Below are 162,392 nucleotides of genomic sequence, written 5' to 3' on the forward strand. Positions count from 1 at the left end.
TTGGACGACTGTCTCGGTCATCTCCCGCTGTTGCACCGGGTGTTGAGCGTCACGGCCGAGTTGAGCGTGAGCTTCGTGAAGCCGGTGCCGGTGGAACGGCCGTTGGAGGTCCGGGCCTGGGTCGAGCGGCGGGAGGGCCGGCGCTGGTACATCGCCGGCGAGATGGTCCTGCTGCCGACGCGTGCCGTGCTGGCCCGGGTCTCCGGGATCTGGGTGACCCGGGACCAGGGCCACTTCGCGCGGCACGAGGCGTGGCTGGCCGCCCAGAAGGCCGAAGGCGACGTCAAGGGCGGGGAGCAGGTCGAGGGCGGGGAGCAGGTCGAGGGCGCGGGTCAGGTAGAAGGCGCGGGTCAGTAGGACCGCAGCCCCATGCTCCGGGCGATCCCGTTGCGCTGGATCTGGCTGGTTCCGCCGGAGATCGTGGCCACGATGGACTCCCGGTAGCGGAAGCTCATCACGCTCTCGGTCGAGAAACCGTGCCCGGCACACACCTGCATCCCGAGCCGGGCGGCGGCCACGTACGTCTCCGACCCCTTGAGCTTGGCCATCGAGCCCTCCCGGGTGCACGGCTTGCCCTGGGCGAGCAGCCAGGCGGCGCGGTACGCGAGCAGCCGGGCGGAGTCGATCTCGGTCTGCAGGTCGGCCATGGCGTGGGCGAGGGCCTGGAAGTTCCCGATCGGACGGCCGAAGGCGTGCCGGGTGCGGGAGTACTCCAGCATCTCGTCCAACGTGGCCTGAGCGGCGCCCAGATAACCGCCGGTGATGATCACCTTCTCCAGTTCGATGTTGGAGAGCATGACCTTCCAGCCTTCGTCGCGGGGGCCGACGAGGTTCTCCTTCGGGACCAGGGCGTCGTTGAAGAAGACCTCGTTGGTGCCGAGGATGTGCCGGGCCAGCGTCGGCGTCCGGCGCACCTCGACGCCGTCCGTCGCGGGGTCGACGAGCAGCAGGCTGATGCCACCGTGCTTGGGCTCGCGGGGACCGGTCCGCACATAGGTTGCGATGGTGGTGTCGGGCAGGCCGCCGCCGGTGCACCACGCCTTCTGGCCGCGGACGAGGAACTGGTCGCCGTGGTCCTCGGCGGTGGTGCGGAGGGCGGCGGCGTCGGACCCGCTGTCCGGCTCGCTGAGGCCGACGGCGAGGCGGTGCCGTCCCGTCATCACCTGCTCACGGATGAAGTCGCGCTGCGCCTCGCTGCCCCACCGGAACACGGTGATCCCCGGGATGAGCACGCCGATGTAGCACATGGCGACGTCGAAGCTGGCCCGCCCCAACTCCTCGGCGATCAGGACGAGTTCGAGCGGGCCGCCGCCGTCGCCGCCCTCCTCCTCGCTGAACGGGAGGGAGAACCACCCCAGATCGGCCATACCGCGGAACAACTCGGGCGGCACGACGCCTTCCTCGTCCCACTGCTTGGCCTTCTCGGCCGGGCACACGTCGGCGACGAACTGCCGTGCCGTCGCGCGCAACAGGTCCTGCTCGTCGGTCAGCCCGAAGTCCACGGCCACTCCTCGACAGCACTAGGCTATTCATCTAGCTAATTATTCTATGTTAGCGGATAGGGTGGCCCGGCCGGAATACAGCTCCCACCGCCGACATCTCGACAGCGTTGACATGATCCATGCCCCCGAACCCGGCGGATCGCCTGTCCGGGCACCTTCAGTCCCGACGCCCTCGCCGCCTACGCACACGAGTACACCGGCCGGGAGCGGCTACGTGGCGGCTTCGAGCACTACCGCACTCTGCTGGAGGACCGACGCAAAAACCGCGCGCTGCTCGCCGAGAAGAAGCCGAGAAGAAGCTGCCCATGCCCGCCCTGGCCATCGGCACAGCCCATTCCGGCACCTCGACCGCCCGGGCCCTGGCCTCGCACGCCGACAATGCGCGGGGCACGGTCGCCCCTACCGGGCATTTCGTCGCCGCAGAGGATCCAGGCAGGTTCGCCGAGGTCACCGACGGGTTCCTCGCCTGAACATCCGCCGGACGGGCTCTGCGCATCGGAGCAGATCGGCGTCCCCATCGGCGCCGCCCTGCCCCGGATTCATGCGGCGGTCCGGCGGCCCTCGCGGTCGGCCCGGGCTGCGGTGATCAGACCGTCGAGCGAGTCGCGGGTGTGCAGCAACTCCGTGATGTGGGTGGAGAGTCGGTCGCGCTCGGTGGCCATGCGTTCCAGCGCGGCGTCGGAGTTCTCGTCGCTGGGCGAGTCGCGGCACGGCATCAGTTCGAGGATGGTGCGGCTGGACAGCCCTGCCACGTAAAGGCGTTGGATGAAGTCGACCCGCCCGATGTCGTCGTGGGTGAAGTGCCGCTGCCCGCCGGCGCTGCGGGTGCTGACGAGCAGTCCCTGCTCCTCGTAGTAGCGCAACGAACGGACACTCACTCCACTCCGCGCCGCGAGTTCACCGATCCGCATCTCACTCTCCCGATGGTGACGTGGGCCCAGGACTTGCATCTCACATTGATGTCAGGTTTTAGCGTACCGGGAGGGCCCGCTCTTCCCGGGCCCTCCCTACATACGGAGGAGTTCCGGCATGACCACGCTGTTCGACCGCCACCGCCTCGGCGCCCTGGAGCTGCCAACCGGGTCGTGATGGCCCCGATGACCCGGGTCCGGGCCGCTCCCGGGGGCCTGGCCACCTCGTCCATGGCGGCCTACTACGCCCAGCGGGCCAGTGCCGGGATGATCGTCACCGAGGGGGTGCAGCCCAGCCTGGTCCGGCAGTCCAACCCGGGCACGCCGGGCCTGTACACCGGCGAACAGGTGGCGTCCTGGCGACCCGTCACCGACGCCGTGCACGCCAACGGCGGGCGCGTCTTCGCCCAGATCATGCACGGCGGCCGGGTCTCCCACCCCGACACCACGGGCCTGCGGCCGGTCGGACCGTCGGCCGTCGCCGCCGTGGGCGACGTGTTCACCCCGACCGGACTGCGACCCGCACCGACACCTCGCGCCCTGGCCCTCTCCGAGGTGCCCGAGCAGGCCCGCTCGTACGCCGAAGCCGCCCGGCGCGCCGTCGACGCCGGCTTCGACGGCGTCGAACTGCACGGCGCGAACGGCTACTTGATCTCGCAGTTCCTGTCGTCCAACGCCAACCTGCGCACCGACGACTACGGCGGCCCGATCGCCCACCGCATCCGCTTCGCCGTCGAGGCGGTCGCCGCCACCGTGGACGCCGTGGGCTCGGCCCGCACCGCGATCAGGCTCTCCCCCGGCGGCACCTTCTGGGGCGTGGAGGAGACGGAGGTCCCGCAGCTGTACGCGGCCCTCCTCACCGAACTCGCCCACTTCGACCTCGCCTACGTGCACCTGGAGGCGACCGCCGAGGAGGAGGTGCTGCTCGGGCTGCGCCGCGCCTGGCCCGGGCAGCCTGGTCGTGAACCCGGCCGTCCCGATGGGCCCCAAGCAGACCGACCGGGCCGCCGCCGACCACTGGCTCGGCCTGGGCGCGGACCTGATCAGCTTCGGCCGTGCCTTCCTCGCCAACCCCGACCTGGTCGAACGGCTCCGCACCGGCCTGCCGCTCGCGCCCGCCGACCCGGCCACGTACTACCAGGGCGGCGACGCCGGCTATCTCACCTACCCCGCCTACCAGTACGCCGCCTGATGGACACGAAGGACGAGGAAGATCCATGAACGCGCTGAACAAGTCCCAGGACAACGCCCGGACTTCGGTCATCATCGCCGGCCGGGTCTTCGTTCCCTCCGAGGACGTCGAGTCGTTCGTCGCCGAGGCACGGGCGACGTCGTACCCGCTCGCCGCGGCGAACCCGGGGAACGTGCTGATGTCGTTCTGCGTGGAGGACGCGGCGACCGGAGCCGTCACGGTGCTCGAACAATGGGCCTCCCAGGAGGCCCTCGACCGGCATGTGGCCACACCGGAGATCACCGCGCTCCTCACCAAGTGGGGCCCACGCATACGCAATGAGGTGCGCAGGTTCGCCGCCGACGAGAATGACCCCTCGGCCTGAGCCGAGAACCGGAGCGGACGTGGGACGGGCGGCCGCCGTCCGCTCCACGACCTGGGTCTCAAAGCCGGGGCGCGGCGGAGACTTACGCGGCCGGCGTCCGCCTGCCTTGTCCGCGACCCCGACATCCAGCAGCGCCCCGTCCGCCGAGCCCAGGAAGTCGAATTCTCCCGGAGCCGCCAGGCTTCCGGATCTCCGGCGCGCATCCGGCCACGCAGGGAAAGTTCCACAACCAGCCCTGTCCGCACGGCACTTGCCGCCTCTCTGGCGGCGATCACATCACGAGCCAGCCACCTGCTCCCCGCAGTCGCTTCCACCGCAGGCCCTGTGCCGCTCAAGACGCTGACCTACACCCCCTCCAGATCGCGGAGAAAAGGCTCACCAAGGAGGCCGACCCTCATGGCATGACCGGCGAAACCGACCAGGAATCCCGGGAGTTGAGTACGGCGGTCGTGCACCCGGCGAGCTCCTTGTACCCCTGCGACACAGCCGTCGCCTGCTCCACGGGCACCCGGCCGCCGATCTCCTCGGCCAGAGCGATGATCTTCTCCGGGCCCAACTCGCGGTTGGCCAGCACCAGTTGATTCAGGGGTTCGCGGCGCAGGTGCTCGTACTGTCCCAGGGCCCGTACCGGATCGTCGTGCCGGGAGAGCGACCAGGCCAGGACACGCGCGTCGACGATCGACTGGGAGCCGCCGTTCATGCCCATGGGGTACATGGGGTGGGCGGCGTCGCCGACCAGTGTCACCCGGCCGAAGCTCCAGCGTGGCAGCGGGTCCCGGTCCACCATCGGGTACTCGTAGATGCCGGTGGAGCCGCGGATCAGTTCGGGCAGGTCGATCCAGGGCAGGTCCCAACCGGAGAGCTCGGCCAGCGCCTCCTCCGTCGGGATCGGGCGGTGGGAGCGGTCGAGTTTCTCGTCGGGCTCCGGGCGGCGGATCTCCAGCACCCAGTTCATCAGCGTGGGTCCGCCCTCGACCGCCGGGTCGGCGACAGGGTAGGCGACGAACTTGTCCCCGGGTCGACCGCCGGCCACCACGATCGCCCGTCCGCCGAGGATGTGCGGGTACCGGCTCATGCCCCGCCACATCTGAACGCCGTTCCCGCGCGGGGACCCTTCACCGGGGTGGAGTTGGGCCCGCAGCCGGGAGTCGATGCCGTCGGCGCCGACGAGGACATCGGCCTCGATCACGACGGGCTCGCCGGTGTGCCGGTCCGCGAAGTGCGCTGCGACGCCTGGCACTTGGTGTTGGAACGACTCTTGGTGCCGGGACGGCTCCTGGTACGCGAAGCGTTCGAAGGCCATGCCGGTGCGGGCCGCGTCGGGCCCGATCCGGGTGCGGACGGCGTCCAGCAACAGCATCTGCAACTCGCCCCGGTGGACGGAGTATTGGGGCCACCGGTAGCCGGCCGCCAGGCCGAGCGGCTCCTCCCAGATCGGGCGTCCTTGACGGTCGCAGTAGACCAGTCGTTCCGGCGGCAGCGCGATGGCGTCCAGGGCGTCCCCGAGGCCGAGTTCGGTGAGTTCGCGTGCGGCGTGGGGAAGCAGGTTGATGCCGACGCCGACCGCGTGCAGCTCGCGGGCGGACTCGCAGACGAGCGGGGTCATTCCCGCGGCGTGCAGGCTCAGAGCGGTGACGAGTCCGGCGACCCCGCCGCCCACCACGACGATCTTCACGTGTTCTCCCTTGTGTTCAGGGTCCGACGGCTGCGTTCAGGGTCCGACAGCCGCACCAACTCGGCCTGCCCGGTTGGCTGTTGAGCTGGTGCGACAAGAACGACTCCCCGCCGCGGATACCGACGCAGCTTATCCGGAGGAGTCATCTCCAGGTAAGATGATGTTGTTGCGCGGCGGCTCGATCCCGCTCGGAGCAGCACCGCCCATTGCGGATCAGACGCCAGAAAAGGAAACCCCGATGCCTCACGGAAACAGCCAGGACCACTTACCGGAGCGTGCCGACGAGACCGTCACCGAACCCGTCACCGAGGCCCAACTCGTCCAGGTGGCACGGGAGATGGCGCCGCTCGTCTCGGCCCACGTCGAACAGACCGAGCAGCAGCGGTCGTTGGCCGAGCCGAGCGTGAAGGCCCTGCGTGACGCGGGGCTGTTCACCTTGGGTACACCGCGCCGCTACGGCGGCCATGGCGCCGGTGTGCGCACGGCCGTGGACGTGTGTGCCGAGCTGGCGGCGGGGTGCGCGTCGAGTTCATGGCTCGTCGGCATCGCCTACGGGGCCGCGCTGTTCGCCTCTCAACTGCCCGACGCGGTGCGCACCTTGGTCTGGGAGTCGGATCCCGACGCCCTGCTCTGCGGAGCCGCCAATCCTTCCGGTTCGGTGACGGCGGTACCCGGCGGTCTCGAACTCGACGGGCGGTGGCCGTGGATATCCGGCATCGACCACGCGGCCTGGGTGCTGCTGGGCATCGTCCGCGAGGACCGCGGCCGGCCGGAACGCGGGCTGGCCCTGGTCCCCGCGTCCGAGCTGACCGTGGCCGACACCTGGCACATGGCCGGCATGCGCGGCACCGGCAGCCGAACGGCGGTGGCGCATCAACTCTTCGTCCCCGACGAGCGGTTCGTGTCGTTCGCCGAGATCGCCGACGGCATCGGCATCCAGCGGCATCCCGGCGAGGCCCGGGTCGTCTTCCCGCTGTCCATCAATCTGCCGCTGGTCGGGACGGGCGTAGGCATCGCGCGCGGCGCCCTCGAATTGGTCGTCCGGGACCTCGCGGGCGGAAAGCGGTCCGTCTCGCCATTGCACTCCCACACGGCGGAGGCGGCTCCTCACCAGCTGAACGTCGCCCAGGCAGCCACCCTGATCGACACGGCCAGACTCCACGTACGGCGCGCGGCCGACGAGATCGACGAGGCCGCATGCCAGGGACGGCGCCCCGACCTGGAGACCCGGGCACGGCTGCGGATGGACGGCAGCCACGCGATGCGCTGCGCCCGCGAGGCGGTCAGCCTCCTGCTCGACACGGCCGGCGCGAGCAGCTTCTCCGACACCTCACCGCTGCAACGCGCCTGGCGCGACATCGGCACGGCCTCCCGCCACGCCGCCCTGAGCGTCGAGACCAGCCGGGAGCTCTACGGCCGTGTCCTGCTCGGCCGGCCGCTCCCCCACACCGACGTCGTCTGACCCCTGTACCGACATACCGATATACCGGCATGCCCACGTACCGATATGCCGACGTCGTCCGATCCCGGCAGCGAACACGAAGGAGACCCGAACCGGTGGGTGCACCCGAACCGTCAACAGGCCCGATCCGACCGGCAGCGGACCGCAAGGTCGCGCTTGTCACCGGCGCCGCCCGTGGCATCGGTGCCGCCATCGCCGCCGAACTCCACCGACGCGGCCTGCGCGTGGCACTGCTGGACCAGGACGACACCGGAGCCCGCACCCTGGCCAAATCCCTTGATCCTGAAGGGGATTCGAGCATGGCGGTGCACGCCGATGTCAGCGACCCCGAGCAATCCCAGCTCGCGGTGCGCGCGGTGGCCTCGGCATGGAGCAGCCCCGATGTACTGGTCAACAACGCGGCGCGGACGGCGCCCGGTTCGGTGTGGGACGTCGAACTGGACGAGTGGGACGCGCTCATGGCCACCAACCTGCGCAGCGTCCTCGTCCTCACCCGCCTCTGCGCACCGGCGATGCGTGAGCGCGGCTGGGGCCGAGTCATCAACCTCGCGTCGCTGGCGGGGCAGCAGGGCGGACTGGTCGCCGGTCCGCACTACGCGGCGGCGAAAGCGGGGGTGCTGGTGCTGACCAAGGTCTTCGCCCAGGAACTCGCTCCCCACGGCGTCACCGTCAACGCCGTCGCTCCCGCGGCCGTGGAGACGCCCGTGATGGACGATCTTCCCGCCGAGGCGTTGAAGCGTGCGGCCGAGCGGATTCCCGTGGGGCGGTTCGGGCGGCCGGAGGAAGTGGCCGCACTCGTGGGGCATCTGGCGGGGGAAGACACTGGGTACATCACGGGCGCCACGCTCGACGTCAACGGCGGATTGTTCATGCGATGACGGCGCCGGGGCCGACGTAGAGTTCCGAGGTCGGAAGGGAGACGCGCATGAACGGGGACGGCGCTTCGCTGTCGGATCCGGCCGGGACGATCGTCGGGCGTGATCACGACCTCGGGCTGGTCCGGGGGTTCGTCGACGAGGCCCTGGTTTCCGGCGGGGCGCTGCTGTTGTCCGGGGACGCCGGTGTCGGCAAGACGGTGTTGCTGGACGCCGCCGCCGGACAGGCGCACGGCGCGGATGCACGGGTCGTGCGTGCCGCCGGGGTGGAGTTCGAGAGCGAGATCAGTTTCGCCGGTCTCCACCAGGTCCTTCAGCCGCTGCTGGCCGGACTCGACCGCCTGGCCGACCCGTACCGCGTCGCCCTGAGCGTCGCGCTGGGCCTGGACCAGGGCGCGCCTTCCGATCAACTGCTGGTGTCGAACGCGGCGTTGACCCTCCTCGTCCGGGCCGCCGAGGAGCGCCCGTTGCTGGTGATCGTCGACGACCTCCCGTGGCTGGACCGGGCCAGCGCCGTGGTCCTGGGTTTCGTCGCCCGCCGCCTCGCGGGCAGCCGGGTCGGCTTCCTCGGCGCCTACCGCTCGGGCGAAGGCAGCTTCTTCGAACGCGGCGGCGTGCCCCATCACGACGTACAGCCGCTCGATACGACGGCTGCGACGGCGTTGATCGAGGCGCGTTCCCCGTCACTGGCGCCGCGTGTGCGGGAGCGGCTGCTGGCGGAGGCTCAGGGCAATCCCCTCGCGCTGCTGGAACTCCCCGTCGCGCTCAGCGGCCCCCAGCGCTCCGGCACCGCGGTTCCCGAACTGCTGCCGCTGAGCCGCCGCCTCCAGGCCGTGTTCGCGTCCCGCGTCGAGACACTGCCCGCCGCGACCCGGCTGCTCCTCCTGTACGCGGTTCTGGACGGCACCGGTGATCTGCGTGTCCTCGCGTCGACCGGCATGGAAGACCTCGCGCACGCGGAACAGGCGGGGCTCGTGTACGTGGACGCGGCCACCGGACGACTGGCGTTCCGCCATCCCCTCACGCGCTCCGCCGTGGTGGAACTCTCCACCAGCGAGCAGCGTCGCGAGGTGCATCGCGCCCTGGCGGAGTACTGGTCCGACCGGCCCGAGCGGCGCGCCTGGCACCTCGCGCATGCCACGGTCGAGCCCAGCGAGGACGTCGCGAGTCTGTTGGAGGAAGTGGCGCGCGACAACGTGCGGCGGGGTGACGCGGGTGGTGCCATCGCCGCGCTGCTGCGCGCCGCCGAGTTGAGCCCGCGCGGCTACGAACGCAGTCGCCGGATCGCCGAAGCGGCTTATCTCGGCGCGGACTTGACCGGCGATCTGCGCGATGTGCCCCGGCTGCTGGAAGAGGCCCGGCTGGCCGACGGCGGACGAGCGGGGCCGTTGGTCGCCGCGGTCGCCGCCGCGCACCACATCCTCCTCAGCGGCGAGGGCGACCTGGACACCGCCCACCGGCTGCTGGTCGGCGCGATCGACATGCAGCACCAGCCGTACGACGCCACCGATCCCACCATGATCGACGCGCTGTACACCCTCGCCTGGCTGTGCCAGAGCAGTCAGCGCCCGGACTTTTGGAAGCCGCTGCACCGGGCGCTCGACCTGCTGAAACCGGAGGTCCCGGGCCAACTCGCCCTGACCCTCAGCACGATGGCCGACCCGGCGCGCACGGCACCGCCCGCGCTCGGCAGGCTCGACGAGGCCATCGCCTCCCTCGACCAGGAGGCCGACCCGGTCCGGATCATCCGGCTCGCCATGACCTCCCTCTACGTGGACCGGTTGCCGGCGTGCAGGACGGCGTTGCGGCGCGCGCTGCGCGACGGGCGTGACAACAGGTCGCTCACCGTGGAGATCCAGGGGCTGGTGTACCTGGGCCGGGACCATTTCGCGGCCGGTGAGTGGGACGAGTTGGAGGCGCAGGCCGCGCAGGGACGAGATCTGGGCGAGGCCAACAGCTACCAGCTGCTGTCGACGGAGTTCCTGTACCAGCGGGCGCTGGTGGCCGCAGCCCGGGGCGACGAGGCCGCCACCCGAACCCTCACGGACGAGATGACCCTGTGGGCGACACCGCGCGGTGTGGGTTCCTATCTGTCGTGCGCCTCGCATGCGCGGGCACTCGCCGCGCTCGGCCAGGGCAGGTTCGAGGACGCGTACCGCCACGCGTGCGCCATCAGCCGCGCGGGGGAACTCGCCTCGCACGTCCCGCCGGCCCTGTTCGTCGTCATGGATCTCGTCGAGGCCGCCGTCAGAACGGGCCGCACCTCCGAGGCAACGGCCCACGCGGAGGCGGCACTTGAGGCCGGCATCGCCGCGATCTCGCCCAGGCTGGCCCTGCTGGTGAAGGCGTCGGCGGCGATCGCGGCCGTGGGCCAGGAAGCGCTCGGCCTGTTCGAGGAGGCGCTCGCCGTACCCGGCACCGAGCGCTGGCCCTTCGAGTTGGCGCGAGTACGGCTCGCCTACGGCGAGCGCCTCCGCCGGGTGAAGTCCACGACGGAGGCGCGCACCCAACTCGCCGACGCCGTCGAGACGTTCGAGCGGCTCGGCGCCCGCCCCTGGACGGCCAGGGCGGGCAACGAACTGCGGGCGACCGGCCTGTCCCTGGGAACCGCCGGGGTCACCGGCCCGGCGTCACTCACACCCCAGCAACGGGAGATCGCCCTCCTCGCGGCGGCCGGTCTCACCAACAAGCAGATCGCCGAGCGCCTGTTCCTGTCGCCCCGCACCGTCGCGGCCCATCTGCGCCAGCTCTTCCCGAAGTTGGGCGTGGCGTCCCGGGCCGCGTTGCGCGACGCGCTGGCGGACCTGCCTCCCGCCTAGAACGGCATCGGCGTTCAGAAGATGCCCTGCCCCGGTACCAGGATCCCCTTGGGGTCGTACGTCTTCTTGGCTGCGGCGAACCGCTTCCAGACCGGCCCGAAGTGCCGCTTCCAGTCGGCGTGTTGGAAGGGGATCGAGCCCACCGGGTACTGCGTGCCGCCGACCGCCTCGACGGCCTCGTACGCGGACCGGTTGGCGCTCAGCAGTCGCTGTACGGTCGCGGTGTCCTCGGGCGGCGCGGCGCGCAGGACCGCGAACAGGTAGGGAATCGGGTCGTCGGGCATGCCCAGCAGCGGGGTGCGGAGGTGCTCGCGCAGCAGCGGGTACAGGAGGACGACGCCGGGTCCGAGGTCGGCCGGGGTGAGTGCGTCCAGCAGGGTGCCGGCCACGGCGGCGGTGCTGCGGCCCGGGATGACCACGTTGAGCCACGGGTGGGCGTAGGCCCACAGGCCCGCTTCCTTCAGCGCGGCGACGGAGGCGGCGAGCCGGTCGAGGAAGTCGTAGTAGCCGAGGTCGGTGATCTGGGCGCCGGACGCGACATACCGCAGACCTCGCAGGAGGACGGCGTCGTCGGGGGTGTCCCCCACCGGCGGCCCGTAGGCGACGGCCTCGATGGCGAACTGGTTGAAGGCCCCGGCCGTGTCCGGGCTCACCTGACCCTCAAGGTAGGCGAACCGCCCCTCGGTGGCGAGGAGTTGCTGGTCGTCGAGGAAGGTCTGGAGGTCGTCGTACGGCAGAAGGTAGTGCCGTACGGTCTCCGGGGCCGGGACCAGGCGCAGGGTGGCGCCGACGATCACCGCGCACTGGCCGAGACCGGCGAGCACGGCGTGGAAGAGGTCGGGGTTGCGGGTCGGGGAGCAGCGGAGCAACTCCCCTGCTCCGGTGACGACTTCGAGTTCGAGGACGTTGTCGACCTGCGCGCCCCGCTGGTGGCTCTGGCCGCCCAGGCCGCCGACGGAGAGGGTGCCGCCGACGGAGAGTTCGAGGTAGTCGGTGAAGACGGGCGGGGTGAGACCGTGGGCGATGGCCGCCTTGGCGACGTCGCTCCACTTGGCGCCCGCGCCGACCGTGACGCGTGAACTCCCCGTCCGTACAGGGCCGATGGAGGCGAGCGGCTCGGTCTCGATGATCAGCCCGCCCTCGACCTGCGCCTGTCCGTTCGTCCCGTGGCCCTGTCCGCGCGGGGCCACCTTGAGTCCGTGCAGATCGCAGAACCGCACCATCGCGACGACGTCCCGCACGGAGCCGGGCCGCAGCACCGCGGCCGGACGCCGGTGCACGATGTGCCCGAAGTCATCGGCGTCGGCGCCGAGCGAGGCGTCGTCCGTGAGGAGCGTCCCGTCCAGATGGGGGAGGCCGGTGAGCGGCCGGCCGGTGTCAGTCACCGCCCAGCCGCGCGTGAAGGGATCGAAGCCGATCACCACGGCTGAGCCTGCGACCAGGCCGCGCAGAGCGGTACGTCGAGACGGAGTGCGGGGCATGTGGTCCTCCTGAGACCGTCCGGCTGAAACGATCAACGACGGCTCAGTCTAGGCACTTTGGGGTGCGCGACAGGGTTCCGTCGCGGCGAGTTCCCCGACCGGTTCGGCACGTGTCGCGGCGACCCGACCTTGCTAGTCGTCGCCCTGGCTGCTGGAGTTCCGGCCCCCACTCCCCTTCCTGTCGGCGCTGCGCACGAGATCGCTCGCGGTGAGCGTCACGGTCGCCACGACACGGGCCCAGCGGGGGCCGCCTCGCTCGGCCCAGAACACACAGGCGCACCCGCCGATGACGAGTACCAGGACACCGAGCAGCACTGCGACGATCATGTTTCCCACCCGTGGTTCGTACGGTCCGGTGACACGTACGTTCCTGGTGATCATCTCAAGGCCGGACGCGTCGGTCCAGGTCAATCCTCCCGCAGCCAGGCCCGCGTGCCGAACGAGGCGCAGGCCCGCGAAGCCACCAGAGCTGCTCCGCTCAACGCCTCGACAAAGCCCTTCGACGTCAACTGCCCTTCGCTCAGCGCAAGTTGATGGGCGAGGGCTCCGTGCAGAACATCGCCCGCGCCCACCGTGTCCACCACCTTCACCGACGGCACGTCGACCGCGCCTTCACCGCCCGGACCTGCCCACACGATGGGGCCCGCTCCCCCGCTCACCGCCGACCAGGCAACCCCGTACTCCCGCAGGAAGCGCAGTGTGTCCGCCGGTGTGCTCGTTCCGGGCGGGTGGAAGTCGGCGGAGCAGACGGCCACGTCGATCAACGGCAGCAGGTCCTGCGTGCCGGACTTCCAACTGCCGCCGTCCAAAAGGGTCTTACGGCCGAGCGCACGCGCGGAGCGGGCCGCGGCGACGGCCAGTTCCATGTGGTGGCCGTCGAACTCCACGACGTCACAGGCGGCCACCAGCGCGTCGAGGTCGTCGGGCGGGGCGAGCCGGTGGGCCGTCGCGTTGGTCGAGGCGACGGCCCGTTCTCCGGTGGACGCGGTCACCAGGACGGAGGAGACGGCGGGCGGTTGCGCCGAGTCGGCGGCCAGGTCGGAGACTGTCACGCCCAACGCGTTCAGGTCGGCCGCCACCCCAACTCCCAAGGCGTGGGCGCCAATTGCCGTCAGGAGTGTGGCCGCGCCGCCCAGGTGACTGAAGGCGATGGCCGCGTTCGCCGCCGGGCCGCCCGCGGCGACCACCTGGTCCTGGGCCGTGAGTTTCTCGTTCGCGCCCGGCGCGTGGTCCACGAGCTGGATGACGTCCAGGGTGCACAGACCGACGAACAGTCCTGTGGGGCGTCCTTTCTCCACCGACAGCCTCCTCGCGCCATTTACTAACAATTGGTTGAGCAGTTCAGGCTGCTAAATCTACTGTTAGTAACCATGAAGGTGAACAGCGCGAACGACACCGCTCGACTCGCGTCCGAACTGCGACTCGCGGTGGGCCGGGTGACCCGGCGCCTGCGCCAGGCGCACGCCGTGGGGGACGTGTCACTTTCCGGAGTCTCGGTCCTGGCCCGGCTCGCCCGCGACGGTTCCGAGTCGCCGACGTCCCTGGCGGAGGCGGAGCGGGTACGCCCGCAGGCCATGGCGAGCACGCTCGCGGTGCTCGAACAGCGCGGGCTGGTCCGCCGTAGCCCCGATGCGGCGGACGGGCGGCGGAGCATCGTCGCGATCACGGACGAGGGGCACGCCATGCTGGCCGAGCGGCGGTCCGAGTCGGTCCACCGGCTGGCGGGCGTCCTCGACGAGTTCACCGCCAAGGAGCGCGCGACCCTCGCGTCCGCGCTCCCCCTCCTCGACCGACTGGCGGAGCGACTGTGACCGAGCGTGCGCACATACCCGGCGACGGACATCGGTCCTCGCTGCTGAGCACCGTGCGCTCGGGACGTCGTAAGGACACTCCCCCGGGGCCGAACTACAAGTGGGTCGCACTGTCGAACACCACGCTCGGCGTGCTCATCGCCACGATGGACGCCTCGATCGTGATCATCTCGCTGCCCGCGATCTTCCGCGGCATCGGGCTCGATCCGCTGGCGCCGGGCAACATCGGCTATCTGCTCTGGATGATCCTGGGCTATCTGCTGGTCTCGGCGGTGCTGGTCGTCGTGCTCGGGCGGCTCGGTGACATGTTCGGCCGGGTGAAGATCTACAACATCGGCTTCCTGATCTTCGCGTGCGCGTCCGTCGCACTGTCCCTGGACCCGTTCCGCGCGGGAGCGGGGGCGATGTGGCTGATCCTGTGGCGCGTCGTGCAGGCCTTCGGCGGTTCCATGCTCACCGCCAACTCGGCCGCGATCCTCACCGACGCCTTCCCCGCCCGACAGCGCGGAATGGCGCTCGGCATCAACCAGATCACCGCGCTGGCCGGCCAGTTCCTCGGCCTGCTCGCCGGTGGTCTGCTGGCCGTCGTCGACTGGCGCGCGGTGTTCTGGGTGAGCGTGCCGATCAGCATCACCGGCACGATCTGGTCGTACCTGAGCCTGCGCGAGACCTCGGCGGGCCGCCCCGGCCGCATCGACTGGCTGGGCAACCTCACCTTCGCGGCGGGCGCGGGCATCCTCCTCGCGGGCATCACCTACGGCATCCAGCCCTACGGCGGCAGCGCCACCGGCTGGGGGAACCCGTGGGTGCTGAGTGGTCTGATCGGCGGCGGCGTCCTGCTGCTGGTCTTCTGCTACATCGAGACGCACATCGCCGAACCGATGTTCAACCTGGCCCTGTTCAAGGTGCGCGCCTTCGCCGCGGGCAACCTGGCCGCGCTGCTGACCGCGATCGCGCGGGGCGGGCTCCAGTTCATGCTGATCATCTGGCTGCAGGGCATCTGGCTGCCGTTGCACGGCTACGACTACGAGGACACCCCGCTGTGGGCGGGCATCTTCATGCTGCCGCTCACCGTGGGCTTCCTCGTCGCCGGGCCCGTGTCCGGATATCTGTCGGACCGGTTCGGCGCCCGGATGTTCTCGACGGTCGGGCTGATCGTCGTGGCGCTCTCGTTCCTCGGTCTGCTGGCGCTGCCCATCGACTTCGACTACGGCATGTTCGCGGCGCTGCTGCTCCTGAACGGTCTGGGCCAGGGCATGTTCTCCGCGCCGAACACGTCGTCCATCATGGGGAGCGTGCCGAGCGAGTACCGGGGTGTCGCCTCGGGCATGCGGTCCACCTTCCAGAATTCCGGAACCGCCCTGTCCATCGGCGTGTTCTTCTCCCTGATGGTGTCCGGGCTCGCGACCTCGCTGCCCGCGACGCTGAGCAAGGGGCTCCAGGCTCACGGCGTCCCGACCGGCGCCGCCGAGCAGGCGGCTTCGCTGCCGCCGGTGAGCACGCTGTTCGCCACGTTCCTCGGCAACAACCCCATCCAGCACCTGCTCTCGTCCAACGGAACCCTCGCCCACGTCACCGCCGCCCAGCGCGCCGTCCTGACCGGGCACACCTTCTTCCCCCGGTTGGTTTCGGGCCCGTTCCACCACGGTCTGACCATCGTCTTCAGCGTCGCCGCGGGCATGGCCCTGGTCTCCGCGGTCGCCTCGGCCCTGCGCGGCGGCCACAAGCCCGACCCGGACCCCGCACCGTCACCGGCCGATCTGCCACCCGCGCCAGCGGAGACGCCCGAGACTTCGCAGGCGGGGCCCAACGGGGTGTCGTAAGGCCTGAGTTGGGGTCACTCATCAGCTAGTCGGCGTGGTCAGAGGATCAGATGGGCCGCGCAGGACCGTGGGCGTCGGATGCCGGAGGGGTGCAGCGGTCGCGCGCCGGGCGGCGGCTCACCGAGCGGGCCACGCCCGTGACTCCACGTGATGTGGATTGACAGGGGCTCGTTGTCGATTCGACAGTGGCGGGCGTGACGTCCACTCCGGTCCGGCCCGACGGGCATCCGCTGCGCGTGCTGTGCGAATCCCTGCTGGCGCGGCTCGACGATCTCAGCGACGTCGTCACCGACGACATCCGGCGCGAGCTCCCCTCGTACGCGGCGCTGCCGCTGGCCGAGCAGCGCACGACCGTGCACAACCGGCTGCGCGCCCTGCTGCGGGGGCTCGCCCTCGGTGTGGAACCGACGGCCGGGCAGCTGCTGGAGTTCCAGGCCGAGTCACGCAGGAGGGCGTACTACGGTCTGCCCGTCCAAGACGCGCTCGCGACCTTTCACATCGGCGCCCGTCGGCTGTGGGACGAGCTGCAGGCGTCGGCGCGCGGTACGGCGGCCGAGGGCGCCGAGGTCGAACTGGTCGCGCCCATGTGGCTGTGGGTGCAGGCGGCGAGCGGCGTCGTCGCGGACGCCTTCGCGGACGAGGCGGGGTCACGGTACGGCCGTGAGGCTGGTCTGCGGCAGCGCTTCCTCGAACTGCTCAGCACCGGCGGGGCACCGCGCGAGCACACCGCCGAGATCGCCCGTGAGCTGGGCTTCGACCCGGACGGCGACTTCCGCGCCCTGTGCACACCTGCCGCCCCATGGGCCGCGCAAGGACACCTCAGTCTGCTGCAACGCTCCGCACGGCAGCTCGCCGGCACGGTCTCCTGCGGCCTGAGCGGGCAGCTGATGATCGCCGTCACCCAGCGGACCGACCCGGCCGAGCTGGCCACCCGTGTGATCAGCCTGAGCGGCGACGACGTGCGCGTGGGCGTCGGTCTCGACCGGTCCGGGCTCGCGGGCGCGGAGATGAGCATCGCCGACGCGGAGCGCGCCCTCGCCGTGGCCCGACTCGGCGGTCGGGCAACGTCGTTCGAGGATGTGTGGCTCCGGGCGAGTCTCATCGACAGCCGGGAGCGGCTGCAGCCCCTGTTCGCCGAGGTCCGCCAAGTCACCGGCGAGCAGCCCCTGTTGGCGGAGACGGTGATCGCCTTCGCGGACTCCGGGTCGTCGCTGGCCCACACCGCCACCGTCCTCGGGATCCATCCCAACACGGTGGCCTACCGGCTCGGCCAGTGGCACAAGCTCACCGGCGCCGATCCGCGCACCTTCGCCGGGCTGCTCCGCTCGGTCGTCGGCATCACGGGCTGACAGCACGGCGACTGTGGAATCCACAAAAATCCGCCCACTGACTCCATGATCATGCCGAAGACCGCCCATCGGCCGCTTCCTACACTCCGTTACTGCTGATGGAAGAAATCCCGGCAATGAACGGACCAGGAATGGCTGAGAAGGACCCGAGTTCCTACGTGATGGGAAATACCTCCGGGGAAGCGGACAGGCTCGGCATACAGGCTTCGCTGTACGACCGGCACACCGAATATCTACTGAGGACGGCGGGTCTGCGGGAGGGAATGCGCGTTCTCGACATCGGCTGCGGCACGGGCGAGGTGTCGCTCGCCGCAGCGCGTGTGGTCGGCCCGAGTGGCCGGGTTCTCGGTGTGGACATGGACCCGGGGGTTCTGGAGCGTGCGCGGGAGAACGCGGCCGCGTTGTCGTTCGGGAATGTCACCTTCGAACAGGGGACGCTCCCCGATCTCGACATTTCGGAGCCTTTTGACGCCCTTGTAGGACGACTGATCCTTATTCACCTCGACGATCCGGTGGCGACGGTGAAGGGGCTGACCCGCTTTGTTCGTACCGGTGGCGTGGTCACATTCCAGGACTTCAATATTTCGAGGACTCGCGCGGTACCCCACGTTCCCCTGGTGACGGAGTCCGTGGGGTGGATCAGCGCGGCACTCCGGGAAGGCCGCCGCGACCCGGACATGGGCGAACGACTGGCCGAAGTGCTGCGGCACTCGGGACTCTCCGATCCGAGCGTGGCGGTCGCCGTGCCCACGGGCGGCCCCGACTCGGCGGCGGTGACCCTCATCGCCGAGTCGGCACGCAGCCTCCTGCCGGTGATGGAGCGCGGCGGGATCGCCACGGCCGAGGAGGTCGACATCGACACCCTGCGCACTCGTATGGCGCGCGCGTGCACGGAGGTCGAGGCGACGGTGTACGTCCCGGAACTCGTGGCCGCGTGGGCAGAGGTCCAATAGGGCCTGCCTGTAAGCCGGTTCGGCATCTGTGGGTCCATGGATCCGTGGCCCTCAGGCGCCGGGCGGCCCCCGGTACGAGACCCGGACGGCCGCCGTGCGCCCGGGCGATGCCGGAGTCAGGTCACCAGGAGGTGCGGCTCTGCGTCGGCTGGGCCGACTGGGCCGACTGGGCCGACTGGGCCGGCTCCTTCGGTGGGAACACGGAGTCGCCGCCGAAGAGCGGGGCGGGCGTGAGCTGCGAGGTCTGGGCCTCGTTCTCGTTCTCGCCGAGCATCATGTCGGGGTCGAACATGACGATCACGGCGGCGACCAGGAGGACGAGCAGCGGGCCGGCGAGCATGACGAGGAGGAACGCGACCAGGTCGGCCGAGGACTGCGAGGACCCGGCGACATTCGTGAGGTGGACGGAGACCGCGGCCATGCCGGTGTAGTGCATACCGGTCACGGCCACGCCCATCACCAGGCTCGCGCCGAGGCTCGCCCACAGCGCGTGGATGGAGACCGCCGCCCACAGTGCCGCGGTGGCGGCGGCGACGGCGATCACGATGGAGAGCGCCACGGTCAGGGGGTCGTAGTGGAGGGTGCCGTTCGTGTGGATGGCGGCCATTCCGAGGTAGTGCATGGCCGCCACGCCGAGCCCGGTGACCGCGCCCGCCACACCCAGGTTCAGCGGGGATCCGCCGCGGTAGCCGACGAGGAACACTCCTACGGCGACCACCGCGATCGCCACGAGGAGGCTCAGGATCGTCTTCGTGGCGTCGTAGTTGACCAGCGCGCCCTCGACGCTGAAGCCGATCATCGCGATGAAGTGCATGGTCCATATGCCGCAGCCGATCGAGACGGCGCCCAGCGCCAGCCAGCGGGCTCTGTGCTGCGGGCGGCGCAACGAACGGGTCGTGCAGCGCAGCCCGAGGGCCGCTCCCAGACAGGCCATCAGATAGGCGGCGATCGGGGTCACCGCGCCGTAGTAGAAGTCGGAGACGGTGGCGGCGGTGGCTGTGACGGTCATCGAGGGTTCCCTTCACGTACGTGACGGCAGGCGGCACCGCAGTCGCGGTGGGCCGGCACGGTGACGTGGCGCACGCTCCCGTCCGGCGGGCCGCGGACGATCGCGGGCCGTGCCGGGCGCGGGCAGGTGTTCGGGCCTCCGGTCGGGAGGAGTACGGGGACACAGGGTGCGCTACGGCAGGGGCGCGCGCGGATCGACCACTCCCGCCCCTGCCGCACGTTCGTACCGGCTCGGCCGGGCGGCTGACCTGCACGAGCGCGCGGACATCCTGCTGTTGAGCCGCAGGACACGGGGAACCGAGCGGTCGAGATCTGGCCACCTGGCCGAGTTGTGCATGATTCAATCACAGAGTGCACACATTTCCTGCACAAAGCGGATGGGTGTTAGCCGAATCGATACTTCGCCACCACTGCCCACAAAGCTCACCACTGCGGGGAGTTGGGCCACCGAGCGTTCTCAGACGCCGACGCGGTGATGGGCCGCCCACGCGGCCGGTGCGTCGGCGTAGTGGACGCGGACGTGAGGTGGATCGCCTCGTCCGCGAGGTCGCGGGGCGTGTATGCCGTCTCGCAGAGCCGGCCCCAGCCACCGCGGCGCGCGGCGATCTCGGCGCACGTCAGGACCAGGTCCGGCAGCAGGAAACGGCTGATGCCGGGGTCGTCCTGGTCGGCCGCCGCGCAGGCCTCGCGGCGGGCAGTTGCGGCAGTCCCGGTCGGCGTACGTCGGCGTGCACGACGGCCGCCACCGTACGGTCCGGTGTCGCCGTCGCTGCGTGCAACGGCGGCCGGCACAGCGCCTGGGTCGGTACCCACCAGATGCGGGTGGCCGCCGCGAGCGCCTCGACCGGGGCGGCGGGGCGCGACCACGCGGCCTGCGGAAGCCGCACCTCTGAGAGGGCCTGGAGCAACTGGCGGGCCCGCGCCAGCAATACGGCATCCAGGTTCGTTCCGGGTGAATCCGCCCTAGACTGCATGGGCTCAACTGGAGCGAGAACGCCGGGAGTGGCGACGCGAGGCGGGGGTGTACCGGCACGTGACCGAACGAGAGGTGACGGAGCGGGAGTTCGCGGAGCAGGAGGTCGCGGTCCATGTCTTCGTCCCGCTGGACGGAGCCCACGCCGAGGAGGGGATGACATCCGTCCGGGCGATGTGGGGGCGCTTTCGTGAACTGCAGCACGCCGAACGGGAGTTGTACCCCTCGCTGCCCGTGGGGATGCCGGACGCCCTGCCCGACCCGGCCGAGGACGGCTCGGTCGTGGTGGCGGGCGTGCAGTCCGCCGACCGGCTCGACCAGGCAATCCTGCGACGGCACCGGGAGATCCTCAATCTGTCGGTCCTGCTCGGCGCCGGTCCCGGCCGGGAGTGGTCCGGGTTGCGCGAGCGGCTGGCGGAGATCACCGGCCCGCTCGGGGCGTGTCATCTCGGCGCGGTGACACTGGAGTTGGGCAAGGCACCGGCGGACACGCCGGGTGACGTGGACGTTCTGGAACCGGAGCGGGGCGACGAGGCGGACCAGCGGCGGCTGGTGCGGCTGCTCGGCCGGACGGGCGCGGACGGGCAGTTGGGGGCGTGGGCGTGGTCCGACAACGGCCACCCCGGGATGCCGCACTTCGTCCGGTATCTGATGCACATGACGGCGATCCGCCACCAGCACAGGACCTACCGCTGGCTGGCGGAGGCCAGGGCCGCCGGGACGACGGGACCGCTGGCCCGGATGCGGACGCCCGGCGGGCTCATGGACCAGGAGCTGCCCTCGACGGCCGAAGTCCACTACATCCGAGACTCGGTGGACGGCGTCTGGCGGAACGCCCAGCAGGCGTTGGGGACTTCGGGTCTCGACGCGGGGCGCGTGGCGGCGGACGACCGGCGGTTCGCCTCGTCGTTCCTCTGGTGGCTGAACGACATCCTGGCCCAGCTGAAGCGGCTCGGGATCGGCGATCCGCTGCCGGCCCCGCGGCGGGAGCCGGGCCGACCGGTGCGCGTGCTGGTCGTCGCCGACGAGTGGTTCCCGGCGCGGGGCGGACTGAGCACGTTCAACAGCAAGTTGTGCGTCGCCCTCGCCCGGCAGGAGGCGGACGTACGCGTGATGGTCGAGACCGCGACCCCGGACGAGCGCGCGGACGCGGCACAGTACGGGGTGCGGCTGATCGACGTCGCCCAGCCGGGGCTCAGCACGGACGCGGCGCTGTCGGTGCCCCCGGTCTTCACCGACGGGTTCGTGCCCGACCTCGTCATCGGGCACGGCCGGGTCACGGGACCGCCCGCCAAGGCGCTGGTCGAGCGGTACTTCAAGAACGCCAAGAGGCTGCACTTCCTGCACGTCGAACCCGACCAGGCCGAGGCCCACAAGCCGCACGCCGAGGGGGACTTGGCGGCCCGCGCGGAGAGCCGCACGGATCTGGAACTCGGGCTCTGCCGGGGTGCTCTGCACCCGATGCCGGTCGGCCTCCGGCTGGAGCGTGCCCTGCGGCCCCATCTGCGGACGCCCGAGTACCAGGACCTGGCCACCCCGGTCCGCATCGACCCGGGCTTCGACGGCGGGACACCGGTAACTCCCCCTCACCTGGAGGAGATTCCGCAGATCCTGCTGCTGGGCCGACTCGCGGACGCCGATCTGAAGGGGCTCGACATCGCCGCGCGGGCCCTGGGCAGAGCGAGTTCGCGGGCGGAGGGGCCGGGTTCGTGGCATCTGTTCGTGCGGGGCGTACCCGACGACGAGTCCGCTGAGTTGGCGGTCCAGGTGGAGAAATGGCTCGCCAACTCCGCCGTGGACGTCATTCCGCGCCGTTACTCCGCCGATCCCCGGCGCATCAGGAACGATCTCGCGCGGGCCAGTCTGGTCCTGATGCCCTCCCGCGCGGAGGCGTTCGGCCTCGCGGGTGCGGAGGCGATCGCCTGCGGGGTGCCAGTGCTGGTCAGCGGCCGCAGTGGGCTGGGCATGCTGCTGCGCGCCCAGGGGTCGCCCGTGGCGGCGCGGGCCGTGGTGGACGTGGAGGCGACCCGGGGCGGCCGCAAGGCCGACATCGAGACCTGGGCGCAGGCCATTTACTCCGTCGTGCGCAATCCGCAGGCCGCGTTCCGCGACGCCGAGGAACTCCGCAAGGAGATGGCGGCCCGTTACACCTGGGCGGCGGCCGCCGCCACGGTCCTCGACTGCGTGCGCCCCGACGCACCCGCCTGACGCGCGACCGGCCCTCCACGTCTCCCCTGTGTACGTGGAGGGCCGGGGTCGGATGCGGCGCGGTGGTTCAGTGGGTCTGCACGGCTGTCGTCCTCCTGCGGCCGGCCGAGGCCCCTATCCCCTCGGCGTGGAATCCGCAGGCAAACACGCGGATCCGTCCGGCCGTCCGGGGTCCTGGAACACACTGGAAACGTCTGGAGCCGCGCGGTGCGGATCCGTGAACGCCCCAGCGGAGGAACGGTGGTGAACGACATCCCCCGGCCGCCCGGCCGGAAACCCGGCGAGAACGCCGACGCACTGGCGCAGCGTCTGGCGGTCGAGCTGACCCGGGCCGTCGTCCGGGCGGAGAAGGCCCTCGGCGGAACGCTGGACCGCCGTGAACTCGCCCGCCGCCTCAGCGTCTCCCCCAGCAGCCTGTACGCGTATCTCAACGGCACCACCCTGCCCGCCACCGGAGTCTTCGACGCACTGCTGGCCGCACTGGGCGTCGTCGGACCCGAGGCCGGCCGGCTCGCCACCCTGCGGGACGAGGTCGACGCCGCCCGGCGACTGCGCCCCACCGCCGCCCGCCGGTCCTCCGGCACGCTCGCCGTTCCCCGCCAACTCCCCCTCAGCCACCCGGTGTTCGTGGCCCGGGACGCCGAGCTCGGCCGACTCGACGCCGTACGGAACCCGTCCGGAGGCCGCGCCGGGGTCGCCGTGGTCGAGGGCACCGCGGGCGTGGGCAAGACCGCGCTCGCCCTGCACTGGGCGCACCGGACGCAGGGTCACTTCCCGGACGGCCAGCTGTACGTGAATCTGCGGGGCTTCGGCGACGAGGCGGTCATGGATCCCGGCGAGGCCCTGCACGGCTTCCTCCAGGCGCTCGGCGTGACCCCCGGGGCCGTACCGACCGACACCGCCGTGGCCTCCGGGCTGCTGCGCACGCTGCTGGTCGGCCGCCGGGTGCTGCTGGTCCTGGACAACGCCCGCTCCACCGACCAGGTACGGCCGCTGCTGCCCACGGACGCCGGTTCCGTGGCCGTCGTCACCAGCCGCAACCGGCTCGACGGTCTGGTCATCCGCGAGGGCGCCCTGCGCATCGCCCTCGACGTGCTGCCCCGCTACGCCGCCCGCACCCTGCTGGAACGGCAGATGGGCGCCGAGCGGCTCGCCCTGGAGCCGCGCGAGACCGACGAACTGGTCGATCTGTGCGCCCGGTTGCCGCTCGCGCTGAGTGTCGCCGCCGCCCGCACGGCCGCCGCCCCGGCCGGTTCCATCGGTGCCCTGGTCCGCGAACTGCGGCGCGCCCGGGCGCCGTTGGACCTGTTCGGGGTGCAGGACGCGGATGTCGATCTGCGGTCCGTGTTCCACGGTTCGTACACGCTGCTCCCGGCGCCGGCCGCCCGGCTCTTCCGGCTCCTCGGCTGCCACCCCGGACCCGAGATCGACGCCACGGCCTGCGCGGGCCTCATCGGCGACACGGAACCGCCCCTCGCGCTTCTCGACACCCTCACCGCGGCCCACCTCGTCCGCCAGCACACCCCCGGCCGCTACACCCTGCACGACCTGCTGCGGCTGTACGCCGTGGAACTCCTCGACGGCGGTTCACCGCAAGAGCGTCGGGACGGCACCGAACGGCTGCTGCGGCACTACCTGGACACCGCGCGCCTGGCCGACCACCACCTCGAACCCTGGCGTCCGACATCGGACGGAGCACCGACGCTCACCGGCGCGCAGCCACCGATCACCGACCACGGGGCGGCGACCGACTGGTTCGAGTCGGAACTGTCCTCGCTGCAGGCCCTCATCGCCCAGGCCGCCGCCACCCCGGGCCTGGAGCCGTACGCCTGGCGGCTGGCCGACGCCTGCGCCCTCCATCTGCGCCGCTCCGGCCGCCGTACGCAACGGGCCGCCGTGCACGCGCTGGCCCGCGACGCGGCGAGCCGGGCCGGGGACCGCGCCGCCCACGCCACCGCCACCCGCCGGCTCGCCGACGCCCTCTCCCGCCTGGGCCGCCCCAAGGACGCGCTGGACCTGCTGTACGAGACCCTGCGCGCCTGCCGTTCCCTGGGCGACGCGGAGGGCGTACGCGAGGTGCGGCTCTCGCTGGTCCGGGTGTACGCCTCCTGCGGCGACCCCCGCAGGGCGATGCCCCACGCCCGGCTCGCCCTCGCGATGGCGGAGCGCACCGGGGACCCCGTCGCCCGCGCCGACGGCCTCACCTCCGTGGCCCAGCAGTGGGAACGCCTCGGCGAACACACCGTCGCGCTCGACCACGCGCGCCGCGCCCTCGATCTGTACGTCCAACTCGGCCATCTCGACGGACAGGCGGGCATCCTCATCGGCATGGGCCGCGCCGAACAGGGGCTCGGCAGGCCAGCCGCCGCGATCGGCCACTACGAGGTCTCCCTGGACCTCGACCGGGCCCTGGGCGACCGTTTCCGCGAGGCCCACGCGCTGGAGCACCTCGGGGACGCCCACGCGGCACTCGGCCGGGGCGAGGACGCGCGCGCCCTGTGGGAGGAGTCCCTCGCGCTCTTCGAGGATCTGCACCACCCCGACGCCGAACCGGTCCGCGCCAAACTCCGCACAGCGCAGGACTATCCTCCGGTGCCCGCCTCCAGCCAGCTCAGCCCGTAGCCGTAACCCACCTTCATCGCCCCGAACTCGACGTCCACACGCGCCTGTTCGTCGGGGCGCAGCGTCGGTGTGCCCGGGTTCTGCTGGTAGATCACGGCGGTGGGCACGCCGGCCAGTCGCCACACCGTGCGCGGCGGCCGTGCAGGGTCGAAGCAGACCCGCAGCCGGAAGTGCTCACTGCGGGTCAGTGGCACATGGACGAAGTGCGGTGCCATCGGCTGGTCCGGCGGGATGCGCAGCCGCAGTTCGTACACGTGCCGGGTCCCGGCCTTGAGCGGTGCGGGGAGCACCAGGAACCGTTCGAAGTAGCTCTCGTACTGGGGTCCGCCGTCCTCCAGGCGTCCGCCCTGCACGACGGACATCTCCAGTTCGTGCCCGGGCGTCGTGTCGCCGGCGCGCCGGGGCACGCTGACGCCGACCGGTATCCGGGTCAGGCCGTCGCAGGTCGCGACCACGATCCGGCGCTCCAGCGCCTCCGGGGTCGGGGTGTCCAGCCTGAGCAGGGTCGACACGGACTCGGTGTACCAGCCGTGCGGCTCGGCGCGCACGCAGTCCGGTGGGCAGCGCTCGGCGTGCGCACCGGGCGCGCGGTCCGACGGGCGGTCCCAGGGCGGCGGGACGACTCCGTCCGGACCGTCCGGGGAGTCGGGGTCCTGGGCGCGGCGCACCTGCGCCCAGTACTCGCCCCAGCGCCGCACATCACCGCCGCAGGCGCCGACGATCGCCAGGGTGACCGGACGGCTGGGATGGCTCTCGCCCCGCATGGCGTCGCTGACGGTCGTCCTGCCGTAGCCGGTGCGGCGGGCCAGTTGGTCCAGGGTGAGTCCGGCCGATCCGCGCAGGTCCCGCAGCCAGTACGCGAAGAGCCGGGCCGGTGATCCGTCCAGGACGATCTCCTTCTGCGGACGCCCCATCTGCGCAACCCCCTTGCCACGCCACGACGTTGCCGCCGGTGTCTCGCGGCCGAGTGTCGCACAGCGCCGAACGCGTCGTCCCGGACTTGTGGGCCCGTCCGTCGGCCGTCCGGGTTTTCCGGAGATCGTCCGGTTCGCCGGAGAACTGTTGAGTGCGAACTCCCGCGCTTGTTACACAGGTTCCGCCCGGCTCCGGTGCGTCCGCATCGGCCGGTTCCGGCTCTTGTCCAGGAGAGGACCATGGCTCTGTTCCCCAGGACACCCCGCGCCACCCGGCTGCCCGGCGACGTGGTGTCGCGCATGGAGCGGTTCGGCCGCTTCGAGTTCGACCCCGTCGGCACCGACATCGACGCCTCGGACGTATGGGGCGAACTCCAGGCGCCCTACCTGCCGTTCGCGCAGTCCGACCCGCAGGGCTTCGCCCGCGCGCTGGCCGACGCCGTCCTGCCGGCCGGCGGCTTCGCGCTGTTCGGCGCCGCGCGCACGGTGTGGAACCTGGTCGGCTCCGACTTCACCAGCCCGGCCTACGACACCGTACGGATGGCGGCGTTGGAGTTCTTCCGGGAGAACGGGGTGCCGAGCAACCGGCTGTCCGCCGCCGACTGGCGGTTCTGGCAGGAGAACCGCTCCGAGCCCTGGCTCGTGGGCCGGCCCCGGCCGACACCCGAGGAGGCCCGCATCCCCCCGCTCGTGCCGGGGGAACTGCGCCAGCTCGCCCGGATCACCGAGGCCCCGGACTCCAACATCGTCTACGTCACCGCCGCGCGCGAGGGCCGGTTCGTGACCGTCGTGGACGCGCCGACCAGCGACACCGACCCCACCCGGGCGCGCTTCGAGTCGGCGTCGGCGGACACCCTGCACGACCTCTACACGCACATCGGCGAGGTGTTCCAGACACCGGTGCACTGGGTCGCCGACGAACTGCGGCCGTTCATCCCGCTGCCCCCGTCCCGGCTCTGAGCCGACCGACCCCCGAGGAGAGAACCACATGGCCAAGACACCGGTGGAGATAACGACCCGGCTGTCGATGGCGGAGGCGTCCGACGTCTTCCGGCACGCGATGCGGGTGAGCTGGTGGAGCGAGCACATCACCGGCGCCGGCACCACCTTCGAGGAGCCCAGGGGCTCGGTCTTCGACACCCTGGCCACGGACCGGCCCGACTTCACGGTGATGGCGCTGCTCGGCGGCCGGGGAGCGGAGATCCAGAAGTCCGCGGTGCACCTGTACATGTGGGACCGGGGCGCGCACCGCGAGATCGTGCTGGGCGTCGGCCGCAACCTCGGCGCCCTCGGCATCAAGGCTAACCGGAAGATTCGCCGGTTCGTCGACACGCTGACGGAACTCGATCCGTCCATGAAGTACACGGGGATCTGAGCGGCCGCACCGAGCGGCCCCGGGTTCCCAGGGTCCGACGAGCACCCGGCGCAGGGGACCGGGTGCTCGTCGCCGTGAACGCCCCTGTCCCGTACGGGTGTTCAGCCGACGGCCGCGAACGCCTCGGCGGACACGTCCCGTTCGAGCACGGACCGGTGGAAGGAGTAGACGCCGATGTCGGAGACCTTCACCAGCAGGCAGTACCGGTCGACCGACGCCACCGACCGCACCACCTGCGCGTACTCCCGCCGCAGGAAATGGACGGCCGCCTGGTTCGCCACCGAGCTCTGCCCGCACACCAGCACCACCGGGCGGCTCGACTCGGGCGGCGTGAACTTGGCGACCACCGCGTACTCCTGGTGCCCGCGGTCGAAGTAGTAGCGCTCCCCGCCGACCGCGATCGCCACCGAGTCGTGGCGGTCGCTGTACGGAGTGATCGTCACCCCGGGCAGATGGGCCGTCAGATGCCCGCCGGTGCGCGGATTGGACCCGCCGATCGGCCCGCCGACGCAGAACTCGGTACGGTCGCCGTTCGTACCGCGCAGATCGCCGGACTCCACACCCACCCGGCAGCCCAACTCGCTGAGCAGCACGGTCAGTTCGACGACCGCCCGCAGATCCCGCTGCTGGGTCGTGCCGGGCTGTCCGTGCTTGGTGCCGACGACGATCACACAGTGCTCGCCCGGCCGGGTGCCGAAGAAGGCGGCCCTGCGGTACTGCGCCCGCCTCCGCCGTCCCCGCTCCCACAGTGTGCCGAGGCCGAGACCGACGAGGCTGGTCAGCAGCCCGATCGCGACATTGGCGAGTACCGACAGCATCGGCCGGCCGTCAGGTCCGCCGGCCGGACGCGGAGCCCGGTCCGCCGGGCGGGGAGTCCACGTCGAGCGCGTGCACGAGGGCGACGACCTGCTCCACCTTGTCCGGGGGCAGCGGCACCCGCTTGTCGTCGTCCGGCGGTGTCTCGTCCCCGGGGCCCTGGATCCGGGTGACCCTGTGGCCCGACCACTCGTCGAGCTCGCCGGTCAGCGCGTTGACCCTGGCCGTCTCTCCCTTGGCGACAGCCTCCGCCAGCTCGTCCAGCAGCTCGGCGACCTCCGCCCACCTCTCGGGCGGAAGTTGCCACTCCGTCAGCATCAGTTCCAGCGCCAGCCGCGCCGCGTCGGCCGTCCTCCGGTCGATCACCGCCGCCCCCTCCGATGTGCTCACGCCTGTTCCTTTCCCTTGTTCGTCGTCACTGGTCAACGCCCGGTGTGGACATACGGCGCCCATACGCGCGGCGAGCCGGGATGCCGTTCCCGCAGGCTCCGTACGATGCCGTGCACGACCCGCGCGGTGTGGGTGACGTCGAGACCGTCGCCGTAGGTCCGCAGGTCGCGGTACAGGCGGTCCGTGAGCCGTACCGACACGAGGTCGGTGGCCTCCCACAGGGCGCCGACCACCTGCGGGTACCCGGCCGTCTGGAACGCGGACGTCAGGTGCACGGCCTCGTCGGGGAGGCGGTCGGTGCGGGTGGTGTGGCAGGCCAGCAGTACGGCGAGCTGGGCGTGCGGCAGATGTCCGCGGGCCACGTCCCGCACCGTGAGCTGTCCGTCGGCCAGTTCCAGCAGGCTCTTGGACGGGTCCTCGGCGACGCTGAGGCCGTGGCACGCGAAGTGCACCGTGGCCGCCGAGGACAGCTCGGTGAGCACCCGTGCGACCGTCGCGTCGGCGCCCTGCACGATCCGCAGTCCGACCAGGGTCTGGGCGATCGCCTGCACCTCCGCCACGGAGGCGCCGCCCCTGCCGTCGGCGCCGGTGGGCTGCCGTACCGCCAGGAAGGGGCCCCGGCCCCCGCGCGTCACCGGAGCCTGCCGGGCGTGCCGCAGCGCCCTGATGCTCGGTGTGTACGAGGAGGCGGCGCGGTCCAACACCGAGCGCCCGGCGCCGAGTTCGGCCGCCCGGTGGTGACCGGCCGCGTGCAGCGGCAGATGGGCCAGCGGTCCGGACGCCGACCACCACAGCCTGGGTACGGCGCCGTGCGGGGCGCCCTCGGGGATCGGCCGGGTGAGGCCGGCCGCGTCCAGCACGGGTTCGGCGATGCTGTCCCAGAGCCATTCGAGGGTGTCGAACACGGTCTCGGCGGCTTCCTTGCGCTGGGTGCGCGTCGCGCCGACGCCGACGGAGACCGCCGCGAGGAACTGCCGGGCGGTGTGGGCGAGGCGCCCCTCGGTGACGTCGAGGGGGACCAGCTCGATGCCCTTGGTGGTGACGACGAGGGCGTCGGAGCGCAGCCGGTCGATGTTGATGAGGACGATCGGCCCCTCCTGTGCCTCGCGCTGCATCCGCTCGGCGCTCGGCGGCAGCAGGAAGTCCTCGAACCCGTCGAGCCCCCGGATCCGGGTCAGCAGCCACTGCCACTGCTCGGCCACCGCGTGCTGTTCGCGGATCCGCCCGGCGTCACCGGAGGCCTCCGCCGCGCTCCCTCCCTCCGTCTCCCGCAGTCGGCGGGCGAGGGCGGTGAACTCGCGGGCCACCCGGGGATGGGCCGCGGCGAGGTCGGCGTCGTCGCTGCGGGCCTGGAGGTCCTGGCCCATCAGCACCGCCCGTCCCTGTTCCAGCAGCGCCGCCGCCTGTTCGGTGCGGCCGGCGGCGAGTGCCACCGCGCACGCGGTGCGGGCCAGGCTCGTCCCGGCGAGCCGGTCCGGGAGCTCGGCGTCGCGGTCGGCACCGCCCGGGCCCTGATAGCGGCGGCCGAGCAGCGCGGCGCGCAGGACGGCCTGGCGGTCGTCGCGGGACAGGGCCTGGGACACCACCATCGGCAGAGCTTCCAGCGCGGCCTCGGCTGCGTCCGTCGCCCGGGCCCAGTTACGGCTGTTCACCGCCGCCCCGAGCGCGGTCCGCGCGTTCTCGAAGCGGGCCCGGGGCGGCAGCGCCCCTTCGGTGGCCGGGTCCCAGGAGCTGGGCTCGGGATCGCCGTAGCGGTACCCGGTGACGTCGTCGAAGGCGGTGCGGACCAGTTCGGTGACGGTGGCCAGGGCCGGGCGGAGCTGCTGGGTCAGGGCGGCCAGTTCGGGTGAGTACTCGGGGCGGCCCGGGAGTTCTTCGAGGGCCCGCGCGGCCAGTTCGACGAGGCGTACCGCTTCCTGGGCGCCGGCCACGTCCCGGCGCATCCAGGAGACGCCGGACAGCGCGTCGGCGTAGAGGATGGCGCAGCCGAGCCAGGTCACCGACATCTCGGGCAGCCGGGCGACCGCCCAGCCCAGCGCTTCGGTCGCGCGGGCGACGGTCGCCTCGTCCTGGCAGACCATGCCGTAGGCGTGCCGGTGCATCTCCACCGAGGACAGCAGCTCGATGTACCGCGGACTCGTCGGCGACAGCTTGGCCAGCTGCTCGTCGCCGCACCGGACCACCCGCTCCAGGTCCTCGTGGCGCTCGCTGAAGGTGAACTGGGCGGCCAGGAACTGGACGAGGGTGGAGGCGTAGAAGCCCCGCCGCCCGTCGGGCAGCCGGCCTTCCAGTACGGTCGTCAACTGGTCGACGGCCAGGGCCAGTCGGCGCGGATCGCTGACACCGGTGCCCAGCAGGGCGGCCCGCACGGCCGCGACGTCCGGGGGCAGCCCGTCGAGGTCCGTCTCGGCGGCCGGTTCCGCGGGCCCGGCGTCGGCGGGCGGCCCGGGGGGCCAGACGAGGTCGGTGGCGCGCGGGCGACCGGGTCCGGTGTCCGCCGAGGCAGGCCGGGGGCCGCCGGTGAACTGCGCGAAGTCCGCCGGGCCCGGACCGGGCGAGCGCACTCCGGGACGGCCCGGCGGGGCGGACATCCGCATGGGCGGCAGCTGCACCCCGGTCAGCAGCCGGCCCAGCATCGGGCCCATGAACTTGAGCAGTTGGGCGCCGTTGACCGGCAGCCACTTGAGCATCTTCCCCAACTCGGCGCACGCGGTGCGCTTGTCGGCGATGTGCGGCAGCAGCGGGTGGTCCGGTGGCAGGTCCCGCTGGAGCGCGGCCCAGAGTTCGTCGGCGCGCCGGAGGTCGTCGGGCGACTTGGTGAGGAAGGCCCGCGCGCTCAGCAACGCCGGCATGTTCCCCGCGTAGATCCCGTTGTCGTCGGGCGGCCCGGAGGCCCGGAACGCCTCCAGCTGGGCGATGGCCTCGTCGATCACCTCTTCCTCGGGGTGGAACGGCACGGACATGCTGAGGGCGAGGGAGAGCATGAGATGGGCCGAGGCGGCCTCGGCGTCGACGGAGGCGGTGCCGTGGCGCCGGGCGTGTTCGACGGCTCGCAGCGCCGACCGGCCGGCGCGCAGCGCCACTTCGACGGGCCGGGTGTCGCTCGGCTTGTCGCGGAGCCGTGACAGGGACGCGTGGACGAGGGTGGCGCTGACGAGGCCGGCCTCCAGATGGTCGACGGTGATGCCGTCGGACGCTGCCTCGGCCCACCGTACGGCGTCCTTCAGGGCCGCCGTGTCGCCGGACTCGAGGCGGAAGAACGCGGACTGCGCGAGCCGGGCCAGCAGACAGGGCCGGACCAGGTCGTCCGCCGGAAGCCCTTCGGCCAGCCGTACGGCGTGCGGTTGCGAGGGCCGGGGCGGCTCGAAGTGGCTGGGCGGGGGCTCCTCCGGGTAGGTGGCCGCGACGGTGACCGGATCGTCCGCGGGCCGCCCCTGGGTCTGGGCGGCGAGATGGTGGTGGACCTCGTTCGACAGCCGGAAGTCCTCGAACCGCTGCGACAGCGTGCGCTCGGCCAGCCACAGGTGCAGCACCCAGCGGGGCCGCCGCGGATCCCGCCGCTCCCCCACGTCGAGCGCGTACTCCAGCACGGCCACCGCGGCCACCGCGCAGTCCCGGCCGCCCTCGACCCAGGAAGCCCGCATGAGCCGGACCGCCGCCGGCAGCCAGCTGTCCGGATCGTCACCGGCGCCGGCCGCATGACGCTCGACGTCCGGTGTCCACCCCGCCCCACAACGCTCCAGCAGACGGTCCACGGCTGTTCGTATCTCTGACACACCGCCAGTCTTCCCGGCCGCGGCCCACTTTGGTCGTCATCCGGAAATCTCCGACAAACGACCCCCGGGTGTGCCCCGGGTCGTTCACGACGACGGGATCAGAGTCGATCGGCGTCGAGGACGGCCCGCGCGATCGCCTCCGGCGCCTCCTGCGGCACGTTGTGCCCGATGCCGTGGAGGGCACGGTGGTCGTACGGCCCGGTGAACTTGGCGCGGTACGCACTCCCGTCGCCCGCCGGAGTGAAGGGGTCCAGCTCGCCGTCGAGGGTGATCGTGGGCACGCCGATGGCCGGGCCCGCGGCGAGTTCGGCCTCGATGCCGTCGTGGCGCGGGTCTTCCGCGAAACTCCGCTCAGTCGGCCCCCACCACCCCGGCGGTCGCCACCCTGCGTCGAGGCCGTGGTCCTCAGGCGCCGACGTACGCCGCCAAGTGCTCCCCCGTGAGCGTCGACCGGGCCTCGACCAGGTCGGCCGGTGTGCCTTCGAAGACGATCTTGCCGCCGTCGTGGCCGGCGCCGGGGCCGAGGTCGATGATCCAGTCGGCGTGGGCCATGACCGCCTGGTGGTGTTCCACGACGATGACCGACTTGCCGGAGTCGACCAACCGGTCGAGCAGGCCGAGGAGTTGCTCGACGTCGGCGAGGTGGAGGCCGGCGGTGGGCTCGTCGAGGACGTAGACGCCGCCCTTCTCGGACATGTGGGTGGCCAGCTTGAGGCGTTGGCGTTCGCCGCCGGAGAGGGTGGTGAGCGGCTGGCCGAGGCTGAGGTAGCCGAGGCCTACGTCGGCGAGCCGGGTCAGGATCCGGTGCGCGGCCGGTGTCGCCGCCTCGCCCGCGCCGAAGAACTCCTCGGCCTCGGTCACCGACATCGCGAGCACCTCGCTGATGTCCCGGCCGCCGAAGTGGTATTCGAGGACGGACGCGTCGAACCGTTTCCCCTCGCAGTCCTCGCAGGTCGTGGCCACCCCGGCCATCATCGCCAGGTCGGTGTAGATGACCCCGGCGCCGTTGCACGTGGGGCACGCACCCTCGGAGTTGGCGCTGAACAGGGCCGGCTTCACGCCGTTGGCCTTGGCGAAGGCCTTGCGGATCGGTTCGAGGAGTCCGGTGTACGTCGCCGGGTTGCTGCGACGCGAGCCGCGGATGGCGCCCTGGTCGACGGAGACCACGTTCTCGCCGGCCGGGATCGACCCGTGCACCAGCGAGCTCTTGCCGGAGCCCGCGACACCGGTGATGACGGCGAGGACGCCGAGCGGGATGTCCACGTCGACATCCTGGAGGTTGTTCGCCGCGGCGCCCCGGATCTCCAGCGTGCCGGTCGGCTTCCGCGTCGACTCCTTGAGCGAGGCCCGGTCGTCGAAGTGCCGGCCGGTGATGGTGCCGCCGGTGCGCAGTCCCTCGACGGTGCCTTCGAAGCAGACGGTGCCGCCCGCCGTACCGGCGCCGGGGCCGAGGTCGACGATGTGGTCGGCGATCGCGATGGTCTCCGGCTTGTGCTCGACGACGAGCACGGTGTTGCCCTTGTCGCGCAGGCGCAGCAGCAGGTCGTTCATGCGCTGGATGTCGTGCGGGTGCAGCCCGATGGTGGGCTCGTCGAAGACGTACGTGACGTCGGTGAGCGAGGAACCGAGGTGGCGGATCATCTTCACGCGCTGCGCCTCACCACCCGACAGCGTGCCGGCCGGACGGTTGAGCGAGAGATAGCCGAGGCCGATCTCGACGAACGAGTCGAGGGCCTGTTGCAGCGCGGCGAGCAGTGGCGCCACCGACGGCTCGTCGAGACCGCGCACCCAATCCGCCAGATCGCTGATCTGCATCGCGCAGGCGTCGGCGATGCTGATGCCCTTGATCTTCGACGACCGGGCGCCCTCGTTGAGCCGGGTGCCGTCGCAGTCGGGGCAGGTGGTGAAGGTGACGGCCCGGTCCACGAACTCGCGGATGTGCGGCTGCATGCCCTCCCGGTCCTTGGCGAGCATCGACTTCTGGATGCGCGGGATCAGACCTTCGTAGGTCATGTTGATGCCCGCGATCTTCATGCGGGTCGGCTCGCGGTGGAGGAAGTCCTGCAGTTCCTTCTTCGTGAACTTCCGGATCGGCTTCTCCGGGTCGAAGAAACCCGACTCGCTGTAGAGCCGCGAGTTCCAGCCGCCGCCCGTGTAGCCGGGCACCGTGATCGCGCCCTCCGCAAGGGACTTGGAGTCGTCGTAGAGCTGGGTGAGGTCGAGGTCGGTGACCGAGCCGCGGCCCTCGCAGCGCGGGCACATACCGCCGGTGATGCTGAAGCTGCGGCGCTCCTTGACCTTCTGTCCGCCGCGTTCCATGGTGACCGCGCCCGCGCCGCTGATCGAGGCGACGTTGAAGGAGAACGCCTTGGGCGAACCGAGGTACGGCTTGCCGAGCCGGCTGAAGAGGATGCGCAGCATGGCGTTGGCGTCGGTGGCGGTGCCGACCGTGGAGCGCGGGTCGGCGCCGAGCCGCTGCTGGTCGACGATGATCGCGGTGGTCAGCCCGTCGAGGACGTCGACCTCGGGCCGGGCGAGGGTCGGCATGAAGCCCTGCACGAAGGCGCTGTACGTCTCGTTGATCAGCCGCTGCGACTCGGCGGCGATCGTGTCGAACACGAGCGAGCTCTTGCCCGAGCCGGAGACACCGGTGAACACCGTCAGCCGGCGCTTCGGGATCTCGATGCTGACGTCCTTGAGATTGTTCTCGCGCGCCCCGTGCACGCGGATCAGGTCGTGGCTGTCGGCAGCGTGCAGCCCGGCCGGCTGCGTATCCGTCCTCGTGGCCTTGCTCATCGTGCCTTCCCTCCGTTGTGCCGGGCCGCCGACAGTCGCTCGGCGGTCGTCGCCCGGCTCGATCTAACCAAGCTTCGAGCGGTACGTCCGCTTCCGGCATCGATGCGCGGTGACGTCCATGGCGGTCACGCTACGGGCGGCGCGCGGACTCGCGCTTCTCGAATCCTGACCGGTCCGGTCGCCTCTCACCGCGCTGTGCACGGTGTACGTGGTGCAGGTGCCGGGCCAGCGCGACGACGGCCAGGCCGGCGACCAGACCCGTCACACCCCGCCAGCCGAACCGGTCGTACGTGCGCACGCCCAGCCAGGAACCCGCGCTGCCGCCGAGGAACGCGCAGGTCATGTACGCGGTGTTGACACGCGCCCGGGCCTCGGGCCGTAGCGCGAAGATGCGGGCCTGGTTGGCGACCTGGCCGGACTGGACGGCCACGTCGAGCAGCAGCATGCCCGCGGCCAGGGCCAGCAGGCCGGTGGTGCCGCCGCCGTAGGCCGGGACGAGCACCGCCGCCGACGCGATCGTGCCGAGCATGGCGAGGAGGCTGACCGTGTCGGGCCCCCTGCGGTCGGCGAGCCGGCCGGCGAGCGGGGTGCTGAACATGCTGGCCGCGCCGACCAGCCCGAGGACGCCCACCGCCTGGGCACCCATGCCGTACGTAGGTCCGGTGACGAGCAGGGTGAGCGTGGTCCAGGCGGCACTGAAGCCGGCGAAGACGGCGGCCTGGTAGAGGCAGGAGCGGCGGAGGTCGGGTTCGGCGCGCAGCAGGCTCAGGGGCGCGGCGATCAGGGACGGGTAACCGAGCCGCGTGGACGGCTCGGTGTCCGGGACGACCCGGGAGAGGATCGCGGCCAGGGCCAGGACGATCACGGCGGCCACGATGTAGGGCGCCCGCCAGCCGAGCCGTTCGCCGAGGGTGCCGCTGAAGGTGCGGGCCAGGAGGATGCCGCCGATCAGCCCGCTGAGGAGGGTGCCGGTGACGGCTCCGCGGCGCTCGGCGGGTACGAGTCCGGCGGCCATCGGGATGATGATCTGCGGCACGACGGTCGTCACGCCGGTGACCGCGCTCGCGACGACGAGCACCGGGAGCGAGGGCGCGGCACTCGCGGCGAGCAGTCCGGCGGCGGTGAGCGTGAGCAGGGTGACGATCAGGGGCCGGTGCGGCAGCCGGTCGCCGAGGGGGACGAGCAGGAAGATGCCGGCCGCGTAACCGAATTGGGCCGCCGTCACGACGAGGGCGGCCGAGCCCGCGGAGACGCCCAGGTCGGCGGCGACGAGCGAACTGATCGACTGCGGGAAGTAGATGGTCGAGACGCCCACACCGCAGGCGAGGGACAGGACGAGGATCACCCAGCGGGGCACGGACACACCTCACGCGAGAACCGGTTTGACTGGTTCGGGCGACGGTAGCAGGCAAGCCCGTCCCGTGGCACCACTTAAACCGGTTCTACGGAGGTAGGGTGAGCCCGTGTCAGCAACTCCCCGCTTCCGCCAGGGCGCCGGGCGCCTGTCCCTGGACTTCATCCGCACCCTGCGCCATCGCGGCACGCCCGACGCGGTGGAGGAACTCCCCGACGCCGAGGCCCTGTTGGCGTGGGTGCGGCAGTGCGGTCCCTGCACCGACGTCACAGGGCGTCCCGATGCCGCGAACGCGCGGGAGTTGCGGGAGGCCGTCCACGCCCTGATCACCGCCGCACGGGCCGGCCGGACGCCCGACGCCCACGCCCGCGACCGGGTCAACTCGGCCGCCACGCACGCCGTTCCCGTACCGCGCCTGGACGCTACCGGCCACCTCGCCCGGCACGCCGAAGCCCCCGTCCGGGCCACCCTCTCCCTCGTCGCCCGCGACGCCCTGGACCTCGTCACCTCGCCGTCGCTCACCCGCCTCCGCAACTGCGCGGGCCCGAACTGCGGCGCCCTGTTCCTGGACACCTCCCGCCCCGGAAACCGCCGTTGGTGCTCCATGGGCACCTGCGGAAACCGCGCCAAGAAGGAGACACTGCGCGGCAGGACGAGCTGAAGAGGAACTCAGCTCGGGCTGTAGAGGAACCGGGGAGAGAAGTTGTTCACCTCCCCGCAACCGCCTTTTGGATCCACATACTTAAAGTGTGGATCCCCACGGCACATCATCACCCGCCCCCACAGACGATCCCCGCGCAGGCGAGCCCCCACTCCCGCAGGCGTCCATCATGCACTCCCGGAACGGATCACGCCGATGCGCCAGCCGCCGCTCCACCCGCACACCTCATGACCCGCCGCGGCGTACGCCGGATCGTGCCGTTGCTCCTGGGCTGGGAGGAACTCCCCAAGTCCGTCTCCGTGCACGGCGCCCCCTACGAGGAACGACTCCGTGAACCCGTCCCCGCCGTGCTCCTGGAGTGCGACGGCGGCTGGCTGCTGCTCGACACCGGCTTCAACACGGCACTGCTCCGCGACCCGGCCCTGCGCCGCCGCTTCTACGGCTCCCCCAACTACCGGCCGATCCTCCCGGGCCCCGGCGAGCCCCTGGAGGAGGCCCTCGACGCGGCCGGCATCCCGATGGACGCGATCCACGCGGTCGCCGTCAGCCATCTGCACGCCGATCACGCGGGCGGGCTCAAGCACTTCGCGGGGCGGGTACCGGTGCACGTACAACGCGAGGAACTCGCCTACGGCCTGTCCGGGCAACCGGAGGTCGAGCGCAACTCGATCTTCCGCGTCGACTTCGACGACCCACGTATCGACTGGCAACAGGCCGACGGGGACGCGGAGTTGGCCCCGGGTGTGACCGCCGTACTGACAGCCGGGCACACCCCCGGGCACCAGAGTTTCGTCGTCGACCTCGCGGACGGCGGCGGCTTCGTGTTCGCCTTCGACGCCGCCGACCTCACCGAGAACATCGAGCACGAGCGCCCGATCGGCGCCTCGATCGGGGTCGATCCGGAGAGCACGGTGGAGCCCATCCGCCGCCTCAAGCGCATCGCCGCCGAGCGCGGTTACGAGCTCATCCCCGGTCATGATCCCGTGGTCTGGCCGGAGTTGACGCGTCGGCTGCGGATGCCCGGCGTCTAGCCATCCGCGAACGGACCGTCCCCTGGGGCCGGTTCACACGCCTTTAACACCCGGGACACGAGAGGGACTCTGTGGCCCGTGAACATGTTTTTGGATCCAATCTCGACACTTTGAGATCCATTATTCGAGGATCGGTGCCCAAGGAGGCCCACATGCCGGACCAGTCAGCTGGATCGTCCTCACCCGGCTCCGCCCCGTCGCCGGTGTCGCGCCGCACCATGCTCCGGGGCGCGGGCCTCCTCGGAGTGGGAGTCGGCTTCGGGCTCCCCGCCCTGCTCACCGCCTGCGGTGCGGCGGCCGACGATGCCAAGGGGAGCGGCAAGGGCGGCACGCTGACCCTGGCCATCGACGCGACCAGCGCGGTCAACGACCCGTCGTTCTACACCTCGTTGGGCGACTGGATGGCCGTCGACTGCATCTGTCGCGGCCTGACCTTCATCTCCTTCGAGACCAACGAGCCCACGCCGGACCTCGCGAAGAGCTGGACGATCTCCGACGACCAGCTCACGTACACGTTCACCCTGCGCGAGGGCATCAAGTTCCACGACGGCACCACGCTCACCTCGGCGGACGTCCTGGCCAGCCTGGGGCGGCAGTTCGACGAGAAGGACAAGACGCTCCCCAAGGGCGCCACCCGCCCGCTCTCCGACCTCGGCGCGAACGTCGCCTCGCTGACCGCCCCGGACGACATGACCGTGAAGATGGTCCTCAAGAAGCCGGACCGCACGACCCTCGGCCAGCTCTCCGACATCGGCGGCCGCATCATCTCGAAGGCCGCGCTGAAGAAGTACGGCGCGGAGATCGGCAAACACCTCGTCGGCACCGGCCCCTTCGCCTTCTCGGCCGCCACCTCCGGGCAGTCGATCACCCTCACGGCCTTCGACGACTTCCGCCTCGGCAGACCGCCGGTCGACCGACTGGTGCTGCGCCAGGTGCAGGACCCGTCGACGATCGTCAGTTCGCTGCTCAGCGGCGACATCTCGGCCACGCAGTTCACCCCGTACTCGGCCGCCGCGCAGCTGCGCAAGGACGACTCGGTGACGGTCTACAAGACGCCGTACAACGCCAACGCGATCCTGATGATCGACGCCCGCCGCGTCCCCGAGCTGAAGGTCCGCCAGGCCATCAACCTCGCCGTCGACCGCAAGGCCATCCTCGACCAGGCCTTCTACGGCGTCGGCGCGCTGCCCGCGGGCTACGCCATCCCGCCCGCGCAGAGCGGCTACGACACCAGCCTCGCCGACCTCAGTACGCAGGACCTCGCCAAGGCGAAGCAGCTCGTCGCCGAGGCGGGCGCGGGCGGCCGGCGCATCCGGCTCATGGCGGCCAGCGACTCCTGGCACCCGAAGGCCGCGCAGATCGTCGCCCAGAACCTGACCGACGTCGGCTTCAAGGTGACCACCGCCTCCGTCGACCCGGCCACCTACTTCACCCGGCTCCTCGACGGCAAGGACGACTACCACGACCTGATGATCTGGGAGCGCAACACCTACGTCCCGGACGCCAACGACATGGTCGGCGCCATGGCCAGCCCCACCGGTCTCTACGGCGCGACGATCACCGGCATGGACACGCTCAAGGACGCGGCCTCGCTCCAGGCGGAGCTGGACACGGCCAAGAACCTCCCCCTCGGTGCGCAGCGCACCGCCGCCTACACGAAGATCCAACGCCGGTGGGCGGAGGACTACATGGTGCTGTCGATGCTGGCCTGCTTCGCGAACCTTGTGGTGAGCGGCTCAAAGGTGAAGCACATGAACACGGCGGCGCTGGCCAACCACCGCTGTTACATGGAGAAAGCCAGTGTCTGACACCACGACCGTTCCACCACCCGTGGCGACCGTGGGGCCCTCCTCGTCCCCGTCCATCGGGCGGATGGTCCTCGCCGTATGGCGTCGCCGCCGGTTGGCTCGGTCCTGGCCGGCCGTGCTGTCGTGGCTCGTCCTGATCGCGCTGGTCCTGGTGGCCGTCGCAGGGCCGCTGTTCGTGCAGGCGGATCCGCTGCGGCAGACGTCGTCGGCGCTGCTGCCCATGGGCTCGTCCGGCCATCTGTTCGGCACGGACGACCTGGGCCGGGACGAGTTCGCCCGACTCGTGCACGGCGCCCGCCCGTTGCTGCTCGTGGCGTTCGCGTCGACCGCGCTCGCGGCGGTCGTCGGCACCGGGATCGGGCTCGTCGCCGGGTACGCGGGCGGTGTCGTGGAGCAGGTCCTGATGCGGATCGTGGACCTCGCGCTCGCGTTCCCGTCCATCCTTCTCGTCATCCTGCTGGTGGCGGCAGCGGGACCGGGCACGGTCAGTCTGGTCTTCGGCATCGGCGTGTCGCTCGCACCCGGTCTGGCCCGACTCGCCCGCGCCCTGACGGCCCGCGAGGCCGCCCGTGACTACGTCGTCGCCTCCAAACTGGGCGGCACCCGCACCCCGCGCATCCTCGCCCGCGAACTCCTCCCGAACATCGCGGGCCCGATGCTCGCGCAGGTCGTCATGACGCTGTCGATCGCGGCAGGTTTCGCCGCCGGTCTCTCCTACCTCGGCCTCGGCATCCAACCCCCGCAGCCCGACTGGGGCTACATGGTCCAGGCGGGCCAGGAGTTCCTGTACACGGCGCCCCGACTGGTCGTCCTGCCCGCGACGTTCACGCTCCTGTTCGTCGTCGCCTGCAACTTCGTCGGCGACGACCTGCGCGACGCCCTCGACGTACGGGGGCCGGCATGACGACCGCCCTGCTCCCACTCCCCCGCCCCAAGTGGGCAGCGGGAACAGCCCTGTTGGTCCTACGACGGCTCGCGGTCATCCCCGTCGTCCTGTTCGCCCTGGCCAGCCTGGTGTTCCTCGCGATGCGCCTGCTGCCCGGCTCACCGGCGACCTCGCTCGCGGCCGGCGGCACCACCCAGTCCGCGGCCGACCTGGCGGCGAACGAGGAACGCGTCAACAAAGCACTCGGCCTCGACCGACCGCTCCTGGCCCAATACGGCAGCTTCCTCAACGACTTGGTGCACCTACGCCTCGGCACCTCGTTCTACGGCTCCAACAGCGTCCTGGGTCTCCTCGGCGACGCCCTCCCCGCCACCATCGAGTTGACGCTCGCGGCGATGACGATCGCGGTGCTGCTCGGTGTCGTCACCGGTGTCATCGCCGCGCTGCGCAAGGGGAGTTGGATCGACAACTCGACCCGGGCCGTGGCCACGGTGAGCTTCTCGCTGCCCTGGTTCGCACTCGGCGTGCTCGGCATCGTCGTGTTCGGCGTGTGGCTGCGCTGGCTCCCGGTCCTCGGCCGACTGCCCAGCTCCCTGGACTACAACCCGACCACCAACTTCGTTCTCCTGGACGCGATTCTGCAGAACCGTCCCGAGCTGGTGTGGCCCTGGATCCAGCATCTGATCCTGCCCGCCGTCACGTTGGCGCTGTCGATGGCCGGGTTCATCACCCGCATCGTGCGCGCCTCCGTGCTGGAGGTCCTCGACGACGACTTCGTGCGCACCGCCCGGATGAAGGGCCTGAGCGAGGGCGTGGTGATCCACCACCACGTGCTCCGCAACTCCTGGCTGCCCATCGTCACCGTCCTCGGGCTCCAATTCGGCTCCCTCCTGGGCGGATCGGTGATCACCGAGACGGTCTTCTCGTACGCCGGTGTCGGCCGCCTGCTCGTGCAGGGCGTCCTGCAACGCGACTACCCCGTCGTGCAGGGCGCCGCCCTCGCCATCGCCCTCCTCTTCACCCTGGTCAACCACGCGGTGGACCTGCTGTACACGGTCCTCGATCCGCGGCTACGGAAAGGATGACCCGCATGGACATCGTGCTGGTCCACGGCGCCGGCGGACGGCCGACGACCTGGTCGGCGGTGCAGCCCCTGCTGGCGGCCCGCGGCCACCGGCTGTTCACCGTCACCAACCCGATGACCTCGCTGGAGGACGATGTCGCCAACACGGCGGCCGTGTTGGAGGAGACGACGGGCCCGGTGCTGCTGGCCGGGCACTCCTACGGCGGCGCGGTCATCAGCAACGTCGGCCGCGATCCGCGGGTCAAGGGCCTTGTCTACATAGCCGCGTTCGGGCCGGACGAGGGCGAGACGGTCAACGAGATCGTCGAGCGGTACGAGGAGGCCGAGATCTCCAAGTACATGCAGCGCGGGCCCAACGGTGAGTGGAAGTCCGAGACCAGCGAGGCGTTCTGGGCCGAGATAGGCCCCGATCTCTCGCCGGAGCAGCGGGCCGTCGTGGAGGCGGAAGGACGCAAGGCGGACAACCTCATCTTCACGCAGCCGACCGGTGTACCGGCCTGGCGCACGCTGCCCAGTTGGTATCTGGTCGCCGACGACGACCGCACGCTCCGCCCGGAGATCCAGAACGACATGTCGGCCCGCATGAAGGCGACTGTCGAGCACGTGCCGGGCAGCCACTACACGACCCTCGTGTGGCCGGAGCGCGTCGCCGACATGATCCACACGGCGGCCGTGGCCGTGGGCGGCGACGCATGACGTCAGCGCCCGTGCTCGAAGTCCGGCATCTGCACGTCCAGTTCGACGTTCCGGGCGGCCGACTGCCCGCCGTCGATGGCGTCGACCTCACCCTCCACCAGGGTGAAGTCCTCGCCCTGGTCGGCGAGTCGGGCTCCGGGAAGTCCGCCCTGTCGATGAGCCTGGTCGGCCTGAACCGGGGTCCGCGCACCCACATCAGCGGAGAGGTGGCCTTCAAAGGGCGCGATCTAGTGGCAGCGTCGGAGCGGGAGTTGCGCGGTGTGCGCGGCAAGGACATCGCGGTCGTCTTCCAGGACGCGTTGGCCGCCCTCAACCCGCTGCACCGCGCGGGCGCCCAGGTCTCGGAGATGATCCGCGCCCACCGATATGTGACACGGGGTCAGGCGCTGGGCCGCGCCGTGGAGTTGCTCGGCGAGGTCGGCATCGCCGGCCCGGACCGCACGGCCCGCGCCTACCCGCACCAACTCTCCGGGGGCATGCGCCAACGCGTGATGATCGCGATGGGCCTGGCCAACGACCCCGCCGTACTGATCGCCGACGAGCCCACCACTGCCCTCGACGTCACGATCCAGGCCCAGGTCCTCGCCGTCCTCAAGCGTGTACAGCGCGACCACGGCACCTCCGTCCTGCTGATCACCCATGACCTGGGCGTCGTGGCCGAGGTCGCCGACCGCGTGGCGGTGATGTACGCGGGCCGGATCGTGGAACAGGGGCTGCGCGAGGAGGTGCTGTTCCACCCCCAACACCCTTACACCATGGGCCTGTTGGGTTCGGTGCCGCCGATCGACGGTCCTGTCGTACGGCGGCTGCCGACCATCGCGGGCAGTCCGTTGACCGGGGTGGACCGGCCGGCCGGGTGCGCGTTCGCTCCTCGGTGTCCGTTCGTCCACGACGCGTGTTCCGAGCGGCCCGTGCTGCGGCAACGGCACGGCGAGGACGGTCACTTGGACGCCTGTGTGCTGCCCTCCCCCGCCCGTGCCACGGCCCGTTCCCAGGGAGGGATCGTATGACCGCCGCGCTCATCCAGGCCCGCGAGTTGCGCGTCGAGTATCCGGGCCGGGCGGGTGGCCGGGTGCGGGCGCTGCGGGATGTCGACCTCGACATCCTTCAGGGCGAGACCCTGGGCCTGGTCGGCGAGTCGGGGTGCGGCAAGTCCACGCTCGGCCGGGCCCTGTTGCGCGTGATCGAACCCGCCTCGGGCCGGATCGAGTTCGACGGCACCGACCTCACCCGGCTGCGCGGCCGCCAACTGCGGCGGACCCGGGCCGAGTTGCAGATGGTGTTCCAGGACCCGTTCGGTTCACTGAACCCGCGCCGCAAGATCGCCGACATCGTCGCCGAGCCCCTGCTGCGGGCACGCGGCGCCACCCGTGCCGAGGCCACGGAGGCAGTGGCCGAGCTGCTCGACCTGGTGGGTCTCGGCGCCGAGGCCGGCGGGCGCAGGCCGCACGAGTTCTCCGGCGGTCAGCGTCAACGCATCGGCATCGCACGGGCGTTGGCGTCATCCCCGCAGTTCGTGGTGGCCGACGAAGCGGTCTCCGCGCTGGACGTGTCGATCCAGGCGCAGGTGCTGAACCTGCTGTCGGACCTGGTCCGCGACCGAGGCCTGACGATGCTCTTCATCTCGCACGACCTGGGCGTTGTACGGCACATCGCGGACCGGATCGCGGTCATGTATCTCGGCCAGATCATCGAAGTCGCCTCCCGGGACGCCTTCTTCGCCGCCCCCGCACACCCGTACAGCCGGGCTCTGCTGTCCTCCGTTCCCGTGCTGCGGCCCGGCGAGATCCGTGAACAGCAGGTGCTGGAGGGCGAGTTGCCCGATCCGGCGAATCCACCTGAGGGCTGTCTGTTCCGCACCCGGTGCCCCATCGCCACGGAACAGTGCCGCACCACGGCCCCCGAGCTGCGCGAGATCGCGCCGGGCCGCAGTGTGCGCTGCCATCTCCCCCTGGTCTCAAGCGAGCAGCACGTCGCGAGTAGCGAGTAAGGACGAACCGCTTTGATCATCGATGCGTACAACACCACTCAGGACGTCCGCGGCCGTTCCGACTACCTCACCGGCGCCCGCAAGGGCCAGGCCCCGCCGCCGTACAAACCCTTCGAGCCGCGCCGCATTCTCGACCGGATGGACGCGGCCGGGGTGGACATGGCGATGGTGTGCTCGCTCGCGCAGCGCATCGAGAACGACTTCATCGCCTCGCTGGTGGCCTCGTACCCGGACCGGTTCTTCGGCTTCGGGCAGGTGATGCCGCAGGCCGACGACGCGCTCGACGAGATCGACCGGATGGCCGACGCGGGTCTGGTGGGCCTGAAGCTGCACCCGAGCCTGCACGGCTACCACGTCGCCGACCACGGTCTCCTCGACCCGGTCTTCGAGGCGTGCGCGCGGCGCGGGCTGCTGGTGCTGATCAACGCACTCGACGACGCGTTCTGCGCACCGCTGGCCATCGAGGAGATCGCCAAGGACCACCCCCAAGTCCCCACGATCATCGCCCACATGGGGGCCGTGTGGAACGTGCCCGAGGCGATCGTCGTCGCCGAACGGCAGCCGCACGTGTACCTGGAGACGTCGGCGACGCTGATGAGCGACGTGAAGCGGGCCTACGCGCGGCTCGGGCCGGAGAAGATCCTGATGGGCAGCGAGTGGCCCGGCTCCGACTTCGACCTGGAGCGCATGAAGATCGCGAAGGCGATCGAGGACGAGAAGGACCGGGCGCTGGTCGAGGGCGGCAACATGGCCCGGCTGCTGGGACTGACGGTATGAGTGCCGTGAACGTGCGGCCCGTGTCCGTACCGTCGTCGATGAGCGAGGACGACGTCGAACTCCTCGCCACGGCACAGCACTTGCTGGCCAAGGTGTGGCAGTCGGGTCGCCACGAGGTCGCGACCGCGCTGCGTACGGCGGACGGGCGGGTGCACACCGGGGTCCATCTGGAGGGTTCCTGTCGGCGCAGTTCGATCTGCGCCGAGGGGGTCGCCATGGGCACCGCACGGGGCGCGCTGCCGGCCGGTGCGGAGCTGAACATCACGTCGGTGGTGTCGGTGCAGATCAAGCCGGCGGGGTGGTTCCGGATCATCGCGCCGTGCGGGGTGTGCCGCGAACTGATCAGCGACTACTGCCCGGACGCCACCGTGTGGGTCACCACGGTCGACGGGGACAAGCCCGTCCCGTTGCGCGCGCTGGACCTGCTGCCCGAGAAGAGCCGACGCCGATGGTGAGCGCCGCGGATCCCGAGAAGGGCCCACGCCGATGACGAACGCCATCGGTCCCGAGGAGAGGAGAGCCATGTCGTCCGTCTTCGTCACCGGTCCGTCCGGACGAACCGTCCCCACCGGGCTCGATGTCCCCGAACTCGCCGCACAGCTGGGCGGTTCCGGATCGCCGGTGCTGTGGGAGGAGTTGACCTGGGCGGAAGCGGGGTCCACGGCCGCGGCCCAGGACGCCGTCATCGTCCCGGTCGGCGCCACCGAGCAGCACGGCCCCCATCTCCCCCTCGCCGTGGACACCCGGATCTGCGAGGCGGTCGCCCTCGGCGTCTCCGCGCTCACCGGCGTGCCCGTCGTGCCGCCCCTGAGTTTCGGGGTGTCGGCGTCCCACGGCGACTTCGCCGGGACGGTGGCCCTGCGGCCGGAGACCATGATCGCCGTGGTCGAGGACGTCATCGACTCGCTCTACGCCTCCGGAGTACGGCAGTTCGTGCTGCTGAACGGGCACATCTGGAACAACGGCGCACTCGACGTGTCGGCCGAGAAACTGAGGGTCCGTCATCGGGACGCTCGCGTGAGGGCGTTGGGGTACGTGACCATGTACCCGGGTCCCGAGGTCGACGGACATGTCACCTACGGCCGGGCGTTGATGCACGCCAACTTCTTCGAGACGTCCGTGATGCTGCACCTCGCGCCGGAGCTGGTCCGGATGGACCGGGCCACCTCCCACGTCGACGTCGACTCGTTCTGGGACTACCGCATGGACCAGGTCAGCGAGACCGGGGTCTGGGGCCGGGACGTGACCGACGCCAACTCCAAGCACGGCGAGGCGGAGTTCGATCGCTGCGTCCTGACCACAGCCCGGGCGGTGTCCACGGCGGTCCGTGAGCCGTGGCCCGACCCCACCCACCGTCCCGGACGCCAGGCGTGAAGGAGAGCAAGGTGGACCCCAGTATCGACATCCCGCATCTGCCGGACTGCGAGCCCATGCTCATCGGCGGCGAGTGGACCACCGGCACCGCGACCGAACGCATCCCGGTGCTCGACCCCGCCACCCGGGAACAGCTCACCACGGTCGCGCAGGCGGGCCCCGCCGAGGTGTCGGCGGCGGTCGAGGCGGCCAACGCCGCGCACCGCGACCGCCGTTGGCGCGGACTGCCGCCCCGGCAACGCCGTGACGTCCTGCTGCGCCTCGCCGACCTGGTGGAGCGCGACGCCGAGCAACTGGCCGTGCTGGACACGCTGGACAACGGCAAGGCCATCGAACGCGCCCGTGGTGATGTTGAGTTGGGGCTCCAGGCCATCCGGCACTTCGCGGGCACCCCGACCCGGCTGGAGGGCACCGTGCACGCGGGCGGCCCCGACCGGCATGTGTACAGCGTCCGCGAACCGGTGGGCGTGGTGGCCGCCGTACTGCCGTGGAACTTCCCCTTCATGATCGCGGCCTGGAAGCTCGCCCCGGCCCTGGCCGCCGGTTGCACGGTCGTGGTGAAGCCGGCCGAGCAGACCCCGCTCACCGCGCTGCGACTGGCCGCGCTGTGTCTGGAAGCGGGCGTGCCCGAAGGCGTGGTCAACGTCCTTACGGGCGACGGCCGTACAGGTGCGGAACTGGTCGCCCACCCCGGCGTCGCCAAGGTGTCCTTCACCGGGTCGACCGAGGTCGGACGGCACATCATGGCCGCGGCGGCACCGTCGTTGAAGCGGCTCACGCTCGAACTCGGCGGCAAGTCCCCCAACATCGTCTTCGCCGACGCCGATCTCGACGCCGCCGTACCGAACGCGGTGCGCGCGGTGTTCGGGCACTCCGGGCAGATGTGCACGGCGGGCAGCAGGCTGCTGGTGGAGCGCGCGATCGTCAAGGAGTTCCTGGACCGGCTGGTGCCGGCGGTGGAGGCGCTGCGGATCGGCCCGGGGTTGTCGGGCGGGATCAACATCGGTCCGCTGGTGTCGCAGGAGCAGTACGACCGCGTCACCGGCTACGTCGAACTCGGGCGCGCCGAGGGCGCCGCGGTGGCCGTGAGCGGTGAGCTCCCGGACGGGCCGGGCTGGTTCGTGCCGCCGACGGTGTTCACGGAGGTCAGCCCCGACATGCGGATCGCCCGGGAGGAGATCTTCGGCCCGGTCGCCACGATCATGCCCTTCGACAGCGAGGAGGAGGCGATCGCGCTGGCCAACGACAGCGAGTACGGCCTCGCCGCCGGCGTCTGGACCGGCAGCCTGGCCCGCGCCCATCGCACCGCCGCCGCGCTGGAGGCCGGGACCGTGTGGGTCAACACGTACAACGAGTTCGACCCCGCCGTGGCCTTCGGCGGGATGAAGCAGTCAGGCCTCGGCAGGGACCTCGGCGACGCCGCCGTCGACGGGTTCACCGAGCTCAAGAGCGTGACGATCGCCCTGTGAGCGCGCCCGTGACGGCCGGAACGGCCGCCTCGCCCCCGAACCCGCCGCCCCCGCGCGTCCTGAACGTCGCGGCCGAACGCGCCCGTACGCCCGGCTCGTTCACCGGCCATCACTTCAACTCGGCCGGTGCGGCGCTGCTCGCCAACGGCACCGTCGAGGCGGTCATCGACCACCTCCGCGCGGAGAGCCTGTCCGGCGGCTACGAGGCCGCGAAACACGCGGCTCCCGCCCTGGAGGCCGTCTACGCGCGTACCGCCGAACTCCTCGGCGCCCGGCTGGAGGAGGTCGCCCTCGTCGAGAGCGCGACCGCCGGCTGGCAGCGGGCCGTCTCGGCGCTTCGACTGCGGCCCGGCGACCGGGTGTTGGCGGCCCGCTCCAGTTACGTGAGCAGCGCGCTGCACCTGCTGTCGGTCGAACGCGACCACGGCGTCCTGGTCGAGCTGCTGCCCAACGGCCCTGACGGAGCGGTGGACTTGGAGGCCCTGGAGGCGGCGTTGCGCGCGGGACCGGCCGCGCTGGTGACGGCCGCGCATGTCCCGACCTCCTCGGGGCTGGTCGAACCCGCCCTCGCGATCGGCGCGTTGGCCGGTGCCCACGGCGTGCCCTACCTGCTGGACGCGACCCAGTCGCTCGGCCAACTGCCGGTGGACATGGGCGCCATCGGCTGCGATCTCCTCATCGGAACCGGCCGCAAGTTCCTGCGCGGCCCACGCGGCACGGGCCTGCTCGCGGTGCGCCGCCCCCTCCTGGACCGGCTCGCCCCCGAGGCGCCCGATGTCCGGGGCGCCCGCTGGACCGCCGAACGCAGCTGGGAACTGGTCCCCGACGCCAAACGCTTCGAACTCTGGGAAGCGGCCCACGCGTTGAGGCTGGGCCTCGGGGCCGCGCTGACCGACCTCGGCACCCTCGGCATCGACACCGTCGCCCAACATCTGGCGGCCCTCGCCACGTCACTGCGGGAACGCCTCGCCGCACTCCCGGGCGTTCACGTCACCGACCCGCCGGCCGCGGGCGGTGCCATCGTCACCTTCGTGGTCGACGGCTTGGACGCCTCCGAAGTACAGCGCCAACTCGCCTATCGCCGGGTCCACTTGATCGCGGTCCCGGCGGGCCACGGCCGCTGGGACATGGATCATCGGGGGCTGACCAAGGTGGTCCGGGCCTCGGTCCACGTCTACAACGACGAGGACGATCTGGACGCGCTGGTGGAGGCGGTGCGGGAGATCGTCTGCCTGCGCGGGCGCGGGACGGCGCCGACCATGGGGCGACGGGACTCGGGCGCGGAGGTCACTGCGCCAGGGACCGATCCCGCAACGCCCGCATCGTCACCCGCAGCCACCGGCCCGATCCCTGCCCTCACCCCGTACGCTCCCCGCCCCAACTCCCGCTGTCACGACGCCATCGTGGTCGGCCTGGGCGTACACGGCAGCGCCGCTCTACATCACCTGGCCGCGCGCGGACTCGACGTCCTCGGGCTCGAACAGTACGGACTGGGCCACGACTTGGGTTCCTCGCACGGGGAGACCCGGATGATCCGCCGCGCCTACCCCCACCCGGACTGGGACGCCCTGGTCGACACCGCCTACCGAGCCTGGTCGGAGCTGGAGGGCACCTCCAAGGCCCAACTGCTCGACATCACCGGCGGGTTGTACGCGGCGCCGGAGGACCGCCCCGACCCGCTCCGCGGCCCCGGTTGCCGCCAGGTCGATGCCGACGAGGCGGCACGGATCTTCCCGGGACTGCGACTGCCCTCCGGCTTCACGGCCGTTCACGATCCGCGCGCCGGCATCATCGACGCGCAGGAGACACTGCGCGCCCAACTGGCCCTGGCCGAACGCTCGGGCGCGCACATCCACGACCACGCCCCCGTCCTCGGCTGGGAACCGGACGGCGACGAGGTCGTGGTCCGCACCGGCAAGACCGTCCTGCGCACCCGCCGCCTGGTGCTGTGCACCGGTCCCTGGACGGCGGCCCAAGTCCCGTCCCTCGCACCGCATCTGACGGTCACTCGCATCGTCAACGCCTACTTCGCCGCCGACCCGACGGGCCCGCTCGGTCCCTCCGGCCTCGGCAGCTTCTCCGTCGATCTGCCGCAGGGTCTCCTGTACGGGTTCCCCGCGACCGACGGACGTGGCGTCAAGGCAGGACTGGACAGCGGTCCCCTCTGGGACCCACAGGCGCCCCGCCCCGAAGCGACCGCCGACGAACTCGCCCTGCTGGCCGAGGCGGTGGCCCAGGTCCTGCCCGGCGTCGGGCCCGTGACCGAGAGCCTGACCTGTCTCTACACGATGACCGCCGACCGGCGTTTCGTCGTCGGCGAAGTGCCGGGCGTACCGCAGGTGTTGGTGGCGTCGGCCTGTTCCGGGCACGGGTTCAAGTTCGGACCGGCGATCGGCGAGGCGCTGGCCGACCTCGTCTGCGGAATCGCCCGCCCGGACCTGGACTTCCTCTCCCCGGCCCGGCTGTTTCCCGGCGGTACCCCGTGAGGGCCCGCCGGTCAGCCGTGGAAGACGGTCTGGGAACGGCGCTCGTACCAGGCCGTCAGATGCTCGCCGGAACTGATGACGTGCTCGCGCATCAACGCGTCGGCTCGGTCGGCGTCGTGCGCGGCCAACGCCTCGATCACCGCCTCGTGCTGACGGATGTTCAGCTGCCGGTGGCGTTCGTCACCGGCGAGGGCGAGCGAGGACACGTTGCGCGGGAAGCTCTCGTTGATCCGGTCGATCATCCGGGTCAGCCAGGGATTGTCGGCGGCTTCGCAAATGACCGTGTGGAAACAGTCGTTGGCGGCGGTCGTCGCGGTGCTCCCACCCGCCGTACTCCCGCCGTCGGCGCTGCCACCCCCTGTCCTCTCACCGGCGGCCCGCACCACCGCCTCGCAGAGCACCGCGTTGTGCTCTCGCAGAGCGGCGAGCCCACGTTCCGTGATCCGGGAAGCGGCGCGCCGGGCCGCCATGCCCTCCAGCTCGGCCCGCACCTCGTAGGCCTGGCGCACCTCCCAGGGCGCGGGCACCCGCACCACCGCACCACGGTTCGGCTGCATCTCGATCAGTCCGCCGTTCTGCAGTTGGCGCAGCGCCTCGCGCACCGGTGTGCGGCTGACGCCGAACTCGGTGGCCAGCGCCGCCTGGCGCAGCGGTTTGCCGATCGCCAGCTCGCCGTTCATGATCCGCGCGCGGATGCGGGCCGCGATGTCGTCGACGAGGGGACTCTCGTCAGTCTGGGGCGTCATCGGAGTCGGTCAAACCCTTCTGGGGAGCGGTCGGGGGGTGCGCGGTGGTGGAGCAGTTTCCCACGCGGCCTAGGGCGTCCACAGCCACACGTTTTTGGATCCACTTCCATGATATCCGCATCCAATAGGAGGGCCGCATGAATCTGGACTTCGCGAAGGCGATCGACGTGTCCGTTCCCATCCATCCCGGCATGCTCCACTGGGGCCGCCGCCCCGAGGTGGAGATCGTCGAGTCCCGCACCGCGGGCGATCCCTCCAACGTGAGCCGCTGGCGCATCGGCGCCCACACCGGCACCCATATCGACGCTCCGGCCCACTTCATCGACGGCGGCAAGACGGTCGACCGACTCGACCTGACCGCCCTCAACGGCACCGCGCGGGTCCTCGACCTCACCCACGTCAAGGAACAGATCACCGCCGCCGACCTCGACGCGGCCGGCCTCGGCACCGAGGAACGCGTACTGCTGCGCACCAGCAACTCCGAGGGCGTCCTGCGCAGCCCGTGGAAGGCCCGCGAGTGGGTCGGACTGGCCCCGGACGGCGCGGAACGCCTCATCGAGGCCGGGGTGCGCACCGCGGGCATCGACTACCTGAGCATCGAGGCCGTCGCCTACACGACCCACTGGGAGACCCACCAACTCCTGTGCGCCGCCGAGGTGTTGATCCTGGAGGTCGTGGACCTGCTCCACACACCCGCCGGGGTCTACGACATGCTCTCCCTCCCCCTGCCCCTCCAGGGCGCCGAAGCCGCCCCCTCCCGCACGGTGTTGCTCCCGAGGGACGCGGCATGACAGCCGCCTCCCCGCTGATCCTGGCCGCACCGCACCCGGCGGCGCTGACGGCGGCCCGGCGCGCGGCCGAGCGAGGCGGCAACGCCGTGGACGCGGCACTCGCGGCCGCCGCCGCCCTCACCGTCGTCTACCCCCACCAGTGCTCCCTGGGCGGCGACTTGATCGCCCTCGTGCACGCCCCCGGCGGCTCGGTGCGCGCGGTGATCTCGGCGGGGGCCGCCGCACAGGCCGTAGACGTGGAGGCACTGCGCGCCGCCGACGAGCGGATGCCCGCGCAGGGGCCGCAGACGGTGACCGTGCCCGGTGTGGTGGCGGGTTGGGCCGCGCTCGCCGAGGCCTACGGCACGCCCGGCGCGCTGGGCGACGCGTTGCGCGATGCCGCCGAGTTGGCGGCGGACGGGGCCACCGTATCGGCGGGTCTGGCGCGTGCCGTACGCGAACGAGCCCCGCAGATCGCCGCGGACCCGGGGCTCAGCGCACTCCTGACCGGTCCCGACGGCGCGCCGCTCGACGAGGGCGACCCGCTCCCCCAGCCCCAACTGGCCGCCGTACTAAGGGCACTCGCCGACGATCCGTCGTCCTTCTACCGGGGCGCGGTCGCCGAGGCACTCGCGGACGGGCTGCGGAGGGTCGGGAGTCCGCTCACCGCGAGCGATCTCGCGGCCCATCAGGCGTCGGACGTCGAGCCGTTGACGCTGGAGGTGGCCGGAACTCGCTGGTGGACCGTGCCGCCGCCGAGCCAGGGGGCGAGTCTGCTGGCCGTGCTGGAGACCGCCGCGTCGGTGGCGAAGCTGTCCGGGCCGGAGCGCACCGGTGCGCTGGCTGCCCGCTGCCAAGACGCCTCGGCAGCACGGGACTTGCTGCTGGGTGACCCGCTCGGTCCCTCGCCCATCGACCTGGACGGACTGCTGCGGCCGGCCGCACTCGCCGGTGCGCGTCCGCCCGAGCCGTCCTTCCGGCCCGCCGGGGACACCGTCGCGATCACCGCCGTTGACGCTTCCGGGCTGGCCGTCTCCCTGATCCAGAGCGTGTACCAGACCTTCGGTTCCGGGATCTGCGAACCGGAGACCGGGATCGTGCTGCACAATCGCGGCTCGGCGTTCAGTCTGCTGCCCGGTCATCCGGCACTCATCGGCCCGGGGCTGCGGCCGCCGCACACCCTGTGCCCGGTGCTCGGCCGGTCCGCCGAATTGCTGCTCGCGGCCGGTTGTCAGGGCGGTCGGGCGCAGCCGCAGATCCTCGCCCAGACCGTGCCCGACCTGATGGATCCGGCCGCCGATCCGGTCGCCGTACTGGACCGGCCGCGGTGGGTGGTCGGCGCCCGCGACATCGGCCACGAGACGCAGACCCTGCTGGCCGAGCCCGGGTCCGTCCCGGCGGGCGCGTTCCCGTCGGTGGTTCCGGTCGTCGTGGCGCCGGGCCGTACCGATCTGGCCGGTCACACCCAGGCCGTACGACTGTCCGCCGGCGGTCGGCTGGACGGCGCCTCCGATCCGCGCGCCGACGGCGGCATCACCTTGGAAGGAAACCCGCAGTGAGCACTCTCGCCCCCGAACCCGTACCGGCCGACGCACCCCATCCGCTGGACCCGCTCACCGTCGCCGAACTGGCCGCTGCCGTAGGGGTGTTGAGGGCCGACACCCGGGTCCCCGACGACGCGCGCTTCTGGGGTGTGGCACTGGACGAGGACCATGCCCGGCGTGCCGCGCCCGGGGACGCGCGGCGGGCCCGCGCGGTCGTGTTCTCCACCTCCACGCGCCACGCCTTCGAGGTCGATCTGGAACTCGGCGACAAGCCGCAGACCACCGCCTGGCGGGAGTTGGACATCCGCAGCCCCGGCTGTTCCTCCGAGGAGGCCCGACAAGCGGCAGCCGCGTGCCGGGCGGACCCGCGTTTCCGGGAGGCGCTGGCACTGCGCGGTATCCACGACGTGTCGCTGGTGATGGTGGACCCGGAGTCGATCGGCGGATTCGAGCCGCCCGAGTACGCGGGGCGGCGGCTGACCTGGGGCAGTGTCTGGCACCGGACCTCCGAGGACGACAACGGTTACGCCCGCCCGGTGCAGGGCGTGGTGCCGATCATCGACATGGAGACCATGGAGATCCTGCACATCGAGGATCACGGGGTGGTGCCGCTGTCGGAGGAGCCGGGCGTGTTCGCGGCCGGGACGGTCGACGAGCGGGCGGGGCTGAAGCCGCTGGAGGTCGTCCAGCCGGAGGGGCCGAGTTTCACCGTCACCGGGCAGCGGATCGACTGGCAGGGCTGGTCCGTCCGGGTCGGCTTCAGTCATCGCGAGGGGTTGGTGCTGCACGACCTCGCGTTCGCCGCGGCCGGGAAGGGTCCGCGTCAGGTGATCCGGCGTGCGGCCGTCAACGAGATGTACGTCCCGTACTTCGACACCGCGTCCACCCAGTACCGCAAGAACTTCTTCGACTGGGGCGAGTACGGCGCGGGCCCGCTCACCAACTCCCTTGCCCTGGGCTGCGATTGCCTCGGTGTCATCCAGTACTTCGACGCGGCGGTGCTCGGCGGCGACGGCGTCCCCCGCCTCATCCCCAACGCGGTCTGCGTGCACGAGGAGGACGACGGCATCCTCTGGAAGCACCACGACGGCCGCACGGGCCGTACGGAGGTGCGCCGTTCGCGCCGGCTGATCATCTCGGCGTTCGCGACGGTCGCCAACTACGACTACGGCTTCTACTGGTCGCTGTACCAGGACGGTTCGGTGATGCTGGAGATCAAGATGACCGGCATCCTCTCCGCCACCGGCGTCGAGGAGGACGAGGCGACGCCGTACGCGCGCCGGGTCGCGCCGAACGTCGCGGTCACCAACCACCAGCACTTCTTCAGCGTCCGCCTCGACATGGCGGTGGACGGCGATCCCAACCGGCTGGTCGAGGTCACCGCCGAGCACGAGCCCGACCCCGTGCTCGATCCGTACGGCAACGCGGCCCGGACCGTGCTGCGTCCGATCCTCAGCGAGTCGGAGGGCGCCCGGCGCACCGACCCGTCCCGCGCGCTGCACTGGCGGGTGGAGAGCACCGAGTCCCGCAACCGGATGGGCGAACCGACCGCGTATCGCGTGCACTTGGAGAACACGGCGGTACTGCCGGTGCGCGAGGACAGCGTGTGTGCGCGCCGAGCGCCTTTCGTGGGGCGGCAGTTGTGGGCGACGGCCTACGACGCGGACCGGCGCTTCGTCGGCGGCGAGTACCCGAACCAGGCCGAGCCCGGCGCGGACGGTGTGCACAAGTGGCAGGAGGAGAACCGGTCGTTGGACGGCACGGACCTCGTGCTGTGGGCCACGGTCGGCTCGCACCACTTCCCGCGCCCCGAGGAGTGGCCGGTGATGCCGGTGGCCAAGGCCCGGCTGCGTCTGGAGCCCGACGGCTTCTTCGACCGCAACCCGGCCCTGGACGTGCCCGCCCCCAACTCCTGCCACACGCCCAGTCCTTCGGCTCCGGACCACTGCTGCGGCTGACCGCGCCTCCCCTCCCCCGAAAGGCGACCCATGCGCGAGGAAGAGAACACACGGCTCACCCGGACCGGACCCGGTACTCCGGCCGGTGAGTGGATGCGCCGCTACTGGCAGCCGATCGCCCTCAGCGAGGAACTCGACGGCGCACGGCCGCTGGTGGCGCCCAAGGTGATGGGCCAGGACCTGGTCCTGTTCCGCGACGAGCACGGCGAACTCGGTCTCGTCGACCGCGGCTGCCCGCACCGCGGTGCCGACCTGGCGCTCGGCCGGCTGGAGGACGGCGGACTGCGCTGCTGCTTCCACGGCTGGCTCTTCGCCCGTGACGGTTCCTGTCTCGACACCCCCGCCGAGCCCGTCGACAGTCCGCTCAAGTCCCGTGTCCGGCTGGGCAGTTACCCGGTCCGCGAGATCAACGGCATCATCTGGGGCTACCTCGGCCCCGGCGAACCGCCCCAACTCCCCGCCCTGGACTGCTTCCAGGCCCCCGCCGACCACGCCTTCGCCTGGAAAGGGCTCCTGGAGTGCAACTGGCTCCAGGCCCTGGAGGTCGGCATCGACCCGGCCCACGCCTCCTACCTCCACCGCTTCTTCCAGGACGAGGACCCGGCCGACAGCTACGGCAAACAGTTCCGCGCCGCCTCCCAGGGCACCGACCTCCCGATGACGAAGATCCTGCGCGAGTACGGCCGCCCCGACATCGACGCCGCCCGCACCCCGTACGGCATCCGCCTCACCGCCCGCCGCACGCTCGACGGTACGGACACCCAGGGCCTGCCGATGGACGGCAGCCGTACCCATGTCCGCATCACCCACCAGGTGTTTCCGCACGCCTTCCACATCCCGCTGGACGCGGAGACGGCGATCACCCAGTGGCATGTGCCGATCGACGACAACTCCAGTTACTGGTATGCCCTGTTCACCAGTGTCGGCGGCCCGGTGGACCAGGCGGAGATGCGCCGGCAGCGGGTCGGCGCGGTCACCCTGCCCGACTACCGGCCGCGCTTCGGCCGCGCGAACGGCTACGGCTACGACCCGGCGGAGCAGCGCACGACGACGTACACCGGGCTCGGCTTCGACATCAACGTGCACGACCAGTGGGCGGTGGAGGGTCAGGGGTCCGTGCAGGACCGTACCCGCGAGCATCTGGGCCGCTCCGACAAGGCCATCGTGATGTACCGGCGGATGCTCGGCGAGGCCATCACCGCCGTCGAGCGCGGCGAGGATCCGCCGCTGGTGCTGCCGGCCGAGGAGGCGGGGCGGCTGTACGGACCGGTCGCGTTGGACGGGATCGGTCCCACCGAGGGCTGGTTGGAGCACTGGACGGCCGTCACCGACAAGCAGCGCGCCGACAGCAGTTGGGCGCAGCCGCTGGGAACGGACGGCTGAGCGGCGTGGGATTCATCGAACGGCACGGCCTGTGGAACGCCGAACAGGCCGCCGCCGCACGGGAGATACAGGAACGCGCCGAGAGCGGCGGGATGTCGGTGGTCCGGCTGGTCTTCGCCGACCAGCACGGACTGCTGCGCGGCAAGACCGTCACCCTGGGCGAACTCCCCAACGTGCTGCGCGACGGCACCGGCATCGCCTCCTCCCTCCTCGCCAAGGACACCTCGGGGCGAACCGTGTTCCCGCTGTTCACCAAGGAGACGCCGCTCGGGCTGCCCGAACTGCGCGGCGCCGCCGACATGGTGATGGTGCCCGACCCACTGACCTTCCGGATGCTGCCGTGGTCACCGAGCACGGGCTGGCTGCTGTGCGACCTGCGCTTCACCTCCGGCACACCGGTCCCCCTGTGCACACGCGGGGTGCTGCGCTCGGTCCTCGACCAGGCCGAGGGACTGACGTACCGGACCGGCCTGGAGGTGGAGTTCCACCTCTTCCGGCTCGACGATCCCCGTCTGGGCCCCGGCGACCAGGGCCAGCCCGGCGCCGCACCCGAGGTCGGCATGCTCAACCACGGCTACCAGTACCTCAGCGAGCTGCGCTACGACGAACTCGACCCCATCCTCGACGTGCTGCGCTCGAACATCGAGGGCCTGGGACTGCCGTTGCGCAGCCTGGAGGTGGAATTCGGCCCGAGCCAGGTCGAGTTGACCCTCCAGCCCGCCGACGGACTGGGCACGGCCGACGCGATGGTGCTGCTGCGCAGCGCCGTCAAACAGGTCGCCGCCCGCCACGGCCACCACGCCACCTTCATGTGCCGCCCCCACCTCCCAGGCGTGTTCTCCAGCGGCTGGCATCTGCACCAGAGCGTGCTGCGGGACGGGGTAGGTGTCTTCGCGCCGGAGGGCGCCCAACTCACCGCGTCCGGGCCGCCGCTGTCACCGTACGGATCCGCCTTCCTCGGCGGGTTGCTCCGGCACGCACGAGCCACCAGCGCGTTCTCGACCCCAACTCTCAACGGTTTCAAGCGTTTTCGCTCGCTGTCGTTGGCGCCGGACCGTGCGGTGTGGGGGCGCGACAACCGCGGGGCGATGGTGCGCGTCCTGGGTGACAGCCCGTCAACCACCCGGCTGGAGAACCGGATCGGTGAACCGGCCGCCAACCCCTATCTCTACCTCGCCTCCCAACTCGCCGCCGGACTGGAGGGAGTTGCCGGTGGCCTGGAACCCGGTCCCGCCGCCGACGAACCCTACGCGGCACACGCCGAACCGCTTCCCCGTTCGCTCGGCGAGGCCCTGGACGCGCTGGAGGCCGACCGCATGCTCGCCGACCGGCTCGGCAAGGACTTCGTGGCGTACTACACGAGCATCAAGCGTGCCGAGATCACCCGCTTCAGCCAAGAGGTGACCGACTGGGAACAGCGGGAGTACTTCCGTGTCTTCTGACCTCGGCTCGCCTGGCGCGACCACTGAGCGGCTCCTGGTCCGGCAGGCCCGCTGGATCGCCCAAGACGTGGTGGAACTGCGCCTCACCCGGCCCACCGGCGGCGCTCTCCCGTCCTGGGAGCCGGGCGCGCACGTGGAGTTGACCCTGCCCTCGGGGCTGCGGCGGCCCTACTCGCTGTGCGGGGACGTGACGGACACCGAGGCGTGGACGGTCGCCGTGCACCGCGTGCCCGAGGGGCGTGGTGGCTCCCGGGAGATCCACGAAACCGCACTGGTGGGAAGGGAGTTGGAGGTGCGCGAGCCGGTCAACAGGTTCCCGTTGGTACCCGCGCCCGGCTATCTCCTGCTGGCCGGCGGTATCGGCGTCACCCCGCTGCTGCCGATGGCCCGCGAACTCACCGCGCGCGGCCTGCCCTGGCGGCTGGTCCTGGGCGCCCGCGACCGTTCCCGGCTCGTGTACGCCGAGGAGTTGGTGGAGCTGGGCGGCGACCGCGTGCGACTCCTGCCGCAGGACGAGGCGGGCCTCCCGGACCTGGCCGCCGAACTCGCCGCCACCCCGCCCACGTACGCCGTCTACGCCTGCGGCCCGCAACCGATGCTCGACGCGGTGACGGCCCTGTGCCGTACGGCCGATCCGGCACGGTCACCGCACCTCGAACGCTTCACGGCAGGCGACGACACGAACTCAGATCAACTCAATGTCGATGGCGGTGAGTTCGAGGTGGTGTTGAGCCGCTCGGGCCTGCGGCTGACCGTGCCCGCCGACCGTTCCGTGCTGGACGTCGTCCGCGAGAAACTCCCCGACGTGCCGTACTCCTGCGAGGAGGGCTACTGCGGTACCTGCGAGACACCGGTCACGGCCGGACTCCCGGACCACCGCGACACGGTGATCGAGCCGTCCGAACGCCCCACCGCCACCACGATGATGATCTGCGTGAGCCGCTGCGACTCCCCGGTGCTGGAGCTGGACCTCTAGGTGGCTCGCCGCTTCGCCAGGCGCTGCAACAGGGCCCGGGGTCGGTACGGGATGACCTCGGCCAAGGAGATGGCGGTGCTGGTCCGGTCGACTCCGTCGATGGCCAGGATCGCCTTGGTGATCCGATGCAGGTCAGCGGTGTCCTTGGCGACGACATGGGCGAGGAGGTCGGCGTCGCCGGTGGTGTAGTGGACCTCGATGACTTCGGGGAGGTCGAGCAGACCCTCGTGGACGCTCTCCGGCTCGGCCTGGCTCACCGCGAGCGACATGAACGCCACCAGGCCGTATCCGAGGGCGGCGGGGTCGACACGTCGGCTGACGGGCTTGAGTACGCCCTCGGCGGCCATCCTCCGCAGCCGGGCGTGCACGGTGTTCCGGGCCACGCCCAGGGTCTGGGCCAGGGCGAGGATCGTCGCGTCCGGGTCGTCGTCCAGGGCCAGGATGATCCGGGCGTCCAAGGGGTCCACCAGTGTCATGGTGAGCATTCTGCCACCAGGCATCCAGACCATTGAGCATCTGTCGCACCACATGGACCCTGTATTGCGCGTATGACCCGCGATGTGGTCAATCTGATGGGCCATTCACCCCTCCGCCCTGATGAAGGACCGCCCGCCATGGCCTCGAAGACACCCGCTTCCGGCACCGGTAGTTCCTGGATCGTCATCGTTGCCGCCGGCGTCGCCGCCGGGCTGCAGGTGTGGAAGGTGCCGCCCGCCGTCCCGTTCCTGCGGCACGACCTGTCGCTGAGCCTGGTGCAGGCCGGGACACTGCTCGGGATCGTCCAACTGGCCGGGATGCTCGGGGGACTTGGCGTCTCGCTGTTGGCGGAACTGATCGGTGAGCGACGCTGTCTGAGCGGCGGGCTGGTCCTGCTGTTCGTCGGTTCGGTCGGCGGTGGCTTCGCCTGGTCGGCGGCGCCGCTGCTGGTCTCGCGGGCGGTCGAGGGGGCCGGTTTCATCCTGGTCGCGGTGACCGGCCCGGGGCTGATCCGGCGCACCGCTCCCCCCGGCCGCTTCACCACGGCCATGGGCTTCTGGGGCGCCTACCAGGGCATCTCCACCTTCGCCGGGCTCATCGTCGGCGCGCTGGCTCTCCAGGTGCTGTCGTGGCGGGTGTGGTGGTGGGGCATGGCCGTGATCGCGCTGGCGCCGCTGCCGTGGGTCCTGGCCCGTGTTCCCCGTGACGAGGCGGGTGGCGTGCGCGGCGCGGCGAACGCCCTCGCCCGTATCGGCCGTACCGTCCGGTCCGCCGCCCCTTGGACGGCCGGGCTCGTGTTCGCCTGCTACACCCTGCCGTGGATGGCCGTGGTCGGGTTCCTGCCCACCATCTATCGCGGCGGTGGGATGACGGGCAGTTGGCCAGGGGTCCTCAGTGCCGTGGTCGGTGCGGCGAACGCCGTCGGCTCGATCACCACGGCCGCACTCATGAAGCGCGGTTTGCCGACCCGCTCGCTCATCGTCCCCGCGTTCGCCCTCATGGCCGTCACGTCGGTGCTGGCCTTCGCCGTCGACTGGCGCGGCGTCCCGGCAGGTACAGCTGGGCAGTTCGCGTGTGTCACGGTCTTCTCGCTGACCGGTGGTGCGATACCGGCGACCTTGCTGCGCATGATCGGTGAGCTGACGCCCGTCGGCGGTTCGGCCCCGGCCACGATGGGCCTGATCCAGCAACTGTTCAACGCCGGCAGCTTCGTCGGCCCCACCGTCGCCGCCTGGCTGGCCACCCGCACTGGCAACTGGCACTCCACCTGGTGGCTGACCTGCGCCTGCACGGCCGTGGGTATCGCCCTCAGCCACCGCCTCAGGCCGCGCACGACAGTCCCCGGTGCCGAATACAACGGCCGCGCGGTGCACATGAGTTGAGAGACCCGGCCGCTACGGCAGTGGGCCGTCCCCGAGTCGGTCCCGCAACCCGGCGCGGATGGGATCGTCGTCGGGCAGGCCGAGTTCGGTGGTCAGGGCGAGCGCGCGGATCCACACCTCGCGGGCCGCGTCGGACTGGCCCGCGCTGCGATGACTGTCGCCGAGGCACGTGAGACAGGCCGCCTCGCTGTGCCGCTCCCCCGTCGCGTGGAACAACTGGGCCGCCTGCCGGTAACGGTCAACTGCCTGTTGGTAGCCGCCGAGTTGGTGGTGGATGTAGCCCAGGCTGTCGGAGATGTGGGCCTGTCCGTCCACGTCCCCGGCCGCCCGGGCGAGTTCGAGGGCCTGTTCGCAGTGTCCGAGTGCGCGGAGATGGTCGCCGAGGTGCGCCAGCCGCCAGCCGATGTGGTTCAACGCGGCGGCCTGTCCCGCCCGGTCGCCCGCGGCCCGGTAGTGCTCCAGGCTCCGGTAGGCGTGTTCCAGCGCGCGTTCGGCGTTGCCCTGGCCCCCGGACATCCGCGAGAGGTGCTGGTGGGTGCGGGCCTGGCCGGCGTCGCTGCCGGCCGCGGCGAAGAGTTCGAGGGCCCGCAGATAGTGCTCGCGGGCGGGTTCCGGGCACTTCAACCGGTCCAGGGCCAGCCCCAGTCCGCGGTGGGCACCCGCCCGGCCGGTCAGGTCGCCCTCCCGTTCGGCCGCCGCCAGTGCGCGGTGCCCGGCGGTCAGCAGCGCCTGCCAGTAGCCGTGCCGGTCCAGGAAGGTGGTCAGGACGGTGACCAGCCGCCAGACGTGGGCGTCGAAGCCGGGCTGGGGCTGTCGTACGAGCGCGAGCAGCACCGGGTGTTCGGCGACGAGCCAGGCCAGTGCCCGGTCGTAGTCCTCGAACTCGACCGGGTTCGCCCCGGGTCTGGGCGCGGGTGCCTCCACCGGGTTGGGCTGCGGGGTCACGAGTACGTCGGCGGCCCGCGCGGAGTGGAGGTAGTGGTCCATCATCCGGTGCCGCGCGGACCGGCGTTCCCACTCGTCGTCGTAGGCGATGACGAGTTCCGCTGCGTAGACGCGCAGCAGGTCGTGGAAGGCGTAGCGCCCCGGGGCGTGCTCGACCAGCAAGTGGCCGACGGTCAGTTCGGCCAGCAGCGGTCGGACGCGCTCGGGCGGTACGTCGGCCAGTGCGGCCGCCGCGCGCTGGTCCAGGTCGGGTCCGGGGTGCAGGGCCAGCAGGCGGAACAGGCGGGCCGCGGCGGGGCTGAGCGCGCTGTAGGACCAGGAGAACACCGCCCGTACCTGGCTGGACTCCTCGCCGCCGTCCAGGGCGTCCAACCGGCCGCCCGCTTCCCGGAGTTCCTCCGCGAGTGTTCCCAGGGGCTGGTGCGGTTGCGCGGCGGCTCGTGCCGAGACCACGGCCAGCGCGAGGGGCAGTCCCGCGCACCAGGTGACGAGGTCGGCCACCGCCGCCGGTTCGGCCGCGACCCGGCCCACGCCGAGCCGTTCCGCGAGGACGTTCCGTGCGGCGGCCGGTGTCAGCGGGTCCACGGCGAGGAGATGGGCGCCCTCGGTCGCGGCCAGCCCGGTCAGACGGTTCCGGCTGGTCACCAGGGCCATGCAGCCGACGGCGCCCGGCAGCAGCGGGCGGACCTGTTCCTCGTCACGGGCGTTGTCTAGGACGACCATCATCCGACGCCCCGTCAACAGACTCCGGTACAGGCCGACTTGGGCCTCCAGGCCGGGTGGCACGCGCTCCGGCCGTACCCCGAGTGCGTCCAGGAAGCCGCGTACCGCCTCGGTCGGCTGCACCAGCGCCCCTTGCGGGTCGAATCCCCGCAGGTTCACGTACAACTGCCCGTCGGGGAACGCCCTTTCGACCCGGCGTGCCCAGTGCACCGCGAGGGCGGTCTTCCCGACGCCCGCCATGCCCGACACCGCCGAGATGACCACGGCGGCGGACTCGCCCTCGGCCGAGGCGAGGATCGTGGCGAGGCGGGCCAGTTCGCCGTCGCGGCCGGTGAACCCTCGTACGGACATGGGGAGTTGGGCAGGATGCTCGGTCTGGCGTATCACCGCCGACGGCTGGGGGCGTGGGGTCGCGGTGGAGCGGTGGCCGCGCAGGATCGACTGGTGGAGCTGGCGCAGGGCCGGTCCGGTGTCCGTGCCCAGTTCCTCGGCGAGGCGTTTGCGGACGGCGGCATAGCAGTCGAGGGCCTCCGCGCTGCGGCCGGTTTCGTGCAGGGCCCGCATCAGGGCTTCGGCGAGGGGTTCGGCGAGCGGGTACTCGCCGAGCAGGCCGGTCAACGGGCCGATGACGGGGGCGGGATCGCCGTGGCGCAGCTCCGCGCGGGCCCAGCCGACGGCGGCGTCCTGATGCTGTCGCCGCCAGGCCTCGCGCATCCGGGCCGCCCACTCCCCGTTCAGCCCGGACAGCGGCTCGCCGCGCCACAGGTCGAGCGCCTCGCGCAGCAGCACGGCCCGCACCGGGTCGGCCGGTCCCGCCGCCCGCGCCTGGTCGACCAACTGCCGGAAGCGGTACACGTCCACCTGGTCCGGGCGCGCCTCCAGCAGATATCCGCCGGAACGGCGCACGAGTAATAAGGGATCCCGCGAGGTCTCGGCGGCCCGCTCGCACACCCGCCGTATCCGCGCGACATGGGCGTGCACCGCGCCGCGCGCGCCGTCCGGGGCACGCGGGCCCCAGACCCGCTCGATGACGACGTCGACCGCGACGGGCCGGCCGATGTCCACGGCCAACGCGGCCATCACGGTGCGACGTTGGGGCGGGCCCACCTCCACCGCGTGCCCTTCCGCCGACAGTTCCACGGGCCCGAGCAACTGCACGTCCACCATGGTGTGCACCTCCCCCCTACACAAAGCCTCCTCCTTTCTTTCACAGACGCGTGCGCGGCGCGACAAGCCTTCGACAAGGTTTCCGGTCACACACCGGTGCGAATCTGCTGGGGAACGGACGGGCCGCCGACCGCGTCCCGTCCCGGCACGACGGCAGGGCCGTCGCCTGGCGGCTGCGCAACAGGCAAACGGGGGCGAGACGTGTGATCACACAAGGAGTGATGGCACCGGAGACACGGGTGCCGGTACGGCGGCCGGAGACCTTACCGGCCACCAGGGAAAGCGCCGGCGGAAGGAGTGTGCTGGAGGGCGCCTTCGCGCTGCTGGAGGCGGTGGAGCGGGCCGTACAGGCGGGGCCGACCAGGCTGGCGTCCGAGTGCGGGCTGCCCAAGACGACCGCGTACCGCCTGCTGGAACAACTGGCGGACCTGGGCGCGGTCGAACGGTGCGGGGGAAGTTACCGGGTGGGCCCGCGGATGTTCCGCCTGGGGCGCGCGTGGCAGCCGCATCCCCGGTTGCGCTCCGCCGCGCGGGAACCGATGCGCCGGCTGGCGAAGCTCACCGGCACGACGGTGGGGATCGCCGTGCTGTGGAAGGGCGAGACGCTGATGGTCGAGTGGTGTCCCGACGACACCCAACGGCCCGAGCCGCTGGGCACCCGGATGACCTGGCCGTGGTTCACCGCGGCGGGCAAGGTCCTGGTCGCCACGACCGCGCCGGCCTCCCTGCTGGGGCCGCTCCCCGCGTCCTGGGCGGCGGACGCCGACGCGATACGGGAGCGCGGCGCCGCGTTCGACCGGGAGGAAGTGGTGACCGGGGTGTGCTGCGCGGCGGTGCCGCTGCTGGGATTGCGCGGAACTCCCGTGGCGGCCCTGTGCGTCCTCACCGACCCGGCGCACCACTTGGAACGGCTCGCGGAGACCGCGCGACAGACCGGCAGGGTCATCAGCGCGGGGCTCCGGGGGCGGTGATACGGCGGGGTCGGCGACGCGCGGTCCGGCGCTCGGACGGGGACGAGCACCCACCGCGCCACCGGCCCCGCCCACACCCACGCCGGGCGCTCGGACGGGGACGAGCGCCCGGCGTGGCATTCCCGGCCGTCCGCCGGCCACGGCCCGGTCGCCGCGGCCCGTCAACCACCCACACGGAGCTGAGACTTGAGGGTCGAGACCCCGGACCGTGCTCACCGGACCGCACACGGACCGCGCCCCGCGTCCCGACGCGGCCCCGATCGACCGCGGCCGACGCCGACACCCCCGAAAACCCCTGCGCTCCGCAGCGATCCCCGTCGTACGCTGACGGCCGCTGTCTGCCGAGGGAGGACGCATGGGGATCCGAAGCCTGACCCGCACCGAAGCCGAGCGCCGGGCCGGACTGATCGCGGTCGAGCGGTACGACGTGGACGTCGATCTGACCGCACTGCCCGACGGGCCGGAGGTCCGCTCCGTCTCCACCGTGGCGTTCACCTGTCGTGAGCCGGGCGCGGAGACCTTCGTGGACTGCGCGGCACGGGTGCTGAGCGCGACGCTCAACGGGGTCGAACTCGCCCCCGCCGAGGACGGGCGGATCCCACTCCCGTCCCTCGCGGAGCACAACGTGCTGCGGGTGGAGAGCGTCCAGTCCGACACCACGGCGGGCGAGGGCGTCCACAAGGCGACGGACCCCGCCGACGGCGAGGTGTACGTGTGGATGAGCTTCGAACCGGACGAGGCCCGCTTCGTCTGGGCCTGCTTCGACCAGCCCGACCTCAAGGCCCCGCACGCCTTCACCGTCACGGCACCCTCCGCATGGACGGTCACGAGCAACTCCGGTGACGCGCGGGTCGAGGAGCTGGACGCGGCCCGCCGCTGGACCTTCCCGGACACCCCGCCCCTGTCCGCGTACAACACGGTGATCAACGCAGGCCCCTTCCACGAGGTCCGCCGCGAGATCGACGGCTACAACTTGGGCCTGTACTCCCGCAGTTCACTCGCCGAGGTACTGGACCGCGACGCCGACGAGATCCTCACCCTCACCCGCCAGGGCCTCGCCTTCTACGCCGAGGCCTTCGCGATGCCGTTCCCGCAGCGCCGCTACGACCAGGTGTTCATGCCCGAGTTCGGCGGGGCGATGGAGAACTACGGCTGTGTGACCTGGTCGGACGCGTTCCTGCGCCGCGCCGCGCCGACGCCGGCCGAACACGGGCTGCTGGCACGGGTGTTGCTGCACGAGATGGCGCACATGTGGTTCGGCAACATCGTCACCATGCGCTGGTGGGACGACCTGTGGCTGAACGAGGCGTTCGCGGAGTTCGCCTGCCACTGGGCGGCCGAGCGTGCCACCCGGCACACGGACGCGTGGGCGAGCCATCTGATGATCGGCAAGATCAGCGCGTACCTGTCCGACCAGGGCCCCGCCTCGCACCCCATCCACCAGCCCATCCACGACGTCGCCGAGGCCGCGTCGATCTTCGACAACATCACGTACCCCAAGGGCGCGTCCGTCCTCCAGCAGCTCAAGACGTACGTCGGCGAGGACGACTTCAGGACCGGCATGGCCGCCTACTTCGCCCGCCACGCGTGGGGCAACACCACGCTCCAGGACCTGATCGACTCCCTGTCCGAGGCCAGTGGCCGCGACCTGGACGCGTGGCGCACGGCCTGGCTGGCGACGGCGGGCACCGACCGCTTCACGCTGGAGCGCGACGGCGACACGGTCACACTGGTGGCCGCCGGCAGCCCGCGTCCGCAGGTACTGGCGGTGGGCGCGTACACCAGGAACGGCGACGCGCTGGTACGCGAGGCGCTGGTGCGGGTCGAGGTGTCGGAGCCGCGTACCGCGATCACCGGCCTGCCGCCCGCCGCCGACGTCCTGTTGATCAACGACGACGACCTGACCTTCGCGACGACCCGCCCGGATCCCACGACCCGGGACGCCCTCTTCCGGACGGCGGCGCAGTTGCCGACGGCCATCTCCCGGGGCGTGGCCGCGGCCACCGTATGGGACATGCTGACGACCGGTGAGGCCACGGCGGCGGAGGCCGGGCGGTGCCTCACCTCGGTGCTGGCGGCCGAGACGTCCGACGCCGTGATCGAGCCGTATCTGACCCTCGCCGCGAACGCGGCGGAACTGTGGGCGCCGCCCGCCGAGCGCGCCGCGTTGTCGGCGGAGGTGGCGGCCGCCTGCCGGAGTCTCGCCGGGGACCCCGGCCGCCGTCGGGTCGCGCTGCGCGGGCTGGCCCGTACCGCGACGACGGCGGACGATCTCGCCTGGCTCCGTCAACAGGCCGGTGACGACGTGGACTTGCTCTGGCGTGCGCTGGTCCGCGAGGCGGAGCTGGGCGGTGACATCGCCGCGGAGTCCGACCTGCTGCTCGCGCGTGACCCGGACCCCGACGCGTGGCTCCGCGCCCTCACCGTGCGGGCCGCGCTGCCCGACGCGGGCACGAAGGCGGAGGTCTGGCAGCAGCTGGCCGTGGACCGCACGGTCCCCGTCAACTCGGTCGGCCTGGTGGCGGCGGCCTTCTGGCGCCCCGGCCAGGACACGCTGCTGGCCCCTTATGCCGAGCGCTACTTGGAGGCGGTCCCGAAGCTGCACCAGGGCGGAATGCTCCTGGCGATGAGCTATACGCGCCATCTCTTCCCCCTGCACGCCATCGACGCCCCGTACGTCGAGCAGGCCAGGCAGGTGTCCCAGGAGGCGGTCCCGGTGGTCCGCACGACCCTTCTGGAACGCTCCGACGAGGTGAGCCGGATGCTCCGTGCCCGGGGCACCTCGGCCTGACGCTCAGCGGACCGTTCCACCGCCCAACCGGTCGGCCAGGCACGCGAGATAGAGGGCCATGGCCGTCCGGTACTCCCGCAGGGAGCGGCCGGTGATCTGCTCGATCTTGTTCATCCGGTAGACGACGGTGTTCCGGTGGATGTGCAGGGCCTCGGCACTGCGGACGAGGTTGAACCCGCTCTCGCACCAGGCGGTCACCGTGTCACGGAGGGCGGGCCAGTCGGGCTGGGCGCGCAGTTCGGTGGCGGTGAGCTCCAGCAGGCGGTTGCGGGCCGCCTGGCTCACCGCCGTCACCACCTGGTGGACCCGCAGGTCGGTGATCAGGCTGACGGGGGTGGTGTCGGCGAACCGGACACCGAGCCGCAGCGCGTCGCACGCGTCCTGGTAGGAGTCGTGCAACCCGCCGACGGAGGTGGCCGGTTCACCGATCCCGGCGCGGGCGACGAGCCCGTCCTGGGCCGCGATGAGATCGGTGACCCGTCGGCAGTCGGCGACGAGGGAGGGCGTGGAGCATCCGGCGGGGAGCCGGTGCAGGACGCCGATCCAGCCGGGTGCGGTGGAGGCGACGATGTCCTGGGGGTCGGCGAAGATCTCGCCCACGGTGCGCAGCAGTTCGGAGCGGATCAGGGCCATGTCCCGGGTCTGGGTGCCGCCCTGGCGGCGGGGCGCAGGGTGGGGCACGCTCACCTCGAAGGCGACGGCGACCCGCCGTAGCCGCAGGTCGAAGCCGAGTTCGGCGGCGCGGAACACGAGGAAGTCGCCCTCGACGACCTGGGGGTCGTAGGACGCGATGTCGGTGAGGAGTTTCTCGGCGGCCCGTTCGGCGAGCAGCCGGGAGCGGAGCATCACGGACTCCCGGAGCAGGATCTCCGTCTGGCGTTTGACGAGGAGTCCGAAGCGGCGGACCTGGGCGGGGGTGCCGGTGATGCCGACCGTGCCCACCGCCTGTCCGTTGGTGATCAGCGGGAGGGTCATCCCGGGGCGTACACCGCGCAGTTGCTGTGCCTGGGAGGCGCTGTGCGTGGCTGGTTCCTTCGTACGGACGACATCGACGGACGCCTCGTGGAAGCTGCCGACGCGGCTGCTGTCGCCGCTGCCGATGACGATGCCCTCCGCGTCGGTGATCAGCACGTTGAAGCCGATGACGGCGGAGGTGTCCCCGGCGATCTCCTGGGCGAGTGACGGGCTGAGCACGGGGTTTCCTCCCGTCGCGGGCGGGCCGGATTGGACGCACCGTACAGGGGAGCGGATGAATCCGGCCACAACTTCGTACGAAGTGGACGATGACGTACGCCGGGTTGATGCCTAGCGTTTGGGCCCAATCACTTCCCGCCGAGGGCACAGCGCGGTGAACGGCGGGTCCCTTCAGTGCCGATTCCTCAGTGCCGATACGGAAGGCCCGTGCCGATGATCCGTGTGCGCCCGCTTGTCGTCGCGTTGTCCGCGACGCTGATGCTGTCCACCGTCGCCGCCTGTGGTTCCGGGGGCGACGACGCCCCGAAGAACGTCTCCGCGAAAACCGCCGCCCTGGGCACGCTCACGCCCGGCGTCCTGAAAGTGGCCGTCCAGCCGTACGCGCCCTACACCACCGAGCGGGGCGGGAAGATCGTCGGCCTGGACGGCGACATCCTCACCTACGTGGCCAAGAAGCTGGGTCTCGAAATCAAGCCCCAGGTCACGGACTTCGCGGGCATGCTCGCCGGGGTCCAATCCCGCCGCGTCGACATCACCGTCGGCGGCGTCGCCTGGTCCGCCGACCGGCAGAAACAGGGGCTGTTCACCGACCCGCCGTACTACTCGCCCCCGGCGATGGCCGTCCGCAGCGGCAAGACGTACAAGACGGTCGCCGACCTCAAGGGCCTGAACCTCGGCACGGTCGACGGCTATGTCTGGGTCAAGTCGATCCAGGCCGTGCCCGGCGCCAAGCTGCACGCCTACCCGGACGCCAACGGCGTCTTCGACGACCTCGGCGCCGGCCGGATCGACGTCGGCTTCCTGGACCCCCTGATCATCATCGCGGCGCAGAAGCAGCGCCCGGACCTGAAGATCGCCACCGAGTACCTGACCCCGCCGACCGCCGCCGAGGTGAAGGCGAAGCCGGCCCTCCAGTACTTCGAGCCGTACCAGACGGGCTTCTACCTCCCCAAGAAGGCCACCAAGCTGGAGCGGGCGATCTCCGCGCAGATCGACGCCATGTACAAGAACGGCGAGTTGGCGAAGCTCGTCAAGAAGTACGGCGGCGATCCCGAGCAGTTCCTGAAGCCCGCCGCCGATGTCGCCACCGCCCGACGCGGTGTGGACCGGCCGAACGACTGGACGCCGCCGTCCATCGGGAAGTGAGGAGCTGACATGTCGGATCTTTTCCAAGTCCCCTGGTCCGACTACCGGTCCGACCTGATCGACGCGCTCTGGCGCACGGTCTCGTACACGGTGGTCAGCTTCACCGGCGCGGTCGTGCTGGGTCTGGTCGTGGCGCTGCTCCGGCTCAGCAAGGCGTGGCCCGCGCGTGCCGTCGCAGCCGTCTACACGGAGATCTTCAAGAACGTCCCGCTGCTGGCCATCATCTTCCTGACCTACTTCGGTCTGGCCTCGGCGGGCATCCGGCTGGACGTGTTCTCCGCCGGGTGCCTCAGTCTCGTCGTCTTCTACGCCGCCTATCTGTCCGAGATCTTCCGGTCCGCGATCAGCGGGGTGCACGACGGGCAGACCGAGGCCGGTGAGGCGCTGGGGCTGGGCCGGGTGGGCATCTTCGTCCACATCGTGCTGCCGCAGGCGGTCCGGCAGGCGCTGGCCGGTACCAACACCATGCTGGTCGACCTGCTGAAGTCCACCTCGCTCCTGGTCACCGTGTCCGCCGCCGAGTTGATGTCGGAGGGACGGCTCATCACGTCCGCCACCTTCCGGGCGCTGGAGGTGTACCTGGTCATCTCGGCCATCTACTTCGCCCTGTGCTATCCGCTCTCCCAACTCCTCCTGCTGCTGGAGCGCAAGGTGCGCGCGGGCGTCCCGCTGTCCCCCTGGCGACGGCGCCGGGTGCGTACGGCGCGGGCGCTGCTCGCCGCCGAGCTCGGCACGGGGGCCGACCTGAAGGAGGCGGCCGTATGACCGAGCCCGTCACCACGGCGAAGTCCGCCCCAACTGCCTCTACGGAAGCGATCGTTCGGATCGAGGGGCTGAGCAAGTCCTTCGACGGCCGGCTCGTGCTCGACGACGTGAGTCTTGAGGTCGACCGCGGCCGGATCGTCAGCGTCATCGGGCAGAGCGGGGGCGGCAAGACGACCCTGATGCGCTGCGTCAACCTGCTGGAGCGGCCCGACCGGGGCACGGTGGAGGTCGCCGGGGAGGTGGTGCACCGCGACGGCCGCATCGTCTGCCGCGACCTGCCCGGACTGCGCCGCACGGTCGGCATGGTCTTCCAGCGCTTCAACCTCTTCCCCCACCTCACGGCCGTGGAGAACATCGTGGTCGCCCAACGCAAGGCCGGCGTACCGGAGTCGGAGGCCCTGGAACGGGCCGTCACTCTGCTGCGCCGGGTCGGGGTGGCCCACCGCGGCCTCGCCCTGCCCGACCGGCTCTCCGGCGGCGAGCAGCAACGGGTCGCCATCGCCCGGGCGTTGGCGCTCCGGCCCGAGGTACTGCTCTTCGACGAACCCACCTCCTCCCTCGACCCGGAGGCCACCCGCGAGGTGCTCAGCGTGATGCGCGAACTGGCCGCCGACGGCATGACGATGCTGCTGGTCACCCACGAACTCCCCTTCGCCCGCGAGGTGTCCGACCACGTGGTCTTCGTCGACGGCGGCCGGATCGTGGAGGAAGGCCGACCGCAACAGGTCATCGACCGTCCCGAACAGGCCCGCACCCGGGAGTTCCTCGCCGCCTACGGATCCACGTCATGACCGGGCACGGCGGTCCCGTGGTCGTGGTCGGCGGCGGTGTCGTGGGCCTGTGCACGGCCTACTACCTGGCCGAGGCCGGCCTGGAGGTGGAGGTCGTCGAGCGGCGCGCGCTGGGGTCCGGGGCGTCCCGGGGCAACGCGGGCTGGGTCTGCCTCAGCCATTCGACGCCGGTCCCGGCCCCCGGCGTGGTGCGCTACGCGCTCCGCTCCCTGGGCCGCCCGGACTCGCCCCTGTATCTACGGCCGCTGCCCGACCCGGCGTTCGTCCGGTGGCTGTGGCGGTTCTGGCGCAGCAGCACACCGGCCGCGTTCCGGCGCGGCTACACGGCGATCGCAGAGCTGAATCGGACCACGTTCGACCTCTTCGACGGGTTGCGCGCGGCCGGCGTCGAGACCGGCCTCACACGGCCCGGCATGGTGCACGCGTTCCTCTCCCCCGCCGAGGCCCGCCATCACCTCGCCGTCCAGCGGCAGATGGCGCACGGCCGCTACCCGTTGCCCGACGACGTCGTCACGGGCGACGAGGCCCGCCTCCTCGACCCGGCGCTGTCCGACCGGGTCCGCGCCGCCTATCTGGTCGAGGGCGAGGGCGTGGTCGATCCGGAGGCGTTCGCCCGTGCGCTGGGCGAGGCGCTCACCGCGTCCGGCGTGAAGATCCACGAGGACACGGACGCCACCGGGTTCCGCACCGAGGGCAACCGCGTCACCGCGCTGCGCACCGCGACCGGCGAGATCCCCTGCTCGGCCGCCGTCATCGCGGCCGGCACGCGTTCCTCGGAGCTGCTCGGCGCGCTCGGCCATCCCCTGCCGCTCCAGGCGGGGAAGGGCTACAGCTTCTCCGTCGACCTGGACCCGGCGCCCCGGCACACGCTGTACTTCGGCGAGCGCCGGGCCGTCGCCTCGCCGATCGGCCCCACCACCCGCATCGGCGGCACGATGGAGCTGAGCGGCAACAACAACCGCCTCGACTGGCGCCGCGTCGTCGCCGTCGCGCTCGCGAGCCGGCAGTACCTGGGCCGCTGGTTCGACGACCCCGACGACCTGGTGAGCCTCATCCGGGACCCGTGGGTGGGCGGTCGGCCCTTCCTCCCCGACGGGCTTCCGGTCATCGACCGCGTCCCCGGGCACGACAACGCGTTCGCGGCGACGGGGCACGGCATGCTCGGCGTCACCCTGGGGCCCGTCACCGGACACCATCTCGCCGACTACGTACGCACCGGTCGTCGCCCGGACGCGCTCACGCCGTTCCGCTTCGGCCGGGGGGCTTGGGCCAGGCCCTAGTCCGCGGGCGCGGAAGGCTCCGGGTGCGGAGAGGACGGCTGTACCCGCAGCGGGCGGGCCGCCCAGGCGGGCAGGTGCCAGTTCCAGCCGCCGAAGAGGGAGACGAGGGAGGGAACGAGCAGCATCCGCACGATGGTCGCGTCGAGCAGGATGCCGATACCCAGGCCGGTTGCCAGCGTCTTCAGGTCGGTACCCGGTCCCGAGGCCAGCGCGGCGAAGGCGAGGAAGAGGATGAGTGCGGCGCTGGTGACGAGCCGTCCGGTGCGGCCGATGCCCTCGACGACCGCGTCGTCGGTGGAGAGCCCGGCGTCGTACTCCTCCCTGATGCGGGAGAGGATGAACACCTCGTAGTCCATGGACAGTCCGAACAGGAACGCGAAGATCATGATCGGGATCCAGAACGTGACGGCCCCGGTCGCGGCGATCCCGAAGAGCGTGTTCGAGCCGTGGCCGTCCTGCCAGAACAGCACCATCAGGCCCAGGGTCGCCGCCAGAGAGATCAGGTTGAGCAGCACGGCCTTCAACGGCAGCAGCAGCGAGCGGAAGGCGCGCACGAGCAGGACGTACGTCAGCAGCGCGATGATCGTGAGCATCAGCGGGAAGTTGCCGTAGACGGCGTGCAGGAAGTCGATCTGCGCCGCGCCGACGCCGGCGACACCCACGACTCCCGGCAGGTGCTCGGTGGCGGTCTTGACGCGTCGGACCACGTCGACGCTCTTCGAGTTCACCGTCTCGGTGTCCGGGATGACGACGACGATGCTCTGTCCGCCCCGGTTGCCCGCGGGCCCGGTCGGCACCAGCACGCTGGTCACGCCGTCGACCTTGGCCAGCTCGGCGGCGACGGGTTTCGCCCGGTCGGTGCTGACCAGGACCTCCATCGGGGTCAGCGCGCCGGTCGGGACGCCGCCCCGCTCCAGGGTCTGCAGCGTCTCGTACGCGGGGCCGCTCTTGGCCAGCGACTCCGAGGAGGCGAGGCCGATCTTGATGCCGAGGAAGACACCGACCAGGGCGGCGAGCGCGGCCAGCGCGGCGGCGGCCGCGATCCAGCGGCGCCGTACGACGGCTGCGGTCCAGCGGCTCCAGAAGCGGCTGGCCCGGTTCTCGTGCCGGATCTTGGGCCAGTCGACCTTCGGTCCGATGCCGCCGAGGATCGCGGGGGTCAGGGTGAGCGTCGTCAGCACGCTCGCGAGCGGGATGAGCGCACCGCCGTAGCCCATGCTGCGCAGGAACGGGACCGGTAGGACGACCAGGGAGAGCAGGCCGATGGCGACCGTGACGCCGCTGAACACGATCGCGTGCCCGGCGTGCTCCATCGCGACCACGACCGCCTCGTGGTTCTCCCGGCCGCGGTCGCGCTCCTCGCGCCAGCGGGTGACGAACAGCAGCGAGTAGTCGATCGCCACGCCCAGGCCGATCAGCGCGACCAGGAACTGCACGATGAACGACACGTCGGTGGCGTAGGTGAGCGGCAGCAGCATCACGAAGGTCGCGAGGATCGACACCGCGGCCACCAGCAGCGGCAGCAGGGCCAGGAAGGAGGCGAACACGAAGGCGAGGACGGCGAGTGCGCCGACCGCGCCGAGGAGCGTCTCGCCGAGCACCCCGGGTCCGCCCCCGTCGTCGCCGCCGGAGGCCAGCGGGTCCTCACCGGTCACTCCGACCACCGCGCCGGCGGGCATGGCCTTCTCGGCCGCCGCGTGGATCGGATCGGTGAGCGGTTTCTGGCTGGGTGACGGGTTGAACCGGTAGAAGACCAGCGCGTACGCGGTGCGGTCGTCCTTCGTCCGGAAGGCCTTGTCACCGGTGTTCGCCTCGTCGATCACCCGCACGCCCGGTACCGCCGTGCCGACGGCCGTGAAGACCTTCCCGACGTCCGTCTCGTGACCGGTGATCGTCTGCCCTGCCGGGAGGGTGACCGCGACCAGATAGGGGTTGGTGTCGCCGCCGCTGCCGAAGGCGCCCTCGATCTTGTGCGCGGTCACGGTGCCGGGCTGGCCGGGCAGGGAGAAGTCGATCGTCAGCCGGTCCGTGGTGCGACCGGCCAGCAGGATGCCGGCGACCAGCACCAGACCCCAGAACGCCACTACCGCCTTGCGATGCCGAAGAACGAATTCCGCCCACCGTCGCATGCCGGACCTTCCCCGGATCGTTGGTTGCGCGAGTCTAGTCCGCCGCTCCCTTCCTCCGCTATTGGGGAGATCCATACGATTTGAGGGGATCCGGAGGCACGGAATCCGCACCCGCCGCCCTCGGGAAGAAATGACGCCGAAGGAGGCGTTGCCCTACTGGATCACCATCGGACGTTTGAGAACGGAGCAGTCGAGGTGAGCGACGCGATAAACGCCGACACCCGCAACCGGGTCGAGGCCCCCACTCCGGCGCCCGACGTGCTGGAGCGGGTACGCCGGCACCGGCGCCACACCCTGGAACTGCTCACCGTCTGCGCCGTGGGACTGATCCCGTGGACGGTCCTGCTGGCGGTGACGCTGCCCTCCGGGTACGAGGTGCACCAGTGGCGCCTGACCTGGGTCGGCTTCGACGTCCTGCTCGTGGTCGCGATGGCGTCCACCGCGCTGCTCGGCTGGCGCCGGAACCGCGCCGTCATCCTGGCGGCGCTCACCACGTCGGTCCTGCTGATCTGCGACGCGTGGTTCGACGTGTCCCTCGCCTTCGGCACGTCGGAGGTCTGGTGGTCGGCGGCGTTGGCACTGTTCGTCGAACTGCCGCTGGCCTTCTACCTGATACGCCGGGTGATGGGGATGATCTCGCTCGCGCATTGGCCGTCCGCCGAAACCTCAACAGGCGGTAACGAATAGCTGACATCACCCCCGGGTCGCGGTGAGGTTTTCGCAACTCCCCTTTGTTCCCGATGACTTCGTTCGGAAATCCCCAGGGCTGAAGTTGGTCGCCATGGAGAGCGGCGAGGTGGCAAGACCTCGGCGCGCGGCATGGAGGATGTCATGCCCGAGATGTATTTCGATGTGCGCTGGCCCGACGGACTGACCCAGCGCTGCTATTCCCCCTCCACGATAGTCGAGGACTACTTCACCCCGGGCTCCGCATACGAGCTCACCGAATTCGTCGAGCGCAGCCGTACCGCGCTCGGTATTGCCGGGGAACGCGTACGGGAGAAGTTCGGCTTCTACTGCACCGGCGCCTCCGATCAACTCGCCCGCATAGAGCGGCAAGCCGCCGCGTACGGCGATGTCAGCGGCGCCAAGGTCACGGTCGAGTCCCTGACCGGTGCCGACGGGAGCCCCCGATGAGCCCGGCGACACGGCTGGCCGGCGCGCACCACTCGGTGGCCGTGGTGGGCGGTGGTCAGGCGGGCCTCTCGGTCAGCCACGAGCTCCGCGAACGCGGCATCGACCACGTCGTCGTCGAGGCCCACCGGGTCGGCCACGAGTGGCGCGAGCGCCGCTGGGACTCCTTCTGTCTGGTGACCCCCAACTGGCAGTGCAGGCTGCCCGGTTACCCCTACCAGGGCGACGACCCCCACGGCTTCATGGTCCGCGACGACATCGTGCGGTACCTGGAGGGCTACGTCGCCCACTTCCGCCCGCCGCTGGTGGAGGGCGTGACGGTCACCAGGTTGCGCCGCTCCCCGAGCGGAGTCTTCGAACTCACCACGACGGAAGGGGACTTCACCGCCGACCAAGTCGTCATAGCGACCGGCCCCTACCACACCCCCTCGCTCCCCCCGATGGCCCAGCGACTGCCCGACTCCATCACCCAGGTCCACTCCTCCCGCTACCGCAACCCCGCCCAACTCCCCCCGGGCGCCGTCCTGGTGGTCGGCACCGGCCAGTCCGGCTGCCAGATAGCCGAGGACCTGCACCTCGCCGGCCGCCAGGTCCACCTGGCCGTCGGCAGCGCGCCACGCGTGGCCCGCTTCTACCGCGGCCGGGACTGTGTGGCCTGGCTCGACGAGATGGGCCACTACGCGAAGAGCATCGACGACTTCGACGACGCCGGCGCGGTCCGGATGCGCGTCAACCACTACGTCACCGGCCGCGACGGAGGCCGCGACATCGACCTGCGCGCCTTCGCCCGCGACGGCATGCGGCTCTACGGCCGACTCACCGAAGTCAGCGCTACGGCAGTGGAGTTCGCCGACGACCTCAAGGTGAACCTCGACCACGCGGACGCCGTTGCCGAGGGCATCAAGGACGCCATCGACGCCCACATCACCGCCCACGACATCGCGGCACCGGACGAACCCCGCTACATCCCCGTGTGGGAACCGGACGACCAACCCCGCGAACTCGACCTGAACCAGGCCGACATCACGTCCGTCGTCTGGTCGACCGGGTTCCGCCGCGACCACCGCTGGATAGAGGCCCCGGTCTTCGACGGCCGCGGCTACCCGATGCACTGGCGCGGCGCCACCAGCGTCCCCGGCCTGTACTTCCTCGGCCTGCCCTGGCAGCACTCGTGGGGTTCGGGACGCTTCGAAGCGGTGGGCAGGGACGCGGAGTTCCTCGCGAACCACATCGAGGCCTCCCGCCGCCTGGCCGACGTCTGCGGCACCCTCACCGGCGCCCCCACGGACCTCGCCTCCGCCCTCCCGATCGGCTGAGGCAAGAGAAGGACGAGGAGAAGAACAGGACGAGGACGAGGAACGGGACGACACACATGGTCTACGACGCACACCGCCACATCGGCGTCCTCCCCGCCTACCCCTTCTACGGCGGCCCGCCGGTCAACCCCGACACCACCGCCCGCGCCACCGTCAAGCAGCTCATCGCCGACCTGGACGCGGAGGGCACCGAACGCGCCCTGGTCATCCCGAACTACGGCGTCCCGGACCCCGCGATCGCCTTCTCCTTCAACGAGTTGGCGATCGAGGCCGCCCAGACCGACGACCGTATACGCGCCGGGCTCTGGGTCTCCCCTCGCCCCGAGGACGAGCAACGCACCTCCCAGGCACTGGAGTTGGCGGGCGAGCGGGGCGTGAAGGCGCTCAAGCTGAGCTTCCTGCTCGGCGGCCGCCCCACCGACCCGGCCTGCCGCCCCCACCTGGACCGCATCTTCGCCGAGGCGGCCCGCCACAACCTGGTCGTCCACGTCCACACCTCCCCCGGCGCCGCCTCCGACATCGACGAGGTCGGCCACCTGGTCGACTGGTACGCCGATCAAGTCCCCGTCCATCTCGTGCACTTCGGCGGCGGGATGAGCGGCCACATCAAGCTCGCCGGTTCCCGGTTCTTCGACTGGATCACCGCCGGCAAGCACGTCTACACCGACCTCTCCTGGGCCATCGGTTTCACTCCCCGCTGGCTGGCCCGGGAGATCGAGCGCCGCGGTATCGGCCATGACCGGGTGCTCTTCGCCAGCGACCAGCCGTGGGGCGACTTCACGGGCGAGTACGCCCGCCTCGCCGAAGCGACCGGCGGCGGCGAACTCGGCGACCTGGTCTTCCGGGACACGTTCGCCGCGCTCTACGACTGACCGACTCCCCTCTCAAGTCCGGTACGCACAAGGAGACAGCCATGTCCGAAACCGTCGAACTCAGCGAGATCGAGCAGCAGTCCCTCAACGAGATCCCCCACCCGTCCCTCCCCGACGGCACCAGCATCTACGGCGCCACAAAGGTGTTCCCCGACTACAAGGCCGAGGACGGCGAGACGTACTTCACGCTCGTCCACGGCATCGCCCACGAGTCGTCGGTCTCCTTCGTCGCCGTCCTCCAGGCGACCCGCGCCCTGCGCAAGGGCTTCGAGACGGCCATCTACTTCTACGGCCCCGGCTCCCTCAACTGCCTTGCCACACGCGGCTTCCCGACCACCGGGAACTCGGCCTTCCCCGGCGAGCACAACATCAACAACCAGCTCAAGACGTTCATCGCCGAGGGCGGCAAGGTCTTCTGCTGCCGCTTCGGCCTGTCCCTGCACGGCGCCCGCGAGGAGGACCTCATCGAGGGCGTCATCCCGACCCACCCGCTGGACGTCCAGGACGCGCTGATCCACTACGCGCGCAAGGGCGCCATCATCAACTCCACCTACCAGCTGTAAGGGGGCCGCTGTGAGCGTTGGCACCGAATCGACGAGTACGGCGGTGGATGTACGCATCCTGACCCGCGCCGAACTCGCCCTGCACGGCGTCGCGTTGGACGCCCCCGTACGGCGACCCGACGGCGCCGGTCCGAGCGGCGACGGCCACGTCCTCGTCGACGGTGCCAACGCCGCACTGCCCACCAACCCCGCCAGCCCCTACCGCGTACGCGACGGCAAGGTCTGGCTCGGCGACGAGGACGGACAACTCACCGACACCGGGCTCGCGTTGACCCCCGTGAACCGCCCGAAGTTCTACGACCTCACCACCACCGACGGCACCCCCTACGAACACATCGCCCGCCTCCACGGCGCCGACGTCCTCGCCACCACCGTCGTCCAGACCTGCATCCGCTACGCCGAGTCCGACCGCTGCCGCTTCTGCACCATCGAGGAGTCCCTGCGCTCGGGCGCCACGGTCGCCGCCAAGGCACCGGCGCAGCTCGCCGAAGTCGCCGAAGCGGCAGTCCGGTTGGACGGCATCAAGCAGATGGTCATGACCACGGGCACGACCACCGGCCCCGACCGGGGCGCGCGCAACCTCGTCCGCTCCGTGCGCGCCGTCCTCGAAGCGGTGCCCGGCCTCCCCATCCAGGTGCAGTGCGAACCACCCGGCGACCTCGCCTGGATCCGCGCGCTGCACGACGCCGGGGCCACCACGATCGGCATCCATGTGGAGTCCCTCGACGAGGAGGTGCGGCGGCGCTGGATGCCGGGCAAGTCGACGGTCCCGATGACCGAGTACGCGGCCGCGTGGGACGAGGCGGTGCGGGTCTTCGGACGGAACCGCGTCTCCACCTATCTGCTCGTCGGACTCGGCGAGGACCCGGACGAACTCATCGCGGGAGCGGGCGAGTTGATCGACCGGGGCGTGTACCCGTTCGTCGTCCCGTTCCGCCCGATGGCCGGCACCCTCGCCGCCCGCGACGGCATCCCGGCACCGAGCGCCGAACTCCTGACGTACGTCACGGAGGGCGTCGCGGCCAAGCTGCGCGCCGCCGGGATGAACGGCGCCGCCCAGAAGGCGGGCTGCGCGGCCTGCGGCGCGTGCAGTGTCCTGCAGTCGGCGGGCGGGTGATGACCGTGTACCTCGACGGCTCCACGGCACCCCTCGTGACGGACGGGCCGGTCGACATCCTGGCCCTGCTCGGCGACCGGAGCACCCTCGCCCGCCGCCCCGCGTTCCACATCGAACAGGCCGCCGACAAAGCCGAGTTGGCTGCCTACCGACGGCTGCGCACCGAGAGCTTCGTCCACGAACAGGGGCTCTTCACCGGCGACGACCTCGACGACCGTGACGCCGACACCCGTACCGTCGTCCTGGTCGCCCGCGCCCCGGACGGCACGGTCATCGGCGGGGTGCGGCTGGGCCCGGTCGACAGCGGCCCGGACCTCGGCTGGTGGCAGGGCGGTCGACTCGTCGTCGCCCCACAGGCACGCGGCCCGCACGGAATCGGCGCGGCACTGGTCCGGGCGGCCTGCGCACGCGCCGAGGCGGAGGGCGCCCTGCGGTTCGACGCGACCGTACAGGCCCGCAACGAGGTGCTCTTCCGCCGGCTCGGCTGGCAGTCGATACGGGCCACGGAAGTCGCCGGTACGCCCCACGTCCTGATGCGCTGGCCCATCACACGAATCGCGGCCCAAGTCGCGGCCACGAAAGCCGCGTTGGGCCCACTGCTCGCCGAACTACCCGCACCGCCCGGCTTCGTCGGTGACGACGGCGCGCCCGTCCCCGGTACCGATGTGATCGCCGCGTGCGACGCGATCGTGCCGTCGATGGTCGAGCGGGACCCGGAGTGGGCGGGCTGGTGCGCGGTCCTCGTGAACGTCAACGACCTTGCGGCGATGGGCGCTTCACCGGTCGGCCTGCTGGACGCGGTGGGCGCACGCGATGCCGCGCACGCCGCGCTGATCCTCGCCGGACTGACCCGGGCGGCGCAGGCCTACGGCGTCCCGGTGGTCGGCGGCCACACCCAACTCGGTGTCCCCGCCGCCCTGTCGGTAACCGCGCTCGGCCGCACCGACCGGCCCGTACCCGGCGGCGGAGGTCGCCCTGGACACGCCGTACGGCTCACGGCCGACCTCGGCGGCGGCTGGCGCGCGGGCTACCGGGGCCGCCAGTGGGACTCGACGACCCATCGCCGTACGGACGAACTCCGCACGATGACAAGGTCGGTGGCCGCCGCACGACCGGCCGCAGCTAAGGACGTGTCGATGGCCGGGATCGCCGGCACGCTGGGGATGCTCGCCGAGGCGAGCGGCTGCGGAGCGGTGCTCGACATGGCCGAAGTGCCACGCCCGACCGGCGCCTCGATGGGCGACTGGTTGACCTGTTTCCCGGGCTTCGCGATGCTCACCGCCGACGAGCCGCACGCGCCCGCGCTGCCCGCCGGGCCCGCAATCGGCGCCGTATGCGGGGAGTTGACAGCTGGCCAAGGGGTCGGGCTGCGCTGGCCCGACGGAGAGATCACCGAGGCGGTCGCCTCCGCGGTGACCGGAATGGGGACGGCATGAGCACGCTGCGGATGGCGGCCGTGGCCGCCGAGTTCGGCCGCGACCTGGAGGAGGACTTCGCGATCGCCGAACGGCTGATCAAGGAGGCCGGTGAGCAGGGCGTACGGCTTCTCGCGCTGCCGGAGGCGTGCCTGGGCGGCTATCTGCTCAGCCTGGACGACGACAGCGAACTCGACGAGGGCCCGCCCGCGCTCGCCCTCGACGGCCCGGAGATCCGCCGACTGGCCGCCCTGGCCGGGGAGTTGACGGTCGTGGCGGGATACTGCGAGGCCGCCGGGGACGGACGGCAGTACAACAGCGTCGTCTGCGTCACCGGTGACGGCGTCCTCGGCAACCACCGCAAGGTCCACCAGCCGCTCAGCGAGGACGCGAGCTACGCCTCCGGGGACCGTTTCCACGCCTTCGACACACCGGTCGGTCGGCTCGGGATGATGATCTGCTACGACAAGGCGTTCCCGGAGTCGGCGCGAGCTTTGGCGCTGGACGGCGCCGAGATCGGGGTGTGCGTGTCGGCCTGGCCGGGTGCGCGCACGAAGGCGAGCGCCGATCTCGAACAGGACCGCTGGAAGCGGCGTTTCGACCTGTTCGACCGGGCCCGCGCGCTGGAGAACCAGATCGTGTGGCTGTCCGCGAACCAGTCGGGCACGTTCGGGTCGCTACGCTTCGTCGGCAGTGCCAAGGTCGTCGACCCGGGCGGTGAGATCCTCGCCGACACGGGCGTGACCTCCGGCATCGCCGTCGCCGAACTCGACGTCGCACAGGCCCTGGAGACCGCCCGCCGGTCGATGGGGCACCTGCGCGACCGGCGGCCCGAGACCTACGGACCAGCCCCGGGAGCAGTCACCGCATGAGCACCATCCGGATCGCGGCCGCGGCCGCCCACTTCGGCCGCGACCTGGAGTTCGACCTGGCCCGCGTCGCCAAACTCATCGACGACGCCCGCGGCAACGGCGCCGGCCTGCTGGTCCTGCCGGACGCCACCCTCGGCGGCTACCTCGCCGACCTGCGCCATCCCGACCCCCAGACGCTCCCCCCGGCCCTCAAGCCGGACGACCCGCTGATCCTCCAAGTCGCCCGGCTGGCCGCCGAGATGGTGGTCTGTGTCGGCTACTGCGAGGACGGCGGAACCGAGCGCTACAACGCCGCCGTGTGCGTCAGCGGCGACGGCATCCTCGGCCGGCACCGCAAGGTCCACCTCCCGGCGGGCGAGGTCACCGCGTACACCGCAGGGGACCGCTTCGACGCCTTCGACACCCCGGTCGGCCGCCTCGGCATGCTCATCGACTACGACAAGACCTTCCCCGAGTCGGCCCGCTCGCTGGCCCTGGACGGCGCCGAGATCCTCGCCTGCCTCTCCGCCTGGCCCACCAGCATCACCAACCGCGCCCCGCGTATGGCCCAGGACCGCCAGGCCCGCCTCTTCGACCTGTACGACCAGTCGCGCGCCGCCGAGAACCAGGTCGTCCTGGCCTCCTCCAACCAGACCGGCGCGATGGGCGGCATGCGCTTCCTCGGCCAGGCCAAGGTGGTCGGCCCGGGCGGCGACATCCTCGCCCGCACCTGGTCCAAGGCCGGGCTCGCCGTCGCCGAGATCGACGTCGCCGCCGAGACCGACCGCGCCCGCCGTGTCCTGCGCCACCTCGACGAGCGCCGCCCCGACGCCTACCGGGAGTCCCGTACGTGAAGATCGCCCTGCTCAGCTACTCCACCAAGCCGCGGGGCGGGGTCGTCCACACCCTCGCCCTCGCGGAGGCCCTCGCGGCCCTGGGCGAGGACGTCACGGTGTGGACCCTGGGCCGGGGCGGCGACGCGGGCTTCTTCCGCCCGGTGCACCCGGCGGTCCGCGTCCGGATCGTCCCGTTCCCCGACGGCCCTCCGGGGGAAACCGTCGGCGAACGCATCCTCCGCTCCATCGCCACCCTCCACACCGCCTTCGACCCCACGCCCTACGACGTCGTCCACGCCCAGGACTGCATCAGCGCCAACGCGGCCGGCCGCTGCGTCCGCACGGTCCACCACGTCGACCACTTCACCACTCCCGAACTGGCCGCCTGCCACGAGCGCGCGATCGTCGAGCCGTACGCACACATCTGCGTGTCGGAGGCGGTCGCCGCGGAGTTGGCGGTCGGCTGGGGCATCGAGGCCCAGGTCATTCCCAACGGCGTGGCCTACGACCGTTTCGCCACCGCCGACCCGGCCGCACAGGCGAGTTGGCGCTCCCGCCTCGGCCCGTACATCCTCACCGTCGGCGGCATCGAACCCCGCAAGGGCTCACTGGACCTCCTGGAGGCCTACGCCCTGCTGCGCACCGCCCGTCCCGACGTGCGGCTGGTGATCGCGGGCGGGGAGACGCTCTTCGACTACCGGGACTACCGAGCGGGGTGGGAGTCACGGGCCGCCGATCTCGCCGTAGAACCGGTGGTGTTGGGGCAGGTGGCAGAGGACGAGTTGCCGTCGCTGGTCGCCGGGGCGGGCGCGTTCGCGTTCCCGTCTCTCAAGGAGGGTTTCGGTCTTGCCGCCATGGAGGCGTTGGCGGCGGGCGTCCCGTTGGTGGTGCGGGATCTGCCCGTGCTGCGTGAGGTGTTCGGTGGGGCCGCTCAATTCGCCACCACGCCACAGGACTTGGCCACCGAGCTCGGTCATGCCCTAGCGGTCGAGGACCCAGACCGCGTCGCCGCCGGGCGTGCCCTCGCCGCCCGCCACACCTGGGACGCGGCGGCGCGCAGTCATCTCGACTTCTATCGCTCCCTGAGCCCTCCCGAGTGAACAACCCCCGACAACACGGGCGTTGACACCTCACCCGATCCGCGTCACGGTGAGGGCCCGTCGTGACCGGAGGTCGTCCATGGCTCCGTTATCAACGCCCCCGTCCGATGCCGGCCTCGTCGAGCGGGTGCGGGCGATCCAACCTCTCCTCCGCGAGCACGCGTTGCGCACCGAGCAGGAGAGAAGGGTGACGGGGGAAGTGATGGCGGCGTTGACAGAAGCCGGGGTCTACCGGATGAACGTCCCCCGGCGGTACGGGGGTTACCAGAGTCCGCTGAGTACGCAGGTCGAGGTGTTGAGCGAGATCGCCGCCGGGTGCGGTTCGACCGGGTTCATGGCACTGATCCAGGCCGGTTGTTCGTACATCGCCGCGCTCTTCTCCGACGAGGCCCAGGACGAGATCTTCACCGGTCCGGACGTGCGGGTGGGCGGCACGCTCATCCCGGATGCCCTCGCGGTCGCGACGAGCGGCGGCTATGTCGTCAACGGCACGTCGGCCTTCGCCACCGGCTGTCAGTACGCCGACTGGCATCTGCTGACGGCCCGGGTCGAGTCCGCAGGCGGTCCGCCCGAGCTGCTGTGGACCGCCGTACCGATGTCCGATCTGGAGATCCTCGACGACTGGTACGTCTCGGGGTTGGCGGGGAGCGGCAGCAACAGCGTCGTCGCGCGGAACGTGTTCGTACCGGCTCACCGGGTGCTGCCCGTAGGGCCTTTGCTGCGCGGCCACGTGGCCTCCAAGACCAACGCCGAGGACCCCTTCTACCGGATGCCGGTGCTGCTGCTGTTCTGTGCCTGGACGGCGCCGAACGCGCTGGGTCTGGCCCGGGCGGCCCTCGCGGAGTTCACCGAGCGGATCCACCATCGGGGTATCACGTACACGTTCCACGAGCGGCAGTACGAGGCGGGCGTCACGCATCTGCAGATCGCCGAGGCGGCGATGAAGATCTCCTGTGCCGAGTTGCTGGCCCGGGAGTTCGTCGCCCGGATCGAGGCCGGCCCCGAGAACGGCGAGCCGTACACACAGGCGGACCGGGCCAGGATCCGGGCGCAGAACGGCTATGCGGCGCGGCTGTGCAAGGAGGCCGTGGACCTCATCGCCTCCGCGTCCGGGGCGTCCTCCCTCCACCGGGAGGTCCCCGTCCAGCGTGCGGTGCGTGACCTGCAAGCGCTCAACCTGCATTCCTTCGTCAACCCCACCACGAACCTGGAGCTGTACGGCCGGGTGCTGTCCGGGCTCGACGCGGGCACGCCGTTCCTCTGAGCAGGCCGAGAGCTTCAGCCCAAGGACGCCAACCAGGCCTCGGTGTCGGCGGGTTGGGCGAACCGGTGTGTGGTGAGCGGTACGAAGCGCGGGTCGCTGGTACGGCTCTCGATCTCGCGGCGCCGGCCCGCGTGCTGGGACCAGGCCCACCAGGCCGGGTGTTCCCGGCTCAACCAGCCCGCCCACGTTTCCCTGTTTCCCCCGAAGATGCTCTCGCGGGTGACCGTGCGCCGGAGTGACCGGCGCAGCACGCGCGGCATGATCACGCGTCTCGGGTAGTCCAGCCAGAGGACCGTGTCGGCCTTCTCCCAGAGCAGGTCGCGGACTTCGGGCGAGCCGATCGAGTCGATGATCCAGCGGGGTGCGGAGGTGAGGCGCAGGACGTCGTCGGTCAGGCCTTCGTTGACCGTCCAGTTGGGACCGGTGAAGTAGAGGGCGTCCATCTCGTGGTACGGCACGCCGAGCCGCTCGCCGACCGTCCGGGCGAGTGTCGACTTGCCCGCGCCTGTCGCCCCGACCACCAAGATCCGTTCCATCCCGGCACCTTAACTACGATGTGCGGTGCCCGCCGATCATTAACAGGAGCCCCGCCATGAGCAGTCCGCGCCACGCCCACGCCTCCCTCGACGGGCTGGTGACAGGCGACGCCTTCGGTGACGGCTGGTTCACGCGGTCCGACGAGGACGCCGAGGAGTTGTGGGCCGCGCGGGAGCTGCGCCCGGCGCCGTGGCTGTGGACGGACGACTCGGCCATGGCGTTCGTCCTGTTCGCCCATCTGATGGCTCATGGCGAGGTCCAACCGGACGCCCTGGCAGGGGAGTTCGCCGCCGAGTACGCGCGGGACCCCAGCCGGGGCTACGGCCCGTCCATGCACGGCATCCTGCGCCGCATCGGCGACGGCGAGGACTGGCAGGCCGTCACCACCGGGCAGTTCGGCGGTCAGGGGTCCTACGGCAACGGCGCCGCGATGCGGGTGGCACCGCTGGGGGCCTGGTTCCGGGACGACTTGGCGGTCGCCGCCGAACAGGCCCGGCTGTCCGCGCTGACCACCCACGCTCACCCGGAAGCCGTCGCGGGTGCGGTGGCCGTGGCGGTCGCCGCCGCGCTGGCGGCCGCCGGTGCGGGTCAACAGGCCCCGCCCCGGGCCGAGTTCCTGCGCGAGGTCGCCTCACACGTGCCGGACGGCGACGTCCGTTCCGGCCTGTTGGTCGCCGCGAACTTCTCCGCGCGGACGTCGGTACGGCACGCGGCGTCCGTCCTGGGCTCGGGGACTCTGATCTCCGCTCCGGACACCGTGCCGTTCGCCCTGTGGTCCGCCGCGGGTCAACTGGACGATCTGCCCGAGGCGTTGTGGCAGACCGTGGCCGGGTGGGGCGACCGGGACACGACCTGCGCGATCGCGGGCGGTGTGGTCGCGGCCCGCACGGGCACGGGCGGCGTCCCGTCCGCGTGGCGGGAGGCACGCGAGGCGATCCCCGACTGGAGCGGCTGGACCGGACAGGTCAGTCCGTCCCAGTGACCCGGCGTCGGCCGGTGACCTTCGAGGCGGGGAGACGTCCGGCCTTCGAGGTGCCGGTGAGGGTGTCGCCCTCGACGGTGACCGCGAAGGTCAGGTTCAGCCGCAGCGGCTTGGTGACCGCCTGTCTCCAGGTGATGCGGTCGCCGTCGACGACGATGTCGCGGAGGGGGACCTCCTCGCCCGCACCGTGCGCGACTCCGGTGAACTCGGCGCCGTCCCGGCTCAGTTCGAGGACGGGCTTGATGCGGCCGACGGGTGTGGCGATGGTCAGGTCCCAGACGCCTTCGATGGGCATGAGTGATTCCTTCTTGTGGTGGGGGGGCGGTCACAGGGCGGCAGGCGTCGGACCCTGGGCCCGCCAGGTGGTGCCCCGGCGTTCGTGTGCGAAGAGTTCCTCCACGACGTGGGCGATCCGCGGACCGATCTCCCGCTCCAGGAGGTAGAGGCCCAAGTCGAGCCCGGAGGTGACGCCGGCGCCGGTGACCAGGTCGCCGTCGTCGACGACGCGGGCGTGGACGGCGTTGACACCCGTGGCTTCGAGCATGTCCAGGCCCAGGTGATGGGTGGTGGCGTTGCGACCCTCGATGAGCCCGGCCATGGCAAGGACCAGCGAGCCGCCGCACAGCGCGGCGACAGTGATCCGCGGGCTGTCCAGCGCGGCCTTCAGCAGACCCGGCAGTTCGGTGGTCAGGGTGCGGCCGAGCAGCACGGGGATGAACTCGTCCTGCTGCCACGCCGGTTCACCGCCGGCGTCGATGTCGGGCACCTCGCCCGGCTCCCCCACCCGCCCGGAAGCCCCCGGTACGAGGACGAGCCCGGAGCGCGCCGGGTCGAGCGTTGCGGTGGCCCGCAACTTCAGGCCACCGGTACCGCTCACCACCTCCCGGGGCCCTTCGGCCGAGACCAGTTCCACGGTGACCGCGCCACCGGACGCGGTACCACCGGCGTACAGAACCTCATAGGGAGCGACCACGTCGAGCGGGTCGAATCCGTCGAACAGAACAATCTGGACGTGCATGTGGCGTCTTCCGTGAGAGAGGGTGCCGGCGTTCGCCGGCCTCTCCCTCGACCGTAGGAGGGGGTGCGGAAGGCAACCAGGGGGTGCGGTGACAGAGGTCGACGGGATCTCGCCACGCGTCGAAGGCGCCGGTCAGCCTCCCGAACCGACGGCCGCGTCGGCGTCGCGGGCAGGCTCGATACGTCGTAGCTCGACCGCCGTGACCGCAAAGGCCAGGGGCCCCGGCAGCAGCAGGGCGAGCAGCGGCAGCATCCACAGGAACGCGACGCACAGTCCGACCGCCGTCGCGATCAGGGCGCAGCCCACCGGGTCCGCCATCGAGCGGGTCACGGCCCGGTTCAGGGCCGGGATCCAACCGTGTGCCACCTCCGGATCGGCGGCGCCGCGCAGGGCGACGACGAGCCCGGCCACCGCGACGGCGATCAGCGCCCAGGACATCGGACGGGCGCCGGGGAGGCCCGCCCCCGCAAGCGCCAGGTCGAGGACGACCAGGGCCACCGCCGCGAACACGGTCACGCCCGCCAGCAGCACACGGCGGAGTCCCTGGGCGCGGAACTCGGCGACGTACTCCCCCATGGTCACCGGCCGGTCCTCGCGGATCGACCGGCGCAGGACCGCGCAGGCCGCGGCGAACGCCGTAGGAGCCGTGATCAGGGGGAGGGAGGCGACCGCTGCGGCCAGGCCGACGGCGAGCATGTCGGCGAAGAGGGTGAAGCGGGGGCCGAACAGCTCGCCGGGTTCCCGGCGTTGGGGTGCGAGGGAACTCATCGGGTCAGCCCTTCAGTCCGGAGGTCGCCATGCCCTCCACCAGGTAGCGCTGGAAGGCGAAGAAGAACAGCACGATGGGCACGATCGAGATCACCGACATCGCGAACATCGGGCCGTAGGCGGAGGTGCTGGACTGGTCGACGAAGTTGCGCAGGGCCAGGGTGATCGTGAACTTCTCCGGGTCGAAGAGGTAGATCAGCTGGGTGAAGAAGTCGTTCCAGCTCCAGATGAAGGTGAAGATCGCGGTGGTGATCAGGGCCGGGCGGGTCAGCGGGAGGACCACCGACCAGAAGATGCGGAACGGTCCGCAGCCGTCGATGCGGGCGGCCTCGTCCAGTTCGCGGGGCAGGCCGCGCATGAACTGGACGATGAGGAAGACGAAAAAGGCCTCCGTGGCAAGGAACTTGGGCAGGATCAGCGGCCAATAGGTGTCCACCATGCCGAGTTTGTTGAAGATGATGTACTGCGGGATCAGTACGGCGTGGTGCGGCAGCATCATCGTGGCGATCATGAAGCCGAACATCGGGCCTCGCATCCGGAACCGCAGCCGGGCGAAGGCGTAGGCGGCGAGGGAGCAGGAGACGACGTTCCCGATGACCGAACCGACGCTGATCAGCAGGGAGTTGAGGAGCAGGCGGGAGATCGAGACGCCGCTGATTCCGTCCAGGGCGGTGGTGTAGTTCGACCACTCGATGTGACTCGGCAGCAGTTTGAGGCTGGTGAGGACCTCGTTCGCCGGCTTCAGCGAGGTGGCGAGGAGCCAGACCAACGGGTAGAGCAGGACGAGGAGTACGGCCACCAGGCCGACGTGTTTCGCGATCGCCGCGGCGCGAGTGCGGCCGGCGGCGGTCTTGAGGCCGGCGGCGCTCTTCAAGTCGGGCACGGTCGTGGCCATCAGGCCCCCTCGTTGGCGTAGAAGACCCAGGAGCGCGAGGTCCTGAAGAGGACGAGCGTGACCGCGCCGATGGCCAGGAGCAGGACCCAGGCCATGGCGGAGGCGTAGCCCATGTGCGAGGCGGTGAAGCCTCGTTCGTAGAGGTAGAGCGTGTAGAACTCGGTCGAGTCGGCCGGTCCGCCGTTGCCGCCGCTGATCGCGAAGGCGGGGGTGAAGACCTGGAAGGACTGGATGGTCTCCAGGACGAGGTTGAAGAAGACCACCGGGGACAGCATGGGCAGGGTCACGGACACGAACCGGCGCCACTTGCCCGCGCCGTCGAGTGCGGCGGCCTCGTACAGGTCGGCCGGGATCTGCTGGAGCCCGGCGAGGAAGATGACCATCGGGGCGCCGAACTGCCAGGCGGAGAGCAGCGCGACGACGAACACCGCGAGGTGCGGGTCCGAGACCCAGCCGCCGGTGTGGATGCCGATGGAGGACAGCAGTTCGTCGACGGTGCCGCCGTCGTTGTAGAGCGCCCGCCACACCAGCGCGACCGCCATGCTCGCGCCGAGCAGTGACGGGGCGTAGAAGGCCGAGCGGTAAAAGCCTTTGGCCTTGCGGGTGTTGCTGAGCAGCAGGGCGACGCCGAGGGCGATGGCGAGTTTGAGGGGGACGGCGACCACGACGTAGAGGAGGGTGGTGCCGACCGAGCGCCAGTACCTCGGGTCCGCGGTGAACATGTCGCTGTAGTTGCGCAGTCCGACCCACTTGGGCGGGTCGAAGAGGTTGTAGTCGGTGAACGACAGGTACAGCGACACGGCCATGGGGGCGAGTGTCAGGAGGACGACTCCGAGGATCCATGGCGTGAGGAAGATGTAGGCGGGGCCGCCGCGTTGACCGCGCTTGCGGTGTTCCGGTGGTGTCGCGGTGGCGGGTGCGGTGCGGGGCGGTGGGGTTGCCGTGGTGGTCATCGCAGCTCCCGCTTCGCCTCGGCGACGTACTCCTCGGCGGCGCCGCGCGGGCTCTCCATGCCGTAGGAGACGCGCTGGTAGTCGCGGGTGAAGGAGACCTGGAGGACGACGTCGCCGCGGGGCGGTGCCATGGGTGGGGCCGAGGTGCCGTGGGCGGCGATGGTGCGGCCGTAGTCGTAGACCTCTTTCTCCGGGCCGGTCAGGCCCTTGCCTATCTCCTCGGCGATCTTCTCGTTGGGGGGTGTGGAGCGGGTGACGCCGAGGATCTTGCCGGCGGCGGGGTCGTTGAGCAGGAAGTCGATCAACTCGGCCGCCTCCTTGGGGTGTTGGGTCCCGGCGCCCGCGCCGATGAGCATGGTCGGCTTGAAGTACTGGCCCACCTTGCCGTCGGTCGTGGGGACGGGCGCGAAGTGGACCTGGTCGCCGAGCAGGGGCGGGTAGCCGAGGAAGGGGGCGTCCCAGTTGAAGTCGGTCGCGGCCAGGCCGCGTCCCATCGGGGTGTCCTCGACGGGGCCGCCGACCTGGGCGGTGTCCCTGGCCGTCGAGACGATGCCCGCGCGGCGCAGCTTGTCGGTGAAGGTCCAGAAGTCGGTCAAGTCGTCGGCGGTGAAGCCGAGTCGGTGCTCGGAGGCGTACAACTCCTTGCCCCTGCCGCGCAACCAGGTCTCGAAGGCGTCCTCGTTCACGCCGAGGTCCGAAAGGCCGGTGTAGGCATGCCCGTTGGGGCCCTTCATGCCGAGCGCGCTGATCTTCCTGCCGGCATCCGCCCAGTCGTCCCAGGTCCAGCCCGGCTCGGGTGTCGCGACTCCGGCCTTCTTGAAGACGGCGGCGTCGTAGACGATGCCGGTCGTGCCCTTGCCCATGGGGAGGGCGTACTGCTTGTCGTCGTAGACGCCGGTGCGGGTCAGGGTCTTGTCGAAGTCGGCCGTCCGGAGCGTGCCGTTCCTGACGTAGGGGCCGAGGTCGAGGAGGGTTCCGCTGCCCGCGTACTGGGATATCTGGCGGTAGTCGAGCTGGGCCACGTCGGGGAGGTCGCCGCCCGCCGCCTGGGTGGCGAGCTTCTGCACGTACGCCGGGTAGCCGGCGAAGGAGGTGCGGACCGTGATGTTCGGGTGGCGTTTCTCGAAGAGGGCCACGGCGGCGTTGGTGCGTTGCGCACGGTCGTCGTTGCCCCACCAGGCGAAGGTGAGTGTCACTTTCCCGCCTGCCGCCGTGCTCGCTCCGCCCCCGTCGGAACAGCCGGCGAGAAGGGGGGCGAACAGGGCGCCCGCAGCGGCGCCGAGGACAGCTCGTCTCCGGAAACTGGGTGGCGTCATGGCGATGCCTCCTGAGTGGGGCGTGGACATCGTTGTCTGAGGTCAGGAGTTGTTGCACCGTCCGGCGAAGGGTGGGGGGAACGGACGGACGGCAGGGCACGAGAGCACGACCGATCGGGCCGCGTCGGATGAACGGCGGGGGTATGGCAAGCGCTTTCGCCTGCAGAGAACCTAGGTCCCGTCCGTCCGGTCGGTCAACGGTCCTGCATCATGTTTGTTCGGACATGGGGCGCGCGTACGCAGGTCGGTACGGTGCCGTGCCGCGCGTGCGCAAGTCGGTACGGGGAGGTGCCGCGCGCCCCGCTCGCCCCTAGGCGGGACCGACCCCCGCGGGCAAGGCCTGCCGGGCCACCTCGACGAGCCGCTCCCGCACGAGCTCCATGCACAGCCGCATGTTCTTGTCCGCGATGTCGTTGTCCGGGATGCGGCACGCGAACTGCAGGCCCTCGTGGACCCGCGTCACCCACGCGCACACCTGGTCGCCGTACGACACCCGGATCAGTCCGTACGCCTTCAGCTCCTGCCAGCGCTCCGAACCGGGCAGGGCGCGCGAGTCGACGTAGGAGACGATCGAGTACAGGTCGGGGGACGTGGGCCGGAAGTCGGCGCCCAGCAGGCGCAGGACGCGGGCGATGGGCATGCGGGCCAGCGGACGGTTCTCGCGGAGGGTGGCGCGGACCATGCGCAGGGCGTGGTCGAAGTCGGTGGCGTGCTGGACGGGGATCTCGATCGGAGCGCCGCCCACGTACCAGCCGACCGAGTCGGCCCAGCGCGACTTGGCCCGGGTGTGGAAGGGAACGACGGTGCGGTACACGTCGAGGCCGCTGATCTCGCGGGCGGCGAGGGCGACGGCCGCCAGGATGCCGACGAGGCTTCCGCCGTGGGGACGGCAGTACGCCTCGAAGGCCGCGGCGTCGGTTTCGTCGACGAGCATCTCCTGGAGGAACTTCTGGGTGGGCAGCGGGCCTTCGGGGTCGAGGCCGAGGTCGACGGGGAAGTTCGGCAGTTTGCCGTCGCAGCGGGCGATGAACTCGCGCCAGCGGGAGACGACGGTGTGCGTGTCGTCGATCTGGTCGGCGTCCGTGCGCTCGCCCGCGCAGAAGTCGATGTAACTGGCGACGGGCGCCGACTCGACGTCCTTCCCGGCGAGGCCGGCCGCGTACAGCTCGTGCACCTCGCCCGCGATGCGGTGGAGGGAGTAGGCGTCGACGTTGCTGTGGTCGAAGGCGAGGTACACGCTCGTGCCGTCGTCGCGGACGACCGCCGCGAAGAGGAAGTTGGGCCAGGTGAGCGCGTCGGCCGCCACATCGAAACGGTCCTGCATGTACCGGGTGAGCGTCACCGCGTCCGCGAAATCGCCCACGTCCTCGCGGTGCAGGGCCACCGCGTCGGCGTCCAGGGTGAAGCGGCGCATCTCGTCACCGGCCCAGCGGAAGCCGCTGCGCAGCGTCTCGTGCCGGAGCATCCAGGACCGCAACGCGCTTTGCAGGACGTCGAGTTCGATCCGGCCCGGCATGTCGAAGGCGGTGCCGAGCCAGGTCGGCACGAACAGCCCGTCCTCGCGGACCGTGCGCGCCGTCCGGATGTGGGACTCCTGCACGTACGCCGGTGGCCGCGCGTCGTCCGGGAGCGCCCGCGCCGCTCCTACGGCCGTCGGGTGCAGCGTCCACTCGACGAGTCGGCCGGGCCGGATCTCGCACCGTTGAAGGTCACTCATGCGCACAGGGCTCTCCGTTCGCCTGCCCACGGGAGGCCGCCGGGCACCACTGTCGATCCACGCCTCCATGCCGCTCGGGCACCGCTCACTGCATGAGGAGATCAACGATCGGATATTCGGAAAGCAACGCTGTGAACAGGCTTGCTGATCAGTTCACTTCAGTCCGTGCGGTGGAGCCGCGCCGCGAGGTGGTGTTGCAGCGGTTGTCCCACGGCTTCCAGGTCGTGGGTGAAGGCGAGTGTGGCTTCGTCGGTCAGGGTGTAGCGGCGGCGGGTGGCGGTGACGTTCTTGGCGGTGGGGGTGAGGGCGATCTCGTGGGTGGTCAGGTCGATCGTGCCGTCGGCGGCGGTTCCGGTGAGGATCTCCGCGATGCCGGTGGGCTGGGTGATGAGTGCCTCGACCCGGCCGTCGGGTTGCAGGCGCCACCAGCCGCTCTCGCGGGCGGCCGGGCGGAGTGGTGTGCCGTCGGCGTTAAGGATCCAGGCGCGGGCCTCGTAGTGCAGGAAGGGGCGGCCGTCGTGGGTGAAGGTGACGTCCTGGGCGTAGGTGAAGTCGCCGTCGATGGTGGGGTATTCGCCCTTGCCCTGGCCTTGCCAGTTGCCCAGGAGGGCGAGGACCGGGGTGAGGAGGGGGTGGGGTGCGGGTTGCTCGTCGGGGTGGTGGGCGTCGGGGTATGGGGGGTTGGGCACGGGGGCGCTCCTGGTGTTGATGCGTGAGTCGGTGCGCAGCCTAGGCGCTCCGCTGGTAGTAGCCCGATATGCCGTCGTTTGGCTGCCGCGCCGTTGTGGCTGGGCGCGCAGTTCCCCGCGCCCCTTACAGGGCGCCGCAGTTGACCCGGAATCCACCTGCTACGAAGTTTTTGCTAACTCGCGGGGACCCCATGAACCGGGTCCCACCTGCGTGGAGTCCCCTTTGTCCAGCTGAACTCGTGGTCGGTAATCGTGAGTTCACCCGGCTTCCCTTCCACCGCGTTCTACGCGCGTGGTGTCATGCACCTGCCCGCCACCCCCCACGTGGGCATCAACTCGACTAGGAGTCACGCATGTTGAGGACGTTCCTCGGCCGCGCGGGTGTCGCGCTGGCAGCCGGCGCCACGCTCTTCGTCACGGCTGTCCCCGCCAACGCCGCGACGTACACCGCCTTCGCCTTCTCGCAGGCGGGCACCACTCAGCCGACCATCTACGACTTCATCAACTCGGCCACCTCCTCGCTCGACATGACGATGTACGAGCTGGAGGACACCACGGCCGTCAACGACCTGATCGCCCTGGAGAAGAAGGGCGTCACCGTACGCGTGGTCCTGGACCGCGCGCACCAGTCCGCCAACAGCTCGGCGTACACGGCGCTGACGAACGCGGGCGTGGGTGTCGTGTGGTCGCCGTCCAGCTTCGTCTACACGCACCAGAAGACGATCACCGTGGATGCCACCAAGTCCCTTGTCCTGACCGGCAACCTGACCTCGCAGTACTACTCGACCGGCCGGGACTACGGCGTCTTCACCGACGACACCCGTGATGTCGCCGCGATCGAGAAGGTGTTCAACGCGGACTACGCCGGCACCTCGATCACCCCGACCGACGGCGACCATCTGCTCTGGTCCCCCACCGACTCCCGCGCCCGGCTGCTGACCGTGATCAACGCGGCCACCACGACCCTGGACGTCGAGGAGCTGGAGTTCAGCGACAGCACGGTGGTCAACGCGATCGTGGCCAGAGCGAAGGCGGGTGTGACCGTGCGGGTGGTGCTGGAGACCCCGGGCGACTACTCCAGCGAGGTGTCCGCGATCAAGGCGGCGGGCGGCACGGTCGTCGGGTACTCCGACCCCGACGGCTTCTACATCCACGCCAAGGCCATGGTCGCCGACTACGGTCTGTCCACCCAGGAGGTGGAGGCGGGTTCGATGAACATCAGCAGCAACTCGCTCTCCAACAACAGGGAGTTGGGCATCATCCTCACCGGCACGGGAGTGGCCCAGTCCGTCGCCACCACCATCGAGACCACGTTCAAGAGCGACTACGCGGGCGGTACCGCCGCCTAGGGCTTGCGTGTGCCGTCGGTCGGCTCCGGGGTCGGGGGCCTCGGAGTCTGCCGTACGGCGCGCAGGGCGAGGGCGAGTTCGGTGATGCCTCGGGGGTCGGTGAGGGAGCGGCCCGTGTGTTCGGTGATGCGGCGCAGGCGGGTGCGGACGGTGTTGGGGTGGACGTAGAGCTTCTTGGCGGCCTCCTCGGCGGAGCCGCCGCAGGCGAACCAGACGTCCAACGTGTCGAGCAACAGGGCGCGTTCGTCGGCGGGCAGGGCCTCGACGGGGCCGAGGACCTTGGTGGCGACGCGGGCCATGACGTCGGGGGCGCCGGCGGTGGCGACCGCGAGCGGTGAGTCGTCGAAGACGGTCACGGCGGTGCTGCCGGCGTCGCCGCCGCGCAGGGCGACCTTGGCGAAGCGCAGGGCGTCGCCGGTGCGGTTGAGGTCGTCGTAGGAGGGACTCACGCCCACGCGTCGTTCGGCGTGGTCCCGCAACGCCTCGACCAGGTCGGGCAGGTCGCGCGGGGTGCGCAGGTGCACGATGCCCAGTTCGAGGTCGGGGCGCAGTCGCCAGGCGGACCGGATGCCGCGCCGGGTGAGCACGGCCGCGATGTCCGGCAGGGCCCGCCGGCCGATCCGCGGCACCTCCGCGGCGACCACGGTGAACGGACCGTCGCGCGGCACGCGCAGCACCTCCGCCGCGGACCAGACGGCGTCGGCGTCCATGCTCCGGCCCTCCAGCAGGGCCTCCACCAGTGCCGAGCGTTCCTGGTCGCCGGCGAGGAGCCGTTGGGCCACCGCGTCGTGGTATCCGGAGACCATGGCCTCGGTGATGCCGTCCTGGATCTCCCACATGGCGGTGGCGGCCGCGACCAGAACGTCGTTGCCCACCAAGGCGGTTGTGGTGGCCTCGGCGACCACGACCTCCCAGAAGTACTTCACTCCGACGCGGTACGCCGTCATCACGGTGGGCAGCGGCACGTTCTGCCGGGCGCGTCGGCGGCCGATGTCGGCGGCGGCCTCGGTGTCCAGCGGCACCTGTCCGGTGAGCGCCTGGAGCGCGTTGCTCACATGGGTCCGGCAGGCCTCCTCCAGGTCCTCCTCGGGTACCGCGTCGTAGTGGTACTCCCGTGAGCCGGTGCGGATCCGCGCCGCCATCTCCTTCGCCAGTTCCCCGACGCGGTCGAGCAGCACGGTCGCGAGGGCTCGGATCTCCTTGTCGACCAATGTCTTCTCCGGCTCACTGATCAGAAGGGCTCGTTCTACGGTACCGCCGGGCCCGCGGACCGCGCCGTGGCACCGGACGACATCGCCTCCAGGGCGGCGCGGAGCGCGGCGCGCGAGGTGATGCCGAGCTTGGGGTACAGCCGGTGCAGATGGGAGCCGACCGTGCGGTGGGAGAGGAACAGCCGCTCGCCGATCTGCCGGTTGGTGAGGCCGACGGCGGCCAACTCTGCGATCTGCCGTTCCTGCACGGTCAGCGCGGCCGCCGGTGCGGCGGGTCCGCTGGGGGTGACGACGCCGGTGGCGCGCAGTTCGTTGCGGGCCCGCTGGGCCATGGCCGTCGCGCCGATCCGGTCGAAGGTTTCGAGGGCCGCGCTCAGATAGCGGCGGGCGTGGTGGTCGCGGGTGCGGCGCAGCCACTGTCCGTAGGCGAGCTGGATGCGCGCGTGTTCCCACGGCCACCGGGCCGCGTGGGGCAGGGCGAGGGCCGCTTCGAACAGGGGTCCGGCGCCGTGCTCGTCGGCGGCCACGGCCTCGGCTCCGGCGCAGATCAGCGCGGTGCGTGAGGAGATCCGCCGGATGCCCGCCGTCCGCGCGGCGGCGACCTGCTCGCGGGCCTCGTCGATACGGCCGGTGCGGACCGCCGCCTCGACCAGGTTCAGGACGAGCCACCGGCCCGGGATGCCGGCGTTCGGCGCGCCGGAGGGATCGATCCGGCCCACTTGGACGTAGGCCTCCTCGTAGTCGCCCTGTCCCATGGCCGCGAGGTGGCGGGCCGCGCGGGCGTAAGCCTCCGTGACCTCGATACCGCGGGGCGCGGCCCAGGTGGTGGCCTCCTCGCTGCGGGTCCGAGCGAGGTCCGCGTCGCCGCGCAGTGCCGCGCCCGATGCCAGCAGGGCCCGGATCTGCCGCCCCCAGAAGCGGTAGCCGTGGGCCGCCGCCAGCTCCAGCCCCTCCTGTGCCAGGCGTTCGCCCTCGTCCCACCGGCCGTGGACGTAGGAGTCGTGGCAGAGCAGCATCAACGCGGGGACGACCATGGCGATCGCGCCGCCGTCCCGCTCCCGTTCGATCATGCGGGCGACCACGTACCGGTGGTCCGACAGGGCGTCCATCGCGACCGCGGCGAAGGCCAGGGGGATCAGTTCCCAGGGTGCCGGGTCGGCGGGCAGCTGCGCGAAGGCGTCGGCAAGGCCCTTGCGCACCGCGTCGGAGGCGGTGGTGGGGTCGACGTACGCCTCGTAGCACAGCCTGATCGATGTCATCGCGGTCGGTTCGAACCGGTCCAGCGCGGTCTTGAGGAGCTGCCACGGCTCGGGGCGCAGCGCGTAGAGGCTGACGAGCAGCAGCGCGTACAGGGTGCCGTAGTGGTGCCAGTCGTCGGCCGTGGCGGTGGCAGCGTTGTCGTCGAGCGCCCGGGTCAGCAGGCGGTGGGCGGCGTCGATGTCGCCCTCGTCGTGGGTGAGGAGGTGGGCGGTGGCGGCGAAGGCGAGTCCGGTCGGTGTGCCGTCGCCGTGTCCGGCGTCGGCCAACAGCCTTGGTACGTGGTCGAGTTGGCCGGTGAACGTCGCGAGGTAGGCGGCCTCGACCAGGCGGCGGGAGCGGTCGCCCGGGTGCGGGCTGAGTTCACCGGCCCGGACGAGCGCGGCCACGGCGGCGGACGCGGCACCGCGCGGCCGGTCGGAGAGGCCCGGCTCGCCGTGCCGCCAGGCGGCCAGGGCCGTTTCGTCCAGCGCCCGGGCCAGCGTCTCGTCGGGCCCGGTCGCGGCCTCGGCCAGGTGCCACGCCCGACGCTCGGGTACGTCGGTCAGGGCGGCGGCGAGGGCGAGGTGGGCGCGACGGCGTTCGCCGGGGCACGCCAAGTGCACGATCGCGGCCCGGGTCAGCCGATGACGAAAGGTGATGCGGTCGGCGCGCGCGTCGACCTGGAGCAGATCCGCTTCCCGCGCCGGGGCGAGGGCATCGGAGCCCTCGGCCTCCCCAGCGGCCCGCCGGATCACGGCCCGGCCGATCCCGGGGTCAAGTGCGGCCATGAGAAGGGCAGTTCGGGTCGGCGCGGGCAGTCCTCCGACGGCAGAGGCGAAGGCCGCCTCCAGTCGCCCGGACAGGGGCAGGAGCGCGGGAAGCGGGAGGTGACCCGAGCGCTGCCGACTGCTCAGTTCCTTCGGCAACTCCCGCAGCGCGAGCGGGTTCCCCGCAGCCTCGGCCAGCACCCGCCGCCGTACCGACGGCCCCAACTCGGGCCATCGGCCGTCCAGTAACTCGACCGCCTCCGGCTCGGCCAACGGCTCGATCTCCCGCACGGCCAGGTCGAGTTGGCCGCACATACCGTCCCCCCGGGTCCGTGCGGCACCCAGGAAACCGATCGGGTGGCCGCCGATCCTGCGGACGACGAAACCCAGCGCGGTCGCGCTGGCCCGGTCCATCCCCGGCACATCGTCGGCGACCATCAACAACGGCCGTTCGACGGCGACTTCGCCGAGCAGGGCGAGTACCGCGGTCGCTGCGGCCAGCGGATCCGGCGGCAGCCCCGGCGCCAGACCGAAGATCCGGTCGACCACGTCACGGTGGTGACCCGCGAGCCGCTCGGCGTGCCGGCGCAGGGGGTACAGCAACTGATGGAGCGCCGAGTAGTCCATCTCGGCCTCGAACTCCGCGGCGGAGGCACGCAGTACCCGCGTTCCGGCCGCCACGGCCCGTGCCGCGGCGACATCCAGCAGCGCGGTCTTCCCCACCCCGGGGCCGCCACGCAGCAGCAGGCCGGGGCGATCCGCGTCGCACCCGGCCGAGAGCGAGTCGATCAGCTCCAGCTCGGCCGCGCGACCGACCAAGTCAGCTCCAGGCCGTGAGGTCACCGACTTCCCTCCATCAAATTGCTTGCCGAAAGAAATATATCGAATCGGCGAGAGGAATGGTGTGTGTTGTCCCCTCTACGGCAAGATCGTCGCTGATCGAAGCACGCTGGTCGATGTTCCCGGTCACAGCATTCGGAGCCGACGGCAGTGGCCGCCCACACGGCCACGTCGACGTCACCGGAACCGCCGCAGGGGGCGATGGAGCGGGAGACGGCACCGCGCCGTTCCGACCCGCCAAAAAGCAGCAGGCCGTGGGTGGTGCCCCACGACCCGCTGCCCCGGCCGTCCGTCCGGCCGCCGCACCGACAGGCGCGTCAGGAACCCAAGCCGCTGCGCGGCCGCCGTGGAGGCGGGAAAATGGGCCCGTGTCCGTCCGGAACGCCGGTTTCACTGTGATGCCTGTGAGCTCGCGCGTCAGGATGGCGTGTGGGGACCCCTGACAGGGACCGTCGATTGTTGCAGCAGCACGCGGACCAGACTCTTCAGCCCTGTGGTTCCTCCGGACGGCGCGCACAGTCGGCGTTGACCAGGGAGGGTTCATGGACGTACTGCACGAGCGGTGCGCCGCACTCGACATCGGCAAGAAGGATCTCAAGGCGTGCGTCCGCACCCCGAATCCGAGCGGGCGGCGCTCGCGGCGGCAGGAGATCCGTACGTTCGCGACCATGACCAACGCTCTGCTGGAGCTGCGGGACTGGCTGGTCGCCGAACAGGTCACCCTGGTGGTGATGGAGGCAACGGGCGACTACTGGCGGCCGGTGTTCTACCTGCTGGAGGACTGCCTGAACGTGATCCTGGTCAACGCCGCGCACGCCAAGGGCCTGCCCGGACGCAAGACCGACGTCGCCGACAGCCAGTGGCTGTGCCAGCTGGGCGAATGCGGCCTGCTCAAAGCCTCTTTCGTACCGCCGGAGCCCATTCGTCATCTGCGCGACCTCACCCGCTACCGCACCAGCCTCACCATGGAGCGGTCCCGGGAGGCCCAGCGGCTGGAGAAGGAGCTGGAGGACGCGGGCATCAAGCTCTCCAGCGTGGCCACCGACATCCTCGGCGTCTCTGGACGGGCCATGCTCACCGCGCTCATCGACGGCGAACGCGACGTCCACACCCTGGCCCAGATGGCCAAGGCCCGTATGCGCCCCAAGATCCCTGTTCTGGTGGAGGCCCTGACCGGCAACTTCGGCGAACACCACGCCTTCCTGTGCCGACTGCACCTGGAGCGGATCGACCACCTCACCGAGACCATCGCAGAGTTGTCGGCACGGATCGAGGAGGAGATGCTCCCTTTCGCCCACCAACTGGAGTTGCTTGAAACCATCCCCGGCGTCGGCCGGGCCACCGCAGAGGCCGTCATCGCCGAGACCGGCGGCGACATGGGCCGCTTCCGCACCGCCGGCCACCTCGCCTCGTGGGCCGGGGTCTGCCCCGGCCACCACGAATCCGCCGGGAAACACAAATCCGGCAGACGACGCCACGGCAACCGCTGGCTCAACGCCGCACTGGGAACCGCCTCGATGGCCGCCTCGCGCACCAAGGAGAAGACCTACCTCGGCGCCCGCTATCACCGGCTCGTACCCCGCCTCGGCAAGAAGAAAGCCCTGGTCGCCCTCGAACACTCCCTGCTGACCGCCGTCTGGCACATGCTCACCGACAACGTCCCCTATACCGACCTCGGCGGCGACTACTACGCCAAGTACGACCCCGAGCGCGCCATGCGTCGCCTCACCCGACAGGCCAACGCCCTCGGATACACCGTCCGCTTCGACTCCATCGAGGCCCCATGAACACACCCCACCAGTCACCTCGTTGACCAGTACTCATCCTTCATTTTCGGACCAGAGGCCCACGGCTACTGCGCTGCCTCGGCCGCTTCGTCCGCCTCGACCCGCGCCAGCACCGCGTCCAGCGTGGCGTACTCGGCCTCCTCCACGGCCGCGATGGCGAACTCGACGGCGTCGGCGGCGTAGTCCTCGGCGTCGTCGGCCGCGTGCCCGAGACGCTTCGCGTCGCGCTCGGCCTTGCGGTCCTCCAGCTTTGTGCGGACCGCGCCGACGTGGTCCTGCCAGGAGGTCTGTACCTGGTCCCAGCTTCCGGTGACGTTCGCCTTGGCCCGCCGGCCGCTCGACTGCAGCCGCTGCGCGCCCTGTTCGGCCTTGTCCTTGGCGTCGGCCACCGCGGCGGACAGCTTCTGCCGGTCCTCCGCGACACTCGCGGCCACGGTGCGCTGGGCATCCTGGGCCTTCTGGGACAGCTCGGCGAGACGGCCGGCGGGGCCGTCCGAGGTGGCGTTCTTCTGCGGCGTCGGGTCCGACATGGTGATCCCTTCCTTGGCGGATACGTCCTGCTCGATGACGCGGGGTACCGGGGTACACGCCTCAACTGCCCGTCACTCTCCCGTCGCGCCGCCCCGGCCCGCTTGGGTCAATCGACTCAATGGACGGCCTACGGCTGCGCAATGCGGCCTCGCCCGCAGTCGGTTGACCCAAGGAAGCCGCCCGGCCCCTCCCTACGCTGAGGGACGTCTCTCGTGAGCAGCGGATCAAGGAGTGCCCGTGCCCCCTGGAACCAATGGGTTGGACATACGACTGCCGAACGAGCAGGCCGTGCTCGCGCGGATGCGCGGAACCCAGGACCGGATCGCCGACGCGATCACCACCTTCGCCGGGACCATGCAGTTCGTGTATCTGCACGCGCTGTGGTTCGCGGTCTGGATCACCTTCAACGAGGGCCTGTTCGGCCCGTCCGCGATCTGGGACCCCTACCCGTTCGGACTGCTGACGATGATCGTCAGCCTGGAGGCGATCTTCCTGTCGACCTTCGTGATGGTGAGCCAGAACCGCCAGGCGATCCGCGAGAAGGTCCGCGCCGACCTCGACTTCGAGACCAACATCCGCTCCGAGGTGTGGTCGGCCCACATGGGCCATGTCCTCGGGATCAGCGCCGAGCAGGTCGAGCAGGACGTACGGACACTCCTCGCGCAGAACCGGGCGAAGATGAACGACTCCGAGCCGATACCGACCGCCCATCGGTCAATCGACTGAAGCCGTGACGCAGCCCCGGCGGCGACGATGCTCCGCACCGGATCGACCCGTCACCGGGAGGAAGCGTCATGATCTCTCGCCATCGCCCCTTCATCGCCTACTGGGAGTGGCAGCAGCACGCCCTCTGCCGGGGCATGGACAGTTCCGTCTTCTTCTCCCCGCCCGGCGAGCGCGGCACCGCGAAACGGGCGCGGGAGAAGAAGGCCCGGGCCGTCTGCGGGAGCTGCCCCGTGATCGAGGTCTGCGCCCGGATCGCGATGAACGGCCCCGAGTCGTACGGCGTGTGGGGCGGCCTGTCGGAAGGCGAACGCAACGCGCTTCGACGGCCGCCCAGGCGAAGGCGCAGGTGACTCCGGGCCCGCCCCTCATCCGGCCGTCGGGCTGTCCTCACCTGGCGGCTTCAACAACGGGGCCAGCTCGCTGCGGGAGGTGATCCCGAGCTTCGGGAAGGCCCGGTACAGATGGGCCGCGACCGTACGGTGGGACAGGTACAGCCGTTCCGCGATCTCCCTGTTGGAGAGCCCCTCCGCCGCCAGTTGCGCGATCAACGTCTCCTGGGGCGACAGGAGTTCGGCGAGGGACGGCACCGGATGGTCGGCTCCCCGCACCGCGTTGTGCCCCGCCCAGTCGGAGGCTCCGACGAGGTCGAAGGCGGTCCGCGCCGAGAGCAGCAGGGTGCGGGACCGGGCGGCCTGGCGGTGGCGTCGCAGCCACTGTCCGTACGCGTGCTCGGTGCGCGCCTTGACCAGGGGCCAACGGGACAGATCCTGGCCCAACGCGGCCGCGTACAGCTCCTCGGCCGCCGCGTCACAGGCGAACACGGCTCGTGCGTACGGCAGTTGGACGTGCAGCAACGGCGCCGGAGTCACTCGTCCGGCCTCCTCCACGGCCGCAAGGATGCGCGCGGCTTCCTGACGGTTACCGCCCCGATCGGCCGCCACGACGAACGGCATCAGCGCGGCGAAGCCCTGCCGTCGCAGACTCTCGGGCGACTGGTCGAGAAGGGGCCGCATTTCGTCGTACGCCTCGGTGTACCGCCCCTCCCCCAGCCGTGCCAGGCCACGCGCGAGGCGGAGCGTCGGGACGAGATCGGCGCGCTGCCAGGCGGCCACCGTGTCGGCCAACTCCTGTGCGCGCACGGCCTGTCCGCGCAGTGCGGCGGCGATCGCGTCCGTGGCGGCGAGTGCGGCGACCATCGCCGGCTGCCGGGTCTCGGCGACGATCCGGCGTGCCTCTTCGGCGAGTTGGACGGCACGCGGCCAGTCCCCGAGCAGGAGCAGGTCGGCGGCTTGGGTGAGGAGGGTCTCCGTCAGCAGGCCAAGTCGGCCCTGTTCGCGGAGGATTGGTGCTGCGCGGCCCAGCAGGTCGACGGCGCGGACTGGGTCGCCGGTCTCGTGCGCGGCCATGCCGAGCAGCCGTAGTCCATCGGCGTCGGGACGGCGCCGGATCGTCTCGTGCGAGGGCAGCCGGTCGGCCAACGCCCGGCCGTGGCGCACCGGTTCGGTGAGGGCCAGGGCCGCGAGGTGGCGTGGGTCGTTCGTGGCGGTGAGCCGCTCGGCGGCCTTGACGACCTCGGCACGCGCGGCAGGGTCGGCGGCGGTCCGGTGCGCGTGGAGTGCCGCGCTCAGCAGCAAGTCGAGGGCCAGGTCGGGGTCGGCCGCCGTCAACTCGCCGATGTCCGGCGGCACTTGTGTCCGTGCCGGACCGGGCTGCGGCTCCGCGTCCGAGAGCTCCCGCAGCCACCATGCCTTCGCCCGGTCCGTCGCGCCGAGTTGCTGATGTCCCGCCGCCTCGATCAGCGAGTGGGTCAGGCGGATGCGGCCGAGGCCGTACGCGTACTCGGCGGCGGCCAGCAAGCGGTGGCCCCGGGTGGCCGAGTCCGTGGTGAGCTGCGCCGAGCGTTCGAGGGCCCAGATCGCCGCGACCACTCCGTGCCGCCGGAGCAACGAGGCGTGGACGTCGGCCAGTTCGTCCGCGAGCTCGTCGTCGGGGCCGTTGACGGACTGGGCGCGATGCCAGGTGCGCCGGTCGGGGTGTGCGGCCAGTACCTGCGCCAGGGCAGCGTCGGCGGCCTGTCGGCGGGGCTGCATCTCCGCCTCCAACACCGCGAAACGCACCACCGGATGCCGGAAACGCAGGCTCGTCCTGTCGAGTCGGATCAGCGAGGCTCCGACCGCGCTGTCCAGCACGTCCACCGCGACCGAGCGCCCGGCGAGGACGGAGGCGGCCGCCAGGATCTCCGAGAGGTCTCCGACCTGGTCGACGGCCGCGACCAGCAGGGCGTCCCGCGCCTGGTCCGACAGGTGGCCGAGCCCGGCCGCGAACGCCGACGCCAACGCGTCGTTCACCGGCAGGTGCGTCCACGAACCCGGTGCCCCCAACGGGCGCCAGGCCGTGGGGAGTTCGACGAGTGCGAGCGGGTTGCCGTGCGCCTCGCCGAGGATGCGCTCCCGGACGGCGGGCGGCAGCGCGGCCGCGTGACGGGCCAGCAGCTGTCGCGCCGAGGGCTCGTCCAGCACCGGCACGTCCAGGACGGGAACGCCCGGCAGGGGGCGTCCGGTACGGAGGGCCGCGAGGACCACGATCGGGTTGTCGTTCGCCCTGCGGGCCAGGAACGCCAGCACCTCCCGGGTGGGCCCGTCGAGCCGCTGCACGTCGTCGGCGATCAGCACCACGGGCCGCTCGGCCGCTGCCGCCGTGAGCAGATTGAACGCGGCCAGGGCCACCCGCAGGGTCTCGGGCAGTGGTCCGGGGCCGCCGTCGAGCGCCGACCGCAGGGTGCCGCCCTGTCCCGCCGTCAGGGACTCCGTCGTGTCGAGCACCGGCCGGAGCACCGCGCGCAGTCCGCTGAAGGGCGTGTCGTCGCTGCCCCCTGCCACCTCCAGCAGCCGCCATCCCGCCGTCCGGGCGCGCTCCGCCGCGGCTCGCAGCAACGCGGACTTGCCGACGCCGGGACCGCCCTGCAGTGCGAGGGCGCCACCGGCGGTGGGCAGCCTCCCCAGCAGTTCGTACAGGACCCTCACCTGCCGGTCGCGGCCGAGGAGCCCGGCTCCGTACACGCCTCTCCCCAGACTTCCAGGACGCTCCATGTCTTCACCAGCGGAATCGTAGGAGAACCCGCACGGCGGGGCTTCGGTCATGTGACCGCGCCCTGAACTGCACGGCGGCACCGCCCGGCCAATCCAGCGTACGACTCCCTGGTACGGCGACTCGTCACACGTAGCCCCGCCGCTGCACGAAGCTCAGGGCCAGCGCACCCAGGGGGACGTTCAGCCAGAACGTCAGCAGCCGGTACACGAGCACCGCCGAAGTCGCCGCCCCGGCCGCCACACCGAGCGCCGTCAGACCCGCGATGAGCCCCGCTTCCAACGCCCCGAGACCGCCCGGTACCGGAGCCGCGTTGGCGATCAGCCGGGCCGCCATGTACGCGGCGCCGACCTGGATGAAGGGCAGCCCGCCGCCCAGCGCGTGCAGGCTCATGGCGAGGCCGACGACCTGGACGAGCGGCAGGCCGAGGGCGCCGACGACGCCCACGACGATCTTGGCCGGTTCGGTGGCGAGCCCGGCGATGGTCGATCCGGCGGCGCGCAGGAACGGCCACACCTTGTCGTGCAGGAAGCGGCGGCCCGGCGGCGTGAAGCCGAGCAGACCCCCGGCGGCGAGCACCAGGGCGATGGCCCACAGCACATACCGCCCGGCGGACAGGTCCAGATGCACTCCAGCATGACCGCGGCCCGCCCAGGCGAAGAACACCGCGGCGACGACGGTGTTGGAGAGTGCGCCCGCCAGGCTCTGCAGCCCGACGGAGGCCGTGGCGGCCCCCGTCTCGATCCCCGTCTTCTGCAGATAGCGCAGGTTGAGCGCCATGCCGCCCACATTGCTCGGGGTGATCCGGTTGAGGAACGAGCTGGCGAACTGCACCTGATAGGTGGGGCCGAACGGCAACCGGTCCGGGATGGTGCCCAGTTGGAGACAGGTCGAGAACGCCTGCGAGAGGAAGGTGATGGGCAGTATCGCGAGGATCCACCACCAGTTCGCGTCCCGCAGCGCGTCGAGGGCCGCCGGTGCGTTGGCCAACTGCGGGAGCACCAGGTGGAGTACGAGGAAGGCGCCCGCCAGTCCCAGGGCGCTCTTCCACGTGAACCGCGCCAGATGCGCCAGGGGAACTGCCTTGGCACCACTGGCAGTTGAGACCTCGGCGGCGAGATCCCGCAGCAGACTGGGACGGCCGCCGGCGCGCAGCGTCCGCCGTCCGGCCTTCTCCCTGACCGCCCGCGCCCGTGCCTGGTCGTAGTGGGCGACCGCGCGCCGCGCGGGTCCCATCAGCGCGAGCGGCTGGAGGTACGGCAGCGCGGTGGCGAGCAGCTCCGGCCCCAGCCCGGCCAGCGCGCACGCGGTGGCGCGTTGAGGGCCGATCCGTACGGCGGTCGTGGCCAGGAGTTCGGCGATGTCGGCGCCGAGCATGTCGGGCGGGGCGTTGAGCCGGCCGCGCGCGAACGCGGAGAGCCGGCTCTCGCCGTCCGGTTCGACGAGGATGTGCTCGGGGCGCAACTCACCGTGTCCCAGCCGGTGTTCCTGGAGTCGGGCCACGGAGGTCCACACCCCGGTGAGGAGCTGATCGGTCAACTCCTCGTCCCGCACAGCGGACAGAGCCCGGGAGTCCCGGTCGACCGTCGCCACCAGCGCGCCGCCGCCGGTCACCGGGTACGCCATCACCGGCTCGTCCACCCGGGCGCCGGTGCGGGCCGCGAAGACGAGCATCAGGAGCTCGTGCTCGGCGGCTCCGAGCGGCAACTGGGCGGTGGCGTCGGCCGGATGGCGCAGCAGCGTCCGCCGGGCGAGCCGGTGGAAGAGGTCACGGTTGTGGTCCTCGGCGGCGAGCACCCGCACCGCCAGCCGTGAACCGGCGGTGGTCACAGCGCGGTAGACGGTCCCCTCCCCCACCCGCTGTTCCTCCAGGGGCAGTTCACTCAGCCTCGCGACCGAGATCCCGGAGTCGGCGAGGGCGTCGGCGACCGCCTGTATTGGCGGGCGGTCGGCAGGGGCTCCGGCCAGCAGCAGGACGGCCGACCCGGCGGCGCCGCCCACGGCGAGTGCGGCGAAGGCGTCCAGCGGAACGATCGCGGCGGCCGCGACACTCAGGGCGCCGCAGCCGACGGCCAGGAACCACAGCGCCCGCCGCTGACGCGCGCCCAGCCACGGCCCCGCCGCGACGACCGCCGCCGCGCAGGCCGCCAGGTACACGGCCGACGGCCAGCCCGCCTGGACCAAGCCGTCCCGGCCTTCCAGCACCTCCGGCCACGCGTCCGGTCTCCCCCGCACCAACGCCAGGTGCGTGAGCGTCCACGCGCCCAGCGCACCGAGCGCCGCCGCGGGCAGGACCCGTAGAACAGGCTCGGTCCGTCGCCGTACGCACCACACCGCCAAGGCGGCGACCGGGGCGAGCAGGGCCACGGCCTGGACCGTTCCGACGAGGGCGTCCCGCAGGGCCGGGGGCAGTGCGGTCGCCGTGGTGAGGAGGCCCTGTTGGGCCGCGCGGACGAAGTCGCGGGTGGCGACGGCCAGGAGGACCGTCACGACGAGGGCGGCCAGGGACACCAGCAGGCGCCAGAGATCGACCGCCCGCCGGACCGTCCGCGGCGGCGGTTCGTCGATCACCGGAGCCGAGGTCGGCGGGCTGTCACGGCCGTCGATCCCACTGATCACGTCGGCTCCTTGTCGACAGGCCGTAGGCCGGGAGGCACCGATGCTCGCGTCTCGACTCGCCCCGCGCATCGGTCGGATGACCGCACGGGTTTCTGTGCCGACGGTGAAGGAGTAAGGAAGTAGCGGATGCAGTCGTATGACAGATCGCGGCGGGAAGGCGCGACTCTAGCCTTCCTGGCGAACCACGGCCTCGGGCGAAGAACGAGGCGACACCCTCGTCTGTGGAAGGTGACCATGTTCACTTCACCCAACGTGCTCCTCTGGCGCGGTCTGCTGGCCGTCGCCCTCGGCGTGGTCTCCGTCGCATGGCCCGGCATCACGGTCGGCGCCTTCGTCATCCTGTTCGCCGTGTACGCGTTCATGACCGCGGCGACGGACAGCGCCCGCGCCTTCGCCGGCGACCGGGTCGGGCCGGTCCTCGGCTGGCTGCTGCTCGCCGGGCTCTCGTTGGCGGCCGGCGTGGTCGCGCTGGCCTGGCCCGGCATCACGGCGCTCGCGCTCACGATCTGGATCGCCGCGTGGGCGCTGACCACCGGCGCCATGGAAATAGCCCTCGCCTTCCAGCGCGACGAGACGGCGGGAGAGCGCACCCTGTACCTCCTGACCGGCGCGGTATCGATCGTATTCGCGTTCTCCCTGTTCGTCCGCCCGGACATCGGCGCGGTCTCCCTCGCCACCGTCTTCGGCCTGTTCAGCCTCGTCTACGGCGTCTCGGCGGTCTTCGCCTCGTTCGAGGAGCGGCGCCGCCGTTCCGCCGCGAACCGGGGCGAGCCGGCCCGCGTGTGAAAGGTCGACGGAACGGGGGTGGTTCCGGACACGCTCCTCGTGTCCGGGACCACCCCCGTTCCTGCTACAACTCCCGCGCGCCGGCGCTCAGTCGAACTTCTCGACGACCGTCTCGAACTGCCGGACCATCGCCGACAGCGACCGGCCGTCGAGATGGTCCATGACCCGCTTGCGGGCGCTCGCCAGGTGGACCGGATACGCGGCCTGAAGCCGCTTCATCCCTTCCGGGGTGAGGGTCGCGACATTGCCCCGCGCGTCCCCTTCGTAGCGGCGCTTGACGACCTGGCCGCGGCTCTGCAGCGCGTCCACGACACGGGTGATACGGCTGGCCGAGAGCGCGGTCGCCGCGGCGAGGTCCGCCATGCGGAGCTCCTGGTTCTCGGCCTCGGACAGGCTCATCAGGACGACGTACTCGGTGAGTGTCAGTCCCGTGGACCGCAGCAGATCGTCGTCGAGCGAGCGCGGCAGCGCGACGATGACACGCATCAGGGCACGCCAGAAACGCTCTTCCTGGGCGGTCAGGGCAGCATCCTCGGCGGTCATCCTCGCAGGTTAGCGTGCTCAAGCAAGGAATCTCAACCGACGGCACCTCGCAGCGGGCGAGGTGCCGCACGGCGTTGCCGCGGCCCGGTTCGAGAAGTTCGCCGCCGCGTCCCTTCCGCTATGCGTCCAGCCGGCGTACGTCCGTGACGCTGTAGGACATCGACGCGCGGAAACCGGCGCCGGTGCGTACGGGAGCCAGGTCCGCCAGCTCCTCGCCCCTGGCCGGGAACAGGGCGATGTCGCCGGTGCCGGTCCACACGTCGGCGAGTTGCCGGTCGTTGAACTCGGCCATCACCAACTCGTGGACGGCGGGCTTGTCGTACTGGCCGGAGACCAGGCGCGGGAAGTGCCGGAGGTTGACCGTGGGGCGTGCGAACAGCGCGGCCGGGTCGGGCGCCGGCTGCTCCAGCGTCACCCTGGCCTCGGCGAGGGTGTGTCCGGCCGCCGACACGGACGCGCCGAAGCGTCCGCCGGGTGCGAGGGTCGGTGACGCGCTGCCGGGCGCGGCGAAGACGCGGGTCTGGTGGACCGCGCCCAGTTTCTTCGGGAAGCCCTGTACCCAACCGCGGGCCAGGGCAAGGTCGTTGTCGACGTAGATGTACGGGCACCACGACACGGGCTCGTCCCGCCAGTGGGCGTCCACCAGGACCATGAACTCGCGGTACTGGCTGCGCACCGGGTCGAGGTACTCGTCGTGCTCCGCGGAGAACTGCCAGTCGATGAACAGCGCCACCGCGCGTCCGTCGGAGTCCGGGTCCGGGGTCAGTCCCTCGGGGAGTGTCGCCTCGGCGGCTGCCGGATCCGTCCAGAACTCGACGCCGACGATGTCTCCGGCGTAGTGCCACGGCGGGGCGGAGGCGAGGTTCGCCTCTCCGCGCGGTGACAGCGGGTAGGTGTAGCCCTGGAGCATGGGTGCCTCCTCGGAAGAGGTCGAGCCGGAACAGCACCATGTTTCGGCAGGGGGACCGGGTCCGGCTTGCGTCACATGACTGCTTCTCCGTACACGGAGGTCGGTTCGCGGCACTCGCAGCACGGCCGGCACGGGGAGTGGAGCGGACCGGCCACCGCCCGCAGCTCCTCGGCCAGCCGGTGCACCAGGGCCGGATCGAGCTGGTCCATGACGCGTCGGCGGGCACTGGCGAGATGTGCCGGATAGGCGCCCAGCAGCCGTTGCCGCCCGGCTTCGGTGAGGACGGCCACGCTCCCCCGGGCGTCCGTCGCGTGCGGCCGTTTGACCACCAGGCCTTGCGTTCGGAGGGCCTCCACGAGCCGGGTGACGCGGCTCGCGGACAGGGACGTGGCGGCGGCCAGGTCGCTCATGCGCAGGCGGTTGCCGTCCGCCTCGGAGAGGTGCATCAGCACGATGTACTGCGTGAGCGACAGCCCCGTGGCACGCAGCAGGTCCTCGTCGAGCGCCCGGGGCAGCGCGACCAGCAGTCTCTGGAGCGAACGCCACAGACGCTCCTCCGCGCTGGTCAGAGGCTCCGACGCCGGTGGGCCGACGCGGTTCTGTGCCTGCGGCATCTCCTTCGCCCTCCTCTCCGAGGCTCCTGGTAGGACACTGAACCACATTTATCGCTTGCTTGACAAAGCATTTTCCGGAGGGCGAAGATACTTGCCCAAGCAAGAAACCGAGAGGAAATCCCGATGTCCACCAAGATCGCGGTTATCTATTACTCATCGACGGGCACCGTGCACGAGTTGGCGGAGTCGGTGGCCGAGGGCGCCCGCAAGGAGGGTGCGGAGGTACGGCTTCTGCGTGTGTCCGAACTCGCTCCCGAGGAGGCCGTCGCCGCCAACGACGCGTGGTCGGCGCACGCGGCGGCCACCAAGGAGATCCCGGTGGCGACCGGCGCCGACGTCGAGTGGGCCGACGCCGTCATCTTCGGCAGTCCGACCCGGTTCGGCAATATCGCCAGCCAGTTGAAGCAGTTCATCGACACGCTCGGCGGGCTGTGGGCGCAGGGCAAGCTGGCCGACAAGATCTACAGCGGCTTCACGGCCACGGCCACCGCGCACGGCGGCCAGGAGTCCACGCTGCTCGCCCTCTACAACTCCGTCCACCACTTCGGCGGCATCATCGTCACCCCGGGCTACACCGACCCGGTGAAGTTCGCCGACGGCAACCCCTACGGCACCAGCCATGTCAACGGTCAGGGAGCGATCCCCGTCGACGACACCGCTCGGGCCGCCGCCCTCTATCAGGGCAAGCGCGTGGCCGCCGTCACCGCGCAGTTCAAGGGCGCGTAGCAGCAGGGCAGTTGGATGCCGGCGGTCGCCTCGGGGCGGTCGCCGGCTTCCGGTTGTCCGCTGTTCAGGCCTCGCCCCGGCGCGCGAGCCACGCCTTCTCCTCGCCGGGCTCGGGCAGCACCCGACCGCCCTCGACGGCGGACCGGGCGGGGCTGTCCTCGATCACCACCATGACGTGGTTCTCCTCGACTCCGGTCACGCGTACGGCCGCTGCGGACAACTCCAGCGCCAGTCGCGTCGTGTCCTCCTGCGGATGCCCCCGTCGCGCCCAGCCCGTGATGATCAGCGGCGCACCCGGCACCCCGCCCGCGAAGACGTTCTCCCGCGGCGGCTCGGAGAAGATCACGTTGACGTAGGCCGGAGGCACGTGGTTGACCGCCGCGTGGATCCGGGTGATCTCGGCCGCGAGCGCAGCCTTCGACTCGCCGGTCAGCGTGCCCTGCGGGGCGGTGCAGGTGTAGACGGGCATGTCGGCTCCTCACGATGTGGGGACGCGCCGAACGGGTGGCACCGGCATCACGGTGCCACCCGTGGGCGCGTCACGGCTTCCGCCGTCCGACCCAGGTCGCCACTGCACGCGGACCTTCGGCGCCGGCCGCGTGCCGCCTCGCGGGCGCCAAGTGTCAGAAGGGCAGCTCCCGTTGGTCACTGGTGGCGTTGATCCAGATGACGTCGGTGAAGTCGGCGAGGCTGTCGGGGCCCGTACGCCCCCAGCCGCTGTCGCGTACGCCGCCCATCGGGGCGTGGATCTCGTCGTTCACCGTGGGCGAGTTGACGTTGACGATGCCGTGCTGCAGCGTCGGCGCGAGTTCGAAACCGCGGTAGGTGTCGCCGGTGAGGATCGACGAAGTGAGGCCGTACAGCGTCCTGTTGGCGGCCCGGACCGCGTCCTCGGCGGTGTCGACCGGCTCGACGACGACGAGCGGGCCGAAGGTCTCCTCGTTGGAGACGGTCGCGTCGTACGGGACGTCCGTCAGGATGGTGGGCTGGTACACCAGCCCCTCGTACGTGCCGCCGGTGTGCAGCTTGGCGCCCTTCGCGACGGCTTCCTTCACCCGGCCGTCCACCAGGTCCACCGCCGCCTGGGTGACGAGCGGGCCGATGATCGTGGTCGGGTCCAGCGGGTCCCCCGACGGCAGCGTCTTCGTGCGCGCGACGAACTTCTCCAGGAACTCGTCGTAGATGGAGCGCTGGACGATGATCTTGCGGGTGTTGAGGCAGATCTGCCCCTGGTGGAAGAAGGCGCCGAAGGTGGCGGCGCGGACCGCGTAGTCCATGTCGACGTCGTCGAGGATGATCGTGGGGTTGTAGCCGCCCAGTTCGAGGACCGTCCGCTTCAGCGTGCGGCCCGCGCGTTCCGCCAGCAGCCGCGCGGTGTTGACGCCGCCGATGAGGTTGATCACGCGGACGTCCGGGCTGGCGAAGAACTCGTCGGCGATGGCCGCCGCACCGCCGGGCGCGTGGGTGACGACGTTGACGACGCCGGGCGGGAAGCCCGCCTCCTCGGCTATCTCCGCGACCATCAGTCCCGCTGATATGGGCGCGAACTCCGACGGTTTGACGACGACCGTGTTGCCCGCGGCGAGCGGGTTGAGCACGGCCCGCCACGACAGGATGTTGGCGCCGTTCCACGGGGTGAAGCTCGCCACGACACCCAACGGGCGGCGCACGCCCACGGAATGGGTGGTGGGGACGTTCGACTGCAGGACCTCACCCTTGGGCAGGAAGACCCAGTTGGCCGCCTGCTCCAAGGTCGCGGCGACGCCCTCCTGCTGGAAGGTGGAGAACGGGATGGTACTGCCGGTCTCGCGGGCCAGGATCTCGGCGATCTCCTTGCTGCGGCGCCGTACGATCTCGGCCGCCCGGAAGAACAGCTTCGCCTTCTCGGCCGGCGCGAGCGCGGCCCAGGCCGGGAACGCCTCGGCCGCGGCCTCGATCGCGATCCGGGCCTCCGCCGCCCCCGCGTCGGCGACCCGGGCGAAGACCTCCCCCGTATAGGGCTCGTAGTCCTCGAACACCGCTCCGCCCGCGGCCTCCCGCCACTGTCCTCCGGCGTAGTACTTCCGTGCGGGTACCTCGGTCACGACCCATCAACTCCCATATCTATTTGCTTGCGTTGGCAAGTAGAGTTGACTCTCCACCGACGGGGTTGTCAAGCGCCAACCAGCCCGGCAGCGAGGGCAATTACCCCTCCCGCAACCGGCTCCGCACCACTCCCCACCCGCCTTGACATGCCCTCCCTTCGCCGCAATGCTTGCCGACGAAAGCAATAACTTCGGGTGGGAGACCGCGATGACCACAAGCACCCCGGACGACCAGGGCGACGCGCTGCGCACCGAGTTGGAGGGCGCCGCGTTCCAGGCGGATCCGCACGCGGTGCTACGGCGGTTGACCGGTTCGGGAGCCGCGCACCGCTGCGAACCTGCCGGTGCGCCACCGCAGTTGATGGTCACGGGATACGAGGCGGCCCGCCAAGTCCTCACCGACCCCCGCGTCTCCAAGCGGAGCGAGCGCGCGGGGCTTGAGCCGGGCTGGCTGATGAGCGGTGCCCGGGACGAGGTCGGGATCGACTACATGCTGACCGTGGACCCACCCGATCACACCCGCCTCCGCAAACTGGTGACCCGCGCCTTCACCCCCCAGCAGATCGAGGCGCTACGACCCCGCACGCAGGAACTCGCGGGCCGGTTCGCGGACGACGTACTCGCCCTGGACACACCGGAGTTGGCCGAGGGTTTCGCCGCTCGTGTCCCCATCGCCGTGATCTGCGAACTGCTCGGCGTACCGCTGGACGACTGGGACAGGTTCCGCTGGGCCTCGGAACAGATCGTGTCCCCGCTCGCCGGCAGCGACCGCGAGGAGGCGTACGTCTGGATGAGCGGGTATCTGGCGGAGCTGATCGCGGCCAAGCGGGCCGATCCCGGACAGGATCTGCTGAGCGCACTGGCCAATGACACCGTCGAAGACAGGCTCTCCGACCCGGAGTTGGTCGGCATGGCCTTCCTCCTGCTGATCGCCGGGTACGAGACGACCGCCCACCTCATCGGGGCAGTACTCCTCGGACTCGCCCAACAGCCGGACCTGTTCAAGGCGTTGCGCAACGACCCCGCCCTTGTACCAGCGGCAGTGGAGGAGTTCCTCCGCCTGGACGGGCCGGTGCTCACGGCGACCGAGCGCTTTGCCACCGAGGACATGCTGGTGGGTGACGTGCCGGTCCGGCGGGGCGACATGCTGCTGGTGTCCCTCGCCGCGGCCGACCGCGACCCGGCCCGTTTCGAGGATCCGGACTCCTTCCGCCTCGGGCGGTCGGCGGGCCACGTCGCCTTCGGCCACGGCGTCCACCACTGCCTGGGGGCGCCGCTGGCGAGGATGGAGGCCGCGGTCGCGATCACCGCGATGCTGGAGCGCGTCGAGAGTCTCGAACTGGCCGTGGACGCGGCCGACTTGGAGTGGGCGCCGGGTCTGTTGATGCACGGGGTACGGCGGCTTCCCGTGTCGGTCGTGGTCGTCGGGAGCCCGAACTCCATTTGATGTCACGGGACTTGATGCCGGGGGACTTCCTCGCATCCTTCAGTCCTGGCGACGGACCTCGATGAGCAGCGCCTGCTCGGGGTTGAGGGTGGGCATGGGCAGACCGGCGGTCGCCAGCACCGAGCCGGGCAGCGTCAGCCAGTCCTCCTGCGCGGCCGTCAGCCACGCGGGCGGTGCGATCTGGTGGAAGGAGGGCAGGCCGAGTTCGGTGCGCACCCGGAGTTGGTAGCGGGCATCGGGGTTCAGGCCCGGAAAACGCGTCCGGCCGGACTGCCCTTCGGGCGAAGTGGCCACTCTCGCCCAGGAGTACAGCGCCCGTGAGCCGTCCTGGGCCACGACTCCGTGCAGGAGACAGGCCTGGTCCTCCAGGTCGGCGCGGACCGTACGACCGCTGTGCAACAGGGGGCGCAGTTCGCGGTACAGGGCGCTCCAGGCGGTCAGTCTGGTCAGCTCTTCCTCCGAGCACTCGGCGAGATCCTGCTCGATGCCCGCGTGGCCGAAGAGGGCGGTGATCAGGCGGAACGTGTCCGAGGTGACGCGTCCGGTGGTGTGGCTGCGCGCGGCGCCGACATGGGTGCCGACGAGTTCGGGCGGGAGGAGTTGGACGGTCCAGCTCTGGATCGCCTGGCGTTCCACGGGGTCGTTGCAGTCCGAGGGCCACACGCGGTCGGTGCGGTCGAGTACGCCGAGGTCGGCTCGGCCGCCGCCGCTCGCGCAGCTCTCGATCTCCAGTCCGGGGTGCCGTTGCTTGACCGCGTCCAGCAGTCGGTACAGGGCCTCGACCTGGGCATGGCCTGCGGGACGATCATCCAAAGTGCGTACGGCTTCGAGGAGTTCGCGGTTGTGGTCCCACTTGAGGAAGGCGATGTCGTAGCTTCCGACGAGTGCGTCGAGTGACTTCAGTAGATAGTCGAAGACCTCGGGGCGGGAGAGGTCCAGGACGTGCTGATGGCGGGCGGTCGGGCCGAGGCCGGCTGCGGGGCCGAGGATCCAGTCGGGGTGGGTGCGGGCCAGGTGGGAGTCGAGGTTGACCATCTCCGGCTCCACCCAGAGGCCGAAGTCCATGCCCAGCGACCGGACATGGTCGGCGAGCGGGCTGAGTCCGTCGGGCCAGACGGTCGGGTCGGCGAGCCAGTCGCCGAGGCCCGCCGTGTCGGCGCGACGCCCGCTGAACCAGCCGTCGTCGAGCACGAACCGCTCGACTCCCACGGCGGCGGCCCGCTCGGCCAGAGCGCGCAGCCGGTCGAGGTCGTGGTCGAAGTACACGCCCTCCCAGCTGTTGAGCACCAACGGACGCGAGCCGCGCGGGTGTTGGGGTCGTGCGCGCAGATGCCGGTGGAAGCGGTCGGCGATGCCGTCCAGGCCGTTCGGCGACCAGGCGAAGTGGCAGCGCGGGGTGCGGTAGGTGTCGCGGGGTGCCAGGCGGATCTCGCCCGCGCGGAGGAGTTCGCCACCGCCGAGCGCGGAGGCGTGGACGCCTGCTCCTTCCGGGAGTTGCTCGACGAGGTAACGCTGGTCGCCGCTCCATGCGACGTGTACGGCCCAGACCTCGCCGGCGCCGAATCCGAAGCCCGGTACGCCCACCGTGAGGAGGTGCGGCGAGTCGACGCCGGGTTTTCCGCGTCGTACGTCACGTACGTGGGCGCCGTGGTGCAGCGGGTGGCGTTGCGGGGAGCGTTCGCGGCTCCACTTCCCGGTGAAGTCCAGGATCTCGGTGGCCCGGCGCGGGAGAGGCAGCAGAGTCAGGGCGCCTGCGAGGTCGTAAGGCGTCGAATTGGCGTTGTCCGTGCGGGAGATGAGGGCTTCGGCGGTGAGGATGCCGTGGGGGTCCAGGGTGTAGGTGAGGGTGATGTCCAGGGCGGCGGCCGCGTCGGTGAGGTGCAGTTCGAGTACGCCGCCGCCTTCCGGGTCCGTGCGATGGGTGACGCCCGCGAGGGTCGGGCGGGGCGCGGTGGCGGTGCCCGCCTGGTGGCCGTGGTGGGCCGGGGTGCCGGACCAGCCGTCGGCCTCGGTGGGCCAGACGGTGAAGCGGCGGGGGATGTCGGGGGCGTTGTTGAGGATCGCGGGTTCGGCGGTCAGGCTCAGGGCGGTCAGGTCGTCGGGGCTGAGGTCGCCCAGGTCGGCGCCCCAGTGCAGGACGCGGGGCACCGGTTCGGTGAGCTCCACGGCGAGGCACGTGCCGGCCGCGCGCAGGCTGACGATGCACGAGGGGGTCGCGGGCATGCAGTCTCTTTTCGGGGAGGGCGGCGGGACGCGCCGTAAGGGCCATGTCCCGCCGGGGAGACGGCTGTTACTTCTGGGTGAGGATGCTCTTGGTCTTGGATTGCATGTCGGCGAAGACGCTGTCGTTCTTCTGTCCGCCGAAGTAGCCCTCGATCAGTGGCTCGATCGCGTCCTGCAGGGCCGCGCCGTTGCGGAAGTCCGGTGACGGGTAGAGCTCCTTGTTCTTCAGCATGTCGGTGAAGACCGAGAGGTCGACGCCCTGTGCCTTGAGGGCCTTGGCGGAGGCGTCCATCGAGGCGGGGATGGACGGGAAGAAGGTGCCGGTCGCCGACGCCTTGGTCTGGCAGGCCTCGGAGCCCATGTAGGAGACCCACTTCCAGGCCAGGTCGGGGTTCTTGGTGCCCGCCCAGATGGTGTTGCCGTTGGAGTTGCTGAGGACGGCGCGGGTCTTGTTGTCGGGCCCGAGGACCGTGGGGGCGATGCCGACCTTGATGTCGGGGATCTTGGCGAAGGTGGACGCCGTCCACGAACCGCCGGTCTCCATCGCGACCTTGCCCGAGGAGAGGAGGTCGACGTCGGAGACGGTATTGGTGAACGTGCCGATCTTGGGGGCGTATCCCTTCGCCACCAGCGTGCGGATCCAGTCCATGGTCTTCACCAGGCGCGGGTCGTCGTAGTTCAACTGGGTGGGCCAGTTGGCCTTGTTGCCGAGCCGCCAGCCCGTCGTGGAGACGAAGGAGCTCCAAGTCGTCTGGCCCAGGAAGTCCTTGGCGGCCAGCTGACCGAAGCCGTAGGTCTTGATGTTCGCCTTGTCGAAGCCGGGCTGGTCACCGCGGCGGCCCTTCGAGTCGACGGTCAGGTGGGCGATCATCTTGCCGATCGTGCCGCCGTTGTCGGGGTTCCAGTTGAGGTTCTGGACGTCCTTGGTGGTGTAGCCGGCCTTGGTGAGCATGTCGGTGTTGTAGTAGAGGCCGGTGGCGGCCCAGTCCAGGGGCAGGCCGTACTGGTGGCCGTCGGTGTACTTCCACGAGTCGACGCCGACGGAGAACCGCGACAGGTCGAACTTGTCCTTCTTGATGTAGTCGTCCAGCGACAGGAGTTGGTGCTGGTCGGCGTACTGCGGGAAGAACTGGACGCTGTTCTGGAACGCGTCGGGAGCCTTGCCGGCGACGAAGCCGGCGGTGAGCTTGGTGAAGTAGTCGGTGACGCCGTACTGGGAGATCTTCACCGTGACGCCCGGGTTGGCCTTCTCGAAGTCCGTGGCGCAGACCTTGTAGGCGGCCGCCTGCTTGTCGTCCCAGGTCCACCAGTTCAGGGTCGAAGAGCCGGAACTGCTGCTGGAGTTGGAGGAGCAGGCGGACACGAGGGCCGTCAGAGTGAGCGCGGCTCCGAGTGCCACGGCCTTGCGAACTCTCATGGTTCCTTCTTTCACTGGTCACTTGAGGCTTTCGCCGGTCACTGGAGGCTGTCGCTGCCGAACTGGAGGCCCTCGCCGGTCACTTGAGGCCGGAGAAGCCGATGGAGTTGACGATGCGTTTGCCGAAGGCGAGGAAGAGCAGCAGCATCGGCAGCGCCGCGATGAGGGCGGCGGCCATCAACCCGGCCCAGTCGGGGGCGGCTTGGGGCGAGGACTGCTTGAAGACGCCGAGGGCGAGGGTGAGGGGCTGGACGCTCTGGTCGTTGGCGATCAGCAGCGGCCAGAAGTAGTCGTTCCAGGCGTTGACGAACATCAGCAGCGACACGGTGGCGATCGGCGCGGACGTCATCGGCAGGATGATCCGGAAGAAGATCCGCAGCGGGCCGGCGCCGTCGATGATGGCGGCCTCCTCGACCTCGCTGCTGAGGCCGAGCATGAACTGCCGCAGGAAGAACAGCGTGAAGGCCTGGAACAGGCCGCCGGGGAGGATGAGTCCGGCAAAGGTGTCGGTGAGTCCGAGGTCCTTCACGAGGACGAAGTTGGGCAGCAGCGTGAACACGCTGGGCACCATCAGGGCGCTGATCAGGATGTTGAACACCAGGTCGCGGCCACGCCAGTGCAACCGGGAGAAGGCGTAGGCGGCGGCCGCCGAGATCAGCACGATCAGCGCCGTCTGCACGGACGCGTAGATCACCGAGTTGCGCAGGTAGAGCGCGAAGTCGAGGGAGGCGCCGGAGCCGCCCTGCGCCTGGGCCGACGCGGTGGAGGCGATGCCCAGGGCCCGCTCGAAGGCGCCCCAGGTGAAGCCGACCGGCAGGAGCGAGGACGGGTGGGTCGCCAGTTTGTAGTTGTTGGACAGCGCAGTACGCAGGATCCAGTAGAACGGGAAGAGCGTGACGAGGACGATGACGCCGAGGTAGATCCAGGCGACGGCCCTGCCGGGTGAGAATCTGCGGGCGGTGTTCCGGGTCGGGCGGCGCGGGGCGGCCGCCGGGCCGGGTGCGATGGTGACAGCCATGGGGGCGGCCTCCTTCAGTTCAGGTCGGATTCGTTGGCGCGGGCGAGCCGCAGCTGGGTGAAGGTGACCGCGATGAGCAGGGCGAACAGGGCGAGCGACATGGTGGCGGCGTAGCCGAAGTCGAACTGCCGGAAGGCCTTGTCGTAGATGTACATCTGCAGCACGTTCGAGGCGTTGGCCGGTCCGCCCTTGGTGGTGACCTGCACGATGTCGAACACCTGGAAGGAGTTGATCACCGTCAGGACGACGACCATGATGAGGATCGGCCGCAGCAGGGGCACCGTGAGCCGGCGGAACATCTGCGCCTCGCTCGCGCCGTCGACCCGGCCCGCCTCGTAGATCGTCGATGGAATGGTCTGCAGGCCGGCGAAGATCAGCAGGGCGTAGTAGCCCATCCACTTCCAGACGCTGATCGCGGCAAGCGAGGGGATCGCCCATCCCCCGCTGCCGAAGAACAGGATGGAGTGGCCGGTCAGGTGCTTGAGGGCGATGTTGACGATGCCGAGGGTCGGGTCGAGCATCCACTGCCACACCAGGGCGGCGATGACGTTGGAGATCAGGAACGGCAGCAGGATCACCCCGCGCAGGACCGACGACCGGGTCACGCGGTGCAGTACGACCGCGGTCACGAGGGAGATCGCCGTGCCGAAGACGACGGACAGCAGGACGAAGTAGACGGTGACAAGGAGCGAGTGCCAGAAGACGTCGTCCCCGAACAGCTCCCGGAAGTTGGCCAGTCCGACCCACTGCGGCGGGGTCAGGACGTGGAAGTCGGTGAAGCTGAGGTAGATGCCGCGCAGGGTCGGATAGGCGTAGAAGGTCGCGAAGCCGACCACGGCGGGCAGGATGAGCAGCAGGGCGACCGGCAGGTCCCGGCGTCGGGCAGCCGCCGACCTGGTGGCGCCGGCGCGCCGTGTCTTCCTGGCCGGTCCCTTGCCCGGTGAGACGGCCGTGGTGGCCACCGCGCCCGGCTCACCGGACCGCGGTTTCACCGGCGTTGCGTGGTTGCCCTGTGATGTGACCACCACAGCACCCTCCTTCGTGCGTTGCGTGTCCAACTGGTGGAGCGTCGGGCGTGGTTCAGACGGTGATCTTGTCGATGTCGGGCGCGTAGTCGGTCGCGTTGCCGAAGCGGAGGGTGTTGTCCCCGGCCTTCAGCGACACCGGGACGGTGAGCGACTGCGGGGCACCCCAGTCGTTGTCGTTGGTGCCGGGCACCGGGATCTGGAGGGTGGTGTCGCCAACGGTCAGGTCGATGACGCGACTTGAGTCGCCGTCCACGTAGTCCAGCTTCAGCAGATACGTGCCGTCCTTCGGCGCGCTGACGTGGTTGATCGCCACCTCACCGCCACCGAGATTGCCGACCTTCTGCCCGCCGGAGCAGCCGTCGCAGCCCGCGACCGTGGCGTTGCCGGTGAGCGTGTTGCCGGACGCTTCGGCCTCGTAGGCGCTGGGTCCGCCAGCCGCGGGCGTGGTGACCCCAACTGCCTTACTGGGAGACGACGTTCGGCCTTGGGCATCACGGGCTACGACCGTGAAGGTGTGCGCGTTGGCCGCGCTCAGCCCCGTGACGGTGGCCGTGGTACCGGTGCTGGTGGTCACCGGCCGGCCGTCGGCGTAGACGGTGTAGCGGCTGACGGGTGAGGCGCCGGTGTTCACCTTGTCCCAGGCCAGCGAGACGCTCGTCGACGTGGCGGCGGTGCCGTGGACGCCCAGCGGAGTACCGGGGTTGGCGCCCTGCCGGCTCGGCGTGAAGGTGAAGAGCCGCGAACCGTGCGCCGGCAGACTCTCCGTCAGGTGCCCGGATACGCGACCGAGGTTCTTGTGCTGCCACAGGTCACGGACGGTTGCCGTTCCGCCGATGCCCAAGTCCGCGAAGTCCGCGGTGACATCGGCGGCCTTGGCGCCCAGGTTGAACAGCGCGACGGTGTAACTGCCGTCGGGATTACGGGAGTACCAGGTCTGCTGGTTGGTGGTCTGACTGACGGGCCGCGCGGGATGACCGGCTTGGTCTACGGCGATGACCTCGTCGTTGGTGAGCAACTTCAGCCCGTACGCGTCGAGTTTGGTGAGGTCGTCGCCCGAGTAGAGCGGCGCCGACTCGATGGCCCACAGGGTCGCGTAGCTCTGCCGCTCGGCCTCGGTGAGACCGTCCATGGCGCCGACTCCGACGTTCAGGGAGTCGAGGTTGTTCCAGTGTCCGGGTCCGGCGTCGTCGATCCACTGCACGACGTCGTTCCAGCGCACCTTCAGGGAGTTGTCCCAGGTCACCAGTGTGTTGCAGTAGCACTCGACGTCGGTGTCGATGCGCCAGCCGTTGGAGTTGGCCTTCCAGGTCGCCGCCTGCGTGTGGCTCAGCGACCAGGACAGTGTCAACTGGACGGCACGGCCGGTCTGTTGGAGCGCGGTGTGCCAGGCCTTCACGTCCGAGGTGTTGTCGTGGTCGGCGCCTCCCTGCGCCGAGCCCGGACCCACCCCGTCGACCTTCAGGAAGTCCACGCCCCAGCCCGCCAGTTGGTCGGCGAGGGAGTCGATGTACTTCTGCGCGCAGGGGTTGGTGAAGTCCATCTTGTACGCGGAGTTCCACCCGTTGGTCTTGCGCAGGTCGGGATAGACGATGTCCGAGGTGGTGCAGCCGGGGGCGTTGTGGATCGCGGTCGTCCCGTCGCCGTACGCGGCGGGGTCGAGGCCGACTGCCAGGTACAGCCCGAACTTGAGGCCCTTGTGGTGGAGGTAGTCGCCCAGGGACTTCATGCCGTGCGGGAACGTGGTGGTGTTCGGCTTCGGCCGGGCGTACTGGTCGAAGCCGTTCACCCACCCCGCGTCCACGTTGATGTACTCGTAGCCGTGGGACTTGAGCTTCGAGGCGACCACGTCCGCCTGCTGCTTGACGTGCGCCTCGGTGAGCCAACCGACCCCGCCGTAGCCGGGATAGCTGGTCGCCTCCAGGCTCCAACTGCTCCACCCCATGTACGGCTTGGCGGCGAGAACGGCTTGCTGGTGGCCCGTGCTCGTCGGCGCGGGGGACGAGTCCGCCGCCGACGCGGCGGTGGGTGCCGCGAGGGACACCATGAGTGCGGTGGCGGCCAGGACGGACAGGTGTCGGAGGCGGGCACCGCCCGTACGGAGTCTGTGGCGTACGGCGGATACGGGTCCTGCTGGACGAGCCATGTGTTTACTCCATCTCGGCGCGAAAAGGCACGGCGGGGCCCTGGGAAGGACCGGAAGGTGCCCCTTGCACGGTCAGCCGCATGGGGAATGGGTGAGTGGGCGTTTGAATCCGCCCAAGTGGCTGTAAGGCAACGCCCGTTGGAGAGCGCGGCACGCGATGACTTGTGCGGCCGGTCGAGGAGGAAACCGGCCGCCACCTGCGTCGGTGGACGTCCCATCCACCTGTCGTGAGGTGCCGCGAATGTAGCCAGGCTTTTCTTCCAGCGTCAACATAGTGCGCAGCGCGAATCATCGACATTCGTGGAAGGAATGGAGCAGGATTCGGGCGATGAGCGAGAAAGACGGACACAGGCGGGTGCCGTCCTTCTTCTATCTTCTTTTCCAAGGGAAATGTATGGTCGCCGCATGACGCTCGCCGATCAGCCACCCGCGGCCGCTCTGCTCTTCCAGACCCTGCTGGCCCACGGCCCGCTCACGCGCGCCGAGATCGGGCGCCGTACCGGTCTGTCGCCCGGCGCGGTCACGAAGGTGGCCACTCCCCTGCTGACCGACGGCTGGATCAGCGAGCTGGGCCGCTCGACCGAGCGCACCCAGGGCCGGCCGGCCACGCTGATGACGGTGCGCGGCGAGCGCGCCCGCTTCGTGGGCGTGAAGATCACCGGCGACGAACTCATCGGCGCGCTGACCGACTTGACCGCCCGGACCCTGGCCACCGCGCGGGCCGTCCTCGGTTCACGTGACGTCGGTACGGTCGTCCTGGCCGTCGCCCGGCTCGTCGACCAGCTGAACGCGCAGGCGGCACCGCACGCGCCGGGTGCCCTGCACGGCATCGGCGTCACGATCTCCGGGGACGTCGACGGCCAGACCGGGACCGTCCAGTACTCCCCCTTCCTGAACTGGCGCCGCGTACCCCTGGCCCAACTTGTCCAGACGGCAACGGACTTGCCGACCGTCATCGAGAACGACGTCCGCGCCCTGACCGTCGCCGAGCAGTGGTTCGGCGTCGGGGTCGGGCTGTCCTCCTTCGCCCTGGTCACCGTCGGCGCGGGCATCGGCTGCGGTATCTCCATCGGGGGCCGGGTCGTCTCCGGCGCCCACGGTGTCTCGGGAGAGGTCGGTCACCTGCCCGTGGGCGGCACGGACCGCGTGTGCACCTGCGGCAACACCGGCTGCGTCGAAGCGGTCGCCTCCACCCAGGCCATCACGGACCAGGCCCGCCGGGCGACGGGCGACCCGACGCTGACGATGGACGGCGCGGTCCGCCTCGCCCACGCCGGCAACGCCGACGTCCGCGCGGTCTTCGCCCGCGCGGGCCACGCCCTGGGCCTGGCACTGGCGTCGGTGGCCAACCTCATCGGACCGGAACGCATCATCATCTCCGGTGAGGGCGTGGCCACTTACGACCTCTACGAGGACCAGATCCGCACCACCTTCGCCGCCCGAGCCTTCGGCGCCGCGGCCGACTGCGACCTCGTCGTCAGACCCCTCCCCTTCGAGGAGTGGGCCCGCGGAGGCGCCGCCGTCGCCGCGCAGCACGTGTTCGCGCCCGCCAAATAGCCCACGCCCACAGCGAGTTGCTCTCTTTCACACCCGTCACGAAAGCGCATGCCATGCTGAAGGCCTTCTCCGACCAAAACCTCCGCGATGTCCGCGTCCCACCCGGAACCCTCCGCTACGACCACCCCGCCACCCGCTGGTTCGAAGCCCTCCCCATCGGCAACGGCCGTCTGGGCGGGATGATTTACGGCGGCACGGACCGGGAGCGGATACAGCTCTCGGAGTCGACGGCATGGTCCGGCGGCCCGTCCCCGGCAGACCTCGACCCGACCGCTCGTCAGCAGGTCCCGCGCATCCGCGAACTCCTCTTCGCGGGCGACCACGCCGAAGCCCAGCGACTCGCCGCCGAACATCTCCCGGGCAGGGCAAGCTCGTTCGGGACCAACCTGCCCCTCCCTGAATTCCAACTCGCCTTCCCTGAAGGGGCTCAGCCCCAGGACTACCGGCGAACACTGGACCTGGACACGGGCCTCGTCACGGTCACCTACGTACAGGACGAAGTCCGCTTCACCCGCGAGGTGTTCGCCACCAACCCGCACGGCCTGATAGCGATCCGCCTCACTACGGACCGCCCCGGAACGCTGGCTTTCGCCCTCTCTATCCGGGACGGCATACTCCCCGGCGAGACGACCACCACGGACTCGTACGTCGGCTTCAGCGGCCATGCGTACGAGAGCCTGCACAGCGACGGACAGCAGGGTGTCGCCCTGGAGATCCGCGCTCACCTCGAAGCCGAGGGTGGAACCGTGCACCGCACGGGCGATGCGCTTCGGCTGGTGGGCGCCGACAGCGCGATCGTCTACATCGTCGTAGGAACCGACTGGGCAGCAGGGGACCCGCTTGCGCACGCGGAATCGCTGCTGTCCGCAGGTCTGGAAGCCGGTTACGAGACCGTCCGGGCGGCGCACATCGCGGACCATCAGGCGCTGATGCGACGGGTCTCGCTGGATCTCGGACCGGCCGCACCCGACGTCGCGGCCCTGCCCACCGACACGCGCCGCGAGCGGCTCGCCTCCGGGAAGGCCGACGACGAACTCATCGCGCTCTACTTCCAGTTCGGCCGTTACCTGACGATGGCCGGCTCCCGCGCCAACTCCCCGCTGCCGCTGGCCTTGCAAGGGCTCTGGAACGACGGCCTGGCCAGCAGCGCGCCCTGGACGAACGACTTCCACCTCGACATCAACACCCAACAGAACTACTGGGCAGCCGAGTCGACCAACCTGGCCGAGTGCCACGAGCCGCTGTTCGGGCTGTTGGAGAAGCTGGCGGACCAAGGCCGGGCAACCGCCGGGGAGTTGTACGGCGCGCCGGGCTGGGTCGCCCACACGGTGACCAACGCGTGGGGGTACACGGCACCCGGTTCCGGCATCGGCTGGGGCATGAACGTGACCGGCGGGGCGTGGCTCGCCCTCCAGTTGTGGGAGCACTTCGAGTACGGCCGTGACGAGACGTTCCTCCGGGAGCGCGCGTATCCGATCCTGCGCGGGGCCGCCGAGTTCCTCCTCGGCTACGCGGTCGAGGAACCGGAGCACGGTCTGCTCGTCACCGGGCCGTCGGAGTCCCCGGAGAACTGGTATCTCGCGCCCGACGGCAGCCGATGTTCGGTGTCGATGGGGGCCACCGTGGACCGCGTGTTCATGGAGGCGGTTCTGCGGATCTGCGCGGAGAGCGCCGAACTCCTGGGTGTCGACGCCGAGTTGAGGACCAGGATCGAGGCCGCGCGCCGCAGGCTGCCGCCGCTCCGTATCGGGCGGCACGGGCAGGTGCGGGAGTGGCTGCACGACTACGAGGAGGCCGAGCCGAGCCATCGGCACACCTCGCATCTCAGCGCGCTGTTCCCGGAGCACCAGATCACGCCGCGCGACACACCGGACCTCGCGCGCGCCGCCGAGGTCACCATCGAACGGAGGCAACAGGCCCCGGGCTGGGAACAGACCGAGTGGGTCGAGGCCAACTTCACCGTCTACTACGCCCGTCTCCTCAACGGCGACGCGGCCCTGAAGCACCTCACCAGCCTGATCGCGGACGCCAGTGAGGCGAACCTGATGTCGTTCTCCGCCGGCGGGGTGGCGGGCGCTGCGCAGAACATCTACTCCTTCGACGGCAACTCCGGCGGCACGGCGGGAGTCGCCGAGATGCTGCTCCAGTCGGACGGCAAGGACGTAGAACTGCTGCCCGCGCTGCCCTCCGACTGGCCGGACGGGAGCGTGTGCGGGCTGCGTGCCCGGGGCGGTCTCACCGTGGATATCCGTTGGCGCGACGGGGAGTTGGACGTCGCCACGATCCGTGCGTCACGAGCTACGGACGTACGACTGCGCTACGGCGCCGATCTCCTCGAAGTCCGGCTCGCCGAGGGAGAGACGCTTGCCCTCGGTGTCGGCTGAGGGCAAGCGTCGGTGAGCGGGTCACTGGGCGATCTGGCCGCCGTCGACGAGGAGGGTCTGGCCGGTCATGGCGGTCGCGTCGAGGGCGACGAACGCGACGGCGGCCGCGATCTCCTCGGCCTCCAGCAGGCGGCCCATCGGGATCTGCTCGATCCACTGCGTCATGCGCCGCGGGTCGTCCATCCCCACCGTGTCGAGGATCGGCGTGCGGGTCCGGCCCGGCGCGACCGCGTTGACCCGGACGCCGTACCGCGCCCACTCGACCGCGAGCGAGCGCGCCAGCTGGGAGACGCCGGCTTTCGCGACGTCATAGGCGACGTGGTACTCGGGGTTGGAGCCGATGAAGGCGGCGATGGAGGAGATGTTCACGATCGAGCCGGACCGCCGGCTCACGAAGTGCCGGCCGAACTCCCGGCTGGCCACGAAGGTGCCGGTCAGGTCGACGTCGAGGACGCGGTGCCAGACCTCGTCCGTCACGTCGAGGGCGTCGTCCTCGTGGGCGATGCCGGCGTTGTTGACCAGGACGTCGACGCGGTCGAAGCGTCGTACGACCTCCCCCGCGACGCCCGCCACGGCCCGGGGGTCGGAGACGTCCAGGGGCAGGAACTCGCCGCCGACCTCCTTGGCGACGGCGGTGCCGGTCTCGGTGTTGCGGTCGGTGACGACGACCCGTACGCCACGGGCGGCGAGGGCCACGGCGATGGCGCGCCCGATCCCCTGGCCCGCGCCGGTGACGACGGCCACGCGCTCCTCGGTACGCCTCGGGGGCGACTCGGTCATCTCGTTCCTTCCGTCGATGGTGGGGCGGGGGTCTCAGAGGGTCCTGGACGAGCCCACTCCGGGGATCTGCCACCGCACCCGCGCGGCCGGATCGATCGCCGTCGAGGCACCGGGGGCTTGCGGACGCTCCATGAGCCCCTCGCGTACGACGCTGCGCTCGACGAAGGCTTCCTGCGTCCAGGGGATGAACTCGACCAGGGGCGGCACCTCGGAGAGGACGGTGCCGACCAGGTGCTGGTGCACCTGCATCATGTCGCCGGCGTGCGGCGCGAACCGCAGACCCCGTGCCGCCGCGTGCGCCGCGATCTGCAGGAACTCGGTGACGCCGCCGACCCGGGTGACGTCGGCCTGGACGACGCGGATGGCGTCGGCGGCCATGAAGGAGGCGAACTGGTGGTAGGAGTAGATGCTTTCGCCGGCCGCGACGTCCAGGCGTGTCGACGACTGGAGGCGGGCGTGGGCCTGGAGGTCGTCGGCGTGGACCGGCTCCTCGACCCAGTCCATCGCCGATTCCTCCAGGACCGGCATGATCTGGTTCGCCGTCGACAGGTCCCAGCGCTGGTTGGCGTCACACATCAGGGTCACGTCGTCGCCGAGCGCCCGTCGGACCGCGCGGACGCGGCGGGCGTCCTCGCGCCAGTCGGAGCGCCCCACCTTGATCTTCACCCGGGACCAGCCGTGGTCGACCAACGAGGTGAGATCGCGGACCAGTTCGGAGTCGGTGAGGTTGAGCCAGCCGCCGTCGGTGTTGTACGCCTCGACGCTCTCCTGGGTGCCGCCGAGCAGCCGCCACAGGGGCATGCCGGCCCGCTGTGCGGCGAGGTCCCACAGGGCGATGTCGACCATGGCGAGGGCCATGTGGACGACGCCGGCCCGGCCGATCCAGTGCGTGGGCAGCCAGTACAGGCGTTTCCAGGTGCCCAGGATGTCCTCGGACGAGGTGTCCAGGAGGGCGTCGGCATAGTAGGAGAGGATCACGTCGGAGAGGAGTTCGGGAGCGCAGTGGACGCCGGAGATCCCCGTCCCGACCAGGCCGTCGGCGGTGCGGATCTCGACCACGGGCACCGTCCAGTGCGCCATGGCGGCCGTGGAGTCGGCGATGGGCCGCTTCAGGGGCACGGCGAGGGCGTAGGTCTCCACGGAGGTGATCACGGCACCGTCGTCGCCGCGAAGAAGGTCCGCTCCGTGCGCGGACAGCAGCCCGCGGGCGGTGCCGAAAGAAGTCTGATCGGTCATTGTTCCAGTCGGCCATGATCGCCGGAACTCGTCAACAGCGAAATACGAATACACCTGATCTGCCGCGCAGATGACGTGCCGTCAGCGAGAATTCCGGACCGACGGTGGTCCGACCGCGAGGAGAGGAGGTTCGGTCAATGACGCTCGAACTGGCCTGGTTGCGTACCTGGGTCGAGGTCGTGGATACCGGCGGTTTCACCAGAGCGGCCGAAAAGCTGCATTTGTCGCAACCGCGCGTCTCGGCGCACATCGCGAATCTGGAACGCGAACTCGGCTGTCTGCTCATCGAACGTCGTATCCGGCCGCTCACCCTCACCGACGACGGCCGCGCTCTGCTGGCCCGGGCGCGATCGGTACTCGCCGCCGCCGACGAATTGGTCACCGCGCGCCAGACCGACCGGGGCGATATCTCCGGAACCGTGACGGTCGCGAGTTTCGCCAGCGGGAGTTCGGAATTCCTCCCGGCGGTCATCACCGCGTTGCAGAAAGAACATCCGCGGATCCGGGTGGCGGTCCTGGACGGCGACGCGGGCTTCATCGAGGCCGCGCTGTCCGAGCGCCGGGTCTCGGTGGCCCTGCGCCCGGTCCGGCCCGAACCGCACGACCACGGCTTCACCATGCGTCCGCTGTGGCGGGAACCCTTCGTCATGCTCGCCCCGACCGGCCATCCACTGCTCAAGAAGAGCGAGATCGAACTGTCCGACTTCGCGGACCAACGCGTCATCACGATCGGCGATCCCCTCGCCAATACGGTCGTCGGATACGAGGCCGAGGTCGAGTTGAGCATCAAGGACCTGGTCGCGCCCTCCGGAACCGTCTCCCACCAGCCGACCACTCTCGGCGCGATGGTCCGCGCCGGACACGGAATCGGCATCATCAACTATCTCGGCGCGGTGATGATTCTGCGCGAGGGAATGGAAATGCGCCCCATTCAACATCTCAACCGCTATCGGGACGTGGGAATCTGGTGGCACTCACAACGCCCCTTGGGCGCCGCCGCCCGAGCGTTCATCCGAGCGGTCGCGAAGGCACCCAGACCTGAAGGTACGACAGCGGTTCCACCGGTGTGAGGTATCTGTGGCCCATTCGCGGAACAAATACCCGGCATCCGTGAATCAGCGTTGACGATCGCGGGTGACCGGGGCGAGGTTGAGGGAAAACGAGGGCAGAGGGAATGGAGTCGCGATGGCCGATGTCCGCACGTACACGAATCTCGAAGTGGCAGTACGGAATGACACCTCGGACGTGGGTGAGGGGCCGGTGTTCGATCCTCGCACCGGGCATCTCCTCTGGGTCGACATCTACGGCCACAGGATTTATCAAGACAACCTGTCCATGGGTCGACAGACCGTCACAGACGTCGGCACGATGGTCGGCGCGGTCGCACCGCGCGCGACGCACGACGGTTTCGCCGTCGCGGTGGCGGACGGCTTCGGCTACGTCACCGGCGACGGTCTGACGCTGGTCGACCCGGTCCTCCCCGAGCCGAACCTGCGCATGAACGACGGCAAGGTGGACTCCCGCGGCAGGTTCTGGGCCGGCAGCAACGACATGGAGTTCGCACCGGGCCAGGGCCGACTGCACCGGTGGGACGGCGACGGCCCGAGCGTCGTCGCCGCGGACGGCCTCGTCCTGCCGAACGGCCTCGGCTGGAACGCCGAGGACACCCTCATGTACCTCGCCGACAGCTACGCCAACCTCCTGTACCGCGCGGACTTCCACGCCGAGCCGGGAGAACTCGGCCGCCTGGAGGTGCTGACGAAGACCGAGGGAGTCGGCGTCCCCGACGGCCTCGCCGTCGACGTGGAGGGCTGCTTCTGGGTGGCCATGCACGGCGGGCGCGAAGTCCGGCGCTACGACCCGACAGGCCGTGTCGTCGGGCTCGTACCGGTGCCCGTGCTCCAGCCGACGAGTTGCGCCTTCGGTGCGGACGGCCGCCTGTTCATCACCTCCGCGCGAAACGGCCTGTCCGCCGAGGAGTTGGCCAACTCCCCGTTGTCCGGTTCCGTGTTCGTCGTCGACACCGGGACGGCGGGGGTACCGGTGCGACCCTTCCGCGCCTGACCCATCTCCTCCCTTTCTGATCCAACTCCCCTTGGGGGACCGCGCATTCGTATTCCGGATGACGGACCATCGATAACCGTCTTTCCCCTGCGCGGTGTTGGCGTCCTACGGTCGATCACGTGAACCGTGAACGTCGTGACTCACTGGGACCAGCGGCCATCGTCAGACCGCTGGTGCCTCGTCCCGAAGCGGACGACATAGGGCTACTCCTCGACGATGCGCCACGCGGAACGCCCCTCGAACTCACCGACGGCACGAGACCGGCCGCCGAGGACATCGCCGCCGGACACAAGGTCGCGCTGCACGACATCCCGAAGGGCACACCGGTCCGCAAGTACGGCGAGGTCATCGGCGTGGCCCTGGCCGACATCCCGGCGGGCGGACACGTCCACGTGCACAACCTGGGAGTTGGCCGGTGGGAGGAGCCGACCGCGAGGCCGTCACCAAAGCGCACCCCGCCGACTCAAGTCTCCCCCACCCGCGACCACTTCCTCGGATACCGCCGCCCAGACGGACGCGCGGCCACCCGGAACTACCTCGTCGTCGTCCCGACCGTGAACTGCTCCGCCACGGTGGCCCGGATGATCGCCCTGCGCGCCGACGCCCTCCACAAGGGAACACCGGGCCTCGACGGCGTCATCGCGCTCCCGCACGACCTCGGCTGCGGAATGGCGGAGGGCACTGCGGGCGACGTCATCCTGCGACGTACTCTGCGCGGCTACCTCGGCCACGCCAATGTCGCGGGCGCCCTGCTGATCAGCCTCGGTTGCGAGGTGAACCAGCCGGAGAACCTCCTCCGTGAAAGCGACGACAGGGGTGTCGAAACACTCGCCATCCAGCAACTCGGCGGCACCGCAGCCACGTTGAACACCGCACTAGACCGCATCGCCGACCTGGTCTCCCGCATCACGCAGGCGCACCGCGTCCCCATCCCCCTCTCCGAACTCACCCTCGGCCTCCAATGCGGCGGCAGCGACGCCTACTCCGGACTCACCGCCAACCCCACACTCGGCGTGGCGGCCGACCTCCTCGCCGCGGCCGGCGGCAAGGTCGTACTCGGCGAGACCCCGGAGATCTACGGCGCCCACCACCTCCTGCGGGACAGGGCGACGACCCCGGAGACAGCGGCCCGCATCGACCAACTCATCGCCTGGTGGCAGGAGTACACGGCGACCAACGGCGCGACCCTCGACAACAATCCATCGCGCGGAAACCGGGCCGGCGGCATCACCACCATCTGGGAGAAGTCCCTGGGCGCGGTCCTCAAGTCCGGCACCAACCCGCTGAACGACGTCGTCGGATACGCGGAACCGATCACCGCACCGGGCCTCACCTTCATGGACACCCCCGGCTACGACCCCGTGTCGGCCACCGGCATGGTCGCAGGCGGCGCCAACCTGCTCGCCTTCACCACCGGCCGCGGCTCACTGTTCGGCTCCCGGCCCGTCCCCTGCCTCAAGATCAGCACCACCAGCGGGCTGTACGAGCGGATGCGCGGCGACATCGACTTCGACGCCGGGCCCGCGATGAGCCACGCCGACCAACTCACGTACGGAACCGCCCTGTTCGAGGCCCTCGTGGACATGGCCTCCGGTACGGAGAGCAAGTCCGAGGCGCTGGGGTTCGGGACGGAGGAGATCGTCCCCTGGCGCATGGGAGCGGTCCTGTGACGGTCAGCCGCGCTCTCGGTACAGGTCGCGCAGCAGGGCGATCTCGGCCCCGTGGTGCAGGACTTCCTGGTTGACCCACCACACGATGTCGATGAACGGCTCCTCCGCATCACTGCCGTGCGGATACGTGCAGTACCCCACGGTGTCGAGCGCGGTCTCGTCGACGCTGAGCAGTGCCTTCCGCCAGGCAACCGCACCGGCGTCGAAGGCATCGACCGCACCGACGGCATCGCCGCTGACGGAGTAGTCGTCCCGGGTCAACGAACGGCTGCCGGCCGTGTGGTCGGCGCGAAGGGTCAGCAACTCGGCGAGATGGCTCAGGCGCCACGCGATGGTGGTGAAGGGCGGCGGCCAGGGATGCGGATACGCGGCGGTGTCACGCCCCCAATCACCCTGTCCCGTCAGGGCGGTTGCCCGCGCTCCCGGACCGTCCGTCCGCCGTCGCACCGACCAGCAGTCCTGCACCGGTTCCCAGAAGTACTCCGCGTCGGTCATGGGCACGACCCGGGTGTCCGTCCCGTCGCCGCTGTCCATGACGGGCCCTGCCATCCGGCTGGAGAGACGTTCGCGCGCGAAGTCGAACTGGTCGAGCAGCGGAACCAGCCGAGGTGGGATCACTGGGCACTCCTGAGACAAGGCGGTCGGGCTTCGACACGGCGGTCCATCGACCCGGCAACCTAACAGCGTGCCTGCCCCGCCGCCTCTCAAATACGGGGTGCGGGCACCCAGCCGCTACTCGGTGCGGGCGCGCACTCGACTACTCGGTACGGGCCCGCAGTCGCCGCAGCATCCGGGCGTCCTCGAACCCGACCGACCGCGCGGCCGCGTCGATCGTGGCCCCGTGGCTGATGAGGTGCTCGGCGCGTTCGAGGCGCAGGGTCTGCTGATAGCGCAGCGGGGTGAGTCCGGTGGCCCGGCTGAAGAGGCGGGTGAGGGTGCGTTCGCTGACGCCGACCGCCGAGGCGAGGGCGGGCAGGGGAAGCGCCTCGTCGAAGCGCGTGTCGATGAGGTCCTGGGCGCGGTGCACGGTGTCGTCGAGGTGGGAGCGGTGCCGGAGCATCGCGCTGGACTGTGACTCGTGGCCGTTGCGGCGGGCGTAGACGACCATGTCCCGGGCGATCTGCGCGGCCACGGCGGGACCGTGCCGGGTGGCGACGAGGTGCAGGGCGAGGTCGATGCCGCTGGCGATGCCGGCCGAGGTGACGATCCGGTCGTCGGTGGTGAACAGGACGTCGCGGACGACCGTCGCCTTCGGGTGGCGCAGGGCGAGTTCGTCCTGGACGTCGTGGTGGGTGGTGCAGTGGCGGCCGTCGAGGAGTCCGGCCCGGCCGAGCGCGTCGGCTCCGGCGCAGACGCTGGTCACCGTTCCGCCCCGGGCGTGGTGGTCCCGGAGTGCCCGCAGCGTCGTAGCACCGATGGCGGGTGCGTCGGCCAGCGTGACGGCACGCCATCCCGGCACGACGATCAGGTCCTCGGGACCGAGCTCGGGCCAGTCGAGCCCGGCCGTCAGCGGCAGCCCCTGGGCGCTGGTGACCTCGGGCTGCTCGGCGACGTAGGAGAGCGTGTACGGGTGTCCGAAGTCGGCGGCCGTGGAGAAGACCTGCGCGGGGCCTGCCAGGTCCAGCAGGTGGACTCCGGGGACCAGGAAGAAGACGACGTGGCTCACGATCCGGTCATCATGCCTGATGTGCGGCGGCGGCTTCCAGTTCGTCGACCGTCGCGATGGTGGCGAAGCGGCCGGCGAGGGCGTACTCGGTGCGGCGGATGATCTCGTCGGCGGGGAGGGTGCGGGGGTCGGCGAGGAGTTCGGCCACGGTCTGGTCGGCGGGGGCGTCGCGGTGCGGGATGGGGTTGGTGGCGGTCGCGTCGGTGACGAAGGTGACCCCGTAGCCGAAGTCGCTCGCGACGCGGGTGGTGGTCTCGACGCACTGCTCGGTGCGGATGCCGCAGACGGTGAGCTCGCGGACGCCGTGCTCGGTGAGGAGTTGCTGCAGGTTAGTGGTGGTGAAGGCGTTGTGCGAGGTCTTGTGGAGGAGCGGTTCGCCCTCCGCGCGCTCCAGTCCGTCGATGAGCCGCACGTGGCCGAGGGCCGGGTCGAAGACGTCACCGCTGCCGGGCTCGGAGTGCAACACCCACACGACGAGGTCACCGGCCCGGCGGGCGAGCCGGACCAGACGGTTCGCCTGTTCGGCGATCTTCGGGTCGGAGATGGTCTCCCACAGCGGGCGGGCGCGGAAGGATTCCTGGACGTCGATGACGATCAGTGCTCGGGTCATGTCCCAAGACTGCGCCGTGCGGGCGGGATGGCGACAGGCCGCATCGGGTCCGGGACCGGACCGATTCGGTCACCGGATTGAGTGACCCGTCGCACTCAAAGCCGGTGACCAGGGCGAGCGACCTGCCTCACCCCGGTCACCGGACCGAACCGCCCGCGCCGCCCCGCCTACCTCAGCTCGACGAGCAGGTCACCGCCCTCCACCTGCTGAATACGGTTGATGGCGAGGCGGGACACTCGCCCGGACTTCGGCGCGGTGATCGACGCCTCCATCTTCATGGCCTCGATCGTGGCGACGGTGGCACCGGCCTCCACCTCGTCGCCCTCCTCGACCGAGAGGGTGACCACACCCGCGAACGGGGCAGCCACATGGCCGGAGTTGGCGCGGTCCGCCTTCTCGGTGACGGGGACGTCGGAGGCGGCGGCGGTGTCACGGACCTGGATCGGCCGGAGTTGACCGTTCAGCGCGGACATCACCGTACGCAGCCCGCGTTCGTCGGCCTCGCCCACGGCCTCCAGCTCGATCAGGAGACGGACGCCCGGCTCCAGGTCGACCGTGTACTCCTTGCCGGGGCGGATGCCGTAGAAGAAGTCCTTGCTGTCGAGGACGCTGGTGTCGCCGTAGGTCTGGCGGTGGGTCTCGAACTCGCGGGTCGGGCCGGGGAACAGCAGGCGGTTGAGGGTGGCGCGGCGGTCCTTGTCGAGGGCCGTGCGGTCCTCGGCGCTCAGTTCCTGTACGGGCTTGGGGGCGGCGCGGCCCTGGAGCGCCTTGGTGCGGAACGGCTCGGGCCAGCCGCCGGGCGGGGTGCCCAACTCGCCGCGCAGGAAGCCGATCACGGAGTCCGGGATGTCGTAGCGGTCGGGGGACGCCTCGAAGTCGGCGGGGCTCACTCCGGCGCCGACCAGGTGCAGGGCGAGGTCGCCGACGACCTTCGACGACGGGGTGACCTTCACCAGGTGGCCGAGGATGCGGTCGGCGGCGGCGTACATCGCCTCGATGTCCTCGAACCGGTCGCCGAGGCCGAGGGCAATGGCCTGGGTGCGCAGGTTGGAGAGCTGTCCGCCGGGGATCTCGTGGTGGTAGACGCGGCCGGTGGGCGAGGCGAGGCCCGCCTCGAAGGGGGCGTAGATCTTGCGGACGCTCTCCCAGTACGGTTCCAGGTCGCCGATGGCCTGGAGGTCGAGGCCGGTGGGGCGCTCGGAGTAGTCGGTCGCGGCGACGATCGCGGAGAGGGACGGCTGCGAGGTCGTACCCGCCATGGAGGCCACCGCGCCGTCGACAGCGTCCGCGCCGGCCTGGATCGCGGCGAGGTAGGTGGCGAGCTGGCCGCCCGCCGTGTCGTGCGTGTGCAGGTGGACCGGCAGGCCGAACTCGCGGCGCAGCGCCGACACGAGCGTCGCGGCGGCGGGTGCTCGCAGCAGGCCCGCCATGTCCTTGACGGCCAGGACGTGTGCGCCCGCTTCTACGATCTGTTCCGCGAGCCGGAGATAGTAATCCAGCGTGTACAGGCGCTCGTTGGGGTCGGACAGGTCCGAGGTGTAGCAGAGGGCGACCTCGGCGATCGACGTTCCCGTGGCCCGTACGGCGTCGATGGCCGGGCGCATCTGGCCCACGTCGTTCAGCGCGTCGAAGATGCGGAAGATGTCGATGCCGGTGGCGGCGGCCTCCTGGACGAAGGCGTCGGTCACCTGGGTCGGGTACGGCGTGTAGCCGACGGTGTTGCGGCCGCGCAGCAGCATCTGGAGGCAGATGTTGGGGACGGCCTCGCGCAGGGCGGCCAGCCGGTCCCAGGGGTCCTCGGCGAGGAAGCGCAGCGCGACGTCGTAGGTGGCGCCGCCCCAGCACTCCAGGGAGAGCAGTTGGGGCACGGTGTGGGCGACGACCGGGGCGACCGCGAGGAGGTCCTTGGTGCGGACGCGGGTGGCGAGGAGCGACTGGTGGGCGTCGCGGAAGGTGGTGTCGGTGACGCCGATCGTGGGCGACTCGCGCAGGTGGCGGGCGAAGCCCTCGGGGCCGAGTTCGGCGAGCAACTGCCGGGAACCAGCCGGGGGTTCGGTGTTCGGGACCGGCGGCAGCTTGGTGGTCGGGTCGATCAGGTCGGGGCGTTCGCCGTGCGGCTTGTTGACCGTGACGTCGGCCAGGTAGGTGAGCAACTTGGTGCCGCGGTCGGCCGATTGACGGGCCGTCAGCAACTGCGGGCGCTGCTCGATGAACGACGTGGTGATCCGTCCGGCCTGGAAGTCCGGGTCGTCCAACACCGCTTGCAGGAAGGGGATGTTGGTGGCCACACCCCGGATCCGGAACTCGGCGACGGCGCGCCGGGCGCGGTTGACGGCGGTGGTGAAGTCCCTTCCCCGGCAGGTGAGTTTGACCAGCATGGAGTCGAAGTGCGCGCTGATCTCCGTACCCGCGTGGGTGGTTCCGCCGTCGAGTCGGATGCCGGAGCCGCCGGGCGAGCGGTAGGCGCTGATCCGGCCGGTGTCCGGGCGGAAGCCGTTGGCGGGGTCCTCGGTGGTGATCCGGCACTGAAGTGCGGCGCCGTGCAGGGTGACCGTCTCCTGGGACAGACCCAGGTCGGCGAGGGTCTCCCCCGAGGCGATCCGCAACTGCGCCTGCACGAGGTCGACGTCGGTGACCTCCTCGGTGACCGTGTGCTCGACCTGGATGCGCGGGTTCATCTCGATGAAGACGTGGTTGCCGGCCGGGTCGAGGAGGAACTCGACGGTTCCCGCGTTGCGGTAGCCGATCTCGCGGGCGAAGCGGACCGCGTCGGCGCAGATCCGGTCGCGCAGTTCGGGGGCGAGGTTGGGCGCGGGGGCCAGCTCGACGACCTTCTGGTGCCGGCGTTGCAGCGAGCAGTCGCGCTCGAAGAGGTGGATGACGTTGCCCTCGCCGTCGGCGAGAATCTGCACTTCGATGTGCCGGGGGTCGACGACGGCCTTCTCCAGGAATACCGTGGCGTCGCCGAAGGCGGACATGGCCTCGCGGGCGGCGGCCTCGATGGACTCGCGCAGGGCGGCCGGGTCCTCGACGCGGCGCATCCCGCGTCCGCCACCGCCGGCGACCGCCTTCACGAACACCGGGAAGCCGATCTCCTCGGCCGCGCGGACCAGTTCGTCGACGTCGGTGGAGGGCGCCGAGGAGCCGAGCACCGGGACGCCGGCCGCGCGGGCGGCGGCGATCGCCGTGGCCTTGTTGCCGGTCATCTCCAGGATGTGGGCACTGGGACCGACGAAGGTGATGCCCGCCTCCTCGCAGGCGCGGGCGAGTTCGGGGTTCTCGGAGAGGAACCCGTAGCCCGGATAGACCGCGTCCGCTCCCGCCCGCTGGGCCGCGCGGACGATCTCCTCGACGGAGAGATAGGCGCGGACCGGATGCCCGGGCTGGCCGATCTCGTAGGCCTCGTCGGCCTTGAGCCGGTGCAGCGAATTGCGGTCCTCGTGCGGGAAGACCGCGACCGTTCGCGCGCCCAGCTCATAGCCGGCGCGGAACGCCCTGATCGCGATCTCTCCACGGTTGGCGACCAGCACCTTGCGGAACATTCCCGATCCCTTCAGCCTGCCGATGACGTGCACCATGGTGTCGGCGCCGCCCCTGTAACGCCATGTGAGCCGGGACACTAGTCGCAAACGTGTCGCGTCGAGCGCTCCGCCGGGCCGCCGGTAAAGAAATCGTATGGTCTAGTCCAAAGTGGGCTTTGGTCCAGTCCAATCCATTGACGTGGCCGCGACAGAGCCAGAAGCTGGGCGCCTCCCCCATCCCCACCGGAGGCACAACGTGACACGTCTTCGTGCATGTCTGGTCGCGGCGGCCGCCGTCACGACCGCCGCCGCGGGCACGACCGCGCTGGTCGCGACCAACGCCCAGGGCGCCACCGACGCGGCCACCGCGCTCAGCAACCGCTGGTACGCCGCGGCCCCCTATCTGATGCCGACGGACAACAACCCGCCGGACGCGGGCGCCATCATGGACGCCACCGGCCTCAAGGCCTTCCAGCTCGCCTTCGTCCTCGCCCCCAACGGCGGCGGCTGCACCCCCACCTGGGGCGGCACCTCACCGGTCTCCTCGGACACCGCCGTCCAGTCGGTCATCAACACGATCCGCGCCAAGGGCGGCGACGTCTCCGTCTCCATCGGCGGCTACGGCGGCACCAAGCTCGGCCAGGCCTGCGCCGACCCGGCCTCGACGGCCGCGGCGTACCAGCAGGTGATCACCAAGTACGGCCTGCACGCGATCGACTTCGACCTGGAGGAGCCGGAGTACGAGAACACCGCGGCCATCCACAACGAGATCGGCGCGGCCAAGATCCTCCAGCAGAACAACGCGGGCCTGTACGTCTCCGTCACCACGGCCGGTACGGCGGACGGCACCGGCTGGTTCGGCAAGCAGATGTTGTTGGAAGCAAAGTCGCAGGGCTTCACGCCGAACAACTTCTCCATCATGCCGTTCGACGGTGGCTTCAACGGCGCGGCCTCGCAGACCAGCGCGCTCACCAACTTCAACTCCATCCTGCAGTCCACGTTCGGCTGGGACCAGGCGACCGCGTACGCCCACGAGGGCTTCTCGGGCATGAACGGGCGCAGCGACACCGGCGAGTACTTCACCCAGGCGGACTTCCAGACCGTCCTGAACTACGCCACCAGCCACAACATGGACCGCTTCACGTTCTGGTCCCTCAACCGCGACCGCCAGTGCAGCCCGGTCGACAACGGCGGTACGACGTCCGGGACCTGCTCCAGCGTGGCGCAGAACGCGTGGGACTTCGCGAAGTACTCGGTGCAGTTCGCGGGCGTCACCCCGCCGACCTCGACACCCACGCCGACCCCGACTCCGACGCCCACCCCCGGCGGTACGTGCAAGACGGCGTGGAGTTCCACGGCCGTCTACACGCAGGGCAACGAGGTGTCGTACGGCAACCACAACTGGGTCGCCAAGTGGTGGACCCAGAACGAGGTGCCCGGTGCCTCCCAGTGGGGCCCCTGGCAGGACGAGGGCTCCTGCTGATCCGGCGGGATCAGTAGGACGTGGACCGCGACGCCAAGTGGGCCTTGAACAGGCGTACTTGGCGTCGCGGTCCGCCACGGCACGCTTCCGGCACGTCCGACTTCCTCGCTATCCCAGGATGTTGACCGCTCGCGCGACGACCAGGACGACGATCACCACGGAGACCGTGGACTGGCCCATCATCAGCATCTTGGCCCAGCGGGACAGCGGCATCACGTCGGTCGGGCTGAAGGCCGTGGAGTTGGTGAAGGCCAGGTACAGGTAGTCCAGGAACACCGGTTCCCAGTCCTGCGGCGCGGTCTCCGGGCTCTGCATCTGGACGAAGAGGAAGTCGGCGTACTGCCGGTGTCCCATGACCCGCGCCATCGGCCCGCCCCGGTCCCACTCCCAGTACCAGAGGGCGAACACGATGACGTTCGTCAGCCAGATGGCCCCGCCGGTGAGCAGCAGCGGCCCGGCGTCCAGCCGCTCGGTGCCCTTGACCAGGCCCGCCACCAACCGGACAGCCGACCAGCTGTTGGCCAGGCTGATCACCCCCGTCAGGACCAGGCTCGGCCAGCGCAGCCACCGCGTGCCGGGCTCGATCCGCCGGGGATTGGCGACGAACAGGCCGACCATCAGGGCGAGTTCGAGGGCCGGCAGCAGCCAGTACGGCTGGAAGGCGAGCCGGTGCGGCAGCATCAGCTGCAGGAAGACCGCCACCAGGATCACGGCGGACACCGCCAACCGCGTCTCACCACGCGTCACCCGGCGCCACGCGGGCACCACATCACGCCTGCTGTCCTCCAGCAGCCGCTCGACCCTGGCCAAGCGGCTCTCGGAGTCGCCCCTACCGTCCGTACCGTCCGTCATGGCACCGATTGTCCCCGGCCGGGAACCGATCGCCCCACTCGCCCCACCCTGCGGGCCCGCGGATGTTCCGGCCGGTCGCGGTCAGCCCCGCAGCGGTTCCGCCAGCCGCCCCAACAGCCCGGCGACCAGGGCGGTCTGCGCGGGCACGGTATCGGGGTAGATGAACTCCCCCTGCGCATGTGCCCCGTCGCCGACCGCGCCCATCCCGCACAGCACCGGCAGCCCGAGCGCGGCGACGAAGTTGGCGTCACTGGCACCGCCTACGGCCGTGTCGCGCAATCCGTCACGCCCCTGCTCACGGGCGACCTCGCGGGCGAGGTGGAGCAGCGGGGCGGAGGCCGCGTTGAGGGTCATCGGGGGCCGGTTCCAGGCATGGTCGATGTCGATACGGACGCGTGGGTCGCTGACCTCGATGGCGTCCAACTCCTCGTCCACCCGGGCCTGTTCGGCCGCGCTGCTGACCCGGATGTCGACCCCGGCGGTGGCCTGCCCGGCGACGACGTTGATGGCCGAACCTCCCTTGAACAGCCCGGTGTTGATGGTGGTGCCCTTGTCGGGTGCGGCGACCTTCGCGGCGGCGACCACGAACTCGGACAGCGCGGTGATCGCGCTCGCCCCGTCCTGCGGCGCGAGCCCGGCGTGCGATTCGACACCGGTGGCGGTGACGTGGAAGATCCCGGTGCCCTTGCGGGCGGTCTTCACCGCGCCGTGCGCACTCGGCTCAAGGACCAGCGTGACATCGACCTTCTGCGCGACCGCCTCGATCACCGGCCGCGAGGACAGCGAACCGATCTCCTCGTCACCGTTGAAGAGGAAGGTGACGGTGGGCAGCGCCGCACCGCTCTCCCGGGCCAGCTTCAGCGCCCAAATCCCTTGCGCCAGACCGGTCTTCATGTCGAAGATGCCGGGCCCGCTCACCTTCTCCCGCCCGTCCTCGGCCGCCGCCGGCTGCTCCCATCCGGCGAGGGTCCCGGTCGGCCATACGGTGTCGTAGTGCCCGACAAGCGCGACATGCCCGGCACCGGTACCGCCGTAGGTCAGCGTGAGGGTGTCACCGCACTCACCCCCGGGGTGACGCTCCTCGTGGTCGGGCACGCCGAGCCGCCGGACGGTCAGCTCGCGCAGCAGGTCCAGGCCGCTCGCGAGGCCGGGGAGGTCGTAGCTGCCGGTCTCGTGGCGGACGAGGGTCAGGATGTCCTCGACGATCTGCGAAGAGACCTCCTGGGCGCGGGCGGTGAGGGCGGCGGGTGCGGGTGACGCGGTCATGATCTGCCTTCTCGTACGACGGTGGGGACGCGGGTTCAGCTGATGCCGAGCGGGATGCCCAGCAGGTACCAGGCCACGAAGAACGCGACCCAGACCACCCACACGACGGCGGCGATCGGGATCGTGAAGGAGGCCAGGGTGCCGATGCCGGCGGACTTGCGATACCGCTGGATGAAGCCCAGGGCCATGACGAAGTAGGGGCTCATCGGGGTCACGCAGTTGGTGACCGAGTCGGCGACGCGGTAGACGGCCTGGGTGGTCTCGGGCTCGATGCCGATGAGCATCAGCATGGGGACGAGGACCGGCGCGGCCAGGGCCCACAGGGCGGAGCCGCTGGTGATGACGAGGTTCATGAAGGTGATCAGTACGGCGATGCCGACGAGCACGGTCCAGCCGTGCAGGTGCAGGTCGCGCAGGGTCTCGGCGCCCTTGACCGCGAGGATGTCGCCGATGTTCGTCCACTTGAAGTAGGCGAGGAACTGGGCGATCGCGAAGAACAGGACCAGGATCGGCGCCATGGAGCGGGTGCCGTCGACCATCGCGCCGATGCTGTCGCGGGCGGCGGTGAAGGTGCCGGTCATCCGGCCGTAGACGGTGCCGAGCACGGCGAAGAAGACGCCGAGGACGAGTGCCATGCCGCCGATCAGCGGGGAGTTGACGATGCCGCCGCCCTCGCCGCGCAGGGGTGAGGACGAGGGGACCATCGCCGCCGCGAGGAACGCGAGAAAGCCGACGGCGACCAGGCCGGTCGTGCGCAGGGCGCGCCGCTGCCGGTCGGTGACCTCGATCTCCGCCAGTTCCTCGGCGCCCAGCGCGGCGACCGGCTCGTCGGGTTCCAGGTCGGAGCGGCGGGCGAGGACCTTGTCGACGACGAGGGTGATCACCAGCGCGACCAGGACGGACGAGCCGAGGCCGAAGAAGTAGTTGGCGACCGGGGTGACGACGTAGTGCGCGTCAATGGTGTGGGCGGCGGCCGTGGAGATACCGGACAGCAGGACGTCGGTGGTGGTGAGCGACGGTGAGGCGTCGTACCCGGCGGCGATCGAGACGTAGGCGACGACACAGCCGAGGACCGGGCTGCGGCCGGCCGCGCGGAAGACCAGGGCGCCGAGCGGGATGAGGGTGACGTAGGCGGCGTCGCCGGCAACGTGGCTGACCATGGCCGTCATCGACAGGGCGAAGGTGAGGTACTTGCCCGGGACGCGCGCGACCATGCGGCGCAGCAGGGCGGAGAAGAGTCCGCTCTTCTCGGCGACGGCGATGCCGAACATCACCGTGAGGATGGTGGCCAGCGGCGGGAAGGCCGCGTAGTTGTCGACGGCTCCCTCGACGGCCATGGTGAGGCCGTCCTTGCTGAGCAGGTTCTGCACCTTGATGGTCTCGTGCGTGCCGGGGTGCGGGGCACTGAGGCCGGTCGCGGACAGGACGGCGCTGAGGACGGCGACGATTCCCGCGAGGATCCAGAACAGCCAGAAGGGGTTGGGGAGTCGGTTGCCGACCTTCTCGATCGCCGTCAGGCCGCGGAACGCGGTGCGCAGGACTCTCGACTGGGGCTCCGTGGACGGAGGCTGAGGTTGAGCGGAGGTGACACTCATCGGTACCTCTTGGCGCGATGGGGGGATGTTCCTGCGAACAATGGCATCCAGATGAGAGATTCTCTATATCTTGGAAGTAACAGTGGGATTAAACAGCACCTTAGAGTGAGGCCATGACCCGTCCTCTCCTCGACGAGCTCGACCGGCGCCTCATCGGCGCGCTGCACCTGGCGCCCCGGGCCACCTGGGACGACATCGGCGAGATCCTGGCCGCCGACGCCAGCACGCTCAAACGCCGTTACGACCGCCTGCACGAGGCACGCATGGTGCGCGTGATCGGGCAGGCCGACTGGGGCATCCACTCCACGGCGATGCCCGTCCACGTCTTCCTGGACATCACCGGCGAGACCCCGCTCGCGGTCCTGCACCGGCTCCGCGATCTGCCCCACCTCCAGCTGCTGGCGCAGATCTCGGGCGACTACCCGCTCTACGCCGTCGTGCACGCCCCGTCCGAGGCGGCGACCAGCGAGGCCATCGACCGGATGTTCTCCGTGCCCGGCGTCCGACGCGTCAACGCCCTGCCCGCGCTCAGCACACTGCGGCGGGGCATCACCTGGGACCCGCAGTTCCTCACCGACACCGAGCGCGCCGACCTGCTGAAGCTGACCGGCTCCCGCCCCGAGGGCACGGCGACCGCGACGCCCCCGGCGAAGCCGCTCAGCGAGGCCGAGCGGAGTGTCGTGGCCCAGCTGCTCCAGGACGGCCGCGCGTCCGCCGCGAGCATCGCCCGCACCGCCGACCTGGCCACCTCCACCGCGCACCGCGTGGTCCGCCGGGTCCTGGACGAGGGCTGGGTCAAGCCGCGCCTGGAGATCGTGTCGGAGTGGCTCGGCTTCCGGACCGCGTTCATCCTCCGGCTGCGGGTGGCGCCGGGCGCGACCCCCGAAGTGATGCGCCGCATCGACCAGTTGCCCCAGACGCGGCTCGCCGCCCACGTGGCCAGCGACATGTCCGTCCTCGCCACCGGCCTGGTCGCCGACCGCTCCGCCCTGGCGCTGTTCGTCGACGACGAACTGGCAAGGATCCCCGGCCTCCTGGGCGTCAGCGTCGCCGTGATGCTCGCCGAGCCCCGCCGCTACTGGCTGGACCGCGAACTGACCACCGGCCTCGGCACGTTCCACGCACCCACCCTGCTGTGAGCAAGAGGCGGGGGGCCCCCCCCCCCCGCGGGGGGGGGGCCCCCCCCCCCCCCCCACACAAACCACAAACCCCCCCCCCCCCCCCCGGCCCCCCGGGGGGGGGCCCCCCCCCGCGGGGGGGGGGCGCGCCCCCCGCCGCCCTCGACTCACAAGCTCCGTAAGGTCAGCCGGTGCCGAAGGCCCCCGTGCTGTACGCGCACTCCGTGTAGATGTAGCCCGACCTGAGCGTGGCCGTGTCCGAGGCCGGTGTCGCGGTGGAACTGTCGGGACGGTGCACGAAGTAGGTCGTGCCGGTCGGCAGACTGATCGTCTTCTGCGGGTAGTTCTTGCCGGAGCTGCACGGCTTGAAGCCCTTGAGCAGGGTGGTGGTGAGGGAGTACGACGTGCAACTCCCGCAGCCCTTCAGGGTGAAGCTGCCGGTCACCGGCCCGGTGTACAGGACGGTGATGTCGTCCGGGCTGTCGTTCTTGACGGTGACGGAGATGCTGCCGCCGGACGCGGTCGTCGGCAGCTTCTTGCCCGCGGCCGGGACCGTCTGCGCCACCTCGGCGGCGATGGCGATCTTCTTGGCACGGGCCCGGTTCTTGTCGTGCGTGTTGTTCTTCACGAAGTCGTTCATCGTGGTGAGCGCCGAGTCGAAGTCGCCGTCCTTGTACTGGAAGACACCGCACTGATAGGCGCCGGAATCGGCGTGGCTGGTCGCCTGTCGCGCGTCCGCGCTCAACGCGTCGGCCACACCCGTCTGTTCGCCCTCCAGGCTTCCGATCTGGGTGGAGAGAGTCTCCAAGTCCTGGACCGCCGTGCAGGGTTGGCTGCCGGTGACGCCCTTCACCCCGGTGGCGACGGCCGACTTGACGGCCGGCTCGACCTGACGCGCCTGGGACGACTCCGGGAACGTGGCCAGCAGATCACCGAAACTCGTCGACCAGTCCGCGCGTTGGGCGGCAAGACCGGCGGAGCCGCACTCGTACAGCGAGGTCGCCAGCCGCTCGTCCGGCCAGGTGGTCAGCGTGCCCAGTTCCTTCTTGCCGATAGTGCCGGGAACGGTCCGCAGATACTTCAACTCGGGTATCGCGTTGCAGTAGTTCTTCTGCGCGTAGGCGCCGGCGACCGTCGAGTAGAAGGTCTTCAGCCGGTCGGGCACCTTGTCGGCCGCCCGCGAACCGGAGTGGGCGCTGCTGAGGTCGTCGTACACGGCCAGCGCCTGGCGGTAGTGCGGCTCGGCCGCGGAGAACGTCGACTGCCCCGAGTCCGCGACGAGTTGGTCCGCCTTGTCCAACCGGTCGAGGAGCATCTGCTGGGTCGCCTCGTCGCGCGCGTTGTCGTAGAGGACGACTCCCCCGGCGGGTACGGCGAGCAGGACCAGGCCCAGCACGACCGCGACCGGGGTGGGCGAGGGCCAGGCCAGGCGGGTGCGCAGGCCCACCAACGCACCGTGGACGGCGGCGAGTACGAGGAACACGACGTACAGGGTGACGAGGACGCCGGAGACGCCGTCCGGGTCGGCGGGCAGGGCCACCAGAAGGAGCACGACGGTCGCGACCCAGCACACGGCCATGAGCAGCCAGCGGCGCATCAGCGCGTAACCGAGCCCGAGACCACTGAGGTTGAGGAGGCCGACCGCGACGGATCTGAGTCGGTCCGGCGGGGCGGGCGGTGGGGACGACGGCATCGGCGGCACGACGAACCCCTGGACAGAGCCGTACTGATTCTCGGACATGATGTTCCCCCCGTTCAACAATGCCCCCGTTACCGTGACTTGTCAGTGTACGGTCGGGTTCACCGTCAGGACAGTGGGATCCTCGTGGCCCCTCCGCCGCGCAGTACGCGGGACAGGCCGAGGGCCGCCGTCCGTACCGCCGGGGCGAGTTGGGCGGGCCGGAAGCGGGTGCGCGGTACGGCGACGGAGAGGGCGGCGACCGCGGTGTCGCCGGCGAACACCGGGGCCGCGATGCAGCTCACCTCCAAGGCGGCCTCCTGTTCCTCGTAGGAGAGGCCGGAGACCTGGATCTTCTCCAGGGTCATGCGCAGCCGGGCCGGGTCGGTGATCGAGTGCGGGGTGAGGCTCGGCAGCGGGCGGGACAGCACCTCCTCGGTCAACTCGGCGCCGGAGAAGGCGAGTAGGGCCTTGCCGACGGCCGTACAGGTGAGGGGCAGGCTGCCGCCGATGCGGGAGGGCAGCCGCAGCGCCTCGTGGCCGTGGATGCGTTCGAGGTAGACCACCTCCATGCCCTCGCGGACGCCGAGGTGGATGGTCTCGCGGGTGGCCTCGAAGAGGTCCTGGAGGAAGGGCAGGGCCGTCTCGCGCAGATCGCGCCGGTGCGGCACCAGCGAGCCCAGTTCGAACAGCTTCGCGCCGAGCAGATAGCGCGGGCCCGAGCGCTCCAGCCAGCCCAGCCGGACGAGGTCGGCGGCCAGCCGGTGGACCGTGGGCTTGGGCAGTCCGGTGTGCTCGGAAAGTTCCGACAGGCGGTACGGTCCGCCGTTCGGACTGAAGCAGTCCAGGATGAGCGCGGCCTTCTCCAGCATGCTGCCGCTCGCGTTGTTCCGTGTCACGGAACAAACATTGTCCCTTCGCGGGGATGCTGTCTATACCGGGATGCGTACTACCTGTACCTCTCGCCCAGACCCGTACCGCTCCCCCCGGAGGTAACCCGTGCCCACCGTGCCCGACGGCGCCCGTCCGGACCCCGTGTCCCCGGCCGTGGTCAAGGCCGCCGACCTGCTGGCGGAGGCCACCCGTACCGGGGTCGCCTGCCCGCCGGTGCGTGAGTTCCTCGACGGCGGCGATCTGGAGACCGCCTACGCCGTGCAGCAGCTGAACGTCCGGCGCGGTCTGGACGCCGGCCGCCGCATCGTCGGCCGCAAGATCGGCCTGACCTCCCCCGCCGTACAGCGCCAACTCGGCGTGGATCAGCCGGACTTCGGCGCGCTGTTCGCGGACATGGCGGTGCCGGACGGCGGCGAGGTACCCGTCGGGCGCCTGCTCCAGCCGAAGGTGGAGGCCGAGGTCGCGCTGGTCCTCGGCCGGGACCTGCCGGAGCGCGAGTGCACGATCGTCGACGTGCTGCGCGCGGTGGACTTCGCGCTGCCCGCGCTGGAGATCGTCGACAGCCGGGTGCGGAACTGGGAGATCTCCCTCGTCGACACCGTCGCCGACAACGCCTCCTGCGGCCTGTACGTCCTGGGCGCCACGCCCGTACCGCTGACCGCCGTGGACCTGCGCACGGTCACGATGACCATGACCCGGGGCGGCGAGACCGTCTCCGAGGGCACCGGCGCCGACTGCCTCGGCAGCCCCCTCACCGCCGCCGTCTGGCTGGCCTCGGCCCTCGCCGAGCGGGGCGACCCGCTGCGCGCGGGCGACCTCGTGCTGACCGGCGCCCTGGGCCCGATGACCCCGGCCGCCCCGGGCGACGCCTTCGAGGCCCACATCTCGGACCTGGGCTCGGTACGGGTCCGCTTCGCGACCGACGCCACGGAAGGGGACGCCAAGTGACCACGAAGGTCGCCATCATCGGCTCCGGCAACATAGGCACGGACCTCCTGATCAAGGTCCTGCGCCTGTCGGAGACCCTGGAGATCGCCGCCCTGGCCGGCATCGACCCGGACTCCGACGGCCTGGCCCGCGCCCGCCGCCTCAAGGTCGCCACCACCCACGAGGGCGTCGAAGGACTCGTCAAGCTGGACGAGTTCGCCGACGTCGACATCGTCTTCGACGCCACCTCGGCCGGCGCCCACCGCCACCACGAAGAGGTCCTACGGCCCCTGGGCCGCACCCTCGTCGACCTCACCCCGGCCGCCCTCGGCCCGTACGTCGTCCCGCCGGTCAACGGCGACGCCCACCTCGACGCCCCGAACGTCAACATGGTCACCTGCGGCGGCCAGGCCACGATCCCGATCGTCGCCGCCGTGGGCGCGGTCTCGCCGGTCCACTACGGCGAGATCGTCGCGTCCATCGCCTCGCGCTCGGCGGGCCCGGGCACCCGCGCGAACATCGACGAGTTCACCGAAACCACGTCCTCCGCCGTCGAGAAGGTCGGCGGCGCGGCACGCGGCAAGGCGATCATCGTCCTCAACCCCGCCGAACCCCCGCTGATCATGCGGGACACCGTGCACTGCCTGGTCTCCGACTGCGCGACCGAGGCGGTCACGGCGTCCGTCGAGGAGATGGTCGGCCGCGTCCAGGCGTACGTGCCGGGCTACCGCCTCAAGCAGAAGGTCCAGTTCGACAAGGTGGCCGCCGACGACCCGCTGCGCACCCTCGCGCCGGGCGCGGGCGAACTGCTGAAGGTGTCGGTGTTCCTGGAGGTCGAGGGCGCCGCCCACTACCTCCCCGCCTATGCCGGGAACCTCGACATCATGACCTCGGCCGCGCTGCGCACCGCGGAACGCATGGCCGGCCGCATCGGCAAGGAGGCAGCCAAGTGACCCCGTCCCTCTACGTCCAGGACGTCACGCTCCGGGACGGCATGCACGCCGTACGCCACCGCTACACCGTCGGCCAGGCCAGCGCGATCGCCGCAGCCCTGGACGCTGCCGGAGTGGCGGCCATCGAGATCGCGCACGGCGATGGCCTGTCGGGCTCCAGCATCAACTACGGCGTCGGCGCCCACACCGACTGGGAGTGGATCGAGGCCGTCACCGGCGCCGTACAACAGGCCGTCCCCACAACGCTGTTGCTGCCCGGCATCGGAACCGTCCACGACCTCAAGCAGGCCCACGCGCTGGGCATCCGCTCGGTGCGGGTCGCCACGCACTGCACCGAGGCCGACATCTCCGCCCAACACATCGCCGCCGCGCGGGAGTTGGGCATGGACGTCGCCGGGTTCCTGATGATGTCCCACATGGCCGAGCCCGCCGAACTCGCCCGCCAGGCCAAGCTGATGGAGTCCTACGGCGCGCACTGCGTCTATGTCACCGACTCCGGGGGCCGGTTGACGATGGACGGGGTCCGCGACCGCTTCCGCGCGTACCGCGAAGTCCTCTCCCCGGAGACCGAGTTGGGCATCCACGCCCACCACAACCTCGCCCTCGGCGTGGCCAACACGGTCGTCGCGGTGGAGGGCGGCGCGATCCGCGTCGACGCCTCCCTCGCGGGCCAGGGCGCGGGAGCGGGCAACTGTCCGCTGGAGGCGTTCGTCGCGGTCGCCGACCTGATGGGCTGGAAGCACGGCTGCGACCTGTTCCCGCTCATGGACGCGGCCGACGATCTCGTACGACCGTTGCAGGACCGCGAGGTGCGGGTGGACCGCGAGACCCTCAGCCTCGGCTACGCGGGCGTGTACTCCAGCTTCCTGCGCCACGCCGAGACCGCGGCCGAACGCTACGGCCTCGACACGCGCAGCATCCTGGTCGAGGCCGGGCGCCGGGCGATGGTCGGCGGCCAGGAGGACATGATCACCGACATCGCGCTGGACCTCGTGGCGCGGGCCGAAAGCTGATCTCCGTCAGGGGCTGATGTCCATGCTCTGCGTGCCGATGACCGACAGCAGCCGGAGGGCGCTCTCGGACGGTGAGCCGGGGACGGTCGTGTAGATCACGACCCGTTGGTCGCGGTCGGTGATGTCGAGGACGTCGCAGTTGACGGTGACCGGGCCGACCATCGGATGCTGGAAAGTCTTGCAGAAGGTGGGCGCGGCGGCCACGTCGTGGGAGTTCCACAGCTCGCCGAACTCCTCGCTCCCGGCGAGGAGTTCGGCCACCAGGTCGGTCAGTTCCGGGTCGTCGGGGTAGCGGGCGGCGGTGGCCCGCAGGTCGTGGGCGGCCCGGCGGGCGAACTCGTCGGTGTCCGACACTCCGTACAGCCGCCGTCCGTTCGGATGCGGCCCGAGAAACACCCGGCGCACCAGGTTGCGGTCGCGCCGGGGAAGTGCCGAGAAGTCCTCCATGAGGGCGGCCGCGAGATCGTTCCAGGCGATCACCTCGTGAGTCGCGGACAACACGAACGCGGCGGCCTGCGGCAGCCGGTGCACCAGGTCGAGGATGCTCTGCCGCACCTCGCGCGAGGGACCGGGCGGCGGGCCCGGCGGCACGCCCGCGAGGTGATGGAGGTGGTCGCGCTCGGCGTCCGTCAGGCGCAGGGCGCGGGCCAGCCCGGCCAGTACCTCGCGCGACGGATGCGGGCCGCGCGCCTGCTCCAGCCGGGTGTAGTACTCGGTCGAGATGAACGCCAGCTGCGCCGCCTCCTCGCGGCGCAGCCCCGGGGTACGGCGGCGCGGTCCCGCGGGCAGCCCCACCTCGGCGGGGGTGATCCGCTCACGCCTGCTGCGCAGGAAGTCGCCAAGTTCTCGTCGGTCCACTCCCCCAGTGTGTACAGGTGTCGGCGCGTGCATCCAGGTACTGCCGGTGCCTGGATCAGCATCACCGGTCGGCGCAGGCTCGCTGCCATGACCAACACACCCACTTTCCCCTCCCTCGGCCTGCTCTCCGGCAAGGTCGCCTTCGTCACCGGCGCCGGACGCGGAATCGGCGCAGCAGCGGCGCGACTGTTCGCCCGGGAAGGCGCTCAGGTTCTGCTGGCGGCCCGGACGGAGGCCCAGCTGAAGACAGTCACCGAGGAGATCCGCGAAGCGGGCGGTACCGCGGACTACGTGGTCTGCGACCTGGCCGACGCGACCAGCGTGCGCGCGGCCGTCGACCGGACCGTGGACCTGTACGGCCGCCTCGACGTGGCCTTCAACAACGGCGCCACGATCCAACGCCCGGGACCCATGGACGAGTTGCCGGAGAGCGACTTCGACCACGTCTACGACGTGAACCTCAAGGGCGTCTGGCTGGCGATGGTCGCCCAGGTCGCCGCGATCCGGGCCACCGCGGGAACCGGCGCCATCGTCAACAACTCTTCCGTCGGCAGCCTGATGGGCAACCCCGAACTGCCCGCCTACGGTGCGATGAAGCGCGCGGTCAACAGCCTCACGGAGTCGGCCGCCGTCACGTACGGCCCGGAGGGCATCCGCGTCAACGCCATCGCCCCGGGCGGCACGCTGACCGAGATGATCCGGACCTGGGAAGCGGACTCTCCCGGTCTCCTGGAACGCATTACACACACTCCGCTGGGGCGCATGGCCGACCCCGACGAGATCGCCCAGGCCGCGGCCTGGCTGCTCAGCGACCGCGCGTCCTTCGTGACCGGCACGGTCCTGCGGGTCGACGGCGGCGCGCGGGCCTGAGCGTCCGTCGCCACTAGACGGCGGGCTCCCGGCGGTTGTGGCGGCGGATGATCAGCCACGTTATCCAGCCGACGCCGATGATGAACCCGAAGCTGATGATGCGGTAGAGCACGACCGTGGCGATCGCCGTACTGGTCGCGACACCGCCCGTGACCAGTCCGAGAATCAGCGCGCTGTCGATGAGGCCGAGGCCGCCCGGGATGATCGTGAGGGTCCCGGCGGCCATGCCCGCGCAGAAGGCGAGCAGCAGTTGGGCGCTGCTGATCTGCGTGTCGCTGACGGCGTGGAAGCAGAGCCACAGACAGCCCGCGTCCAGCAGCCAGTTGAGTACGGCGAAGACGGCGGCGGCGACCGCGTGCCAGGGTTCGAGCCGGGCCGTACGGAGCTGCTCGACGAAGCCGCGGATGCGGTCCAGGCCCTGGGTCTCCGGAAGGTGCCGCAGCCGGTTGACCCTGGCCAGTGCGGCGCGGGTGGCCGGTTCGACCTTCTCGGGGTGGCGGGTGATGCGCCGGATGCCGACGGTGAGCAGCAGCACGGCCAGGCCGAGAGTGACGAGGCTGTGCCACTGGAGGCTGCCGTCGGAGGCGATCGCGGAGATCGCGGTGACGACGGCCAGGGCCGCAGCGGAGAGCAGGCCGGACAGCGCGATGCACCAGGAGGCGATGGCCGGGGTGGCTCCGAAGCGGCGCATCTGCTGGTAGTTGAAGTGCGTGGAGAAGGCCGGGCCGCCCGGCAGGGTGACGCTCAGCGAGTGGGCGGCGTAGGCGAGGGCGACGTGCTTTTGGATCGGCACGATCACCCCGGCCGAGCGCAGGAGCCGGCGTTGCATGCGCGCGTAGCAGCCCATGGCGGCCACTTCGGCGACGAGCGCGACGGCGAACCAGTTCAGCCGGGGTGCGCGCAGCTGTGACAGGGCGGAGGCCAACGACGGCCAGCCCAGCACCAGTTCGGTGGTGAACAGCGCGAGCAGGACCGTGATCACCACCGGGCGCAGCCAGCGTCGGATGTGACGCGGGGCCGCGTCGGCCGGTTCGGTGGCGGTGGTGTCCGGAGCGTGCACAGGCAGGACCGTCGATTTCGTGAAGTGAGCTTCAGCCGTCGGCGTTGCCGGCACCGCTCAATGCGGGAACGGCGTCCTCCGAGCGGACGAGGGAGCGGGCGCCGAGGCGGAACTGTGCCAGTTTATCCACGATGGTCCGACCGACCGGCGTGTGCCCCCAGATACTGATGCCCTGATGGGTGCCGGGCTCCCAGGTCGCCTCGTCCACGACGACGGGATTCCAGCCGACCTCCCACTCGAAACCCGACGGAGTACGGGCGTAGTACGACAGCTCCTTGTCATTGGTGTGCTGCCCGACGGACAGCGCCATGTCAAAGCCGAGTTCGCACACACGCTGGTAACTCCGCGCCAGGTCGTCGAGCCCGGCCGCCTGGATGTTGAGGTGCTGGACGCGGGTGCGGACCGGGTCGACGGGCAGCCCGCCCACGGCGGCGACCGCGACGGAATGGTGCCGCTCGTTGACCCGCAGGAAGCGGATCTTGAGCTTGACGCCGCTGATGGTCTCCTCGATGCAGTCCGTCAGCCGGGCGTCGAAGACCGTGTGGAAGTACCCCCGCACCTGGGTGGGCTTGGTGGACGTGATCGCGACATGGCCCATCCCGGAGTCGCCGGTCACGAACCCGGAGGCCAGCATGCGCAACGGCTCGGCGGACCGCACGGGAGTCGTGTAGATCTCCTGCGCGATGCCCTTGGGCCCGGGAAAACGCACGAACCGCTCGACTCCGCGCAACGCGGCCTCCTCGGCGGTCCCCGCGACGACCGGGACGCCGTGGGCCCGCACCCGGGCCTCGATCCGCTCGAAGGCGCCATGGTCGTCGACCTGCCACCCGGTCGCTACGACGTCCTCGGCCGGCCCGCGCCGCACCAGGAACCGGCACTCCTGCTCGTCGAGGCGGAACCGCATCAGCCCGGTGTCGAGGTCGTCGTGGTGCATCCCGATGGCGTCGGTGCCGAAGCGGCGCCAGTCTGCGAACCGCTCGGTCTCGATGACGATGTAGCCGAGGTGGACCGAGCCGAAGACGGAGGCGGTGCGGGGTGCGCTGGACGGGCTCATCGCCGCCCCGCCAGGAAGTCGGCGCACACCCGGTTGAACAGTTCGGCGCGCTCCCACTGCACCCAATGCCCGGTGTTGGCCACCCGGTAGAGGTCGCAGTTGGGCATCCTGTCGGCCAACAGAGCACCTCCGGAAGGCCTGTTGACCTTGTCCGCCGCACCCCACAGCACCAGCGTCGGCACCGGCAGCCGCGACAGCCGCCGATCCCGGGTGAAGTCCGTCTTCCACAGCGTGCGCAGGGCATCCCGCCCGGACGGCCGCCGCAACGGCGGGGCGGCGACCACCTCGGGATCGATGCTGGCCGCGTAGCGCGCGTCGATGACGGCGTCCGGCACCTCGGCCGCGTTGAAGACGAGGTAGGTGCGGATGAACTTCTCCAGCTTCAGCCGCGAAGGCCCCTCCCCGGAGTAGTAGTTGAGCAGGCTGTTGAGCCCGGGGGTGGGCAGGGCACGGGTGGTGCCGATACCGCCGGGCCCCATCAGGACCATGCGGTCGACCCGCTCCGGGGTGTCCAGGGCCAGCCGCAGCGCGCAGGCGCCGCCGTAGGAGTTGCCGACCAAGTGGGCCTTGTCCAACCCGAGTTGGTCCATCAGTCCACGGATGCCGTCGGCCAGGTACCCGAAGGGGTCTGCGCCGTCGATGCCCTTGGTGCTGCGCCCGTAGCCGGGCAGGTCGGGCACGATGACCCGGTACTCCTTGGCCAACTCCTCGATGTTGCGGGAGTAGTTGGAGACACCCGAGGCGCCGGGTCCGCCACCGTGCAGCAGCAGTACGGACGGCCCCTCCCCCAGCTCGGCAACGAAGATCTTCTTGCCGGCGATGTCGAGCAGGGACTCCTGCATCGACGGAGGGGGAGGCGATGCGGTGCGCTTGGTCATGCTGGATTCCTCACTGCGTGGTCGAGGCGGTCGTGCACGGCGTCAGGGTGAATCCGGCCGGGGGCGGCGGGAGTTGGGCCCCGGCGCGGGCAGCGGCGTAGACGTACGCGTCCGGGCGCAGGGCGAGCGTGGCCGCCCGGTGCTCGGTCAGCCAGGGCAGCAGCACGCCGTCGCTGTCGACGAGGGTGCCCTCGGCGGGACGGGATCCGGCGGGCGTGACGGTCAGCGAGGCAACGCCCAGGCGTTCCCAGGCGGGTTGGGGCGTGGGCGATCCGGCGTGCAGGAGCAGCCAGCGGCCGCCGAGCGCGTCGTCCAGGCGGACCCGCTCCCCGTCCTGTCCGGTCACCCAGGGCTGCGGAAGCTGATGCCCGGAGGCCTTGGTGCGCGGGCGTGCCTGGAGACCGTCGGCGTAGTGGGCGACGGGTATCCAGTTGGAGTCCTGCAGCCACTTGCCGAAGCCCCGTATCCGGTTGAGCGGGCGCAGGACCGCGTCGCGCAACCGGGCTGCCGCGGGCCGCCGTTCGGTGATGATCCGGCCGACGAACACCGCCCGCCGGGTCACCTCCTTGACGTGCGGCTTGCGTTCGGCCTCGTAGGAGTCGAGGGCCGTGTCGGGTAGTTCGCCGCGCAGTACGGCGGCCAGTTTCCAGCACAGGTTGGCCGCGTCGCGGACGCCTGCGGCCATGCCCTGGCCGATCCAGGGCGGCATCGCGTGGGCCGCGTCACCGGCGAGGAAGACGCGGCCCACCCGGAAGCGGGCGGCAAAGCGCACATGGTGGCTGTAGACGGTGGCCCGCAGAACCTTGACGTTGTCCCGGCCGATCCCGTAGCGGGACACCAGCTCGTACACCGCGTCGTCGCTGGTCAGTCGGCGTTCGTCGTCACCCGGGAGGATCGGGAACTCCCAGCGGTGATGGCCCAGCGGTGTCGGGCAGTCCACGGCCGGCCGGGCCGGATCGCAGCGGAAGCGCAGCCGGTCGTGGTCCGGCCACGGCTTGAGCATCTCGGTGTCGATGACGACCCAGCGGTCCTCGTACGTCCGTCCCTCGTAGCCCACGTTGAGCTGCGCGCGGGTGAGGCTGGAGCCGCCGTCGGCGGCGATGACGTAGGAGGCACGCAGGCGTCGTACGGAGTCGTCGGCGGTGGCGAGCACCGTCAACTCGACGCTGTCCGGCCCCTGTTGGACCCGCAGGCACTCGTGGCGGAGCAGGATCTCCACGTTCGGGTAGCGGTCGACGCCGTCGCGCAGGACGCGTTCCAGGGCGGGCTGGTAGATGAACATCTGCGGTGGGTGCCCGTGGCCGCGCGGGGTCGGGTGCGCGGTGAGGAAGGCGCGACCGCGGGCGTCCACGAAGTCGACGGGGCGTTCCGGGAGCATGTCGAGCTTGAGCCGTTCCGCCAGGCCGACGCGCTGCCAGATGCGGACGACCTCCTCGTCGGTGGAGATGGCCCGGGCCCGGGTGAAGATCTCGGCGTCGCGCTCCAGCACGACGACCCGCAGGCCCAGCGCGCCCAGGAGGTTCGCGGCGGTGACTCCCGTGGGGCCGTAGCCGATCACCGCCACGTCGTAGACGCCGTCCTCGGCGCGGGCTCGAACTCCGTTCACCGGGCTGCCACTTCGTCGCCTCTGCCGTACCGGTTCTTGAAGAGTTCCTTCGCGCTCCCGGAGTTGATCGCGTCGAGCCGGCCGGGCTCGAAGCCGTCGTAGCCGTCGAGGAGGGAGTCGAGGATTCCGCCGCTCTCCTCGGGGGCGAAGGGGAAGTCGCTGCCGTAGAGGATGTGTCCGGGTGCGGCGAAGGCCAGCAGGGAGGGCAGGGCGGCCGGGGTGGAGGACAGCGCGGTATCGAAGTAGAAGCGCTGGAGGTCGGTGAGGATGCCGAGGGGTGTGGTGCCGGGGTTGAACTGGGCACCGGCGGTGAACCGCCAGGCGGCGTACGGCAGGAAGCCGCCCGCATGGGAGAGGATCACCTTCATCCGGGTGTGCCGGCTCATCACGCCGTTGAGCGTCATGTGCACCGCGGTGCGCGTGGTGTCGAACGGGAAGTCCAGCAGCGGGCTGGGCATGCCGTCGAGCATGGGTATCGGCGGTGCGGTGGGGTGGACGAAGACCACGGCGGCACGGGCGTCCAACTCGGCCCAGAGCGGCGCGAATTCCTTGTCGCCGAGGTAGCGGCCGTGGATGTTGGACATCAACACCACGCCGTCCGCGTGCAGTTCGTCCAGTGCGTACGCCGTCTCGGCGAGCGCGCCGTCCACGTCGGGCAGCGGGACGCTGGCGAAGAAGCCGAAGCGGTCGGGGTGGTCCTTGGCCAGTTCCGCGCTGTATTCGTTGACGGTTCGGGTGATCGCGCGGGACTCCGTGTCGTCGCCGAAGTGGGTGCCCGGCGAGCTGATCGAGAGGATGCCGGTGGCTATGGACCGGCGGTCCATCATCTCGAGCGCGCTCTCTGCGTCCCAGGCGGGCGTGGGCCAGCCGCCGGCCGTCATTTCATGACGGTCCATCAACTTCCGGTAGGCGGGCGGGAGGAGGTGCTGGTGGACGTCGATGCGGTACGGGGTGGACATGTTCTCTCGCTTCCTCGTCTTCGGGCGGGCCTGCCAATGGGCGGTGAGTGTCGAGGAGTTCAGACGGAGTCGGCGTGCTCCTGCTCGCGACCTGTCTCCGCCGCCGCCTCCTTCGACTCGGGCACATTCGTGGCTCGGCGCCCTGGCAGGACCGCGAGGACGATCAGCGTGCCGGCGGCCATGATGATCCCGCCGACCAGGCTGGTCTGCGCGACACCGTGGGCGAAGGCCTCGTGCACGGCGTCGACCAGGGCCTGTGCCTGCTGGGGTCCCGCGGAGGGTGTCTTCGCGATCTGCTGGGCGACCGCCAGCCCGCCGCCCACCGAGTCCCTGGCGGTGTCCAGCGCGGCGGCGGGAAGGTGGCCGCCGACCAGGTCGGTCAGCTTGTCCTTGTAGGTGGTGCCCAGCAGCGAGCCCAGGATGGCGATGCCGAGGGAACCGCCCAGTTCAAGCGCGGTGTCGTTGGCGCCGCCGCCGACACCCAGCTCGTTCTCGGGGAAGGAGCCCATGATCGTGTCCGTGGCCGGGGAGACGCTCAGCCCGATCGAGAAGCCCAGCAGCATCATCGTGGGCAGGAAGTCGACGTAGGTGGAGGCCTTGTCAACCTGGGTGAGCAGGAGGACGCCGACCGTGCCGAGCACCATGCCGGTCACGACCATCGGCTTCATGCCCAGCTTGGGAGTCAGCCGCCCGGTGACCACGGCGCCGAGGAACACGGCACCGGCCAGCGGCAGCAGTCGTACACCCGTCTCCAACGCGTCGTAGCCGAGGACGAATTGAAGGAACTGCGTGGCGTAGTAGATCGCGCCGAACGTGCCGAAGAAGAAGAACAGGACCGCCAGCATCGAGCCGCTGAAGGAGCGCTGCGCGAACTTGCGGACGTCGAGCATGGGGTGCGGGTGACGCAACTCCCAGGCCACGAAGGCAGGTACGCCGACGGCGGCGACGACGGCCGCGGTGACCGGACCCGCGCCCCAGCCGAAGTGCGGGCCCTCGATGATCGCGTAGACCAGGCTGCCGACCGAGACGATCGAGAGCAGACCTCCCACGTAGTCGATACGGCCCATCTTCTCCGCCTTGGACGGCGGGACGAGGACGAGGGCGCCGACGACCGCGGCGAGGGCGATGGGCACGTTGATCAGGAACGTGGAGCCCCAGGCGTGGTCCTCCAGCAGCCAGCCGGCGACCAGCGGGCCGAGGGCGATGGCGAGCCCCGAGGTCGCGGTCCAGGCCGTGATGGCCCGCGCCCGCTCACGCTTCGGGAAGATCGCGACCAGCAGGGACAGCGTGGCCGGCATCACCACCGCCGCGCCCACACCCATGACCGCGCGGGCCGCGATGACCAGCCCGGTCTCGTGGACCAGGCTGCCCGTCACCGATCCCGCGGCGAAGATCACCAGGCCGACGAGGAGCGCGCCACGACGGCTGTACTTGTCACCGATCGCGCCCAGCACGAGCATCAGCGCGGCGTACGGGACGGTGTAGCCGTCGATGACCCACTGGAGATCACTGCTGCTCAGGCCCAGGTCCGCGGTCATGTCGGGGGCGGCCACGATCAGCGAGGTGTTCGCCATGACCACGATCAGCAGGCTCAGACAGAGCACGATCAGGGCGGACCAGCGCCGTGCGTACGGCCCGGTCATCTTGTCGACGGGTGTGGTGACGAAGAGCGGCATCGGGGACTCCAGGACGGCATTAATTGCTCACTGATGTGCAGGATAATTTATTGCTCACTGATGTGCAGGATAATTTATTGCTCACTGATGTGCAAATATGCCGAGGCAGGTCGGCCCTCCTAGGTTCACCGCCTGCGACCGTCCCACCGAAGGAGACCCCGTGCACGAGCCCTACGAGCCCTACGAGCCCTGGGATGCGCTCCGCCCGGCCCGCGGGAACCGGCGCCCGGTCGTCATCGCCGTCGGCGCACTCCTCGCGCTGCTCCTCGCGGCCGTCGCCGTCGACCGCTTCGCGACAGCGCGGGTGGAGTCCCGTACGGCCGAGGCGTTCCAGGAGGGCATGCGCACACCGTCCGCGCCGGAGGTCCACGTGCGGGGCTTCCCCGTGCTGACACAGCTGGCCTCCGGCACCCTGCGGCACGTCGACATCACCGCGCACGACCTACCGGCGAGCGACACCACCGGTCCCTTCCCGGTGAGCGAACTCGCCCTACGGCTCAAGGAGTTGAGGAGGTCCGACGACGACACGGAGGCGCTGGCCCGCTCGGCGGAAGCGACCGCGCTCCTGTCCTACCCGGACGTGTCCGACGCCCTGGGACTGGAGATCTCCCGGGGCAGCCGGCCCGGCCAGGTCCACGCGACCGTCCCCCTGCCCACCGGCGGCCATGCCACGGTGACGACGACCGTCTCGGTCCTGTCCGGCAACCGCATCGCCTTCAGGGACTTCCAGGTCACAGGCGGTGTGCTGCCCGAACTGGGGCGAGCCGCGCTCACCACGGTCTTCGAGCGGCCGATCCAGCTCCGCAACATCCCGCAGGGCCTGCGCCTGCGCTCGATCACCACGACAGACGCCGGGCTCAGCGCCCGGCTGTCGGGCGAGTCGGTCACCTTCCGAGCCGACGACGCTTCACGCATCAACTCGCGGTACAGCGGCGCCTGATGCTCAGTCGTCCGCGACGGCCCCGCCCGTGGGCGCGACCTCGTCCACCACGACCCGCGCCTGCTTCTCCGGCACCCCGGCCGCGATGAGCGAGGCGACCGCCGCATGTGTCCCGTCGTCCTCCAGCTCCCCGGAGTTGACCTCTTCGAGCAGGGCGATCGCCATGGCTTCGAGTCCGGCGCTCAGCACGACGGCCGGAAGCTGGGTGTGGAAGACGCCGTCGCGCTGGCCCCGGTCCAGGATGGCGGTGGACGCGCGGCGGGCCGGTGACAGGATCTCGGTGACACGCTCCACGCCCAGGTCGCGCCGGGCCAGCGCCAGGAGGAGCCGGTAGCGGTCGCCCACGGTCCACATCGACAGCACGAAGCGCGCGTACGACCGCTCGGCCGACTCCGGCTCCGCACCGGACGCACCCGACGGCGCCGGATCGGCGGGCAACGCGGCCCGCAGGGCCTCCGACGCCTCCTCGGCCAGCGCCTCCAGCAGCGCCTCCCGCCCGGGGAAGTGCCCGAACAGCGTGCGCCGTACGACACCGGAGGCGCGCGCGAGCTCCTCCAGGGTGATGTCCGGGTTCAGGCCGAGCTCCCGGCGGGCCGTGGCCAGGATGCGTTCCCGGTTGGAGCGCGCGTTGCTTCGCTGGGGGACTCGGGCCGGGGGCTTGGTCACGGACAACCTCGGTGAAGTGCGGGAGCTACGGAGCGGTGGGGCGAGCGGTACGTCCAGTCTGGCACGCACCCTCGCCCCGGGGCGGCGCGGCACCGCGGGCGGCGGCCGGCCTCCCCGCCGTCCTCAGTAGTAGGCGCGCAGATAGCGGTCGAGCCGGGACCGGGCGTTGTCCACGCTCAGCCCGAGCGCCGTGCCGAGCGCCTCGCCCGGCACATCGTCGGCCTGTGTCCCGTACGCCGCTTCCTTGCCGACCCGGGCGGCCATGCGCTCCAGCATGGCCACCGCCTTCAGCGCGGCCACCGGCGCCGTGTCCGCGAGCGCGTCGAGCCGCGCATCCAACTGCTCCATCAGATCGGAGAGTTCCTCCGGCAGCGGGACCGTCCGGCGTTCGACCGCGTGGATGTGTTCCCACCACTCGTCGTAGGCGTCGGAGGTGTCCAGGTCGTCCAGGTCGTGGTCCTCGACCTGGTCCCAGTCGATGGGATGACCGTCCCCGCGCCACCCGCACGCGCAGGAGGCCCGCCAGGCGGCCGCCTTGGGCCGGCCCATCCAGCCGTTGTAGGCCCACCACTCACGGGTCTCGAACATGGAACTGCCGCTGCCCACATCGATGTACACGGACTTCGGCTCACTGCCGTCGGCGAGGACCGCCCCCACGATGCCCTCGTGGGACTCCCCGAACTCCTCACTCCGCCACGCCACAACTCCCCCTTCCGGCAACCCCGCGACGGCCGGGGGGGGGGGGGGGGGGGGGGGGCGGCCCCCCGCCGGCGGGGGGGGCCCCCCCCCCCCCACCCCCGGGGGGGGGGGGGCCCAACCCCCCCCCGGT

At 70.9% G+C, this 162,392-nt stretch carries 134 protein-coding genes and 2 pseudogenes (1 of these 136 running past the window's edge); 72 read left to right on the forward strand and 64 right to left on the reverse strand.

Annotation, left to right across the window (positions count from 1 at the left end):
* Positions 1 to 357 carry the 3' portion of a PaaI family thioesterase gene (locus ACIBK4_RS30710; protein ID WP_398999795.1) on the forward strand. It extends 234 nt beyond the left edge of the window, so 357 of the gene's 591 nt are visible here — the last part of the coding sequence; the start codon falls outside the window, past its left edge; the stop codon is at positions 355 to 357.
* Here the strand turns inward: ACIBK4_RS30710 and ACIBK4_RS30715 are convergent.
* Entirely contained in the window at positions 351 to 1,502 is a 1,152-nt protein-coding gene (locus ACIBK4_RS30715) for an acyl-CoA dehydrogenase family protein (protein ID WP_398999797.1), read from the reverse strand. The two genes, ACIBK4_RS30710 and ACIBK4_RS30715, sit on opposite strands and share 7 nt — an antisense overlap.
* A 305-nt stretch (positions 1,503 to 1,807) precedes the next feature.
* On the opposite strand from ACIBK4_RS30715, the gene ACIBK4_RS30720 reads away from it, so the two are divergent.
* Complete coding sequence (locus ACIBK4_RS30720) at positions 1,808 to 1,972, forward strand: hypothetical protein (protein ID WP_398999799.1); 165 nt, start codon at positions 1,808 to 1,810, stop codon at positions 1,970 to 1,972.
* Between the two features lie 69 nt (positions 1,973 to 2,041).
* On the opposite strand, the gene ACIBK4_RS30725 is transcribed toward ACIBK4_RS30720, so the two are convergent.
* Positions 2,042 to 2,413 (reverse strand): MerR family transcriptional regulator, encoded by a 372-nt coding sequence (locus ACIBK4_RS30725; RefSeq protein ID WP_398999801.1) that lies wholly within the window; start codon positions 2,411 to 2,413, stop codon positions 2,042 to 2,044.
* Positions 2,414 to 2,531: 118 nt separating this feature from the next.
* Here ACIBK4_RS30725 and ACIBK4_RS30730 point away from each other — a divergent pair.
* A pseudogene (locus ACIBK4_RS30730) lies at positions 2,532 to 3,605 on the forward strand (alkene reductase).
* A 25-nt stretch (positions 3,606 to 3,630) separates the two neighbouring features.
* Positions 3,631 to 3,969, forward strand: coding sequence for a putative quinol monooxygenase (locus ACIBK4_RS30735; RefSeq protein ID WP_398999803.1), 339 nt, complete (start codon positions 3,631 to 3,633; stop codon positions 3,967 to 3,969).
* A gap of 394 nt (positions 3,970 to 4,363) precedes the next feature.
* Here ACIBK4_RS30735 and ACIBK4_RS30740 read toward each other — a convergent pair whose 3' ends face one another.
* Positions 4,364 to 5,644 (reverse strand): FAD-dependent monooxygenase, encoded by a 1,281-nt coding sequence (locus ACIBK4_RS30740; RefSeq protein ID WP_398999805.1) that lies wholly within the window; start codon positions 5,642 to 5,644, stop codon positions 4,364 to 4,366.
* A gap of 238 nt (positions 5,645 to 5,882) precedes the next feature.
* Between ACIBK4_RS30740 and ACIBK4_RS30745 the strand changes: the two genes are divergently transcribed.
* The 3 genes from ACIBK4_RS30745 (at position 5,883) to ACIBK4_RS30755 (ending at position 10,800) form a co-directional block, all read left to right on the forward strand.
* Positions 5,883 to 7,106 (forward strand): acyl-CoA dehydrogenase family protein, encoded by a 1,224-nt coding sequence (locus tag ACIBK4_RS30745; protein WP_398999807.1) that lies wholly within the window; start codon positions 5,883 to 5,885, stop codon positions 7,104 to 7,106.
* Positions 7,107 to 7,201: 95 nt separating this feature from the next.
* Complete coding sequence (locus ACIBK4_RS30750) at positions 7,202 to 7,984, forward strand: SDR family oxidoreductase (protein ID WP_398999809.1); 783 nt, start codon at positions 7,202 to 7,204, stop codon at positions 7,982 to 7,984.
* 47 nt (positions 7,985 to 8,031) lie between these two features.
* On the forward strand, positions 8,032 to 10,800 hold the full coding sequence (locus tag ACIBK4_RS30755) for an ATP-binding protein (RefSeq protein WP_398999811.1): 2,769 nt from the start codon (positions 8,032 to 8,034) through the stop codon (positions 10,798 to 10,800).
* Positions 10,801 to 10,814: 14 nt separating this feature from the next.
* Here ACIBK4_RS30755 and ACIBK4_RS30760 read toward each other — a convergent pair whose 3' ends face one another.
* The 3 genes from ACIBK4_RS30760 to ACIBK4_RS30770 all read right to left on the reverse strand — a co-directional run bounded on the left by ACIBK4_RS30760 (position 10,815) and on the right by ACIBK4_RS30770 (position 13,579).
* Positions 10,815 to 12,281 (reverse strand): FAD-binding protein, encoded by a 1,467-nt coding sequence (locus ACIBK4_RS30760; protein WP_398999813.1) that lies wholly within the window; start codon positions 12,279 to 12,281, stop codon positions 10,815 to 10,817.
* 132 nt (positions 12,282 to 12,413) lie between these two features.
* A complete protein-coding gene (locus ACIBK4_RS30765; RefSeq protein WP_398999815.1) occupies positions 12,414 to 12,608 on the reverse strand; it encodes a hypothetical protein in 195 nt (64 codons plus the stop codon).
* A gap of 80 nt (positions 12,609 to 12,688) precedes the next feature.
* On the reverse strand, positions 12,689 to 13,579 hold the full coding sequence (locus ACIBK4_RS30770) for a PfkB family carbohydrate kinase (protein ID WP_398999817.1): 891 nt from the start codon (positions 13,577 to 13,579) through the stop codon (positions 12,689 to 12,691).
* 72 nt (positions 13,580 to 13,651) lie between these two features.
* Between ACIBK4_RS30770 and ACIBK4_RS30775 the strand changes: the two genes are divergently transcribed.
* From ACIBK4_RS30775 to ACIBK4_RS30790, 4 genes are all read left to right on the forward strand, one after another.
* Positions 13,652 to 14,092: a MarR family winged helix-turn-helix transcriptional regulator gene (locus tag ACIBK4_RS30775; RefSeq protein ID WP_398999819.1), complete on the forward strand. Its 441-nt coding sequence runs from the start codon at positions 13,652 to 13,654 to the stop codon at positions 14,090 to 14,092.
* A 146-nt stretch (positions 14,093 to 14,238) separates the two neighbouring features.
* On the forward strand, positions 14,239 to 15,915 hold the full coding sequence (locus tag ACIBK4_RS30780) for an MFS transporter (protein WP_399000087.1): 1,677 nt from the start codon (positions 14,239 to 14,241) through the stop codon (positions 15,913 to 15,915).
* Between the two features lie 194 nt (positions 15,916 to 16,109).
* Positions 16,110 to 17,264, forward strand: coding sequence for a PucR family transcriptional regulator (locus ACIBK4_RS30785; protein ID WP_398999821.1), 1,155 nt, complete (start codon positions 16,110 to 16,112; stop codon positions 17,262 to 17,264).
* Between the two features lie 131 nt (positions 17,265 to 17,395).
* Positions 17,396 to 18,217 (forward strand): class I SAM-dependent methyltransferase, encoded by an 822-nt coding sequence (locus tag ACIBK4_RS30790; RefSeq protein ID WP_398999823.1) that lies wholly within the window; start codon positions 17,396 to 17,398, stop codon positions 18,215 to 18,217.
* A 121-nt stretch (positions 18,218 to 18,338) separates the two neighbouring features.
* Here ACIBK4_RS30790 and ACIBK4_RS30795 read toward each other — a convergent pair whose 3' ends face one another.
* Both ACIBK4_RS30795 and ACIBK4_RS30800 read right to left on the reverse strand, forming a co-directional pair.
* Positions 18,339 to 19,226, reverse strand: coding sequence for an MHYT domain-containing protein (locus tag ACIBK4_RS30795; protein ID WP_398999825.1), 888 nt, complete (start codon positions 19,224 to 19,226; stop codon positions 18,339 to 18,341).
* Between the two features lie 422 nt (positions 19,227 to 19,648).
* On the reverse strand, positions 19,649 to 20,017 hold the full coding sequence (locus ACIBK4_RS30800; RefSeq protein ID WP_398999826.1) for a hypothetical protein: 369 nt from the start codon (positions 20,015 to 20,017) through the stop codon (positions 19,649 to 19,651).
* A 241-nt stretch (positions 20,018 to 20,258) separates the two neighbouring features.
* Between ACIBK4_RS30800 and ACIBK4_RS30805 the strand changes: the two genes are divergently transcribed.
* Positions 20,259 to 22,406 carry a CATRA conflict system CASPASE/TPR repeat-associated protein gene (locus ACIBK4_RS30805; RefSeq protein WP_398999827.1) on the forward strand — a complete coding sequence of 716 codons (2,148 nt, stop codon included), beginning with the start codon at positions 20,259 to 20,261 and terminating at the stop codon, positions 22,404 to 22,406.
* Between the two features lie 243 nt (positions 22,407 to 22,649).
* Complete coding sequence (locus ACIBK4_RS30810; protein WP_398999828.1) at positions 22,650 to 25,028, forward strand: ATP-binding protein; 2,379 nt, start codon at positions 22,650 to 22,652, stop codon at positions 25,026 to 25,028.
* Here ACIBK4_RS30810 and ACIBK4_RS30815 read toward each other — a convergent pair.
* Positions 24,989 to 25,942: a helix-turn-helix domain-containing protein gene (locus tag ACIBK4_RS30815; protein WP_398999830.1), complete on the reverse strand. Its 954-nt coding sequence runs from the start codon at positions 25,940 to 25,942 to the stop codon at positions 24,989 to 24,991. The two genes, ACIBK4_RS30810 and ACIBK4_RS30815, sit on opposite strands and share 40 nt — an antisense overlap.
* Positions 25,943 to 26,182: 240 nt before the next feature.
* Here ACIBK4_RS30815 and ACIBK4_RS30820 point away from each other — a divergent pair, with 240 nt between their 5' ends.
* Together ACIBK4_RS30820 and ACIBK4_RS30825 are read left to right on the forward strand one after the other, a co-directional pair.
* Positions 26,183 to 26,902 (forward strand): hypothetical protein, encoded by a 720-nt coding sequence (locus ACIBK4_RS30820; RefSeq protein ID WP_398999832.1) that lies wholly within the window; start codon positions 26,183 to 26,185, stop codon positions 26,900 to 26,902.
* Positions 26,903 to 26,930: 28 nt separating this feature from the next.
* Complete coding sequence (locus ACIBK4_RS30825) at positions 26,931 to 27,317, forward strand: hypothetical protein (RefSeq protein ID WP_398999834.1); 387 nt, start codon at positions 26,931 to 26,933, stop codon at positions 27,315 to 27,317.
* A 101-nt stretch (positions 27,318 to 27,418) separates the two neighbouring features.
* Here the strand turns inward: ACIBK4_RS30825 and ACIBK4_RS30830 are convergent, their stop codons facing one another.
* The 6 genes and pseudogenes from ACIBK4_RS30830 to ACIBK4_RS30855 form a co-directional block, all read right to left on the reverse strand.
* Complete coding sequence (locus tag ACIBK4_RS30830) at positions 27,419 to 28,135, reverse strand: hypothetical protein (RefSeq protein WP_398999836.1); 717 nt, start codon at positions 28,133 to 28,135, stop codon at positions 27,419 to 27,421.
* 10 nt (positions 28,136 to 28,145) lie between these two features.
* The gene (locus ACIBK4_RS30835) at positions 28,146 to 28,523 is read right to left on the reverse strand and encodes a CATRA system-associated protein (protein WP_398999838.1); all 378 of its coding nucleotides are present in this window, start codon (positions 28,521 to 28,523) and stop codon (positions 28,146 to 28,148) included.
* Positions 28,524 to 28,555: 32 nt separating this feature from the next.
* Entirely contained in the window at positions 28,556 to 32,299 is a 3,744-nt protein-coding gene (locus ACIBK4_RS30840) for a CHAT domain-containing protein (RefSeq protein WP_398999840.1), read from the reverse strand.
* A 98-nt stretch (positions 32,300 to 32,397) separates the two neighbouring features.
* Positions 32,398 to 32,634 (reverse strand): annotated as a pseudogene (locus ACIBK4_RS30845) (alpha/beta fold hydrolase); the annotation flags it as partial.
* A gap of 70 nt (positions 32,635 to 32,704) precedes the next feature.
* The gene (locus ACIBK4_RS30850; RefSeq protein WP_398999842.1) at positions 32,705 to 35,095 is read right to left on the reverse strand and encodes an ATP-binding cassette domain-containing protein; all 2,391 of its coding nucleotides are present in this window, start codon (positions 35,093 to 35,095) and stop codon (positions 32,705 to 32,707) included.
* 130 nt (positions 35,096 to 35,225) lie between these two features.
* Entirely contained in the window at positions 35,226 to 36,458 is a 1,233-nt protein-coding gene (locus ACIBK4_RS30855; RefSeq protein ID WP_398999845.1) for an MFS transporter, read from the reverse strand.
* Between the two features lie 100 nt (positions 36,459 to 36,558).
* Here ACIBK4_RS30855 and ACIBK4_RS30860 point away from each other — a divergent pair, with 100 nt between their 5' ends.
* From ACIBK4_RS30860 to solA, 13 genes are all read left to right on the forward strand, one after another.
* Positions 36,559 to 37,110 (forward strand): CGNR zinc finger domain-containing protein, encoded by a 552-nt coding sequence (locus ACIBK4_RS30860; RefSeq protein WP_398999847.1) that lies wholly within the window; start codon positions 36,559 to 36,561, stop codon positions 37,108 to 37,110.
* 227 nt (positions 37,111 to 37,337) lie between these two features.
* On the forward strand, positions 37,338 to 38,141 hold the full coding sequence (locus ACIBK4_RS30865) for an N-acyl homoserine lactonase family protein (RefSeq protein ID WP_398999849.1): 804 nt from the start codon (positions 37,338 to 37,340) through the stop codon (positions 38,139 to 38,141).
* 152 nt (positions 38,142 to 38,293) lie between these two features.
* Positions 38,294 to 39,949 carry an ABC transporter substrate-binding protein gene (locus ACIBK4_RS30870; protein WP_398999851.1) on the forward strand — a complete coding sequence of 552 codons (1,656 nt, stop codon included), beginning with the start codon at positions 38,294 to 38,296 and terminating at the stop codon, positions 39,947 to 39,949.
* The gene (locus tag ACIBK4_RS30875) at positions 39,942 to 40,853 is read left to right on the forward strand and encodes an ABC transporter permease (protein ID WP_398999853.1); all 912 of its coding nucleotides are present in this window, start codon (positions 39,942 to 39,944) and stop codon (positions 40,851 to 40,853) included. Before ACIBK4_RS30870 ends, ACIBK4_RS30875 begins: the two co-directional genes overlap by 8 nt.
* Positions 40,850 to 41,920 (forward strand): ABC transporter permease, encoded by a 1,071-nt coding sequence (locus tag ACIBK4_RS30880; protein ID WP_398999856.1) that lies wholly within the window; start codon positions 40,850 to 40,852, stop codon positions 41,918 to 41,920. Before ACIBK4_RS30875 ends, ACIBK4_RS30880 begins: the two co-directional genes overlap by 4 nt.
* A 5-nt stretch (positions 41,921 to 41,925) precedes the next feature.
* The gene (locus tag ACIBK4_RS30885) at positions 41,926 to 42,615 is read left to right on the forward strand and encodes an alpha/beta hydrolase (protein WP_398999858.1); all 690 of its coding nucleotides are present in this window, start codon (positions 41,926 to 41,928) and stop codon (positions 42,613 to 42,615) included.
* Positions 42,612 to 43,625, forward strand: a complete 1,014-nt coding sequence (locus ACIBK4_RS30890) for an ABC transporter ATP-binding protein (protein WP_398999860.1) — start codon at positions 42,612 to 42,614, stop codon at positions 43,623 to 43,625. The genes ACIBK4_RS30885 and ACIBK4_RS30890 overlap by 4 nt, the downstream gene beginning before the upstream one ends.
* Positions 43,622 to 44,605 (forward strand): ABC transporter ATP-binding protein, encoded by a 984-nt coding sequence (locus ACIBK4_RS30895; protein ID WP_398999862.1) that lies wholly within the window; start codon positions 43,622 to 43,624, stop codon positions 44,603 to 44,605. Before ACIBK4_RS30890 ends, ACIBK4_RS30895 begins: the two co-directional genes overlap by 4 nt.
* A 12-nt stretch (positions 44,606 to 44,617) precedes the next feature.
* On the forward strand, positions 44,618 to 45,382 hold the full coding sequence (locus tag ACIBK4_RS30900; protein ID WP_398999864.1) for an amidohydrolase family protein: 765 nt from the start codon (positions 44,618 to 44,620) through the stop codon (positions 45,380 to 45,382).
* The gene (locus ACIBK4_RS30905) at positions 45,379 to 45,837 is read left to right on the forward strand and encodes a cytidine deaminase (protein ID WP_398999866.1); all 459 of its coding nucleotides are present in this window, start codon (positions 45,379 to 45,381) and stop codon (positions 45,835 to 45,837) included. The genes ACIBK4_RS30900 and ACIBK4_RS30905 overlap by 4 nt, the downstream gene beginning before the upstream one ends.
* 67 nt (positions 45,838 to 45,904) lie before the next feature.
* Positions 45,905 to 46,756, forward strand: a complete 852-nt coding sequence (locus tag ACIBK4_RS30910; RefSeq protein ID WP_398999868.1) for a creatininase family protein — start codon at positions 45,905 to 45,907, stop codon at positions 46,754 to 46,756.
* 11 nt (positions 46,757 to 46,767) lie between these two features.
* On the forward strand, positions 46,768 to 48,225 hold the full coding sequence (locus tag ACIBK4_RS30915) for an aldehyde dehydrogenase family protein (protein ID WP_398999871.1): 1,458 nt from the start codon (positions 46,768 to 46,770) through the stop codon (positions 48,223 to 48,225).
* On the forward strand, positions 48,222 to 50,711 hold the full coding sequence (solA, locus tag ACIBK4_RS30920) for an N-methyl-L-tryptophan oxidase (protein WP_398999873.1): 2,490 nt from the start codon (positions 48,222 to 48,224) through the stop codon (positions 50,709 to 50,711). The genes ACIBK4_RS30915 and solA overlap by 4 nt, the downstream gene beginning before the upstream one ends.
* Before the next feature lie 11 nt (positions 50,712 to 50,722).
* Here the strand turns inward: solA and ACIBK4_RS30925 are convergent, their stop codons facing one another.
* Complete coding sequence (locus ACIBK4_RS30925) at positions 50,723 to 51,457, reverse strand: GntR family transcriptional regulator (RefSeq protein ID WP_398999875.1); 735 nt, start codon at positions 51,455 to 51,457, stop codon at positions 50,723 to 50,725.
* Between the two features lie 137 nt (positions 51,458 to 51,594).
* On the opposite strand from ACIBK4_RS30925, the gene ACIBK4_RS30930 reads away from it, so the two are divergent.
* The 6 genes from ACIBK4_RS30930 to ACIBK4_RS30955 are packed head-to-tail and all read left to right on the forward strand — an operon-like array spanning position 51,595 to position 59,530.
* Positions 51,595 to 52,248, forward strand: a complete 654-nt coding sequence (locus tag ACIBK4_RS30930; protein ID WP_398999877.1) for a cyclase family protein — start codon at positions 51,595 to 51,597, stop codon at positions 52,246 to 52,248.
* Positions 52,245 to 53,786 (forward strand): gamma-glutamyltransferase, encoded by a 1,542-nt coding sequence (locus ACIBK4_RS30935; protein ID WP_398999879.1) that lies wholly within the window; start codon positions 52,245 to 52,247, stop codon positions 53,784 to 53,786. The genes ACIBK4_RS30930 and ACIBK4_RS30935 overlap by 4 nt, the downstream gene beginning before the upstream one ends.
* On the forward strand, positions 53,783 to 55,729 hold the full coding sequence (locus ACIBK4_RS30940; RefSeq protein ID WP_398999881.1) for a primary-amine oxidase: 1,947 nt from the start codon (positions 53,783 to 53,785) through the stop codon (positions 55,727 to 55,729). Before ACIBK4_RS30935 ends, ACIBK4_RS30940 begins: the two co-directional genes overlap by 4 nt.
* Before the next feature lie 30 nt (positions 55,730 to 55,759).
* On the forward strand, positions 55,760 to 57,112 hold the full coding sequence (locus ACIBK4_RS30945; RefSeq protein WP_398999883.1) for a Rieske 2Fe-2S domain-containing protein: 1,353 nt from the start codon (positions 55,760 to 55,762) through the stop codon (positions 57,110 to 57,112).
* Positions 57,113 to 57,117: 5 nt separating this feature from the next.
* Positions 57,118 to 58,554 carry a glutamine synthetase family protein gene (locus ACIBK4_RS30950; RefSeq protein ID WP_398999885.1) on the forward strand — a complete coding sequence of 479 codons (1,437 nt, stop codon included), beginning with the start codon at positions 57,118 to 57,120 and terminating at the stop codon, positions 58,552 to 58,554.
* Positions 58,544 to 59,530, forward strand: a complete 987-nt coding sequence (locus ACIBK4_RS30955) for a PDR/VanB family oxidoreductase (protein WP_398999887.1) — start codon at positions 58,544 to 58,546, stop codon at positions 59,528 to 59,530. The genes ACIBK4_RS30950 and ACIBK4_RS30955 overlap by 11 nt, the downstream gene beginning before the upstream one ends.
* Here the strand turns inward: ACIBK4_RS30955 and ACIBK4_RS30960 are convergent.
* The gene (locus ACIBK4_RS30960) at positions 59,527 to 60,006 is read right to left on the reverse strand and encodes an Lrp/AsnC family transcriptional regulator (protein WP_366432736.1); all 480 of its coding nucleotides are present in this window, start codon (positions 60,004 to 60,006) and stop codon (positions 59,527 to 59,529) included. The genes ACIBK4_RS30955 and ACIBK4_RS30960 overlap by 4 nt on opposite strands.
* A gap of 138 nt (positions 60,007 to 60,144) precedes the next feature.
* Between ACIBK4_RS30960 and ACIBK4_RS30965 the strand changes: the two genes are divergently transcribed.
* Entirely contained in the window at positions 60,145 to 61,389 is a 1,245-nt protein-coding gene (locus ACIBK4_RS30965) for a CynX/NimT family MFS transporter (protein WP_398999889.1), read from the forward strand.
* Positions 61,390 to 61,401: 12 nt separating this feature from the next.
* Here ACIBK4_RS30965 and ACIBK4_RS30970 read toward each other — a convergent pair whose 3' ends face one another.
* Complete coding sequence (locus tag ACIBK4_RS30970) at positions 61,402 to 64,224, reverse strand: AfsR/SARP family transcriptional regulator (RefSeq protein ID WP_398999891.1); 2,823 nt, start codon at positions 64,222 to 64,224, stop codon at positions 61,402 to 61,404.
* Positions 64,225 to 64,445: 221 nt separating this feature from the next.
* Here ACIBK4_RS30970 and ACIBK4_RS30975 point away from each other — a divergent pair, with 221 nt between their 5' ends.
* The gene (locus ACIBK4_RS30975; RefSeq protein ID WP_398999894.1) at positions 64,446 to 65,195 is read left to right on the forward strand and encodes an IclR family transcriptional regulator; all 750 of its coding nucleotides are present in this window, start codon (positions 64,446 to 64,448) and stop codon (positions 65,193 to 65,195) included.
* Between the two features lie 355 nt (positions 65,196 to 65,550).
* Positions 65,551 to 67,986 carry an aminopeptidase N gene (gene pepN / locus ACIBK4_RS30980; protein WP_398999896.1) on the forward strand — a complete coding sequence of 812 codons (2,436 nt, stop codon included), beginning with the start codon at positions 65,551 to 65,553 and terminating at the stop codon, positions 67,984 to 67,986.
* Between the two features lie 3 nt (positions 67,987 to 67,989).
* On the opposite strand, the gene ACIBK4_RS30985 is transcribed toward pepN, so the two are convergent.
* Positions 67,990 to 69,180, reverse strand: coding sequence for a CdaR family transcriptional regulator (locus ACIBK4_RS30985; RefSeq protein ID WP_398999898.1), 1,191 nt, complete (start codon positions 69,178 to 69,180; stop codon positions 67,990 to 67,992).
* Positions 69,181 to 69,393: 213 nt separating this feature from the next.
* Here ACIBK4_RS30985 and ACIBK4_RS30990 point away from each other — a divergent pair, with 213 nt between their 5' ends.
* The 4 genes from ACIBK4_RS30990 to ACIBK4_RS31005 are packed head-to-tail and all read left to right on the forward strand — an operon-like array spanning position 69,394 to position 73,162.
* Positions 69,394 to 70,326, forward strand: a complete 933-nt coding sequence (locus tag ACIBK4_RS30990) for a substrate-binding periplasmic protein (protein WP_399000089.1) — start codon at positions 69,394 to 69,396, stop codon at positions 70,324 to 70,326.
* A gap of 9 nt (positions 70,327 to 70,335) precedes the next feature.
* Entirely contained in the window at positions 70,336 to 71,091 is a 756-nt protein-coding gene (locus ACIBK4_RS30995) for an amino acid ABC transporter permease (RefSeq protein WP_398999900.1), read from the forward strand.
* Positions 71,088 to 71,882, forward strand: a complete 795-nt coding sequence (locus tag ACIBK4_RS31000; RefSeq protein WP_398999902.1) for an amino acid ABC transporter ATP-binding protein — start codon at positions 71,088 to 71,090, stop codon at positions 71,880 to 71,882. Before ACIBK4_RS30995 ends, ACIBK4_RS31000 begins: the two co-directional genes overlap by 4 nt.
* Positions 71,879 to 73,162: an NAD(P)/FAD-dependent oxidoreductase gene (locus ACIBK4_RS31005; protein ID WP_398999904.1), complete on the forward strand. Its 1,284-nt coding sequence runs from the start codon at positions 71,879 to 71,881 to the stop codon at positions 73,160 to 73,162. Before ACIBK4_RS31000 ends, ACIBK4_RS31005 begins: the two co-directional genes overlap by 4 nt.
* Here ACIBK4_RS31005 and ACIBK4_RS31010 read toward each other — a convergent pair.
* Complete coding sequence (locus ACIBK4_RS31010; protein WP_398999906.1) at positions 73,159 to 75,291, reverse strand: MMPL family transporter; 2,133 nt, start codon at positions 75,289 to 75,291, stop codon at positions 73,159 to 73,161. The genes ACIBK4_RS31005 and ACIBK4_RS31010 overlap by 4 nt on opposite strands.
* 195 nt (positions 75,292 to 75,486) lie before the next feature.
* Between ACIBK4_RS31010 and ACIBK4_RS31015 the strand changes: the two genes are divergently transcribed.
* The 11 genes from ACIBK4_RS31015 (at position 75,487) to ACIBK4_RS31065 (ending at position 85,759) form a co-directional block, all read left to right on the forward strand.
* The gene (locus ACIBK4_RS31015) at positions 75,487 to 75,978 is read left to right on the forward strand and encodes a hypothetical protein (RefSeq protein WP_398999908.1); all 492 of its coding nucleotides are present in this window, start codon (positions 75,487 to 75,489) and stop codon (positions 75,976 to 75,978) included.
* Positions 75,979 to 76,122: 144 nt separating this feature from the next.
* Entirely contained in the window at positions 76,123 to 76,428 is a 306-nt protein-coding gene (locus ACIBK4_RS31020) for an MSMEG_0570 family nitrogen starvation response protein (RefSeq protein ID WP_398999910.1), read from the forward strand.
* Entirely contained in the window at positions 76,425 to 77,741 is a 1,317-nt protein-coding gene (locus ACIBK4_RS31025) for an MSMEG_0569 family flavin-dependent oxidoreductase (protein WP_398999912.1), read from the forward strand. Before ACIBK4_RS31020 ends, ACIBK4_RS31025 begins: the two co-directional genes overlap by 4 nt.
* A gap of 56 nt (positions 77,742 to 77,797) precedes the next feature.
* A complete protein-coding gene (locus tag ACIBK4_RS31030; RefSeq protein WP_398999914.1) occupies positions 77,798 to 78,613 on the forward strand; it encodes an amidohydrolase family protein in 816 nt (271 codons plus the stop codon).
* Between the two features lie 41 nt (positions 78,614 to 78,654).
* Positions 78,655 to 79,176 (forward strand): MSMEG_0572/Sll0783 family nitrogen starvation response protein, encoded by a 522-nt coding sequence (locus ACIBK4_RS31035; RefSeq protein ID WP_033279770.1) that lies wholly within the window; start codon positions 78,655 to 78,657, stop codon positions 79,174 to 79,176.
* Positions 79,177 to 79,186: 10 nt separating this feature from the next.
* On the forward strand, positions 79,187 to 80,293 hold the full coding sequence (locus ACIBK4_RS31040; RefSeq protein WP_398999917.1) for an MSMEG_0568 family radical SAM protein: 1,107 nt from the start codon (positions 79,187 to 79,189) through the stop codon (positions 80,291 to 80,293).
* Complete coding sequence (locus ACIBK4_RS31045; protein WP_398999919.1) at positions 80,263 to 81,729, forward strand: MSMEG_0567/sll0787 family protein; 1,467 nt, start codon at positions 80,263 to 80,265, stop codon at positions 81,727 to 81,729. Before ACIBK4_RS31040 ends, ACIBK4_RS31045 begins: the two co-directional genes overlap by 31 nt.
* Entirely contained in the window at positions 81,726 to 82,580 is an 855-nt protein-coding gene (locus ACIBK4_RS31050; RefSeq protein ID WP_398999921.1) for a carbon-nitrogen hydrolase family protein, read from the forward strand. The genes ACIBK4_RS31045 and ACIBK4_RS31050 overlap by 4 nt, the downstream gene beginning before the upstream one ends.
* Positions 82,577 to 83,413, forward strand: coding sequence for a carbon-nitrogen hydrolase family protein (locus ACIBK4_RS31055; RefSeq protein ID WP_398999923.1), 837 nt, complete (start codon positions 82,577 to 82,579; stop codon positions 83,411 to 83,413). The genes ACIBK4_RS31050 and ACIBK4_RS31055 overlap by 4 nt, the downstream gene beginning before the upstream one ends.
* A complete protein-coding gene (locus ACIBK4_RS31060; RefSeq protein ID WP_398999925.1) occupies positions 83,410 to 84,495 on the forward strand; it encodes an MSMEG_0565 family glycosyltransferase in 1,086 nt (361 codons plus the stop codon). Before ACIBK4_RS31055 ends, ACIBK4_RS31060 begins: the two co-directional genes overlap by 4 nt.
* Before the next feature lie 79 nt (positions 84,496 to 84,574).
* Positions 84,575 to 85,759, forward strand: a complete 1,185-nt coding sequence (locus tag ACIBK4_RS31065) for an acyl-CoA dehydrogenase family protein (protein WP_398999927.1) — start codon at positions 84,575 to 84,577, stop codon at positions 85,757 to 85,759.
* A 14-nt stretch (positions 85,760 to 85,773) separates the two neighbouring features.
* On the opposite strand, the gene ACIBK4_RS31070 is transcribed toward ACIBK4_RS31065, so the two are convergent.
* Positions 85,774 to 86,295: an adenylate kinase gene (locus ACIBK4_RS31070; RefSeq protein WP_398999929.1), complete on the reverse strand. Its 522-nt coding sequence runs from the start codon at positions 86,293 to 86,295 to the stop codon at positions 85,774 to 85,776.
* 56 nt (positions 86,296 to 86,351) lie between these two features.
* On the opposite strand from ACIBK4_RS31070, the gene ACIBK4_RS31075 reads away from it, so the two are divergent.
* Complete coding sequence (locus tag ACIBK4_RS31075) at positions 86,352 to 87,278, forward strand: ADP-ribosylglycohydrolase family protein (protein WP_398999931.1); 927 nt, start codon at positions 86,352 to 86,354, stop codon at positions 87,276 to 87,278.
* Here ACIBK4_RS31075 and ACIBK4_RS31080 read toward each other — a convergent pair.
* The 8 genes from ACIBK4_RS31080 to ACIBK4_RS31115 form a co-directional block, all read right to left on the reverse strand.
* Positions 87,262 to 87,573 carry a hypothetical protein gene (locus ACIBK4_RS31080; protein WP_398999933.1) on the reverse strand — a complete coding sequence of 104 codons (312 nt, stop codon included), beginning with the start codon at positions 87,571 to 87,573 and terminating at the stop codon, positions 87,262 to 87,264. The two genes, ACIBK4_RS31075 and ACIBK4_RS31080, sit on opposite strands and share 17 nt — an antisense overlap.
* Positions 87,574 to 87,603: 30 nt before the next feature.
* Complete coding sequence (locus ACIBK4_RS31085) at positions 87,604 to 88,296, reverse strand: DJ-1/PfpI family protein (RefSeq protein WP_398999935.1); 693 nt, start codon at positions 88,294 to 88,296, stop codon at positions 87,604 to 87,606.
* Between the two features lie 132 nt (positions 88,297 to 88,428).
* Positions 88,429 to 89,064, reverse strand: a complete 636-nt coding sequence (locus ACIBK4_RS31090; protein WP_398999937.1) for a hypothetical protein — start codon at positions 89,062 to 89,064, stop codon at positions 88,429 to 88,431.
* 4 nt (positions 89,065 to 89,068) lie between these two features.
* Positions 89,069 to 89,959 (reverse strand): carbohydrate ABC transporter permease, encoded by an 891-nt coding sequence (locus ACIBK4_RS31095; protein WP_398999939.1) that lies wholly within the window; start codon positions 89,957 to 89,959, stop codon positions 89,069 to 89,071.
* Positions 89,959 to 90,912, reverse strand: coding sequence for a carbohydrate ABC transporter permease (locus ACIBK4_RS31100; protein ID WP_398999941.1), 954 nt, complete (start codon positions 90,910 to 90,912; stop codon positions 89,959 to 89,961). Before ACIBK4_RS31100 ends, ACIBK4_RS31095 begins: the two co-directional genes overlap by 1 nt.
* A complete protein-coding gene (locus tag ACIBK4_RS31105) occupies positions 90,909 to 92,228 on the reverse strand; it encodes an ABC transporter substrate-binding protein (RefSeq protein ID WP_398999943.1) in 1,320 nt (439 codons plus the stop codon). Before ACIBK4_RS31105 ends, ACIBK4_RS31100 begins: the two co-directional genes overlap by 4 nt.
* 310 nt (positions 92,229 to 92,538) lie before the next feature.
* Positions 92,539 to 93,945 (reverse strand): condensation domain-containing protein, encoded by a 1,407-nt coding sequence (locus ACIBK4_RS31110; protein ID WP_398999945.1) that lies wholly within the window; start codon positions 93,943 to 93,945, stop codon positions 92,539 to 92,541.
* Positions 93,946 to 94,103: 158 nt separating this feature from the next.
* Entirely contained in the window at positions 94,104 to 94,634 is a 531-nt protein-coding gene (locus ACIBK4_RS31115; protein WP_398999947.1) for an FABP family protein, read from the reverse strand.
* Between the two features lie 353 nt (positions 94,635 to 94,987).
* On the opposite strand from ACIBK4_RS31115, the gene ACIBK4_RS31120 reads away from it, so the two are divergent.
* Positions 94,988 to 95,983, forward strand: a complete 996-nt coding sequence (locus ACIBK4_RS31120; protein WP_398999949.1) for a phospholipase D-like domain-containing protein — start codon at positions 94,988 to 94,990, stop codon at positions 95,981 to 95,983.
* Here the strand turns inward: ACIBK4_RS31120 and ACIBK4_RS31125 are convergent.
* On the reverse strand, positions 95,980 to 97,194 hold the full coding sequence (locus tag ACIBK4_RS31125; RefSeq protein ID WP_398999951.1) for a PucR family transcriptional regulator: 1,215 nt from the start codon (positions 97,192 to 97,194) through the stop codon (positions 95,980 to 95,982). The genes ACIBK4_RS31120 and ACIBK4_RS31125 overlap by 4 nt on opposite strands.
* Positions 97,195 to 97,229: 35 nt before the next feature.
* A complete protein-coding gene (locus ACIBK4_RS31130; protein ID WP_398999954.1) occupies positions 97,230 to 100,019 on the reverse strand; it encodes a LuxR C-terminal-related transcriptional regulator in 2,790 nt (929 codons plus the stop codon).
* Positions 100,020 to 100,582: 563 nt separating this feature from the next.
* Here ACIBK4_RS31130 and ACIBK4_RS31135 point away from each other — a divergent pair.
* Positions 100,583 to 101,827, forward strand: a complete 1,245-nt coding sequence (locus tag ACIBK4_RS31135) for an IS110 family transposase (protein WP_398999956.1) — start codon at positions 100,583 to 100,585, stop codon at positions 101,825 to 101,827.
* A gap of 65 nt (positions 101,828 to 101,892) precedes the next feature.
* On the opposite strand, the gene ACIBK4_RS31140 is transcribed toward ACIBK4_RS31135, so the two are convergent.
* Complete coding sequence (locus tag ACIBK4_RS31140; protein WP_398999958.1) at positions 101,893 to 102,357, reverse strand: hypothetical protein; 465 nt, start codon at positions 102,355 to 102,357, stop codon at positions 101,893 to 101,895.
* A 259-nt stretch (positions 102,358 to 102,616) separates the two neighbouring features.
* Between ACIBK4_RS31140 and ACIBK4_RS31145 the strand changes: the two genes are divergently transcribed.
* Positions 102,617 to 103,084: a DUF1003 domain-containing protein gene (locus tag ACIBK4_RS31145; RefSeq protein WP_399000091.1), complete on the forward strand. Its 468-nt coding sequence runs from the start codon at positions 102,617 to 102,619 to the stop codon at positions 103,082 to 103,084.
* A gap of 68 nt (positions 103,085 to 103,152) precedes the next feature.
* Positions 103,153 to 103,434, forward strand: coding sequence for a WhiB family transcriptional regulator (locus ACIBK4_RS31150; protein WP_398999960.1), 282 nt, complete (start codon positions 103,153 to 103,155; stop codon positions 103,432 to 103,434).
* A gap of 15 nt (positions 103,435 to 103,449) precedes the next feature.
* On the opposite strand, the gene ACIBK4_RS31155 is transcribed toward ACIBK4_RS31150, so the two are convergent.
* Entirely contained in the window at positions 103,450 to 106,143 is a 2,694-nt protein-coding gene (locus ACIBK4_RS31155; protein WP_398999963.1) for an AAA family ATPase, read from the reverse strand.
* A 154-nt stretch (positions 106,144 to 106,297) separates the two neighbouring features.
* The gene (locus tag ACIBK4_RS31160; RefSeq protein ID WP_398999966.1) at positions 106,298 to 108,790 is read right to left on the reverse strand and encodes a flippase-like domain-containing protein; all 2,493 of its coding nucleotides are present in this window, start codon (positions 108,788 to 108,790) and stop codon (positions 106,298 to 106,300) included.
* Positions 108,791 to 109,024: 234 nt separating this feature from the next.
* On the opposite strand from ACIBK4_RS31160, the gene ACIBK4_RS31165 reads away from it, so the two are divergent.
* Complete coding sequence (locus ACIBK4_RS31165) at positions 109,025 to 109,576, forward strand: DUF308 domain-containing protein (RefSeq protein ID WP_366432698.1); 552 nt, start codon at positions 109,025 to 109,027, stop codon at positions 109,574 to 109,576.
* A gap of 87 nt (positions 109,577 to 109,663) precedes the next feature.
* Here ACIBK4_RS31165 and ACIBK4_RS31170 read toward each other — a convergent pair whose 3' ends face one another.
* The 3 genes from ACIBK4_RS31170 to ACIBK4_RS31180 all read right to left on the reverse strand — a co-directional run bounded on the left by ACIBK4_RS31170 (position 109,664) and on the right by ACIBK4_RS31180 (position 111,643).
* A complete protein-coding gene (locus ACIBK4_RS31170) occupies positions 109,664 to 110,119 on the reverse strand; it encodes a MarR family transcriptional regulator (protein WP_366432697.1) in 456 nt (151 codons plus the stop codon).
* A gap of 118 nt (positions 110,120 to 110,237) precedes the next feature.
* Positions 110,238 to 111,029, reverse strand: coding sequence for an acetoacetate decarboxylase family protein (locus ACIBK4_RS31175; protein ID WP_398999969.1), 792 nt, complete (start codon positions 111,027 to 111,029; stop codon positions 110,238 to 110,240).
* A 71-nt stretch (positions 111,030 to 111,100) separates the two neighbouring features.
* Positions 111,101 to 111,643, reverse strand: a complete 543-nt coding sequence (locus ACIBK4_RS31180) for a MarR family winged helix-turn-helix transcriptional regulator (protein WP_398999971.1) — start codon at positions 111,641 to 111,643, stop codon at positions 111,101 to 111,103.
* A 123-nt stretch (positions 111,644 to 111,766) separates the two neighbouring features.
* Here ACIBK4_RS31180 and wrbA point away from each other — a divergent pair, with 123 nt between their 5' ends.
* Positions 111,767 to 112,369, forward strand: a complete 603-nt coding sequence (wrbA, locus tag ACIBK4_RS31185) for an NAD(P)H:quinone oxidoreductase (protein ID WP_398999973.1) — start codon at positions 111,767 to 111,769, stop codon at positions 112,367 to 112,369.
* A gap of 64 nt (positions 112,370 to 112,433) precedes the next feature.
* Here wrbA and ACIBK4_RS31190 read toward each other — a convergent pair whose 3' ends face one another.
* Together ACIBK4_RS31190 and ACIBK4_RS31195 are read right to left on the reverse strand one after the other, a co-directional pair.
* On the reverse strand, positions 112,434 to 112,838 hold the full coding sequence (locus ACIBK4_RS31190; protein ID WP_398999975.1) for a tautomerase family protein: 405 nt from the start codon (positions 112,836 to 112,838) through the stop codon (positions 112,434 to 112,436).
* A gap of 154 nt (positions 112,839 to 112,992) precedes the next feature.
* Entirely contained in the window at positions 112,993 to 114,453 is a 1,461-nt protein-coding gene (locus ACIBK4_RS31195) for an aldehyde dehydrogenase family protein (protein WP_398999977.1), read from the reverse strand.
* A 208-nt stretch (positions 114,454 to 114,661) separates the two neighbouring features.
* On the opposite strand from ACIBK4_RS31195, the gene ACIBK4_RS31200 reads away from it, so the two are divergent.
* Positions 114,662 to 115,900 (forward strand): cytochrome P450, encoded by a 1,239-nt coding sequence (locus ACIBK4_RS31200; protein WP_398999979.1) that lies wholly within the window; start codon positions 114,662 to 114,664, stop codon positions 115,898 to 115,900.
* A gap of 39 nt (positions 115,901 to 115,939) precedes the next feature.
* Here the strand turns inward: ACIBK4_RS31200 and ACIBK4_RS31205 are convergent, their stop codons facing one another.
* The 5 genes from ACIBK4_RS31205 to ACIBK4_RS31225 form a co-directional block, all read right to left on the reverse strand.
* Complete coding sequence (locus tag ACIBK4_RS31205; protein ID WP_398999981.1) at positions 115,940 to 118,123, reverse strand: alpha-galactosidase; 2,184 nt, start codon at positions 118,121 to 118,123, stop codon at positions 115,940 to 115,942.
* A gap of 67 nt (positions 118,124 to 118,190) precedes the next feature.
* Positions 118,191 to 119,540, reverse strand: coding sequence for an ABC transporter substrate-binding protein (locus ACIBK4_RS31210; protein WP_398999983.1), 1,350 nt, complete (start codon positions 119,538 to 119,540; stop codon positions 118,191 to 118,193).
* A 79-nt stretch (positions 119,541 to 119,619) separates the two neighbouring features.
* Positions 119,620 to 120,558 carry a carbohydrate ABC transporter permease gene (locus ACIBK4_RS31215; protein WP_398999985.1) on the reverse strand — a complete coding sequence of 313 codons (939 nt, stop codon included), beginning with the start codon at positions 120,556 to 120,558 and terminating at the stop codon, positions 119,620 to 119,622.
* Positions 120,559 to 120,572: 14 nt separating this feature from the next.
* Complete coding sequence (locus ACIBK4_RS31220) at positions 120,573 to 121,586, reverse strand: carbohydrate ABC transporter permease (protein ID WP_398999988.1); 1,014 nt, start codon at positions 121,584 to 121,586, stop codon at positions 120,573 to 120,575.
* 52 nt (positions 121,587 to 121,638) lie between these two features.
* Positions 121,639 to 123,729 carry a fibronectin type III domain-containing protein gene (locus ACIBK4_RS31225; RefSeq protein WP_398999990.1) on the reverse strand — a complete coding sequence of 697 codons (2,091 nt, stop codon included), beginning with the start codon at positions 123,727 to 123,729 and terminating at the stop codon, positions 121,639 to 121,641.
* Between the two features lie 405 nt (positions 123,730 to 124,134).
* On the opposite strand from ACIBK4_RS31225, the gene ACIBK4_RS31230 reads away from it, so the two are divergent.
* Complete coding sequence (locus tag ACIBK4_RS31230; RefSeq protein ID WP_398999992.1) at positions 124,135 to 125,286, forward strand: ROK family protein; 1,152 nt, start codon at positions 124,135 to 124,137, stop codon at positions 125,284 to 125,286.
* A 53-nt stretch (positions 125,287 to 125,339) separates the two neighbouring features.
* Positions 125,340 to 127,670, forward strand: a complete 2,331-nt coding sequence (locus ACIBK4_RS31235; RefSeq protein ID WP_398999994.1) for a glycosyl hydrolase family 95 catalytic domain-containing protein — start codon at positions 125,340 to 125,342, stop codon at positions 127,668 to 127,670.
* A gap of 21 nt (positions 127,671 to 127,691) precedes the next feature.
* On the opposite strand, the gene ACIBK4_RS31240 is transcribed toward ACIBK4_RS31235, so the two are convergent.
* The gene (locus ACIBK4_RS31240) at positions 127,692 to 128,450 is read right to left on the reverse strand and encodes an SDR family NAD(P)-dependent oxidoreductase (RefSeq protein ID WP_398999996.1); all 759 of its coding nucleotides are present in this window, start codon (positions 128,448 to 128,450) and stop codon (positions 127,692 to 127,694) included.
* A gap of 33 nt (positions 128,451 to 128,483) precedes the next feature.
* Positions 128,484 to 129,686, reverse strand: a complete 1,203-nt coding sequence (locus ACIBK4_RS31245; RefSeq protein WP_398999999.1) for a mandelate racemase/muconate lactonizing enzyme family protein — start codon at positions 129,684 to 129,686, stop codon at positions 128,484 to 128,486.
* A gap of 137 nt (positions 129,687 to 129,823) precedes the next feature.
* On the opposite strand from ACIBK4_RS31245, the gene ACIBK4_RS31250 reads away from it, so the two are divergent.
* The 3 genes from ACIBK4_RS31250 to ACIBK4_RS31260 all read left to right on the forward strand — a co-directional run bounded on the left by ACIBK4_RS31250 (position 129,824) and on the right by ACIBK4_RS31260 (position 133,420).
* A complete protein-coding gene (locus ACIBK4_RS31250) occupies positions 129,824 to 130,756 on the forward strand; it encodes a LysR family transcriptional regulator (protein ID WP_399000001.1) in 933 nt (310 codons plus the stop codon).
* A gap of 115 nt (positions 130,757 to 130,871) precedes the next feature.
* On the forward strand, positions 130,872 to 131,750 hold the full coding sequence (locus tag ACIBK4_RS31255; RefSeq protein WP_399000003.1) for an SMP-30/gluconolactonase/LRE family protein: 879 nt from the start codon (positions 130,872 to 130,874) through the stop codon (positions 131,748 to 131,750).
* A gap of 173 nt (positions 131,751 to 131,923) precedes the next feature.
* The gene (locus ACIBK4_RS31260) at positions 131,924 to 133,420 is read left to right on the forward strand and encodes a UxaA family hydrolase (RefSeq protein WP_399000006.1); all 1,497 of its coding nucleotides are present in this window, start codon (positions 131,924 to 131,926) and stop codon (positions 133,418 to 133,420) included.
* Between the two features lie 3 nt (positions 133,421 to 133,423).
* Here the strand turns inward: ACIBK4_RS31260 and ACIBK4_RS31265 are convergent, their stop codons facing one another.
* The 4 genes from ACIBK4_RS31265 to ACIBK4_RS31280 form a co-directional block, all read right to left on the reverse strand.
* Positions 133,424 to 134,038: a DinB family protein gene (locus ACIBK4_RS31265; RefSeq protein WP_399000008.1), complete on the reverse strand. Its 615-nt coding sequence runs from the start codon at positions 134,036 to 134,038 to the stop codon at positions 133,424 to 133,426.
* A 139-nt stretch (positions 134,039 to 134,177) separates the two neighbouring features.
* Complete coding sequence (locus tag ACIBK4_RS31270; RefSeq protein WP_399000010.1) at positions 134,178 to 135,086, reverse strand: GlxA family transcriptional regulator; 909 nt, start codon at positions 135,084 to 135,086, stop codon at positions 134,178 to 134,180.
* Positions 135,087 to 135,096: 10 nt separating this feature from the next.
* Entirely contained in the window at positions 135,097 to 135,696 is a 600-nt protein-coding gene (locus tag ACIBK4_RS31275; protein ID WP_399000012.1) for a cysteine hydrolase family protein, read from the reverse strand.
* A gap of 167 nt (positions 135,697 to 135,863) precedes the next feature.
* Complete coding sequence (locus tag ACIBK4_RS31280; protein ID WP_399000014.1) at positions 135,864 to 139,238, reverse strand: pyruvate carboxylase; 3,375 nt, start codon at positions 139,236 to 139,238, stop codon at positions 135,864 to 135,866.
* A gap of 235 nt (positions 139,239 to 139,473) precedes the next feature.
* Between ACIBK4_RS31280 and ACIBK4_RS31285 the strand changes: the two genes are divergently transcribed.
* Positions 139,474 to 140,700 carry a chitinase gene (locus ACIBK4_RS31285; protein ID WP_366432674.1) on the forward strand — a complete coding sequence of 409 codons (1,227 nt, stop codon included), beginning with the start codon at positions 139,474 to 139,476 and terminating at the stop codon, positions 140,698 to 140,700.
* Between the two features lie 108 nt (positions 140,701 to 140,808).
* Here ACIBK4_RS31285 and ACIBK4_RS31290 read toward each other — a convergent pair whose 3' ends face one another.
* The 3 genes from ACIBK4_RS31290 to ACIBK4_RS31300 all read right to left on the reverse strand — a co-directional run bounded on the left by ACIBK4_RS31290 (position 140,809) and on the right by ACIBK4_RS31300 (position 144,413).
* On the reverse strand, positions 140,809 to 141,552 hold the full coding sequence (locus ACIBK4_RS31290; RefSeq protein WP_399000016.1) for a hypothetical protein: 744 nt from the start codon (positions 141,550 to 141,552) through the stop codon (positions 140,809 to 140,811).
* Between the two features lie 81 nt (positions 141,553 to 141,633).
* Positions 141,634 to 142,818 (reverse strand): M20 family metallopeptidase, encoded by a 1,185-nt coding sequence (locus ACIBK4_RS31295; protein WP_399000018.1) that lies wholly within the window; start codon positions 142,816 to 142,818, stop codon positions 141,634 to 141,636.
* Between the two features lie 35 nt (positions 142,819 to 142,853).
* Entirely contained in the window at positions 142,854 to 144,413 is a 1,560-nt protein-coding gene (locus ACIBK4_RS31300) for an AbgT family transporter (protein ID WP_399000020.1), read from the reverse strand.
* A 113-nt stretch (positions 144,414 to 144,526) separates the two neighbouring features.
* Between ACIBK4_RS31300 and ACIBK4_RS31305 the strand changes: the two genes are divergently transcribed.
* Positions 144,527 to 145,552 (forward strand): Lrp/AsnC family transcriptional regulator, encoded by a 1,026-nt coding sequence (locus ACIBK4_RS31305; RefSeq protein ID WP_399000022.1) that lies wholly within the window; start codon positions 144,527 to 144,529, stop codon positions 145,550 to 145,552.
* A 163-nt stretch (positions 145,553 to 145,715) separates the two neighbouring features.
* Here the strand turns inward: ACIBK4_RS31305 and ACIBK4_RS31310 are convergent, their stop codons facing one another.
* Both ACIBK4_RS31310 and ACIBK4_RS31315 read right to left on the reverse strand, forming a co-directional pair.
* Positions 145,716 to 147,272: a hypothetical protein gene (locus ACIBK4_RS31310; protein ID WP_399000024.1), complete on the reverse strand. Its 1,557-nt coding sequence runs from the start codon at positions 147,270 to 147,272 to the stop codon at positions 145,716 to 145,718.
* A gap of 65 nt (positions 147,273 to 147,337) precedes the next feature.
* A complete protein-coding gene (locus ACIBK4_RS31315) occupies positions 147,338 to 148,081 on the reverse strand; it encodes an IclR family transcriptional regulator (RefSeq protein WP_399000093.1) in 744 nt (247 codons plus the stop codon).
* A gap of 127 nt (positions 148,082 to 148,208) precedes the next feature.
* Here ACIBK4_RS31315 and mhpD point away from each other — a divergent pair, with 127 nt between their 5' ends.
* Genes mhpD through dmpG form a run of 3 tightly spaced genes read left to right on the forward strand, consistent with a single transcriptional unit; the run spans position 148,209 to position 150,996 of the window.
* Positions 148,209 to 149,051 carry a 2-keto-4-pentenoate hydratase gene (mhpD, locus tag ACIBK4_RS31320; protein ID WP_399000026.1) on the forward strand — a complete coding sequence of 281 codons (843 nt, stop codon included), beginning with the start codon at positions 148,209 to 148,211 and terminating at the stop codon, positions 149,049 to 149,051.
* A complete protein-coding gene (locus ACIBK4_RS31325; protein ID WP_399000028.1) occupies positions 149,048 to 149,983 on the forward strand; it encodes an acetaldehyde dehydrogenase (acetylating) in 936 nt (311 codons plus the stop codon). The genes mhpD and ACIBK4_RS31325 overlap by 4 nt, the downstream gene beginning before the upstream one ends.
* Positions 149,980 to 150,996, forward strand: a complete 1,017-nt coding sequence (gene dmpG / locus ACIBK4_RS31330; protein WP_399000030.1) for a 4-hydroxy-2-oxovalerate aldolase — start codon at positions 149,980 to 149,982, stop codon at positions 150,994 to 150,996. The genes ACIBK4_RS31325 and dmpG overlap by 4 nt, the downstream gene beginning before the upstream one ends.
* A 6-nt stretch (positions 150,997 to 151,002) precedes the next feature.
* Here the strand turns inward: dmpG and ACIBK4_RS31335 are convergent, their stop codons facing one another.
* Complete coding sequence (locus ACIBK4_RS31335) at positions 151,003 to 151,854, reverse strand: helix-turn-helix transcriptional regulator (RefSeq protein ID WP_399000032.1); 852 nt, start codon at positions 151,852 to 151,854, stop codon at positions 151,003 to 151,005.
* Positions 151,855 to 151,941: 87 nt separating this feature from the next.
* On the opposite strand from ACIBK4_RS31335, the gene ACIBK4_RS31340 reads away from it, so the two are divergent.
* Positions 151,942 to 152,724 (forward strand): SDR family NAD(P)-dependent oxidoreductase, encoded by a 783-nt coding sequence (locus ACIBK4_RS31340; RefSeq protein ID WP_399000034.1) that lies wholly within the window; start codon positions 151,942 to 151,944, stop codon positions 152,722 to 152,724.
* A 13-nt stretch (positions 152,725 to 152,737) separates the two neighbouring features.
* Here ACIBK4_RS31340 and ACIBK4_RS31345 read toward each other — a convergent pair whose 3' ends face one another.
* Genes ACIBK4_RS31345 through ACIBK4_RS31370 form a run of 6 tightly spaced genes read right to left on the reverse strand, consistent with a single transcriptional unit; the run spans position 152,738 to position 159,957 of the window.
* The gene (locus ACIBK4_RS31345) at positions 152,738 to 153,784 is read right to left on the reverse strand and encodes a YbhN family protein (RefSeq protein WP_399000037.1); all 1,047 of its coding nucleotides are present in this window, start codon (positions 153,782 to 153,784) and stop codon (positions 152,738 to 152,740) included.
* Positions 153,785 to 153,815: 31 nt separating this feature from the next.
* Positions 153,816 to 154,838 carry a VOC family protein gene (locus ACIBK4_RS31350; RefSeq protein WP_399000039.1) on the reverse strand — a complete coding sequence of 341 codons (1,023 nt, stop codon included), beginning with the start codon at positions 154,836 to 154,838 and terminating at the stop codon, positions 153,816 to 153,818.
* Positions 154,835 to 155,716: an alpha/beta fold hydrolase gene (locus tag ACIBK4_RS31355; RefSeq protein ID WP_399000041.1), complete on the reverse strand. Its 882-nt coding sequence runs from the start codon at positions 155,714 to 155,716 to the stop codon at positions 154,835 to 154,837. The genes ACIBK4_RS31350 and ACIBK4_RS31355 overlap by 4 nt, the downstream gene beginning before the upstream one ends.
* 10 nt (positions 155,717 to 155,726) lie before the next feature.
* Entirely contained in the window at positions 155,727 to 157,322 is a 1,596-nt protein-coding gene (locus tag ACIBK4_RS31360; protein WP_399000043.1) for a bifunctional 3-(3-hydroxy-phenyl)propionate/3-hydroxycinnamic acid hydroxylase, read from the reverse strand.
* Positions 157,319 to 158,281: an amidohydrolase family protein gene (locus tag ACIBK4_RS31365; protein ID WP_399000045.1), complete on the reverse strand. Its 963-nt coding sequence runs from the start codon at positions 158,279 to 158,281 to the stop codon at positions 157,319 to 157,321. The genes ACIBK4_RS31360 and ACIBK4_RS31365 overlap by 4 nt, the downstream gene beginning before the upstream one ends.
* Before the next feature lie 59 nt (positions 158,282 to 158,340).
* Positions 158,341 to 159,957, reverse strand: a complete 1,617-nt coding sequence (locus tag ACIBK4_RS31370; RefSeq protein ID WP_399000047.1) for an MFS transporter — start codon at positions 159,955 to 159,957, stop codon at positions 158,341 to 158,343.
* A 160-nt stretch (positions 159,958 to 160,117) separates the two neighbouring features.
* Between ACIBK4_RS31370 and ACIBK4_RS31375 the strand changes: the two genes are divergently transcribed.
* On the forward strand, positions 160,118 to 160,897 hold the full coding sequence (locus ACIBK4_RS31375; protein WP_399000049.1) for a DUF2993 domain-containing protein: 780 nt from the start codon (positions 160,118 to 160,120) through the stop codon (positions 160,895 to 160,897).
* A 3-nt stretch (positions 160,898 to 160,900) separates the two neighbouring features.
* On the opposite strand, the gene ACIBK4_RS31380 is transcribed toward ACIBK4_RS31375, so the two are convergent.
* Both ACIBK4_RS31380 and ACIBK4_RS31385 read right to left on the reverse strand, forming a co-directional pair.
* Positions 160,901 to 161,563: a TetR family transcriptional regulator gene (locus ACIBK4_RS31380; RefSeq protein WP_399000051.1), complete on the reverse strand. Its 663-nt coding sequence runs from the start codon at positions 161,561 to 161,563 to the stop codon at positions 160,901 to 160,903.
* 123 nt (positions 161,564 to 161,686) lie between these two features.
* Complete coding sequence (locus ACIBK4_RS31385) at positions 161,687 to 162,265, reverse strand: hypothetical protein (RefSeq protein WP_399000053.1); 579 nt, start codon at positions 162,263 to 162,265, stop codon at positions 161,687 to 161,689.
* Between the last annotated feature and the right edge of the window lie 127 nt (positions 162,266 to 162,392).

This window comes from Streptomyces sp. NPDC050528, from assembly GCF_044457795.1.
GTDB lineage: Bacteria > Actinomycetota > Actinomycetes > Streptomycetales > Streptomycetaceae > Streptomyces.

What these genes read in the sequence shown, in the direction of transcription:
- ACIBK4_RS30790 (WP_398999823.1), top strand. Translation starts at nt 17,396, where the DNA reads ATGGCTGAGAAGGACCCGAGTTCCTACGTGATGGGAAATACCTCCGGG.
- ACIBK4_RS30830 (WP_398999836.1), bottom strand. Translation starts at nt 28,135, where the DNA reads ATGCTGTCGGTACTCGCCAATGTCGCGATCGGGCTGCTGACCAGCCTC.
- ACIBK4_RS31370 (WP_399000047.1), bottom strand. Translation starts at nt 159,957, where the DNA reads ATGCCGCTCTTCGTCACCACACCCGTCGACAAGATGACCGGGCCGTAC.
- ACIBK4_RS31250 (WP_399000001.1), top strand. Translation starts at nt 129,824, where the DNA reads ATGACGCTCGAACTGGCCTGGTTGCGTACCTGGGTCGAGGTCGTGGAT.
- ACIBK4_RS30865 (WP_398999849.1), top strand. Translation starts at nt 37,338, where the DNA reads ATGACCCGCCGCGGCGTACGCCGGATCGTGCCGTTGCTCCTGGGCTGG.
- ACIBK4_RS31035 (WP_033279770.1), top strand. Translation starts at nt 78,655, where the DNA reads ATGTCCGAAACCGTCGAACTCAGCGAGATCGAGCAGCAGTCCCTCAAC.
- ACIBK4_RS30945 (WP_398999883.1), top strand. Translation starts at nt 55,760, where the DNA reads ATGCGCGAGGAAGAGAACACACGGCTCACCCGGACCGGACCCGGTACT.
- ACIBK4_RS31310 (WP_399000024.1), bottom strand. Translation starts at nt 147,272, where the DNA reads ATGTCCGAGAATCAGTACGGCTCTGTCCAGGGGTTCGTCGTGCCGCCG.
- ACIBK4_RS30850 (WP_398999842.1), bottom strand. Translation starts at nt 35,095, where the DNA reads ATGAGCAAGGCCACGAGGACGGATACGCAGCCGGCCGGGCTGCACGCT.
- ACIBK4_RS31055 (WP_398999923.1), top strand. Translation starts at nt 82,577, where the DNA reads ATGAGCACCATCCGGATCGCGGCCGCGGCCGCCCACTTCGGCCGCGAC.
- ACIBK4_RS30755 (WP_398999811.1), top strand. Translation starts at nt 8,032, where the DNA reads ATGAACGGGGACGGCGCTTCGCTGTCGGATCCGGCCGGGACGATCGTC.
- ACIBK4_RS31350 (WP_399000039.1), bottom strand. Translation starts at nt 154,838, where the DNA reads ATGAGCCCGTCCAGCGCACCCCGCACCGCCTCCGTCTTCGGCTCGGTC.
- ACIBK4_RS31135 (WP_398999956.1), top strand. Translation starts at nt 100,583, where the DNA reads ATGGACGTACTGCACGAGCGGTGCGCCGCACTCGACATCGGCAAGAAG.
- ACIBK4_RS31315 (WP_399000093.1), bottom strand. Translation starts at nt 148,081, where the DNA reads ATGCTGGAGAAGGCCGCGCTCATCCTGGACTGCTTCAGTCCGAACGGC.
- ACIBK4_RS30765 (WP_398999815.1), bottom strand. Translation starts at nt 12,608, where the DNA reads ATGATCGTCGCAGTGCTGCTCGGTGTCCTGGTACTCGTCATCGGCGGG.
- ACIBK4_RS30725 (WP_398999801.1), bottom strand. Translation starts at nt 2,413, where the DNA reads ATGCGGATCGGTGAACTCGCGGCGCGGAGTGGAGTGAGTGTCCGTTCG.
- ACIBK4_RS30820 (WP_398999832.1), top strand. Translation starts at nt 26,183, where the DNA reads ATGGCTCTGTTCCCCAGGACACCCCGCGCCACCCGGCTGCCCGGCGAC.
- ACIBK4_RS30885 (WP_398999858.1), top strand. Translation starts at nt 41,926, where the DNA reads ATGGACATCGTGCTGGTCCACGGCGCCGGCGGACGGCCGACGACCTGG.
- ACIBK4_RS31070 (WP_398999929.1), bottom strand. Translation starts at nt 86,295, where the DNA reads ATGGAACGGATCTTGGTGGTCGGGGCGACAGGCGCGGGCAAGTCGACA.
- ACIBK4_RS30925 (WP_398999875.1), bottom strand. Translation starts at nt 51,457, where the DNA reads ATGACGCCCCAGACTGACGAGAGTCCCCTCGTCGACGACATCGCGGCC.
- ACIBK4_RS31020 (WP_398999910.1), top strand. Translation starts at nt 76,123, where the DNA reads ATGCCCGAGATGTATTTCGATGTGCGCTGGCCCGACGGACTGACCCAG.
- ACIBK4_RS31005 (WP_398999904.1), top strand. Translation starts at nt 71,879, where the DNA reads ATGACCGGGCACGGCGGTCCCGTGGTCGTGGTCGGCGGCGGTGTCGTG.
- ACIBK4_RS31255 (WP_399000003.1), top strand. Translation starts at nt 130,872, where the DNA reads ATGGCCGATGTCCGCACGTACACGAATCTCGAAGTGGCAGTACGGAAT.
- ACIBK4_RS30930 (WP_398999877.1), top strand. Translation starts at nt 51,595, where the DNA reads ATGAATCTGGACTTCGCGAAGGCGATCGACGTGTCCGTTCCCATCCAT.
- ACIBK4_RS31365 (WP_399000045.1), bottom strand. Translation starts at nt 158,281, where the DNA reads ATGTCCACCCCGTACCGCATCGACGTCCACCAGCACCTCCTCCCGCCC.
- ACIBK4_RS30880 (WP_398999856.1), top strand. Translation starts at nt 40,850, where the DNA reads ATGACGACCGCCCTGCTCCCACTCCCCCGCCCCAAGTGGGCAGCGGGA.
- ACIBK4_RS30990 (WP_399000089.1), top strand. Translation starts at nt 69,394, where the DNA reads ATGATCCGTGTGCGCCCGCTTGTCGTCGCGTTGTCCGCGACGCTGATG.
- ACIBK4_RS31190 (WP_398999975.1), bottom strand. Translation starts at nt 112,838, where the DNA reads ATGCCCGTCTACACCTGCACCGCCCCGCAGGGCACGCTGACCGGCGAG.
- ACIBK4_RS31295 (WP_399000018.1), bottom strand. Translation starts at nt 142,818, where the DNA reads ATGACCGCGTCACCCGCACCCGCCGCCCTCACCGCCCGCGCCCAGGAG.
- ACIBK4_RS31245 (WP_398999999.1), bottom strand. Translation starts at nt 129,686, where the DNA reads ATGACCGATCAGACTTCTTTCGGCACCGCCCGCGGGCTGCTGTCCGCG.
- ACIBK4_RS30890 (WP_398999860.1), top strand. Translation starts at nt 42,612, where the DNA reads ATGACGTCAGCGCCCGTGCTCGAAGTCCGGCATCTGCACGTCCAGTTC.
- ACIBK4_RS31110 (WP_398999945.1), bottom strand. Translation starts at nt 93,945, where the DNA reads ATGAGTGACCTTCAACGGTGCGAGATCCGGCCCGGCCGACTCGTCGAG.
- ACIBK4_RS30905 (WP_398999866.1), top strand. Translation starts at nt 45,379, where the DNA reads ATGAGTGCCGTGAACGTGCGGCCCGTGTCCGTACCGTCGTCGATGAGC.
- ACIBK4_RS31175 (WP_398999969.1), bottom strand. Translation starts at nt 111,029, where the DNA reads ATGCTCCAGGGCTACACCTACCCGCTGTCACCGCGCGGAGAGGCGAAC.
- ACIBK4_RS31235 (WP_398999994.1), top strand. Translation starts at nt 125,340, where the DNA reads ATGCTGAAGGCCTTCTCCGACCAAAACCTCCGCGATGTCCGCGTCCCA.
- ACIBK4_RS30975 (WP_398999894.1), top strand. Translation starts at nt 64,446, where the DNA reads ATGGCACCGGAGACACGGGTGCCGGTACGGCGGCCGGAGACCTTACCG.
- ACIBK4_RS31095 (WP_398999939.1), bottom strand. Translation starts at nt 89,959, where the DNA reads ATGGCCACGACCGTGCCCGACTTGAAGAGCGCCGCCGGCCTCAAGACC.
- ACIBK4_RS31355 (WP_399000041.1), bottom strand. Translation starts at nt 155,716, where the DNA reads ATGACCAAGCGCACCGCATCGCCTCCCCCTCCGTCGATGCAGGAGTCC.
- ACIBK4_RS31080 (WP_398999933.1), bottom strand. Translation starts at nt 87,573, where the DNA reads ATGCCCATCGAAGGCGTCTGGGACCTGACCATCGCCACACCCGTCGGC.
- ACIBK4_RS30720 (WP_398999799.1), top strand. Translation starts at nt 1,808, where the DNA reads ATGCCCGCCCTGGCCATCGGCACAGCCCATTCCGGCACCTCGACCGCC.
- ACIBK4_RS30935 (WP_398999879.1), top strand. Translation starts at nt 52,245, where the DNA reads ATGACAGCCGCCTCCCCGCTGATCCTGGCCGCACCGCACCCGGCGGCG.
- ACIBK4_RS30910 (WP_398999868.1), top strand. Translation starts at nt 45,905, where the DNA reads ATGTCGTCCGTCTTCGTCACCGGTCCGTCCGGACGAACCGTCCCCACC.
- ACIBK4_RS31170 (WP_366432697.1), bottom strand. Translation starts at nt 110,119, where the DNA reads ATGACCGCCGAGGATGCTGCCCTGACCGCCCAGGAAGAGCGTTTCTGG.
- ACIBK4_RS31025 (WP_398999912.1), top strand. Translation starts at nt 76,425, where the DNA reads ATGAGCCCGGCGACACGGCTGGCCGGCGCGCACCACTCGGTGGCCGTG.
- ACIBK4_RS31275 (WP_399000012.1), bottom strand. Translation starts at nt 135,696, where the DNA reads ATGACCCGAGCACTGATCGTCATCGACGTCCAGGAATCCTTCCGCGCC.
- ACIBK4_RS30995 (WP_398999900.1), top strand. Translation starts at nt 70,336, where the DNA reads ATGTCGGATCTTTTCCAAGTCCCCTGGTCCGACTACCGGTCCGACCTG.
- ACIBK4_RS31075 (WP_398999931.1), top strand. Translation starts at nt 86,352, where the DNA reads ATGAGCAGTCCGCGCCACGCCCACGCCTCCCTCGACGGGCTGGTGACA.
- ACIBK4_RS30780 (WP_399000087.1), top strand. Translation starts at nt 14,239, where the DNA reads ATGGACGCCTCGATCGTGATCATCTCGCTGCCCGCGATCTTCCGCGGC.
- ACIBK4_RS31105 (WP_398999943.1), bottom strand. Translation starts at nt 92,228, where the DNA reads ATGACGCCACCCAGTTTCCGGAGACGAGCTGTCCTCGGCGCCGCTGCG.
- ACIBK4_RS31200 (WP_398999979.1), top strand. Translation starts at nt 114,662, where the DNA reads ATGACCACAAGCACCCCGGACGACCAGGGCGACGCGCTGCGCACCGAG.
- wrbA (WP_398999973.1), top strand. Translation starts at nt 111,767, where the DNA reads ATGTCCACCAAGATCGCGGTTATCTATTACTCATCGACGGGCACCGTG.
- ACIBK4_RS31240 (WP_398999996.1), bottom strand. Translation starts at nt 128,450, where the DNA reads ATGACCGAGTCGCCCCCGAGGCGTACCGAGGAGCGCGTGGCCGTCGTC.
- ACIBK4_RS31280 (WP_399000014.1), bottom strand. Translation starts at nt 139,238, where the DNA reads ATGTTCCGCAAGGTGCTGGTCGCCAACCGTGGAGAGATCGCGATCAGG.
- ACIBK4_RS31100 (WP_398999941.1), bottom strand. Translation starts at nt 90,912, where the DNA reads ATGACCACCACGGCAACCCCACCGCCCCGCACCGCACCCGCCACCGCG.
- ACIBK4_RS30870 (WP_398999851.1), top strand. Translation starts at nt 38,294, where the DNA reads ATGCCGGACCAGTCAGCTGGATCGTCCTCACCCGGCTCCGCCCCGTCG.
- ACIBK4_RS31065 (WP_398999927.1), top strand. Translation starts at nt 84,575, where the DNA reads ATGGCTCCGTTATCAACGCCCCCGTCCGATGCCGGCCTCGTCGAGCGG.
- ACIBK4_RS30815 (WP_398999830.1), bottom strand. Translation starts at nt 25,942, where the DNA reads ATGGGGCGTCCGCAGAAGGAGATCGTCCTGGACGGATCACCGGCCCGG.
- ACIBK4_RS31215 (WP_398999985.1), bottom strand. Translation starts at nt 120,558, where the DNA reads ATGGCTGTCACCATCGCACCCGGCCCGGCGGCCGCCCCGCGCCGCCCG.
- ACIBK4_RS30745 (WP_398999807.1), top strand. Translation starts at nt 5,883, where the DNA reads ATGCCTCACGGAAACAGCCAGGACCACTTACCGGAGCGTGCCGACGAG.
- ACIBK4_RS31290 (WP_399000016.1), bottom strand. Translation starts at nt 141,552, where the DNA reads ATGACGGACGGTACGGACGGTAGGGGCGACTCCGAGAGCCGCTTGGCC.
- ACIBK4_RS30795 (WP_398999825.1), bottom strand. Translation starts at nt 19,226, where the DNA reads ATGACCGTCACAGCCACCGCCGCCACCGTCTCCGACTTCTACTACGGC.
- ACIBK4_RS30895 (WP_398999862.1), top strand. Translation starts at nt 43,622, where the DNA reads ATGACCGCCGCGCTCATCCAGGCCCGCGAGTTGCGCGTCGAGTATCCG.
- ACIBK4_RS31090 (WP_398999937.1), bottom strand. Translation starts at nt 89,064, where the DNA reads ATGAGTTCCCTCGCACCCCAACGCCGGGAACCCGGCGAGCTGTTCGGC.
- ACIBK4_RS31085 (WP_398999935.1), bottom strand. Translation starts at nt 88,296, where the DNA reads ATGCACGTCCAGATTGTTCTGTTCGACGGATTCGACCCGCTCGACGTG.
- ACIBK4_RS31150 (WP_398999960.1), top strand. Translation starts at nt 103,153, where the DNA reads ATGATCTCTCGCCATCGCCCCTTCATCGCCTACTGGGAGTGGCAGCAG.
- pepN (WP_398999896.1), top strand. Translation starts at nt 65,551, where the DNA reads ATGGGGATCCGAAGCCTGACCCGCACCGAAGCCGAGCGCCGGGCCGGA.
- ACIBK4_RS31205 (WP_398999981.1), bottom strand. Translation starts at nt 118,123, where the DNA reads ATGCCCGCGACCCCCTCGTGCATCGTCAGCCTGCGCGCGGCCGGCACG.
- ACIBK4_RS31230 (WP_398999992.1), top strand. Translation starts at nt 124,135, where the DNA reads ATGACGCTCGCCGATCAGCCACCCGCGGCCGCTCTGCTCTTCCAGACC.
- ACIBK4_RS31010 (WP_398999906.1), bottom strand. Translation starts at nt 75,291, where the DNA reads ATGCGACGGTGGGCGGAATTCGTTCTTCGGCATCGCAAGGCGGTAGTG.
- ACIBK4_RS31340 (WP_399000034.1), top strand. Translation starts at nt 151,942, where the DNA reads ATGACCAACACACCCACTTTCCCCTCCCTCGGCCTGCTCTCCGGCAAG.
- ACIBK4_RS30970 (WP_398999891.1), bottom strand. Translation starts at nt 64,224, where the DNA reads ATGGTGGACGTGCAGTTGCTCGGGCCCGTGGAACTGTCGGCGGAAGGG.
- ACIBK4_RS31050 (WP_398999921.1), top strand. Translation starts at nt 81,726, where the DNA reads ATGAGCACGCTGCGGATGGCGGCCGTGGCCGCCGAGTTCGGCCGCGAC.
- ACIBK4_RS30735 (WP_398999803.1), top strand. Translation starts at nt 3,631, where the DNA reads ATGAACGCGCTGAACAAGTCCCAGGACAACGCCCGGACTTCGGTCATC.
- ACIBK4_RS31165 (WP_366432698.1), top strand. Translation starts at nt 109,025, where the DNA reads ATGTTCACTTCACCCAACGTGCTCCTCTGGCGCGGTCTGCTGGCCGTC.
- ACIBK4_RS30825 (WP_398999834.1), top strand. Translation starts at nt 26,931, where the DNA reads ATGGCCAAGACACCGGTGGAGATAACGACCCGGCTGTCGATGGCGGAG.
- ACIBK4_RS31030 (WP_398999914.1), top strand. Translation starts at nt 77,798, where the DNA reads ATGGTCTACGACGCACACCGCCACATCGGCGTCCTCCCCGCCTACCCC.
- ACIBK4_RS31180 (WP_398999971.1), bottom strand. Translation starts at nt 111,643, where the DNA reads ATGCCGCAGGCACAGAACCGCGTCGGCCCACCGGCGTCGGAGCCTCTG.
- ACIBK4_RS30775 (WP_398999819.1), top strand. Translation starts at nt 13,652, where the DNA reads ATGAAGGTGAACAGCGCGAACGACACCGCTCGACTCGCGTCCGAACTG.
- ACIBK4_RS31225 (WP_398999990.1), bottom strand. Translation starts at nt 123,729, where the DNA reads ATGGCTCGTCCAGCAGGACCCGTATCCGCCGTACGCCACAGACTCCGT.
- ACIBK4_RS30760 (WP_398999813.1), bottom strand. Translation starts at nt 12,281, where the DNA reads ATGCCCCGCACTCCGTCTCGACGTACCGCTCTGCGCGGCCTGGTCGCA.
- ACIBK4_RS31140 (WP_398999958.1), bottom strand. Translation starts at nt 102,357, where the DNA reads ATGTCGGACCCGACGCCGCAGAAGAACGCCACCTCGGACGGCCCCGCC.
- ACIBK4_RS31000 (WP_398999902.1), top strand. Translation starts at nt 71,088, where the DNA reads ATGACCGAGCCCGTCACCACGGCGAAGTCCGCCCCAACTGCCTCTACG.
- ACIBK4_RS30960 (WP_366432736.1), bottom strand. Translation starts at nt 60,006, where the DNA reads ATGACACTGGTGGACCCCTTGGACGCCCGGATCATCCTGGCCCTGGAC.
- ACIBK4_RS31120 (WP_398999949.1), top strand. Translation starts at nt 94,988, where the DNA reads ATGTTGAGGACGTTCCTCGGCCGCGCGGGTGTCGCGCTGGCAGCCGGC.
- ACIBK4_RS30965 (WP_398999889.1), top strand. Translation starts at nt 60,145, where the DNA reads ATGGCCTCGAAGACACCCGCTTCCGGCACCGGTAGTTCCTGGATCGTC.
- ACIBK4_RS31305 (WP_399000022.1), top strand. Translation starts at nt 144,527, where the DNA reads ATGACCCGTCCTCTCCTCGACGAGCTCGACCGGCGCCTCATCGGCGCG.
- ACIBK4_RS31210 (WP_398999983.1), bottom strand. Translation starts at nt 119,540, where the DNA reads ATGAGAGTTCGCAAGGCCGTGGCACTCGGAGCCGCGCTCACTCTGACG.
- ACIBK4_RS31300 (WP_399000020.1), bottom strand. Translation starts at nt 144,413, where the DNA reads ATGAGTGTCACCTCCGCTCAACCTCAGCCTCCGTCCACGGAGCCCCAG.